The following is a 230686-nucleotide window of genomic DNA, read 5'->3' on the forward strand; positions in this document are numbered from 1 at the left end:
ACTTCAGACTTCTACACTCACAAATATGGTAACCTTGTGATAATGTCCTCTTTTATCATAACTCCCCCTCAACTTCCCACAAATACAAAAAAGCCCCCAGCGCGTATAGCGCCAGGGGCTGCTGTATCCTAGTAAAGCGTCATGTACTGATCTCTTTCCCACTCGTGGACCTGGGTTCTATAGATATCCCATTCGATTTCCTTCAGCTCGTAGAAGTGGGCCAGGGCATGTTCGCCGAGGGCTTCGGTGATCACGTGGCTGCGGATCATTTCGTTCAGGGCTTCCTTCAGATCGGACGGCAGGCTTGGGATGCCTTCTTCAATCCGCTCTTCTTCGGACATGACATAGATGTTACGGTCAATCGGCGCTGGAAGATCCAGCTTACGCTTGATTCCATCGAGACCTGCCTTCAACATTACAGCCAGTGCAAGGTACGGGTTAGCCGCCGGGTCCGGATTACGAACCTCAACGCGTGTGCTAAGCCCTCTCGATGCCGGAATACGGATCATCGGGCTGCGATTGCTTGCAGACCATGCAACATAGCAAGGTGCTTCATAACCAGGAACCAGACGTTTGTAAGAGTTAACCGTCGGGTTGGTGATTGCAGCAAAAGCACGTGCATGCTTCAGAATCCCTGCCATGTAATAACGGGCTGTCTTGCTAAGACCCAGTTTATCGCTCTCATCGTAGAACATATTCTCGCTGCCATTGAACAGGGATTGGTGGGCGTGCATACCCGATCCGTTCATGCCGAACAAAGGCTTAGGCATAAAGGTTGCATGCAGGCCGTGATGACGGGCTATCGTCTTCACGACAAGCTTAAAGGTCTGAATCTGATCCGCTGCCTTGATGGCATCGGCGTATTTGAAGTCAATCTCATGCTGGCCGGAAGCCACTTCATGGTGGGAAGCTTCAACCTCAAAGCCCATTTCCTCCAATGTCAATACGATCTCACGACGGCAGTTCTCCCCAAGATCCATCGGCGCCAAATCGAAATATCCACCCTGGTCATTCAGCTCAGTGGTCGGATTGCCCTTCTCATCAGTTCTGAACAGGAAGAATTCCGGCTCAGGTCCAACGTTCATAGCAGTGAAGCCCATTTCTTCCGCTTCCTGCAGACAACGTTTGAGGATACCGCGCGGATCTCCGGCAAACGGTGTTCCGTCCGGCATGTACACATCACAAATCAAACGTGCTACACGGCTGTCTGTCACCCAAGGGAAGATTACCCAAGTGCTCAGGTCCGGAAACAGATACATGTCGGATTCTTCAATCCGCACATAACCTTCGATGGAAGAGCCATCGAACATCATTTTATTGTCGAGTGCTTTTTCAAGCTGGCTTACTGGAATCTCAACATTCTTGATCGTTCCCAGCAAATCGGTGAATTGCAGGCGAATAAACCGGACGTTCTCGTCCTTGGAAATGCGCAGAATATCCTCTTTAGTAAAGCTCACGTTACCCTCTCCCTTTCAACAGCTCTATATTATTTATTAAAAAACCGGGATAGCTCACCTTGGATTAGAGACACTTGTCCCGGTCTTTTACCGGAAACCAGCTCCTGCTTCAGCAGACGGTGAAGCTGCGAATCAGACAACTCTCTACGTCTCACCTCTGTGTCAGGGGTAATAACCGTAGCTTCTTCAGATTCCTTCGAGACAGGATTCATCACCTGCTTGATGCCGGCAATATTTACACCCTTCTCAATCAACGCCTTGATCTCAAGCAGACGTTCGACATCATTAAAAGAGAACAAACGCTGGTTGCCGGAGGTACGCGCAGGTACGATCAGGCTGTGCTGCTCATAATAACGAATTTGTCTGGCAGATAGATCAGTTAACTTCATTACGATTCCAATAGGGAATAATGCCATATTTCTGCGGATTTCATCACCCATGACTCATCCAACCTTCCAATGATCTTTTTCTCATCTCATTGTACATTTCCTAATATGGCGTGTCAATGGTATGTGAGTTTTTCTCACAGGATTTCTTTCACCCATTGTGAGATTAAGAGATCAAAGTGCCAGATGCATGGGATCAGGCTCCCCGAAGTATATCACATAGAGCAATCCTCACGCAAAATCACAGGCTGCTGCAAAGGCTGCGGCAAGCCTGTATTCGACATCACAGTCCCGTTATCCCGCTTCATGTCATGTTATGCTTCAATGACCCATTCCCCTTCTCCCGCCGGCGTCTCGAATCCGTTCAGGAAACGGGTCAGAATCTCCTCGGTAATGGTGAATGCCGCATTGGCGTCAAAGCGAGCGCTGCGGATGCGGAGCCTTCGGCGCAGCTCTTCCGGCTCTACCTTCAGGTGAACCAAAACCCACTGCCCGCCGTGCTGCTCGATCAGCTGTTTGTATTCGTCGCGTCTTCGCTGCTGCCAGAAACTGAAATCAACCACGACATGGCGCTTTCCGGCAAGCAGCTCTATTAGCTCCTTACGCAGCTTGCGTTCCGACTGCTCTTTGAAGGATTCATAAGCCTCTTCCGGGTAATCAAGGCCATAACGGCCATGGGTACTCCAGATATCCTCATCGATGGACAGCCGGGTGAATCCCTCCTGCTCCAGCTTGAGCGCAAAGGTCGTCTTGCCCGATCCCGCTACTCCACACATCATTACAGCAACCGGAGCTTCATTGTCCTGCTTTCTCTGGAGTAAGTTTTCAATAGCTGCTGCTTCCTGCAAGGTCTACTCTCCTCTCCAAGCCTGACATATGAACATAACGGTTTCTATGCCGCACAGATGCTACAGCAGCTTGCGCTCCCTCATGCTCTGCAGAGCCATTAACACCCCGTATTTTACATGGGAGTAAGTTAGTCCACCTTGCATATACCCGATATACGGAGCACGGATCGGCGCGTCCGCAGACAGTTCCAGACTTCCGCCCTGGATGAATGTCCCGGCAGCCATGATGACTGGATGTTCATATCCGGGCATGTCCCAAGGCTCAGGCACGACATGGCTGTCTACCGCTGCTGCGCGCTGAATACCTTGTACGAAGGCAATCAGATGCTCGGGTCCGTCAAAAGCCACCGCCTGGATCAGATCCGTGCGCGGTTCATGCCAGGCAGGCTTGGTGGTGAAGCCGCAGCGCTGGAATACCGCGGATGCGAAGACACTTCCCTTCACAGCCTGTCCCACCGTATGTGGAGCCATGAATAGACCTTGATACAAGCCGCGCGTCGTGCCGAGCATCGCTCCTACCTCCCCGCCGATTCCTGGTGCTGTCAGGCGGTAGGCCGCCAGTTCCACCAGCTCTGCGCGGCCGCAGATATAACCGCCGGTCTCGGCGATTCCGCCGCCGGGATTCTTGATCAGCGAACCGGCCACCAGATCAGCGCCTACCTGCGGCGGCTCCAGTGTCTCGGTGAATTCTCCATAACAGTTATCCACGAATACGATGACATCCGTTTTAATGGCTTTTACCCGTGCTGCCATCTCGCCAATCTCAGCGACCGTGAAGGACGAACGCCAGTCATAGCCGCGTGAACGCTGGATTCCGATGACCTTGGTCTTGTCGCTGATCGCCAAAGCGACTTCATCCCAGTCAACCTTCCCCTCTTCTGTCAGCGCAGTCTCACGGTAGCCGATGCCGAAATCCGCCAGAGAGCCAGTCCCATCCCCCGGCTTGCCAACTACCTTATGCAGCGTATCATAGGGGCGTCCTGTAATGTACAGAAGCTCATCTCCAGGCCGTAGCACACCGAACAGAGCTGTAGATATTGTATGAGTTCCTGAAGCAAAATGCGGCCGGACTAGCGCAGCTTCCGCACCGAATACTTCGGCATAGACCAGATCCAGCACCTCGCGCCCCCGGTCGTTGTAGGCATATCCGGTAGAACCCGCGAAGTGAAAATCACTCACATGCTGACGCTGGAAGGCTTCGATCACCTTCCACTGATTATGATCCACAATCCGGTCCAGCGCCTTAACCGCACCTTCGATTTCAAGCTCTGCAGCTTCCGCTGCCTGTAATAAATCCTCTGCAAATCCTGCCATGTCCCCTTTATCTCTCCTAACATTCCTGTATAATGATGTTCCGCTTCTGCATCAGGGAAAACCCGCACAGCAAAGCCTGCCTGGATCAATATCCGAAGCAGACTGTTGCAATGCGGGGCTATGAATGCTTCATTTCTAACCAGCCAAGTAAGCTCCAAACGGGGTCAGATAAGCAATTATTGCGGCTCCACGAATTCAGCCAGCTTGTAGCTCCATTTATCATAATCCTCTTTATTCAGCCTCACGTTATAGAGCACATCGCTGCCGTCGTAATTCTGTTCAAGCACCTCGCCCACCCGGTAGAGCAGAGAGGACAGATCCCCCCGGTCTCCGGGAATGCGGAAGATTAGAGTATCCCCGGCCAGCTGATCGCTGATGATCTCTGTGATCCGTGAGAGGTCGTCCTCATTAAAAGCACTGATCTTCAGGAAGCCCTCACCGGTCGGGAGCATTTCCAGTTGCTCCGGCTGACACAGGTCGGACTTGTTGAACAGAACGATCTGCGGTTTGCCTGCCGCGCCCAGATCCTGCAGAATCGTCTGAACGACCTGCATCTGTTCCTCACGCATCGGAGATGAGGCATCCACCACATGCAGCACCAGATTGGCTTCATTCACTTCCTCCAGGGTAGCGCGGAAGGAGGCTACGAGATCATGCGGCAGATTCTGAATGAAGCCGACGGTGTCCGTAAGCACGACCTCCTTGCCGCCTGGAAGCTGAAGCACACGTGAGGTAGGATCAAGGGTTGCGAATAGCTGGTTCTCGATGTACACATCGGCATCGGTCAGCTGCTTCAGCAGCGTGGATTTGCCGGCGTTGGTATAGCCAACAAGCGCCACCTGAACCGCACCGCTCTTGCGGCGGTTTTCGCGGTGCAGCCCTCGGGTCTTAACCACCTCGTCCAGATGGCGCTTCAGCTCGGTAATCCGGTCACGGATATGCCGGCGGTCCGTCTCCAGCTTGCTCTCTCCGGGACCTCTCGTACCGATTCCGCCTCCCTGACGCGACAGATTCTTGCCTTGCCCGGACAGGCGCGGCAGCAGATAAGACAACTGGGCCAGTTCCACCTGGATGATCCCTTCCCGGGTCTTCGCGCGTCCGGCGAAGATATCGAGAATCAGCTGCGTACGGTCAATGATTTTGAGATCCAGCGCCTCTTCCAGATTGCGTACCTGCGCCCCGGACAGCTCCTGATCGAAGATGGCGGTATTCGCGCCAAGCCCGTCAGCGGCCATGCGAAGCTCTTCCACCTTGCCTTTACCGATAAACCATCTCGAATCCGGGGTCTCCTTATTCTGCCGCAGTACATCCAGCACCTCTACCCCGGCAGTCTCGGCTAATTGTACCAGTTCCTGAAGCGAAAGCTCTGGATCTATGCCCGTGCGTTTAATTTTGTCCGTAACCAGACTGACAAGGATCGCGCGGTCCTGCATTTCGGTCTCTGTATCATGTGTTGTAATTGCCATTCATTCCATGCTCCTTATCTATTCTTCCTATACTATCCTTTGAAATCCTCAATCCGCAGCGTCATCAGCTCCTGCTTGCCCGGACTTGTGCTCTCATATTGGTTCAGTAACCGTACAGCCTGTGCACGTACAGCCTTCTCAATACTATTGCGTACAAACCTTGCATTGCTGAAAGCGTGCAGACTCTCTGTCTTCTCCGTAAGCAAATGCTGCTTAAGTCTGAGTATGGCCTGCGGCATCAAAATATAATCACGGTCCTTGGCCATCAGCTCGGCAATCTGCAGCAGCTGGTCGATGGTATAATCGGGAAATTCTACCTGGATCGGAAACCGCGAGGGCAGACCCGGATTGCTCATCAGAAAATAATCAATCTCGCCGGAATACCCGGCCAGAATCAGTACAAACTGGCTGCGGTGGTCCTCCATCGATTTCACTAATGTATCGATGGCCTCCTTGCCGAAATCCTTGTCTCCGCCGCGGGCCAGACTGTAAGCTTCATCGATAAAAAGAATGCCGCCGAGCGCTTTTTTAACCAGATCCCGTGTCTTCTGGGCCGTATGTCCGATATATTCGCCTACCAGATCAGCGCGCTCTACTTCGATCAGATGCCCTTTGCTGAGCACACCCATCCGCTGGAACAACTTCGCCACAATCCGGGCAACCGTGGTTTTGCCTGTCCCCGGATTGCCCTTGAATACCATATGGTAGGCCTGGCCTCCGGTGGCAAGTCCGGCTTCACTGCGCATCTGGGCCACCTGCAGCAGGGCATAGATCTCGAAGACCAGCTCTTTGATGTTATCCAGACCTACAAGTGCATCCAGTTCCCGGCTCAGCTCCTGGAACAGTCCGCTGTGACTGCCGGTCTTGGGAGTTGCCGTGCCGCCAACGCTATCAGCCGGCAAGCCGGACACCGGGGCCGGAGCCTGATTATTCAGCACAATATTAATCTGCCTGGACGGTCTGCGTTCTTCCCGTCCACTGCTTGCCGCCGCTACATGTCCGTTCACCTAGTTCACCTCATTATACAGGTCTGACTTGCTCTAACCAGTCTATTCCAGTATAAAAGGCGTTATTAGCAGTTTTGGAAATTAGCAGATTTACAGCGACAGCTCCTGGAATTTCCATTTGGTGTAGGCCAGGATTTCGCGGGGCTTATACTTAAGCATCGACATCACTTTAGACTCCGTCACACCAAGCTCAGGGTTCTTATACCCCAGCTTACGCGCAATCTCCAAGGCGCGGCGGCCATGGAAATCATGGGTAATTACGACGGCTGAAGACAATCCCTCCTGCTGCATGACTGTCTTACTGAAGAGAAGGTTCTCGTAAGTGCTGGTAGACTGGTCCTCCAGATTGATCAACTTGTCCGGTACTCCATGGGCAACCAGATACCTCTTCATGCCTTCGGCTTCTGTGTACTTATACTCCGGCTGATCCAGCCCTCCGGAGACGACAAAATGGCTGAATGCACCAGATTTATACAGCTCAAGCGCATAATCCAGCCTTTCCTTCAGCCCCGGACTCGGTTCATCCCCCCACATCGACATCCCCAGTATGATACCGGCATCTGCCTTCACCAGGGGTGAGGTGGTTGCTGCACTGTTAATTCTGTTAAAGACTACTCCGCACCAGATGAATCCCGCCACAATCAGTACCAGCAGCGAAACCGTCAGCACCCTCTTCGTACGGTGATGGCGCTTGCGCGACACTTTGCGGATCGGGGATGAATCCCGTTGATAGACATACCAATCCATGATTTATTTCCTCCTAAATTCTCCGTGATGAAACAATTCGGCACGATGCTTCAGTGAAAGGGAGAAATACGGAAAGGCATGAGCGTCTATCGCACGCAGTATTGCATTGGCTGTCGACCAGGCTAACTGATAATCACTGTCCGTGATATCCTCCCGTTCCAGCGCTTCCTCCAGCTCATCCTCATCCAGCAAGAACACTTCACCGTTCCACAGCACTACAACATCCAGATACAGATCATCGAACCAGGGAACCCCTTGATCGGTCACGCCCTGGACCTTGCAGGTGTCGATATACCACTGCACAATATTTTGCCGTTCATCAAACATGGCCGTCACAATATAGTTACCGTCCTTGGGAAAATACTGCAGCCATGAATATCCCTTGTCCGCTATGCGGTATGTATGCCTGCCGTAACTCTTCCATAGCGGCTCTTTCAGCCCGTATATGGTGTAGAGTGTGATATAACCGCTGAATTCCCGGGTCTCCACATAGCGGCAGGCAAAATGGCGGCGGGTAATCCTGCGCCAATTGGCCCGGTCTCCGAATTTACGTTTCATATGAATAACCCTCTTCTGATAATGTTGCCTTCAGCTTAACACATTTTGCAGAGACACTCAAAACAAGTGTTACCGGCATTACGGCAAAAAGCTGAAGAAAACCCCGACCTCCGGCAATTCTGCATAGCGCAGAGCTCCCGGAGCTGTCAGGGTTATCGTTAATGCTATGAATTTGACTTCATGTCAGTCTAATGCACATTGCCGGGTCCTTCGACAAAACCGCTGCCCGGATCACTTGCCGGATCGGTTCCGGCATTCGGGTCAGGGATGATTCCGGGATCGACAATACCGCTCGTCGCCTCCGGTGCCGGTGTCGCTAACGGCTCTGGCGTGGCTGGCGCAGGCGGCGGTGTCATCTCAGGCGGGGATGTGGCTGCTCCGCTGCCGTTATCCCCTCCTTGGCCATTGCCGTTATTACCTGGACCGTGATTACCTGGACCATTATTACCTGATCCGTTATTCCCAGGTCCATTGTCTGGCGGATTGCCGCCGTTCTCTCCATTTCCCGAATTGCCGCCGTTATCGGGGTTATCCGTAGGCAGATTCGGGTCAGGTGTCACCTCTGGCTCTGGAGTCTGAAGCTCATCCTGGACAGACACTGTTACAGTCCCGGACGGCTCGCTCTCCTGGTCAAGCTCCTGATAATACGCGGTAACATAATATTCGTAAGACAGTCCCGGCATCGCACTGATGTCCCCGATATTCGAAGCCATAGTGTTCATGAGCGGGGTGAAGTCTGCTTCAGACGTCTCGCGGCGGTAAATACGGTATTCTACACCGCTGGCCGCAGCAGGATTCCAGCTCATATTGACCGTCATCGTGGATGGATCATACGCAGCCTGGAAGCCCGTTACTGCCGATACCGCTTCAGGCGTCGGCGTAGCCTCTACCTCTACAGCAGCGCCCTTCGGTACCGGGAACTGCTTGGCAGGTACACCTTCGAGCGCCTTCTCCATGACCTTGCCCCAGAAGGCAGCGGCCAGCGGACTGCTGTTCTTCAGCAGATGGGTCTTGCTCGGCTTGTCGTAGCCCATCCATACCGCTGCCGTCCATTCCGGCGTATAGCCGACGAACCAGACATCACGGTTCGAGCTGATGCCCTTATATCCGCTTTGTGTTGTACCGGTCTTACCGGCTACCGGACGGTTAATTTTTGCTTTTTTACCTGTACCGTCCTGTACAACACGTTGCATCATCTCTGTCATCTGATAAGCCGTCTGTTCACTCATTACACGGTCTGGCTTGGTGTTTGCCTTGTAGACAGTCTTATCATCAGCATCAGCTATAGACTTGATGGCATATGCCTCCCGCAGCTCTCCGCCATTGGCAAAGGCACTGTAGGCCTGGGCCATCTCCAGCGTATTCGTCCCTTTACTCATACCCCCGAGGGCAAGAGACAGGTTCTTGTCTTCATCCTTCAGATCGATGCCCAGCTTCTTAGCGAACTGGAAGCCGGTATTCACACCGATCTCATTCAGCAGCCAGACTGCCGGAATATTCTCCGACTTCGTCAGCGCATCGCTCATACTGATCGACTTCGAGTATCCGTGCAGGTTGTTCGGACAATATTTGCCGAAGCACTGCTTCTCATTGCTCAGCATGGAATCATTCGTGAATTTGCCGGATTCCAGTGCCGGTGCATAGGATACCAGGGGCTTGAAGGCAGACCCCGGTGAGCGGCGGCTGCCGTCGATCCGGCTGTAGCCTTTTTTCTCATAATTACGTCCGCCCATCAAGGCTACAACGCTGCCGTTCTCCTGATTCACAATGGTCATCGAGCCTTGTACCAGCTCATCGTCCACACTTTTCTCAAAGTTATCACTATCGGCAAAAGCATCCTCAATCGTCTCCTGGGCATGCTTATCCATGGTTGTATAAATCTTGTACCCGCCGATGTTGAGATCATCCTCGGTCAGCCCGAATTTGTCCTCAGCCTCACCAATCGCATAATCAATGAATGCCTGGTAACGCTGCTTCTTTTCAGGCGGCTTGTAGTTGTAATCCACGACCTTAGCCTCGTCCATTTGCTCCTTGGTAATCTTTTTCTGATCATACATCAGCTGAAGCACAACACCGCGGCGTTCCTTCGACAGCTCGGGATTGCGCAGCGGATTATAGCGGGAAGGCCCCTTAGGCATTGCAGCCAGCGTAGCCATTTCCCACAGCTTGAGATCTTTCAGATTCTCCTTGCCAAAGTATCGGATGGAAGCGGCCTTGATCCCATAGATGGTTCCGCCGAAAGGAATCCGGTTCAGGTACATCTTAATGATGTCTTCTTTGGTTTCGTTCTTCTCGAGTGCTACAGCAATCGAAACCTCGGTCGCTTTGCGGAAAAAGGTCTTATCCCGGGTCAGGAAGATATTCTTCGCCAGCTGCTGGGTGATCGTACTCCCGCCTTCAACCATGCTGCGTGCCGCAATATCCTTGACAGCCGCGCGTCCAATGGACCAGAGATCCACCCCGTTGTGCTCGAAGAACCGTTTATCCTCGGTCGCCACAAACGCGGTAATCAGCAGCTCGGGAATATCCTGGTATTCCACCGGATCACTCTTCTCCAACGACAGCTCGCCGATCAGATTGCGGTTCCGGTCAAAGATCTGCGTCGGCGGATTCACCGTCAGCTTGTCCCTGTTCTCATCCAGCAGCTTCTGCCCGTTCAGCATGATGAACAAGTAACCGCCCAGCGCACAAAAAATAGCCAGCGCAACTGAAAAAAACAAACTCCACAGCACACGTTTTTTGGTTAAGAATCTTTTCTTTTTTTTCTTCGGCTTCCCTTGAGAGCTCGGCGGCTGACTTCCTCTGTTTCTGTTGCCGCCGCTCCGGGTTAGTTGGTCTCTGGACATGCTGCCTCCTGACTCCCTTAACGGAAAAAACATAAATGATGTTCACGAATGAAAAGAACAACCTTCTCAGGTTGCTCTCTCGCACTCTCTATTCAAACGATTTATAAACAAAAAGGTTTCGCTTCAAGACGGTAAAATCTTAATTCTCGCTATTGTTCTCCTGCATCAGTGATACGCTTCGTTGCGGAGTAAACGTGGAAATCGCATGCTTGTACACCATCTGCTGGCGTCCGTCACTGTCGATGACAATGGTGAAGTTGTCGAAGGCTTTGATAATTCCCCGGATTTGAAATCCGTTGGTCAAATATACTGTGGCAGGGATATTCTCTTTGCGCAGCTGGTTCAAGAACGTATCTTGAATGTTAATGGACTTGTTCATATGACGTACCCCCAATGGTTCAATTAGATTGTTCAGAAGTATATTCAAGACCTGTAAGAAACTTTCCTGCTATTATACCATTTATTTTTGCGAAATTCTCAGAAAAGTTTTGGCTCTCCAGGACGTCGATCCACTGAATCTCCTTCATGTGGCGAAACCATGACAACTGCCGCTTGGCAAACCGGCGGGTATCACGCTTCAGCAGCACTACGGCTTCTTCCAGCGTCATCTCCCCCTCCAGGTAGGCGGCAATTTCCTTATAGCCCAGACCCTGCATAGACACAAGACTCCTGCCGTAGCCTTGATCCAGCAGCTGCTGGACCTCAAGCACGAGGCCATCCGCCAGCATCTGATCAATTCGCTCTTCAATACGTTTATATAGTATTTCCCGGTCCATTGTCAAACCGATCAGGCATAAATCGTAGGGTGACTCCTTGTTCTGGTCAGCAAGTGAGTCGGATAACGGGACGTTCGTCTGGTGATAAATCTCCAGCGCGCGGATGATCCGCCTGCGGTCATTGGGATGCAGCCGCTCCGCGCTGACCGGGTCTACCGCTGCCAGACGGGCATGTAAGGCATCAGCCCCATGCTCTTCGGCATAGGCCTCCTGCTGCTTGCGGAACGCCTCGTCAGCCACTGCTTCGGAGAAGCGGAAGCCGTAGCATAACGATTCAATATACAGTCCTGTTCCGCCCACAATAAAAGGCAGCTTGCCTCTCGCGCTAATCTCCTCGATCAGCCGGGCCCCCTGCTCCTGGAATTCAGCCGTAGAATACGCATCCTGCGGATCATGAATATCAATCAGATGATGGGGGATGCCCTTCATTTCCTCAGGCGTGATTTTGGCCGTACCAATATCCATCCCGCGGTAGACCTGCATCGAATCCCCGGAGATGATCTCGGCTCCGTGGGCTTCGGCCAGCTCCAGACTCAGTCTGGTTTTTCCGACCGCAGTCGGACCCAGCAGTACAAGCACTTTGCGTTTAGTCTTAGTTGTCAATGGTAATCACCCCGTACGATGTTTTGGCATTGGCCCGCAGTAGCTCCTTGAAGCCCAGCCGGTTAAATTCTCCGCTCAGCGCCTTCTCTTTGAGCAGCACTGTCTTGCGGGCCACTCTGGTTGCCTCAGCCACGCTATCAGCTGATAATGCAGCAGGATTGGCGAATTGCCGCAGCGGCGAGATCGCCGCCGAATCCGTCAGCGGCACCCGGAACATCGGGTCGAAGTAGACAATGTCGATGCTCTTGTCCGGCTGGGCCCGCAGGTATTCCAGATGGTCCCCGTGCTGTACATCAATCCGGCGCAGCGCTTCGTTCACCTTGATCTGACCGGACACATACCCGCTCATCCCTTCCAGCAGGAGGGCATACAGCGGCAGCGAGCTCTCCAGTGCCGTCACCTTGGAGGTTTCCCCTCCGGTGACAGCGAAGAGCAGCGAATCCGCTCCAAGTCCGGCCGTGCAGTCCAGCACGCTGTCGCCGGGTAGCATACCTGCGGCATCAATCATAGGGTCCGGCTCACCTCTTAAGATTCTTTTAGCGCGGACAAACCCCATGCTGGGATGGAATTCCATCGGCGGCATTCCCGGCGTAATCAGCCGGACCGCCTCCTGGAGGACCACCAGAATCTGTTCGTCCCCGTAATGCTCCACCAGCTTGCTCATCGAGAATTTCGCTCTCGGAGCATAGGCGCAGCCTGTGCGGTCCGCAAGCTCCCGGGCCCGGGCCACCACTTGCGGTATCGGGTCAAAGCCCGTGGTTATAATCATGTTGCCTCCGATCCTGCACTCTATAAATGTACAATATAGCCACTACATAACGCGCTTAAACAGCTTCTCCAGATCATAGGCCGAGAAAGAGACAACGATCGGACGTCCATGCGGGCAAGTATAAGGCTGACGGCAAGCCGCGAGCCTGGTGAGGAGCGATTCCACTTCCAGTTCTGTAAGCTTCTGGTTGGCTTTGATTGAAGCCTTGCAGGAGCAGAGAATGGAGGATTTCTCACGCAGCTTGGCGAGGTCAATCGACCGTTCGCTCAGCACCCACTCTGCCATCTCTTCGATTACCGCCTTCTCGTCCCCTTCCGGGAACCAGTACGGTAAGGAACGGACCAGGAAGGTCTGTCCGCCAAAATGCTCAAGCACAACCCCCGCCTGCTCGAACCAGTGCAGCCGTTCACTGAGCTGCCTGCTCTCCGAAGGCGTGAACTCCAGCGTAATCGGCAGCAAAAGCTCTTGTGAGGCATCTTCCGGCTTGCCGAATTTCTCGTAATAAAATTCATAATTCACCCGCTCATGCGCAGCGTGCTGGTCAATCAGGTACAGCCCGCTGTCATTCTGGGCGATAATATAAGTTCCGTGATGCTGGCCGATATAATTCAGTTCGGGAAACTGCGGAAGACCCGAGCCGGTCTGCTCCGCAGGAGCGTATAACTCTCCGGCCGCCTGCTGCTGCCCCCTTCCAGCGATGGCTGCCTGAGGACGGTAGCTGTCACGGGGGCCGGAGGATGGCTGGCGGTATGAACCCTGGGCGGCGCTTCCACCGCTGTATGCAGCGGCCGTCTCTCTGGCCTGCTGCTGCTCCTGTGCATTGCTGCCAGTATAAGGCTGGGTATTCCCGGATGCTTGGGAAGCAGCATAAGGGTCTCCAGCGGCTCCAGCGGCAGGGTCCTTTAATGGACCAGCGCTTCCAGAGAACGGAGCACCGCTCCGTCCGCTGGAGGGAGGCTGGTTGCCCCCTGCGACGCCAGCTCCGCCAGGCATTCCCTGGCCGTAGCTGCGCGGATCTGCTGACTTATCTGTGCCTCCCGCTTCCGTACCTTGCTGAATACTGCCCGGAGCTGCGCCTTTGGAGAAGGCGAATTGCTCCTGAATGAATGAGCTGCTGTTCTTGCCGCCGATGATCTCCTTAGCGGGGCGCGGAATCAGGCTCTGGCCCATCAGCAGCGAGCGGAGCTGCTGCTCTATGAACCCGTACAGCTCGGGTTCTTTGCTGAAGCGTACTTCAAGCTTGGCCGGATGTACGTTGACATCCACCAGTGACGGGTGCATCTCCAGCTTCAGGACCAGCAGCGGATAACGGTTAATCGGCAGCAGCGTATGGTAAGCGCGCATGATAGCCGCGTTCAGTCCGTTGCTGCGGATGTAACGTCCCCCGACCAGCGTCGTCACCGCATTGCGGTTCGAGCGTGTCCACTCGGGGCGGCTGATGTAACCGGAGATCCGGAAGTCCGGATCTTCCGCCGACACAGGGAGCATGGCCTTAGCCGCTGAGGTGCCATATACAGCAGCAATCACCTGCAGCAGGTCTCCGTTGCCCAGCGTATGCAGCAATTGATTGCTGTTATGCTGGAGGGTGAAGGAGATATCCGGGTGGGCTAATGCCATCCGGTACATGGCATCCGAGATATGGCCCAGCTCGGTCTGGATGCTCTTCATATACTTCAGGCGGGCAGGCGTATTATAGAACAGCTCCCGCACGGTGAGATCACTGCCTTTACCGGAAGCGGCATCTTCATTACGGATCAGCCTGCCGCCCTCGATGTCCAGCACCCGCCCCTTCCCGTCGTCTCCGCTTGCGGTCAGCAGGGTCAGCTTCGATACCGCCGCGATACTCGCCAGCGCTTCTCCACGGAAGCCGAGGCTGGTGATCAGGAAGAGATCACGACCGTTTGCAATTTTACTTGTCGCATGGCGGTAAAATGCGGTCTCGCAGTCCTCCGGCTCAATCCCCGAGCCGTTATCCTTGACCCGGATACTCTGCAAGCCCCCCTCTTCCACAGAGACTTCAATGCGGGTGCTGCCCGCATCGATCGCATTCTCGACCAGCTCCTTCACTACAGAAGCAGGACGCTCAACTACCTCCCCGGCAGCAATCTGGTTGGCAATATGCTCATCCAGCACATGAATTTTAGCCATATTCGTTCACCCCGCATCGGTTTATTTTATAGATAGTGTTGAACATTAACGGACTGTAAAAGCCTTATTTGGATCAAAACAGCCCCTCTCGGGGACCGAACGGACTAGAGTGCGCTTATTTCCTCTCCAGCACAAACATGGGGTGAAATAACCTGACATAAGCGCCACTGTGTCCGCAAGCTTGCAAAAAGCATACTTCTATCAGGAATAAGGGCACCTCAGTCCGCACCGTGCTTTACTGTAAACAGATTGCTGTCAGCAATTCCGCTGAATTACAGCTCCCGGGCCTTCATCTTCAGCTCATTCAACAGGCCCATCGCCTGCAGCGGGGTCATGTTCATCAGATCCGCGCCCTGAACGGCCGAGATCAGCTCTTTCAGCAGCGGATTTTCTTTGACTGCCGGTGCTGCTGCCCCGCCCTTGCGGTTCTTGCGCGGCTCTTCCTCGCCAAAAATAGACAGCTGCACCACTTCATTGTCCTCTTCCTCAACAGGAGAAGCAAGGGATGCGGCAGCTTCCCGTTGTCCGGCAGCCATAGAAGCTGCTGCTTCGGGATACGGGTCCGAATGTGCTGGAGCTTGCGAGGTGCGTTCAGCCGAATAGGATTGGTTGCCTGTGGCAGCTACTTCCTTGGCATCCGGCGTCTGCGCAGCGATAGTCTGATTCTCCTGTATGACCGTTCCGCTCCCGCTCCGCTCACTGTAACTCGTGCCGTAATTCAGTGCTGTGCTGCCCGGCGGAGAAGCCTGCTCAATGCTCTGAAGCAGCCCGTAGGCCCGGTCGATAATCCCTTCTGGCAATCCAGCCAGCCTTGCACAATAGATCCCGTAACTGCTGTCCGCAGCTCCCGGCACCAGCTTGCGGAGGAAGTTGACCTTGTCTCCGCTCTCCTGCACCGCCATCGAATAATTCCGCAGACCGCTAAGACTCTGCTCCAGATGGGCCAGCTCATGGAAATGTGTGGAAACCAGCGCCTTGCAGGCAATGGTATCATGCACATATTCGATCACCGCCTGGGCAATCGCCATCCCCTCGCTGGTCGAAGTCCCCCGGCCCAGCTCATCGATGATGATCAGGCTGCGGGCGGTTGCTTTCTCGGTCATGACCTGAATGTCGGCCATCTCGACCATGAAGGTGCTCTGGCCGCCGATCAGGTCATCCGCTGCCCCGATCCGCGTAAAGATGCGGTCGATCAGTGCCACCTCGGCACTGGCCGCAGGCACGAAGCAGCCGATCTGGGCCATGATGCAGATGAGCGCCACCTGGCGCATATACGTGCTTTTGCCGGCCATGTTCGGTCCTGTTATCAGCAGGATATTGCCCTCATCCTTGCTGAGTGTGCTGCCGTTGGCAATGAATGCCGAATCCTTCAGCACCGCCTCGACTACGGGATGGCGTCCCCCTTCAATCCGCAGATCATAGCTGTCGGACAGCTTCGGCTTCACGAACCGGTGCTCGGCACTGACCGCTGCGAGGCATTGGTACACATCAATCTCGGCCACCTTCTCGGCCAGCGCCTGCAGGCGCGGAACCTGGCTGCTGATCCGCTCGCGCAGTTCGGTGAACAGGCTGTATTCCAGATCTGTCATCTTATCCTGTGCTTCCAGGATCAACGCTTCCTTCTCCTTCAGTTCCGGGGTCACATAACGCTCGGCATTCGCCAGCGTCTGCTTGCGCTCATAGCGGCCTTCCGGCAGCGAAGAGAGGTTGGAGCGGGTAATTTCTATATAGTAACCGAAAATTTTGTTATAGCCGATCTTGAGGGATTTAATTCCGGTAACCTGGCGTTCCTTCGCTTCAAGCTCTGCAATCCAGCGCTTGCCGCTGCTGCTGGCTTCCCGAAGCTCGTCCAGCCGTTCATGGTAACCCCCGCGGATGATTCCTCCGTCACGGACAGATACCGGTGCATCCTCAACAATCGCCCGTTCGATATCCTCTCGAAGCTCCGCGCATTCATCCATAGCTGCGCCAATCTCCCTTAGGGTAGCCGAGCCGGAGGTCAGGCACATCTCTTTGAGCGTCGGAATCTGTGCCAGAGACAGCTTCAAGGCATTCATATCCCGGCCGTTGGCGCTGCCGAAGGCAATACGCCCAACCAGCCGCTCCAGATCGTAGATTTCCTTCAGCGCCCCGCGCAGATCCTCGCGGACAATGAACTGGTTATACAGATAGTCGACAGCTTCCAGACGGCGCTCAATCGGCGCGCGCTGCAGCAGCGGCTTATCAATCCGGCGGCGCAGCAGACGGCCCCCCATCGAGGTCTCGGTGCGGTCGAGCAGCCAGAGGAGCGAGCCTTTTTTGGAGCGTTCCCTCACCGTTTCGGTCAGCTCCAGATTACGCCGGGTGAACGGATCGAGAATCATAAAATTCCCGGGCTCGTAAGGTGAAATCTGGGTGAGCTGTCCAAGGGAACGGCGCTGGGTCTCGCTGAAATAGGAGATCAGCAACGCCAGACACCGTCCGCGCTCCTTCTCCAGCCGGACCCAGGCCGCTTCGCCGAACTGGCGGCGGGCCAGCGCTTCCTCCTGCTTGTCCCACGGCGTATAGACCACAGGCTTGGCCAGCAGGGAAGCTTCACTGCGCAGCTGCTCAAGCAAGGCAGAATCGCCAATAATCTCCGCCGGCTCGTAGATTCCAATCTCGTCGCGCAGCCATTCGCTGCTGGAGAGAACCGATGTGACATACAGCTCACCTGTCGTCAAATCACAGGCAGCCAGTGCCATCATCCCGTCTTCCTCTGTTACGCAGACGAGGTAGTTGTTGCTTTTATCCGAAATGATCTTGCCGTCCATCACCGTACCCGGTGTAACGACCCGGACGATATCGCGGCGGACCATCCCTTTGGTCACCGCAGGATCATCCAGCTGCTCGCAGATCGCGACCTTGTAGCCCTTCTCGATCAGTCGCTGTATGTACCCTTCGGCCGCATGATACGGCACACCGCACATCGGGATTTTTTCCCCGATCCCGCCGTCGCGGCCTGTTAAAGTAATCTCAAGCTCTTTGGATGCAAGCAAGGCATCCTCGAAAAACATTTCATAGAAATCGCCCAGACGAAAGAAAAGGAAAGCGTCTTTAGCCCCTTCCTTTACTCTCAGATACTGCTGAATCATCGGCGTATAGTTTGCCATCGTCTACCTCCATGCCTACTTCATACTGTTCTCTATTATAGCAGAAACTCCGCTCCCCGGGTTACCCCCGGCATAACGGCAGCGGTTGCTAAAAGTTGGGGCGGGAGTTCAGGGCGGATGGCGGGCGGGTTGGCGCGTGGGGATTAGGGGTTTTGTGGGAGTGAGTGCGAGATGTGAGTGTGGAATGTGAGTGTGGGAGATATATTGGTTTGGGGGTGGGAAGAATGTGAAGATGTGGGGGCAGGTGTAAGGGGCGGAGTGAGGCGTATGCTGGGCTGGGTGAGGATGTGGGGGCGGGGGTGAGTAACTTGGGGGAAGGAGATGAGAATGCGAGGGGCAGATTGAGGCGGGATGATGGGCTGGGCGAGGATGTAGGGGCGGGCGTGAGTAACTTGGGGGGAAGGAGATGAGAATGCGAGGGGCAGATTGAGGCGGGATGCTGGGCTGGGCGAGGATGTGGGGGCGGGTGTGAGTAACTTATGGGGAAGGAGATGAGAATTTCCGGCAGGTTTTTTTTCTATTGTAATTTGTACATTAGATGGCCCTGTAATTGGCTGAAAAATAGGATCTGTTGCACTTCGTACATTAGAAATCCTTAAAAGGAGAGTTTTCGGACCAAATCCCCGAAATCTAATGTACGAACTACATCAGAATGAATCTCAGCGCTGGCAAACGGCAACTCTGCTGCAGTAAATGCAATCACTTTGATATATGCTTAATTGCAATTCGTACAACTAAAACGTCCGATAATCCGTTTAGTTGTAGTTTGTACATTTAAAAATCCATTTGTACTTGGGTTCTCGCCATTCGGGCAAATTTAGTTGTACAGACTACACTTAGAAAGGGAAAAAACCTCTTTTAGAGTGTGTAGTTGTACAGAGTACACCTATCGCTAGACACCTATCACTGAATGTTCGCTTCGATCGAAATTTCATGAATGGGCGCATGATTAAAGGGATGATTTGTTAAGTAACTTGGGTAATTGAGAGAAATCCAGAGGAATTGAGAGTAGTACTTGAGCACAGTAGTTTGTTAGAAAATAGCCGCCATAGCTACAGCTTCCCACACCTAGCGGTGCAGAAAAGCTGTAACCGGCGGCTATCGGGACTTGAGGGGCGGCGGGCTCTATTGATAAGCATCCGCCCGCCCGGAGGGCAGCGCCCCGGAGTCCGGCGGGGCGCTCCGTACCCAGGAGCCGCGGATATCCCGCGACTCATCCCAGCTCTGCTGCTCCGCTATGGCGCTCAGCAGCGGATCAATCCACCGGGCGGCGGCTGCGTAGCCGCCCAGTGCACGCAGCTGCGCCTCCAGGGGAGGCCAGGCTGTGCGCAGAGGAGGTTTGCCGCCGCTGTAGAAGGCGGCATGCAGGTCTTCCCGGTCAAGCGGGCGCAGCGGCAGGTCTTCATAATGGCTCACGATCAGGTGAGCCAGGCAGACCGCGCCTTTGGCGATGACCGGGGAGACCAGGAAGCTCGGCAGGGTCCGGTACTCGAAGCCGCCATGCGGCTGAGGGCGGAAATCGCCGAGCACACCATAGCGGGGACGCCGGGCCGCAGCCCGGATGTCCTCCAGCAGGAACAGAGGCAGCGCTAGATAGTTATCTAGCGCGCGCAGGAGCGGCGCACACAGCGTGACGCCGCTGAAGTGCAGGTGGCCGCCGAGGGCCCAGCCCCGCAGCGGCATTCCTCCCGCCCGCCAGCGGAGCGAGCGGTCGGCAATGAGCCGGTCCGCCTCGCGTGCGGCGGACATCAGCTGCGCCAGCAGCGCGCGCGGTTCCCCGCGCGGCGCAGGGCGCAGCTCCGCCACCGGGAACACGCCGCGCGTTCCCGGGGGTCCGGCGTCGCAGCCCGCGACGCCTTCCATGGGCAGGTACCGCGACGCCGGCACGACGCGGCCCGTGGATTCCCGGAGCAGCAGGAACTCCGGGTCCATGCCCATGAGCAGCCCGGGCCGGCCCGGCTGCTCACTGTCAAGCATCCGCGCAAGCGCTGCGGAAGCTGACCGGTACGGCTCAGGCAGCGCTCCTGGGGGCTCAGGCATCACCGGAGTGATGCCTGTCACCATGTACCGCCGTTCGCCCATAGCCCGCAGCTCCACTTCGCCGCTGTCCAGTCCCAGACTATACAGCGCCCGCACCGCAGTATTCCGCAGAACCCCTGCAGCCCCCCGCAACTCCCTTCCCCCTCCACCTAAACTGCCAAACGCATCCCCACCACTCCCATACTCACCCTGCCTTCCAGCTCCTACCTCACTATTCCAATCCCCACCCTGCCTTCCAGCTCCTCCCCTCCCACTCCCATACTCCTCCTGCCCTCCAGCTCCTACCCCACCATTCCCATCCCGACCTTGCCCCCCAGCTCCTACCCCACCACTCCCATACTCACCCTGCCCTCCAACTCCTCCTACACCACTCCCATAATCACCTTGCCCCCCAGCTCCTACCTCACCCCTCCCATCCCCACCCTGCCGCTCAGCACCTAACTCAGCTCCTGCACTATCACTCCCACCCAACCATCCAGCTCCTACCCCACCAGCCCCCAGCACCCCGCCCATAGCCGCTCCCGCTCCAAGCGGCTGGCAGTTCAGCATGGCCAGATTAAAAATAAGCACGCGGTAGTGCTGTCTGTAGCTTGCGGGGTCTTGTCCATGTGAATGAGTATGAGCATGAGTGTCTCTTGTATCTTTTCGCCGTGCCCCTCTAGCGATAGAATCGGAGTCGGCCTCAATCCCGCAGCGCCGGAGCCTGCGTTCAATCTGCTCCGGCGCAAGCTGCCGGAATACGTTCAGCCCTTCATTCATGTCTGATGCCTCCGCCCATACGAAATTCCTCAGGGCCGTATCCCCTCGCGCACCGTCCTATAACCGGACAATACCCTTTGAGCATAAGCCGCTGAGGAAACCTGACCCCCAAATTATCAAGTGGAAATAGCACAATCATCCTTACCATTCAAAAAATATTTTCACATTTTAAAAAAAAGAGGGCATTCGCCCTCTACGCCGCTGCCCTCTCATCATATAATGGATCATAACCCATACAGAACTTCAGGCAGCGGCGTATTGCTTCCTACAACTCATCATCCAGAGCGTCAGGGTCCAGATCATCGTAATCAAAGCTCTCGCCGTCAAAATCATAATCCTTGTCTTCCAGATCATCACTCTGATCACTGACAAACACGCGGACCTTGGTCTCAGCCACCAGTTCCGCCTCGAACTCGCGTTCCACCCGAAGAGTCACACTGCCTCCGCCCGGCGATACCCCGGCTTCCACACAATTGGGTTCCTGCGTTGCCTCCGCAGAGACCTGTGCCGTGGAAGCACGGTGTCTCGGATCGAGGTACGACAATGGAATAAGCTCCACATAGGAGACCGTTTCCTTGGCAACCTCGGTCTGCTTGTTTTTGTCGTACGAATACCAGATGTTCACATCATAGGTACCAATTACTTCGATTCCGTTCCCGGCGGCAACCGCTTCGTACTGGTGGTTAATGATCCAAGCCCCCAGAATACTAGTCGGATGGTGTGGCGGAGTCACGGTATGGGTTGCGGTAGAGAACTTACGACCTTTGCCGCAAATTGCCTTCGTAATGATCTCCCTTGTTTGACGTTTATGGCTTAATGACATCTTTGAACCTCCTCCATACAATCATTCACTATCAAGTGTATGCACGTTCTGGGCATTTGTTGATTGTTAGAGTAGAAATAAATTTGGGTAAGCCCTCAGATGCCGTAACTGAAGCCCTTTGCTTCATTTTATTGCCGGATTTAGTCCATTATGAGTCTCCCGATCCGAAAAAAAACAAAAGTAGCGCCTTCCCCAAACCGGGAAAACCGCTACTTTTTGTGGTGCCATCATCTTAAGCCGGGAAGGGGCAGAGGCCCCCTGCTAGGAAAGAACACGTACGATGCCAAGCTGCCGGTGGCGGCTGAGATCGATGAAGTCCTCACCGATGTTCACCAGCGGACGCAGCGGGTCATGAGCCAGAATCATAATGATTTTGCCAATCTGCCCGTCCGTCAGGAGCACCTCATTGCCGATCATCGACTGCATCAGCTTATTAATGAACACACTGCAGATATAGGGGTCCAGCTTGCCGTAGACATTCTCGTCTATCTGCTTAAGCACCTCATACAGCGGCGCGGCTGTACGGTAGAAGCGGTCCGAAGTCATCGCATGGAAAATATCCGCCACCGCCACGATCTTGCTGAAATCCGTAATCCGGTGGCCCAGCACGCCGAAGGGATAACCGCTGCCGTCCATCCGCTCGTGATGCTGGAGCGCTACAAGCGCCTGCATATGAGTGGTGCCCACCGTATCGCGGATCATTTCATATCCATAGGTGGTATGCTTCTTCATCAGGGCATATTCATCCTCACTCAAGGGTCCCGGCTTGGTGAGAATTTCGGCGGGAATCATAATTTTGCCGATATCATGAAGCGTCGCGGCAATTGTCAGCATACTCAGCTCGTCCGGCTTCAGCTTCAGCCATTTGCCAAGCAGCGTAGAGATGATGCCCACCGCCACATTATGCCTGTATGTATAGTCGTCCTTAGTCTGCAACGCAGACAATATTCCAAAGAAATCATTCTTCTCGCTCACCTGCTGAATGAACGGGAGCACTTCATTCCTGAGCTCAATCATCGGCAGACGTTTCGTCTTCGTGTAGCGCAGCTGTTCAAAAATATTCTCCATCGACGCCGTACAGTCATCCACGGCCAGCTGATAGAATGCAGCACTGTCGACCTGGACCACATCCTGAGGCTCCAGAACGATTTTGTGCTGCGTAATCAGGCGGATATGCTCTCCGGTGAGCAGGGTCAATGCCGGCAAGACAAATACACCGCTATGATTAAAAAGGTTTGCTACCAGCTGTTTGCCGATATATTGATCATTGCTGTTATTCATATTCCTCACCTGCCAGACCAAGATTATTGATTTTGTACATAACTTAAGAGACTAGCCCATTTTTTGTGCTTATGTTTCTTATCGTTATAATACACTGGAATGTGAATACCTGACACCTAAATTACATGGTTTTGCTTACGCCTTGCCCTTCGATGGCCGCTTATCCCTTAGCGGATGCAGCTCGACCGGGCTTTTATAGCGCTTGGCAATCTTAAGATATAGCGCAAGCTCGCGGCATAATTGCAGAATGGCGGAGCGGATCTCGAATTCCTCACGCGAATCCGGCAGCTCCATCTTCTGGAACTCCTGTTGCAGCTCCTCCAGCAGCCGCTCGGTCCGGCCGGTATATTCCTCAGCCAGTACATCGCCGCTAAGCTGGTCGAACAGCTCCGCCACCATATCCCCATGCGGCAGCTGGCGGTACACCTGCGAGAGCAGCTGCAGCATATTCTGGATGGACTCCAGCTGCTCCTTGCGCATATAGAAGTACACGTTCCAGGCTTCATCGGGATGGATTACATGATTCTCCATTTCCCTGGATGCCGCACTCAGCCCCTTCTCCACGACCTCCCCTGCCCCGATCAGCTCTTTGCCGTCCCAGATATAGCCGGGATCACGCAGCGTTCTCGCCATCTGCCGGAAGATCACCGAGAAATAACCGTCAACTTCTTTGCGGATACCCGCAATCATCCCGCCGGTCTGCGGCATATAGATGAAGTTAACGAGTCCGGCCGAGCCGAGCCCGATCATCAGCAGCTCAATCTGCTGCAACAGAATGTGAACTGTGATATCAGCTTGTCCAAATACGCGGAACACAATAACGGAGCTGGTGACGATCCCTTCCTTGAAGCCGGATTTGACAATCAGCGGGAAACCGAACAATACATACAGTCCGAGCACCCAATAATGAAATCCGAGGACAAAGAAAAGAATACAACCCAAAAAGAGTCCCACCAGCGAGGCGAAGAAGCGCGCCGTAATCGTGCGTAGACTCCTTTTGCGGGTCGTTTCCACCCCGAGAATGGCCAGCAGTCCCGCGCTTTGCGCACCCGGAATACCAGCGGCGGCTGCCAGCAAAATAGACAGCAGAGTTGCAGCCGCCGTTTTAATAATACGAAATCCCATGTGAATACCTCTCCTACACCGTTAAGCTTCATCATTCAGATAAAGATATAGTCATGGTACAAGATTTTGCCAAGAGACACAATATGACATGGTTCTTACAGTCTCGACAACAGCAGCTTCTCCACATACACCACCAGCTGGTACATGGCCGTAGCCACCGCCGCAATGATGAGCAGACTCGACATGACCAGGGTGAAGTTGAACACCTGAAAGCCGTAGATAATCAGATACCCCAGCCCCGATTTCGCCACCAGAAATTCACCGACAATGACGCCGACCCAGGACATGCCGACATTCACCTTCAGGGTGGAGACCACCGCCGGGAACGACGCCGGGAGAATCACTTTGCAGAACTCCTGGCCTTTGGAGGCACCGAAGGAGCGGACCACCTTGACCAGATTCGGGTCCACGCTGCAAAAGCTGTTGTACACTACCAGAGTCGTGATAATCACGGTTATAGATAAGGTTGTAATGACAATGGCGGTGAAGCCTGCCCCGAACATTACAATGAAAATCGGCCCCAGCGCTACCTTCGGCATACTATTGAATACGACCATATACGGGTCCAGCACGGCGGACAGAAAAGGCGACCACCAGATGACGACAGCCAGCAGTGTCCCGATTAAGGTGCCCAGCACAAAGCCCACCACGGTCTCCCCCACAGTTACTCCCAGATGCGGCCACAGACTGCCGCTGACCATATCCCCCCAGATCTGCCCGAAGACCTTCGTCGGATAGCTGAACAGCAGCTCATCGATCCAGCCTATTCTGGCCCCGGCCTCCCAGAGCACAAAAAACAGCAGCAGCAGGCTGATCCGGACCATAAGCACCTGACTCTTGCGGCGCTTCTTCTTCTTCTTGTAATCTGCATGCTTCTGTTCCAGCCACTGCGCACGGGAGGCCGTCTCACGGGGCTGCGCTTCTGTATTCACTTTTCTTCCCTCCCTGCCAGTTCCATTTCCTTCCACACCTTGTGAAAAAGCTCCGCGAAGCCCGGCAAGTCCCGCGCATACAGCGGCGGGGTGCGGCGAATCGCTTCCGGAATCTCAAAAACCCTGCGGATTCTGCCCGGATTCGGCTGGAGCAAAATGACCCGGCTGCTGACCGCAATCGCTTCAGACAGGTCATGCGTAACCAGAATAGCTGTGGTTCCCCGGCGCATCAGCGTCTCCGAGACCAGATCCTCCAGCTGCAGCTTAATCTGGTAATCCAGCGCCGAGAACGGCTCATCGAGCAGCAGCAGGCTGGGGTCGGTAGCCAGTGTCCGCACGAGGGCAACACGCTGACGCATCCCTCCTGAGAGCTGCGCCGGGTAGGCGTGTTCCTTACCCTCCAGCCCCATATCGGCCAGGAGCTGCAGGGATTTAGCGCGCGAGCTCCCAGTAAGCCTTCCGGTCAGCTCCAGCCCAAGCAGCACGTTATCCTCAATCGTTCTCCAGGGGAACAGATAGTCCTGCTGGAGCATGTAGCCGACCTCCGGCGAGGGTCCAGTGGTGGAACGCCCGCTGAGCAGCACCTCGCCGCGTGAAGGCTGCAGCAGCCCGGCGATGATCGACAGAATCGTCGTTTTGCCGCAGCCGCTTGGTCCGACCAGACTGACGAACTCGCCTTGGCCGACGCTGAGATTCAGATCCTCTATAGCAAGCGAAGCCTCGCGGTCTCCCAGATAGGCGTGCGTGACTTCCTTCAACTCGACTACTGGAAGCATATTTGTTGGCCTCCTCACTCCTTGATGCTGCTCTCTGCCTGCTCTGCAAAGCTGTTATTAACAATCTTAGCGGCAGGGATTCGTTCCTTCAGCTCACCGGCATGGTCGATGACATCCAGCAGATTATTCCATTCCTTGTCATCGATAACCGGGTTCAGGGCATAGGTATCCTGTTCCTTATAACGGCTGATGGCAGAGACCACAATGCCCCGGTCAATTTTTTCAAAATAAGGCATAACCGCGTCAGCAATCTCCTCAGGACTATGAGCCTTCACCCATAACTGGGCACGCTGGACCGCATTGGTGAATTTCTGCACCGTGTCCTGATTCTTAGCAATGTAGCTCTGCTTGGACATGAATACCGTATACGGCAGATAACCGCTCTCTACCCCGAAGGAAGCGACCACCTGACCCCGGCCTTCACTCTCGAAGATCGATGCCTGTGGCTCGAACAGCTGCACATAATCCCCGGTCCCTGAAGCAAATGCGCCGGCAATATTGGCAAAATCAATGTTCTGGATCAGCGTCAGATCCTTCCCCGCATCAATCCCCTTGTTCAGCAGCGTGAATGCGCCCGCCATCTGCGGCATACCCCCTTGCCGTTGCCCCAGGAAGGTCGAGCCCTTCACTTTGTCCCATGTAAAATGACTGTCCGGTGTACGCGCGAACAAGAAGGTTCCATCCCGCTGCGTAAGCTGGGCAAAATTGATTACAGGATCATCCGCCCCCTGCTGGTACACGTAAATGGAGGTCTCCGAACCGACCAGCGCCACATCGATTGCCCCTGAGAGCAGGGCCGTCATGGTCTTATCTCCGCCCGGTATCGTCTGCAGCTCTACATCCAGCCCTTCATCCTTGAAAAAACCCTGCGATAAGGCCACATATTCAGGCGCATAGAACACGGAACGGGTAACTTCGCCGATCTTCACCTTGACATCAGCGGATTTACTGCCGCAGCCTGCAAGAACAGAGCCGAGCACAAGCATCAACAAGAACGGCAATGACAGTCTTTTGATCCCTTTCATCCTTTCCTCTCCTTTCTTCCCGGGTCTTTCGCCCTTGCTCTATGCATATGCGGCAGTCTGTAGAAAGGTTAAAGCACAATATGTGAAGCGCTTACATTTTATTCAATTCGTCCACCCCTTCCCACCCGTGAGCGATCGCAGCGCCGTATTCACACTGTACCGGACCAACGGGCCCTACTCACAAAGGACCGGGCGATGCTCTCCGCCGTGGCTATTTTGGCAAAAACATTCTTACTTCAGCAGCCATTCCCCAAAAGCATGACACAGCTCCGCCCTGGTAAGCGGGAAGGCAATCATGTAATCCTGTTCCGCTCCACTGCTGCTTCGCAGAAGCCAGCCACCTGAAGAAGCTTCAATGAAAGATACCTGCTGCAGGCTCCAGCCCTCACCGTTCCTGGCACATAACCGCAGCTCTCCGGACGCTGTGCGGTTCTTCAAGACTTTTGCCAATTCAGCAGAGCTGTCAGGATCACCTGTCTCCGCTCCCAGCAATTCTGCCAGCACACACAAGGTCCAGGTCCCGGCCTTCTCATGTATTTCCTCATATCTGCGTCTGGACAGGAATAGCGCGGGAACGGACAGGGGGCTTTGGGTCTGCACATGCTCGAAGCAATTGAACAGGTAATAACAGGCCCGCTTCATCTCTGCCGGCTCCTTCAGTTCGTATCCGAAATCGTCCTCTTCCATTAACCCTGTTAAGATGATCTTCTCATTATGTACTTGCAGGCATACATCCTGCGCATATTCACTCTCATTGAATTTCATTCTGCAGATCCGCTTGGAGCCTGAGGCTGTGTGCAGGAGCTCGGCGACCACTGTCCGCTGGCTTTCACCCGGGAACAGATACTGTGCCAGACAAATAAACTCTTGATTGTTCACATTCTTTATCCCTTCCTTTTTAGCATGAACTATAAAACTTGCAATCTTTATGTTATCATAAGCTAATTTTAAGGTAAAATTAAGAAAGTCAGGGTAAGATCAATACCATGAAATACTTTTAGCGAGGTGGTTTTCAAAATGAGAATGCTCATCACTTTTCAAAACAAGCTTGTCCCTGTATATTTCACCACAGAAAACAAACAGCCGACCCAAAAAGTACTTCGACTGCTCAACAGTACACTTGAACTCAAAATTCAAAAGGGTAAAAACGCTCTGCAGACCTGTTTGAATTCTCTGATCAGTATCGAAATTAAAGGCTCAGAAGCTATATTGCACAGTTACAGTGAAAATGATTCATTGGCCTTATCCCTCTATTAAACAGAGGGATATTTTTTTGCCGATATGCATATAAGGGTAAACAACTTAAAAAAGCACATGCCCGCAAGTGAGGGATGCGCTTAGTCTATGGGTTGCATGGACTTTGTTGTCAACATTATAGTCTCGATCAGCCAATCCGGAGGTTTCGGTTCTCCTCTTTCTCAGCCTTTTTAATTCGCAATGTGAACAACTTCACCAGGTTACGACGGGTATGCTCTTCGTGACAGCTGTCCAGTTTCTTCAGGATGAAACGGTCAATGGACATGTCAATCGCTCCTTTAGATGGGGGCTTAGTCCCGTAATCTGGAGAGGGAATCATTTCCTGATCTCCTTATATCACCTATATAACCGGGTCGCTGCGTCCCTAAACTTGTCCCTATCCCGACCTGCGCCGCTTGCGAAAATAGGAATACTACATATGGACCATTCACCGGTAAATTGGATTGCTGTAATAGAAGATATGGTATTTTTGCGAAGGATAGCAGCTTCTGCCTTTCAAAACAAAATTTTATCCGACGGATATTTACAAACTAAAAATTAAATGCTATATTATCGATAGTTAATATAATATAGATACCTAAGGAGAAATCATAATGTCGAATGTACTGTTTATCAAAGCTAATAACCGCCCGGCCGAGCAATCCGTAAGTGTTCAGCTCTACAACGAATTCCTGTCCAGCTACAAGGAAACTCACCCGCAGGACCAGATCACTGAACTCGACCTGTTCGCTGAACAGCTTCCTTACTACGATAACACCCTGATCACTGGCGTATACAAAGCCGCTCAAGGCTTCGAAGCCACTCCTGAAGAAGCAGCAGGCGCTGCACTTGTGAAGAAGTATCTGGACCAGTTCCTGGCCGCTGACAAAGTAGTCTTTGCCTTCCCGCTCTGGAACATGACCGTTCCGGCTGTACTGCATACCTATATCGACTACCTGAACCAGGCTGGAACTTCCTTCAAGTACACTGCTGAAGGTCCTGTAGGACTGCTGACTGACAAAAAAGCAGCCGTTCTGAACGCCAGAGGCGGCGTATACTCCACAGGCCCGGCAGCAAGTGCTGAAATGGCTGTTAACTTCATCATGGGTAACCTGAACTTCTGGGGCTTCAAGGAAACTACACAGGTAATCATCGAAGGACACAACCAGAACCCGGATAAATCCGCTGAGATTATCGCTTCCGGTCTGCAACTGGCTAAGACTGCAGCCGCATCGTTCTAATCTGTTATTACTTTAACCTGCATACGTAAAACGGGCTGTCCCAAACTTGGGACAGCTCTTTATTCCGGAGTGGGATCAACTTGAGCACTAAAAAAAACCAAAAACGGAAAGCAGCGATTCCCCCATAATGGGAGAATCACTGCTTTTTTTAACGTTTGAAGCTTTTAGAAAATCGAGAACTTGGCTCCACAGTAGAACATCTAATTGTGGGACATCTCTCTTGACGTTGAAACGGAGTTCTTACGGACAGGGCCAGATGCCACTGCTATAACAGTTGCTGAAGCAGGTGGATTTTCTCCACTTGCTATTGAACAAGTTGCCTTAAGCTAGATAGCAGTTGGAAAAAAGGCACTTAATCTGCTTCAACTCTTCCCAATCGAGGTATTAGCGGGGTAGCAAGTGACGTTTATCCACCTAATTTCCCAAAATGCTCTTAAGTCACCAAATTAAGATACGTTTTTCCAACTACTCTCCAGGGTGGCGTAGCTCCTGCTTACACAATGCACAGCATCCAGCAAGTTTACTCCGTTATGCAAATTTTCTTACCTATTCCCATGCTCGCTTCCATGCTTCTACAATGCCCTGGGATTTCATCGCCGCTTAATATTCGTCCAGCACCCGCTGCCAGCTGCCCGCCTTCGCACGGGGCGGCGCACTTTTGGTGGAGGCGGCGGCTGTCTTGCGCTTCTGTCTCGCTTCCTTGCTGTTCTGGAATTGCAGCTCCTTCTGCGTCTTGTGGTAATTCTGCAGCCGCTTCCCGTCCAGCACACCGCTGGCGGCAGCTTCAAGCACGGCGCAGCCTTCCTCCCGTGTATGAGTACAGTCACTGAAACGGCATTCTGCCGCCAGCGTACTGATCTCCCCGAACGCCAGGTCCAGTCCGCCGTCATCCTCCCACAATTGCAGCTCGCGCATTCCCGGGGTATCGACGATGATTCCGCCGTCAGGGAGAACAAACAGCTCGCGGTGTGTAGTCGTATGACGTCCGCGGCTGTCCCCTTCCCGCACATCCTGGGTGAGCTGCAGATTTCGGCCGCTGAGCCAGTTGACCATCGTCGATTTGCCGCAGCCCGACGAACCGGTCAGAGCTACAGTATGACCCCTGCCGATGTAGGGCTGCAGCTCCTCCCGCCCGTCGCCCAGTATCGCGCTGACCACATGGACCGGGACACCGGGAGCGGCCTGCTGCATTTCGGCCATTTTCAGCTCCGCATCGGTGCACAGATCTGCCTTGGTCAATAGAATGACGGGATTCGCCCCGCTGTTCCAGGCCATAATCAGATAACGCTCCATCCGCCGCACATTGAAATCATCATTCAGTGCACTGACCAGGAATAAGGTATCCACATTGGAAGCCACAATCTGCTCCTCCTGCGTCGGGCCCGCCACCTTGCGCGAGATGACGCTGTGACGGGGAAGCACCCCATGAATCACTGCATGCGCTCCTCCATCCTGCATCGCCAGGACCACCCAGTCGCCTACCGCCGGATACTCGCCGGACCCGCTCAGCGAATGACGGAACTTGCCTGACAGCTCACCCCACAGCTCACCTGCTGCGGTAATTACCTTGTATTTACTGCCGAAATCTCCGGCAATCCGTCCCGGTGCATACTCCCTGTCGTCCAGCAGCCGCAGCTTATCTGTCCATTTTCTGTTCCATTCTTCATTCCAGCCGTACTGTTCTAGCTTGATATCGATATTCATGCATTTCCTCCTGAATGGGTTATTATCGTTCTTTATTAAGACGCACTTAAGATTAATACTCCAAGCATGGTCGTCACTACGGTGAACATTTGGACTTCCAGCCGCTGTTGTGTTTGGATTTCCCTATTTTAGAACCGCTCCTCGCGGTAGAAATCCAAACACAAAGGCGGACGCTACCGCTCCTCCAGTTCCAAATTTCCCCTCCGTTTCTTTTTGCTTTTTCTTAGTCTTAAGTGCGTCTCATACCTCCGCTTACCACACATCCATGTATCTCCGGGCAGCATTGGCTCCACATGCGCACACAAAAAACCGCCGGAACCCAAAGGTTCCGGCGGCAGAGGCAGACTCGGACAGCAGTTCGGCCTATGCTGTTGTACAGCAAAGAACCGCCCCCTGGGCAGAGTCATTCCAGAATAGCGGAGGCTACTCCCTCTTAGGGAGAAGGAGCAGACCCCGCTATCCGGGCGTGATGCAGCAGACCTGCACACGCAAAAAAGCCGCCGGAACCGATACGGTTCCCGGCGGCTCTAGAAGGCATCATAGAGCTTACTTGCGAAGCTGGGGATTAATAATTACTCCACAGCCGCATTTCCCGGAAGACACGTATCCACAACAGTAGCAACCAATCCTGTACCGCTAGTATAAACTGCCATTTGACATCGTCTCCTTCCGAAATAATATGTTGTTATAATAGACGGCCCGGATGCCGTTTGTCAAGCAGCAGGCCTTAACTTTCTCAAATAATGCCCCGCAGCTCATCCAGCTCCTGAATGACCGCGACCGGCTTCACGTTCAGGGATTCATCCCAGGCATGATTGCGCTTCAGCCAGATCGTATCCATTCCGCTCTGCGCCGCCCCCCAGATATCATTTACCGGATGATCGCCGATGAATATAGTCTGTTCCGCCGTGGAACCCAGACGTTCCAGGGCTAACTTGTAGATCGCAGGATCAGGCTTGCTGATCCCGGCTTCGCCCGAAATGACAATCGTGCGGAAGTAGCCGCGGAGTCCGAGCATATCGATTTTGCCATATTGAATATCTGTGCCGCCGTTCGTGACCAGTCCCAGCGGATATCCGCGGTCCCGGCAATAATCCAGCGTCTCCACCGCATGCTTCATCATCGCCCCGTGGCGGATATAGGTCTCGTCATAATAGACCCGGATGTCCGCAGCGGTCAACGCCTTCTCCCAAGGCAGAACCTCGCTCAGCTCCGCGAAGAACCCGTCCTTATCCCGGTATCCGTCAGCATCCCTGATAATCATATCCTCGACCACCTGCGCAGCCTGCTCCCCGCTCAGATGTCCCAGGTGATCCTGCACAAACTTCGTGCTGAAGCTGCGGAAGGTCTGATCACGGTCCATCAGGGTGTTGTCCAGATCAAACAGCAAAGCTTGTACCTCTCTCATGTATACGCTCCCCTTCTGTCGTCCATTTCTGCGTTCAACGCACCAGATGCTTATTGTACTACGCTCATGGGCGCAAAATAAAGACCATTCCGTCAGGAAGGACAACCTCTCCTTCGTCAGAATGGCCTGTATAGGGGGAATCAGGTACCTGCGCTTTCAGGACTCAAAATGCTCTGCCCGGTGCGTCAGCATCATTTCCTCGTCGGTAATATAGAGCGGGAACGGCGGTGTCTCCTTCAGATAACGCTCGGTGGACAACAGCCGGTAATGAACCTCAGGCAGCCAGGCGTCTTCGAGCAGTGGCAGCTTGCCGGTGTCACTGATATAATTGTCTACCGCCGATTGAACCATGTCGAGGTAGTACGGCACCAGCTTGTCAGATTCTTCAAAAATCTCAAAGGTCTCGCTGGACATATAGAATTTCTGCTGCGGAACTCCGCCTAAATATCGTTTGAGCCGGATCAGGTCAATACTTTTATCTTCCTGAATCAGAGCGGTACGGTTAATGGGCGCGGGCATATCTTCTTCAAATTGCCTTACAGCCTGCTTGATCTGCGGCAAAGTAACGGTGGGATGATTGGGTTGCAAGTTTTTTTTGGCACGTTTGAATATCATACTGAAGGTCTCCTTTCGAAGCTTTTGTCAGATAACGCTTACAATACCATTTTATTCGTTATTTGAACAATTAATCAGCAGTTTCGCACTTGTCATAAAAAATCCCCATTTATTAGATCATTATTTGACATTTTCCCAGTGAGTCCAGAGCTCGGGCGGGTTCAGCTCATATCGCTCATTCTCCCGGTACATGAATTGGTGCATAATGAACTCGCGGCGGATTGTGGCATAATCCTCATGGAACGGCTTAATGAACTCGTTAATCTCTTTTTCCGAATAGACCACACCCGGTTCGAGCTTCTCCACCATATATTGCAGCGCAATTAATTTCTTCTTGTATTGTGCGGGAATCTGGCGCAGGCGTCCGTCTTTGGCAAAAAAATTACGGAGCACCGACTCCTTCAGACTGTGTTCAGGCGACACTTCCTCCATCTCCTCCACCCCCTTTGCAAAAATAAATTTCAGCGAGGCCTCGGAGCCTGACTGGATAAACTCGGGATTCAGCTTGAAGTATACAGTGTTCTTGTCTCTGCGCTCCTGAATGAGAGCGGCTTCACGCAGCTTGGCTGCATGGTGGGTCACAGTAGGCTGTGACAGATTCAGCTTCTCGGCCAGGGCATGACCGTGAACCTCGCCCCGGGACAGGAGCAGAAGAATGCGCAGCCGGGTGGGGTCGGATAAAGCTTTGTGATAGGCGACAATTTTGTCTAATTGCAAGCGGGACCACGCTCCTACGGATATTCTTAAGGCAGTCTGTTTGAACTGCCATTTTATACTTTAGATATATATCTAATTATATACCCATCATTCCATCTGATCAATCCCCAGTTTGCGGAATTTCACCGGCCATGGCAAAAAATAAAAATATAAGGTACCATTTACTGAATAGAATACGAACTTAGGAGGACATAGCTATTATGTTAGACGTTATTATAATCGGCGCCGGTCCCTGCGGACTATCTGCAGCCATCGAATGCCAGCGCCAAGGGCTCTCCAGCCTGATTGTGGAAAAGAACTTCATTGTCCACTCCATCTACCTGTATCCGACCAACATGCAGTTCTTCAGCACCACCCCGCTGCTCGAGATCGGAGATGTGCCCTTCACCTCTCCGAATGACAAGCCTTACCGCCATGAGGCGCTAGTCTACTACCGCCGTGCGGCCGCGCAGCATCAGCTTGAGATTGCCGCTTATGAAGAAGCCTTGTCCGTTCTGCCGCAGGAGGATGGCAGCTTCGTTGTACATACGGTCAACAAGCGAGGCGAGGAGCAGCAACGTAGCGCAGCGAACCTAGTCATCTCTACCGGTTACTTTGACCAGCCTAACCTGATCGGGATTCCCGGGGAGGAGCTGCCGAAGGTCACGCATTATTTTGGCGAGGCACATCCTTATTCCGGCATGAAGGTAGCTGTAATTGGGGGCAGTAATTCAGCTGTGGACGCTGCGCTGGAGCTGCTGCGGGTAGGCGCCAAGGTGGATATGGTCTACCGGGGAAGCAGTATCTCGGACAATATCAAGCCTTGGGTGCGTCCGATCTTCGAGAGTATGGTGCAAAAAGGGAGCATAACGCTGCATCTGGAATCGCGCGTCACGGAGATCACACCGGCCTCGGTCCTGGTAACCTCGTCCGTGAACGGGGAATCTACCGAGCTGGACAATGACTTTGTGCTGGCGATGACCGGCTTCCGCCCCAGCAGAGCCCTGCTCACCTCTGCCGGAGTGCAGATGGATGACTCTATGGATAAACCAGCCTTTAACCCCGCTACCATGGAGAGTAATATACCGGGCATCTATGTTGCCGGGGTTATCGCTTCCGGACGGAATGCCAACGAGGTATTCATCGAGAGCGGGCGGGGGCACGGCAAGCTGATTGCCGATCATATTGTGAGCACAAGGCTTACTTAGAGAAGGAGTGTATCCAAGCTATGGATATAACCTCGTTATTACTGCTGGGTCTGGCAGCGCTGGGTGTCGTCAGCAGCAACTCGCCGATTACCATTGCCATGGTCGTGCTGCTGCTGATCCGTGTGCTGGGACTTCAGCAGGCTTTTCCTTGGCTGGAGAAATACGGGCTGACCGTCGGCATCATCATCCTGACCATCGGGGTCATGACACCGCTCGCTAGCGGGAAAATCTCCCTCCAGACCATCGGACAGTCATTCCTGCACTGGAAATCCCTGGCCGCCATCGGAGTTGGTGTCCTGGTCGCTTACCTGGGCGGACGCGGAGCCGTGCTTATGGGCAGCCAGCCGACCATCGTCGCCGGACTTCTCATCGGAACTGTCCTTGGCGTGGCTCTGTTCAAGGGCGTTCCCGTGGGACCGCTGATTGCCGCCGGCATCCTGTCGCTGCTGATTGGCCGGATGTAAGCCCCTATCAACTTCAAGACCAAGGGAAGACCAAACAGGCTGCAAGTCACCCAATCGGGTGGACTTGCAGCCTATTTGATTTGAATAAGAATAGTATAACCGCGCTACCCATCCAGCCGCTGAACGTTGAACAGCCGGGCGTAGCTCCCCGCAAGTCCCATCAGCTCCTCATGGGTACCGCGTTCGGTGATTTCCCCGTTCTCCAGTACAATGATTTGGTCGGCGTGGGTAATCGTAGACAGCCGGTGGGCCACAATCAACGTCGTCCGCTCGGAGGCGAGGGACTGCAACGCCTGCTGGATCAGATGCTCGGACTCCAGATCCAGCGCGGAGGTTGCTTCGTCCAGAATCAGCACCTTGGGGTCCTTCAGGAACACTCGTGCAATCGCCACGCGTTGCTTCTGTCCGCCGGACAGCTTCACGCCCCGCTCCCCCACCTCAGTATCATAGCCTTCCGGCAGCTGCATGATGAAGTCGTGGGCATTGGCGGCCATCGCTGCCTTCATGACCTCCTCATCCCCCGCTTCCGGGTTCCCGAACCGGATATTGTCGCGTACCGAGCCGCTGAACAGGAAATTATCCTGCAGCACCATGCCCACTGTCCGCCGCAGACTCTCCTGGGTTAGCCCCCGAATATCGTGTCCATCCATACGAAGGCTGCCTTCGCTGATATCGTAAAAGCGCGGGATCAGGCTGATCAGCGAGGATTTGCCGCCTCCGCTCATCCCGACAAAAGCCACCGTCTGGCCCGGAGCAATGCTCAGATTAATGTCCCGCAGCACCCAATCGTGCTCGTCGCTATACTTGAACCATACGTTGTTGAATTCGATCTTCCCGGCTGCCTTCAGCAGCGGCTTCGCGCCCGGAGCATCGACAATATCATACGGCTCATTCAGCAGCTCCAGCACACGTTCAAGCGATGCCGAAGCCTGGGTTAGCACGGTCGAGGAGTTGATCAGGCGGCGCAGCGGCCCGTACATCCGGTCCAGATAGCCAAAGAAGGCCACGAAGGTCCCGAGCGTCAAGTTGCCCTGGATCACCTGGTATCCCCCATATCCAATGACGAGCAGCGGCGCAATATCGGTCAAGGTGTTGATAATCGCGAAGGTGAAGGCGTTCCACCGCGTTTGCGCCAGCGCTTTTTGCAGAAACTTGCCGTTGATCTCCTCGAACTGCTGCTGGTCCACCCGCTCCATCGTGAAGCTGCGGATGACCGCAATCCCCTGAATCCGTTCATGCAGGTAGCCCTGAATGACGGCAAGAGCCTGCGACCGGTCTTTGGTCAGCACCTTGAGGCGCTTGTACAGCGTATTGACGGCAATGCCATACAACGGCAGAATCGCAATCGCCACCAGCGTCAGCACCGGATTCAGATAGAGCATGAAGCCCAGGGCGAAGAGCAGAGTGAACATATCCAGCCAGACGTTCATCATTCCGACCTCAACCAGGTTCTTCGACTGCTCCACATCGTTGATGAACCGGGAGATGGCCTCGCCCACCTTCGTATTCTGATAATAACGCAGCGACAGCCGCTGCAGATGCCCGTAGAGCTTATTGCGCATATCGAAAAGGACCTTGCTCGTAATCAATTGAGCGAAATACTGGCGGTAATACTCCACCGGCCCGCGGACAATCACGAACAGAACCAGGCCCCCGCATATCACCGTCATCAGCTTCGAGACCCGCTCCGCTATCGTCAGTGCCGGATTACCCAGCAGCTCATCGACTACATATTTCAGAATCATCGGCAACGTCAGCGGAATGCTGAATTTGACCATCCCGATGATCAGAGTGAGCACAATCCATTTCATATAAGGCCGAACAAAGGTATAATAAGATTTCCAAGGTTTCACGGCGTGTCAGGTCCTTTCCAATTCATTCTTCATCAGGGTACAGTTGACATTTGCGCGCTGCAGTGTTTTATTATTTTTAAACAGTTACGGTTGCAGTACCGAAATTCAGGAGGATAATGATGCCCAGACAATTTGTGACGGAAGCCGTCATGATGGCGATTTACGGCCAGCTTCTCATCCCGCGGAGCCCTGTAGAATATATAGTCCCTTATACCACAATCATGGAACTTTACGAGCTGCGGGACAGCGATGAGCCGGTGATGAGCCAGGCGGATGATGACAAGCATGTCAGACTCAGAATCCGCGAGCTGATCAACTATTTCGAGGAGCCGCTGAATGCCAAGAAGATCAACCGCTGCCTGAATATCCCCTGGGCCAAAAGCTCCGGCATCCTCCTCGGCGGACACGCGCAGATTACCATCATCAACAGCATCGACAATGCCTCCTACGGCGAAGCGTTCGATCCGATCGAGACAGAGCTGCTGCTGGCCTCCCAGCGTGAGAAGGTGCCGATTCTGACCGACCAGTTCGAGCTGATCCAGCGCATCATCGAAGGCGGAGTTCCCGTCCAGGTATACGACATTGATGATTTCGAGTTCGCCATGGAGGAAGAAACCTTCCGCAGCTCGCACTGATACCTTTATCTGACAAGCGTGCAGCATCGTTTGACCTCAGGGCGTATGGTAAAAGCAAAGCCCTTGCCTCACGGCAAGGGCTTGTTCAGCATTCCCGGCAGGGTGCCAGAAATCCGCCTTGGACTCCAGCTATCCCCTTATGCCACCGGCACAGGCTCATACTTATATTCGATGTCATCCTCCGCCTGCGAATAGACAATGGACAGATTGTACCCCTCCATATACCACAGATCCTGCTCTTCCATATAGAAGGTCAGACCTCCCTGCCCGAACTGCACAGCAGGACGTCCCGGCTGCTCGGTGGCAATGCCCAGCGAGAAGCCTGGATGCAGGCCTCCGCCTGAGCTGTACCGGGGAAATAACCGGATATGTGCACCCTCCTGGAGGCTCAGCTCTCTTTTGAACCAGGCAGCTGCTTCCGGACTAATTACTATGTTCATCTCTCCACTCCTCCCGTCTACCCCAATCATACCCAAAAAACTTCAATTCACCAAATCGAAGCAGTATTACGGCAAGGCGCCTTCTCCTCCGCAAAATTAAATTTGACAATTCTTAAAGTGTGATGATAAACTCGGAACATAACGAAACGTCTTCAAGTTATTACCAAAATTAAGAAAGGGTGATCTCGGTGCTAAACATGGATATGGTATACCTCGCCACTAATGTAAAAAACTATACCCAACTGAATACCGAAGCAGCCCGAGCAGTGGAGAATTCCTGAAGATCATGCGTACGACGCGTAACGTATGAGAACAGGCTAAACGTATCTCTCACATGTCTCTGTGCTGCTTATAGCACCGTGGACATGATAACCGCAATTACAGGCGTATCATCCGTTTTCGGATGGTACGCTTTTTCGCGTGCTGTGAGGTTACGATCTGCTGCGAAGTGTCCATGAATGTTCCGTTAAACAAGCTAACTTAGTAATTACTCCAAGCACGAAAGGAAGGGATTTACCTTGTTCTCCGTACTCCGAAATCTCGGCTGGTTCTTCCGCCGGGAAAAAAGGCGCTATACTATAGGCCTCATCCTTCTTATTGTGGTAGGTGTGTTAGAACTCCTGCCTCCACGCCTGCTGGGCAACGCCATTGACGAAATCGTCACCGGTGCCATCACTGCAGGTTCACTCATGAAATACATTGGCCTGATCTTACTTATGCTGCTGATCATTTACTGGATCACCTACATATGGATGCACAAGCTGTTCGGGGGATCGAATCTGGTGGAGCGTCTGCTGCGCTCGCGCTTCATGAATCATCTCATGACGATGACCCCCGCCTTCTTCGAGCGTAACCGCACCGGGGATCTGATGGCCCGCGCCACCAATGATATCCGTGCGGTCTCCGCCACCGTGGGCTTCGGGATGCTCACCCTTGTCGACTCCACCGTGTATCTCACGGTTGTCCTGTTCGCCATGGGGTTCCTGGTCAGCTGGAAGCTGACGCTGGCCGCCGTGATTCCGCTTCCGATGATTGCGGTAGCCATGGTCTTCTACGGCAAAGCGATTCACGACCGCTACAGTCTGGCACAGGATGCCTTCGGTGACATGAACGACCAGGTACTGGAATCCGTATCGGGTATCCGCGTCATCCGCGCTTATGTACAGGAGCGGCACGATGAGAAGCGCTTCTCTGACATTACAGATGATGTGTACCGCAAAAATATGGCGGTTGCCCGGGTCGATGCCTTCTTCGAGCCGACGATCCGCTTGTTCGTGGGCCTCAGCTATATCATCGCCCTGACCTACGGCATCTATCTCGTATTCCGCAATCAGATTACGCTTGGCGATCTGGTGTCGTTCAATATGTATCTCGGGATGATCGTGTGGCCGATGTTCGCCATCGGCGAGCTGATTAATATCATGCAGCGCGGCGGCGCCTCGCTGGAGCGTATCAACGAGACCCTCAATGCGAAGCCTGATGTCAAGGATGTACCTCATCCGGTTCCGGTAGCCCAGCCGGCCACCATCGAGCTGAAGGATGTAACCTTCCGGTATCCGACCTCTACCATCGACAATCTCAGCGGAGTCAGCTTATCCCTCTCCCAAGGGCAGACGCTTGGCGTGGTCGGACGGACCGGCAGCGGCAAATCGACGCTGCTGAAGCAGCTGCTGCATGAATACCCGGCCGGCACAGGCGAGATTCTGATCTCAGGTGTGCCGATCACCCAGATCGCCCTAGATCAGCTTCACAGCTGGATGGGCTACGTGCCGCAGGAGCAGATCCTCTTCTCCAAATCGGTACGCGAGAACATCCAGTTCGGATACTCGGGGGCCAGCGATGAGCGGATCATGCAGGCGATTACCGCCGCCGCCTTCCAGAATGACCTCGGCACCTTGTCCGACGGGCTGGATACGATGGTTGGCGAACGCGGCGTCTCCCTCTCCGGGGGACAGAAGCAGCGTGTTTCGATCTCGCGTGCCTTCATCTCAAATCCTGATATCTTGATTCTGGATGATGCCTTGTCTGCCGTTGACGCACGGACAGAAGCGAAGATCATCGAGAACATCCGCGAGGAACGCAGCGGCAAAACCACGCTCATCTCTACCCACCGCCTCTCGGCAATCGAGCATGCCGATCTGATCGTTGTCCTCGACGACGGACATATTACAGAGCAGGGTACGCACCAGGAGCTGCTGGAACTGGGCGGCTGGTACCGTGAGCAGTTCGACCGCCAGCAGGTCGAGAATAATCTGACGAATGAATAACCCCATACAGGAGGTGTCACCGTTGACACAGAGTACAGGCAAACGTCTGCTGCAATATGCACTGACCGCCAAAAAGACCTTCATCGCCGCCCTACTGCTCCTTACCATCGGAGTAGCGGCTGAGCTGGCGGGGCCTTTTATCGCCAAGAGCATGATTGACAATCATCTGCTTGCGATCGAGAAGCCTTATTTCCAGACAGCCTCGCCGGAGGATGCAGCTGAATATAACAACACTTATTACAAACGCAGTGACCGGTTTGCCGCAGACGAAGCCAAGGGCCAGGAAGTCCGCCTGCTTCAGGCAGGCAGAAGCTTCTACTTCATCAATGAAGCTGTACCGAAGGCCGAAGGCGAGCGCAGCTTCGCGGACGGGAAGCTCCAGATCAAGTACGGCGAGCTGACCACAGCCTACCCGGCCGTCAAGCTGTCGGCCGATGATCTGTTTTCCTTTTACAAACCGGAGCTTCCAGGAATCTATCAGTTGGTCGCTCTATACGCCATGTTCCTTGTGATCTCTATTATTGCTGAGTTCGGCAAAACCTACTGGCTGCAATCATCTGCCAATCAGGTCATCCGCAAGCTGCGGACCGATGTCTATGCCCATATCCAACGCCTGCCGGTCTATTTCTTTGATAATCTGCCTGCCGGTAAGGTCGTCTCCCGGGTAACCAACGATACGGAAGCGGTCAAGGATCTGTTCATTGCCGTGTTATCCAACTTCGCTACAGGAATCATCAATATCACCGGTGTCTATGTGGCCCTTTTCCTGCTCGATGTGAAGCTGGGACTGGTCAGCTTGTTCATCGTGCCGATTATCATTCTCTGGATCGTGCTATACCGCAAAATTGCTACCAAATACAACACGATCATCCGCTCGCGGCTTAGTGAGATTAATGCCATTATCAACGAATCGATTCAAGGGATGTCGATCATCCGGATTTTTCGCCGCCAGAAGCAGAGTAGTGCTGAATTCGAGCAACTCAATGACGACTATCTGAAATATCAGAACAAAATGCTGAACCTCAACGCCTTCACCTCCCACAACCTGGTGAACTCGCTGCGCAGCCTCTCCTTCGTGCTGGTGCTGTGGTACTTCGGCTTCGGCAGCCTCGACGGTACAACCTTCGTATCGCTGGGCGTCCTGTATGCCTTCGTCGATGTACTGGGCCGGATGTTCCAACCGATTACGGGCATGGTCAACCAGCTGGCGAATCTGGACAGCTCGATGGTCTCCGCAGGCCGCGTGTTCACGCTGATGGATGAGCCGGGAGAGCCCGTCACTGACGGATCGATGCCGCGTTACAAGGGAAATGTCGTATTCAAGGATGTGTCCTTTGCTTATAAAAAGGACTTCGTCCTGCGCGATATCTCCTTCGAGGCACGCCCCGGCGAGACCGTCGCCCTTGTGGGCCATACCGGCTCCGGTAAAAGCTCCATCATCAACCTGCTGTTCCGCTTCTATGATCCGCAGCAAGGAAGCATAACGATCGACGGGCAAAAGGTCAAGGATCTGCCGAAGCAATGGCTTCGCAGTCATATGGGCATCGTGCTTCAGGACCCGTACCTCTTCACCGGGACCATTGCCTCCAATGTCAGTCTGGGTGATGAACGGATCTCTAGAGAACGTGTCGAACGCGCCTTGCGTGAGGTAGGGGCCGATAAACTGCTGGCCCATCTGCCGCAAGGCTTCGATGAACCGGTCATTGAGAAGGGCAGCACCCTGTCCGCCGGACAGCGGCAGCTGATCTCCTTCGCCAGAGCGTTATCCTTCGATCCGGCGATCCTGATTCTGGATGAAGCAACGTCCAACATCGATACCGAGACCGAGAGCATCATCCAGCAGGCGCTGGAGGTGCTGAAAAAAGGCCGGACCACCTTCATCATCGCCCACCGGCTGTCGACCATCCGCAGTGCAGACCAGATTCTGGTGCTGCACCGGGGCCAGATTGTCGAACGCGGCAGCCATGATGAGCTGATGGCGCAGGGCGGCAGGTACTTCCGCATGTATCAGCTTCAGCTTGGTGCGGGTGCCGGGAACGGCTCAGGCGAGCCGGCTCCTCTATCCGGGGGCCTTGCTTCTGCCGCCGGACTCCGGCCATCGCTGGAACAGAACTAATCCACCTATCATACATTGCAATAAGACACCCCCTGACGCAGAAAGGCATCAGGGGGTGTTTTTCACTTGATATCAGAACATTTGTTCTGTATAATGGAGCAATACATATTATGGATGAGGTGAAGACGATTGATAACCTACAGTCTTAGCAAGCGGCAAGCCCGGCTGTTCCTGCTGCGCCATCAGCGGCTTGTCTCGGGCGGATTGCCCGGCGGTAAGCAGAGCATCTATGACTTCGTCCGGCATGTAGGCTGTATCCAGTATGATCCGCTCAGCATAGCCGGACATAACCACGAGCTGGTGCTTCAGGCGAGAATCCCCGGCTTCGTGCCCGAGATGGCGAATGAGCTGCTGTATAAGGACCGACTGCTGATTGACGGCTGGGATAAGAACATGTCGATCTACTGCACAGAGGACTGGCCGTATTTCCAGCGGCGCCGGGAAGCTGCCGCCAGGCATCAGCACAATGAGGCCATGGCGGCCATGATTACCCAAGTGCGCGGCGAGCTGGATGCACGCGGGCCACTCTCTTCGCTGGACCTTGCGAGCAAAGAGAAGATCGACTGGTCCTGGGCTCCGGCAAGACTCTCCCGGGCTGCTATGGAGAGCATGTACTTCTGGGGAGAGCTATCCATTCATCACCGGGTGCATACCCGCCGTTATTACGACTATACGACCAAGCTGCTGCCTCCTGAACTGCTAAGCGCAAGCGATCCTAATGAGACGCTGGAGCAGCATCACGATTGGTATGTGCTGCGCCGGATCGGCAGCATCGGCCTGCAATGGAACCGGTCCGGGGACGGCTGGCTTGGCATCGCAGGCTTGAAGAGTAAGGAGCGGACTGCGGCCGTGCAGCGGCTGCTGCAGAAGGACCTGTTACGCGAGGTACAGGTGGAAGGCCTGAAGCTCCCGCTATACATCCGCACAGCAGACGTCCCTGAGCTTGAAGCCGTATTGCTTCAGGATGACACTGCGGTTGCAACTGAATCCACAGCAGGGCCACAGGCTAGTAATGAGGGTGAGGCCGGTCATGCTGGAGGAGTAGCCTCCTTCGCAGCGGCACTGGCCCCGCTGGACAATCTGCTCTGGGACAGAGAGCTGATCCTCCAGCTGTTCGGCTTTCAATACCGCTGGGAGGTCTACAAGCCTGTGCTTGAACGGGAATACGGATACTATGTCCTCCCACTCCTCTACGGCGACCGCTTCATCGGTCGGCTGGAGCCGGTGATGAACAAGAAGACCGGCGTACTGACCATCGTCCGCTGGTGGTGGGAGGCCGGAGAGACGCTTGAACGCTCCATGCTCCCCGCGCTCACCGGGGCCTTCTCCTCGCTGCAACGCTCGACCGGGGCCACCGCGATCCGCTTCGCACCGGATATCGTCCACTCCTGCGGGCTGCAGGAGCTGGAGGAGGCGCTGTCTGCCACTTCCTTAAAGACAAATTAATCCAATCATCTGTTACCCCTGCGGGCGGAGGATGCATGAACTTATACGGTCCACACAGGTTGTGTGGACTACCTTACCTTCCACATTACTCTCCCTCCATTTATGGGATAATTGGATAATTCAGGGGCATTACTACCCCTCATTCGGGCGATTAACTCGTATCCGATTGATTCAGGGGCACTATGGACTCCTGTCAAGAAAGTAGACAGCAACTACATCGTTTTTCGCTTAAATGTGGCTGCAAACTGAACCGGAGAAACGTAACCGAGCGCCCCATGGATTCGTTTGCGGTTGTAGAAAAATTCAATGTACTGGAAAATGGCATCATACGCCTGTTGCTTCGTTTTAAATCGATTCCAGTACACCAACTCTTTTTTTAAGAGGCTGTGAAAAGATTCGATACAGGCGTTATCATAACAGTTCCCTTTGCGGCTCATGCTTGCGGTCATCTGGTACGTCTTTAGGCGTTCCCGGTAGTCTTCAGAGGCGTACTGGGAGCCTCGATCCGAATGGTGAATTAAGCCCTTCCCGGGGCGTTTGGCCTTGTAGGCAGCGTCCAGAGCGCCTTGTACGAGGTCAGTGGTCATCCGGTCGCTAAGCCGCCAGCCGACAATCTCCCGGGTACACAGGTCCAGCACACTCGCCAAGTACATTCGTCCTTCCCGGCAGGGAATGTAGGTGATATCCGCCACCCACGTCTGGTTCGGCTTTTCCGTGTGAAATTGCTGGTTTAACAGGTTGGGGGCAATGGGTAACGGATGGTTGGAGTCGGTGGTGCATACGCGAAATCTCTTTGCGACACAAGAGCGCAGACCCCGTTCTTTCATGTACTTGCCTACCGTGCGTTCACTGACCTGGTGCCCTTCACGCTCTAAGAGAACCTTGATTTTGGGGCTGCCATAGCGACCCTTAGAGTCATGAAAATGATAGGCAATCCGCTTCAGCAACAAGGCTTTGCGGCTGGCTTGAGGGCTGGGCTTTGCTGTTCTCCATTTGTAGTACCCGCTCCGGGACACCTGAAAGACATTGCACATCTTCTCCACGCGGAACTCGGAGCGATGATCTTCAATAAACTGAAATCTCAGTTCTTTGGATTGCTGAAGATGTGCACGGCTTTTTTTAGGATTGCCATCTCCTCTGTCAGCTCTGCGAGTTCGTGCTCCCGCTCCTTCAGTTGACGTTCCAGCTCTCTGTATTTGTCTGGAGTAACGATGGGCTCATTCTCAAACTGCCGGTACTGTCCTAGCCATTTATGCAACGTTTTGGCGGGGACATCCAGTTCCAGGGCCAGTTCCGCCACCGTTTTCGTCTGCTCCTGGATGTACTTGACGGTCTGTCTTTTGTATTCTTCATTGTAGCTTCTCCGTGTTCCACTCATGGGGACACCTCCTCGTTAAACTTATTATCTCTATTCTCTTAACGGGTGTCCACGGTTAACACTAACAGCACTAGTGCTCTTCATTTGCGCATTTTGCCTACATCCGCTGAATTCAGGGGCACTTCTCCCCCCCACGGCTCTCCGTCAGCAACATTCTAGCCCACGTACCTTCGCACCAGCATATTGTGTTCGGTTTTTTGCATACATTTGGCTCGTGCACACCCCACCAACCCATTGTGTTCGGTTTTTCGCATACATTTGGCCCACGCACACCCTCGCCAACCCATTGTGTTCAGTTTTCCGCATACATTCGGCCCGCGTCCCCCCCACCTACCCATTGTGCTCGGTTTTTCGCATACATTTCGGGAACCCTACCGTTTCAACGAGAAGTGGCGGTTACGTTATCATGTGAAGGAGCCTATAAATACTGATATTTCCAAAGAAGACTCCCTCTGACGCAGGTTGTGCTGCGTTAAAGGGAGTCTTCTCGTAATGTTCTATAATCGTGAGGATGCCTTATTGAATATGCTCTTCCTCAAGGCCCAGCTTACTATACATCTCTGTGCAATAGCCCTGCAGCTTAATCTCCAGCCGGCTTGCCTTGTTCTTGAAGCGTTTCAGTTCACGGATCATATGGGCCCGGCCGGCTGGGGTGAAGGTCTCTTGAATCCGTTCCTTGAAGTAATCATGGACAATATGATTGCGTTCCTTCCATACGGCCTGCAATTGACTGGTCTCTTCCTCAGAGAAGGGGAAGTGATGCTGGATTTCTTTGATGAGTTGGCCGAGTGAATTGCTAAGCTTGCGTTGATACAACTCTGCGATTTCGGCATCGGTTGGAGTCTTGCCCTGCGACAGCTTCGTCAGCAGCAGCAGATTCGTCAATTGCTGCTCCAGCGCCTGGCAATAGTACACAGCCAGCCCGAAATAAGCAAATAGCTCTTTGGATTGTTCACTCTCCGGTAGTTGTGTATCCTTCATCGTTCCTCCCATCCTTAATCTGATCATATTTGAGTTTATATTGTTCTGTTATAGTCCATGCGGCCGGAACGGTAAATGTAGAATCCGGCAAGCAATATTATGTACGCCAACGCGTGGGCATAGGCTCCTAGCACGGAGGACACCGGCAGAGTCTCTGCGTTCATCATTCGGTCCATGACCGGAAATACCGGCGGCAGGAGAATGGACACCATCGGTCCAGGCACTACTTCAGACACTTTACCGGCGCTTATAGATAAAATGAGGAGGATCAGCATCATTCCGGCGGCATAACTAGCTCTAGGTACCCACGAGGATTGCAGGTAAAGGGAGAGAGTGATCCCTAATAGCCCCATGAGCGCATGTCCGGCCAAAGCAAGCAAGATCCGCTGAAGTCCGGCAGGTTCTTGGAAGCTTCCGGAAAGCACGGGATAGATCACAATAACTACATCCAGCAGCAGCGTAAGCAGGACCATTGTAAGCAGACCCCCGATACTGTAGCGGCGGGCACTGCGGAGCTGGACGATAACCACCTGCTTCTGCACCGCCTGCTCATGGTTAAGGAAGCTTAGACCGAGCCACGCACAGGCAATGAATAGAAAGACCGCCGTTGCCGAGTAGCTGCTCATGACCGGGTTAGGCTTATAGGAATACAGGATTAATACTGCTATAATAATGCCGGCAACCGGTCCGAAGAAGCGCTGGGAGACCGTATAACTGTGCAGAAAATAACGAATTAGCCCCTTCATCCGCGTCCACTCCCGATCTGATCCTTGGGGTCCATCCACTCCGTCAGGTCGTTTAATCCTCCGAGATGCCTCACTGAAACTATGGAACCGCCTGCTGTAAGAATCTGCTGCAGGCAAGTATCTGACATCTTCTGATCGACAGTCAAGCCTGTACAAGCTGTACCGGCGTAGTCCGGCGACGGCTCCACATGAATGACTCCCGGCAGGGTCTCCAGAGCCTGCTGGGCTTGTCCCGGCAATACCGTATAGACGATATTCACTACTGGAGCACTTTTCAGATTCTCCGCTCCTTGAATTGTCCGGATGTTCTGCCCTTCATGTAATACATACACTGTATTTGCCAATGCTTCGATGATCTGCGGCTCATGAACGGACAAGACGAGCGCCGTCCCCTCCGCCTTCAGCTCCTGCAGCACATCTATAAGCCTAGCTTGTGCCGGCAGATCCAGGCCTGACATAGGCTCGTCAAGCAGCAACAGCTGCGGCCGGGTCAGCAGGCTCTGAATCAGATTAACCTTCTGTAGCATTCCCTTGGAAAAGCCTGCAAGCTTGCGGTTATGGGAGGATTCGAGACTGAACAACTGCAATAGTTCGCTTATCCGGGACGCTGAAGCCGCCTCGGAGAGTCCGGCAATCCGGCTCATGCAGCGCAGATAGTCTTCGGCCGTCAGCTTCAAGCCGGGAAACGCTTCAGGTGCATAGCCCGTGATCAGCCTCCGACGGTCACAGGTTAGAACACCTGAGGACAGCTTCAGCAGTCCCGCGAGTATGGACAGCAGCGTACTCTTGCCAGACCCGTTGCGGCCGATCAGAGCCGTAGCTGTGCCGGGAAGGATTGTCATCGATATCTCAGTCAGAACCGCACGGCCCCCATACTGCTTGCTCCCCTGGGTAAGTGTAATTAGCGGTGATGCATTCGTGGCTTCCAGGCCTCCTTCAACTAGTGCATGCCTATGGGCCGCACCGAACAGCAGCCTGGTTATTCTCTTATGTAACATTCGCCGGAATGCCTTTATTCTCCTTTTTTTAATTCTGCCAAATCATGAATTACACATCGAAAAAACCAGGATCGTGCAGAATGAATCCGCAGCCGTCCTGGTTTCTGTTAAGGTTCAGATTCAGTATATGGACATCCTAAAAGGTTAGGTCAGGCGTAGACTTCAACAGCTTCACTGACCCTTCTGCAGGCCTCGGCTGCGTTACGGCAGGTATCAATACAATCCTGACAATGGTTATGCTGATGTCTGCTGCTTGTATCGGCACAGCGGTCACAGATATCTGCGCATAGCTTGAGGATTTCTGCCACGAATGGGCTTCTGCGTGTCATTGCCTGGATGGCGAAGGAGCAGATGTCTGCGCATTCACGGTCCAGCTGGATACTCTCCCGCAGATCGGCAAGATCATATTCTTTCAGGCTTGAGACATAGCTATAGTTACAGGCGTCCATACATTTAATCAAAGCACTAATGCATTCCTGATATTGTATTCGGGTCATAGCCTTACAACCTCCTGCAATTATTATAGGGTATGCCAATGTATTAACCTGCAAGAATAAGAACGAACCATTCGCGAGGAGCCGCAGCGTTCAGCTACAGGCTTCTTTTGACCGCCGCCGGTCTGGTTAACAGGCGTTTCTCCAGCCGCAGCAGCCCCGTGCGAAGCTCACCGGAGGAGAAATGCTCACCGATGAATACAGCCACATCCGGCACCTCGCCCTGGGGCGTAATTTTCATGAAATCCGCTTCCCTGTAGGCGTACTGAAACAAAAAACGGCTGGAGGTATCGGTAAAAGTTACAATCCCCTTGGCCCGGTACACATCGCGCGGCAGCTCCTTCACAAACCGCTCGAATTCCTCGCTGTTCACAGGATTCTGGAAATAATGCGTGTAGGCCATCACATGATCATGCGAGGAGTGCATCGCTCCCTCAGCTCCGTTGTCCCCCGCTTCCCCGGCGGGACGGTCTTCCATATGAACGGCTCCCACACTGCCGAGCAGCACTTCCGGCTCCAGTTCACAGCGCACTGCCGGCACAATCTCCGCGTAGGCATTCCACTTGCGCAGAACCTCCGAGATCTCTGCAATCTCTGCGGCTTGGATCCGGTCTGTCTTGTTCAGGATGAGGACGGATGCACAGCGGATCTGCTCTTGCATCAGACGGTAGGTAGCCCCTTGCTGAGAGCGGTACAGCTCCAGAAGATGGGCGGCATCAACGACAGTAATCAGCCCCTTCAGCTCCACTTGCTGATACAGTGAAGTCTCCGTAACGGCATCTACAATTTCGAGCGGATTGGCGGCGCCAGTGGCCTCAATGATGACTACATCCGGCGATTCTTTTTTGACCAGTGTGGTCAGCTCGGTGCTTAAATCCCCGCGGCTCGTACAGCAGATACAACCACCCAGCAGCTCTGCCATCGGCACAGACTGCTCGACCAGCAGGCCGTCCAGATTCACTTCACCCAGCTCGTTCATAATTACGGCCGGCCGCAGGCCCTGAAGATTCCAATGATCCAGCAGACGCTGCAGTAACGTGGTCTTGCCGCTGCCGAGAAATCCCGACAAGATATATACTGGTAATGACTGTTCCAAGTTTACTCTCTCCCTGCCTCAATCGGTTATGGTAGCGAGTGTACTACAATGACCGCTTCTGTGCAAGGCGGCATTGCCTATTGAAGCTTACAACAGCTTCCCCCGGAGCTTGTTATTGCCGCTGCCTTGGCCTATCATGGGAAATATAAGCTGCACATCAGATACCTAAAGGAGCTGGTTCGTATATCATCCGCCCAAGAACACCGGAGCGAAGCCCCGGATTCAGTCGCTTGCTACATCATAACGGTCTCGGATACCCGGACCGTGGATACGGACACCGGAGGGCCGCTGATCCAGAGTCTGCTGGAAGCCGCCGGTTATACCGTAACCGGCCGTACCATCGTCAAGGATGATTATGAGGATATCCGGGAACTGGTCTACAAAAGCTCCGTCCATTCCGGCATCGAAGCTGTGCTTCTGACCGGAGGGACCGGCATTTCCCCCCGTGACACCACCTGTGAGGCCGTAGCCTCCCTGCTGGATAAGTCGCTGCCGGGCTTTGGGGAGATTTTCCGGCTGCTCAGCTTCACCGAAGATATCGGCTCTGCCGCTATGCTCAGCCGGGCCATTGCCGGGACGATCGGCAGTACTGCCGTCTTCTCCATGCCCGGCTCCCCCGGTGCGATCAAGCTGGCCATGGAACGGCTGATCCTGCCCGAGCTGCGGCATGTCATGCGCGAGATCTACAAGCGTTCCTGAAGCGAAGCATGGACGGACACCTATTTTTCCGAAAAATAGACGAATGAACAAGCAGGCTCCTGCATAACGCGTATACTGGCATAAGTCCACTGCGAAGGAGCTGAGTGTAATGAGAAATTGTCCGAAGTGTCCTACTGAAACGGTTACAGATCCCACACAGGTTGTATATGAAGATTACTATCATCCCCAGGTGGTCCAGGTGGTCCACCATGTCGAGGTCGTCAGACGCCACCACTGTGTTCCGGTCCCTCACCATATCTACACTTGTTCCGTCCGGGATGAAATGTGCGGTCCTACCGCAATGGTGCGCAGCAGAAGAAGATAGTCTAGTCTGCCTCTCCGGTCTATAATAGTTTATTGCAAAAAGCAAAACCGCCGTCTGCGCGTGAAGGATACGCGCAGCGGCGGTTTTGCCTTTTTCGGGGAGGCTATACGATTGGCGGGTCTGTATGAACGTCTGCATCGGGTACTGTAGCCGCCCAGCGTGTGAAGGTGACCTGAAACCCGGCCCGCGTTGGAGCACACAGGAACGGTCCCGCTTGGCTGCCAGTCTCATACGGGAACCGGGCAACGCGGATGGTCCGCCAGGGATGATTCTCTGTTCGTGCTCTGAGAATTACCGCATCCTTCATCCGCGAAGCCCGGAGGGTAATCACTTCCCCCTTCCACTCGGGAACAGGGGACAACGACCAATCAGAATATCCGTCAGTCACGACTGCGCCGATATGCGGGACACCGTCATTCAGCTCAATACCCGCCTTGATCCATTGCTCACCGCTCTGCCATAACATAATGCCTGCCTGGTCGTACAGCTCCGTGAACCCGTCCAGCGCGAAGCTGATCTCTACCGCCTCTGCCTTATCCCAGGGGGCAAGCAGCGCATGACCGTTGTCATGCTGGAAGCCGTACATCGTCTTTTGCCAGTAATCGCTGGCCTCCGCCGCTTCGACCACAAATTGGCCGTTCGCGTTCCCGCTTGATACCGGTTTATTACTCCATACTCCATCCTGCCATTCTATGAATCTCATTACAGGCTCACCTCTCCTTGCCGTTTGCTCATCAAAGCTAAGTATACCATATCCCAATCCTTGTCAGCTTGCCCGGATGGCTGTTGTGGGGATTAAAATAGCCCGGCAGAGAATCTCTGCCGGGCGGATAGCTACGATTGTTACTATAATGATGTCAGGTTAAGCCTTATAGATCCGGATGCTCATGTTTCGCCTTGAGACGGCTCCAGCGGCGTTGCACTTCACCCTCGAAGCTGTGCAGGGCCGGCTCGTTCTCCGGCTTCAGCAGGTGACGGGTCTTGCCCATTGTCTTCAGCCAGGCGGATACTTCGATCCGTTTGTCCTTGTCTTCCGGATTGTAGGTGATACTAGTAATCCCCTGCTCTACTTCGTAGAGCGGGAAGAAGCAGGATTCGACAGCCAGGGACACGATATCTGTGCCGTCCTTGTCTTCGCTCATCCAGTTCAGCGGACAGGCAATGAGAATCTTGCCGTAGACCAGACCTTCATTTTGCGCGTACCACTGGGCCTTTGCCGCCTTCTTCAGCATATCCTGCGGATAAGCTTCACAGCCAGTGAATACATAAGGAATGTTGGTAGCCGCCATAATCTGCGCGGTATCCTTATGCTGGGTCAGCTTGCCCTGCTGGGTTTTGCCGATGCTTGAAGTGGAAGTCCGGTGTCCCAGCGGTGTCGAATAGGACTGCTGTGCACCTGTATTCATGTATCCTTCATTATCATATTCCACGATGATCATCTTGTGGCCGCGCAGTGCTGCTCCGATGGCTGGTCCCATACCAATATCCATCCCGCCGTCGCCAGTAACCATAACGAACGTGAAGTCTTCCTTCAGCCCCAGCCCGTCAAGCTCGCCTCGGCGTTTACGTTCCCAGAACATCTCAACCACACCGGACAGCGTAGCTGCACCGTTCTGGAACAGATTGTGGATGAACGTCGATTTATGGGAGGAATACGGATAGCCGGTAGTCGTTACCATCGCGCAGCCGGTGTGGTAGAGCGCTACGATATCTCCTTCGATCCCTTTGAAGAACAGCTCCAGCCCGGAGAAAATCCCGCAGCCCGGACATGCGCCGTGCCCTGGAGACAAACGTCTTGGCTTCTTCATCAGCGAGCGGACCGGCGGAACCCGTACACTCAGCTTGCCGGTCTCTTCATTCTGGGTTACCGTAATCAGGCCGGTCTTCAGCTTATCAAAGTCCATCGGCTTCAAAAGGCGCTTCGGCGCATTCTCCAGCGCTCCCGGATTGTGGCCATAGTAATCAAACGGAATCTCAACACGGTCAGCTATTACTGCGTCCATAGCGAGCTGGAAGAAGTGGTGTCCGTCTTCGGCATAGAAGTCTTTACCGCCCAGTCCGTAGATCCGGCTAATCACCTTAGTCGTTGTGTTGCCGTAAGTGAACAGTGCCGCCTTAATCTCGTTCACCATGTTACCGCCGTGTCCGCCAACCGAATCGGCACGGTCACCTACAGTAATGGCATTGACATTCTTCAGCGCTTCGGCAATCTGCTTCTGCGGGAACGGGCGAATCATGTTCGGGGAGATCGCTCCTGCCTTGATTCCCTGGTCACGGAGCTGATCGACTACATCCTTAATGATCTCCGAAGCGGAGTTCATCAGGAAGACAGCGACATCGGCATCCTCCATCCGGTACTGTTCGATCATCTCATAATGGCGTCCGGTCAGTACCGCGAATTCCTGCGCGATCTCTTCGAACACTTCACCGGCGTTGTACATCGCAACGGATTGCTGATAACGGTTGTTGATGTAATCCGGTTCATTCATGTAAGGTCCAACAGTGACCGGATTATTGCGGTCCAGGGTATCGGTGAAGCCTGCAGGCGGTTGTTCGCCAACGAATTTGTGAACATCCTCACGGTGGGCAAAAGCCTGTACCCGGCGCTTCTGGTGCGAAGTGAAGTAACCGTCAGAGGCCACCATCACCGGCAGCCGGACTTTGGCGTGTTCCGCCAGCTTCAGGGCCATCAGGTTCATATCATAGACCGACTGCGGATCACGGCACATCAGGATCGGCCAGCCGGTGTTCAGGGCAAAATACAGATCCGAGTGGTCTCCGTGAATATTCAGCGGTCCTGAGATCGAACGGCAAACCAGATTCATGACCATTGGCATCCGCGTACCTGCTTGTACAGGCAATTGCTCCAGCATGAACATGTACCCTTGAGCGCTCGTTGCGTTGAACACGCGGCCGCCTGCTGTCGAAGCGCCGTAGCAGATCCCTGCGGAGCTATGCTCGCCGTCAGACGGTACCAGCATAATATCGTGCTGGCCGCTGGCCTTCATTGTATCGAGGAACTGGGCCACCTCAGTCGATGGGGAGATCGGGAAATAACCCATGACATGATAGTTAATCTGATGCGCGGCATAGGCCGCCATTTCATTGCCGGACTCGTATAGGAATTTCTGCTCCACCTTGGCGGAGCCTAGTTCTTTTTCATAATCAATAGCCACAATGTATTCCACCTTTCTTCCGGGTTTTAGACTGGAGTTACCAGATCGAACTGATGCTTCACGGCATGGCTGTCCGCATAGCCTTCCTTCTCCCTCATGCTGGATAATGCCGAGGTCGGGCAGGCACCGATGCATTTCAGGCAGCCTTTACAGTACTGGTAGTCAATACCGAGCAGGAACATCTGCGAACGGCCCTTGCGGTCCAGGCGCTCTTCCCACACGAAGCATTGGTCAGGACATACCGTGTCACACTGTGCGCAGTTGATACAGGACTCGATCTCAAATGCCGGAAGCATACCGGAACGGGAGATGCTGAGATTCTTCAGGAAGCTGCTGCCCGGGTTGGTGATCGTACCGCCCATCGGCTGAGTCTCGTAACCAAGAGCCGAGATATCGGAACGGACATATTCCGGCATACGGTCGCCGGCAGCCAGCTCGAACTGCATGAATTTCACTTCATTGTAGCCGCGCTCGAAGGTCGTGATGGCCGACTGGACGGCCTGCGGATATTTTTTGCCGAGGGACTTCTCAATGACGCCCTTCATAATATCCGTATCGAGGAACGGGCAGAGCCGGAATAGTGCCCCCAGCATAGCCATATTGACGCGGTTCTTCTCCTTGAGTGCGATGCTGGTAGCATCGATCACTGCAATCGTGCCGGCCTTCATCTTCAGCAGTTCTCTGAGTTCTTCCGGCGTCTTGGCCGAGTTCACAAGAACGGTGCTGTGTTCATGAATCCCGCTGGTTACATTAACGGTCTTGGCAAGTGCTTCGTGAAATACGCCGACAACATGCGGACGCTCGACCGGTGAAGTATCGCGGATATGGGTATCCATATCACAGAAGCGGATATGAGCCTTAACCGCAGACCCCTTCTTCTCCGAACCGTAGGATGAGAAGCTGACGCCGTTAAGACCTGCGCCGACCACTCCTGCTTCCGCCAGCATTTTACCTGCCAGGTTCGCGCCCAGGCCTCCAATGGATTCCAGACGAATCTCAAAGAATCCCAGCTCATTTACTATTGGCAATTGTACCACCGACATAACCCCTTTCTTAGTACATCCTTTTGACTTTTTCAACGATTGTAACTTGATTTTGCAAGCCGCGAAGTGACATATCTTGCATTTTCCACACTCAGGAAATCACAATTCTTTATAGATTTATGCAGGTTCCTTTATACGCGACAGTGCGGTGTTATCTCAATAGAAGGAAAGCTTCCATGAAAACGACAAAATGTGAAGATTCTGTGTAATTCCGCACTTTCCCAAGCAAACTGTGGATGAGATGTCATCCTTAATTTAGCAATAAAATTAAAAATTAAGATGTTAAAAATATCACAGAAATAATGATATATATCACAGGTGCCTGCTGCCAAAAGAAAGAAACTCCTGTCCATTGAAGGAAGGAGTTTCGTCTTCATTACTATTCCTGCTTAGTAGGCCCACCAATTGCCTGACATGACAATCATCGAGAACAGCTTGAGGCTGTCTTCATAATAGTTCTCTGCCGCGCTGTCAGCCGTATGGCTCCAGAGGGAATTCAGCCAGCTCTGGTTCGCAGATGAGGTCATTGCGCCCACACCGAAGGGGCCGTAAAAGGCACCGCTGTTGTAGCTGCCAAAGGTGGTTCCGTCCAGCTTGTAGCCATCCTTAATATTGCCTGGCGTGCCTCCTGTCTTGGTCTTGATCCAGCTGCTCTGCTGGGTCAGCTGGGATAAGGCGCGATTGTCGCCGGTGAGCAGATAATCGGTAGTGATCCGCCATGGAACCCGGCACGAATTATAGTTGTAATCCCCGTCACGCTGAGATTCCAGGAAATTCGCGGCAGCAGGCTTATACGTATTGTTAGAGTAGACTACGAAGTCAGGAAGCAGACCGGTTGTGGAGCTATAGCCGGTATATAGACTGTTGATTAAGGTGTAGGTCTTATTCGTTACATTCTGCCAGCGGGCATCCCCGGTAGCGGCTTGGAAGGCTTTGAAGTGATTCACCATGAAATCCGAAGGGCGGGTGGCTGTGTTATAGGAGCCGCTGTTCGCCCAGTCTCCGAGGCGGATCGTCCACTGGGACTGATTGATATCATTATTCATGATGGCGTTAATGATATTGGTCGCAGCCTGCAAGTAGTTAACGGTTCCGCTGCTTCCCCATTGCTTGTGGGCGAGCAGCAGGGAGTAGGCAATATCCATGTCGCCGTCTGTAGCCGAATTCTGGCCTTCGACATTCTGGAAGCTGCTGTTCTGTTTCCAGGACATCAGGTACGGATTAATGGAGCTGGGGTGTGCCGTGTAGTAATTATAGAGTCCATTATAGTAGGTCTGCGCATTGCCGTCATAGCCGGCCAGCAGGACGGTGAACAGCATCCCGTAGCCCTGCGCTTCAGATACGGTTTCCCCGTTCGAGTTATACTTCACATAGTATTTTCCGCTGCCGGCCGGCTTGAGGTACGTCCCCTTCCAGGCATCCCATTTGCTCTTGACCGCATTATCCAGTGCAGTTTGACTTACATGATTCGGCTTGATGGTTCCGCTGGTGTAAGTCGTATGCTGCGGGAACGGCTTGTTCACGGCGGCGAATGCAGACCCGGCGGGCAGGATAAAGACGGCCAAACATAGAAGCAGCAGACTTGTCCAGTGCAGCTTGCGCTTACCTTGCTTGTTCATAACTCATTCACTCCTCAACAGTTAGTGGATTGATTCGGTATAGATTTGCTTGTAGCAAAAATCGATCTCTTTCTTCCAATTCTTCCATTTGTAACATATTCAATATATGATTTCAGAGACTTGCTGTCAATGAGCAGATGGCCGCTCACACGAAAAGCCCTCTCAAACCGCAGAATTCACACGGCAGGCCTGAGAGGGCTGACTATACTCTTGCTCTAATGAAATTTGGAACAGTTTCTACTCCACATCGGTAATCATATGCTCCGCAATCAGCTGCTGCTTGCGGTTCCACAGCTGTTCGCTGAGGTTCACGCGGAAGACTTCCGGGTTCAGCTTACGCAGATACTCCGGCCAGAAAAGGTCAAGCTGCTCCTGATGGTAGCGGCGGATCTCCGCCAGATCCGGCAGGGTATAGACCTGGAAGCCGTTCACCACAATCGGCTCCAGCATCCGCACCGCGTCGTAGCGCTCCACATGCTTCTTCATATAAGGATGCAGCGGGTTGAACAGCTTCAGCCGGACCCCGCTGCGGGGCGCAGGCTCATCGGCGAAGCTGATATAATCAGCCAGCGCCTTGCCGTTCTGGCCGATAATGCGGTAGACTTCCTTTTTGCCGGGCGTAGATACCTTCTCAGGGTTGGAAGAGATCTTAATCGTAGGGATCATCTCGCCGCTTGGAGCTTCAATCTCAACCAGCTTGTAGACGCCGCCCAGCGAAGGCTGATCCGAAGCGGTAATCAGCTGGGTTCCAACCCCCCATGTATCGATCGCCGCCCCTTGTGACTTCAAGTTCATGATGGTGTTCTCATCCAGATCATTGGAGGCCACGATCTTCACATACTGCAGCCCGGCTTCATCCAGCATCTCGCGCGCCTTGCGGGACAGATAAGCAAGGTCACCGCTGTCCAGCCGGATGCCGTTCATCCGTTTGCCCTGCGCTTCCAGCTTCTTCGCCGTGTTGATCGCATTCGGCACACCGCTGCGCAGGGTATCGAAGGTATCCACCAGCAGCGTCACGCCGTCCGGCATCACTCTCGCGTAGGCGTCGAACGCTTCCTGCTCACTCGGGAAGCTCTGCACCCAGGAATGGGCATGGGTGCCCTTCGTAGGGATGCCGAACTTTTTGCCGGCCAGCATGTTCGAGGTCGCGTGGAAACCGCCGACATAAGCAGCGCGAGCGCCCCAGACTGCGGCATCCGCCTCCTGCGCGCGGCGCGTTCCGAACTCCAGCAGTGTATCATGCGGGGCCACCTGCTTGATACGCGACGCCTTGGTAGCAATCAACGTCTGGTAATTCATGAAGTTCAGGATAGCAGTCTCGACCAGCTGCGCCTCCATAATCGTGCCTTCGACCCGGATCAGCGGCTCATCGGGGAAGACCAGAGCCCCTTCCTTCATGGAATGGATACTGCCCTGGAAATGGAACTGCAGCAGCTCCTCCAGGAAGGCCGGCGCATAGTTCTCTTCCTGCTCCGACAGGTAGCGGATATCCTCTTCCGTGAACCGCAGCTCCGCGATGTACTGGGCGATCCGCTCCAGCCCGGCGAACACGGCGAATCCGTTGCCGAACGGCAGCTTGCGGAAGTAGGCTTCGAATACTGCCCGGCGCTTGTGTGTACCATTCATCCAGTGGGCATACATCATATTAATCTGATATTTGTCTGTATGTAGAGCAAGTTCTCCCCTCAAGTCCTCATCTCCTATGCTGATGTGTTACTACTCTGCTAACGCCGTGACAACCTTCGCTCCAAGACTGCCGCGGAAGTGTCCGAGCGCCCACACATGGCCGTCAGGATTGAAGCTGGCGACGGCATCCTCATGCACCGTTATCCCAAAGCCATGATTGTAGGCATCCACCGCCGTATGCAGCACACAGATATCCGTACATACCCCGATCAGATGCACCTCGGTAATGCCCCGCTCACGCAGCTTCAGTGCAAGATCCGTGCCGCAGAAGGCGCTGTAACGCGTTTTGTCCATCCAGTAGATGGCTTCCCGGTTCGCCTCGTAGACAGCCTTCAGGCTGCCGTACAGCTCGCGCCCCTGGCTTCCCCGCAGATTATGCGGCGGAAACAGCTTGGTCTCCGGGTGGTACGGATCATCCGCTTCATGCAAATCTATAGCCATCACCACATAATCCCCGCTGCGCACGAATTGCTCTGTCAATTCACTGACTCTGGGCGCAATATCGATGCCGGGCTGGCCGACAGGCAGGTTCCCGTCAACAAAATCATTCGTGAAATCAATTACAATCAGTGCTCTCATAGGTCAGCCTCCTAAAAGGTTAATGGGCTTGCACTTCCCGGCACCTTACGTATAGATGGATAATAACGGCTCATGGTCCGTGAACATATAGAGCTGTGCCGGGCGCTGGGAGTATTGATTGGAGCTGAGCGGATTCCCCGCTTCATCGCTCACTTCTTTTAATATACCCTGACGGCTGCGTGTTGACGTAATTTTGCGGATAAAATTCGGTTCTTTGAATTCCGGCACCACTGTCTGAATCACCTGGTACAGCTCACTCAGTGTGAAATGGCGCGGCAGGAACTGCCGGGCAATCGTCGTCTGCAGCATCTGCTGCTGAATCCGCAGGTAGGCATCGGTAATAATGTCATGGTGGTCAAAAGCCAGCTCCAGCTCCTCCAGCGCTTCCTTCAGTGTGAACAGGCCAACCTCGCCTGCATCATCCGAGGCCTGCCGCTGCTCCAGCATCCACTCCTCCACCAGCGCAAAGAAGGCATGGCTGATAATCCAGCCGCGCGGATCACGACCCGGTTGGCTGTAGACGCCGAGATATTCCAAATGTCCGCCGTCCACGCCCGTTTCTTCCTTCAGCTCGCGTGTAGCGGCATCATAGATCGATTCATCCTCCTGGCAAAAGCCGCCCGGCAGGGCCCACATGCCCGCACACGGCCATTTTTTGCGCCGGACCAGCATGACCTTCAGCTCGCGCAGCGGCAGCGTCTTCGTGACGGTCTTCCGCTCGCGTTTGGTCAGTGTAAACATGACAATATCCGCCGGAACGCCATCCGGAGTGCGGTACTTCTTGGCGTTATAGGTTTGTTCCGCGTTCTCAGTCACTATAGATCATCCTTTGCCGCAGCTATTGTTTGTTGTTCGTATCTTTTAATGTACCAAACCTGTCCGCCCAAAATCAACTTCCAGAGCCGGAAGATTGCCGAAAGATATGTAAAAGGGACGGATTCACATCCGCCCCCCGGGGGTTCTGCATTAATCTCCGCATGTGGAGGGCGGCGCCTCGGTGCCTGCTTCCACATTGATTTTATCCGAAACAGTATCCCTGATCACCGAAATGACCATCTGCAGCAGATAATTGATATCGCTCTGGCTCTGCTGGAACTCGTTCACAACCGGGATACTGTCAATTTCATCCTGCAGCTCTTCAATCTCACGTTCAATCTTCTCGACCATGGCCTGGTTCTTGAAGCTCTCGAACGCCACGATCTCCTTCTGCTTCTTCTTAATCGTAGCAATAAGTCCCTGCACACGCTCGTGATTCAGAATCTTCTGCTCGGCCTGCTGGAAATGACGGACCTCCTCACTGGTGGAGATGAGTGCAGCCAAGTCCTTCGCTTTGCCCATAATATCCTCACGAACAATTAAATCCCGGGTATTATGGGTCTGCATGCCATATTCATTCAGTCGTGCTTCTTCCTGGCTCATTCTTCTCGCCCCATTTCTCTATAATTAGAGGACCGCTGCGGCTTCCGCCTGATAGTCCCCTCTAATGTACCAAGTCTTCGCGCCCGTAATGCTCACCTGCACCAGCGTGCCAATCAGGGAGGACGGGCCTTCAAAATGCACCAGCTTACTGTCACGGGTACGTCCAGCCAGCATCCGGGCATTATTCTTGCTCTCGCCTTCCACCAGAACCTCCACTTGCTGGCCCAGCATCCGCTCATTCCCCAGCCGGCTCTGCTCCTTGATCAGATCATTAAGACGCTGGAGACGCGCGCTCTTGACCTCTGGCGGAACATTATCCTCCATCCCGGCTGCCGGAGTCCCTTCGCGCGGAGAATAAATGAAGGTATACGCCATATCATACCCTACTTCGCGCACCAGGGACAGTGTCTCCTCGAACTGCTCCTCTGTCTCACCGGGGAAGCCGACGATAATATCAGTAGTCAGCACCGTATCCGGCACGCCTGCCTTAATTTTGCGGACCAGCTCCAGATAGGCTTCACGGGTATATTTGCGGCTCATGCGCTTCAGCACGGCTGTGCTTCCCGACTGCACCGGCAGATGGATATGCTCCACCAGATTGCCGCCTTTACCCAGCACATGAATCAATTTATCGTCAAAATCACGCGGATGCGAGGTCATGAACCGGATACGCGGAATGTCGATCCCACGCATGTCGTCCATCAGGTCGCCGAAGGTATACTCAATGTCGGTAAAATCCTTGCCGTAGGCGTTCACGTTCTGCCCCAGCAGCGTCACTTCCTTGAACCCCTGACGGGCCAGCTCCCGTACCTCGGCAATGACATCCTCCGGACGTCTGCTCCGCTCCTTCCCCCGGGTGAACGGCACAATGCAGTAGGTACAGAACTTGTCGCAGCCGTACATAATGTTCACCCAGGCGCGCAGACCCTCCCGCTTCTTCGGCAGATTCTCGATGATATCGCCTTCCTTGGACCAGACCTCGATGACCAGCTCGCGGCTGAATACCGCTTCCTTGATCAGCTCCGGCAGGCGGTGGATATTATGTGTGCCAAAAATCAGATCAACGAAGCCGTACCGGCTCATGATCCGGTTGACCACGCCCTCCTCCTGGGACATACAGCCGCAGATCCCCAGGAGCAGGCCGGGCTTCTCCAGCTTCAGTGTTTTGAGATGGCCCAGCTCTCCGAATACCTTATCCTCCGCATTCTCGCGGATCGCACATGTATTAAGTAAAATAATATCAGCCTCACTGCGGTCTTCAGCCGCCCGGTAACCGAGCTGCTCCAGCATTCCCTTCATCGTCTCCGTGTCATGCTCATTCATCTGGCAGCCGTAGGTGGTAATATGATAGCTCTTGCCTGCACCGAAATCTGCCATCTCCGGCGGAATGTCGAAATGATACAGCACCTCAATCTCTTCCTTGCCCCGCCGCTTGCCTTCCTTGTAATCGGGCTGGCTGTTGATCTGCACGTTTCTGCCTTTGATCCGGTAGGTGGTCTTGCCCTCGGTCTCGCTGATGATCTTGGCATCCGTGAAATCGAAATACTGCCCGTAATCCTTGCTTCCCTTCGCCATGCTAAAGTCACATCCTCTGCTGATGTCCCCATATTTTCCGTGCTTTTCTAATGAGAAATTATATCACACCGCTCCCAAGATAATCCAATCACAGAAGCAGAATATCCGCACAGTAAGACCTTCTTGCAGTCAGCAGGAAGAGAGGGCAAGGTCCACACCACTCGTCTGGCTACCTCTCTCTTATCCATCCGGCGAATTAAGGGGCAGTAGTATTGTACTTCTGGCACAACCTGCGATAAACGCACGGCCTACGCGGTGCACCCAGTTCAATTGTGTTCGGTTTTTCGATTACATTCGTCTTACGTGGCACACCCAGTCTCATTGTGGTCGGTTTTTCGATTACATTTGGCCTACGCGGCGCACCCAGTCCCATTGTGTTCGGTTTTTCGATTACATTTGGCCTACGTGACGCTCCCAGTCCATTTGTGTTCGGTTTTTCGATTACATTTGGCTTACGCGGTGCACCCAGTCCAATTGTGTTCGATTTTCCGTTACAATTTGTTAAATAGATGAAAGACGACGTTCTGTTTTTAGGCACGCTGCTCATTTTCATGCTGGAGTTGTGCCTTGAAAGACATGTTTGTTTTCGCATACATACTGAGCTCCTCATATACTCATGATGCCTCCGGATCATTCAAAGAGTACTTCTCCCCACGCTACGCCCCCTTATCCGCAACAGACGGATAATATAATTTCCTATACGACAAAAAAGCCCGGCCTTTAATGTAAGGTCCCGGACTTATTTATTATAACCAGCTTGCCGCCAGACGTCTTAATCCCCAAGCCTATAGATCAAAATCGATGCGTTGGAGTTGATCTGCGTTCCTCCGGCCAGGGTCTGTAAAGTAATTGCAGCGGCACTGGAATGGTTCCTTAAAGTGATTACATCGCCGGGGACTACAGAGATAATCACCATCCCGGGGTTAGGCTGTGTTCCCGCTCCTGAACCATAGACGCTGCCACCTACAGGTGCCCCGTTCAGATACAAAGTGAACTGATTCGGTTCCACTGCGGTGACAATGAAGATTACCGCATAATCTCCTGCATTCTCAACATTAATCTGAGCTGTATTAGGGGTATGCGAGAAGCCGACAAGACTCTCATTGCTGTCAAAAGTAACATCCGCTTCGGTAGCCACGGTCTGAGCCGCCGTATTGAAAATATAAGCATAAGATGACGCCAGTGCGCCTGTGGCGCCCGTTACACCAGTCAAACCCGTGGCTCCAGTTGCACCTGTTGCACCCGTCACACCTGTTACACCCGTGGCTCCTGTCACACCTGTGGCTCCGGTGACTCCTGTTGCCCCTGTCACACCCGTTACCCCCGTCACACCTGTTACACCCGTGGCTCCTGTCACACCTGTGGCTCCGGTGACTCCTGTGGCTCCGGTGACTCCTGTTGCCCCCGTCGCACCCGTCACACCCGTCACACCCGTTACACCCGTGGCACCCGTCACACCCGTTACTCCCGTCACACCTGTGGCTCCGGTGACTCCTGTTGCCCCCGTCACTCCCGTCACCCCCGTCACACCTGTGGCCCCCGTTACTCCCGTCACACCTGTAGCTCCGGTGACTCCTGTTGCCCCTTCTCCCAGCAACTCCTGCGAGACCAGCCGGTGTGCTGTTACCAACTGCCCGCTGGCATTTTGGCCCCATAGGGATACCTGCGCTTCCGAGACTGCCGTTCCTGTCGTGTTGAACACGAATTCAAAAGCATCCAGGTCCGCATAGTAAATTCTGGTAACCACTTGGGAGGGAGCCACACTGATCTCCTCTTGTACATATAAGGTGCGTATGCCGTTCAGGGTATAACCCAAAATAAGAATATCGAAGAATCCGGTTATATTGCGGCCGTCTATTTTGAGTGTTACCCTTTGAGTCGGGCGGGTCCCCGTATTGCTTGCAATATTATTCTCAATCGGTCCTGTAGATAAAATTGCCATTTCCAGCTCCCCTCTCAATCTAAATCCAGCTATATTAATAGCAATATTCGAGAGAATACAGAAGAGTGTTGGCATATTGGTATTATTATAAGAAACAGTAACAACCAGTACATCTTCAAAGATTCACCCGCAAAAAAAACACCCCATGCGGGCAGCCATGAGCTGATAGACTTGAAGTCTAACCTAATGGCTTGGCACAGGGTGTTACAGATCAAGCTCTATTGATTAATACAATGTCTTGGTAGACTCCGAGGTGAACGGAATAATCTCGTTAATCTTGCCTGCCTGCACTTTCGCAGGCCAAGCCGGATCACTGATCAAGGCTCTGCCTACCGCTACCAGGTCGAACTCGCCTTTATCCAGCCGGAGCAGCAGCCGCTCAAGGTTGTCATCCTCATTCTTCTCCGTAACCGCACTGGTGAATGCGCTGTCCAGGCCGACAGAACCTACTGTGATCGCAGGCTTGCCTGTAATCTTCTTGGTCCAGCCTGCCAAGTTAAGCTCCGAGCCTGCGAATTCCGGCTCCCAGAACCGCCGGGTCGAGCAGTGGAAGATATCCACACCGGCATTGCTGAGCGGGGTGAGGAAGCGGGCCAGGTCTTCGGGAGTCGCTGCCAGCTTAGCGTCATAGGCCCCGGCCTTCCACTGCGAGAAGCGGAGTACGATCGGGAAATCCGGTCCTACCGCGCGGCGGCAGGCATCGATCACTTCCACCGCGAAGGTGGTGCGCGCTTCCAGATCGCCGCCGTATTCATCGGTCCGGTGGTTGGTCTTCTCCCAGAAGAACTGGTCGATCAAATAGCCATGGGCACCGTGCAGCTCAATGCCGTCGAAGCCGATGGCCTTGGCCGCCTTCGCTGCCTTGGCAAAGGCACTGACGATGACCTGAATCTCGCTCTTAGTCATCGGCTCCGTGACCTGTTCTCCAGCCAGATTCAGCCCGGACGGGCCGATCGGCAGCGCCGAAGCGTTAGGCAGCTCACCAATGCTGCGGGCCATGCCGACATGCCAGAGCTGAGGCATAATCTTGCCCCCGGCAGCATGCACCCCGCTCACGACCTGCGCCCAGCCCTCGAGGGCGGCTTCGCCATGGAAGTTCGGGATATCCTGATGGCTGACTGCCGCCGGATGATCGATGGCTGTGCCTTCGGTAATGATCAGGCCCACTCCGCCTTCCGCGCGGCGGCGGTAATACGCCGCCACCTCAGGCCCAGGTACGCCCTCAGGAGAATGCACCCGGGTCATCGGTGCCATAACTACGCGGTTGCTTAGGGACAAGCCTCCGCCTTCAAAAGGTTCAAACAATGCAGCAACGTTCATAATCCATTAGCCTCCATTTCATACGATGATTACTTGATGATTACTTTAAGTAAGCATTAGTATGACGGTTCCCGGCGGCAAATGCAAATGACTGCCAGTCTAAGAGATTCGATAAGTCTTATAAGTCCAGCACTCCGGCTTTTGGAGTCACCCGGAAGGCTGCCGCCAGATCTGCCAGCTGCTGATCGGTGATCTTCTGCCGAACCTTTCTTCCGCCGATCAGGTTATACACAATCGCAGCTTTCTCTATCGTTTCGACCAGTCCAAAGGTGGCATCCATCGTCGCACCGGTCACAAAGATCCCATGCTGCGGCCAGATGACCACGCGGTATTCCTTCATCCGGTCAGCGGTGGCCCGGCCGATCTCGCTGCTCCCCGGCACCATCCAGGGAATGACGCTGACGCCATCCGGGAAGACCACCAGACATTCTGTGCACATCTCCCACAGCGTCTTGGTGAATTTCAGCTCATCCAGATCATGGGTGAAGGTCATGGCAATGACATTCGTTGCATGGGTATGCAGCACAATCCGGTGCGCCGGATCTACCTTCAGCCGTTCGATATGGCTCATGAAGTGGGAAGCCAGCTCACTGGTCGGAACAGCGCCGCCCCGCAGTCCCCATAGCACCTCCACACTCTCACCGCTGCTGCTTACACGCAGCACACCCAGATTGGCCTCCGGGTCTTTGATCACATTACGAAAATACTTGCCTGATCCGGTAACGATGAAGTATTTGCCCGCCAGCTCCGCTACAGGGAAGGTAAGGCTGATCGTACGCAGCGGCTCACGGATATTGATATACTTGGCTACCTCTTCTTCATCCAGGAGGTAACTGACGTTGCCCCCGTTCAGCTCATCCCAGCCCAGCGACCACATGTGATGGGTAATTTCGGACATTTCCTCAATAAAAGGCGCGGTGACGCCGGATATATACCCTTTGGATTCAATTACGGAAGTACTCATATACTCTCTCCTTCTATATGCACCTTCAGCGTGCGGGTACTTGTTATTTTGTGATTTCAGCAGCCTGATCTTATCTTAAAGCCAATACATCCTGCTCATAGCGCTTCACTTCAGCCAACCATTGCTCGCGGACCGGAGCCCCCTGCGAAGCGCAATAGTAATCCCAGACTGCACCGAACGGGTAGGACTTGAATTCTTCCACCAGGGCCAGCCGTGAGGTGTAATCTCCGGCCTGTTCAATGGCCCGAAGCTCCTCAATCGGCTCCAGCATAGCGCGCAGCAGGGCCTTGATCGTATTGCGCGTGCCGATTACCCAAGCCGCCAGGTGATTGATGCTGCCGTCGAAGAAGTCGAGCCCGATATGCGTGCGCGGCAGCAGCTCCCCGCGAACCAGCTCGCGGGCAATCTCCAGCAGTTCATCGTCCATCGTGACCACATGATCACTGTCCCAGCGGACCGATCTGCTGACATGCAGCAGCAGCTGCTCACTGAACATCAGGATGGAGCTGAGCTTGTTCGAGATCACTTCCGTCGGATGGAAATGCCCGGCATCCAGGCAGATGGCCTTACCGCGTGTCAGGCCGTAGCCCATGTAGAACTCATGTGATCCGACAACGTAGCTCTCCGAGCCGATACCGAACAGCTTGCTCTCCACGGCATCAATATTGTACTGCGGATCAATCTCCTCGCTGAAGATTTCATCCAGCGATTCCTTAAGACGTACGCGCGGTGCCAGACGATCCACCGGAGTATCTTTATAGCCGTCCGGTACCCAGAAGTTCGTTACACAGGGCTGCCCCAGTTCACGGCCGAAATGCTCCGCGATTCTGCGGGAAGCCTTGCAGTGCTTAATCCAGAAGCTGCGGATCTCTTCGTCCGCATGGCTGAGGGTGAAGCCGTCTGCCGCCTTCGGATGCGAAAAGCAGGTCGGATTGAAATCAAGACCTAAACCTTGCTCCTTGGCCCATTCCACCCAGTTCGTGAAATGGCGCGGCGCCAGCTCATCCAGATCCACCTGCTCCTTCGTATCAGCATAGATCGCATGCAGATTGACCTTATGCTTGCCGGGAATCAGCGAGAGGGCCTTCTCCAAATCCTGACGCAGCTCATCCGGTGTACCGGCCCGGCCGGGGTAGCTGCCGGTCACGGCAATGCCGCCGCTCAGCTCTTTATCCTTGAACAGGAAGCCCCGTACATCGTCGCCCTGCCAGCAATGGAGTGAGATTTTGATCCGGGCCAGCTTCTTCAGCACCCCGTCCGTATCAATCCCATGGGCTGCATATAATTTCTTCGCTTCGTTGTAGCTGTTAATGATGCTCTGATCCATGCTGTTGCCTCCTAATTACATATTGTGAATATTTGCTCCCGGATGAAGCTGCTTCCAGCGGTCTAGCAGCTCCGTTAGCTGAGGAACCGGCTGCGGCAGATAAGACTGGATCGCAAAGGACTGGCCGATGATCCGCCGGGCTTCATGGATGTCTGCCATGCGGCCCGCCTCAATCATCTGCACAGCCAGATTACCCAAGGCTGTGGATTCGGTTGGTCCGGCCAGCACTTCCCTGCCGGTAACATCCGCCGTCAGCTGGCACAGCAGCCTATTGTTAGCGCCGCCGCCGACAATTTGCAGCACTTCGATGCGCCCCCCGATGAGGTCTTCCAATTCAGACAGATAGCTGCGGTAGGATAGCGCCAGACTGTCGAAGATACAGCGGGCCAGCTCGCCCGCCGTCTGCGGCACAGGCTGGCTGCTCTCCAGGCAGGCCTGGCGGATCTCCTGAATCATATCGTCCGGGTTCAGGAACCGCGGATGATTGCAAGGAATCAGGCTGCGGAAGCCTGCGCATACACCGGCCTGCTCTGCCAGTTCCGCGAAGCTAAACCTTTCTCCGTCCAGCCTGCGCACTTCCTGGATCAGCCAGAGGCCCATAATATTCTTCAGGAACCTGTAAGTCCCGTAAGCGCCCCACTCGTTGGTATAATTGGCTGCCATCGCTCTGCGGTCATTAAGGGGGTGATCCAGCTCAACTCCCAACAGAGACCAGGTTCCGCTGCTAAGATAGGCTGACGCACGGCCCTTCTGAGCAGGCACACCAAGTACCGCAGATGCCGTGTCATGTGTAGCCACGCAGATCAGGCGGCACTCCGGTAGATCATACTCCGCGCGCAGCTCCTGCGTAATGAAGCCAAGATTTTCCCCAGGCTCAGTCAATGGAGCGAACTGTTCACGCCGCAGACCCAGGAATTCCAGCAGCTCAAGGTCGAAATCTCGGGTCGCAAGATTCAATAGCTGTGTCGTGGAGGCATTGGTAACCTCGTTCATCTTCCGTCCGCCGAGCCGGTAGTAGAGATAATCCGGCACCAGCAGGATCTGATCCGCCGTCTCCAGTTCTTCCCGGTCATGCGCATATAGCTGATACAGCGTATTGAAGGGAAGCTGCTGAATGCCCGTTTTGGCGTAGACCTTCTCTGGCGGAAGCAGCCGCCCGACTTCCTCCATCACCCTGTCGGTCCGGCGGTCGCGGTAGGCGTAGACCCCGCTTATCTGCTTGCCTTCGGCATCCAGCAGCACATAATCTACCGCCCAGGTATCAATCCCGAGGGTGCATTCGTGAATGCCTCTTAGCTTCGCCTGCTGCAGACCGTTAATAATTTCATTCAATAAATAATCCATATCCCAGAAGCAGGAGCCTTCCTGCTCCGTGAAGCCATTGCTGAAACGGTGAAGCTCCGCAAGGGTGAGGCTCCCGTCCACGAGCTGTCCGAGTACCAGCCGTCCGCTGGAGGCGCCGATATCGACGGCGATATGATGGGTCATAGGGAATCTCCTATTCTATGGGAGGTGATTTACAGAATTTTGCGGAATAACGCGATTACTTCATCTTTGGTAGGAATAAAAGGGTTACCGGGCGCGCAGGCATCCTTCATGGCGTTCTCAGCCAGCAGATCGAGATCTACTTCCGCTACCCCCAGCTCGGACAGCTTGGCAGGAATGCCAACCTCCTTGGACAAGGCCTTAATCGCTTCAATGACGTAATCCGCACATTCCTTGTCGCTGCGTCCTTCAGTCTGCATACCGGCCGCTCTGGCAATCGCTCTGAACTTCTCCGGCACATGCTTGGCATTCTCTTCTTCCACGTAAGGCAGCAGCATTGCATTGCACACGCCGTGCGGCAGATCATAGACCCCGCCGAGCTGATGGGCCATGGCATGCACGTAGCCTAAGCCTGCGTTATTGAAGGCGAGGCCGCCGAGAAAGATTGCATAGACCATCTGCTCACGCGCTTCAATATCGTGTCCGTTCGTTACCGTCCGCGCCAGATTGCCGAAGATCAGCTCCACCGCAGCCAGTGCGGTAGCATCGGTTACCGGATATGCGCCTGGAGTGACCAGCGCTTCAATCGCATGCGTCAGTGCATCCATGCCCGTTGCTGCCGTCAGCGCAGCAGGCTTATCGACCATCAGCTCCGGATCATTCACCGAGAGGGTGGCGATGCTGTTCTTGTCTACCATGACCATCTTGATCTTGCGCTCTTCATCCGTAATCACGTAGTTGATCGTCACTTCACTTGAAGTCCCGGCCGTCGTGTTCACCGCAACAATCGGCAGAGATTTATTTTTGGATTTGTGAACGCCTTCATAATCGGCAATATGCCCGCCGTTAGTGGCAACAATGCCGATGGCCTTGGCCGTATCCTGCGGCGAGCCGCCGCCGATAGAGATCAGATAGTCACATTCGTGCTGCTTCAGGAAGTCTACGCCGTCATGGACATTTTTGCAGGTAGGGTTCGGCTTCACTTCATCATATATCACATACTGAATTCCCGCTTCATCCAGCACAGCCAGCAGCCTTCCGGCGATTCCGCTCTTCATCAGGAACTTGTCTGTGACCACAAGCGCCTTGTTCAGCTTCAGCTCTTGAATGTACGGGGCGATGTCCTTCAGACAGCCCTTTCCCATAATGTTAATCGACGGCACATAATAGACATGAGTACTCATTGCTTAACCAGCCTCCCGGGCACATAAATAGTTAATGAACACTGTAAGCATACACTCCACCTGTTGACCTTCTCATCGTATCGCCGTTAATCTGTGTTGTCAACATTTTAAACACTAAATAAGTTGTTTTTATTTGTTTATTATTTGTTTCACGGGAAATAAACGATCATTATTGTGGGTTTCAGAGCAAATGAGGCTCACCATGTTGTACAACACAGAAATAACAGTCTATATTAAGACTATCAATTCTGGAAAGGTGATACGTATGCTCGCTGCCGAAAGACGCAAAAAAATAATCGACCTTGTCCATCAGGACAAACGGGTGCTGGTGTCCGATCTGAGCCGGATGTTCGAGGTTACTGAGGAGACGATCCGCAGAGACCTGGAGAAGCTGGAGAAGGATGGCATTGTGAGCCGTACCTACGGTGGAGCCATGCTGAACAGGCATACCAATGAGGATCTGCCTTTTCTGACCCGGGGAGCACTCAATACGGATATCAAACGCGCAATAGCGATCCAGGCGCTGGATCTGATTAATGACGGGGATACCCTGATGGTCGACCCCAGCTCGACTTCGTTTGAATTCCTGAAGCTGCTGGGTAATAAAAGTAATCTGACGATCATCACCAATTCGATCAACATTCTTCATGAGTTCGCGAGTTCAAGCCACAGCATTATTTCTACAGGCGGCTCACTCCGCCACCGTTCCCTGTCGCTTGTCGGCCCCTTAGCCCATGAGACCATCCAGCGCTACAATGTGGACACCGCCATAATCAGCTGCAAGGCCCTCGATATGGGCCGCGGGGTCACCGATTCCAATGAACCGGAATGTGAGCTGAAGAAATATATGCTGCGCCAGGCACAGAAGGTTGTGCTGCTCGCGGACCATACCAAGTTCGACCAGACGGCCTTCGCCAGGCTCGCAGAGCTAAGCCGGATCGATGTGCTGATTACCGACCGTAAGCCATCGGAAGCGTGGCTGAAGCTGTTGTCCGAGCAGAATGTGCAAGTATTGTACTAAGTTTATGGGAGATCTGTCATGGGAGATTCATCTTAGGGAGGAGAAATAATCAAATGGGCAAAAAGAGAATAACCTTACCTGCGGACTTCCGCGAGCTGGTTAAATCAGGGGATATCGATGCACTGAAGGCTGTTTTTGAGAAATGTGATTGGAATGCCACCTTGGGGTCTTACAAAGAACCCGCACTCAGCATCCGGCAGATTCCGGACGAGCTGGTCCGCTGGCTGGTGGAGCAGGGTGCCGACATTAACGCCAGGGACAAATATCAGCGCACCCCGCTGTATTCGCAGGCCGGAACCTGGTCCGGCAATATCCCTCTGTTCCTGGAGCTTGGTGCGGAGCTGGAAGCCGTAGATTATCAGAATCAGACCCCGCTGCACGCTGCGGTCAACTATTACCGTACACAGGCGGTACGGGATCTGGTGGCCCACGGCGCCAATGTCCATGCGGTGAATAAGTCGGGGAACACACCGCTGTCTAAGGCCCTATTGCAATGCCGGAATAGCGATATCGCCGACATGCTGGAAATCTCGCACATCCTGCTGGATGCCGGGGCGGTGATCACACCGGAGATGAAGGAATCTGTGAAGAATATCGGCAAGAGCTTTGAATTCTCCAGATCCAATTTCAATAAAGAGCGCTTAAGCGAAACCGCCGAGGCCCTGGACTCACTGTACAAGCTATTCGATGTGGAGCCTGTAGCAGCGCGGGTGATGCATGACGGCGTTTCCAGGATCGAGGTAAACAGCACAAGATGGCAGGATCAGCACCAGGAGCTCTGGGAATTACTAATCCCGGCATCAGGACATGCGCTCACCGTACAGGGAGAGGTCATTCGCATCACCGGCCGGATCTCACATGAAATCATGAATAACGGCGGAGGCAACTGGGATGCCGATTTCCGTAAAATGCTGAAGGCGCTGCTCCTGCACTTCGCCTCGGGCACACCACTGGACCCTACGCACCTGAAGGAAGCGGCGGATTTAGCCGGATACCTGCGCCATGGCAACGGCAATGATGAGCCGGCCAGATTATGCGAATTGGCCGTGAATTGGGTACTTGCCAATCCACAGCCCGTTTCGTTGCCGCAACCGGATTACAAACGCTAAACGCTGAGACATCCAGTACTTGTCCTGCTATCTATGAAGAAGAGGCTCCCTTGGAGAGCATAATATTCAGAATGGCCTGATCTGTGGCGGCAAGCCCCTCCTGGACCAAGGTCTCCATATTCTTGATCGTATCCTCCACCTTCTCGAAGATGACACCGTCATTGAGACTCGCGGAGATATTGTTCATGGCGAGGGTGGCGGACTGAATGGCCGCGTTGGTAGCCGTGGAGATTTTGAGTGCACAGGTTGGCTTGGCGCCATCGCAGATCATGCCGGAAGTAGAGGCTATCGTGTTCTGGATGGAGTGCTTGATCTGCGCAAGCGTCCCGCCCATCAGATAGACAATGCCGCTGCCCGCCCCCACTCCACCGGCAATGCCTGAGCCGCAGAGCGGGGACAGACGGCCAATGTAATGCTTCACATGGATGGTAATCAGATTGCTGAGCGCCATCGCTCTGGCCAGGGTCTCCTCATCCTTGCCGAGGAGCTCGGCCAGAGCAATGACCGGCATGGTACAGGCAATCCCCTGATTGCCGCTTCCCGCAGTCGTCATTACCGGCATGGCACTGCCGTCCATCCGTGCATCGGATGCGGCTGCCGTTGCGGCAATGATCCGGTTCGCCACATCCGCGCCGAACAGATTGAGGGCGGATTGCTGGCTCATTTTCCGGCCCACCTGGAGGCCATACTCCCCGCGCAGCCCTTCCTCCGAGATCGCCTTATTCATAACCGCTCCCTCCAGCAGGAAGCGAAGATCCTCGAATGATGTATTCTCAACGAATGCATAGATATCTTCGAGTGTGACCGAGTATACCTCAGGGTCCAGACTTAGCGGGTCTCCGCAGTCGGCCTTGTCCATTTTCGGCTCAAGCCGCTGGCCATCCTTCGCCAGAAACTGCACATTCGTGTGCTCTTTTACCAGGATCGCTGTGGCGGTATGGTTCTTGCTGTGTACTCTCGCTTCTATATATAGCTTCTCCGGCGTATCCTTCAGCTCAACCTCCAGCAGCTTACGCTCCAGCAGTCCCTCTGCACTTGCCAGCTCCTCCGGGGTCAGTCCGGACAGAATCTCAAGCTTCCGCTCCGAGCGGCGCACCACCGCACCCAAGGCCGCCGCTATCGGCAAGCCCGTCTGGCCTGTACCAGGAATCCCTACGCCCATCGCATTCTTGATGATATTGCCGCTGAGGAACAGCTGAATCGCCGTAATCTCCTCTTCCACCAGTTCAGCCGCCAACGAGACGGCATAAGCTACCGCAATCGGTTCGGTGCAGCCTTCTGCCGGTATAATTTCTTTGTGTAATACTTCCAGTAGGTTAACCATCTGTGCATCACCATTCCCTCTGTCTGCCTGACTATGTCTATATCTGTTTCTATATATAGTACATCAGATAGACAGTCCGGGGAATCCCCGTTATTACCCATCACCCGCCCAGCTTCACCAGCCGCTTCAGCCCTTCTGTACAGGCCCAGCCTCCGGCACCTGCCAGAATCGCATTATGACAAAGGTTCAAAGCCAGCTTATACGTCATACTGCCGATAATGATTTCAACCACGACAAACCGTAAAATATCTCTCTTCGTGATCAGATAGACTCTGAATTCCTGATTACGGGACACCTGCCATCTCCCCCGCCCATTTTCATGTTTCTGTACTTATATGCTTCGGGCGGGTTGTCTGATTCTCTGTGCCAGGCACAACAAAGAGCAGCACTTCTCCATTGGCTTGATTGCTCGGTTGGCGGCTATTCGGCGGATTCAGGTGCACTAGTGCTCTTCATTTGCACGGTTGGCAGGTATTCGGCGGATTCAGGTGCACTAGTGCTCTTCATTTGCTCGATTGGCGGGTATTCGGTGAATTCAATGGGGCTGAACCAAAAGTCATGAAATGGCTGCTTGGGACAGCTCTTTATTGCGGAGTAGGACCAACGTGAGCACTTAGGTGGACGCTCCGCAAACGGACCGTTGCTCCAATAACTGTTGTGTCCAGATTTTTTTCATTCCCCTTAGCGGTGAAAATCCGGACACAAAGGCGACCGCTTCCGCTTTTACGCGGGTCGTTCCGTCCGCTCCGCTGTTTAAGTGGGAAACGATCATCCATGCTAAAAAAGAAACAAAAAAATCGCTCAGAGAGCGTTCGGCAGTTGCGTAAGGAGGTGTTGCCTTAAAAGACGACCCATTAGCTGTACGCTGAATGACAGAACCGGAAATTGCTTGGACAACTGAAGAACAATCGAGGCTTCCGGGGATTTCTGCAAGTGGCTGTCGTCGCTCATAGAAAATTACTTTTGGGACAGCCCCTTTCAGTTCTCCATCCGGCCCACTTCCGGCCGATTTAATAGAATTTATCCCTTTCTTTTTCCCATCCGGCCCGCTTCCGGCCGATTCAATGGGATTTATCCCCTTCATTTTCCCATCCGGCCCGCTTCCGGCCGATTTAATGGGATTTATCCCTTTCATTTTCCCATCCGGCCCACTTCCGGCCGATTTAATGGGATTTATCCCTTTCAGTTCTCCATCCGGCCCACTTCCGGCCGATTTAATGGGATTTATCCCTTTCACTTCCCGTACGTCCCGCTTCCGGCCCGACTTCCGGCCAAAGCCCAAACAGAAGAGGCTGCCCAAACAGCCATTTCATGGCTTTGGGACAGCCCCCTGATATCACCGCTTCAGCCTAATTGCTGCTGCTTACTTCGACTCCACCGCATGGCCGCCGAATTCGTTGCGCAAGGCGGCGACGACTTTGCCGGTGAAGGTGTCGGTCTCCAGCGACCGGTAACGCATGAGCAGAGCCATGGCGATGACCGGGGTCGCCGCCTGCAGGTCAAATGCAGTCTCCAGCGTCCATCTTCCCTCCCCGGAGGAATGCATGATTCCTTTGATCTCCTCCAGCTTGGCGTCCTTGGAGAAGGCGCGTTCGATCAGCTCCATCAGCCAGGAGCGGACCACCGAGCCGTTATTCCAGACGCGGGCCACCTGCTCGAAGTCGAAGTCATACCCGCTTTTCTCCAGCACCTCGAAGCCCTCGCCAATGGCGGCCATCATCCCGTATTCAATGCCGTTGTGTACCATCTTGAGGAAATGTCCGCTGCCGGATTTGCCGGCATACAGGTACCCGTTCTCCACAGCGGTGTCCCGGAACAGCGGTTCGGCCACCGCCCACGCCTCCTCATCTCCGCCAACCATATAACATGCGCCATTCCGCGCGCCTTCCATTCCGCCGGACGTTCCGGCATCCAGGAAATGAATCCCGTGGGCGCCAAGCTCGTCATGACGGCGGATCGACTCTTTATAATGAGAGTTCCCGGCTTCGATAATGATATCTCCCTTGGATAATAGGGGCGTCAGTTCAGCAATCACTGAATCTACAAAAGTATGGGGAACCATGATCCAGAGAACGCGCGGGGAATCAAGCAAACCCGTAAGCTCCTCCAGGCTTGCTGCCCCGGACGCCCCGCGTTCGGCCAGTTCCTGCACGGCAGCGGCATTCACATCATACGCTACTACTTCGTGAGCATGCTCCAATAGATTCTGGCCGAGATTGAAGCCCATTTTGCCCAGTCCGATTAATCCGACTTTCATAATGAATCCCTCCGAATAGTGTTGTCATATAAAAGCTAACTCTGTCCGATGAACGTGTGCAGGCTCTGCATTCTCCGGTTCATCCAGCCACCAGTGGAACTCGCCAAGGAGCTGGTCTGCTGCCGCCGGGCCATTAGATCCGGCAGGATACAGGTGCAGCGGCAGGCTGCCTTCTGCTGTTGCTTCGATTATAGGCTGAACCCACTGCCAGGACAACTCAACTTCCTCCCAATGGGCGAAGAACGTGGCATCGCCGAGCATCGCATCATAGATCAGATTCTCATAAGCTTCCGGCACATCAGGATTGACCGGCTCATGCTTAATGCTAACCGGCTCAAGCTGCCCGTGCTGAAGCGGATTCTTGGTATTCAGAGTCAGGGAGATGCCCTCATGCGGGCCAATATCAATCACCAGCAGATTAGGGTCAAGCGGCAGCTTGTTACGGTTCTTGTTATGCACATCATTAAACGGCTCTTTGAATTCTATAACAATCCGTGTGGATTTCTCCTTCATGCGCTTACCTGTACGAATATAGAACGGCACGTCATTCCACAGCGGATCATCGATCCACAGGCGTGCAGCAATATACGTCTCATTCTGTGAGGTGGCTGCGATCCCCGGTTCAACGGTATACGCAGGCACTTGCTGTCCGCGCATCGCCCCCGCTGCATACTGGCCGCGCACTACATGCTGTGCTACCTCTTCCGGAAGCAGGGGCCGGACGGAACGTATGACATGCCGTTTTTTGCTGCGGACGTCCTCCGGTGTACTGCCCTTCGGCAGCTGCATCGCCATCATCATGAGCAATTGGAGCATATGGTTCTGGAACATATCACGCAGCGCGCCAGCCTTATCATAGTAACCCGCCCGCTCTTCCACCCCTACCGTTTCACTGGCGGTAATCTGAACATTGGCGATATACCGGTTCTGCCACAAGGCCCGCAGCACAGGGTTAGAGTATTTCAGCACCTCCAGGTTCTGCACCATCGGCTTGCCGAGGAAGTGGTCAATACGGAAGATTTCCTCCTCTGCAAAAGCTTCGCTCAAGCTCTCATTCAGCACGCGTGCCGACTGCAGATCCCGTCCAAACGGCTTCTCGATGATCAGACGTTTCCAGCCCTGGGTATCCCCAAGGCCGCTGGCATTGATGCCTGCGGCAATCTCCCCGAAGAATTCGGGACCGACCGACAGATAGAACATCCGGTTTTGCGGAAGCCCCAGCTCTTCCTCCCGGCGCTGTACATGCCCAAGCAGCTTCACATAATCCTCAGGACGCCCAACATCCAGCACACTATATTCAAAAGCCTGCAGGAAATTCTGCAGCGCCGCAGTATCCTCTACCGGACGGCGCGAGAAGGTGCGCAGGGAATCCAGCACCTGACGCTGGAACGTCTCATTCGTGAGTTCCCTTCTGCCCAGCCCAATGACTGAGAGAGGACCGGAAAGCTTGCCATCCGTGAACAGGTTGTATAGAGCGGGGAAGATTTTTCGCTTCGCCAAGTCCCCGGTTGCGCCAAAAAGTACAAATGTAGATGAGTCCACTTTCATTCCTCCCGTTATTATCATTTTATTATATAGTTACTTAATATTACTCAGGAACTTTTATAACACACATCATACGACTATAAACTCAATTCGTCAATCTCAATTCGACATTTACGATAATTACCCAAACATGCCAAATAGCAGGCCTTCATGAAGAAGACCTGCAATGAGACCGAAGCCATGATCAGAACCACGAAGCGACCAGATCATTGATCGGCTTGAAGATGAATATAATCAGCAGCAGCGGGCTGGGAACCTGGATTTTGAGCAGCGTGCATATCGTGGCAGCCATTCCAACGATCCACAGCAGACCCCAGACCACACGGTCACGCCGCTTCTGCCTGCCCTTCAGAGAGGACAGATCAATGGCTACACAGCCTGCAGCAATCAGAGCAAACATCAGCACCAGCAGCATACAGCCTCACTCCTTAATATCTTCAAGAAAAGAATTATCAATCGTACCGATCCGGTTGATCGTTACACTAGACTCGTAATGAACAGGGAGTGTTCTGAGATAGTCTTCTCCCTTCCCTTCCTTCAGCCTCTCCCATGCCTTCGGACTCTTACGGTATATCGACTGGCCGAAGCCGAAGATATCCACATTGAACTGCTTGCTGATTCCCTCTACAGCTTTTTCCATCCGCTTTACAATCCGATCTTCCGTCTTCTCTTCAAGCAATCTGATCTTGGCCTCCGTATCCAGCTTATCCGCGCCTTCAACCTCCTGCACATTGCATAGTGTTTCCGCGCTCAAATATATATGCGGCTCGCCGTCTATGATCTTCACCTTCCGGCTGGTAGTGGAGGTAAGCGCCTCTATAATGATTAGGCTTCCGGCTTCGTCTTTGAAGTGCCCCGTATTTTTGGTGACATTATCAGTCACATAATTGAAGCCAACCGTATAGTCATCATCTATCCAGCCAAGCAGCTTATCCTTTCGGAATACGGCCACACTCTCATAGCGAAGTTTCGTTCTGGGGTCTGTCTGTTCCACGTTGCTTTTCTCACTGCCTGCCTCGGGATCACCCTCCACCTCCACTCCGGTTAACACCGGACTCTCCCCCTGGAGGATCAGGTCCTCGATGAATTGATCCAGCGTGACAGCAACAGTCTTGGAGGAAATTTTGTAGGACTTATCCAGGGAACTGAATAATTTAGTGGCCGGCAGCCGGTCCAGCGGGGTAAGCACCTTCAGCACATTCTCGGCAGTTGTCTTCCGTGCAACCATCACATAGAAGTCCATGCGCGGCTCCCGGCTTCTTTTGATCACATCCAGCGTCTCGCCCACCCCTTCCCGTGCCAGCTCTTCTCCGATCACCAGCACCCGGATATGGCCCAGATACGGGGAGCGGGAGCTGACCAGATTGAACTTGCGGAGGGATTCATAGACCGTTGGCACTGTGAAATTATAGACAACCACGGGAACCCCGCTTCCCCCTGTTCCTCCCGCATTCTGTGAAGAGATCGAGGAGGGGATGACCACCTGCATCGTTACGTTGTAGCCGTTCTCCGCTTTATCGAGGCCCAGCGCCAGCACAAAAGCCAGTTCATTCAGCTCCTTCCTCTCCCAGCACCCGCTAAGCAGCAGGGAAATCAGCAGGAGGGGAAGGCAAGCAGCAACGGCTCTCTTTATTCGGCTTGTCATATCAGGAACCTCCGCGTTTGGATCTGTTCTGGCGGTGCAGATTCTGTGTTCTATTCTCTTGCGGTCTTGTTCTGAGGAACGGCCAGGGGAACCTGAAGATAGAATCCTTAAGGTCTGCCGGCCGGAAAGGCCCCAGCGGACTCATATAAGGAACGCCGAAGGAGCGCAGGCTGACGAGATGCAGCACCACTATGAATACTCCGCACAATATTCCGTACAGCCCCATAAACCCGGCCAGTGCAATCAGGAAAAACCGGATAATTCGTGCGGCGATGGACATCCCGGCTTCAGGAATCACAAAGCTTGAGATCGCTGTAATGGATACAATGATAACCATCGCCGAGGAGATGAACCCCGCCGCAACCGCCGCCTGCCCAATGACCAGCGTTCCGACGATGGATACAGCCTGACCCACGTTCTTAGGAATCCGCACGCCTGCTTCCCGCAGAATCTCATAGGTCAACTCCATCATCAGCGCTTCGACAAAAGTCGGAAATGGCACCGTCTCCCGCTGGGCCGCCAGACTGATCACCAGATTGGTCGGAATCATCTCCTGATGATAGGTTGTGATAGCCACATAGAATGCAGGGGCAAACAAGGTGATAAAAAAAGCCAGAAACCGGATGAACCGCAGCAGGGTAGAGATATCCGCCCGCTGGTAATAATCCTCCGCCGACTGAAAGAAGGAGACAAATACGGTCGGGGCCAGCAGCACAAAAGGGGTCCCGTCAACCAGGATAGCCACCTTCCCTTCCAGGATGCCCGCCGCGATGGTATCCGGCCGGTCACTGTTATAGATCGTGGGGAAGGGTGTCGCCACCTTGTCCTGAATAAATTCCTCGATATAGCCGCTCTCCAGAATGCTGTCCGTATCAATGCTGTTCAGGCGCCGCTTCACTTCCTGCACCAGCTCTTTATTCGCAATGTGGCTGAGATACATAATTGAGACACTGGTCTGGGTGACGCGGCCGATCTGCATCGTTTCCAGCCACAGCTGGCTGTCTTTGATTTTGCGGCGGATTAGCGCGGTGTTGGTCCGCAGATTCTCGCTGAACCCCTCCATAGGTCCGCGGACCACAGACTGCGAGCTGGGTTCGCTTACCCCGCGGTCTTCCCAGCCGGGCAGCCCGATCCGGAGCGCTGAGTCCGTCCCCTCCACCATCAGCATCACATTGCCGGATAACAGGTCGTGTACGAACTCGGCGTAATCCTGAACCACGGTAAGATCGCCGGCCATTAGCACACGGGTGGTCAAGACTTCGATTTTCTTATCCGGGTCCTGTTCTTCCAGAAGAGCCGAGGTCCGTCCCTCCTGAAGCGAATACAGAATCGAATTATGCAGCAGCTGATTATCTATCAGGCCATCAATATAAAAAATAGCCAGCTCCGTATGCTCTCCCAGCTTCAGCTGTTTTCTCACCAGGTCAGTGCTCTCGCCCAGCAGCTTGTACAGCTGTTCATGATTGACCTCCAGCCTGCTGGATAACTTCCCCTCCACCGTACCCTTCATCCGGGTCACCTCTCCTTCCCGTGAACATTCTATTCCGGTTAGTTTGGTAGCATTGCTTGATAATTATTCCTCAAATTCAGACCCGTACTTGATTCACATAATTCTGGAAGGGGATGCCATACTAAGAGGGTTCCGGGTTCATAGGCCCTGGAGGTCACATGTAAAGGGGGGATAGAGATGAGTATTGAAAAAGAGCGGATCAGCACAGCGCAGTTGGTAATCCTCGGTCTTTTCACTTTTATCGGGGATATGGCCCTGGTCTATCCGGCAGCCATGACTTCCGAAGCCCATCAGGATGCCTGGATCGCCGCCCTGATCAGTATTCCGCCGGGGATTGCACTAGTCTTCCTGTTTGTTGTAGTAGCAAATATCAGTCCGGACCAAAATATTATTGAGATCAGCCAGCAGGTGCTGGGGAAATGGATAGGCAGCGCGGTAGGCGGGTATTATCTGTTCTTCTTCATCATCGCGGCCTCTACGTATATCAGGGAAATTGAGGATTTCATGTGTACCCAGATCTACGAGGGAACTCCCGGCGGAGTAATCCGGTTCATGAGCATTGTTCTGCTGGTGTATGGTCTGCGTCTGGGGCTTGAGACGGTCGGCCGGGCAGCGCAGGTGTTCTTTCCGCTGTTTGCCTTATTCCTGGTGGCCCTGATGGTGCTCTTATTTCCGCAGGTCCAGTTGGACCGTGTCTATCCCATGATGACTACACCCCTACCGGATATGCTGCATACGATCATGATCGGCGTATTCTATCCCTTCGGAGAGATCTGCGTCTTCTTCATGGTCTATCCTTACACCCGCAAGAACAGTAAGATTAACCGTGATATCTTCATTGCGCTCTGCCTGGGTGCAGCAGGTCTGAACCTGATTCTGTTTCTCTCGCTGACCGTTCTCGGCGTCTATTTCTCCGAGCATAATTTCTATGCCGCCTATGTCCTGGCCCAAAAAATCAATATCGCCAACTTCTTGCAGCGGCTCGAAGCGCTTATGGCTACCGCCTGGATTATCACGACCTATTTCAAAACAGCACTCTACTTCTATGCCTTTGTACTCGGAACCGCGCAAATATTCAAGCTGAAAAGCCACCGCCCTCTAATCTTCCCTGTCGCGTTCCTGATCTACGGACTCTCACAGCTCATCTCCAAGGACATCATCTTCTATGTCAAAGAAATCCCCCCATTCTGGGTGGACTGGAATCTAACTCTTTCGCTCGGACTTCCCCTGCTTATTCTCGTAGTATACAAAGTGAGGCAGCGCGCCGCTGCCTCCCAAGCTAATCCATAGAGTGAAGCTCCTGTTTTATTGTAGCGCCCTGGTGGGGTCAACGTTATAATAGAAACCATGAAATGTCTTTATTTTGTCATGACAGGAGCGTAAACCAAGGATGAAACAGCTGTTCGAACCTGTCCTGTTTGCGGGCAGGCAAACTCTGATCTGGGACTATCAACTCTATACTGATGATCATTATAAAGGGTATTACCATTGGCACCAGTGCTGTGAGATTATGTTCGTGCACCGCGGACAAGGCAGTATTGTGGTTAACCAGCAGATGTATGATATCCGTCCGGGCATGCTGTTCTTTTTCCAGCCGTATCAGCTGCACCGGATCTCCTCGGACGTCTCACCCGAATGCCCGTTCATACGGACGATCTTCTATCTTGATCCCTTGACAGCAGAACAACTGCTGCAGGGCTTCGCCAAACGTAAGGCGGTATTCACTGCGTTATGGCAAGGCAACAATCCCTATTGCGGCTTCGATCTTGGTGACCGCCTGGAGACTATGGAATGGATCTATGGGAATTACAATCAGTGCCGGAGCAAATCAGCCGGGGAAGATGCCGAGGATATCACGATGCTGCTTCTGCAGTTGTTAAGCTGTCTTGGAACAGGGGAGCGGTCACTGATTCATACCGGGGAACGGCGGAATCTCCGCTATTCGGAGCAGATCATGAACTGGATTGAAGCCCATTACCAGGAGGAGGTTACTCTGGATCAGCTGGCAGCCGAGACCCATCTGTCAAAATCTTACGTGTCGCGGATTTTCCATCAGGAAACCGGCGGTCGGCTCGTAGATTATCTTACAGCCCGGCGGCTGAAGCAGGCCTGCCGTCTGCTCGAAACGACGGACCTGACGGTAGAGCGAATCGGCAGGACTGTCGGATTTCCGAATTCTTCCTATTTCAACCAGCTGTTCAAACGGGTGCTTGGCCTTTCTCCGCTGCAATACCGCAAAGGAAGCTGAGAGGCACTTGCGAGGAATAGGACAATATAACAACATTTCGTGATATCAAATGACAACTTCCTGTTCGTCAGAGGCGTTATACTGGGGCCATAATCTAATTCATGTGGAGGCATCAGCGATGACTACAGCTTATTGGCAGGAAGTAATGAACCGTCTGGAACCGAAAGTGAACGGCATGATCCAGCAGCTCGGGACACGGAGTCCTCATGCTGCGGGAGCAGACGGCAGATTCGATAATCCCGGGACTGACTGGTGGACCTCCGGCTTCTGGCCGGGAATACTCTGGGTCATGTATGATATGACTGGCAAGGAAGCTTATAAGGATACAGCCTGGCCCTGGGACGACACGATTGGACAGTGGTTCGCGAAGCCGACCGAAGAGCTGCATCACGATGTCGGCTTTCAGTTCCTGGCTACTGCGGTGATCAAGCATACGCTTACAGGTGATGCGGAGGGCTTGCGCCGGGGACTTGAAGCGGCTAACTACCTGGCTGCACGTTATAATCCTGCGGGCCGGTTCATCCGCGCCTGGAACGGGGACAAGCACGGCTGGGTGATCATCGACTGTATGATGAACATCTCACTGCTGTTCTGGGCCAGCCGGATCACCGGCGATCCGCGCTACCGTCATATTGCTACCCGCCATGCTGAGACAGCGATGACCTATGGTGTGCGCGAGGACGGGTCCACCAGGCATATTCTGTCCTTCGATGCAGAATCCGGCGCTTATCTGGAGAACTTCGGCGGACAGGGATATTCCCCTGAATCCTGCTGGAGCCGGGGGGCGGCCTGGGGCCTTTACGGCTTCATTAACACATACCGCAATACCGGGGACGAACGTTTCCTGAATACTGCGAAGCGGATTGCCCATTATTTCATCGCGGCTCTCCCGGAGGATCACGTGCCGCACTGGGACTTCCGGCTTGGAGCTGACAAACGCATGTTCAGAGACAGCTCTGCCGCAGCGATCGCGGCATCAGGCCTGCTGGAGCTGGCGGACATGGTACCTCTTGGCGAGAAACGTGTGTATGCGGATGCCGCAGAGCGCATACTGCGTTCACTTACAGAGAATTATGCCACCTGGGACCAGCCAGACCACGAAGCCATTCTGCTGCATGGAGCCGCCAGCGGCGATTCGCTCACAGATGTGTCGCTGATCTACGGCGACTACTACTATGTTGAAGCTGTAGCGAAGCTGAACGGCTGGAAGCACCGGGTGTTCTAGTCTGGCTGGCAGCAGGCACAGACAGCTTGCATGGACGCGCGAGCCAAATGTAATCGGAAAACCGATCACATTTGGCGTTGCGCAAGCATGTGGGGCCAATGTAATCGGAAAACCGATCATACTCGGCGCTGTATGAGCGCGTTTGCACAGTTGTTTTAATCACATAAATAAATTTCGATTCTTTCTTTCCCTCTCCCGATATTGTTACGCTTTAACTTCATTTCTCCAACTTCACCTGTTTTCTTCAAGTGAGTTCCACCACAGGGAACCTTTGAGAAGCCTTTAACTTCCCAATATCTTCTTCCATTTCCTTCATCGCTGAAGGCACTAATAATATCTAGGTTTGCCTCAATGATCTCAAGGAATTCTTTCTCGATCAAAGAAAATGATTTTGAAATATTCTCGTGCCATGCAAAATCGATTCGGGCTTTATCCTGAGAGATATGAGCGCCTATTTTCTCAATACCTGTCAACTGTTTATAAGCTAATTCTAATACAACCTCCGCAGCAAAATGTAGTCTCATAAGTCTGTAACGACGATCCCAATCTACGGTCATAGATACTATATCACCAACCTTTAAGTCATGCCCTTCTTCAATGGTATAAATGATATCATGACCCTCTTTTTTGGCTTGATGTACAGAATACCCGTGAATCCATCCTGTATCACTCTCTTGTCCTCCAGAGAAAGCATACAGTATGGTTCTTTCCACTGTAATTTCATTGCCATTAACACTGGATATACGAGTATCTAATTTTGTTAAATATGGGTTAGTCCAAAATACTTTTTCAACCATATCAGCACCTCTATTTTTGTTTATTATATTATACAAAAATAACAATATAATAAAAAACAGCGAATCCCGCCATGGGAGATTCGCTGTGTAAGTCAACACCGCCGGACATCCGGCTTCAACTACCTACCCACGCTGCTCCTCCAGCCACAGAATGGCCGTTACCCCGCGCGGGTAATATTTGCTTCCGGTGATCTCGCCGGAGATAATCTGGTCGCTCCAGCTCCAGATGGAGAGCTCAGGATGCGTAAGCCAGGCCGTATGGGCCTGGTCTGCTGCGCGTCCCTTCTCATCCCATTTCAAGCCGAGAATTTCTCTGGCGATGAACTGGGAGAGATAGATTTTGCTCAGCCAGCTGTTATTGCTGGTGGAGGAGATTTTCCAGCCGCCGTCCTCGAACAGGCAGACTCCCTCTACAAGCACAGCCTTCAGATGAGTGTCCAGTGCCTCGAGATATTCGCCGAACCGTCCTCCGCGCTCCAAGGCTTCCTTGCAGCCAGTGAAGTAAGGGAATACCAGGCCTTCGATGGCCGGAATAATCTTTGAATCATTGCCTTCGCCGATGACCGCCGGAATGTAGCCGCCTTCGGTCACACTCGCCACGATGGTAGCCGCACAGAGGTCAGCTTGCCGGCCGGCAGTCTGGGACAGCTCCGTATTGCCATTGTCGCGGAAAATACGCTCCATAGCCAGATAAGCAGCCCAGCATTTTCCCGCCAGATAAATATTGTTGCGCGCCTGGCCCAGGGAGACATCCAGACTGTCATAGGTCGTAATCTCTGCACCGCCCATAGTCCGTGAGCTGTCGAGGGCCATCACACCATTGCGCTTCGCCGGGTCCGGATGATCCCGGTTCAGCATACTTTGCAGGCAGCTCTCCAGTACCGTCAGATTGCGCTCCATCCAGCTGCGGTCGCCCGTGTGCTCCACATAGGTTGCCGCTGTGAGAATCCAGTTGACCAATTGCTCGTGGGTCATATGCGAGAAGCAGCCGTCAATGCCGTACAGCTCATAGGAGGAATACCCCGGACGCGACACGGCGTTGGCTACTCCCATATCATGCGTGAAGCTAAGCCCGCCCGGATACTCGGTGCTATCTCCCGGGAAACGGACGGTGTCCACATAACTGAACCGGTCCACGAACATATCGAGCTCATTGCGTACGGTCCACGGGTTCATTTTCAGCTCGTAGAACAGCTGGTCTACCGTAAGATCGAACGTGTTCATCATCCGGTATTCGCCTTCGTTGACGACCCAGAACGGCTGGCCTTTGTACTCCAGCAGTTCGGTGGAGCCGTAATAGCTGCGGATAGCGTGAGCGAGCATGAAGGTCTGGTCGTCACTGAGGCCCGTTCCCTCCAGCATCCCGTTCGCCTCTTCGGCCTGCTTTTTCAGCGTGTCGAACTGGGATAACGCGTATTCTGCAACAGCTTCCACGTTACTGTAATAGCGGTTATAGTAGTAGCTCGCATCCATTCCTGAAGTCACATAACCGGAGCGGTGGAAGCAAACGGCGAACTGGTACACCTTGCGTTCACCGGCAGGCACATCCATAATAAGCGCGCCAACCTGACCCAGTCCGAACGTCCAGTTCTCCTCCAGCTCTGCTGCAAGAATATCCTCCATCGTAAAATGCATTGCCGCCTTAACGCTTCCCTGCTTCGCGGCGATTGCCAGGAACCGGCCCTGTCCTACACCAGTCAGCTCCTCTTGGCCGCCATCGAATCTTCTCAGGGCATTATACGGATCATTCCCCTGGAAGCCGAAGAAGGCACGGCGCGCAGAGCTGCCCGCAGTATTATCGACTTCAAGCTCTACCAGCACGGCTGGCAGCAGCACTTCCTTCAACTCTGCGTCCGAGGCCGTCTCCGGGTCCGGAACGGGCCAGACTGGTGACAGAATGCGGAAGGTCAGATCGCCGGCCTGCCAGCTGTCCGTTGTAAGCCGGAAATCGCGCGTAATTTCATCTTCCCCGAAGTGAAACAGAGTCTGCGGCTTGTCCGGACTCGGGTCCGGGTTCTCGATGTCGTAGCGTTTGCTCTCATCGTCACTACCCTGCTCATGGAAGGGCAAGGTATCATAACCTCGGCCATCCTTGCGCGCAAGGCCGATATATATGTTCTGTCTCGGCGGCCTGCCGAGTTCAAGGTCAAAGCCGCCGGACGCTCCTTGAAATCCGAGGGTGAAGCTTGAGAATGATCCAATCGGTGAATGATGGGCATTGAAGAATTTGTTCGTTGGCATACAGTATATACACTCCCTCCAGCTTTGTCCCGGCAGTGCCGGGCTCTAGCTCTATGTTAGCGCTACCCTCCCCTCAGGCAACAGGCGCAAAGCCGCCAATTATTTGGACAAATCAATCGGACGCAGCGGCCTATGCTATAATAGATCCATCTTTTAACAAAGAAGAGGTTGAACATGAACGTATTAGATCCCGGCACACAGCACTCCATGGATGGACGCATGTCCCCGGATGTTCAGGCTGCCTTCCATCTCTTTGCCGCCCACTGGCGCAAGGTGAACAAGGAGTGGCAATATCCGGCACACACTCACCCGATGTTCGAGATCAACGTCGTTCTGCAGGGCTCGCAGCGCATGGCCGTAGGCGGACAATCCTACATCCAGGAGAGCGGCGACATTCTGTTCATCCGCCCTGGTGTGCAGCACTCCAGTCTGGGCGCAGCCGCAGGTGACGAGATGTCTTATTACTGCCTGCACTTTGACATTGACGATCTGGTTCTGCGCCGCTCCTTAATGACGATGGATACCGTCAGTCTGAGCGGGGACACCCCGGAGCTGAAGGCAATCCGTTCCTCCCTGGATGACATCATCCGCTCGACCATTCTCCCGGAGGCCAGTGATGCACAGCGCGGGCGGCTTGTGATGCTGAACGCTTCGCTCCAGTTCTTCGCCGCCCTTACCGGCTGGGTGCTGGCTGCCCTGCCTTCCCCTGCCCGGAGCACCCTGCCGGGAGTGACGGAGAAGACCGTCGCCCTGGCGAATGCCATTGAAGGGCTGCTGCAGGAATCCGTCTTCACGGCTGCGGCATCCGGCAGCAGAGCCGGAAGCATCGAGGAGATCGCGGCCAGGCTCGGCTACAGCCCCAACCACTGTAACCGCGCCTTCCGGCAGATTTACGGGCTGCCGCCCCGGCAGTATCTCTCCGATCTCATTATCCGCCATGCCAAGCTGCTGCTGCTGGATAACAGTCTGTCTGTAGAGAGCATCGCCTACCGGTTGGGCTACCGCGATGTCTCCCATTTCAGCAAGCAGTTCAAGCGGTGGACCGGTCTGCCTCCCATGGGCTACCGCCAGCTTACGGAGGAGCCGGGCAAGACGGACGACGGAGCGCCAATCCCCCGCTTACAGGGAGGTACACAATGAAGATATACCATTTCAAACCAGAATCCGGTGAGGGGTCGCGTCATTTGTAAGATCACCAAGAACGGGCATGGTGGGTACATCAAGCACGAAGCAGCGCATCACCGAATCAGCCGCGTGAAGCCGGGAACTCCAGCCGGACTCGTGGTACCATACAACCAGAAATGACCTGCTATGCGGGTGGATTTTTTGTTAAATGTCTTATATCACATTTGTAAAAGCAGGTGAACGTTATGATCTATCTCATTAAATTCGTATACAGCTTTGTCTTGCCTCCAGGGATATTTGTCCTGCTGCTGCTGGGCATGGTGGTCTGGCTGTGGAGAAGCAGCCGCCGTCCCGCGATCGTGCTGCTGGCGGTCACGCTCCTGCTCTATCTGTCGATGACCTCTGCGGTCAGCGACATGCTGATCGGGAGCCTGGAGCGGAAGTACCCTCAGCCTGCTGCTGCAGAGGGGGATGTGATCGTAATCCTGGGCGGCGGGGCCACCTCCGGCACCCCGGATCTGGACGGGCAGGGCAATATGTCCGGTCCGGCGGCGAACCGGCTGCTGGCGGCCGCGCGGCTGTACCGCGAGACCGGCCTGCCGATCATTTTCTCCGGGGGACAGGTATTCGCCGACAGCGGCAATGAAGCGGATATCGCCCGGCGGCAGCTCATCGGCCTCGGCATTCCCGCAGAGGACATCCTGCCGGAGAGCCGCTCGCTCAACACGGAGCAGAATGCGGTCAACACCGCGAAGCTCATGCAGGAGCATGGCTTAAGCCGTCCCGTTCTGGTAACCTCCGGCTTCCATATGCCGCGCAGCATGGTCCAGTTCGAGCATGCCGGACTTAAGCCGCAGGCTTTTCCGGTAGATTTCCAAGCCAGCCGTCCCATGTCACTCTATGTAAGCAAATTCACTCCGTCCGCCGGAGCCGTCTCCACAACCGGGCTGGCGCTGAAGGAGTATCTGGGGTTAATAGCCGCGAAGCTGCTGCCTTAGCCCATGCAGCTGACTGCACGCGGCCGCACGCCCATCAAAGAAAGCGAGGTTCCCTTAACCGATGAACCCGTATGATGAAGAGAAGTTAACCGGCGGTAATGTAAATGAGATCATCCGCCAGGCTGACACCGTCCGCCGTCCTACAGGGAGCTGGAGCCCAAGTATTCATGGACTGCTTCAGCATTTGGAGCAGCAGAATTTCGCAGGAGCGCCCAAGTTCAGGGGCACGGATGATGCAGGGCGCGAGTTTCTATCCTTTCTTCCCGGCGAGGTTCCGGGCAACGCTTATCCTGAGCTGGAGCCGTACATGTGGTCTGAAGAGACCCTTACGGGCCTGGCCCGCCTGTTACGCAGCTATCATGATGCCACGGTAGGCTTCGTACCGAATAGTATACATACGGAGTGGCAGCTCCCCTATGCCGATCCTGAGGCACATGAAGTGATCTGCCATAATGATGCGGCGCTGTATAACGTGGTGTTTCAGCATGGTGTGCCCGTGGCGCTGATTGATTTTGACATGGCTGGTCCAGGCCCGCGCCTGTGGGACATTGCCTATACCCTCTACACCTCAGTTCCGCTCGCCGGTTTTGCTCCTGATTATCTGACAGGTTCCACGGTACCTTATCAGGCAGACCTCCATGCAGCAGACAGGCAGCGGCGGATTAAGCTGTTTTTTGAAGCCTATGGACTGCCTGTCCCAGAAGATCTGCATGACTGGTTGACCAGGCGGCTCACAGCTATGTGCGATACACTGAAGAAGGAGGCCGAGGCGAACAATCCTGCTTTTGTCAAAATGGTGGAAGAAGGCCACCTGGCCCACTATGAACGCGAGATTCAATTCATAGCGGATCATTATAGTGAATGGACTAATGCTCCTCGTTTTGAAAAGCGCAAAAAGTAAAAAAGCAGCACTTCTCTCATTATTGGAGAATTGCTGCTTTTATTTTTGCTTGTTTTGCATCCCGCTTAATCTACTCTTTAATCAACTCCGTAAAAACCGCAGACACCGCTTCAGCCAGCAGCTTCGGCTCAAGCTCCATCTGAACGCCGATCCGGCCTGCGCTGACCGCGATTGTCTCAAGCTCCGCCGCACTGCTGTGAATGAACGTAGGATACAGCTTCTTCATGCCGACTGGGGAACAGCCCCCGCGCACATAACCAGTATGCTTCAGCAGCTCCTTCAGCGGCAGCAGCTCAATCTTCTTCACTCCGGCAGCTCTGGCGGCTCTCTTCAGATCCAGCTCCTCAGCAACCGGGATCACATAGACATACGGCTGCGGTCCGTTGTGTGCGACCAGTGTCTTGAATACCACTTCAGAAGGCAGACCAATCTTCTCAGCAACCGCTGTTCCGTGAATGAGCCCGTCCTCATTGTCGTAGCTATGAATGGTGTAGCTTATCTTCCTTGCATCCAGTATGCGCATGGCATTCGTTTTGTTCATCTGCCACTCCCCTAATCCCGGGGGTAATTGATTTGCATAATGTCCATGAACGGCACCTTGATAATCTCTTCGTTATTTCTGACATGCACCCTGCCGGTACGCGAATCCATTTCTACAATCACTCCGCGCACCTCTTCTTCCTTCCCCCAGACTGTCAGCAGAATCTCGGAATCCTCCTGCTTCGCCTCTACCAGCTGGTTGCCCAGCTCCTCAAGCACGAATTCGTCGCGGGTTGGACGTTTTGCCACTTTTGCCTTCGCCACAATTTGCCTCCAGTAAGCCATTACAGAATATAGGATAATGCCCGGTGTAAATGCTCCTGTCTATTATACCATGAGAGGAAGCCTGATTTTACACAAATCACGATTATTATTCAGTCAGTATGCAAAAGCGCAGCCCCCGCTATTCCGGGGTGGGTCATTTCATACGGGTCCAGAATCAGACTCAGTTCCTCTTCGCTCAGCACATTGTATTTCAGACACAAGGCCCGCACCGATTCACCGGTCAGAATAGCTTCTCTGGCAATCCGCGAGACGACCTCATATCCCAGATGCGGGTTCACGGCGGTAATGATGCCGACGCTTCTCTCCACCTCACGCGCAAGCTTCTCCTTATTGGCTTCAATCCCTGCCAGACAATAGTCGGTGAACACCCGGAAGGAATTGTTCATGATGCTGATCGACTGAATCAGATTGAATACCATCACCGGCTCCATGACGTTCAGCTCCAGTTGACCGGCCTGAGCGGCGAGACAGATCGTATGATCATTGCCAATCACCTGAAAAGCCACCTGGTTAATCACCTCGGCCATCACCGGATTCACCTTGCCGGGCATGATGGACGATCCCGGCTGGCGGGCCGGCAGCGTAATTTCATTGAAGCCGGAGCGCGGGCCGGAGGCCATCAGCCGCAGATCGTTGGCGATTTTGGACATATTCATCATGCAGACCTTCAGCGAGGCCGAGACTTCGGTATAGGCATCCGTATTCTGCGTAGCATCGACCAGATGCTCAGCACCCACCAGCGGTAGACCGCTGATCTCAGCCAGCAGCTCGACGACCCGCTTGATGTAGCGGGGATCGGCGTTCAGTCCGGTACCCACGGCGGTCGCGCCCATGTTCACCTCATAGAGATGACCCCGCGTATGCTCGATCCGCTGAATGTCACGCTCCAGCACCCGGCTGTACGCCTCGAATTCCTGTCCCAGACGGATCGGTACCGCATCCTGCAGGTGGGTCCGCCCCATTTTAATGACGGAATCGAATTCAGCCGCCTTCTGCAAAAACACACCGTGCATCGTCCGCATCGTGATCAGCAGCTGCTCCAGCAGAGATAACGTGGCAATATGGATCGCCGTCGGAAAAGCATCGTTCGTCGATTGCGCCATATTCACGTGAGTGTTCGGACTGAGCTGCAGGTAATCCCCCTTGGCCTTGCCCAGCAGCTCCAGCGCACGGTTCGCAATCACTTCATTAGCATTCATATTCAGCGAGGTGCCCGCGCCGCCTTGAATCGGATCAACGATGAACTGCTCATCCCAGTTCCCCGCGATCACCTCATCTGCCGCTTGGACGATGACCTCACCCAGCCCCTTATAAAGGCGGCCGATTTCCATGTTGGCGAGCGCAGCGGATTTTTTGACAATTCCCATCGCCTTGATTAATTCATGATGCACACGGTAGCCGGTAATCGGGAAATTCTCCACCGCCCGGAGGGTCTGTATCCCGTAATAGGCCTGATGCTCCACCTGCTTGCTGCCCAAAAAATCCTTCTCCAGCCGATATTCCGTCTCTGTCATCCTGCTCTCCCCCATGTCTTCAGTAGTAGATCGTCTGCTGCAAATTAGTCAACTTATTCTCTCCTTGCAGCTCCAAAGATATTACCTTCATTGCTGCGCCATGCTTAAGGTCTATGCGGGTAGCGCAAAAAAACCCGGCAGCCATTGCTGACCCCCGGGCTCTATGTCATTGTAGCTTAAAATTTAAGATAGTTCCAATCCGAAAAAATCATCATATCCACCGGAAGCGAACCGTCCCGTTTAGACCTTATAATGTTCAAATGATACCGGTTTTCCGTTAATCAGCGCTTCTATTCCCGTATGCTTATGGTCTATGCTGAGCTGTAGGCGCTCCTTCCCGCTCCAGACCGTATACGCTGCCGACAGGATCTCTCCCTCCGTAAATTCCGGTGCCCGCTGTATAGCGGCTGAGGCAAATTCCTCAAGACTGCGTATTCCCAGCTCCGCCGCCTGATCTGCGCTAAACGCTTCGACCACGACGCCTCCTGGCATGTTTTTGGACGTTACCTCCAGATAGGATGGCCGCTCCAGCAGATCATATTCATGTGATACATAGACGGAAAAATACACATTGCCCGCATACCCAAGCAGCGCCTTGGGCTGCCTGATCCATTCGCCTAACGGAAGCACCCCGACGATGGCCTTATCCTCTCCTTCGGGCACCGGGAACAGCGACAGGATCGTATTCCGATGATATAGCACCTCCATATAAGGACTCTGGTGCCGGGGATCGCCCGGCTGATAGCCTTGACCCTGATGGAAAAAATAAAGCCGGTTCACGCCCCCCGCCGCCGGAACCGGCAGCGAGAAGGCCCAGCGCAGCTGCTCATTGTCGAATTCCTCCACCCGCTCCCACATCCCGCCTGCCGCGTAATCCTTGCAGATATAGGCGTAGGAATGCAGCGCCGGCTGGCGCTCAGGGGAACCGGCAACTACCTTCTCGGTCTTCTTGCAGACCTCTACGGGTAATTGGCGGTTCAGAGCAGCGGAGCGCACCTCTTCGGGCGCTTCATAAAAGAGGAATCCTGCATATTCAGTACGGGGCATCTCCGCAGGCAGAGCGAAATCCCCGAACTGCACATAGTCGTGCAGCACATTGCCGTCTGCCGGAACATCATGCGGCCAGCCCCGGGAATGCGCGCCCGCCCAGGCTCCTTGAAGATACCACTGGCTACGCTCGGTCCACAGGAAGTCCAGCATCTCGCCAAGCGTCTCTCTGACGCTGCTGTCCGCTTCAAGCTCCCAGGCGCAGGTGAACGCCTGCACCCAGTGCCAGAACCACGGCAGGCTGCCATACTCCGGCATGCCCTTCGTACGGATATGCGCAAGCGTAATCTCCAGGCTGTGCCGCCCGTCTTCCCGCAGCTCTTCATCCTCAAACAGCTGGCCGAAGATCAGCTTGGCTGCCGTATATTTTGCTTCATGATGGCCGAAGGTCGCTACCTGCTTACGGAAGAATCCGCTGCGGTAGATATGCCCGATGGCCGTATGGAACGCCACACGCAGTCCTGCACTGAACTGGGCGGAATACTGCTTGCAGAACCAGACCATCAGGCTGCCCATGATCTCCACCGGCAGCTCATGCGGTGCTGCTTCTCTCGGAACAGGATTTAGCCCCAGCGGCCAGTGTCCGTACAGCTTCGTGCCAGGCTGACGGTTCTGCAGAAGAACGGTCTCCAGCAGGACGGCATCCGCCTTCCGCTGCGCTTCCTCCCGGCTGAACGGCAGCTCCAGGGTAACGTCCACAGCAGCGGCAAACAGATAAGAAGCATAATAGAAGTTATTGCGCACATCATCATGGAACCATAGCCCGCTGTCCAACAGCGGAAGGCCCTCTGCCTCCACTGCGGCTGCGTACATAATCTCCCGCTGGCGTATTTTATAAGAAGTCTCTTGCTGATGCTTAAGCTGGTCTGTCATATCGCTCACCCTCCACAGTGATAGTTCTGTCTTGTAACTTACAATACAATCCATTCTCTCCTGCTCTATTGTGCACGCTTTCAGTACATATGGCAATCATATCGCGGAACAAATAAACTAAAATAAACGTACTAAAAAAGATTATGCTTGATAAATGAACGTAAATGGATTAAATTGTACCTATACGAACGAAAATATGTTTTCTAAGGAGACTGAATATTCGATGGAAAGACGTTTTGCATCACATCCGAATGAAGTGAAGCAGTTTGACACTGAGCGCCTGCGTAAGGAGTTCCATATCCCGGTTATCTTTGCACCAGACGAGCTGAAGCTTGTCCTGACGCATGAAGACCGCATGATTGTTGGCGGAGCGAATCCGGTAAACGGCGAGGTGGCTCTGACTACGGATCTCAAGGAGCTTGGCGTAACTTACTTCCTGGAACGCCGTGAGCTGGGGGTCATCAATGTCGGCGGCCCAGGTTCGGTGGTTGTGGACGGTACTGAATATGAGGTTGATTTCAAGGAATGCCTGTATGTGGGCCAAGGCTCGAAGGATGTTATTTTCAAGAGTGCGGACAGCGCTAAGCCGGCAAAATTCTATCTGAATTCCGCTCCGGCTCACCAGTCCTACCCGACTACGAAGACTACGCTGGCTGAATCTGAATCCGGGGCCATGGGCGGTCTGGAGAATTCCAACGAACGGACGATTCACCGCTTCATCCACACGAATGGCGTGCAGAGCGCACAGCTTGTAATGGGGATGACTCAGCTGAAGCCGGGCAGCATGTGGAACACTATGCCATCGCACACGCATCCGCGCCGGATGGAAGCCTACTTCTATTTCGATCTGCCGGACGATTCCATCGTCTTCCACCTGATGGGCGAACCGACCGAGACCCGCCACATCGTAATGCACAATGAACAGGCCGTCATCTCGCCAAGCTGGTCCATTCACAGCGGTGTGGGTACGCATAACTATACCTTCATCTGGAGCATGGCCGGAGACAACAAGCGGTATGATGATATGGACCCCGTAGGGATGAAAGAATTACAATAGAAGCAAATCAACTACGGAAAGATGAGGCAGGCGGATGAACCCGATACGGCGGCACGAGATGATTATGGAAGTTATGCTGAACCAGAAGGATGTAACCGTGAACGAACTGAGCGACAAGCTTCAGGTCACCGGCAAAACGATCCGCGAGGACTTAAGCAAGCTGGAGGAACAAGGACTGATTATGCGCGTCCACGGCGGCGCCGTGCTGGCACAGAGCGATCAGTTCGGCATTCTGCCCCTGCGCAATCCGCTGGATAAATACGCCGAGGAGAAGACGGAGATTGCCCGGCGTGCGCTGGCGCATATCGCTCCGGATGACATCATTGCCCTGGACGGCGGAAGCACAACGCTTGAGATTGCCCGGCGGCTGGACAATATTCCCCTTACGGTCATTACCAATGATGTCTACATCATCAGCGAGCTGGTTCCCAGAGACAACATTCGTCTGGTCGTTCCCGGCGGTTACCGTGTCCGCAATATGCTGGCCGGTCCCGAAGCCGTGTCCTATGTACAGAAGCTTAATATTCAAAAAGCCTTTCTCTCAGCCACAGCCGTTCATATTGAACACGGCCTGTCCATCTATACCGGCGATCTTATAGATTTCAAACAGGCGTTAGTCTCCACAGCCCGCCAGGTGTTCGCCGCATGCGATCATCACAAGTTCGGTCAGACCGCGCTGCGTACCTTCGCTTCCCTGCAGGAGGTCGATGTGCTGCTGACAGACAGCGGGCTTGCCCCGGAGACTGCCGAGCTGTTCCGCAAGGCTGGCGTCAACATTGAATGCGGGTAATTGTACAATTCATCTAGCTCAAAGGAGAGATTAATCATATGTCATCTTTATTCAGCTTGGCAGGTAAAACAGCAATCGTAACAGGCGCAGCGCAAGGTCTTGGACAAGGGATTGCCATCGCCTTCGCAGAAGCCGGTGCAGACGTAGTCTCCGTATCTCTTAATTCCAGTGACGAGACCGTAGCAGCCTGTGAAGCTTTTGGCGTCAAAGCACTGAGCATCGCCACTGACCTCAGCGACCATTCCAAGCTTCAAGGCATGTTCGACGAAGCCGTTGCCTTCATCGGCAAAGTGGATATCCTCGTCAACTGCGCAGGCATGATCCGCCGCACTCCGGCCAAGGACCACAGTGAGAAAGACTGGTTCGACGTCATTAACCTTAACCAGAACACCGTCTTCCTGCTGTCCCAGATTGCCGGCCGCCATTTCCTCGAAAGAGGCAACGGTAAAATCATCAACATCTGCTCCATGCTCTCCTACCAGGGCGGCATCAACGTGCCGGGCTACACAGCAAGTAAGCATGCCGTAGCCGGTCTGACTAAGGCCTTCGCCAATGAATGGGCAGGCTCCGGTCTGAACATCAACGCGATTGCTCCAGGCTACATGGCCACCGAGAACACCGCTCCAATCCGTGCGGACCAGAGCCGCTCCGACTCTATCCTTGACCGCATTCCAGCCGGACGCTGGGGAACTGCCGATGATGTGAAGGGCCCAGCCGTATTCCTGGCCTCCGCAGCTTCCGACTACCTGAACGGCCACATTCTGAATGTGGATGGCGGCTGGTTGGCTAGATAAGGAACCCAAATACAAAGAACCCCCGGTTGCTTCTTATGAAGCATGGCCGGGGGTTTTGTATGTTCCTTATAGTCTGCTCATGAGTTGAGGACGGGTTATGTTGTCCGAAATCCTTTGGAGACAGATCAGATTGCCAATTCCAAGAACCGCTAGATAGATCATCGACCCCATTAGCATGTTCGGAGCCAAGTAGATGATATTCAATACCGGGAACACAAACAGAAAGGACAACAGGCTTGTCACATACAAGCCCTGACGCGGAGTTCTGAGCCGCAGAGAAAGAATAGCTGCTATGAACATCATGGCTATGGATGAGAGCAGACTAACGGGAAACAGCAGGATAAGCTGTGCAGCCGTATAGCCTTGGATGGAGACAAGATCAGGCCTGATCAGCGCTGCAATAGTTATGCCCGCCAGCGTCAGCAGCGATGAGAGGGTCAGCATGACCGCCGTTACAAGCACTGGAATCATACATTTTGCCAAAAAGACCGGCCGGATCTGCAGAGGTGTAGACAATAAGGCTTCCCCTGTCTTATATACTTTCTCCCCGCCTATGGAGTACGCTATTAAGTTAGTCGGCACTCTCGGTATCATTAGCACGGTTAGCAGGACGGCGTAGTTGAGGTCAAGGGTTCCCGTAAAATACAGCAGCAGACACATCATAGCAACCGGCGAGAAGCACAGAAAAACAAAGCTCAGGAGCATCCTTTTCAAGGTCATTAGCATCTTCCATTCCAATCTCAAAACCATGCCAAACTGAGATTTCGGCAGAGCTAATGATAAACGCTGCTGATGTGCTCTCTCCGGCTTTGGGATGGTAATGGGCTGGAAGAAATCCGGCTGCCTCATCCTCCAGATCTTCGCTGCGAACATCGAAATAACCCAAAGGTAAATCAATGCACAGATACAACTTATGATCAGCGCCGATAACAAGTCCACGGTTCCTATAACCGATAGACAGATGACAAACAGAAAGCTCAGAGGATAAGCCATTAGCGACACCCGCTGGTTGGCCGCCCGCAAATCCCCTGATGTAGAGGAAGCATACACCCCGCCCATGCATATTGCACTATAATTCAATGCAGCCACTACCATGATGCACATCCATTGCCAAGGAATCAACGCTGCTCCGCCGCCGGCAAGAAAGCTCGTTAACGCGGAGCAAAGGACGGTAATAGTGAAGTAGCCCAGCGCAAAAAAGAAGCAGAATTCAAACTTCCTCCAGAGCATACTTTTCCCATGGATTGGACTGGATAAGAGTGTCTCCAAAGTGCGGTGCTCCCGTTCTCCCGCGATGCTGTCAGATAACATGGGCCTCAGTAAGATTGCCGTAAGTAATGCAGCTAAGCTTAAGGAGACTTCTACCCCGTGCATGAATATTGGAACGATTATACCGGTAATGCCGATGGACAGGCCATAAAAGAAGAGCATCCCTTTGTCACTTGTAAACTCAGCGCACTTCATTCGAACAACGGGATAGGATCTATTCATCGTCCTCCCCCCTGCTCCATATCCATATCCATATCCATATCCATATCCATATACAGCTTTTCAAGACTGAATTGCCCGTTCTCCAGGTAATGTTTGCTGTCTTGGAGCAGTGAGATGGAATCGGTAAAAATATTTCGCCCGTGCCGCAGAATCGTGATTCTATCGCATAGCTTCTGGACCTCTTCCAGATGATGCGTGGTCATAAGGATGGTGGTTCCCTCCTCCTTCGCCAGCCGCGATAACATCTTCCTTAGATCGGTTGTGCTGACAGGATCAAGCCCATTCGTAGGCTCATCCAGGATCAGAAGGTGCGGTCTATGCAGCATGGCCCGGATCAGGGCAACCTTTTTTCTCATGCCGGTAGACAAGCCCTTAACAATCGTTCGTTTCTTGTCATGCAGTTCAAATGTCCGCAGCAGCCCGTCAATACGGCTACTCGATTCGACACGGCTCATACCATAAATATCAGCGTAATACATCAGGTTATCCCAGACGTTCAAAGACTCATACAGCCCAACATCTTCGGATAAAACGCCGCACATTCCCCGCACGGTATTCCCGTCCCGTATAGGATTGCTCCCAAAAACAAGGATATCCCCTTCGTCCGGCTCCAGCAGACCAAGCAGCAAGCGAAGCGTTGTCGTCTTTCCCGCTCCATTATGCCCAAGCAGTGCATAGATCTCGCCCTCCGCAATACTCAGATCAAGGCCGTTTACGGCAGCCACACCGCCAAAGGACTTTCTGACACCTTCGAATTGTATGTTTCTCATACTCCTCCGCCTCACCTTTTAAATTATCGATATGTATAGCTTACTGCACATAATTGGTGTAGTCAACTATACAAAAATGGTGTAGTGAACTTGACTAAGCTCTTATCCGTGCAACATAATAATAGAGCTGAGGTGAACAGTATTATTTCGGGGGAGGTGGCAAGTTAGTGCAAACAAGAATACGCGAGCTGCGAAAAGAGCGGCGGATTTCCCAAGAGGAGTTGGCTAAGGCCTTACGCGTCACACGCCACACCATCACTTCAATTGAGAACGAAAAATATATCGCCTCCCTCCCGCTTGCCTATAAAATTTCAAAATTTTTCGGTTTGCCGATCGAGGACATTTTTGATTTTTCAGATGTGGAGGATATCGACTATGAAGTCTTTTGAAAAGGAGCTGCGGCGGCAGATCGTTATCAATTCATTCTACGCGGCAGGTATGGGGATAACCGTTATTGTGGCGTTTATACTCAAAGCGTTCGTATGGGGCAGGCTTGACACGCTGGACAGCTGGGATATAGGGATTCTCGCCGGTTTATTGTTCGGTTCGTGGATTACTGCCGCTCTCCGTATTGCCCGGCTCCGCAAGGCGCTCAAGGACCCTGAAACATTAGAAGCGTTACATATTGCAGCACAAGATGAACGGAACCGGATGATCGCCTTAAAAACTGGCCGGGCTGCTATACGTCTTTTCCTTCTTTTATTGGCTCTCTCTGCTGTCGTCGCCTCTTTGATTAACCAAACCGTGTTCTTAACGATTGCTGTGACTTTGATTACACTTCTGTGCTTGTACTTTCTGTTATCGGCATACTACTCCCGGAAAATTTAACTTACTGGGGCAATGGAGGCAAATTGCATGAACGAGGAATTATTAGCTACGTTTGATGAACAAGGGAACCGGACGGGGACGGCTCCCCGGGACGAGGTTCACCGCCAAGGCCTTTGGCATGAGACCTTCCACTGCTGGTTTGTCCGTAAGGACGAAGGCGGGCTGAGGATCTGCCTCCAGCTACGCAGTCAGGAGAAACGAGATTATGCCGGGCTGCTCGACATCACCGCTGCCGGACATCTGCTGGCAGAGGAGACGGCCTTGGACGGTATCCGCGAGGTCCAGGAGGAGCTGGGGCTTGCGATAGCTTTTGACGAGTTGCAGCCGCTGGGGGTCATCCCCTACCAGATGGACTCCGCCGGATTCATGGACCGTGAACGGGCACATGTATTTGTCTACGAGAACCGCTATGCGCTGAGTGCATTCACTCCGCAGCTGGAAGAAGTGGCAGGAATCGTTGAGGCCCGCTTCGCTGACTTCCGCAGCTTCATCTCGGGAGCAGACAGCAGCCTTCATGTGCAGGGCTTCCAGATCAACGGGAACGGTGAACGAACGGACATCGACGAGCTGGTGGACTTCACGCACTTTGTCCCGCATGAGCGTGAATATTTCAGGCGGGTGATTGAGGGGATTGAGCGGTTGTACGGTCCATCCACAACCTAAAGCATACTCAAAAGGCAGAACCCGTCGATGGGTTCTGCCTTCTTCTGTAACTCCATGTAACTTTGCTGATACATCTAACTATATTACGCGATTTAGCTGCTTCACTTATGCTTTAACTGCTGCACGCTTCAGAATTGCCAGTCCGTTCACTGCCAGCTTCAGCTCAGCCGGAGCGGCTGCGCCGGATTCTACATCGGTGTAGGCTTGTCCGTCCAGCGTCACTACTTGCTCGGAGCCGCTGAAATTCTGCACGAATACATACTCGTGCTCACCATCGGAACGCAGCTGGGCGGTTACTCCGGTCGGAAGCTCACTGTTCAGGGTGCGGCTGATCCGCTCTTTTCCGGTAATTGCGGCGTACAGATCCACATAGAACTGCGCGTCCTTCACACGTGTTGCCAGATGATATGCCTTACCTGCTCCCAGCTTGTTCACAGTGAGTGCAGGACGTCCGGCGTAGAAGTCGCTGCGGTAATGGCCCAACGCCTCGGCGCCTTCCAGATGAATCAGCTCGGCGATCTCATGCGCATCGTATTCCCCGCTCAGCTTCAAGCTGTTGCCAGGGTCCAGCACCAGACCGTTCAGGTCGCGGCTGTGCAGCCCTTCTGTCTCTTCGGCCCAAATGCCCAGCGTTCTGCGCAGCGGTCCAGGGAAGCCGCCCAGGTGACACAGATCGGTCTCGCCGACCACTCCCGACCAATAAGTGGCCAGGAAGGTTCCACCCTGCTCTACATACTTCTCAATCCGCTTCCCGTTCTCTTCGCTGATCAGGTACAGCATAGGAGCAATCACCAGCTTGTAGCCGGACAGGTCATCGCCTGAGCCTACGACATCCACCGGAATTCCCAGCTCCCACAGTCCCCGGTAATGCTGAAGCACAGTCTCTTCATATTTCAGGCCGGAATTGCGGATACCTTGGGCATCCTTCACCGCCCAGCGGTTATCCCAGTCGAACAAAATGGCTGTCTCAGCAGGAGTTGTTGTACCTACAACATCCTCCAGTCCCGCAAGAGTACGGCCCACCTCAGCTACATCCTTGAAGACACGGGTCTCCGTGTGTCCGCTATGGTCAATCACGGCACCGTGGAATTTCTCGCTGGAGCCGCGGCTTTTACGCCACTGGAAATACTGTACGGAATCAGAACCATGCGCAACTGCCTGGAGGGAGGACAGCTTGTGCATTCCCGGACGCTTCAGCTTGCTGACAATCTGCCAGTTCGTGAGGGAAGGCGTGCTTTCCATGAGCAGGAACGGCTTCTTTTTGAAGCTGCGGTACATATCATGGTGCATCGCTGTCCAAGCGGCCAAGCGGGCGTCATCATCGTCCTCGGTATATCCCCAGTCCGGGTAAGCATCCCACGATACCACATCAAGAATCTTAGCCATGTTACGGTAATCTACGCCGTCAATCATATGCATGTTGGTGGTCACCGGCAGATCAGGATTGAACCCGCGCACAGCGTCAATCTCATGCTGGCAGAAGTTGATCGTCTGATCGCTTACGAACCGGCGCCAGTCCAGGTTAAGCCCGTGAACCTGTGTCTCACCATGCGGAGCAGGGGACTCGATCTGTTCCCACGAAGTGTACGTATGGCTCCAGAAGGTAGCCCACCAAGCGTGGTTCACCTCATCCAGATCGTTATTGTACTTCGCCTTGAGCCAGTCTCTGAAGGCATCCTGACAGTAATTACAATGACATTCGCCGCCGAATTCATTAGAGATATGCCAGCCGATCACTGCCGGATGATGCGCATAACGCTCAGCCAGCTTGGAGTTGATCAGCGCTGTTTTTTCACGGTAGACCGGTGAAGTGAAGCAGTGATTATGACGGACGCCGTGCAGGTTGCGCACCCGGTTCCGTTCCACCCGCAGCACTTCAGGATACTTCTCGGACATCCATGCCGGACGCGCACCGCTCGGAGTAGCCAGGAAGGCGTAAATTCCATTCTCGGCAAAACGGTCCAGGAGCTGATCCATCCACTCAAAGTTAAATACCCCTTCTTCGCGTTCCAGGGAGACCCAGGAGAAAATCCCGACAGACATGACATTACAGCCTGCCAGCTTCATCATACGGATATCTTCTTCCAGCACCCCCGGATATTTCAGCCATTGCTCGGGACTATAGTCGGCGCCGTGAAGCATTACAGGAGCCTTGCTGCTGATTGCAGGAACTTTGCTGCTCATATTATTTCATCCTCTCGTTTAGGTGTGATGGTAGATGTCAGGATGGGACTTTTCACTGATACAATTTCTTCTGTAGCTCTGTCCCTCTTGCTTGTAACGATTGATACTATTTATAATAAAGGATAATCTGTGATCAATGGTAGGATAATAATAGCGTTTGCATAGCACAAAATGAATATGAGGTGTTCGCATGCTCCCCTTCTCTCTGATTGAAATGCCGCGTGACCTGAATGCTTTCCCTCTCTATCCGTACTCTGTCGGCCGTCATATCCAGTATCACCATGTGCGTCCTGCCGGATTCCCGGTGCATCAGATTTTTCTGATCCGCAGCGGCAGCGGGCGGTTCCGTGACCTGGAGAACGGCACCGAAACGGTGCTGCAGCCGGGAATGGCCTATGCATTTCCGCCTGACCGCGGGCATGAATATTATCCGTTATCCCACGAGCCGTGGCATGTCGGCTTCATCGGGTTCCACGGCAGCCAGTCCGCCTCTGTTCTGGAGGGTCTCGGCCTGCTGCCTTCGGCCCCGTTCCGCCTCGAACGGTTTGAGGAGTGCTGGGAGATGCTCGGCGGGATCTGGCACACGGTGAATGGGAACAGCTCGGCGCGTCAGGAGGAACAGTCGATGCAGGACTTGTCGGTGACGCTGTACCGGCTGCTGCTGATGCTGCGCAGAAGTGAAGTTTCCACAGGTGCAGCGACCCGGCTGGAGAACGAAAACGTCCGCAACGAGGCGCTGAACAAAGCAGTCAGCCTGATCAACGAGCATTTCACCGAGCCGCTGCTGATCACCAATCTGGCGGCGGCTGTCGGTTATTCCGTCCAGCATTTCCAGCGTCTGTTCCTGCAGGAATACGGCGTCACTCCGCATAAGTATCTCCAGAACCTGCGGCTGCAGCGCGCCATGCAGATGCTGACCGAGGACCCGGAGCGGCCTGTGCAGGACATTGCCCTCAACCTCGGCATGGAGACCAATTACTTCATCCGCGTCTTCCGCAAGGCCCATGGAGTAACTCCCGGGGTGATGCGCAGCCGGCTGCACAGGAGCACAGAATGACAGTCCGGAAGCGATCATAGCTCTGCAAGCCGTTTATATCCCCCCTGTGCCGCTATCCTTTCCCGCTGCCTAACCAAACTAGCAGGAGGCTTCGCACGCATTTCGCGACGGCTCCCCTGTCCGTTCAATATTGTTGTTCTAATTGCAACTTTGACCCCTGAATATCAGGGTGTTCAAGAGGATTGTTGCCCGAAATGCAGGAATTGTACTGCTCAGCCGCCTTAAGGCCGGGATATTCTGCTTTTGGTGCAACATTTTCTATTTGGTTCGAATGAGTGAGGAGAATGTTGCAATATAGGCAGGATTCCCACAAAGTCACCGCTAATTCTTATGCAAAACTCTAAGCACTGCTTGTATAACGCAAAAAAAACATCTGCGGCAGACTTCCCAAGAAGTCCTGACCGCAGATGTTATTCTGCATTCCCCCTGCTTATACCGCCGTAAACTGGCTGTTGTACAAGCGGGCGTAGTAGCCTCCGCTCTCCAGCAGCCCGTCATGCGTTCCGCTCTCCACAATATCTCCATCCTTCATGAACAGGATGAGGTCCGCCTCGCGGATCGTGGACAGCCGGTGGGCAATGACGAAGCTGGTCCGCCCGGTGATCATCGCCAGGAAAGCCTTCTGTATCCGCGCCTCCGTCAGTGTATCAATGCTGCTGGTCGCCTCATCCAGAATGAGCATCGGCGGATCAACCAGCATGACGCGGGCAATGGTGAGAAGCTGCTTCTGACCTTGGGAGAGATTATCACCCGAGGTGCTGATCTTGGTGTCATAGCCTTCAGGCAGGCGCTTGATGAAGCTGTGCGCATTCGCGGCCTTGGCTGCTGCAATCACCTCCGCTTTGGAGGCCTCCGGCTTGCCGTAAGCAATATTGTCGCGGATGGAAGCCCCGTACAGCCAGGTCTCCTGAAGCACCATGCCGAAATTGCGACGCAGACTGTCACGGGTGATGGAGGTAATATCTACTCCGTCAATCCGAATCGTTCCGCTGTCTACCTCATAGAAGCGCATCAGAAGATTGACCAGCGTGGTCTTACCTGCCCCGGTCTGTCCGACGATCGCCACGCGTGTGCCCGGCTTCACCTCCAGGCTGAAGTCCTTGATCAGCGGACGCTCCGGTGTATAGGCGAAGCTTACCTTGTCGAAGGTGATCGTTCCCCGGCTGTTCTCCATCACATAGGCATCCGGCTGATCCGGGGCCTCCTGCGGGAGATCCAGAATGGTGAAGATCCGCTGCGCCGAAGCTGTGGCGGACTGCAGCTGTGTAATAACGCCAGTAATCTCATTGAACGGCTTCGCGAACAGACTGGAGTAGATCAGGAAGCTGGACAGATCCCCAACGGAGAAATGTCCTCCGATGACCAGCACACTCCCGATCATCGCAATCAGCGAGAAGGTGATATTATTGACCAGCCGCGTGGTCGGGTTCGAGAGCGAGCCATAGAACTGCGATTTCGTCCCTGTCTGGTAGAGCTCATTATTCCGCTCCGCAAAACCTGCAAAGGAGCGGTCCTCGTAATGATAAGCCTGCACTACCTTTTGCCCGCCGACAATTTCCTCGACATAGCCGTTCAGCCCCCCGAGAATCTTGGCCTGCTCACGAAATAGCTGTTGGGAGCGCATGGTAATGAAGCGGGCGACGAAGAAGGTCGCCGGAGCAGACAGCAGCACTACCAGCGTCATTACAGGGCTGATATAGAGCATAAGTCCGATGGCCCCGGCAATGGTGACAATCCCGGTCAGCAGCGTGGAGAAGCCCTGTAGCAGCCCGTCAGAGACGGCATCCATGTCGTTCACGAACCGGCTGATGCTGTCGCCCTGGGGATGGTTATCATGGAACTTCAGCGGCAGGGCGTCCAGCTTGTCAAACAGCTCGCGGCGCAGGTCATAGACCGTGCGGAACGCCAGCTTATTCGTATAATAAGTGAGCAGCCAGCCGAAGAAGCTGCCGACCAGATACACACTGCCCAGGATCAGCAGCAGGCGCAGAATTTCCGGGAACTCCACCCGATCCGGTCCGATCATATGGTCAATGGCACGGCCAATCAGGAGCGGCCCGATCAGGCTGGCAACCACGCTCAGGATGGCGCAGAAGATAGCGGCATACGTTATTTTCCGGTACTCACGGGTATATTGAAACAGACGTTTCCAGGTCATTGTACTGGTCATTGTAAAGCCTCCTCGCTTGAGAGCTGTGACATGCAGATTTCCTGATAGACTGCGCAGCTCTCCAGCAGTTCCTCATGCGTACCGATTCCGGCGATCCGGCCTTCATCGAAGACGATAATCTGATCAGCCTGCCTTACTGTGCTCACCCGCTGGGATACAAGCAGTACGGTCATATCTGTACTGTTCTTGCTTAGTGCGCGGCGCAGTGCCGCATCCGTGGCAAAGTCCAGCGCACTGGAGGAATCGTCCAGGATGAGGATCGGTGGGCGTCCAACTACGGCGCGGGCAATGGTCAGCCGCTGCTTTTGGCCACCAGACAGGTTATGCCCGCCGCGTACCACCAGTGTATCCAGCCCTTCCGGCAGCCGGGTGATGAACTCCTCAGCCTGGGCAACCGCCGCAGCGGCCATGATCTCGTCCCGGGTAGCAGACGCCTTCCCCCAGCGGATATTCTCGGCAATCGTCCCGGTGAACAGCACCGCCTTCTGCGGCACAATGCCGATTCTGCTGCGTAGCTGCTCCAGCCGGTAGTCCCTTACATCCACACCCTCGACTCTAACTTCCCCTTCCACAGCGTCATAAAAGCGCGGAATCAGATTCACGAAGGTGGTCTTGCCTGAACCGGTACTGCCAATTAATCCAACCGTCTGCCCCTTGAGGATATCTACAGAGATATTTTCCAGGGCCTGCTCACCGGTGGTGTTATAGCCGAAAGAGACATTGCGGAAGGAAATAACCGGAGCCGTATCATCCCGCTTCGCAGCAGGTGTATGGGCAGGCACTTCGGCAACTGATGCCGTCATAGCCAGCACCTCATTGATACGGTTCGCAGACGACGAGGCTTTGGTGAACAGAATGACCAGATTGGAGACTACGATCAGGGCCAGCAGGATCTGGGTTACATAGTTAATGAATGCAATAATCTCACCCTGCGACAGACTCCCGGCTTCAATATGAATGCCGCCCACCCATAGAATGGCAATAATCGCCGCGTTCACTACCAGTGTCGTCATCGGTCCCAGCCAGGCAGAGATCCGTCCGACACGGATGGCCGTCTGCGTCAGATCCTCAGAGGCTTCATTGAAGCGCTGCTTCTCGCGGCGCCTCTCGGCGAAGGCCCGGATCACCCGGATACCCGAGAGATTCTCGCTGAGCACAAGCGCCAGCCGGTCCAGCTTCGCTTGATATTTGCGGTACATCGGAGAGCTGCGTGTAATGATGAAGTACAGAATGACTCCAAATACCGGAGTGGCAGCAATCAGGATCAGCGACAGCCGGAAATCCAGGAACATCGCCATAATAATGGCACCGATACAAATGAACGGCGCTCGGATTACGAGCCGGATCAGCATGGCTACTGCCACCTGCAGCTGGTTAACATCGTTGGTGATCCGGTTGATCAGCGAAGGTGTGCCGATAACATCCAGCTCCGCATACGACAACGAAGAGATATGCTTGAACATTTTATTGCGCAGCGAGGTCCCGAACCCCTGAGAAGCCCGCGCCGCATAATATTGACATACCAGGGAGCAGCCGAAGCCCAGAATAGCCATCACCACCATCAGTGACCCCATCCGGTAGACGTAGCTGCTATCCTGCTTGGCAATTCCGTTGTTGATGATCAGGGCTACAATGGTCGGCAGCAGCAGCTCGAGAATCGCCTCCAGCAGCTTAAAAATCGGCCCGATCGTCACTTCTTTTTTGTACGGTTTTAAGAAAACTGCAATTTTGTGCACATTCATCCTCACCTAACTTAGCGTAGTAAGTAATCCCTCTTGAAAAAAACAAAAGACCCGTTATGATTATGTCATACCTGCTTACATATTCATAATATTGGTTTCGTATCTATCCCATATGTATAACGTATGTCATATCCCTTACAAATGGAGGCTGTACTATGGATATCCGCCAATTAAAATATTTCCTGGCCATTGCCGAGGAAGGACAAATTACATCCGCAGCCCGGAAGCTGCAAATGGCCCAACCGCCGCTCAGCCAGCAGCTCAAGCTGCTTGAAGAGGAGCTTGGAGTCAAGCTGGTGGAGCGTGGACCGCGCAGTATCCAGCTGACGGATGCCGGAATGATTCTGCGTAACCGGGCCCAGCAGATCCTGGAGTTAACGGACTCCACCGCCCGGGAGATCAGCGATTATGCCAAAGGGCTGAAGGGCAGCCTTACCATTGGAACGGTCTCCTCTTCAGGCGCTACATTGCTGCATGAGCCGCTCACAGCTTTCCATAAAAGCTATTCAGGCGTAACCTTTGAAATTCACGAAGGCAATACGTTCATGATTATCGACCTGCTGAACAAAGGCATTGTTGAAGTGGGCATTGTCCGCACCCCGTTCAACACCAGCAATCTGGAATGCCTGTATTTTCATTCGGAGCCGATGATTGCGGTAATGACCGCTGATTATGACTGGGCCACGAGCCAGAGTGCTGCCCAGCTGGGCGAGCTGCAGGACAAACCGCTGATTATCTACCGCCGCTTCGAGCAGCTCATCCGCGAGACCTGCCTGGAGCACGGCTTTGGGCCACAGATCTTCTGTATGAACGATGATGCCAGGACAACGCTACTCTGGGCCAATGCGGGACTCGGGATCGGCATCGTGCCCAAGTCGGCGTTCGAGCTGGCCAATCACAGCAACCTGATCTACAAAGAAATCCTTTGCGAGAACCTGCGCACCCGTGTGGCAGCCGTATGGATGAAGGATAAGTATTTGTCCTCTATGGCGACCAAGTTCATCGAGACCTTCAAGTCACTCTGAACACGCTCAGGCCCCACAAAACATAAAAGACCCCGCGCCGGCCTAAGCAGCCAGTCGCAGGGTCTCTTAATAAGTAAGGGTCAACAGGCCGGCGGCAGCGCCGGTGTTAAACCATGATTTTGCAAATATCGTTCGTGAACTGCACCGGATCATTAACCTGCAAGCCTTCGATCAGGAGCGCCTGGTTGTACAAGAGGTTAGTGTACAGGCCCAGCTTCTCCTTGTCGCCTTCGGCCGCAGCCTTCAGCGATTTGAAGACATCATGGTGAATGTTGATTTCCAGCACCTTGTCCGCTTGCACATCCTGGCCGCCGTTAGGCATGGCCTTGAGGATTTTCTCCATCTCGATCGTCAGCTCACCTTCGGTGGACAGGCAGACCGGATGGGATTTCAGCCGCTTGGAGGCTTTGACCGCCTTCACCTTGCCGGACAGAATGCCCTGCATGGCTTCGAACAATCCCTTGTTCTCATTCTCTTCCTCTTCGGATGGCTTATCCTCGGCACTCTCTTCAATGCCTAAATCGCCGCTGGAGACATTTCTGAACTCCTTCTCCTTGTACGCCATGATCATCTTGATTGCGAATTCATCGATGTCATCGGTGAAGTAGAGAATCTCGTAGCCCTTGTCCAGCACCATTTCGGTCTGCGGCAGCTTCTCGATACGCTCTACCGATTCACCGGAAGCGTAGTAGATATACTTCTGGTCTTCCGGCATTCTCTCTACATATTCAGCCAGCGTCACCAGCTTCTTCTCCTTGGAGGAGTGGAACATGAGGAGATCCTGCAGCGTTTCTTTTTCCATACCATAGTCGTTATAGACCCCGAACTTCAGCTGTCTGCCAAAAGACTTATAGAACGTCTCATACTGCTCGCGCTCATCCTTCAGCAGGCTCAGGAGCTGGCTCTTGATCTTGCTCTTGATGTTCTTCGCAATCATCGTGAGCTGACGGTCATGCTGCAGCATCTCACGAGAGATATTGAGCGACAGGTCCTCGGAATCGACCATCCCCTTGACGAAGCTGAAGTAATCCGGCAGCAGGTCGGCGCATTTGTTCATAATCAGCACGCCGTTGGAGTAGAGCTCCAGGCCTTTTTCATATTCCTTGGTGTAGTAGTCGAACGGAGTATTCTCCGGAATGAACAGAATCGCGTTGTAGACCACTGCGCCGTCGGCACTGATGTGAATGTGCTTCAGCGGCTTGTCGAACCCGTAGCGCTTCTCTGCATAGAAGTTGTTGTAGTCTTCATCGGTCAGCTCTTTTTTGTTCTTGCGCCAGATCGGCACCATGCTGTTGACCGTCTGCTCTTCGGTGACATCGATGAATTCATTCTCGGCGCCCTCTTTGGGCTGTCTGCCGGTAATGTCCATCTTGATCGGGAAGCGGATGAAGTCCGAATACTTCTTGATGACCGATTTCAGACGGAATTCTTCGAGGAATTCATCGTAGTTATCGTCTTCAGTGTTCTCTTTGATCTTCAGCGTAATTTCGGTACCGACCGTATCCTTCTCACAAGGCTCAATTGTGTAGCCGTCCGCACCCTGGGATTCCCATTTGAACGCCTGCTCGCTGCCCAGCGCCTTACTGATTACGGTCACATCGTCAGCCACCATGAATGCGGAATAGAATCCGACCCCGAATTGACCGATGATGTTATGTCCGTCCTTGGCTTCATTATCCTTCTTAAAAGCAAACGAGCCGCTGTTCGCGATAATCCCCAGATTGTTCTCCAGCTCTTCCTGCGTCATCCCGATGCCGGTATCGGCAATGGTTAACGTGCGGCTCTCCTTGTCGGCGGTTACTTTGATGTAGTAGTCCTCTTTATTGAACACCAGATTATCATCGGCCAGTGCCTTGTAATAGATTTTATCAATGGCATCACTTGCATTTGAGATCAGTTCCCGCAGAAAAATCTCGCGCTGCGTATAAATGGAGTTAATCATCATTTCCAGCAGTCTTTTGGATTCAGCTTTAAACTCTTTTTTAGCCATGAATAAATGAATCTCCTTTCAATAGTAACCTTCGGATTGCGGAGCATCGTTTAGCACTCCACTCACTTGAGTGCTAACACTCCCTTTTATATAACATATTCTAGTTTTTGATGTCAATATCTTGCTGCCTAAGAAGTCCACAAAAAAAGAGATGAATTCTATTTTAGTCCATGTTAGCATTCGGATTGTACTTCATTTGACCACTCCTCCAGCCGAGGCCTCAGTACCTTACGGCGAGCTTCCCGGCGGAGCCTACGCAGTCGTAACCATCCCGCATACGGCTGAAGCTGTAGGGAAGGCATGGGCAGAGATTTGCCATGAATGGGCAGGATCAACATAGGCGCTTGTGTGGACGCTCCGCAAACAGAACGTTGTTCCCATCGCTGTTGTGTCCAGATTTTTTCATTCCCCCTTAGCGGTGAAAATCCGGACACAAAGGCGAACGCTCCGCTTGTCCACAATCATTCTGCCCGCTCCGCTGTTTAAGTGGGAAGCGGACAAAATCCCCCTAACGGGCGAAGTATACTGGTGCCTCATCGCCTTCTGGTGATATACTTCCAGCCCATTTGCCTTTTACACACCTCGTAGTCGATTTTCGCATACGTTCTAAAATCTTTCTTCCTTTTCTGGCGGTGCTCCTCCCATCTCTCACCAATTCAGAGCGTTTTCTCTCACCAACCGCTTGTATGAAGCAGCATTGTTGCAGGATTTCTCTAAAAATGTTACTGGCTATTGTACATTGTTGCATCAATTGCAGGAATTCCGGTGCTTAGAGCAAGTTAGAGCTGGCCTTGTTGCATTTCATGCAGGATTTCAGCATCAGTCGTTTCTATTGCGGTTCGGCCCCCTAATTGTGGAGACATTCTGCTAAAAACTCGTGTTTTCGCAGTTTCTCGTTTACAGCGTTATTTCTATCGGTTTTAGCTTGCCCGCTTTCCATGCGGCTTGGTATTGCTTGGGGCTCAAACGCTGCAAACTGCCATGAAAACGGCGCTCGTTGTAAAATTCAATATAGGCTGCGACTGCTTCATAGGCTTCTTCAAACGTTTCAAAGTACCTTTTTGCATACAAATCTCTCTCCAAAATGCTATGAAATGACTCAATGTAGGCGTTCATATTCGGCGTTTTTGGAGGAATTCGTTCATGCTCCAGCGGACGCTGTGTTTCCGCACACAACTCGCCAAAGACGTCACTTAAGAATTGCGGGCCGTTATCCGAACGGATGACCGGAGAGGGGTCTCCAGGCTGCAAACGCCTGTCTAGAGCCTCTCTTAACGTGGCACAGACTTGCTTGGCTGTACAACTCGCTCCCACGTGGTAGCCAACAATGCAGCGGTCAAACACATCAATCATATCAAAGATAAAAAAGAAGCGGTCGTAGCCATGAACATATCCATATTTAATGTCAATCTGCCAGAGTTGGTTGGGGCCGGTGACCACTCGATTTCGTGCCAGGTGCCGAGGGTATTTTACGTTCTTTACCGGCTTTTTCTGAAGCAGCCCGAGTTTCTTGCACAGCCGATATGCCTTCTTGTGGTTGAGAATTAAGCCCTGCTGGACCCACAGGGCGTAGGCGAGGTTCCGGTAGCCATAGCCGTTCTCCTCTCCCTCCACCAGCTCACTCAGCCATTCCTCGATCTGTAGGTCACTCACCCGCAGACCACCAGTGGTGAGGGAATAGGAGGGGATCGGACGGCCCGACGTCGTTATTGCAGCAGGGCCGCCTAGAAGCCCCGAGAGACGTTTTTTATGGGCATAGTAGGTGGAGGGTTGAACCTCTATAATCCGTAGCACCAATGTCACCGTATACCCCCGCTTTATCGTTTCGTTGGCCAGTTCGAGTCTGTCTTGTAAGCGGGGTTGGCTTTTTTTAGGAGTTCACGCAGCAGTTCGATCTCCAAATCCTTTTCGCCCAGTAGCTTAATGGCCGTCTCCATCTTCGTCTCCAGGTCTTGGACACGCTCCGCATCTTCAATCCGTTCCTGAACGGACGGGGTAGCCTCTTCTCCAAACCGTTCCTTGTAGAACTTCACCCAATTGGAAATCGTGCTGGGTGAGACGGAGTACTTTCGGGCGAGGAAGGAAATCTTGGTTCCATGGATCGCTTCTTGGGCTACTTTGATCCGCTGTTCGTCGTACAACTTGTTGCTTCTCATCGGCTCCACTCCCTCTTCTTAGTGTACCTCTTACATGTCAAGGTCTCCACTTTGATTAGGGGGCTTAAGAGATTGGGCCGTATTACTGCACTTCTTGCAGGATTTCTCTAACAATGTTACAGGCTGCGGAGCATGAGGCCCATCCACATCACAGCAGCACCGATTGTGTTCGAATTTCCGCATACATTTGGTCCCCGCACCTCCGCACTGCCCATTGTGTTCGGTTTTGCGCATACATTTGGACCTCACGCCTCGTGCCTGCCCAATGTGTTCGCTTTTTCGCCTACATTTGGCCCACGCGCCTCCGCACTGCCCATTGTGTTCGCCTTTTCGCCTACATTTGGTCCACGCGCCGCCCCCCAACAAATTGTATTCGGTTTTTCATATACATTCCGTCTTCACATCAGAAGAAATTCATAATTTCCTAAAAAACAAAAAAGGGGCCACCTCTATAAGCAAAATTTCCGCTTATGAGACAGCCTCTTTTCATCCATCATTTCATAGGCCTTCCAAATCCAGCGTTTCTCCCGGCGCCATAGAATGCAGCGTGCACCCGGTCAGTTGCCCGCCCTGGATCAAGGCTTCACGCAGCTTGTCGGTCTCCGGCTTCGCGGCATGAACCAGTACGGCGTGCCGGACCGGAAGAGACTTCAGCATACGCTGCACATCTTCCCGGCCCTGATGCACCTTGTAACGCAGCTTAAGCACTTCGCATACTCCATGCTGTTCCGGTTCATGCAGCAGCTTGTATCCGAAGGTACCGGCCGCTACATGACCGGTGATCAGCACGGAATAGGTTGATTGGGACGCCCACCTCGCATAGTACCAGCGGGACAAGGACGATTGCATCATGCCATCCGGTACGAAACACAGGGAAGAGCCGGAGCGCGCCAGCAGCTCCTCCCGCTCCGCCTCGCTCTGTGGCATCGTCCAGCGGCGGGCGGCAAGAAAGTCTGCTATGTGATCCGCTGCGGAATACCCTCCTGTTCGCTCAGCACTCCGGAGCCAGAACGGTGAAGCTGCCAGCCGCCTCATCCCCTCTATCAGCTTCGATTCCACTACCATTGGCAGATCCGCGAAAAGCTTGGCGGCCCACAGCATCATCTCCTGGCCGCGTCCGCCTGCCGGAACCGGGAGCAATACCTTGCCTCCGCGTGCCGCAGTCCTGCGGATGGCCTGCTCCAGCTGCCTCAGCTTATCGGACTGGGTATCCTCGTCCATTCCGTAGGCCGCATCGGTAACCGCCAGATCAAGACGCTGGCCGCAAGACCATGCCCTCAGCCTCTGCTCCAGATCCGGGATGCCTCCGGCTGCTTGTATCGCCTCAGTTGGTGAATCAGCCGCAAGCAACAGGGATTCCGCCGTATAGTCACCGGAATAGAAGATCGACCGCCCTTCCGCAGCAATCAGGAACCATACAGATCCCGCCAGATGCCCGCTTCGCCCCCACATGACCTGTACCCCGGGAATCAGTCCGAACCAGGACATGCATCGGCCCTCCTCCTCCAGATACCGGTAACGGATCGCATATTCATCTGCTTCAGTGTATGGCAGCTCATGGCCCTCAAGGATAATACCCGAACGCCATGAGCGGAAATAGGCATCCAGCTGCGCCCTTGTTTCCCGCGTTGTCCATACCTCACCCGTATAACCCTGCGCATACAGCAGCGGCAGCGCTACCGAATGATCTTCATGGGCATGGGATAGCAGAACCGCATCCAGCAGGGCGGCCTGCCCGGGTTCGATGAGGGGATATTGTCCGGCTCCGCCTTTTTTCACGCCGCAATCAAGCAGCAGACGGTAGACGTCTCCACTCAGGAGATAAGCGGAACGCCCGTGTTCACCAGCTCCGCCCCATATGGTCAGCTTCGTCATGATCCGGTCCACTTTCTTCTGGAATTCAGCAGTTCAATACCGAGCAGCAGCAGCACCGTCAAGCCGACTGATACCACCGCCATTGCCATCCCAAGCGATACCTGCCCCTGTTCGAACTGGGCAAAAATATACGTAGCCGAGGTCTGCATCGAAGGCGGCAGAATCAGCAGCGATCCGACCAGCTCCCTTACAGATATGGTGAAGGTCATCATCCAGCCTGCCAGGATGCCGGGCATAATGAGCGGAAGCAGAATCCGCCGCAAGATATAGAACGGGCCTGCTCCGCTGACCTGGGCAGCTTGAAACAGCAACCCGTTAATTTGCGAGAAGCTGGACTTCACATACTGCACCGTATAAGGAAGAAACAGCACCACATAGGTAAGCACTACCATGCCGTAGGTGTTGTAGAGCGTGAAGGGCATCCAAGGCGCATTCCAGAGCAGGATCAGCCCTACCACCATTACAATGCCCGGAACCGTATTAGGCAAAAGACTCAGCAGATCAATGATCCGCTGCAGCCGGGACCCAGACCTGCCGATGGCCAGGGCAAGGCCGGCTCCAAGCACGACAGCCACCGACGCTGCGGCCAGCGACAGCCCCAGACTGTTCCCAATCGCCTTCAGGCTCACCGATCCCCAGGAGAGCAGCTCCCTGTAATGATCCAGCGTCAGATTGTCCAGCGACAGCCCGGCACCGCGCAGCTTCATCAGCGAGGCGGCGATAATCGAGAAATAGGGGATACCTATGGACAATAGCAGCAGGGCAGCCAGATACAAGCCCGCGAGCCAGCCTGCGCCGCCGCGCAGGGAATACGTCTTGGAGCGCTGTCCCTTGCCCCCCACAAGACGGTAAGTGAACCGGCGGCTGACCGCCGACTGCATATACCAGATGACCAGACAGACCGACAGCAGCACGGATGCCAGCGACGTAGCCTTGCCGAAGTCAATCGGCCAGCTGGAAATGTATTTATGAATTTCCGAGGTCATGACATAATAGCCGATCTTGCGACCGAAGGTAGCCGGTGTTCCGAACTCTGCAATCGTCTTGACGAAGACGAGCATTACCCCCATCCCATAAGCCGACAGCAGCAGCGGCATGATGATCCGCCGGAAGCGGTAGCCTGCCTTTGCGCCGTGCACCGCTCCCGCCTCTTCCAGATTGCCGCCTATACGAATAAGCGCATCCCGAAGCAGCAGATACAGGAACGGGAACAAATGCATGCTCATGATGAAGACCATCCCCCAAAAGCTGAAGAAAGAATCACTTAACGCACCTACACCCGGAAGCCACTGCTGAAGATAGCCGCCTTTTTGCATGAACAGAATCCAGCCCATGGAGCCGATATACGGCGGGGTCATGAATGGAATCAGCAGAATAACGTCAATCCAGCGGTGCAGCCCCATGCGGGTCTTCGCCATCATCCAGGCCAGCGGCATCGCAAGCAGCGTGGTTCCAGCCACTACACATATTCCAAGCCATACCGAATTCAGCAGCACCCCGGACAGACTCTGTCCGGTGATCGTACGGAGCGGGGCCATCCAGTCCAGCCGCTGATTCGGGGTAACGCTTTGCCAGAAGATGAGCAGAAGCGGAATGCCGATGCTGACCGCCAGCAAAAAGAAGGAGAGCAGCAAGCCCGCTCTCCGAAGTATCCGGTTACTGTCCATGGAGACTGGACTCATTGCTTTCACCTCAACCTTAATCCTTTATTTGTAAATTTCTGCGAATTTCGAAGCCGTCTCATTCCCGTGCTCACTCATCCAGGTCCAGTCTGCCTTAAGCTGCGGGATGTCCTTCAGATTGGTCCGGTTCGAAGCTTCAATATCCTCGCGGCCCGGTATTAGATACGCATCCGCTACCAGCTGCTGAGCTTCGTCAGACAACAGATAATCAATGAATGCTTTGGCATTGGACACGTTCGGGCTTGATTTCAGAATCGCTGCTGGTCTCGGACTAACCACGGTGCCCTCCTCAGGATAGATAATATCCAGCGGCTCTCCTTTGGCTTTAGCCTTGTAGGCCATATAATCTACTCCTGCTGCGACAATACTCTTAGCTCCTGTAATCACCGGATCAAGCGCCTCCTGGTTCGCTCCAGCCATGGCAACACCGTTCGCCTTGTAATTCTTGAACAGATCCCAGCCCTGCTCGCCGTTCACGCTGAGATAGCCTGTAATGAAATCCAGCGCCGAGCCTGACAGCGTCGGATCAGGAATATTGACGGCATCCTTCCACTCCGCACCTGCCAGCTCTGCCCAGCTCTTGGGCGGATTCGCTACCAGCTTCGTATTATAGACAATCCCCAGTGCTGATGCGCTTGAGCTGAAATAATTGCCTTCTGCATCCGACCAGTCCTGAATCAGCTTGTCCTTATTGGCCGCTTCCGGGTATGGCAGCGTCAGCCCCTCTGCCTTAAGAGCCTGTGCCGAAGGCAAGGAAGCCAGAATCACCACATCGGCCACCGGATTTGCCTTCTCCGCTTCCATCCGGGCCAGAATCTTGCCGGTCGTTCCCTGGAACATTTCCACCGTGAGGCCCGTCTTGGCCTTGAAGCCATTCACAATTTCGTCTGCCAGGCCCTGCGGGCCGGCGGAATACAGTACCAGCTTGCCGCTTAATGCAGCTTCTGTAGCTTGAGGAGTTGACGTAGCAGTGCCGGTTGTCTCCGGTGCAGCCGTTGTTCCAGCTTCACCCGCACTGGTGCTGTTGCCCGTACCGCAGCCCGCCAGACTCATACTCATCACAGCAGATAACAACAGCATTGCCCCTTGTTTACGCGGATTGTTCCATTTCATGATTATCATTCGCCCCTTTTAGGTTCTTCTTCATTTGAATTCATACGGCATATCCGCCGCGGTGAGACATAGAGCTGAACCCTTTCTCCTACAGGAATCCGGTTGTTCAGATAGGCTGTCCATATTCCGGCCCCCTCCACCTCCGCACGGATCTCATAACGCTCTCCGACATAACTGACACTCCGTACAATAGCGGAATAACACAGATCATCGCCCGCCGTGCGGCTCCATCCGATATGTTCAGGCCGCACCATCTCCTGCTCCGGCGTTAGCCAGTTCGACTTGCCGATGAACGAAGCGACGAACGGCTCTGACGGGGCCTCGTATACCGCTTCAGGAGTTCCTGTCTGCAATATCCGCCCGCTTTTCATAACTACAATCTCGTCGGACATCGACATCGCTTCGATCTGATCGTGGGTCACGTAGAGTGTAGTTAGACCCATGTCCCGGACCAGCGACATCATCTCCACCCTCATCTCTTCCCGGAGTACGGCATCCAGCGCGCTTAACGGCTCATCGAAGAGCACGACACCCGGACGGACAACTACCGCTCTGGCAAAAGCAACCCTCTGCTGCTGACCGCCCGACAGCTGATGCGGATACCGGTTCTCCATCCCCTGCAGCCGGACCATCTCCAGTGTCTCCAGTACCTTGCTCCGCAGCTGCGCACGCTGCCCTGAGGCCTTCAGCCCGAAGGCCACATTCTCATACACCGTCATATGCGGCCAGAGTGCAAAATCCTGGAACACCATCCCGAAATCCCGCTTGTGTACCGGAACATCGATCCGCTGCGCAGCGGAGAAATAACATTTCCCGTCAGCGTAAACTTCCCCGCCATCCGGGCGCTCAAGGCCCGCTAACATCCGCAGCAGCGTGGTTTTGCCGCATCCGGAAGGCCCCAGTAAGGTGGTGAACTTACCGTGCTTCAATTCCAGCCCGGCAGGCAGCAGCGCCGGTTGTCCGCCAAAGCTTTTATGAATCCCCTTAATCTCAATATTCATTTCGATCCCTGCCTGTCTTCTTGAGCTGTCCTCAGTCTAACGTCTGTATTCGCAGGTTGTTTATTTTTCATGTAAACATGTAATTAACTTTATATATGAATTCTGTTAACGTTCATAGATAAAATCTATGGTAGGGGATCTCCCACTAACGCTTAGAAGAGGTTAAACTATGAATCTGATGAAACTGCAAATCATTGAACTGATCGACCAGCTGCACCATATGACCAGCGTAGCTGAGGTGCTCGGGATCAAGCAGCCGACCGTAACCTTTCATATGAAGTCGCTTGAAGAAGAGTTTGGGGTCCGGCTGTTTGAAGCCCGCAGCGGCAAAACCTTTCTCACTGAGGCCGGAGCAGCGCTCCTTCATTATTCCGTGAAAATTAATGCGCTTGCCCGCGAGGCCCGCCGGGTAGCCGGCGAATTCGACACCCTCTACCGGGGAACGCTGCTGATTGGAGCCAGCTATGTACCTGCAACCTACCTGCTGCCTTCCATATTACATGCGTTCTCCCGGGAGTTCCCCGGCATCCGCATGGCTCTGTCTGTGAAGCCCTCCCCGGTCATCCGGGAGATGCTGATCCGTCATGAAATTGACTTAGGTGTGATCTCCTCCGAGCCTTTCACCGAGCCTGCCCTGCAGGCTGAATCGCTGATTACAGATGACCTCGTCCTGATCTGTTCTCCTAAGCATCCGCTCGCCCGCAAGACTCAGCTTACTATGGAGGAGATGAGTAAGACTCCCTTTGCGCTGCATGGAAGCGAATCCAGCACACGCCGCCTGACCGAGCGCTGGTTCGGACAGCAAGGGCTGCAGCTGCGCAATACAATTGAGGTCGATTCGCTGGAGGCCATCAAGCAGCTCGTGCAGCTGGGCGGCCACATCTCCATGATGTCCCGGATGGCGGTACAGTGGGAGCAGCAGCAAGGCCTAATTCAGGTGCTGCCTATTCAAGGGGAAATGGCGCCGCGTTATATCTATGCCGTGCATAACAAGGACCGGCATCCTTCGGTACAGATGGAGAGCTTCCGGAGCAGCCTGCTGGCCACCAAAAACTGTTAGCCGTCATTGAGTAAGTCTATGCAGGATTAACGCAATTCCCCTTTCACTTTAACCGCTCCCATATACTTGGCCCGTAAAGTGGGTCATGTACCCAAACCTGATCATAGGAGTGATGATGCTTGAGAAAATGGAAAAAGCTTACTCTGTCCTTCATGCTGAGTATTGTGACAGCAGGCGGTGGATTAGCCGGACAGGGCATCCTGCTGCCGGAGCGCGTCTCAGCCGCAGCTAACGCAGTTCCAGCTTATGAAGTGAAGTTTCTGGCAGACCCTGATCTTGTACTGGACAGCAGCGGATCGCCGCGCAGTGAGGTCAGGGATACCTTCGACCTGAATTCTACTCCACAGGCTATTCGAGTCGGGTATTTCGATACCGACATGCTTGAGCTGAACAGCAAGGGGTGGGATGTGCGGCTGCGCAAAAAAGAGAACAAATCCGATTATGAATTGACCTACAAGAAACGTTATCCTGTCGTGAACGGAAATATCCAGGCTGCGCTCACCCTGGCGAATCAGGAGGGCTTCGACGCCTCCGATGACAACTATGAAGCAGAGGTGGATTGGGGTTATGGCAAGCAGACCCTTAGCTTCTCCAATACCAAGAAGGTCAGCACCAAAGCTACCGGAGCCGTACTTCCCGCTGAGGACGAGGCCTTGAAGCTGCTGCTGGACAAGCTTCCGGGCAAATTGAAGAACTGGTCTGCGTCGAACTGGGGGAAGCAGAAGCTGACAGCCTCCCGGGCGCATGGCCCGTTGACCTTCGAGCGGTATACAGGCACCTGGAACAATCAGGAGATCACTCTTGAGGTATGGCCAGTGCGTGACGAGGCGGGAAGCGGCATCCAGAATATCGTGGAGATTTCGTTCAAAACCACCGATAGCACCAGTGTAACCGGGTTACGTGCCGGGCTGATGAGCCAACTGAACGCCGAGGGCTGGCTTCTTCCTGCCGATGGCCTCAAGACCCAGCTGATTCTGGAACGGTATTAGCGTAATCGTCAATATTAGCTGAGAAGAAGGAGTTGCGACAACTGGAACCCCAATGTACAGCGTGGAGCAACCGATTTTGCTTATAACTCGAAAAAAGAGCACTGCCGCACCCTTCATGAGGGTGATACGGCAGTGCTCTTCTATTGGTATGAATCTCCGAGAGGTGACTCGCCGCTGCCCGGTTACGTCACCTTCACAGCGCAACCGTCTTCGCCTTAGCATCCTCTAGCAGCATCTGAATCAGCGACTGGAGCGGCAGGGACTTCCACTTCTTCGGATGCAGCAGTAGCTGCAGATCGAAATGGATCTCCGGGTGGGCAAAAGACAGCTCGGACAGGTTCCCCCGCTCGATCTCCTCCTCAGCCACAATCCGCGGCAGCAGCGCTATGCCCAGGCCATTGCGCACACACCGCTTAATCGCCTCCAGATTCGACAGCTCAAAACCAATTCGGAACTCAATCCCATGGTCCCGGAGCAGGTTCTCGAACAGGCTGCGGTAAATGCAGCTCTCCTCGGAGACAATCAGCTCGCAGTTGTTCAGATCCTGAAGGGTTACCTGCTCCAGCCGGGCCAGCGGATGGCTGGCTGGTGCCACCAGGACAAGCGGCTCCTCGCGGATGATCGTTCGCGTAAGCGCGCTATCCACCGTACTGCGGTCCAGCAGGAGGCCGATATCGACCTCACCGTCCCTGATCTTGGAGACTAGCTTGGCCTCCTGCTCGGTCTGCAAATGAATATTCAGACCGGGGAACATCGTCCGCAGCTGCTGCAGGAACGGTGGCAGGTAGAAGGCCGCGAGGGAATCAATCGTTCCGATAGTAAGCGTTCCGCCGATCTGCTGGGCGATCGTTTCCTTAGAGCGGTCATAGAGATCCAGAATTTCAACGAACAGCTTAAGCAGCTCTTCCCCCGGAGGAGTTAAGCGCAAGGCGCGGCCATGACGTTCAATGAGCGGCACTCCATATTCCTTCTCAATCTTCTGTATCTGCATCGTAACGCTGGATTGTGCATAGCCCAGCTCCTCAGCCGCGCGCGTGAAGCTTTGCCGCTTGGCCACTTCGCGGAAGGTCCGCATATACGTTAAGTCCATCGTCTCTCACCCTAACATCAATATTATTGATAACCCACATCATTTATTATAGCTAACAACGATGCAATAATCCATGGTACAGTAGAACAAACGGATTTTACATTTTTGGAGGACGATATTCATGTTAACAGAAGCACAGATTTATGGAATCTATGTTCCCGTGGTCACCCCGTTCCATGCTGCTGGTGAGCTTGATCTGGAATCGTATCAGCGTTATGTGAACAACATCATCAAGAACAATATTCATGGTCTGGTCGTCAATGGAACCACTGGAGAATCGCCGACAGTCAATATACAGGAATTACAGACACTCGTGGATACCTCACGGGAACTCTTGAAGTCCAGCACCATCCCGCTCGTGATAGGCACAGGTACGAATGATACTTACTCTACCGTGGCCCGTACTGAGCTGGCGGCGAACGCAGGTGCAGATGCCGCACTGGTGGTTGTTCCTTATTACAGCCGTCCGTCACAGGAAGGCATCATCGCCCATTTCCGCAAGGCAGCAGAGGTAGGTCTGCCCATTATGGCCTATGATATCCCGGGCCGCACTGGAGTCGGCATGACGCTGGACACCGCCCGTACGATCCTGGAGATGAACAATGTCGTAGGGTTAAAAGACTGCTCCGGCTCTCCCCTGCTCGTCTCCGAGCTGTCCAAGAGCGGCAGCAAGCCCGTGCTCTGCGGCGACGATCTGCATTTCTTCGACATGCTGGGCTACGGAGCCGCCGGAGGCATGCTGGCCTCGGCCAACGTACATACCGACCGCTTCCTCGGCATCTACGAGCAATACAGAGCGGGTCAGGTTGAGGCTGCGCAGGCTGCCTATGATCAGCTGGTGCCGCTGATGAAGCTGCTGTTCAAGGAGTCCAACCCGGCTCCGATCAAATGGCTGCTCACAGCACTCGGAGAGCTCTCCTCGGATACGCTCCGCTTGCCATTGACCTCCATTAGCGCCGCGCTGCGCGAAGAACTGGGCGCCTACCTTGCAGGGGAAGCTGCCAGTGACAGACAAGAAGCGATGTAACAGATAAGAGGCCATGTAACAGACAAACACCCGCCATCTTCAGTGAGACACTGAGAATGGCGGGTGTTTTTTGTTAGATAGGGTTTAGTATTACTGGCTAGCATCACTACACGTTGCAAAGTCGATTACGAACGGCCCGCTTTAGCCGCTGGACGGCTGGACGGACGACCGCTTTGGCTGCCGCCAGGTCTGCTGCCAGACTGGCTTGAACGGCCGTATGAGCCACCGGGTGATTTTTGGCTCTGGCTGCCGCCTGGACGGCTGCTGGCATTAGCCTGACTTCCCGATGCGCTTCTAGCTCCGCTACCTTGCTGGCCGCTTCCAGATGCACCCTTAGCGCCACCTGCGTTGCTGCCGCCCTGCTGTTTGCCTTGCGCGAACCATTCCGACTTCGGCTTGCGGGGCGGATTCGTCTTGGCTTTCTGCGACGGTTTGACCGGCGCTTTGCCGGGACGGTCTGCCAGCAATGCCAGATTGCTCTTAGACATTGGATACGCATGATCCTTGATCTCCGGAATCGTCTTGCCGATCAGCTTCTGGATATCCTTCAGATACGGAATTTCCTCCGCTTCGCACAGCGAGATGGCAATGCCGCTCATCCCCGCACGGCCGGTCCGGCCAATACGGTGAACATAGGTTTCCGGGATATTCGGCAGGTTGAAGTTGATGACATGGGACAGCTCATCAATATCAATTCCGCGCGCGGCGATGTCTGTGGCTACCAGTACCCGTGTCGTACCGCTCTTGAAGTTTCTTAGCGCATTCTGGCGCTCATTCTGTGATTTGTTGCCGTGAATGGCCTGTGCTGTAATATTAATGCGGGTTAAGTCCCGGGTTACCCGGTCCGCGCCGCGTTTGGTACGTGTGAATACCAGCGCCGATACAATCGACGGGTCCTGCAGCAGACGGTTCAGCTGATTCTGCTTATTTCCGTTCTCCAGCAGATAGATCGACTGTTCGATTCTGTCTACTGTAGAGGATACCGGAGTAATCTCGATTTTCACCGGATTGACGAGCAGCGTCTTCACCAGCTGTGAAATCTCTGTAGGCATGGTTGCCGAGAAGAACAAGGTCTGCTTCTTGAGCGGCATCTTGGCGATAATCCGCTTTACATCATGAATGAAGCCCATGTCCAGCATGCGGTCCGCTTCATCCAGCACGAGAATCTGCACATGCTGCAGATCCACACGCTTTTGGCTGATCAGGTCGATTAGACGGCCCGGTGTAGCAATCAGAATGTCGGCACCGATGGCAAGCGCCCGCTCCTGCGCCTTCTGTGATACCCCACCGACAATGGCTGTCGAACGGATCGTTGTGAACTTGCTGTAGGCCTGAATGTTCTCCTGAATTTGCAGCGCCAGCTCACGGGTAGGCGTAAGAATCAGGGAACGGATGCGCTTGCCTCCGCCGGTTCTGCCCGGCTGCTGGCTCAGCAGCTGAATAATCGGCAACGAGAAGGCCGCTGTTTTACCAGTACCCGTCTGTGCACAGCCCAGGATGTCTCTGCCGGCCAATGCCGCAGGAATAGACTCTTCCTGGATCGGGGTTGGGGATGTATAGTTTTCCAGGCTAAGCGCCTTAAGAATCGGGGGGATCAGGTTCAAATCGTTAAATGTCATTTTATCTCCTTCATTGTGCATACATATATTGGTGAATCCATAATTCCATTACTGAATATTCCTTTTGCGGCGTCTCCACATAGCGCTCAGCAAAGTCATAACACATAATGATAACACAGAAAAGCGAATATGAAAACTTTCATTTCTTTCTTTTCAAAAAAAAATACAGCAAAAAAGCAGAGGAAGGGTCCCCTGCTCTTGTCTTCACTATAATTAAGATACTAATCTACGATTTCAGCGATATCGCCATTATTGGCACCGGCAGCGTTAGCTTCATCGGTATCGATGTGCATATCCAGCTTGAAGTTGTCGGATACGCGTGCAAGCACGTTCTCCAGCACCAGGCCGCGTTCGCCGCCCAGACGTACCTTCAGGAGCTGCTTATCGGCAATGCCCCAAGCTTCTGCTTCGGAAGTGTGGAAGTGGATGTGGCGCGCTGCTACAATAACGCCAGTCTCCAGCTCAACTTCACCGACAGGTCCTTTAATCGTAATTCCAGGTGTTCCTTCAATATTGCCGGATTCACGGACAGGTGCCTTCACGCCGAGGCTGAAGGAGTCTGTGCGGGATACTTCCAGCTGCGAAGCCGGACGGGCAGGTCCGAGGATTCTCACTTTGTCGAACTTCCCTTTCGAACCAATTACAGCCACTTGCTCATTCGCTGCGAATTGTCCGGGTTGGGACAGGGGTTTGAACTCGGTCAATTGATAACCTGGGCCAAACAATGCTTCTACGTGCTCCTGCGTAAGGTGAATATGCCGGGCCGACACACCTACGGGTACAGTCTTGCTCATTTTTAAGTCACTCCTTGTATTTTCTCTAGTATCTGTACAAGCCACTGAACATTATACATCTAATTACCCGCAAATAAAAAGACCCGCATCACAATGCGAGCCTTTTTTCCGGGCATATTACGATTCTGTGAATGCTTCATCCTGGTTTTTCCAATTCATAGTCACTTCCGGGTAAGTGGAAACGGCTTTGCCGTCCTTTAAAAGGACGGTATCGTTTCAGCGAGAAATAGAAGGATAATTTATCGTGTGCAACATATAAATTCTTATCTTTCGAGAAAAGAGGCACTACCTGCGGAAGAAGGCAGCTGCTCCCTCAAGAACCCCAGCGCATTCTCATACAGCCAGCCCCGCACATCAGCCTCCGGATAGTATTTCAGCAACAGATCGGCGAACTCCGCATATTGTCCCGGATGCTCCAGCCCCTCTACCCACGAGTCAATGCCGTCAAAATCCGAGCCGAACATCAGCTGTCCGCTCCCGCCAAGACCACAGACATGCTCAATATGCCTCAGCATATCCTCCCGCTTGGCTCCTCCTCCATCCCGCACGAACCAGGGGACAAAGGTAAGCCCGATTCGCCCGTCCCTTACAATCAGTGCCTTCAGCTGATCATCACTCAGATTGCGGGGATGACTGCATACCGCAGCACAATTCGAATGCGAAGCAATGAACGGACGGGTACTGTGCTCCAGCAGCTCCCAGAAGCCTGCCGGGGCCAAATGCGATACATCCAGCAGCATACCGCTGCCGTTGCACCATTCAATCAGCTTCCGGCCTTGCTCGGTGAAACCGCCGTTGCGCCGCTCCAGCACACCGTCCGCTGCCCAGTTCGCATAGTTCCAGGTAACGCCCAGACAACGCACGCCCAGCTCGAAGCATAACTGAGCATAGAACAGATTGCCCTCCAGACCGTCCACGCCTTCCAGAGAGAGCATTCCAAAGGCCGGGGCAGTTAAGCCACCCTCCACGGCCTCCTCCTTCCAGCGCAGCCACTGCAGGCCTCCCATACCGACTACCTTCTGGCGGAAGCATTCGATTTGGCCCAGGATATCCTCGAATTTCGCCCTTCCGCGCACCGCAGACAAATATATCGCAAAAACCTGCAGTTCGACATTCCCCTCCGCTAGCCGCTCTGCGGTCACATCCAGACGGGGATCATTCTTGAAGTCTATCTTTGGATTCGCCTGCAGCTTACTCAGGGCATCACAATGAAAATCCGCCACCTTCAGCTTCCTGTTCTTCGCCATAGGTCAGCTCTCCTTCTTCCTTCACCTTCTGAATATTCCGAATGAACCGTTGACGGCCCAGTGTCTATTTTATATATATGCGCCTAACGGAAGCAGCAGTCAGCGCAGCAAAAAGCCTGTTTACAGTGTAAACAGGCTTAATCTAAAAGATTCACTTGAGTTATCTAGGTTCTACAATAAGTTTGATAGCCGTCCGGTCTTCCCCATCAATCACTATATCCGTAAAAGCCGGAATACAGATCAAGTCCACTCCGCTAGGTGCGACAAATCCCCGGGCGATGGCAACGGCCTTAACGGCCTGGTTCAGTGCTCCTGCTCCAATAGCTTGTAGCTCGGCCGATCCACGTTCGCGAAGAACACCTGCTAATGCGCCAGCAACGGAATTTGGATTGGATTTAGCTGATACTTTTAATACATCCATAGTAAGTACCTCCCCTGGGAATGATGGTGTTCTTCTTCCACTACAGTAGATGTTATTCGCTTCAGAAGAATTAATTCCTTCTTTTTGCGGACCTCTCCGGAGAAAATAGTTCAAAAGATACTCTTTTTCGATATAATAAATATCACACTTTACCCAAAACAAAATGAGTCTTACCGAATTACCTATTTGTGCGAAAACCCTTCTAGCTCATCACCCATTCATCCTCACGCAGCCGGATCTTCTCCAGTCGTGTCGCTCTGCCTGTACCTTCATCAAGTTCTGCGAATAGACCATGCAGCTGCCATTTGCCTTCGTCGACTACAAACCGGGAGGGAAGCTGAGTTGTAAATTTATAGATGATCGCATCCTTTTCCATACCCAGAATCCCTTCTCTTGAACCAACCATACCCGCATCTGTAAGATACGCCGTACCTCCAGGCAAGATCACATCATCATTGCTCTGCACATGAGTGTGCGTGCCGACAACAATTGAAGCCAGTCCATCCATAAAATAGCCCATCGCTATTTTCTCGGAGGTCGCTTCCGCATGGAAATCCACCAGAATGCACTTGTGCTCTCTGCGCAGCTCTTCCACAATCTCCTCGCCTACCCGGAACGGGTCATCGATCGCCGGAAGAAAGGTGCGGCCCTGCAGATTCACAATCGCCAGCTGCTTGCCATTTCCCTTAACGACGGTATACCCCCGGCCCGGTGTCCCTGGCGGGAAGTTAGCCGGACGGATGATCCGCGGCTCGTCGTCGATGAACTCAAAGATATCCTTGTTGTCCCAAGTGTGATTGCCCATCGTAATGCCGTGGACACCCCAGTTGAAAAATTCGTTAGCGATGGCAGCGGTGATTCCTCTGCCGGCAGCGGCATTCTCACCATTGGCAATGATGATATGCGGCTGATATTTGCTTTTCAGGGAAGGCAGCATTTCACGCAGCGCTTTTCTGCCTGTATTGCCTACAATGTCTCCGATAAATAAAACTTTAATAATCTTCTCCTCCTAAATTTTTGGTTTGTGTATGCTCTGCCAACCATAAATCGCTGCTTAAGTATAATTTCACCTATTCTGCTTCATTCCAAACTCCACGGCGCATGCGGCCCAGGATAGAGCATATTAGATTATGCAGCAGGCTCCAGCGGGAATGGATATACCAGCAGCTCACGGCTTGCACGCAAGAAAAAAGGCCCCGCAAGGGGGCCGATTTCCTTATTTATTTCGCATATTCTACAGCGCGTGTCTCACGGATTACAGTAACCTTGATATGACCCGGATAATCCAGCTCACTCTCAATCATCTTCGTAATATCACGGGCCAGACGGAAAGCTTCTGCATCATCAATCTTCTCAGGCTGTACCATTACGCGAACCTCGCGGCCCGCCTGAATGGCGTAAGATTTCTCGACGCCCTCGAAGGACTCCGAAATTTCCTCCAGCTTCTCCAGACGTTTGATGTACGTTTCCAGGGTCTCACGGCGTGCACCGGGACGGGCAGCCGACAATGCATCAGCAGCTCCAACAAGCATGGCAATAACCGAGGTAGCCTCGCAATCGCCGTGGTGGGAAGCGATACTGTTGATAACCACCGGATGTTCCTTGTACTTCTTCGCCAGTTCGACGCCGATTTCCACATGCGAACCTTCCACTTCATGATCAAGCGCTTTGCCGATATCATGCAGCAGTCCGGCACGTTTTGCAAGCACGATGTCTTCCCCAAGCTCACCGGCCATAAGTCCAGTCAAATAAGCAACCTCCATGGAGTGCTTGAGTACGTTTTGACCGTAGCTCGTACGGAATTTCAGGCGGCCCAGAATTTTGATCAGATCCGGGTGCAGACCGTGAACGCCAACCTCGAAGGTAGCTTGTTCACCGTATTCACGAATCCGTTCATCCACTTCTTTGCGGGATTTCTCCACCATCTCTTCAATCCGTGCAGGATGGATACGTCCATCCGCCACCAGCTTCTCCAGTGCCGTACGGGCCACTTCGCGGCGGATCGGATCAAATCCTGACAGAATAACCGCTTCCGGCGTATCATCAATAATAAGATCAATCCCCGTCAGAGTCTCCAGTGCACGGATATTACGTCCTTCACGACCGATAATCCGGCCCTTCATCTCTTCATTCGGCAAGGTAACGACAGATACCGTAGTTTCTGCCACATGATCAGCCGCACAGCGCTGAATCGCCAAGGTGATAATCTCACGGGCTTTCTTGTCCGCTTCTTCCTTGGCCTGCTGTTCGATTTCCTTGATCATCTGAGCAGTTTCATGGCGAACTTCCTGTTCTACATTGCTGAGAATGATACTTCTGGCATCATCGATGCTCAGATTGGAGATACGTTCCAGTTCAGTAACCTGATTCTTGTAAATAACATCAATTTGCTGTTGGGTTTCATCAATTCGTTTCTCTTTGTTAGCTACTTGTTCTTCTTTTCGTTCAAGCGATTCCATTTTTTTATCCAGCGATTCTTCCTTTTGCAGCAAACGTCTCTCTTGCCGTTGGATTTCATTCCGACGTTCACGAGTTTCTTTCTCAGCTTCGGTACGGATTCTATGAACTTCGTCCTTAGCTTCGAGTACCGTTTCCTTCTTCAGCGCCTCCGCCTCTTTCTTCGCGTTCTCCACGATGACTACGGCTTCTTTCTCTGCGCTTGAAATTTTAGCTTCTGCAAGGGATTTACGAATAAAATAACCGAATCCAAAGAATGCTGCAGCTACAACGAGAACGACAATGACCCAGATCAATGTTTCCATCTGTTCACCTCCTCGTTGACATCCTCCAAGGTTCTTCCCTTGGGTATTTGTGCAGTTGTTAAACTATCCGTTCATCACCATACAAAAAACCGGTAATACACCGATTGCCATACTGCACATGCTGCACATGCACATTGCCCGCCTTATCCGGCGATTACATTTCATATGAGTTGTACGCGAACCGGAACATAAGAGTCTGCTTTTTGGGAAGGAAAAAGGATTCTTAGTTTATGCCGATTCATGTTATATTTTATTATTTATAAAAAGACCTTGTCAAGAGAGTCGATAACCGCATTAAAGTCAAGAGAATCAATCCGGGAAGTAAAACTCCTCTTCTTCCCCCTCAGAATCCTGTTCATCCCGCAAAATCCCAAGCACCTGACGCACCATTTCACCTGAGAATCCCCGGCGCATGAGGAACGCCCCTGTCTTCCGGCGTTTGTCGTTCAAATCTCCCCGGAGCGTATTCCATTTCTTCCGTCCGGTCTGCAGCGCGCTCTCAAGCTCCTGCTCGGGTGTGATCTCATCCAGTGCTTCTGCAATCAGGGACTTCTCAATCCCCTTCTCCCGCAGCTCCTGCCGGATCCACATCTTGCCCTTACGCTGGTTTTTCATCCGCTGCTCCGCCCACTGCTTGGCGTACAAGGGGTCATCCAGCAGACGTTCCTCCTGTAGCCGGAGCAGAACTTCGGCAATAACAGTCTCCCCTATTTCCTTCTCCCTTAAACGGCGGGCCATCTCCTGTGCGGTTCTGGGCTTACGCTCCAGATACCTAAGCCCCTCCACATACGCCCGCTGTCGCTCGTCTGCGGCAACGATATCCTCCAGATCAGCCTTCACAAAAGTACTCCCCGTAATCATCCGGTATTTAATCATGACATCTTCATGAACAGTCATGTTGTAGTCTCCGAAATGGATCAGATAACGATAATTCGACTTCTTGAGCCGCTCTACCCGTGTAATTTCCAGCTCTTGATCTGCCGGGAAATCCGCCAGCACCTGCTGCTCATCCTGTTCTTCGAATTCCGCATCCAATTGTATAACCATCCTGTCAATCACCTCGTTAAGCTAGAAATAATATAAAACGCATTGAAGATTTGAACAGAAGCCTGGTCGTCGCTGCGGTGAACATTTGGACTTCCGGCCGCTGTTGTATTTTGATCACTTGCGAAAAGGCACCCTGTCATATCCTACACAGGGCGCCTATCCATCTTGTCTTCATTATTTAATTATTATGAGGAGTTAAATTACTCGATCTCAAGCAACAGCTTCTCTTCTTCCTCTTGCTCCGCAGCCACAACCGCTTCGGTTGGCGCCGCTACCAGAGTCGTCAGATTGCTGGCCTCACGAATCTTGTTCTCGATCAGCAGGGCAATATCCTGATGTTCCTTCAGGAACTGCTTGGAATTCTCCCGTCCTTGGCCCAGACGTTCGCCTTCATAGGAATACCAGGCGCCGCTCTTGTTGACGATATCCATTTCCGTACCGATATCTATAAGGCTACCCTCTCTGGAGATTCCTTCACCGTACATGATATCTACATCCGCTTGCTTGAACGGAGGCGCTACCTTGTTCTTCACAACCTTGATCTTCGTACGGTTACCCACGACATCGTTACCCATCTTGATACCCTCTACCCGGCGCACATCCAGACGGACGGAGGAGTAAAATTTCAGAGCGCGTCCACCCGGAGTGGTCTCAGGGTTACCGAACATTACGCCGATCTTCTCACGAAGCTGGTTAATGAAGATCGCAATCGTGTTGGATTTGTTGATGGCACCAGACAGCTTGCGTAGTGCCTGGGACATCAGACGGGCCTGCAAGCCTACGTGGGAATCACCCATGTCGCCTTCAATTTCTGCCTTCGGTACCAGTGCCGCTACAGAGTCAACTACAATGATGTCAACTGCTCCGCTGCGTACAAGCGCTTCAGCGATTTCCAAGGCCTGTTCACCAGTATCAGGCTGGGACAGCAACAGTTCATCAATGTTAACGCCAAGCGCCTTGGCATACTTAGGATCAAGCGCATGCTCAGCATCGATGAAGGCAGCTTGTCCACCCTGCTTCTGTACTTCAGCGATCGCATGAAGTGCAACCGTCGTCTTACCGGAAGATTCCGGTCCATATACTTCAATAATACGTCCTTTGGGAAGTCCGCCAATACCTAGTGCAATATCAAGTGCCAAAGATCCGCTAGGTACAACTTCCACTTTCATGTGAGTGGATTCTCCCAGTTTCATTACCGAACCTTTACCGAATTGTTTTTCTATTTGACGAAGCGCCATATCAAGCGCTGCACGACGATCTGACAATCAGACCACTTCCTTCACTGTTTATAGTATTATAATAACGTGTTTTGAAGGTCTTGCCAAGTCTTTTTTCGAACATACATTCGTTTTTTTTACTCCCAGGGATAATACTCCCTTATATTGTAAGACACAGGCCTCCTTCCGGATGCAAGACTTTTGCAGGTACTTCTCTTCTGCTCATCACATGAATAGGAACAACCATAGGATAATTTGTTATACCTAATATAAAACAAAAAACCGCAGCATGATTGCTCAAGCCACGGTTCTTCCGCATACACAAATTATATACCGCCCTGAACAGTTATTGCAAGGCCGAGCCTTCCAGCGGAGTGGCAACCTTGCGTTCTTCCAGCCGGCGCCACAGGCGGTACAGCAGCGCCTTGACGGTGCGCAGGCGGATGTTGTCACGGGTACCCTTCAGATTCAGCTCATATACCTCTGTCTTGCAGCCCCGCTCAGCCAGTCCTACGAACACAAGACCTACTGGCTTGCGCTCGGAATATCCCGGTCCCGCTACACCGGTAACCGATAAGCCGAAGTCCGTGTCACCGATCATACGCACCTGCTCAGCCAGCACCTCCGCAACCTCGCGGCTCACCGCTCCCGGGGCATCCGGGCCTTCAAGCATAGCGGAGGGCACATTGAGCAGTTTTTTCTTAATATCATTGGAATAACACACGATCCCCCCGGCAAACATGGAGGCGCTGCCCGGAATATTCGTAATGCTCTCCATGAGCAGACCGCCCGTACAGCTCTCGGCAGCACTCAGAGTGAGTCCTGCATCCGCCATCCAGTCCACAATCAACTGCTCCAGCGGCACATCGATGTTGGCATACAGATTCTCCGGCAGAATGTCAGCAATCGTCTTCTCAAGTAGATCAAGCTTGACCATAGCCTCCCGCTCGGACGGCGCCTTGGTGGAGATGCGCACGGTCACTTCGCCTTCCTTGGCATACGGGGCAATCGTAGGATCGGTCTGGCTGCGGATCAGATCAATCAGCTTGTCCTCCAGCAGCGATTCGCCAATTCCCGCGAACTTCAGCATCTTCGAGTAGAGCGGCATTTCATTCGTAAGTGCATGCTGCTGCAGCCACGGCTTAGCCTTATCGGTGAACATCGGCTTCATCTCCCGGGGCGGGCCGGGCAGTACGATATAATATTTGTCTTCATCTGCAAAAGCAATCCCAACCGCAAGGCCGGTATCATTGGACAGAGGGGTCGTTCCTTCAATGATAAGCGCCTGCTTGCGGTTATTCTCGGTCATTACAATCTTGCGGTCATCGAAGAAGCGCTGCACATGGTCCATGGCCAGCTGGTCGATGTGCAGGGCCCGGCCAAGTGCTGCGGCCAGCGCATCCTTCGTCAGATCATCCTCAGTCGGACCGATACCGCCGGTGAATAATATAACATCCGCACGGCTCTGTGCAATCCGGATTGCCTCCAGCAGGCGGTTCTTGTTGTCTCCCACAACGGTCTGAAAATAAACGTCAATGCCTAATGCAGCCAGCTCTATTGAAAGAAACTGTGCATTGCTGTTCACGATTTGTCCAAGTAAAAGTTCTGTTCCAACGGCAATAATCTCTGCTTTCATAGCTGACGTTCTCCTCCTGATTGTAGAAATATAGCAAGTTTCAAGCTGCGCTGCGCGCCTCAGGCTTTATCAAACTCCAGCAGCTCCTTGTTCTTCACAAAATAATCAACACCTGAATATATGGTGATAAGGGCTGCTGCCCAGATCGCAATATCATCCACAGGAATGCTGACGAACTGGAACGGGAAGTTGTTAAGGAGCAGGAGCGAAATAGCGACGATCTGAATGACTGTCTTTATCTTGCCCCATTTGCTTGCAGCCACAACCTTCCCCTCAAGCAGCGCCACCTGGCGCAGGCCGGTCACGGCGAACTCGCGGCTGATGATGACAATGGCAATCCAGGAATCGCAGCGTCCCAGCTCCACAAGCGAGATCAGCACTGCAGAGACCAGCAGTTTGTCCGCCAGCGGATCGAGCAGCTTGCCCAGATTGGTGACCATGTTATACTTTCTGGCTATGTAACCGTCAATTCCATCTGTACTGGCTGCAAGCAGAAAAATAACTGCCGCGACCAAATGATTAATGGAAAGCTGAAAGGAGCCCCAATGTATCGGTTCCGGATAGAAGCTGAAGTCCACCAGCAGAAAAAACATCATGATTGGGATAAGGCAAATACGTGCTAATGTGATACGGTTGGGTAAATTCACTGAAGTTTCCTCCCCTAGTCTAGACGAATCCGATATTCCAGCATTTTCTTCAAAACTGCTTAGCTAGTATATTATAGCCCTAAATACGTGTCAAAAAAACATAAAGCACCCCGCAAGTAAGTTACGTATACACTGCGGGGTACATAGTCTTACTTTAAATTGTTAAACTGCAAATCCAGCGGCAAATCAGCTTTGCGCAAGAGCTGGATAATCTGCTGAAGATCATCGCGGCTTTTGCCGGTGACACGGATCTGATCACCTTGGATCGTGCTCTTGACCTTCAGCTTGGAATCGCGGATCAGGATATTGATCTTCTTCGCATTCTCCTGGTCTATGCCTTGCCGCAGACCCAACCGCTGGCGCACCGTGCCAAGTGAGGCCGGCTCTACTTTGCCGAAATCCATATTCTTCAGCGTGATTCCCCGTTTCACCATCTTGGTCTGGAGGATATCAATCACTGCATTCAGCTTGTATTCATCCTCTGAGGCGACTACAAGCGCATCCTTCTCCAGCTTCAGGCTGCTCTTGCTGTTCTTGAAATCAAACCGGTTCTCAATTTCCTTCTCGGTCTGATGAACCGCATTGGTCAACTCCTGCATATCCATCTTGGATACAATATCAAATGAACTTTCCGAACTCATGGTTCCACATCCTTTACTTACAATTAGTCTGTTCCTATTATATGAGATAGGGGCTCTTAAGTCTAATACTTGGAAAAAGAGTGCACCTAAAAACACGCCTCCCGGAACTAGCCCGGGAGACGCTCACATCCAGATATTATCTGCTTCGTGCAGGAGCCCGGAACATATCCAGAATCCCCAGCAGAACATGTGCCAGTCCAAAGCCCAGAATACCATATCCCCAGGCGCCCGGTGTTAAATAATACCCCAGGAGACTGACAATAATACCAAGCCCTGTTACAATCCAGCTGACGGTCATGAGAGAATACACCTCACTTTGGCGAAAGAACTGTTAAACACTTCTAGGTTCTCCATTCCGCCAAAGACTATACATCAGATGTACTATTCTCCGGTAGTACTCTCTCCAGTAGCGCCGTTCGTCCCGCTATCCAGTTCAAGCAGCAGACGCGAGGAGGTTTTGCCGTCGGTGATAGCTTGTCCGTTGACCGAAATCGCCGTAGCCGGTGAATATCCCGATTTGATATACATGCCTTCGCTGTCCAGCGTGAAGCTCAGATTATCGCCGGCCTTGGTATTCCCGAAGCTGAGCTTCTCCCCCTTGGAGTTCTCGCCCTTGTACACTTCAAGCCAGCTGACACCGGTTGAGGCAATCACTACCTGAACCTGGCCTCCGGCAGGCGCCGAGACTTTATAGATCGTTGTCTTGCCCGATTTGCGGTCCTGAGTAACGGTGACGGACCCCGGAGAAGCAGACGGCTCCGGAGTTGCAGAAGGTACTGGTGTTGCCGTGGCTCCTGCTTCAGCCGTAGCTGCCGCATCAGCAGTAGCTGTTGGGGCTGTAACGCCGCCCGCAGCAGTGGCCGAAGGCTTGACCTTGGTTGGATCTTGCGTTGCCGAAGTCATTTCTGCGGTATCCGCCTGCTTCGGCTCCTGTTGATTCATCGATGAAGTTGCATATAAATAGATGACCACCAGAATTAAAATCGGAAAGGTCCACATAAGCAAGGTCGGCAGCCACTTGGCATTCCGCTCTGTTTCAGGCTTACGGCTCCGCTTCTGGATCACGGTCTCCATAGTAGTATCGACGGGAGCGGCAGGCACATTGCCGTGTTCCTCCATCAGTTCATCCGGGTTAACCCCGACCGCCTCGGCATAGGTTTTGATAAAGGCCCGGACATAAAAACTGCCCGGAAGCACTTTATAATCCCCTGCTTCGATGGCTTCCAAATATTTTTTGCGGATCTTTGTTACTTCCTGGACATCATCAAGACTCATCCCTTTTTGCAGACGCGCCTCCTTCAAATGCCGGCCCAGTTCCGACATACCATCACCTCCTAAATGTTGTGTGAGCAATGCTCCAGATTAAATATATTAAAGATCTTCACTGTAGCTTGTCGTAAACGACTCGTACAATATCTCTTCGTTCGGTGCGTTGCGCAGCTCAATAATGATATCGAAGTCATCGAAGGTGTATTCGGACTCCCGCACAAAAATATCAGGATGCTCAATCACCTTGGTGCTTGCCATGCCCATGACATTCTGCAACAGGTTATAATGCTTCTCGTTGGAGCGGATGGTGCTGACAATCCCGTCAATGATAAATACATTATGCGGGTTCATCTCATCTTCGGCGAGCTGGCTGCGGACCGTCTGGCGCAGTAGCGTAGAGGAAACAAACGTCCAGCGCTTCATGGCACAGACGCTGCCGGCAATGATCGATTCCGTTTTGCCTACCCGTGGCATGCCACGTAGTCCTATAACCTGATTACCTTCCCTTTTAAACAGCTCGCCGAGGAAATCGACCAGCAGCCCAAGCTCATCCCGGGTGAACCGGAAGGTCTTGCGGTCATCCGAGTCACGGTCAATATACCGTCCATGCCGGACGGCCAGCCGGTCCACAAGCCGCGGTGTACGCAGTGCCGTAACCGTTATATTGTCAACTTTTTTGAGCATCTCGCCCATTAGCATGATCTTCTCGTCGTCGCTGGTTTCCAGCAGCATTCCGCGCGTCTTGCCTTCAACGCCGTTAATCGTCAGAATATTGACTTCCAGCATTCCCAGCATAGAAGCGATGTCGCCTAACAGACCGGGTCTGTTCTTATGTATCTTATATTCCATATACCATTGTTTATATTCCACTTGTGCGCACCTCATAGATTCCTTTTCCCTGCATGTTGTTTCAGATACACGGGTCATGTTAATGATATATAAAAAAAAATTGAAAGGCAAGGACACGATTGTAATAATTGCAGAAAAGCTCCCGCAAGGGGAGCTTCATCCGCGTACCTATGCGTTTTTCTTCGCCAGTTTGACCATGAGTCCGGCAATGGTATGCTTCTCGTCATCCGTTCCGACATCCCACAGCTCTTTGATGGCCCGGTTGGAATAGTTGCCCGGATCGACCTTCTTATCGAGGAATTCCCCGATTTCGAATGCCAGCTTGGTGATGGTCTCGTCGCTCATCCCCATTTTTTCGGCCTGAATGACCCGGTCGCCCAAAAAGCTTTTCCAGGTATCAAAGTTCTTCACTACGGAATCTGTTGACATCTTAAATCCTCCTCAGGTTTGTAATGATATTGAGATTCAGAAGCAACAGTTATAATATGTCTCAAGCCGGAATTTCTTATGCTGGAGCATTTCTCCAGAGAGGCTCATGGTTACTGGCAGTATACATGTAATTAAGTAATCCAGCCGCCGTTCGGACTGATGACCTGCCCCGTAATATAACCGGATTCAGGCAGCGCCAGAAAATAAACAAGCGAGGATATATCCTCAGGGGTAGCCAGTCTCCCAGCAGGAATCTCCTCCTCCAGCATCTTCAGCTCATCAGCCTGCAGATTAGCCAGCATGGCCGTGTGGACCGCTCCAGGCGCTACAGCGTTCACAGTGACCTTGGAGGGGGCCAGCTCCTTGGCGAGCGCCTTGGTAAAAGCATTTACGCCGCCCTTGCTGGCCGAATACGCCACTTCACAGGATGCGCCAGAGATCCCCCACACCGAAGACACATTAATAATCCGCCCGTAACGCTGCGTGACCATATAAGGCATGAAAATCTGGCTGCACATGAAGGTGCCCTTCAAATTCACCGCCATGATATCATCCCACTCCTCCTCGGTCAGATCGGCTAACATGCCATAATGGGCTTTTCCGGCATTATTGACCAGGATATCCGGCATCATGCCGCTGCTCTCCAGCCTTTCGGCCATGCGCACAAGCTGACTGCGGTCTTTCATGTCCGCCGCCACGGTCATCACCTTCGCCCCCAGCGCCAGACAGCGCCGGGCCACATCATTTGCCGCTTCATGCGAGTTCATATAATGAATCACAATGTTCATTCCCACCGAAGCAAAACGCTCAGCGATCGCGCCGCCGATTCCCCCGCTGCCCCCGGTAATAAGCACTGTCATTTCACCAATCGGTTTGCTGTCCTCTCCCGGCAATGTCATTAAGGACTCACCACCAGCGACACGGCCAGCTGCTCCCAATCGACATGGGCATGGAGCCGGGCATTCACTTCATCCAGAGTGATCGATTCATACAGGGGCAGCACTTCAAACAGATCTCCTCCACGGAACTGGTAACGCGTGAACTCATGGGCAATGCTCTCCGGCGAATTCAGCATCCGCAGGAAGCCGCCGATTTTCTTTTTGCGGGCCCGTTCGAAATCCTTCTCGGCGAAGCCCGTCTCCAGAATACGTCCAACTTCTTCCTTAATCCGTTCAAGCAGCAGCCCCGGATCTTTGGTATCGCCGCCGATCGCCGAGAATGCATACTCCGTTGAGCTGTTAAATTCATGGCCGAAGCTGTCCGAGATCAATTCCTCGTCATAGAGCTTCTGATACAAGGCCGTACTGCTGCCAAACAGCAGATCCAGCATCAGCTTCGTGGTCAGATCACGGCGTACCGCCGCTTCACCGCTCAGACCATCCACCTTTTCTTTGAATCCGAACATCATCTTGGGAATCGAGACAGCCAGTCTGCTCTCCACATGCTTCGAGGCAACCTGCTCAGGCTCCTCCGCGAAGATGCGGGTAATTTCGCCCTGCTTCTCATAGCTCTTGCCCTGCTGATTGCTGCGGATCAGTTCAAATACCTGCTCAGGATCAACACCGCCGACAATGAACAACAGCATATTGCTGGGATGATAGAAGGAATTGTAGCAGGTGTAGAGCGTTTCTTTGGTAATGGTTGAGATCGATTCAATGGTTCCGGCAATATCAATGTGCACCGGATGAGTGGCGTACATCGCCTCAATCAGCCCGAAATATACGCGCCAGTCGGGATTGTCAGCATACATATTAATTTCCTGCCCAATGATTCCCTTTTCCTTCTCCACGTTCTCATCGGTGAAATACGGACGCTGCACAAAATCAACCAGGGTGCTGAGATTCTGCTCAATGTTCTCCGTGGCCGAGAAAAGGTACACCGTCTGGTCAAAGCTGGTAAAGGCGTTCGCGGATGCACCATTAGAAGCAAAGGTAGCAAAAATGTCGCCTTCCGGCTCCTCGAACATTTTATGCTCCAGGAAGTGGGCAATTCCGTCAGGGACCGTAGTCTCTTCGCCGCCCGCAACCTTGAAGTGATTGTCTACCGAACCGTATTTCGTGGCAAAGGTGGCATAGGTTTTGAGAAAAGCCGGCTTCGGCAGCACGTACACCTGCAGTCCGTTATCCATAACCTCGTGATAAAGTGTTTCTTGAAGCCGTTCGTAATGGAGCTTCTCCATCCCTATTCCTCCTTCCCTGTCAGGAAATAAATCGTATCCAGCTCAAAAGTATCCGCCGCTGCCTTCACTTCAGCCGCCCCCATGCTGTCAACCTGGTCCATCAGTTCCTGGGCAGAACGGTCTTTGCCGGATAGCTGGCGGTTGAAATCAAAGGAGATCATCTCAAACGCTGAATCCTGAATCTCGGACAGCAGGTTGCGGATCATCGCCTTCGTCTGGCTAAGCTCCAGGTCAGTGATATTGCCGGCCTTCAGCTCATCCAGCTGCTTGCGGATAATATCAACGGCTTTGCCGTAGTTCTGGGTCTCGATCCCCGATTGAATCGTCCCGATGCCCTTATGCCCGTCATAACGGGAGGAGGCGTAATACGCCAGGCTCTCCTTCTCACGCACGTTGACGAACAGCTTCGAATGCGGGTAACCGCCAAGGATACCGTTGTACATCAGCGCGGAAGCATACCGGTCATCCTTGTAGGTAATCGAAGTCCGCAGCCCCATATTCAGCTTACCTTGATTCACATCCAGCTTCTCCTCTACCGTCCGCACTTCCGTAACCGTTACTGGAGTGAAGTCCGAGGTATAGCCTCCAGCTTCGGAGTGATGGGCCCGGCCGAAATGAGCGGTCACCAGCTTCTCGACTTCCTCAGGTGTGGTATCGCCCACTACATACAGATCAAGCGTAGCTCCATTCAGCCAGGAGGTATAGCTCTGGTACAGCGTTTCAGGCGTGATGGCATCCAGATCGGCCCGCTGGCCGAGGGGATGCAGACGGTAAGGCTCGTTGCGGCACATTTCCTCAATGCAGCGTTCTGCGGCGTAGCGGATTTTGTCATTCACAATGGATTCCAGCTTCTTGCGGATCGTCTCGCGTTCTGTAGCTACATAAGAAGCCCGGAAGCTTCCATTCTCAAGCAAGGGACGGGTCAACACCTCTCCCAGAAAAGCAAAGGATTCCCCAAGCAGACTCTCCTTGCTCTGCACAAAGGAATCATTGATCGTATCCATCCGGAACTGGACAATCTGGTAATCCCCGCGTTTGTAAATATCGAAGCCGAAGCCTGCTCCGTACAGCTCCTCCAGACGCTCACGGAATTGGGTAGTCTCCGGGTAAGAGGCAGTCCCCCGGCGGAGTACAAACGGAACCAGTGCAGTCGAGGTTACTGTGCTTTCTTCAAGCGGAACGCCTGCGTACAGCGATATGGCGAACGTCTTGAACGCCTTGGTCGGCAGAACATGTATGCGCATGCCTGCGGCATTTCCATGTTGAAATCCATTATTAGTCAAGTCCAAAACTCCTTTGCGGCGTGGATAGATGCTCTATAACAAGTTTATGAAGTATTATCCATTCTAAACCATTCCAAAGTAAGGAAGCAACCGGAGGACAGCGTACCGGTTGCTCTTACGGAAGGTTGTATACAGGACAGGTGCAAGCTTACATGCAGAAAATATGCTCGCCGATCGTCTTCACCTGCGGACGGGACCAAATCCACTTGGAAGTCGCAGTCTTGGGGTTGAAGTAATAGATGCAGCCGCCAGAAGGGTCCCAGCCGTTCAGTGCCTGCTGTACTGCCTTGCGTGCCTGTTCATTAGGCTCCAGATAGATCTGGCCGTCGGCTACGGCAGTGAAGGCTCCAGGCTGAAAAATAACGCCCGATGGCGTATTCGGGAAGCTTGGAGATTTTACACGGTTGAGAATAACTGCAGCTACGGCCACCTGTCCTTCAAAGGGTTCCCCGCGTGACTCGCCGTATACCGCATTCGCCATGATCTTCAGGTCATTTTCGGACAGGCCCATCGTATTGCCGGAGGACAGTTCAGCAGTGTTCGATTTGGCTGCCGCTGCGCCAGAGGGAGCTTTCTTCTGGGCGGTAGTTGCCCCCGGTGCTGTCGGTTTCCAGGCTGTAGTCGCATTGTATAGCTTAAGCTTCGTCTTGGCCCCGACAACTCCGTCAGATTTCAGGCCGAATTTCCACTGGAACCAGGTGACGGCATTTTTGGTTTTGGTCCCGAAGTGACTGTCGATCTTCCCGTTAAAAAAACCAAGGTGCTTCAATCTTCCCTGTAGCTCATAGACATCCTGCCCCGAGGAGCCTACCTTAAGCGGAGTTGTACCGAATGCGGGCAGTGCTTCCTCCCCTACCTCAGCCTCAGAAATTTCTGCTGTAACCCGGTCTGCTGCATATGGCTTGGCATAGATCAAATTAGGATCTTTGAAGATTACACCGGCAAACGGCGCAGCTGCAAGGGCAAGGCTAACTGCGGCAATGATCCACTGCTTATGTTTTGTCATGGGATTCGCTCTACCTTTCTCTTGGAAGTTCTGCATGAATGGCTAAAGTTATTATGACGACTGGCAGGACTTCCTATGCATGACCGTAAAGCAGGGAAGCGGAAATTCATTGCAGCTGAGAACGATTATCAACTATACTTGGGTTATGAAACAACAGGAGTTGAGAAGAAAACATGGATTTTAAGGACCATATCGTGCTGTGGAATCATGCTACTGTAGAAGTTATCGATATCCGCAAGGCCTCATTCACTTCGGGACAACCTCCGTTGAAGTACCGCCTTCCGGCTAGTACATACCTATATATCGTTCGCGGCAACGCAAGTATGCTTATAGATGACAGATCCTATGAGATCAGCGGCTCCAGCGTCTTTCATGGGGGCAAAGGCACCACGATCCAATTGCTGAAGACACAGGAAATTCTGGATTATTACCTTATTATGTACCGGTCAACGTTAACCCTGCCTGCACGGCGCAATCTGACAGCACTGCTGGATCGCAGCAAGCCTTTTACCGGGACCTATCAGTTCACTCCTGCCCACCCCCTGCCGCTGTACGAGCTTCTAGACCAGATGTATGGTGATTGGCAGACACGCCGCGCACTGGAGCATCTGCATGTCAAAGTCCTGTTCTATCAATGGGTCCATGAGCTGCTTCATCAGATGCAGGGGCAGGAGCTGCACCCGCTTAGAACAGATGTGCTCGACCAGGCTGTACGCTATATGCATGATTCTTACAGCAGGCCGTTCACCCTGGATACACTTGCCGACACTTTGGGCACCAGCCCGAGGACATTATCGAGGTTATTCCGCATGCGGCTTCAGAGCAGCCCCGCCCAATATCTGGTTCAGATCCGCATGGACAAGGCGCGTGAGCTGTTGCTGGGCACAGAGGCCACACTGCATGATATTGCTGTTGCTGTGGGCTACCCGGATGCGTATTCTTTTGGAAAAATGTTCAAGAAGCACTTCGGAAACGCTCCGGTGAGGTACAAAAATTCTGTACAGGCCGCTTTACCGTGGCGGGATATGCCATCTGCGCTGTCTGCATATGACATTGCCCGTGAAGGCACTCTCCGATATATTGATGATGATAATCATTATCAATATGATCTAAAAGGAGCGTCATCCATGTTCAGAACGGCCAAGCCATCCCTAATGTTTACCTTGTTGTTATGCTTCACCATAGTGTTAAGTGCCTGTTCCTCAGGAAATGCCGGTTCCAATGCAGCGGGCAGTGCCAGCCCATCGCCAACCTCTTCGCCTGCTACGACGGCATCCTCTACAACGTCCCCGGACAACACGGCAGCCGAGGCACAGACCCGGACGATCTCTACGGTAAAAGGAGATGTCGTGGTGCCTGCCGATCCTCAGCGTGTCGTGGTGCTGTATCTGCTGGGCGATGTGCTGGCTCTAGGCATCAAGCCCGTAGGTGTCTCTAGTGTAAATGAAGGTGCTGCCTTCGAGAATGAATTGAAAGATGTACAGAAGTTGGGAAGTTGGTTCGAGGCCAACCCGGAAGCTGTCTTATCGCTTGATCCCGATCTGATTATCGTTCCTTCTGAGGAAACCTACGCAGCACTGCATGACATCGCACCGACAGTGCTGGTCCCTTATGAGAAGATGACGACCGATGAGCGGGTAGGTTTCATTGGACATATTTTCGGCAAGGAAGAACAGGCTACCACCCTCTTGAACGACTTCCATGCCAAAGTGAAGGACAGTAAGCAGAAGCTGCAGGACGCAGGAATTCTGGGTTCGACGATCTCCATCATGGAGGGCGGTTCAGACCGCAGTATGGTAGTGGTGATGAGCAAACAGTACGGCCGGGGTTCGCAGGTCATTTATGAATATCTCGGAATGAAGGCGCCTGAGCTCCTTCAGCAAAAAATTGATTCCAAGACCAATATGGGCGGTGATACCGTATCCTTTGAAGTATTGGCTGATTACAGCGGGGATTATATCTTCCGCTCCTCCTATGAAGGGATGGCTGATCTGACTAAAGACCCGCTCTGGAACGGCATCCCTGCAGTCAAAGAAGGCCGGTTGATGAATATCGACTTCGGGTTATCCTATTACAGCGATATTTACTCCCTGAACGCGCAGCTTGATTTCATTGTTGAGCATTTGCTTGCAGCACCACGGGTGAAGTAATATCGTTAATCCTACTCCAAATAAAAAGCTGTCCCAATCAGCCATTCATGGCTTGCGGGACAGCTTTTTACATTTATGAACTGAGTCTGTTCTGCTGATACTGCTCCAGCGACATCAGCACCTCACGCGGCTTGCTGCCCTCGTAAGGGCCGATAACGCCTCTGGCCTCCATAGAGTCGATCAAGCGTGCGGCACGCGTGTAACCGACGCGCATACGCCGCTGAAGCAGCGATACAGAGGCCTGCTTGGCTTCCAGAACAATCTGGACGGCCTGTTCATACAATTCATCCTGCGGCTCCTGATCCTCGCTCAAGGTGTCGTCCACCTCAGGCACAAGCGACTCATCATAATTCGCTTCCCCTTGGCTGCTGACATACTGCACAATCGTCTCGACTTCCTGATCGCTCATGAAAGCACCTTGGACACGGATCGGCTTGGAAGCCCCCATCGGCAGGAACAGCATGTCGCCGCGTCCAAGCAGCTTCTCGGCACCCGGCATATCCAGAATGGTCCGGGAATCCACATTCGAGGAGACTCCGAAGGCAATACGCGAAGGAATATTCGCCTTGATCAGACCGGTGATCACATCCACCGAAGGACGCTGTGTAGCGATAATCAGATGAATCCCTGCCGCACGCGCCATCTGGGCAAGCCGGCAGATCGCATCCTCCACATCATTGGCCGCAACCATCATCAGATCCGCAAGCTCGTCCACGATGACCACAATATAGGGCAGCACCGCTGCCGGATTATCCTTCATCAAGTTGTTATAGCCTTCCATATTGCGTGTGCCTGATTTGGAGAACAGCTCGTACCGCTTCTCCATCTCCACCACGATCTTCTTCAAGGCCAGACTGGCCCGCTTGGGGTCCGTAACTACCGGAGCCAGCAGATGCGGAATGCCGTTATATACATTCAGCTCGACCATCTTGGGGTCAACCATGAGGAATTTCACTTCATTCGGCTTAGCCTTGTATAGAATACTGGTAATAATACCATTGATACAGACCGATTTACCGGAGCCGGTAGCTCCCGCTACCAGAAGATGGGGCATCTTGGCGAGATTGCCGATAATCGTCTGGCCGGAGATATCCCGCCCGAAGGCAATGGTCAGCCGCGAATCCGCCTCCTGAAAAATCTGTGTCTCCATCACTTCACGCATGGTGACGACCGAGACCTCCGCGTTCGGCACTTCGATGCCGATGGCCGATTTGCCGGGAATCGGCGCTTCCATCCGGATATCCTTGGCGGCCAGCGCCAGCGCGATATCATCAGTAAGATTGACAATCCGGCTGACCTTCACGCCGATATCCGGCTGAATCTCATAACGGGTCACGGCCGGTCCGCGGACCACCTCCAGCACCTTCGCCCGTACACCGAAGCTCTCCAGTGTGGCCTCCAGCTTGCGTGCCGTCTGCATGTAATCATTCTGATCTCCCGCCTTCGCCCCGTTACTCGGCTTAGCCAGCAAGCGGAAGGACGGGAGCTTGTACGGCTTAGGAGGCGGAGGCGGCGGTATCATCGGAGCCGCCTCACCATTCTCTGCCGTTCCCAGCAGTCCGTCCAGCTCCACAGGCAATGCATCTTCAGCGGATTCCCCCGACGAAGCCGGATCTGCTCCCGCTCTCGTCAGCTCCGCAGTACCCGTACCGGTGACAGCACCGCCACGTGCCGCCGGTGAGAATTCGCTCCATTCCTCCCGGTCCTCGGCATTCAGCCCTTCAGAGCGGATATGCTCGAAGAAGTCACGGATGATCGGCGTAACAGGCTCAAGCTCTTCATCCGGGAAATCCTCCTCGCCATACTCCTCCAGAGGAACACCTCCCGCTGCTGTCAGTCCGGAGATTACCGGACCACTTCGCGGATCGGTAATGATAATATCCGGCAATGCATCCTCCGGATCATCCATGACTTCCGGCTGGCTCTGGCGGGCAGACCCGCCGAACCAGGCCGTTATTCTGCCCAGCAGCTTCGACTGTCCGCGTCTTGGCAGGTGCTGATCCGATCCGTCATCCTCTTCAAAGTAGTCATCATCATCCGCAGGCTCAGGCAGCGTGACCCTGCTGGCTCTGGCCGGTCTGCTGTTCACCACAGGAACAGCAGCGGGACGGTTCGCCGCCCGGAGCTTAATTCCTTCAATCAGCTTAATGGTTCTCACCCGGAGCAATGTGAACAGCTCGACATAGGACAGATTGGTAATCAGCATGAAGCTGATGGCCAGCAATACAATCATCAGCAGCTTGGCGCCCAGATTGCCGAACAGCCACAGGAGCGCAGCGTATTCAAGCGCGCCGATGTACCCTCCGCTTATGTCCTTGCCCAGCATGTATACACTGCTGTCGCCGGCGCCCGGTGAGAGGGCGCCGGATAGATCATTATGTATTTGAGACAGTACATTGCCCGGATGCAGCATCCCGAGCGGTCCCAGCTTCTGCTGCATCGCCGAAATGGTACTCATCAGGCACATAGACAACAGCAGGAGCAGGCCTCCGGTATAGCGGCTGTTCCAGTTGGATGGCCATTTCCTGTGAATCATTACCATCAGTCCGTAAAAAGTGCCGGCCAGCGGCAGCACAAAATAGAATCTGCCGAGTAAATACCCCGCCATGCTTGAGAGCGAGCGGCCGACAGCCGCCTCCCCCGATAACGCAATGACGGATATCGTAATCAGCAGAATTCCATAGATTTCATATTTTAAAACACTGCCCAGCAGCGCTTTCTTCTTCTTTCTTCTCCGTTTAGCCACGCCAGCCACCCCCGAGTCAACATTATACCATATAATGGCGTGGCGTACCTATGTTCTCTTTTGTCAGAATATGCATCTTTAGGCTGTATGTTCGCACTTAGCTGTCCAGTTGAAGGATTGCACCCGGGGAGAAGGCAGCATCCAGGTATTTATCCAGCGGACATTGCAGCAGCCTTACCACCTTCGCCTGCCCTCCGTCCAGCAGCTCGACCTGCATAAGCATACCTTGAATAGTCATCTCCTGCACAGGCCGGGCATAATTCAACGCCCCCTCGAATATTTGCTCCATCGGCAGAATGGTATAAAAGGTCACTGGGGCAGCCCCCCTTGCGGGAGTGTCTCATTTGTCAGAGTGGGTGCAGCAGCAATCATCCGGTTCAAATGGGCGAGTGCAGCGCCGATCCCGCCCACTTCATCCATCAGACCAAACCTGACGGCGTCCTGCCCGCCCACTGCGGTACCGATGTCGCGGTTCAGCTCTCCGGTTTTGAACATCAGATCCTTGAACTGCACTTCCGTGATGCGGGAATGAGAGGTCACGAATTTCACCATCCGCTCCTGCATACGCTCCATGTACTCGAAGGTCTGCGGCACGCCGATCACCAGACCGTTCATCCGGATCGGATGGATCGTCATGGTGGCACTTTCAGCAATAATGGAATACGTGGAGGATACCGCTATAGGTACACCGATGCTGTGACCGCCGCCGATGACAACTGTTACCGTAGGCTTCGACAAGGAAGCGATCATCTCGGCAATGGCCAGTCCAGCCTCTACGTCCCCGCCAACCGTATTGAGAATGATCAGCAGCCCTTTAATGGTCTTACTCTGTTCAGCTGCAACGAGCTGGGGAATAATATGCTCGTATTTTGTAGTCTTGTTATGCGGCGGCAAGACGAAATGCCCTTCAATTTGTCCAATAATCGTCATGCAAAAAATATCCGGCTCCCCTGTCGGCACCGCCGTCTGCCCCAGCTCCTTCAGCACCCCCACAGGTCCCGGCATCCCTGGAGGAACCGGCTCATTCACCGCTGGTTTAACCTCGCCTGGCAGGATCTCTTCGTTACGCCCTCCGTCCGCCTTACTTGCCTCTGTGATTTCCATCGTACACAGCGCTCCCCTTCTGCCTGCAACACCTGTGTGCTTCAGGATTCTAATTTCTGTTAGTATGACATTCCGGGGGACCCCCTTATGCACTATATAAATTGCACTTGTATTTTTCTGCTGCTAATTCAAGAGGGCGGCCCCTCTCTTTAACGAGCCGCCCTCTGTATTTCATATTTTAGTATTTGTCCACCACCGCACCCAGCGCTGCTCCGCGCACGTAGGTCTGACCTTTCAGGCTCTTTAACCCGTCCGCCGTCCCGGTCACAACCACACCCAGTATCCGTACATCCCCGGCCTCCGGTGCAGGCTTGTCTTTTTTCAAATAATTGAAGATACGCAGATACTCACTGTGGTGATTGTCTTTCTTGTCTACCCCGATCTGTACTGCGCCGATGAAATCCTCGGGTTTCGCCTGAGCCCAGTCCGGCTGGACGCCGAACCCGTAGACTCCGTAGTTCGCGTTCATCGGGGTTGGATAGTTCATTTTAGCGGGATCATTCTCATTTGGATAGGGCTTGAAGTTGAACCCTTCGCGTTCATCATACGTATCGACCCAGTACCAGACTGGCTTGGCGCCTGCGGGCAGCAGACCTTTCACCTCTTCGAAGGAATAATCCTTGTCAAAAGATATCGCGAACTCCACCCGCTTGTCTTCGTTCATCTTGTCCAGCTCAGGAAGATCATTTAGAATTCTTCCGCCGTAATCGACGCCCGGGATATAGAAGGCCATCTCCCTCTGCCCGTTATAGGAATTATAACCCCGGTAATACTCATATCCTTCCTGCTTCATGCTCGGATCTTCTACGGTCAGGCTGTTAGAACCGCCATAGGCGCCGGTTGTGAAAGGAAACCACCAGGCGTTGTAATTGAGCCATCTATTCTTCCAGGGGATCGGTACGGCATCGACGATTTTATAGGTTTGAAGTTCCATTACTCCTGATAAAAAACCTCTATTGTCCCTAAAGCCAGAATTAAATTCATTAGGGCTGCTAATCCTCATATACCGCTGTTCGCTATAAAGTGCGTTGGAAGACAGATGTCCTACCAACTGCGCCGCACCAAAAAATACGATGATCAGCATAAGCACACTAACTGTGACTGAAATCAGGATGCTGCGGATCATGCTCTTCCGTTTGGTTTTTTTCAGGGTTTGCATAATATTCTGGTCTTCTGCTTCATCCCATGGGGCAGTCATTCGCCCTCACCTCCATATAATTGTTGAAATTGCTGTCTGGCCCGGTAGAGCGTAGCTTTCACTGTCCCTTCGGAAATGCCGAGCAGGGCGGAGATTTCCTTATAGGACAGCTCCATTTCATATTTCAGCAGAATCAGTTGCTTATTGACCGGATTCAAGCAGTCCAGCACTCCTTCTATCTCCTCTTTCCGTTCTCTGCGCAGCAGCACCGCTTCCGGTAACTCCTGCTCCTGGGCCGGATGTTCTTCCACTTCCTCACCGCTATAGGAATATCTCTTCTGTCTGCGGCAATGGTCAAAATAACGGTTAATCGCAACCTTGTACAACCAGGCGCTGAATTTGCGCTCATCGATCGCCTCCAGATACAGCAGCGCCTTGTACACGGTGTCCTGCACAATATCTTCTGCATCTGAAGCCCCGGCGCCGAGGCGGATCAAGTAGCGGCGAATCTCCGCCATTTTGGGTTGGAGCACCTTCTCCAGGTCTCTTGGCTCCATGCTGCACCTCCTTGCCTGTATAACGGTCAGGTTGCCCAAATGTTATTTTGTGCAAAGAAAAAAACATAAAAAAGCCTCTTCCCCCAGGAAACCGTCCAATATTTCCGGGAAAAGAGGCTATTGCCAAAGCTATATTGTTAAGAAATGCTTCTCTTATACTTCCATAATAATCGGCAGGATCATCGGTCTGCGGCGGGTCTGCTCATAGAGGAAACGGCCGAGCGAGTCTTTGACACTGGTCTTCAGGGAAGCCCATTCATTGACCTTCTCACTCATCAGACGCTGCAGCGTGCCCGAGACAATCCGGTTCGCTTCGTCCAGGAGACCTTCCGATTCCCGTACATACACGAATCCGCGTGAGATGATATCCGGACCAGAGACAATCGCTCCGTTCTGCTTGCTGAGGGTAACCACAACCACCAGAATACCGTCCTGCGACAACAGCTTGCGGTCACGCAGTACAATGTTGCCGACATCGCCGACACCAAGTCCGTCAATCAGCACGTTGCCTGCAGTAACCTTACCTGCTCTGCGTGCAGCTCCTCCAGAAATCTCAATCACTTCACCAAGCTCAGTAATGAAGATATTGCTCGGCTCTACGCCAACGGATTCAGCCAGAAGCGCATGCTTACGCTGCATCCGGTATTCACCGTGGATTGGCATGAAGTATTTCGGCTTCATCAGGTTGAGCATCAGCTTCAGCTCTTCCTGGCTGCCGTGGCCGGATACGTGAACGCCGGAGTTGGAGCCGCTGTAAATAACATTGGCACCAAGGCGGAACAGTTCATCAATGGTACGGCCAACATATTTCTCATTACCCGGTACCGGTGTAGCCGCAATAATAACGGTGTCGCCCGGCATGATATCTACCTTGCGGTGACTGGAACGCGCCATGCGTGTCAGCGCTGACATAGGCTCGCCTTGGCTGCCTGTGCACAATACCACCACACGGTTGCCTGCCATTCTGTTCATCTCTTCAGGCTCAATGAGCATGCCGTCAGGGATATGCAGATAGCCAAGCTCGGAAGCGATGGACACTACGTTAACCATGCTTCGTCCAATCACGGTAATCTTGCGTCCGGTTGCTTCAGAAGCGTTCACGACCTGCTGAATACGATGCACGTTCGAAGCGAAGGTCGCTACTACTACACGCTGTTCAGCTTTGCGGAAAATATCCTCCAGCACGATGCCGACGTTCTTCTCCGAAGGTGTGAAGCCCGGCTTCTCGGCATTCGTGCTGTCTGACAGCAAGGCCAGAACACCCTTCGATCCGATCTCAGCCATACGATGCAGATTGGCAAATTGACCGTTGACTGGCGTGTGGTCAAATTTGAAGTCACCTGTGTGAACAACATTGCCTTCTGGTGTCTCAACGCATACCCCGACAGAATCCGGAATACTGTGATTCGTTCTGAAGAAGGTTGCCTTGAGGGATGTACCCAGTTCAACTTCGGAATCCTCATTAATCAGAATCCGCTTAGTTTCACCAAGCAGGTTCGCTTCCTTGAGCTTGTTCTCCACAAGACCCAGGGTAAGTCTTGTTCCGTATACGGGAACATTCAGGTTCTTAAGCACATAAGATAATCCGCCAATGTGATCCTCATGGCCGTGGGTAAGAACAATTCCTCTTACCTTGTCACGGTTCTCAATGAGGTAGGAGATATCCGGTATTACAATATCAATACCCAGCATATCTTCCTCCGGGAATTTCAGGCCGGCGTCAATGACTACAATGTCGTTGCCGTACTGAACTACGTACATGTTCTTCCCAATTTCGCCGACTCCGCCAAGCGCGAATATCGTCAGTTTGTCGTTGTTGTTGTTTTTTTTGGACAAATGAATCTAACCCTCCTATGATGTTGGACGTCATACTTTTTATTTGTTAACAATGAGCTTCAATATTTCAGCGGCGCTGTAATATACATCAAAATGCTGTTAACTCCTTACTTCGACAAGGAATTCCCGGTAAGCCTGTATAATTGCGCAAGTCTAAACTCCCGAATCCGGGCAGTAATATCCTCTTGAAGCGGGCAAACGCCCTCAAAATTCCACCACCGCGCCCCTTGCGCGTAAATCCGGCGTATTCAGCACAGACTTATTCAAGGACCTATCCTGTCTCACAATGTAAAATCACATTGATGGAAGATTACGCATATTTTTTTAACCGCACCGAGTCAATTAAGTTCATTATACATGATTTTTTTGGCAAAAGACAAGTCACCCTGTGCCTGGTCCTATTCTTTCCTTAACAATCAGCCATTATTTGAGGAAAAGACAAGCAAAAAAGCGCTGCAAAGACTGACTTTTTTAACATAGAGTTAATCCGGGAGAAATAAATACCATAAGCGCTCTGCAGTGGCAAAAAGTCCGTTATGTAAAAAAAACGGCCGCTCTATAAGAGTGACCGTCGCTGTATGATCTATCTATCTTCGCCTCATTCACATATCCATGGCTGGACTATCTTAGCAAAGCCGCAATGAAGGCCGCCTCTTCTTCCGTCGGTGAGACCATCGGCAGGCGGACCGAGCCGACATCAATCCCGCGCAGCCCCAGCGCGTACTTCACGGCTGAGGGATTGGGCAGCGGCTGCGGACACTCGAACAGCCCCTTGAAGACCGGAAACAGCTGCCGGTGAAGCTCACCTGCACGGCGGACATCGCCGGAGTTGAAGGCCTCGATCATCTCCGACATCTGCGCCCCTACGACATGGCTGGCCACACTGATAATGCCATGGCCCCCAACAGCAAGCGTCGCGAGACCCGCAGAATCATCTCCGGAGTAGACATGGAAGTCTTCAGGACAAGCTGAGGCAATCCATGTAATCTGATCTACCGAAGCACATTCCTTCGTAGCCACAATATTAGGAATCTCCGCCAGACGCAGGGTGGTTGCTACACTCATGCTCACTGTCGTACGGCCTGGCACATTGTACAAAATGCAGGGCAGCGAAGTCGCGGAAGCAATCGCAGAGAAATGCTGGTAAAGCCCTTCCTGATTCGGTTTATTGTAATACGGGACGACCAGAAGCACACCGTCCACGCCGATTTTTTCAGCTTCCTTGGTGAGCCGGGTAGAGTGTCTGGTGCTGTTGCTGCCGGTACCGGCAATGATTTTGCAGCGTCCGTCTGCCTGCTGCTTCACGAAGGAGAACAGCTTCAACTTCTCCTCATCCGTTAAGGTCGGCGATTCACCGGTTGTTCCGCAGACTACGAGCGCAGCGGACTTTTGTTCCTCGATCAGATAATCGACCAGCCTTGAAGTTGCTTCCCAGTTGATTTCTCCCTCCCCGTCAAACGGGGTTACCATTGCGGTGATCAGTCTTCCGAAATCCACTTTGAATTCCTCCTTGTCAGCGGTGCAATTCAAACTTGGTATGCAGGGCGCGAACCGACTGCACCATATCTTCTTTTTTCACGAGAACCCAGATCGTTGTGTTGGAATCGGCAGACTGCAGAATTTGGATGTTCTGCGAGCTGAGCGCTTCGACGATATGCGCCATAATCCCCGGAACGCCGTTGATGCCTCCACCGATGACCGAGACCTTCGCACAGCCGGACAAGCTCTTGGGACGCAGACCCAGTTCCTGCAGCGCAGCAATTGCCTGCTCCGATTTGTCATCGAACACCGTATATACGGCCTCGGTCGGCGTTACATTGATGAAGTCCACGCTGATTCCGTTATCGGCCATGCTCTTGAAGATCTGCAGCTGCACGCCAGTTCCATTGCCCTCCGGACATTCCACCGAGATCTGCGTAATATTGCTGACATAGGCAATACCTGTGACGAACCGGTCAACGACTCCGTGCGATACATCACTGAAGCCTTCCGGATGGGTCACAAGCGTCCCCTCTGCTTCAGAGAAGGTCGAGCGCACACGTACCGGAATCTGGGCCTGCATGGCAATCTCCACTGCCCGTGGATGAATGACCTTGGCTCCCTGATACGCCATGTTGCAAATCTCGGTGTAGCTGACATAAGTAAGCTGCCTTGCATCTTCGACGATCCGCGGATCGGCGGTGAGAATGCCGTCCACATCCGTATAGATGTCTACCATATCCGCACGCAGTGCGGCTCCCAGTGCTGTCGCCGAGGTGTCGCTTCCTCCGCGGCCCAGTGTGGTGAAATCACCAGCCTCCGTCTGACCCTGGAAACCGGTTACTATAACTACTTTATGCTCGCGCAGCTCCCGTAGAATGCGTTCCGTCCGCACATCCAGAATTCTGGCATTGCCATAGCTGTTGTCTGTCAGGAATCCGGCTTGCGCCCCTGTCAGCACAGTGGAACGAATACCCTCCTGCTCCAGCAGACCGCACAGATTGGCCGCCGAGATGATCTCCCCGCAGCTCATCAGCAGATCCCGTTCCCGGTCCGGGAGCGAATTCCCGCTCTGAACCGCCAGATCAAGCAGTGTATCGGTAGCGTAGGGTTCTCCTTTGCGGCCCATAGCCGAGACTACAACCACCAGACTGAACCCGCTGGCCAGCTCCCGTTTGACATGACGAATTACGTGTTCTCTGGCCACAGGTGTGGATAGGGAAGTTCCGCCGAATTTTTGCACCAAAATACCCATGTATAATTCCTCCATTACTTCTCTCAGCAGACTTACTGAACCTTACGTGAAATAAATCACCCCATGAGGCAGAAGTGTTCGTAGCCGCGATAACCTGACTCTTATTATAGCGTAAAATTGTTCGTGCCGCCCCCGGGATGAGGACGGCAGAAATGAAGCTTATGGGTCCGTCAGCTGAGTTCGCTCTTCCGGGCCAATCCCGTGCTGATTATATTATCTATGCGGAATAAAACCGTTGAACTAGCATAGGCTGCAACTGGTTGCCCTGTAGAGCGGCGTAGCACGCCTCAGGAATGAGATCCATCTGCGCCACCAGCGAATTCGGCTTACCCTCAGGATTATCCTGTCCGAACGGGACGAAATAAATATGTTTGGCAACCAGGAGCTTCGCAATATTCGCAGCGTTAAGTCCAAGTCCGTCATTCGTCGAGATCGCCAGCACCAGCGGACGCCCGTTGCGCATCTGCGATTTGGCTGCCATCAGCACCGGACTGTCCGTCATCGCGTTCGCCAGCTTACTTGTTGTGTTCCCTGTGCAGGGAGCGATCGTCAGCACATCCAGCAGCTTGGAAGGACCCAGCGGCTCCGCTTCAACAATTGTAGAAATGATATCATTCCCTGTTATATCTTTCAACTGTTTTAACCAATTTTCCGAGGTTCCAAAGCGGGTATCCGTATTCAGTACCGAAGCAGACACAATCGGCACCACATTCGCTCCTCCATCCATGAACCGCTGAATCTGCGGCATCACCTCAGCGAAGGTGCAGTGCGAGCCGGTAATGGCATAACCTACTGTTTTTCCGTGCCAATCCATTCATTCATCCCCCCTGCTTAAAGTCTCGTCCGATATCGACTGTACCAGCGCACCTGCCATAATGATTCCGGCGCTCTTGGGGGCAACAATTCCGGGCAGGCCCGGTGCCAGCATCGCCTTGATCCCGCGCTTCTCGGCATAGCGGAAATCGCATCCGCCCGGTGCGGACGCCAAATCGATGATCACGCAATGCGGCTGAAGCCGGGACAGGACCTGTGCGTTGATAATCATAGCGGGTATAGTGTTGAAGATCAGATCCGCCTCTGGTGCATGCAGCAGCAAATCCTCTGTCATAAAAGGCTTCCAGCCCATTTCCGCTGCCCTTGCAAAATGCTCCTGCTTCCTGACGCCTACTTTGACCGTTGCTCCCATTCCCTGGAGGGTTCTGGACATGGTGAAGCCGGTCCGGCCCATCCCCAGCACCATCGATGTAGAGCCGTGTATGGTAAAGTCCGTATTCTGTACGGCCATCACCAAAGCTCCCTCCGCTGTCGGAATAGAATTGTAGATTGCCACATCGTCCCTGTTCAACAGCTCCACCAGCTTCAGTGAATGTCCGGCACACAGGCCGCGCAAATAGCTCTTAGCCATGCCGGTGTACACGATTGCCCGGGACGGCAAGGCCGCGATATGCTCCTCCCGCAGCTGGAGGCGTTCCGAAGAATACAGCGCGTTAATATAACCCTCATCATCGCAGCCGACCGCCGGCAGCACCAGCACATCCGCTTCACCTAGCAGCTCGGGCGACAACAGTTCCAGGCTTACCCCCGGGCATGGGGCATCCCATGTATCGAATCCGGCAACGCTTACGGCCGCATCCAATTCCACACATTTCCGAATCACTTCAATTTGTCTCGCGTCCCCGCCCAGGAACACGATCCTGATGCCAGTAAGCATAGGGATGACGCTCCTTTCCACAACCTCATTCGACTATAGAGCATCTTATGCCGGAAGCCGCCGATGGGTGAAGAGCGGAGAGGAATTCTAATCCACAGAAAGAGCTATAGCTTATACTTGTATTTTTTCTGTTCTGGGATTGCCGTGACTCCAGAGAATGTTTTGCCCTCCGGCCGCTGTTGTCCCCAGCAGTTTTAGACCAAAAGAATCAGGTACACTGCTCCTGTCGGCGATTCCCTCAGCCACGTTCAGCAACAATGTCAGTCTATGAATTATTCAAAGAAAACTAAAAAAAGCCTGCGGCTGCACCCGAAGGTGCATTTTCCGCAAGCTAATTGGTACAGCTATGAGATAAGGACGCTTATTTGCCAGTATGCCCGAAGCCGCCGGCTCCGCGCTCTGTGTCAGACAGCTCATCCACTTCCACCAGAGTCACTTCAGGCACAGCCTGGAATACCATCTGGGCGATCCGCTCGTTACGGGCAATCGCAAACGGCTCCTGTCCCAGGTTGATCAGCAGCACCTTAATTTCACCCCGGTAATCTGCGTCGATCGTGCCCGGTGTGTTCAGACAGGTGATGCCATGCTTCAGGGCCAGCCCGCTGCGCGGACGGATCTGCGCCTCCAGCCCGCCTGGCATCGCCAGCGATATGCCGGTCGGGATCAGCGTCCGCTCGCCCGGAGCAAGTACCACAGGCTCTCCTACAGCGGCATACAGGTCATACCCCGAGGCCAGCTCGGACATTTTGCAGGGCAGCAGTACATCCTCATTCCCCGGAAGCTTGTTAATTTGTACGTAATGCGGCAAGATCATCTCTCCTAACATTGGCTATCGCTTTATCGGTGGAACCTACCATCGCCAGGGACAACGGCTGTGCGAACATAAAGTCCAGCAGAGCGTTGATATCCTCCATGGTTACAGCTCCGATTTTGGCTATCATTTCATCCAGCGTATCCTGACGGCCGAGCATCAGCTCATTTTTGCCCATCCGGTTCATCCGGCTGCCCGTACTCTCCAGACTGAGAATCAGGCTGCCCTTGAGCTGCTCCTTGCCCTTACGGAGCTCGTCCTCGCTCAGGCCGTTCACAGCCAGATCACGCAGCATTTCTTTGATCAGCTCTGTAACTTCCTTGGTCTGCTTCGGCGCTGTACCGGCATACACCGTGAACAAACCGCTATCCGCCTGGGCGCTATGGTAGGAGAATACGGAATAGGCCAGACCGCGCTTCTCGCGGATCTCCTGGAACAGCCGGGAGCTCATGCCGCCGCCGAACGCATTGTTGAGGAGCGCCATCGGATATTGCAGCGGTCCGCCGCTGCGGACACCCGGCAAGGAGATGCAGATGTGATTCTGCTCAGTCTTCTTTTTGTGGAACACCAGCTCCCCCTGATATGCAGGCTCAGTCAGCAGAGGTGCTTCACCATGATTCGTGAAGGAACCGAAATGCTGCTCCAGCAGCGGGATCAGCCCGTCATTAATATTACCGGCTACGCTGATCACGGTGTTCTCGATGGTATACTGCTCCTTCATGTAAGCACGCAGATCATCCGGCGTCATCTCCAGCAGGCGTTCCTTCAGCCCCAGGATGGTATAGGCCAGCGGGTGCTCGCCGTAGGCGGCAGCACACATCAGCTCATGGACAAGATCATCCGGCGTGTCCTCGCACATGGCGATTTCCTCCAGGATCACATTCTTCTCCTTGGCCAGCTCTTCCGCATCCATCCGTGAACGGAAGAACATATCCGCCAGCACATCCACGGCAATCGGCAAATGCTCATCCAGTACTTTGGCATAAAAGCATGTATATTCCTTCGAGGTAAAGGCATTGACGTTGCCGCCAATGGCATCAAACTGTTCGGCAATATCCTTGGCGGTATAGCGGTCAGTTCCCTTAAAGAGCATATGCTCGATGAAATGGGAAATCCCGTTATTAAGCGGGTTCTCATTGCGGGAGCCCGTCTTAACCCAGATTCCGAAAGATACGGACCGGCCGGTCGGGATCTTCTCGGTAACCACCCGGAGTCCGTTCGATAATAATATTTTGTCCAATGTGTAATCCTCCTGGCACAGCCCTGGTTCTGTCTGTATTTATTATTCGCGCCTCTTATCCTATCAGAAATAAGGCGTTCACTCAACTTCCGCAGTCACGATACGCTCAGGTGAGAGCGTCTGACTGACGGTTCCCAAGAGCAGGCCCTTGGCTTTGATCCCCCGGATCATCCCTCTTAGCGCTTGCGAGGAGGACGCCGTCGGATGCATCAGGATCAGGGTTCCCGGCTCTACCCGGCTGCTGATCTTGGCAACAATTGATTCCGGGGACGGATTGCGCCAATCGACCGTATCGAGCGTCCACAACACCGTCTTTAGCCCCAGCGAGGCGGCAATCTCCACCGTCTGCTGGTTAAAGTCTCCTGACGGCGGAGCAAACCACTTATTCGTCACACCCAGACTTTCCTTCAGCAGCTTCTGCGTCTTCTCAATCTCGGCAGCGGCACGCGGCCGGCTTAGATTACTCATCTTGGGATGCGTATACGCATGGTTCTCCACCTCATGCCCGCGCTTCAACATCTCTGCTGCAAGCTCCTTGTTGCGGCTTAGCCAGCTTCCGTCCAGAAAAAAAGTCACCTTCACCTTTTCCGCATCAAGAATATCCAGCATCGGCCGGATATACTCATTCCCCCACGCCACATTAATCATCAGCGAGACCATCGGCTTCGCCGGATTCCCCCGGTAGATCGGCTGCGCTCCCAGATCATCCAGCGATACCTTAGGCTTAATCTGGCGGTACATCAGCTTGAGCCCTTCTTGGGGTCCCCGTAAAAGTGCGCTCCGGTAGGTGGCCTCCACATCGACTTCCAGCCCGTTATAACCGGGTATGGCTTTCCATACCCGGTCAACTACAGCATTCACCGGCTGCGCATTCAGCGCCTCGGCCCGGCGGGTAATCTGCGCGCGCAGATCATCCTCCGCCTGATTCAGAGCATAGCTCATCACGGCTGCATCCGCCTGCGGCTTAAGCCCGGCAATCATCTCTTTCACGGGTCCGTTCGTACTGCCAATTCCGATTACTACTGCGATGCAAGCCAGCACAAGCGCCGCCTTGTCCGTCTTCATGACGTCTTACCTCCCCGGCAGAAACGGTCTGTTCCGTCCCCGCACAAGGGTCAAGCCGTGCGGGGACGCTTTGTCCCAGCCTATGTATGAAGGACGCAGATTATGCATACTGCATCTATACTGCCTTCAAGCGGGTAAGATATAGCCGTCCTGTCAGGACCCCATCGCTGCGCATACTTTTCCAAAAAAAAGAGGCAGAACCGTACTGCCTCTGTCTCTTCTTCTTATCTATAGTTGGAATACCGGTGAAACGGCGGCGTAAGACTTACGCCTTCGCTCCGCTCTCCGAAGTCAGAACTGCTTTGCGCGACAGGTTGACGCGGCCTTGCTGGTCGATCTCCGTTACCTTCACGGTAATGGTGTCGCCAATCGCCACAACATCTTCCACCTTAGCCACACGATCGGTGGACAGCTGGGAGATATGCACGAGGCCGTCTTTACCAGGGATCAATTCAACAAAAGCGCCGAATTTCTCAATGCGTCTAACGGTACCCACATAAATCTCACCAACCACTACTTCCTTCACAATACCCTCAATAATTCCACGGGCCTTCTGAATCATGGCTTCGTCAGAGGAACCGATGAATACGCGGCCATCCTGTTCGATGTCGATCTTCACGCCGGTTTCTTCAATAATTTTGTTGATGATTTTACCGCCAGCACCGATAACATCACGGATTTTGTCCGGGTTGATATTGATGATGATGATCTTCGGAGCATATTTAGACAGGCTCTGTCTTGGAGCAGCGATCGCTTCATTCATTTTACCAAGGATGAACATACGTCCTTCTTTGGCCTGCTGAAGCGCCTCGTGCAGAATTTTGCGGTCGATGCCGTCGATTTTGATATCCATCTGAATAGCCGTTACGCCTTCAGCTGTACCCGCTACCTTGAAGTCCATATCGCCGAGGTGATCTTCCATGCCTTGAATATCGGTCAGGATGGAGACATGCTCCCCGTCCTTGATCAAACCCATCGCTACACCTGCTACAGGCGCCTTGATAGGTACCCCTGCATCCATCATGGCCAGGATACTGGCACAGATGCTCGCCTGGGAGGTGGAGCCATTGGATTCAATCGCTTCAGATACCAGACGGATGGTGTACGGGAATTCAGTCTCACTTGGAATAACCTTGGACAATGCACGTTCACCCAGTGCTCCGTGGCCGATCTCGCGGCGTCCCGGTGCTCTCAGCGGACGGGCTTCCCCTACGCTGAACGGAGGGAAGTTGTAATGGTGCATGAATCGCTTGGTTTCTGCCGGATCAATCCCATCCAGAATCTGCACATCACCTAGTGCACCCAGGGTACATACGCTAAGGATCTGTGTCTGGCCGCGTGTGAACAGACCGGAACCGTGTGTGCGCGGCAGCAGGCCTGTATCGCATTCGATCGGACGAATCTCATCCAGCTTACGTCCATCCGGACGAACCTTGTCATGCGTGATTAGACGTCTGACTTCATCCTTCACGATATCATGCAGTGCTTCCTTGACATCCTTAAGAAGCTCTGGGGTTTCTATGTATTTCTCTGCGAAATACGCCACCGCTTCGTTGTTCACCAGATCGATCGCATCCTGGCGGGCATGCTTCTCGGCGATTCTTACGGCTTCCACCAGACGAATCTCAGCAAAAGCACGAACCTCTGTATTTACATCCGCATTAACCGCATGCAGCTTCACGGCCATCTTCTCTTTACCGGCAACGGCTACGAGCTGCTCAATCACAGCCACAATCTTGCGGACCTCGTCATGTCCGAACATGATCGCTTCCAGCATCACATCTTCAGTCACTTCATTGGCTTCTGCCTCTACCATCATGATGGCATCCTTCGTACCAGCCACAACCAGATAAAGATCACTGATAGCCTGCTGGGCTTGATCAGGATTGATGATGAATTCTCCGTTAATCCGGCCAACAGCCACGCCGCCGATTGGTCCGTTAAACGGTACATCGGAAATACTGAGCGCAGCGGAAGTACCGATCATGGCAGCAATATCAGGCGCACAGTCCTGATCCACGCTCATTACCAGGTTCAAGACTTGAACGTCATTGCGGAACCCTTCCGGGAACAATGGACGAATCGGACGGTCTGTCAGACGGCTGGACAGAATCGCCTTCTCGCTCGGACGTCCTTCACGTTTGATGAATCCGCCTGGGATTTTGCCTACTGCATATAATCTTTCCTCATAGTTCACTGTCAGCGGGAAGAAATCCAGATCTTTAGGTTCACTGGATGCTGTAACCGTACACAATACTGAAGTATCTCCGTAACGCACCATCACGGCTGCGTTCGCTTGTTTGGCCAGACGGCCTGTTTCCAGCACAAGGCGTCTTCCGCCCAGCTGCATTTCCACACGTTGTTCCATAAAACCCCTCCTTGAATGGTTATAATACGTTCTGTATGTTCTACAAGCAAAAACGGCTTGTCCTCCGCAGAGGTGAGGATAGCCGTTTTTGCGAATGCTATCAACTTGTCAACTGTAAAAGTTTACCCTAAATTTTCAAAAAGCAACCCGGCTGTCCCGCTGTCGCTCGTAAGAAGGACATACGGTATACAACCAGGCTGCTTTAGGGTTCTACTTATGGAAATTAACGACGCAATCCCAGTTTTTCGATCAGGGCGCTGTAACGTCTGATGTCTTTGTTCTTCAAATACGCCAGCAGTTTACGACGTTGTCCAACCATCTTCAGCAGTCCGCGGCGGGAATGATGATCCTTCTTGTGCGTACGCAAGTGGTCAGTCAAATTAACGATGTTCTCCGTAAGGATAGCAACTTGCACCTCAGGGGATCCAGTATCGGATTCGTGAGTTTTGTGCTCGTCGATCAATTGGTGTTTACGTTCTTGAGTCAATGCCATCCTGTTCACCTCCTTCATTATAATCGCCAGTAGCCTCGTCACCGTCGGTGAGAACAAGCAACCAAGCTAAGGTTCTGATGCTGTCAATCCAGCAACGTTAATCAGTATAGCACCTTCACAGGCAAAAGTAAACGGCATGTCCGTGAAAGATTAGGAATGATATCCCAGAAGACCTCTGGCTGTCTCGGCATCTGCACCGATCTGGGCAATCAAGGCATCAATAGACTCGAACTTGCGCTCAGCGCGGATGTAGGACACCAGCTCTACCTTAAGCTCATGCCCATAGATATCCGCGGCAAAATCAAACAGATGGACTTCAAAGCTGGGCTTGGTTACCCCTTCATGAAACGTAGGCTTCACACCGACATTCATAACCCCGTACAGCACTTCGTCCCTGTAAAAGACCTTCACTGCGTATACGCCTGTGGCCGGAATGACATAGCGGTCTTCGAGCTGCAGGTTCGCTGTCGGAAAGCCGATGGTCCGGCCCCGCTTCTCCCCGTGACCGACGATACCGCGCAGGTGATAACAACGCCCAAACCAGGCATTGGCCTTATCGAGTTCCCCGCTCAGCAAGCTCTTGCGGATGCCGGAGCTGCTGACCTTCTCCCCTTCAAGGAGGAACGGCGCGACCGTCTCTACCTTCATCGCACCCTGTCCCAGTTCCGAAAGCGTATCCGCATCCCCCTCGCCCTTGTGGCCGAAGCGGAAGTCGAACCCGACAACCGCAGTCACAATCTGTAGCGGCAGCAGCATCACAGAGACAAAGTCCGCCGGGCTTACCCGGGAGAGTTCTTCATTAAATGCAATTATATATAAAAGCTCAACACCCATCCCGGCAAGCAGCTCCTGCTTATCCTTAGCGGGTGTCAAATATCCCTCATAATCCCCTTTGCCCATAACGTCCTTGGGATGGGGGTAGAAAGTCATAACGGCTGCAGGTACACCTGCCTCGCGGGCAAGAGCAACAGCAGATGTGATGACACTGGCATGTCCGAGATGCAATCCATCGAATTGTCCCAGAGCAACTACTTGAGGCTGCGCATACTGCGCCACCGTCTCCGGCAGCATCGGATAGCTTATCGTTACGGTTCTCACGCTGTTTCTCACCTACATTCGCAAATAAATTAAAGTTTAGACCTGGGCAAACACCTTGACGGGTGCAATAGCTCCTGTAGCCTCCAGAGCATAGATGCCGAGGAACTCCCCTTGCTGATCATAAAGCCGGAAATCTCCGCCTTGCTTCACTTCAGGCGTCACACAACGGATCGACAACCGCTGCCCTTGCAGGGCCGCTTTCTTCTTCTCCTCGGCAACAATATGTCTGGGCAAATGTGAAATCGCCTCGTCGGCAGCAATCAGATGCTCATCCAGCGTACCGGCTTCCTTGTGCTGCGCAATTTGCTCCAGAGTCAGGCAATGACTGGCCGAGATCCCGGCCGACATCGTCCGCTCCAGCTTCACCATTACCCCAGGAACACCAAGTTTACGCCCGATATCTACACAGAGGGTGCGGATATAGGTCCCCTTCGAGCATAGCGCCCGAAAGGTAATCTCCGGATAATTGCCATTCCAGACCATTTGATGCATCTCAATCTCATAAATCTCTACTTCGCGGCTCTTACGTTCCACGGTCTTGCCTTCCCGGGCCAGCTCATATAAACGCTTGCCGTCCACCTTCACTGCCGAATACATCGGAGGTACCTGCGAAATCACGCCCTGGAAGGTGTTCAGTACAGCCAGCACTTCGGCCTCTGTAACATGAACCTCCTCCACGGATTCCGTGATCGTTCCGGTAACATCCTCTGTATCGCTGGCCATTCCCAGCCGCAGCGTGGCAACATATTCCTTGGGCAGCTCCTGGATATACTCCACTACCCTTGTAGCCCGGCCCAAACAGAGCGGCAATACTCCGGTTACCTGAGGATCAAGTGTACCGGTATGTCCAATCCGCTTCATGCCCAGAATGCGCCGCGCCTTGGCCACAACATCATGTGAAGTGAACCCTGCCGGCTTGTATACAGCCAGAACTCCTGTAAGCTCACTCATAAATGACGTTTGACCTCCTCAAGCACCTGGGTCACAGCCTCTTCCAGACTACCGTTAATGCGGGCACCCGCTGCACGGGTGTGGCCGCCGCCGCCGAAGGCCTGCGCCAGCGCTGCCACATCCACCTTGCCTGCGGAACGCAGACTAGCCTTCACCGCCTGGTCATCAATGACCTTGAACAGAACGCCTACCTCTACCCCGCGGATATTACGGGGATAATTGACAATCCCTTCAAGATCCTCATTGGCTGCTCCGGAGTCCAGCATATCCTGAGGCGTAACATATACCCAGGCTATATCTCCTTCAGGACTGAGCTGCAGTGTGCTAAGCGCCCGGTTCAGCACCTTTACCTGAGGGAGAGTCATCTCTTCCAGCAGGGTCTCTGCGAGATCCGGTCCATTCACGCCCAGTGCCAGCAGTTCGGATACCGCCGCCATCACTTTAGGTGAAGTATTGCTGTAACGGAAACCGCCGGTATCTGTTAACAGCCCGGTATATATGGCTGTAGCAATATCAATATCCCACTCCAGCTCAAAGGTCTTCAGCAGATCGAACAGAATTTCTGCTGTCGCTGCCGCATCCGGCTTGATGAGGTTCACCGCGCCATAGCCGTTATTGGTTGGATGATGGTCTATATTCAAGATCAGTGCATCACTGGTGAAATGCTGCTGGGTCATCCCCACACGCTGGAAATCCGCGCAGTCGACACAAATTACATGGCTGTACTGGCGGGGCAATGAACCCTCAGACAGATTTACAATTTGATCGGCATGCCATAAATATTCCATTCTTTGCGGGATTTGCCCCTCGTTCAGCATCAAATATTTTTTGCCCAGACATGAGAGAAGCCAGCCCACCGCGAGGGTGGAGCTGACTGCATCTCCGTCCGGCTGAACATGCGACACTACAAGATAATCGTCGTGTTCCAGCAGAAACTTACGCGTCTGCTGGAGACTTTGTTCATAGCTCTGCATTCGCCGTCTCCTTTATGTTCCGTAGCCTATTCGTTTTTGCCGATTTCGCCGAGCAGCTTCTCAATATGACTTCCGTAAGCAACGGATTCATCCATCTTGAAGATCAGCTCAGGCGTATGGCGCAGGCGAATCGCTTTGCCAAGCTCCGAGCGGAGAAAGCCATTGGCTTTCTCTATCGCTTTGAGCGAGTCAGACTTCTGCTCCTCGTCCCCGAATACACTCAGGTATACCTTGGCCTGTGACAAATCATTCGTCACATCTACTCCAGTTATCGTTACGAACCCGACACGCGGGTCCTTCAGTCCGCTCTGGATGAGCTGGCTCAGCTCTTTCTTAATCTGTTCGCCAACCCGTCCGGCTCTGATTTTAGACATCTTATTTCACCTCTTCGCTTAGCGCTCTACCGTTTCCATGATGAATGCTTCGATAATGTCGCCTTCAATGACATCATTATAGCGTTCCAAAGTTATGCCACATTCATAACCCTGTGCCACTTCTTTTGCATCATCTTTGAAACGCTTCAAGGTGTCGATTTTGCCTGTGAAGACAACAATACCGCTGCGGATCAGGCGCATTTCAGCATTGCGGGAAATTTTGCCGTCTGTAACCATACAGCCTGCGACACTGCCCACTTTGCTGATTTTGAATACGTTGCGCACTTCGGCATGGCCGATAACAGCTTCTTTATAGATGGGATCAAGCATGCCCTTCATGGCACTTTCAATCTCTTCAATGACATTGTAGATGATGTTGTGCAGACGCACATCCACCTTCTCCTGCTCTGCTGCCGCTTTCGTCTGGGTATCCGGACGAACGTTGAAGCCGATCACGATAGCGTTGGAGGCTGCTGCCAGAGTAATATCGGATTCCGTAATCGCGCCGGCACCGCTATGCAGGATCTTCACGCGGACACCTTCGACTTCGATCTTGGCCAAGGAGCCTTTCAGCGCCTCTACCGAACCTTGAACGTCAGCTTTGATAATAACGTTGAGATCCTTGATCTCGCCGTCTTTGATGTGCTTGAACAGATCATCCAGCGTTACGCGGGTGTTCGTGTTCAGCTCGGACTGGCGCTGTGTGATCGAACGTCTGTCAGCAATCGACCGTGCTTTGCGCTCATCTTCGAAGGCCATGAACGGATCGCCCGCCTGCGGCACTTCGGTCAGACCGGTAATTTCCACTGGAGTGGAAGGTCCCGCTTCCTTGATCTTGCGTCCCTTGTCATTCACCATGGCGCGTACGCGGCCGAAGCAGTTACCCGCTACAAAAGCGTCTCCGACCTTCAGCGTACCGTTCTGCACGAGAATACGGGCAACCGGTCCACGATTCTTATCAAGCTCAGCTTCTATAACAGTACCGCGCGCCCGTTTGTCCGGGTTCGCCTTGTACTCATTCACTTCAGCGACGAGCAGGATCATTTCCAGCAGTTCTTCAAGGTTAATGCGCTGCTTAGCGGACAGGTTGACGAAGATCGTATCGCCGCCCCACTCTTCCGGCACCAGCTCATAGCTTGTAAGCTCCTGCTTCACCTTGTCAGGGTCAGCGCCCGGCTTGTCGATCTTGTTAACTGCAACAATGATCGGAAGTCCGGCTGCCTTGGCATGGTTGATCGCTTCTACGGTCTGAGGCATTACGCCGTCATCTGCCGCTACAACGATAATGGTCATATCCGTGACTTGGGCACCACGGGCACGCATGGCGGTGAACGCTTCATGGCCCGGTGTATCCAGGAATGTGATTTTCTTGTGGTTGATTTCAACTTGATAGGCACCGATATGCTGGGTAATTCCGCCTGCTTCGCCGCCTGTTACGTTCGTGGAACGGATGGCATCAAGCAAGGTTGTTTTACCATGGTCAACGTGACCCATGATGGTTACAACCGGTGGACGGGTGATCAATTCCGCTTCGGTATCATTCTCTTCCACAGTCTCGAAGCTGTCTTCATCTACCGGAATCTTCACTTCTACTTCTACGCCGAATTCGCCGGCCAGCAGTAGAATCGTATCGATATCCAGCTCCTGATTGATGGTCGCCATAACCCCCATCGAGATCAGCTTCTTGATCACTTCCGAAGCATCCTTGTGGAGCAGCTTCGCGGTTTCACCGACAGTCATGCTGCCGCGGACAATGATCTTCTTAGGTGTGTTGTCAATCTTCTCACGATATACGGTCGGCTGGTTTCTGCCGCGGCTGTTCTTGCCGCCACGGCCGCGATAGTTGCCGCCCTTGTTGTCGTCGTAACGTTTCTGGCCGCTGTTGTTGCCGCCAGGTCTGCCGCCAGTGGTGCTCTTCTTAGGGCCGTCGCTGCGTGAGAAACCTCCCCCTGCATTGCCTTGACCTTGCGGACGGTCACCTGTACGTGGTGCGCCGCCTTGTCCTTGCGGACGGCTGCCAGTAGTGGAGCTGCCTTGTGGACGGCTGCCAGTAGTGGAGCTGCCTTGCGGACGGCTGCCGCCAGTGGAGCTGCCTTGTGGACGGCTGCTGCTAGTGGAGCTACCTTGTGGACGGCTACCGCTAGTGGAGCTGCCTTGTGGACGGCTACCGCCAGTGGAGCTGCCTTGTGGACGGCTGCCGCTAGTGGAGCTGCCTTGTGGGCGGCTGCCGCCAGTGGAACTGCTCTGCGGGCGGCTGCCACTAGTGGAGCTGCTCTGCGGGCGCGAATTCTGCGCTGTGCCTGATGCTTGTGTTCTGCGGGAATCTTGTCCGCTTTGGGGCCTTGGGGACGTCGTCGATTGGTTGTTTTGGTTACTGTTCATACCTACCTGCTTTTCCGATTGAATTTTGTTGGTATTCTGAGCACTCTGGGATTCGGCGTTTACCGCACCGGTAGTCACTACCGGACGATTGTTGGTGCCGGTGTCCCGCTTGGCTGCAGCGTTTGACTTGATGTCCTTGAAGAACTGTTCAACTTTGTTCACGGAGCCATTCTCCATGACACTCATATGATTATTCACCGGGACATCCAAACGCTTCAGAATGGTAATAATTTCTTTGCTGCTCATGTTCAAAGACTTCGCATATTCGTATACGCGCAGCTTATCCTTATTATCTTCTTTAGTCAATAACTCCACCTCCGACAGTATCTCCAAGCGTTCTGGAGATCATTTCCGCGAATCCTTTATCCGTAACGGCCAGCACTACGCGCTGGTCCTTACCAATACTTGCACCGAGTTCATCCCGGTGAAATGCGATTACTAGTGGAATATCGTAGGTCCCGCATTTATCGCGGAACTTCTTCTGGGTATTATCTGAAGCGTCACCTGCCAGGACGACCAGCTTGGCCTCTGAAGACCGTACTGCCTTAAGCACAGCCTCATCACCGGTGACAATCTTGCCTGCTCTCATCGCAAGCCCTAAATAAGAAAGTGTCTTACTCATTGTCCTCACTATCCTTCGCTGCCAAAAATTGCTCCTCCACGGATGCAAAATCCCGGGCAAGCTGGGCATAGATTTCAGGACTGACCTGACATTTCAATGCCCGATCAAGTGCTTTGGTCTTCTGTGCTAGCTTAAAGTATTCCAGTTTACCGCATATATAAGCGCCACGGCCCGACTTCTTGCCTGTCAGGTCGATCAGCACCTCGCCTTCAGGCGTTCTCACCACTCGAATCAGCTCTTTCTTGGGCATCATCTCCTGGCTGGCAACGCATTTACGCAGCGGCACCTTTCTTTGCTTCATACAAAGCACCTCCCGTCAGTCAGCATTCATTAATCGATGGAGACGGAATCCTGATGCATTTCATCATTCGACGTTCTGGGTCTGCCGTATTCCTGCTCCGCCTGCGTCTCGCTCTTGATATCAATCTTCCAGCCGGTTAGCTTGGCAGCAAGACGGGCATTCTGCCCCTTGATGCCGATCGCAAGCGACAGCTGATAATCAGGAACAATGACGCGGGCCATTTTCTCAGGTTCAAAGACTTGAACCTCAAGTACCTTGGACGGGCTAAGTGCGTTGGCTACATACTCCTGCACCAGCTCGGAATATCTGACGATATCGATCTTCTCGCCGCGAAGCTCAGTCACGATGGTCTGTACGCGTGTGCCTCTTGGGCCTACGCAGGAGCCCACCGGGTCCACTTCGGGATTGCGCGAGAACACAGCGATTTTGGAACGGAATCCGGCTTCGCGGGCAACAGAACGAATCTCCACCACTCCGTCAAAAATCTCCGGCACCTCCAGCTCGAACAGACGCTTCAGGAGACCCGGATGACTGCGGGACAACATGATCTGCGGTCCTTTGGTCGTATTCTCCACCTTGGTGATATAAGCCTTGATACGCTCGCTCTGCTTGAACTTCTCTCCAGGCATCAGCTCGCTCAGCGGAAGAACCGCCTCGATTTTGCCAAGATCGACATAGATGTTACGCATATCCTGACGCTGTACAAGGCCAGTCACAATATCATCTTCCTTGTCGATAAAAGCGTTATAGATCAGGCCGCGTTCAGCTTCGCGGATACGCTGGGTAACCACCTGCTTCGCAGTCTGGGCGGCAATACGGCCGAAATCACGCGGCGTGACTTCTTGCTCGGCGATATCCTCCAGCTGGAAATGCGGGTTGATCTCCCGGGCAGCCATGAGCGAGATCTCAGTCCGTGCATCGAGAACCTCCTCCACAATCAGCTTGCGGGCATACACCTTGATTACGCCTGTGTTGCGGTTCATATCCACACGCACATTCTGCGCCGCATTGAAATTGCGTTTATAGCTGGAGATCAGCGCCGCTTCGATGGCTTCGAACAGCACATCCTTGCTGATGCCTTTCTCCCTTTCCAGTTCATTCATAGCTTCAATAAACTCCATACTCATGAAATTCCGGTCCCCCTTTCAAGACGTTAAAAAATAATGGCCAATCTCGCACTGGCGACCTTGGCGTAAGGTACCACATGTTCTTTTTTGCCCGCGGAGATGAGCAGTTCCTCGTTCTCGAACGAGAGCAATCGACCTTCGAATTCTTTGAGTCCTTGAATCGGCTCATAGACCGTAACATTTACGTCCTTGCCTACCGCCTTGGCCACATCCGCAGCTTTCTTGAGCGGACGCTCAGCTCCCGGCGAGGAGACTTCAAGGAAATACGCTTCGGAGAATGGATCATTCTCATCCAGCTTCTGGCTGATATATTCGCTGATGGTACCGCAGTCATCGATGTCGATGCCACCCTCTTTGTCTACGAATACGCGCAGAAACCAGTTGGAGCCTTCCTTCACGTATTCAACGTCCACCAGTTCGAAACCATTGTCCTCGAGATAGGACCCGAGCAGCTGCTCTACCGTTTGTTTAATTTTGGATTTGGGTGTGCTCAAAAGAAGATTACCTCCACGAACTTGTCTTTTGCTATATACCAAAGATAAAGAGTGGGTTTCCCCACTCTTTACACAACGGACTTATCTCATTATTACCAAAAAAATTATACCATAGTGAGGGAGCACTGACAAGTACCAGCCCTTGACTCCCCTTTCTAAGAGGACATTAAAGGGTTATATATCACATCACTTGAGCCGGCTGTCAGAACAGTGAAAGCTGGTTGCTCTCTGGCAGTCCGCGGAAGCAGCCCATTCCATTCAGCAGCTCAATCACCGTTTTACTGGCCTTGGATTTCTGCTGGAAATCCTCAATGGAGAGGAATTCCCCGGCGTCCTTGGCGGCGGCGATATTAATCGCGGCATTGTCCCCGATTCCGGCAAGCGAGGAGAACGGAGGGATCAGACTGGTGCCGTCCACCGTGAACTTGGTGGCATCCGAGCGGTACAGATCAATGTTCTTGAAGCTGAAGCCGCGTGCGGTCATCTCCAGGGCCATCTCAAGCACCGGAAGCATCGCCTTTTCCTTAGGCAGCGCCTGGAAGCCCTTGGATTCGATCTCTACAAGCTGGCGCGCGATGGCTTCGTAGCCCTTGCAGCACAGCTCGATATCGAAATCCGCAGCGCGGACCGAGAAGTAAGTCGCATAGTATTCTATCGGATGATACAGCTTGAAGAAGGCTGTGCGCACCGCTGAAATGACATAAGCCGCGGCATGGGCCTTCGGGAACATGTACTGGATTTTGAGACAGGAATCAATGTACCACTGCGGCACCTTGCAATTCTTCATCTCCTCAATCCACTCCGGCGGCAGCCCCTTTCCTTTACGCACACTCTCCGTAATTTTGAAGGCCAGACTAGCATCCATGCCCGTCTTATAGATCAGGTAGAGCATGATATCATCACGACAGCCGATTACTGTCTTAATGTTGCAGGTATTGTTCTTGATCAGCTCTTGAGCGTTCCCAAGCCATACGCCGGTTCCATGGGACAGCCCGGAAATCTGCAGCAGATCGGCAAAGCTGGAGGGCTTGGCTTCGACAAGCATCTGGCGGACGAACTTCGTCCCCATCTCCGGCACACCATAAGTGGCCACCGGGGTACGGATCTGATCCGGCCTTACCCCGAGCGCATCCGTGGAGTTGAACATGCTCATTACCTTCGGATCATTCATCGGAATGGTCGTCGGGTCCACGCCGGTCAGATCCTGCAGCATCCGCATCATGGTCGGATCATCGTGGCCGAGAATATCGAGCTTCAGCAGGTTGGCATCGAAGGCGTGATAATCGAAATGGGTGGTCTTCCACTCGGCTGTAACATCATCCGCCGGGAACTGTACCGGAGTGATGTCTTCAATCTCCATATAGTCCGGCAAGACGACAATACCGCCGGGATGCTGCCCCGTACTGCGCTTCACCCCGGTACAGCCGGCGGCAAGCCGTCCGACCTCCGCACCGCGCCAGCGCTTCTGGTGATGCTCTTCATATTTCTTGGTGAAGCCGAAAGCAGTCTTCTCCGCCACCGTACCAATGGTTCCCGCACGGAATACATTGTCCGGACCGAACATCGTTTTGGTAAAGTTATGGGCGTTTGGCTGATACTCCCCGGAGAAGTTAAGGTCAATATCGGGAACCTTGTCCCCTTTGAAGCCCAGAAAGGTCTCAAACGGAATATCCTGGCCTTCTCCCTTCAGCCGGCCTCCACAATGCGGGCAATCCTTATCCGGCAAGTCGAAGCCGCTTGGCACACTGCCGTCCAGGAACCATTCACTGTGCCGGCATTCGGAATTGGTGCAGATATAGTGAGCCGGAAGCGGATTAACCTCCGAGATTCCAAGGAATGTTGCCACTACCGACGAGCCTACCGAGCCACGGGAACCGACGAGATAACCGTCCTGGTTGGACTTTTTGACGAGCCGTTCCGAGATCAGATAGTTGGCAGAGAACCCGTATTTAATAATCGGGGCAAGCTCCTTCTCCAGACGGGCAACCACAACCTCCGGCAGCTCCTCGCCGTAGATCGATTTGGCTGTGTCATAGCAGGTATTGCGGATCTCATCGTCCGCCCCTTCAATAATAGGCGTGAAGAGATCGCTGGGGAACAGATCGTATTCCTCGAACCGCTCAGCCAGTTCAACAGTATTCGTGACCACGACTTCCTTCGCTTTGGCTGCACCCAGATATTCGAACTCGGCAAGCATCTCATCGGTCGTCCGGAAGTGGGCATCCGGCTTGTTCTGGTCCTTCAGCGGACTGAACCCGGTAATCCCATGGATCGTAATATCGCGGAACAGCTTATCGCGCGGCTCAAGGTAGTGCACATTCCCAGTAGCTATCACCGGCTTGTTCATTTGCTCGCCGATCTCACAGATTTTGCGTACAACACCCCGCAGGTCCTCCGGACTCGCTACGAACCCTTTATCCACCAGATGCATGTACATAGTGAGCGGCTGGATTTCCAGTACATCATAGAACTGGGCAACCTCAATCGCCTCCTCCACGGTCTTGTTCAGCACAGCCTCGAAGAACTCGCCCCGCTCACAGCCGGATATGACGAGCAGTCCGTCACGAAGCTCTTCAAGCTTTGACTTGGGGATGCAAGGCACCCGCTTATAGTACTCTGTATGCGACATGGAGATCAGCTTGTAGAGATTCTTTTTGCCGATCGGATTCAGGGCATAGATCCCGCAGTGAAACGGCCGGACAGTCGACAGGTCATTGCCTACATAGTCATTTAGCCGGTCAAGCCGGGTCATGCCCTTCATCTTCTCCGCATCGGCCAGCAGACCGTTCAGAATCCCGCCCAGCGCAATCGTATCATCCACCGCACGGTGATGACTCTCCAGCAGTACCTTGTACTTGTCAGCAAGCGTATTGAGCCGGTGGTTCTTCATTTTGGGGTAGAGCAGACGCGCCAGCTCCAACGTATCCAGCCAAGGATTCGGGAGCTCCGGCTGCCCCAGCTTCTTCAGGGAAGCCTGAATGAAGCCCATATCGAAACGTGCATTATGCGCAACAAGAATGCTGTCTCCCACAAACTCCACGAACTCTTTAAGTACCGGCGCAAGATCCGGCGCATCCTTGACCATTTCATCCGTAATATTCGTCAACTGCTGGATGTGGTAAGGGATTTTCTCATGCGGATTGACGAAAGTAGTGTAACGGTCCAGCTCCTTACCTTCGCACATCTTGATCGCCGCAAGCTCTGTGATGTTGTTGCGTGTGATGGACAGCCCTGTGGTCTCGATATCGAAGACGACATAGGTTGCCGTCTTGAGCTCCAGCGGCTGCGCATTCTCCACGATGTTGACCGCATCATTGACGACATTGGCCTCCACACCGTAGAGCATCTTGAGCTTATGCTTATGGGCGGCATGATTCGCATCCGGGAAGCTCTGAACATTGCCGTGGTCGGTAACTGCAAGTGCCGGGTGGCCCCATTTCGCAGCTGTTTTGACATAGGCATCAATCGGTGCTACCGCATCCATCGTGCTCATAGTGGTATGCAGATGGAACTCCACACGCTTCTCCTTGGCATTGTCCTTACGGGCAGGCGGCGCCGACACCTCGGTCAGATCCGAAGGAATCATCACCAGCTCGGGAATCTGCATGAACCGGTCATATTCCACTTTGCCGCGCGCCCGGACCCATTTGCCGTTAGCCAGCTGGCCCATGATCTTCAGCTCTTCCCTGGTCTTCGCGAACATCTTCATCTGCAGTGAATCTGTAAAGTCTGTGATGCAGAAGGTGAACAGTGTATTTCCGTTACGCAGCTCCTTGCGGTCCAGTCCGAAGATCGTCCCCTGGATCGTAATCTTCTTCTCTTCATCCTGAATCTCCAGAATGGAGACGGCCTGCTCTTTGATGTCATTCCCGACCTGAAGCTTAATGACCTCATTCGGGTCCCCGGTTTCTTCAGGCTCGTCCGGCTCGCTATTCATCATCATCAGCTCTACCAGCTCACGCTGCTCCTGCTGGAGCTTCTGCTGGAATTCCTCATAAGCATCCGCCTTGCTCTTGCTCTCGTCCTCAGCCATTTGCAGCTTGACCTTGAGGGGAAGTGCGAAATATTTATCATAATATTTAATAATGGCGGCTTCGATACCCTTTTTACGGGCCAGCTCGAGCGACATGGTGTCATTCAGGCTAAGGATGAGCGTACCGTCCCGCAGCTCCTGACTGGAACGCGTCAGCCATCCGTTAACGGAAGGAATCTCACGCTGGACCCACTCCAGGAACATGCCCCAGTACTCCTGCACAATATCGGCTCTGCTTACAGTATCATCATATAGGAACAAGAAGCTGACCTTGGCAATATGCTGCAGCTTCTCACGCATTCTAAGGATAAAGGCCCGGTAGGTCTGGGCGGGAATCAGGGTTGTCTTCGCAATCACAATATGCCAGTCATGGTTGCCGCGGCTGATCTCCACCCGTTCAATCTGTCCGTCTACAAAATAAGGATCAATCATGGCAGGCGGAATCTCCCCCTGCTTCATCAACAGCTCAAATCTCTTTCTTCTCTCCACGTTCTGCTCCATGCATTCCCCACCTAACTCGGCAATAATTGGCGTAAGACATCGACGTCATTCTAATATAATCTATTGTAAGAAAAAGCCTCCGGCTTAAAAAGCATTGGGTACTTGCGGCCCGCCGACTCCTCTCGCCAGAAGCTGATATAAAAAATTAAATAATATAAGGTTGCCGATTAATACGCTTTGGCAAATACAACCGTATGCTGGGCAGGTTTGCCGCAGCAGATACAGGTTTCTTTCGTTTCTGACGGGTGGAACGGAATATTACGGCTGCCTGCGCCGGTCTCTTCCTTGACCTTATCCTCACATTCTTCAGAACCGCACCAGCCTGCAAGCGCAAATCCGCGTTTCTCTTCCATGGAATCCTTCATCTGCTCCAGAGTATCTACGGAATAGAAATGATCCTCACGGAATTTCAGTGCCCGCTCGTACATTTCCTGGTGCACCTGCTCCAGCATGGCGTTCACTTCTTCAACCAGGTTCTCCTGCTGAATGACCTTCTTCTCGCCGCTGATCCGGGATACGAGCACGCAGACTCCATTCTCCATATCACGTGGTCCAAGCTCCAGACGGACAGGGACACCGCGCATTTCATATTCATTGAACTTCCAGCCCGGGGTTACATCCGCACGGTCATCTACACGCACGCGGATTCCGGCACTTTTGAGTTCATTGAACAGCTCATCGGTACGTCCGATGACTGCTTCACGCGTTTTAGGCGGTCCGATAGGAATCATAATGACCTGCGTAGGCGCTACCTTCGGCGGCAGAGCCAGTCCACGGTCGTCACCATGCACCATGATGAGGGAACCGATTAGGCGTGTTGTAGAGCCCCATGAGGTCGTATGTGCATATTCCAGTACATTATCACGGCTCAAGTACTGGATGTCAAAAGCCACGGCGAACTTGGTACCCAGATAATGCGAGGTAGCCGCCTGCACAGCCCGTCCATCTTTCATCATCGCTTCAATGGAATACGTATCCACGGCACCAGCGAACCGCTCGGATGGCGTCTTCTGTCCGGTCACTACCGGAATAGCCAGAAAGGTCTCCACGAAGTCGCGGTAGTTATCAAGCATCTTCATAGTTTCTTCGCGTGCTTCCGTCTCATTCTCATGCGCGGTATGGCCTTCCTGCCAGAGGAATTCCGTAGTGCGGATGAACGGCAGGGTACGTTTCTCCCAGCGGACAACGTTGGCCCATTGATTGATCAGAACCGGAAGGTCGCGGTAAGACTGAATCCACTTGGAATACATATGGCCGAACATCGTCTCGGATGTAGGGCGGATCGCCAGACGTTCTTCCAGCACATCGCCTCCGGCCTCAGTGACCCAAGGCAGCTCCGGATTGAAGCCCTCCACATGTTCTTTCTCCTTCTGGAAAAAGCTCTCGGGAATGAACAGCGGGAAGTAGGCGTTCCGGTGACCGGTAGCCTTCAGGCGGCGGTTCATTTCCTCCTGGATATGCTCCCAGATTTCATAGCCGTCCGGTTTGAATACGATACAGCCGCGGACCGGTGAATAATCCATCAGGTCCGCCTTTTTGATTACATCGATATACCAACGTGAGAAATCCTCGCCCTGCGGCGTGATCTCTGTAACGAATTGCTTGTCTTTGGCCATGTAAAGAAATCCTCCTATATTCGCCCCGCAGATTGCATATTAGCTATGAAGCCGATTTATATACACCACGGGATCAACAATGATATGACATCCGTCAGCCGCTTATGAGGCGTAAAATATCATTATAAGTAACAGCGATCATCACCAGGAACAGCAGGGCAAAGCCTACAAAATGGACCATGCCTTCCCGGCTCGGGTCCACCGGCTTGCCGCGTAACGCCTCAACCCCAAGGAACACAAGCCGGCTGCCATCCAAAGCAGGAATCGGCAACAGGTTAAAGATCCCTAAGTACAAGCTGAGAATAGCCGCCCAATAGGTCAGATACTGAATCCCCTGCTGGGCAATCTGTCCGGTCAACTGGAACGTGCCTACTGGTCCAGAGATATCATCCATATTAAATTTATTAATCAGCTGCTTGAAGCCGATAAAAATCAGCTTGGTGGTGTCAACCATAGCAGTACCAGACTTGGTGATTGTCTCCCCCACTCCGGCCTTGCGGGTAGGCAGCTCTGGCGTAATACCCACTTTGCCGCCTTCCTCCCCTTCCATTCCACGGGGAATCATGGTCACCTTCAAGGTCTCTTCGCCGCGCTTCAGCGTCCAGTTCATTTCTTTGCCTTTGGAGGCCGAAGTCAGCTTGATCATCTTCTGGTAATCTCCGCCGATGGCCTGCCCGTCCACAGTGACGACGATGTCGCCCTTCTGCAGACCTGCTTCTTGCGCAGGCATTCCTGAACTGACATCACCGATCTTCACATAGGTCGGGTTCTCCACCGGGATTCCAGCCATCTGCAGATGAAGTGCGAATAATACAAACGCCAGAATGAAGTTCATCACCGGACCGGCCAGGATCGCTATCGCACGCTGACCGACGGTTTTGCCGCCGAATTGACGGTCCCTAGGCGCAATCTGCGTCTGCTGGGTGCCCTTGATCATCATCGCCTGCGGATTCACATCATAAGTAGTCACTTCACCGTCTACATCGAGGCGGATCTTCAGTTCGTTCTCCAGATCCGTGAACTGCGCTTCGCCGCGTATAACATTTCTGCGGGTATCCAGAGAATCGATGTAAATATTCTTCACCTTGTTATCCTGGCCCAGCCGGACGGCAATGGTCTGCCCGGGGCCGATCTCAACCATCTCCGGGTCCTCGCCGGCCATACGGGCGTATCCCCCGAAGGGCAGCAAGCGAAGCGTGAACTGGGTTTCACCGCGTTTATAAGAGAACAGTTTCGGACCGAAACCGATCGCAAATTCCCGTACAAGAATTCCGGCGCGTTTGGCAAAATAATAATGTCCCCATTCATGGACAGTCACCAAAACAAAGAACATAAACACCGTTAAAAAAACAACTCTTACCATCTCCATAGCGCAACATTCCCCCTTAAGGTGTAAGACCGAAGTATGTCCTCTTAATTTATCATTATTCCAAGGCAGGGCACAAGAGAATCAACAGTCCACACCTATTTTTCAGGGCACAGCTATTATTACAGTATCCAAAGGCGTCTACCCTCCCGTTACAGGACAGCCGCAAGCTCACGGGAAGCCATGTCGCACAAATGAATCTCTTCCAGACCAGGGTTTGCCGCATTATGATGGCGCTGAAGCACTTCATCAATAATCTCATCAATGCGCAGGAAAGGAATTTCACCGCGCAGGAAGCGGGCAACAGCGACCTCATTGGCTGCATTGAAGGCCGTCGTGAATGTGCCGCCCGCAATTCCGCAGTCAATAGCCATCTTCAGCGCCGGATAGCGCTCATAGTCCATCTCCCGGAAGGTCAGGCTAGCTACCTGAGCCAGCGACAATCGCTTCGCGGGCGACGGCCAGCGGTCGGGATAGGTTAGTGCGTATTGAATAGGAACCCGCATATCAGGAGTCCCCAGCTGAGCAATAATGCTGCTGTCACGGAATTCCACATACGAATGAATAATGCTCTCCGGATGCAGCAGCACATCAATCTGCTCATACGGAAGAGCGAATAAATGGTGGGCTTCAATAACCTCCAGGCCTTTGTTGACCATGGTTGCCGAATCTATAGTAATCTTGGCTCCCATGCTCCAGTTGGGGTGACGAAGTGCGTCCTCTACGGTTACATTCTTAAGCTCTTCTCGCTTATAATCACGGAATGAACCGCCGGAGGCAGTAATGGTAATCGCAGCCACATCTTCACGATTCTCGCCATTTAAACATTGGAAAATCGCCGAATGCTCACTGTCCACTGGCAGCAGCTTCACGCCTTTGCGTCCAGCCAGCTCTGTAACCAGATGTCCGGCGGTCACGAGCGTCTCCTTATTAGCCAGTCCAATATGTCTGCCGGCTTCAATCGCCGCAAGCGTAGACTGAAGTCCTACACTGCCTACGAGCGCAGTCACGACCGTCTCAGCATCGCCCCCGGCAGCAATCTCCACCAGCCCTTCACTTCCGCTATACAGCTCTACACCGGCAGGCAGACTGGATCTGATCTCCTCTGCAAGCTCCTTTGTGGATACCGAAACACGGCGCGGCTTGAAGCGGCGGACCTGTTCCAGCAGCAGTGCAGTATTGTTTCCCGCCGCCAGCCCATCGACTTCAAAGGCTTCCGGATGCATGGCTACAACGTCCAGCGTCTGGGTACCGATGGAGCCTGTGGAGCCGAGAATACTAATTCTTTTCACAGTTGCTTTCCTTCTCCCTGTCGTTAATAGTAAGGCATCAGCATTACGATATGTACGAAAGGAAATACGATAATCCAGCTGTCGCAGCGGTCCAGGATGCCTCCGTGACCGGGCAGCAGTGAGCCTGAATCCTTAATACCGTACACCCGTTTATAGGCAGATTGTACAAGATCTCCGAGCTGACCCAGCACGGCGCAGGCAATTCCAATCAGCAGCGCGCGTCCGATCGTCAGCAGATCAGGAACCAGTAAAGCAAAAACAATCGATAGGACAGCAGAAATCAACACTCCGCCAAGAGCGCCCTCAATGGTCTTGTTAGGACTGATTGCAGGCCACAGCTTATTCTTCCCGAAGCTTCTGCCAACAAAATAGGCTCCGGCATCACTGCCCCAGATACAGCACAGCAACAGGATCGTCCAGAAGAGGCCATGGCCGTCTCCCGCACCACGGGCAATTCCCATATAGGAGAACCCCATCCCTATGTAAACAATGCCGGTGAACATCATTGCGGTGATTTTGATATCCAGCTTATTCTTACTGAACACAGTAACCAGCAGGAACAGCAGCATTAACAGCCATATCCCCTGTTCCCAAGAGAATAGCTTATCTATTCCCAGGAGGTCCCAAGGAATCATAAAACCTACTACAGATGCGTAACCAAATACAGCAGTCAGTCCAAAGGTAGCTGTACCCGTCATTTTCACAAATTCATAATAGCCGATGAGGGCCATGGCAGTCAGCATCAGCTGATACGGCCAGCCACCCCAATAGCATAACCCTAAAAACAAGGCCCCGGCAACAATTCCGGTAATCAATCGCTGCTTCAAAGAATCCCTCTCCCATCAGGCTACTTCAATCCACCATAACGGCGTGTGCGGCGCTGATACTCAGCGACAGCCTGCATCAGATGCGTCTTGTCAAACTCCGGCCAGTACGCATCCGTAAACCAAAATTCACTATAGGCGACCTGCCACAGCATAAAATTACTGAGCCGCATTTCACCGCTGGTACGGATCAAGAGGTCAGGATCAGGTAATCCGCCGGACAACAGTCTGCTGTCAATCAGCTCTGAAGTGATCTCTTCAGGTGACAGGACTCCTGCCTGGATATCCTTGCCCAAGCCGCGCATACAATCCTCAATTTCCTTGCGTCCGCCGTAGTTTAATGCAAAATTCAGAATAAGTCCGGTATTGCTCTGCGTGCGGGCAACCGCTTCTTCCATAGCCTTACGGGTATGGGAAGGCAAAGCCTCGGCATTCCCCATTACACGTACTTGAACATTCTTATGAATCAATTCGTCCAGTTCAATCGCCAGGAATTCTACAGGGAGGCGCATGAGGAAATCAACCTCATCCTTCGGCCGGCTCCAGTTCTCCGTAGAGAAAGCATACAGGGTCAAGAATTCAACGCCCAGGTCATTCGCGGCAATCGTCGCACGTTTGACCGCCTTCATCCCGTTCTGATGGCCTACAATACGGGGCAGACCGCGCCGTTTCGCCCAGCGGCCATTGCCATCCATAATTATCGCTACATGCCGGGGAATATTATCCGGTGAAATCTCGACTGGCTCCTGCCTGTCTTTACGGCTCAGCCATTCTTGAATCCGTTTGATCATTTCCGTTTCCTCCAAGCTCTTATCAGAAAGAGACAAACCCCACCATAAACGGAGGGGCCTGAAGTCTCTTGAATTTCATTATACTTCCATAATCTCTTTTTCTTTGGACAAGAGCACTTTGTCGACTTCAGCTATGAACTTATCCGTTGATTTCTGGATATCTTCCTGATGTCCATGTGATTCGTCTTCTGAAATGCCGTTCTTCTCCATCTTCTTGATGTCATCGTTCGCATCACGGCGGATGTTGCGGATCGCTACCTTAGCTTCTTCGCCGAACTTCTTAGTGAACTTCACAAGTTCGCCGCGGCGTTCTTCAGTAAGCGGAGGAATCGACAGGCGGATGATCGTACCGTCATTGGCAGGTGTAATCCCAATGTCAGACTTCATAATCGCCCGTTCGATGTCAGACATCGAGGTTTTGTCCCACGGCTGGATCAGCAGGGTCCGGGAATCCGGTGTGCTGATGTTGGCCAGCTGATTGAGAGGAGTTGGAGCACCGTAATATTCAACTTGGATGCGATCCAGCAGCGACGTCGAAGCGCGTCCCGCCCGCAGTGTTGCCAAGTCGCGCTTCAGCGAGAGAATCGCTTTTTCCATACGCTCTTCGGCATTCTTCTTAACCGATTGTGGCATTAATTTACACTCCCTTTAACGATCGTCCCAATCTTTTCACCGAGAACGACGCGTTTGATATTGCCTTGCTCTGTAATAGCAAACACAATGAGCGGTATATTATTATCCATGCAGAGTGAGGAAGCGGTGGAATCCATGACACCCAGGTTTTTGTTCAGAATATCCATGTAAGTGAGCTGCTCGTACTTCACGGCTGTGCTGTCCTTGAACGGATCTGCGGAGTAGACGCCGTCTACTTTGTTCTTGGCCATCAGGATGACCTCAGCTTCAATCTCGGCTGCTCTGAGCGCTGCCGTAGTATCTGTCGAGAAGAACGGATTCCCTGTTCCGGCGGCAAAAATTACTACGCGGCCTTTCTCCAAATGCCGGATGGCCCGGCGGCGGATATAAGGCTCCGCAATCTGTTGCATGGCAATAGAAGTCTGTACCCGGGTAGGGACGTCGATCTGCTCCAGAGCATCCTGCAAGGCCAGCGAGTTCATCACCGTTGCCAGCATTCCCATATAATCCGCTGTCGCCCGGTCAATCCCGTTCTCGCTCCCGGCGATCCCGCGCCAGATGTTGCCCCCGCCGCATACAATCGCAACCTGAACTCCTAGCTCAACGACTTCCTTGACCTGCTCCGCAATAGAGATGATCGTTTCGGCATCGATGCCATAGCCATTCTGTCCGGAGAGCGATTCACCGCTTACCTTAAGGACCACTCTCTTAAATACCGGCTGTTCCAATTGTATACCCTCACTTTCTTACAAAAGACGGAACACTTCTTATATGTGTTCCGCTCTTTTGATGCTTGCCAATATTCAATTCTTATTCAATGCAGTGCAGCAATTATTGTTTAACTTGTGCCATTACTTCTTCTACGAAGTTGTCAACTTTCTTCTCAAGACCTTCACCCAGTTCGAAACGAACGAAGCGGCGGATAGTGATGTTCTCGCCAATGGTGCTGATTTTTTCATTCAGCAGTTGGGAAATCGTCTTATCCGGGTCTTTAACGAAGGATTGCTCCATCAAGCAGTATTCTTCATAGAACTTGCTGATGCGGCCTTCCACCATTTTTTCAACGATCTTCTCAGGCTTGCCTTCGTTCAGCGCTTGAGCCTTAAGAATCTCTTTTTCCTTCTCTACATCTGCAGAAGGTACTTCTTCACGACGAACATACAGCGGGTTCGCTGCTGCGATTTGCATAGCGATATCACGGGCAAATTCTTTGAAGGAATCGGTTTTGCCTACGAAGTCAGTTTCGCAGTTGATTTCTACCAGAACGCCAATACGGCCGCCAGCGTGGATATAAGATTCTACAGTACCTTCAGTAGCAATACGTCCAGCTTTGTTAGCTGCTGCGGACAGGCCTTTTTCACGAAGCAATTCTGCCGCTTTGGTGATATCGTTGTTTGCTTCTTCAAGCGCTTTTTTACAATCGAGCATTCCTGCTCCTGTTCTTTCGCGAAGTTCCTTTACTGCTTTTGCATCTACTGCCATTGTTATTCCCTCCAGGATCATAGTCGTTGTCATACGCAGGCATAAAGTGATACTCGCATGCATTTTAAAAAAAGGGCAGTGAGAGGTTATCCACCTGCCAACCACCCTTTTTCATTTAAGTTTATGTTTTATGTTCCGGTTACTACTTAAGCTGTAGTTGTGTCTTCGCCCTGATGAGCTTCAACAACGGCATCAGCCATCTTACCAGTCAAGAGCTTCACGGCGCGGATAGCGTCGTCATTGCCTGGAATTACGTAGTCAATTTCATCCGGATCGCAGTTAGTATCAACGATAGCTACGATAGGAATACCCAATTTGCGAGCTTCTGCTACTGCAATGCGCTCTTTACGCGGGTCAATGATGAACAGCGCGCTTGGAAGACCTTTCATGTTCTTGATACCGCCCAGGAATTTCTCAAGACGATCTTTCTCTTTGCGGAGAAGGATAACTTCTTTCTTAGGCAATACTGCAAAGGTACCGTCTTCTTCCCAAGCTTCCAATTTCTTCAGGCGATCAATACGCTTCTGAATCGTCTGGAAGTTAGTCAGGGTACCACCCAGCCAACGTTGGTTAATGAAGAACATACCTGAACGTTCAGCTTCTTCTTTTACGGAATCCTGTGCTTGCTTCTTTGTTCCTACGAATAGGATTGTGCCGTTGTCGCCAGCGACGCTCTTTACAAAGTTGTAAGCTTCCTCTACCTTTTTGACTGTTTTTTGCAAGTCAATAATGTAAATTCCGTTTCTTTCAGTGAAGATATAACGATCCATCTTTGGGTTCCAACGACGAGTCTGATGACCGAAGTGTACCCCAGCTTCGAGAAGCTGCTTCATGGAAATTACTGCCATCTTCACGCACCTCCTAATTTTGGTTTATTGTGTGTCTCCTCCGCCGCGTGTCATCTTTCTACAAGACTTTCTTCAGAAGAAAGCACCTCTTGTCGAAATCAACTGGCGTGTGTTTTAACACCGTCAATTACTATAACATATTAAAATCGCCTATGCAACGATTACTTTTTCACAGTAATCAGCTTATCAATAACGGAGTTGATGCTCTCTCCCTTGGTGAAGTTATAGCTGCCGTATTGAATGATAGTGTTCACCTTACGGCTGTTCGCCGTCTGGAGAAACTTGTTCTTATCCTCTATCACCCCGGCCTCCGCAAGCAGATCGGCCGTCTGGGCAAGGGTAATACCAGTAGGAATCCTTAGAGAGATCACCCCGTTCACAGCAACCGCAGGCGCACCAGGTGTAACCGGAGCCTTGGTAACAGGCTCTGCGGTGCTCTGCGGCTGCGCAGGAGCTGAGGGCTTGCCCGGAGTCGCTGCAGCGCTTGGCGTGGCAGCCGGCTTGGGCGGGATTGCAGGCGTAGAAGCTGGAGTTGCAGCTGGCTTGGCTGCCGCCTGGGAAGCCGGGGCCTCGGCCCCTTCCTCCGGCGATGGTGTAGCAGAAGCTTCCGCCGGGTCTACAAGGGTCAGATTCAGGCGGGTTGCTTGCCGGATAAGCTCTTCTTTGGTTAACGGCGCCGCCCTGCCAGCTATCATCAGCTGTAGCAGCAACGCGCCAGCAATCAATCCGACACCTAATCCCTGCATAAAGAATCGGTTCTTCATCATACCGATTCCTCCTGCATTGCCAGCTGCAGAATAAGCTGTACCTCGCCCCGCTGCAGACCGGCGGTCTTGGCGATAGAATCTATCGATTTCCCCTGCTCATGCAGCTCGAACAGACGCGGATACCGCAGCTTAATGGAGCTGACCGTCTTCTGCTTAACAGGAGCTTCTGCCGGAACCGAAGTCTCCCCTCCCTGGGACTTCTCCCCGCGAGCAGACGAACCTTCCCGCGAGAAGGTCGCTGCCAGCTGGAGCAGCCCTTTCTCCTCTGCAGTCAGCCGGGCATCCATGAGCAGCAGGCTCTTTTGCAGCTCGCCCACCTGCTCCCGCAATAGACCAATCTCGTCCTGGAGGGCTGTCTTATTGCTCTGTGACTGTGTCTTAATACTGCCCACCAGCTTCAGCAGCTCAGAGTTCTCATGCTCAATATCGGCCATGTAGAGCTCCAGAGCAGCCTCTGTCTCCTTCAGGCTCTTCTTCTCCTCCGAGTCTTCCCTGCCCGCCCTGGCCGGCAGCCGTAGGGCATATACGATTGCGACTACGCCTACCAGCACGATGTATACCCATGGTTCCAAGTGTGTAATCTCCTTCTGCGTTTAATTCTGGTCAAAATCAAAGACTGAAATCTATACGGTGTCCCTTATAGGGATGCTCGGCATCATGGGTGTTCTCCTGCTTGTCCTGCTTGCGCGAATCAGACTGACTCCTGGGGCTGCTTCCCTTGCCGCCGTCCCGCAGCGCCGATTCGGCAGACTCATCAACCTCTGTGCTGCGCAGCGAGATTTCCTGGCTATGCTTCACATTCTGGCCTGCCAATTGCTGCTGGTCGAGTGCAGGACGCTGCTGAAGGTTATTCTGAACTTTGCCCGCATCATGCGTACGGGGCAGTGCAATTTGCAGTTCCACCGGTTTCAGACTCATAAGATCCCTCTTCTCCACTCAATGGTTTCAGAATCAAGGAATGGCAGGCCGCCACGGCTGCCCGCCTGATTACACGTAAGGTATTATGGATATGTCCCCTTCACTATAGACGAAGGATACCCGCTCTGTCGGGTCCTTAACGAACCGGGTGTATCTGCCGATCACGATCTTGGAGCCTCCATAGATCGTCTTGACGACATCAACCCTGGCTCTGCCGGTATCCTCCAGCATGCGTTCGATCTCCAGCACACGCTCTTTGATTCTCTTTTCATCACGCATATGAGATTGCTTGGTTGCATTAAGCTTGACGCGAAGCGCCACCTTATCCGGTGATAGCTGGCCATTGGTCGCCAGTTGATTAAGCAGATATAGCGCCTTATTGGTCTTGTCCTCATTCTCGAGAAGCTGCCGCAGCTCCTGGCGCAGTTCATTAATCTCATTCCTCAGCTCGGGAACAACGCCCACCTCAATCGCTGTAGCTGTAGACATGGTATTGCCGATGGTGCGGGCAATCACCCGCTCGCCTGCCTGCACAATTCCGCCAACAATTAAGCCCTTGGCGCCGTTGCACAGCACATCATGGCCTGCCCGGATGCTGGAATGCATGATGCTTTGGGAGACTATAATATCTTCCCCGGCCACAACATTGCCATCCTGGATGAACGAGACCTTGACATTTTTGCCGGCGCTTACGAGGCCTTTATTATATCCGATGATGCCGCCGGTAATCTCGATGGACCCGCCCGATATCAGTTCAGCTCCCTCTACCCCGCCGACCACCCGGATATCTCCTGCGGATTTGACGGTGAAGCCGGTGAGCACATTGCCGCGGATGACGACCGTGCCCACGAAATCAATATTGCCTGTACTGTAGTCCACATCCCCGTTGATTTCAAACACCGGAAATACATTGATCTTACCTTTGTCTGTCAGCGTAACCAATCCGTCGATCGCAGAATACATGGAGGTCTCTTCCTGATCCACCACCACATTCTTGCCTACCTTGAAGTGAGCCTCTTTCCCTGCCCGGAATGGAAGCTCCTCCCCTGTCACCATCTTGCCGCTCACACCATTCTCCGCCAGAATAACCCTGGCAATAAGCTGGCCCTTCCTTACATTATGCAGCCGGACCAACTCTTTGTAATCTACCTTGCCATCCTCTTTCTCGAGAGGCTTGCGGTCCTCTTCCATATCAACGGTCAGCACCACACGGCCATCCTTACCGTTGACAGGAGGCTGTCCAATCGCGATGGGCACTCTGTTCCAGAAGTATTCTTCCGGGTTACTGCTGATCCGCGTTACAATATCATGCTGGATGCCGAAACGAATATTGTGACTGAACAGGAAGCTCTCAAGGTCCTCGACCGAACAGGTGAAATTCTCATCCTTCTTGGTGAACTGAAGGTAAGCAATCCCCTTATCCTCCGAAAAAGTAACGCTCAGGTATTGGCTCAATACATATTGACCGATCAATTTCTGCTCCCCCTTGTCACCGTCACCCGGTTAATCATTTTGCATTAGAAGGTCCCGGTTCTTCTCAAGTGTTCCTCTTAGCCGCAAAATAGCTTTGGAATGAAGCTGGGAGATTCGCGAAGGAGACAGGGACATCACTTCCGCGATCTCGCTTAAAGATAAATCCTCATAATATAAAAGGGACACGACGGTCCGTTCTTTCACTGTTAATTTCTCGATGCCTTTGGTTAGCGTATCCCGCAGGTAGAACTCATTCACTTTACGGTCCGGATTCTTGGCCTTGTCATCTACCAATATGGACATTCGTGTCTCTGATTCTTCTTCACGTATAGGATCTTCCAATGAACAGAGCGACATTACCGCAACATCCTGCAGCATCGTCTGAAACTCCGTTTCCGAAATATTCAGATACTGGCTCATTTCATCGTCACTTACCGATCTCAAATACTTCTGTTCCAGCTGCTGGTAGGCTTCCTCAATTTTTTTCGCTTTTTCGCGTACGGATCTGGGAACCCAGTCACTTTGCCGCAGAGAATCAAGGATTGCTCCTCTTACCCGCCAGGATGCATAGGTCTGGAATTGAAGCCCCCGCTTGTAGTCGAATTTTTCGATGGCATCAATAAGTCCCATTACACCGTTGCTGGCCAAATCGTCCTTGGAGACATTTTTGGGCAGCCCTACTGCCAGACGGCTGGATACGTAATCAACAATATGGAGATAACTCTCAATCAGTTTTTTTTTGGCTTCAGGATCGCCGTGCTCTTTCCACTGCTCCCAAAGCAGGTCTGTATCCGACTGAGCTGCTTTACGCTCGTTCAACGGCTTTCACCCTTCCCAAAGTTTAGTCAGCGGGCATCATGCGGCGCAAGATGACGGACTTTCGCCGCAGCACTCGCTTATTCTTCTTTCAGGTGACGAACGGCCTTGGCCAATTCTTCTGGATCTTTCATAGAGACTAGCTTCGGAGGCTGCAAAGGTGTGAACCCCCCGAGCTCTTCGCTTGCCGCCTCCCGTTTAGGGGTTAGCAGGTCCTTGAGCTCCTGATCCTCATCAGGTGTACTAATATCAAGCTTGGCGCCAAGGGACTCTCCGTTATCGAACAACCCGGCTTCCGGGTCTGAGGATTCTTCTTTTGCGGTAATAAAACCCAATACCCATCTCAGGAAGAAAGCAAGCACAAACCAGATAATAAATCCGTACATGCCCCGAATCAGGCTGGTCCCTAGCAGGTTCTGTCCGTTATTCGCTAGGAAGGTTAGTACAAATCCGATTAGTCCGGCCACAATATTCAGTAATAGTTTCCTGCTCATGGCTAAATTTCCTTCTGGCCTTTTTGAACGCTGCGGATAAAAATCACTCCGGTGCTGCAGGAGATTTCTATCGTGCGCCCATAATTGCCGCCTGTGTCCTCCGCGATAAGCGGAATATGAAGATTGTCCAGAGCAAGCTTGCAGGATTCCACATTTCGAGGCCCGATCCTCATGGTGTCACTCCCTCCGGCAAAAGCAAACATCTGCGAGCCTCCGGCCATCTTGGCCACAATCCGGCTTCTAACCGCCCCCAGCCCCAGCAGGCGGGCCAAAAGCTCAGGTACAGCAGTATCTGCGAATTTGGCAATATTCAGCTGTCCCTCCCGGGCAATCTCTGACGAGGGCAGCATCACATGAGCCATCCCCGCCAGCTTTTTACCGGGATCAAACAGAGTCAGACCTACGCAGGAGCCCAGACCGGTCGTACGAATAAGACTGTCCTGGCTGCCTACGTTCAAATCCGCCATACCTACTTTAATGATGCTCTGCTCTTCAATCATTGTCGAACGGTACTCCTAAAGCCTTGAATATTTTGGGGAACGATTCCGGATCGGGAATAAGGAAGAATTGTCCTTCAATTTCATTTTGGCCTTCTAAAAAAGTCGTATCAATCAGCAGTGCATCATCGCCCATCTGACCGAATTGCAGCAGCCCATAGCCAAGAATGGCTCCGGCCATATCCATCGCCAGTGCCGGCACTGTCGGATACATGGACAGGGAGGTGAAGTCCGCCAGGGAAGAGAGGTAGGAGCCGGCCAAAATATTGCCGATCTCGCTTAATGCGGATAACTCCATCTCACTCAGCTCATCGCCGCCGGAGACTTCAATGCCGGCAATCCGGCTGAGCAGGCTGCTGGCCGCTTCCGGAGTAAGAATAAAGAACAGGTTGCCCGGAGCTTCACCCTCCACACGCAGGAACACCGCATACACCAGCTCCTCCGCTCCGCCCACCTTATCAGTGATCTCCTCGAAGCTGAGCAGCTGTACCTTCGGAACCGCCATGTCGATCGGCTTATTGAGCAGCTGGGACAAGGCAGTGGCCGCATTGCCGGCTCCAATATTCCCGACTTCCTTGAGCACATCCATCTTAAAATCCTTGAAGTTCTTGAAAAGCTCCATAGGCTAGCCCTCCAGGCTTTCCAATTGCACGATTTCACTCTTGTTGAGCACTTCGGACAGGTTAAGCATAATCAGCAGACGGTCATCTCCTATTTTGGCCACCCCGTCCAGATACTTCGCCTTGATGCCGCCCACAACATCCGGCGGTACATCAATAATGTCACGGTTCAAGTCGATGACATCGTTGGCTGAATCGACAATGAAGCCCACTTCCATCTCATTCACATTGACAATGATGATCCGGGTCTGGTCGGTGTGCTCTGCTTCCTCGATGCCGAAGCGTCCGCGCAGATCGATAACCGGAATCACGACGCCGCGCAGATTGATCACACCTTTGATAAATGAATAGGTCTTCGGTACGCGGGTAATCGGCATCATGCGTTCAATCGTCTGGACCTTCTCTACTTCTATGCCGTATTCTTCAGTGCCAAGCTTGAATACAATTACTTTGATATCTTCAGCCATGGAATGAACCTCCCTGTTCTAACCTGATTATTTGATAAAAGCATTCGGATCGATAATGAGCGCTACCTGTCCATCTCCAAGAATCGTGGCTCCTGAAATCCCCTGCACATCAGGCAGATACTTGCCGAGATTCTTGATTACAATTTCGTTCTGTCCAATGAAGTCCTGCACAGCCAGGGCAACCAGCCGCTCTCCTTTACGGACTACCACGATCTCCGTTTCCTCTTCCGTGCTTTCATCATAGTCCGGAATGGAGAAGATCTTGCTCAGGGAGACCAGCGGAATATGGCTGCCCCGGAACTCCAGCATCCGGTTGCCGTGAATGGTACGGATCTGGGATTGCTTCACAATTCCTGTCTCCACGATGGAAGAGAGCGGAATGGCATATTTCTCTGAGCCGAGGCGAACCAGCATCGCTGCGATGATCGACAGGGTCAGCGGAAGCTGAACGGAGAAATTCGTACCTTTGCCCGGTGTTGAATAGATGGTGACGTTACCGCCCAGGGAAGAGATTTTGGATTTGACCACATCCAGACCCACGCCCCGGCCCGATACGTCAGAGATTACCTCAGCTGTACTGAAGCCAGGCGCGAAGAGCAGCTGGTAAGCTTCGTCATCTGTCATCGTGCCCGCCTGCTCTTGGGTAATCACACCCTTTTTGACGGCAGAGGCCAGTACATTCTTCGGATAGATGCCCTTGCCATCCTCTTCAATCTCAATGAAGACATGATTGCCGCTGTGGAACGCCCGAAGCTGTACGGTTCCTGTCTCCGGCTTCCCGGCAGCGATCCGGTCTGCGATAGATTCAATCCCGTGGTCAACCGCATTGCGCAGCAGATGCACAAGCGGATCACCAATCTCATCAATCACCGTACGGTCAAGCTCAGTATCGGCTCCTGTGACAATTAAATCCACCTTCTTGTCCAGCGATTTCGCCAGGTCGCGGATCATCCGCGGGAACCGGTTAAATACGGTGTCTACCGGAACCATGCGCAGCTTCATGACAATATTCTGCAAATCTCCGCTCACCCGGCCCATATGCTCGACTGTCTCGGTAAGATCCCCGTTCTGGACCTCGGAAGCCAGCTGCTCCAGCCGGACACGGTCAATAAGCAGCTCGCTGAACAGATTCATCAGCACATCCAGCCGCTCAATATCAACACGGATGGTCCGGGAAGGCGATGGTGCACCTCCTGCCCTGGCCGGAGCAGCTTTGCCGTTCTCTTCCTTGGGATGTAGAGGAGCTGCAGGGGAAGCATTAGCAGCCACAGGGGCAGCCTCCTGCACAGGAGCGGGAGCAGGGGCTTCGGCAGTAGCTGCAACACTGTCTTGTCCCATTTGACGAAGTGATTCCTGATCGAGCGCCACAGCCGTAACCGCATCAATCTCTGACAAATTCAGAATCATCTTCTGAATTTCACTTGCATCCTTTTGGGTTATGTAGTAGAGGGAGAATCCGTAATCGAATTTCTCCTGCTCTATGTCCTGAACCGAAGGGAAGGATTTGACAACTTCTCCTGAACGTTCCAGAAGGTCGAAGACCATATATGCACGTACGGCTTTGAGCTGACAATCCTTACGGATAGCAACATCGACATACAGCACCTGATGGCCTTCCTGAAGGGATTGCTCCAGCACCGAGTACTGGAATTCATCCAGGAACACCTGGGCCGCACTGGCATTGCCGGACGCAGCAGCAGTTACTTCAGCAGAAGCATTACCGGCAGAAGGGACTTCTCCGCGAACGATCGCCTGCAGAGAAGAGACAATGGCCGTTACATCGGCCTTGCCCGCTCCCCCGCCGGTGATATCCTCCACCATGGATTCCAGAGCGTCAATACTTTTGAACAGGGTATCAAAAATGAAGTCCTGCATCCGCAGTTTGTTATTACGCACCAGATCCAGTACATTCTCCATTTGGTGCGTAAGCGAAGCCAAATCTTCAAAACCCATTGTAGCCGCCATACCTTTCAAGGTATGGGCGGAGCGGAAAATCACCTGAACAATACTCAGATCCTCCGGATTCGCTTCCAGCCCCATCATGCTTTCGTTCAAAGACTGCAGATGATCATTTGACTCATCAATAAACATGGATAAGTATTGGTTCATGTCCATGAGCGGGTACCTCCCCTTCGAGTTCGCAATTCCATTATTTAACGGCTTGTACCAGCCTTGGAGCAATTTCTTGCAAAGGCAGGATGTGTTTTACACACTTCAACTCTACTGCAGACCTCGGCATTCCGTAAACCACACAGGTTTCTTCACTCTCTGCAAAGGTTGATGTCACCCCGGAATCATAGAGTGCTTTCATCATACGGGCCCCATCGCTGCCCATCCCCGTCATAATGACCGCGTGACGTTCCAGCGAGGTGAGCTGCAATACCGATTCAAACAGTGTATCTACAGAAGGACGATGTCCATTGCGGACTTCTTCCTTAGTAAGCTCTATCACATATTGGCCTCCAGGTGCCGGAACCACTGTCAGGTGATATCCCCCGGGGGCAATATACGCCGCGCCCTGCCGGAGAACCATACCGTGCTCCGCTTCCGCGACCTCCAGTGCGCTAAAGGTATTCAGGCGCTGGGCCAGAGATTTGGTGAAGTTAGGCGGCATATGCTGGACAATAACAATCGGTGCCGGGAAATCACCGGGGATGTTCTCCAGGAACGCTTTCAGCGCTCTCGGACCTCCGGTGGAGCAGCCAACAGCAACCAGCTTGCGCACGCCCCGGCTTCCGCTTGTCTGGCCTACTGATGCTGCAGGTGGCTCAATGAACGAGCCAGCCGCAATCTCAGCAGCCGCCCGTAGTCCCGGCAATCTGGCGCCCTGCTCCTCCTGGGACCGGCTTCTGAACCTGTCTGGAGCCGGTTTGGGTACTGCAGGCGCAGGCTTCACCACTCGCTTTGCAACCACCGGCTCAGTGCGGGTTTCCGGCTTACGTTTGTCAGCGGACGGTTCAAACGGCGCCCTGGCCCTCGGCTTCTCCGTGCCCTGAGGCGGCGCCTTATCCGCTTCTTTCTTGGAGGGCTCCAGCTTCCGTCTCACCGGTTCCACTACAGCCCGCGGAGCAGGCGGTTCAGCAGCAGGAGGAGGCTCAGGCGATTTGACGGCAGAAGCGCGGGCTTCACGCCGCTCGCGCGCCAGCATTGCCTCTTTCATCTGCTCCCGGAGGGATTCTCCGACAGCGATGATATCCTGGGAGTTTGAAATGGACGGCTTTCGGATGAAATCGAAAGCCCCCCACTCCAAGGCCAGAATGGTCTCCTTCATGCCCTGTTCATTTATGCCCGACAGCATAATCACCGGAAGCGGACGCTGGGCCATGATACTTTTGAGCGCCTCCAGCCCATTCATCTCAGGCATCTCCACATCCATTGTTACCAGGTCCGGGCGAAGCTCATTAACTTTCTCAATCGCCTCGCGTCCGTTGGCCGCCGTCGCTGTCACTTGAAAGTCGGCATCATTCTCTATTAAATCAGAAATGATCTTGCGCATGAATGCAGAATCATCAACAACCAGAACTTTATATGGCCTCATAGCTTTTCCACCTCTGTCCCTCAAATTCAGAACAATTATCTGTTTCGTTTCAACCACTTGCTGATGAAGCCCTTGATGCCTTGAACTTTAGCGGTTTCTACTGAATCCACAGCCAGATAGCTCTGCGCAAGCCTCTGCACATCCCTGGCTGCAATACTGTTCGGAAAAGCCACTGAGAATGGAATTTGTTTCTTAACTGCCTGTACTACATGCGGATCACTGCTGATGTAACCGAGGAAGGGAAGCTCAAGCTGCAGGAACCGGCTGGCCGCCATCCGGATTTTGTCACTGGTGGCCCGTGCCTCCCGTTCATCCCCTGCCTGATTGACAATCAGCCTGAACGAGACCTCCGGGTGCGAATTATGAACAACCTTCATCAGCGCATACGCATCTGTAATTGCAGTAGGTTCAGGTGTGGTCACTACCAGGCAGTCGTCCGCAGAGGTGATGAATTTCATCGTTTCCTTGGACAACCCCGCCCCTGTATCAAACAGGATAAAATCCATAGTATCGGCAATGCTGGCAATCTGTGTGGTAAAGTAATTCAGATCTTCTTCCGAGAGGCTGAACAGCTCGTCCATCCCGGAGCCCCCTGCAATGAAGGGCAACGCTTGCGGTCCGAGCTGAATGATCTGTCCGATATCCGCTTCCCGCTTGAGCAGGTGGTATAGATTATATCTGGATGAGACACCCATAAGGACATCAATATTGGCCATGCCGATATCGGCATCGAACAGAAGAACTCTCCGTCCCATGGCCTTCAGTGCAAGCGCAAAGTTAAGGGTGAAATTCGACTTCCCGACGCCTCCCTTCCCGCTGCATACAGTGATGATCCGGGCCGAGGCACTGCTTCCGGGAGTCTGCCTTGTGTCCTGGCTGGAGACCAGCCGTCTTAACGCCTGCGCCTGGTCCATCACCCGCCCCCTGTTCCCAGCAGCATCCCGCCAATCTGCTCTCCTGTGGCCATAAGAAGATCATCGGGAACATTCTGTCCGTTGGTAATGTAGGAGAGCTTCAGCGGATAATCATTGAGAAGATTGAACAGCGGACCATAGCTGCCCGTTTCATCCAGCTTCGTGAAAACCACCTTATCCAGCTGGTATCTGCCGAAGTGCTCGGCAATCTTTTTCATATCACGGCTCTTGGAGGTCAGGCTCAGCACCAGCAGGGTCTCGCTCTTGAGCTCCTTGGCCAGCAGACTCTGCAGTTCAGCCACCAGCATTTCATTGCGGTAATTGCGTCCGGCGGTATCCATTAGCACCAGATCACAGCTCTCCAGCCGGAACATGGCCCGCTGCAGATCTCCCGGCGACTGGACAACCTCCAGCGGCATGTTGAGAATGGAGGCGTAGGTTCTAAGCTGTTCAACGGCCGATATCCGGTAAGTGTCCGAGGTAATCAGCCCGACCTTGCGGCCCTGCTTGAACAGCTGCTCCGCTGCCAGCTTGGCGATCGTTGTCGTCTTGCCTACGCCTGTCGGCCCCGCAATATATACTATGCGGGTATCCGGTGCGATACCGCCGGCTATACGTCCTGCCAGAAAACTATCAATCTGCTCTCTGAGCACTTCCTCGAATTGTTCCGGAACCCAGCCGCTTCCTTCTTCCCGGTAACGGTCCAGCACAGAACCAATCCATTCCTCTACGAGAACAGCGTCTGTCTCCTGGTCAATCAGACGGCTACGTAAGGATTCCAGCGCATCAGGCAGCTCCGCAGCCCCCGTGGAATAACGTGCGATACGTTCCATCCATTGCTTCATATCCCGGATCTCCCGCAGGACATCACTCTCAGCGGCAGCGGTATGCTCAGGTTCAGGCTGCTCTGCCGTAAGCGATTCATACATGGCCGCAAGCTTCTTCCGGCTCTCCTCCGGCTGAGGTGCAGGCGGCTGACCTGCTGCAATATCCTCAGAGCGGATATCCAGCGGCTCTGTCTTGACTAAAGGCGGCATCACAGCGACACCTCCGCCCTGCTCCAGCGGATCAGCTAGTGCTGCGGCAATCTCGGCAAACGACTTGCCTGCTGCCGCATCCCTTACCGTCACAGGCGGCGGGAGAGGAGGAGCTGCGGCTGAAGCAGCCTTTTGATAGGCCTCTGGCACTGCACTTCGCGGTACATTCATCGGCGGTGCAGGAAGCTTCTCCTGCGCGGCCGCCTTTGCACCGTTCTCCACAGCAGCCACAACCTCAATCTTCTTTTTCGTGAACATCCCCATGAATCCGCCGACCTTTATTTCTTTGGTGCTTAAAATAACGGCATCGCTTCCAAGCTCGCTGCGGATCGAATGCATGGCGTCAGGCATCGTATCGACCACATAACGCTTCACTCTCATAAGTTCACCACCCCGACGCTTTGAATTTCAATGTTTGGCTCCAGCTCGCTGTAGGACAACACCGGGATATCCTGCATGGTTCGCTCAATAACCTGGCGCAGATACATGCGAATCGTTGGTGAGGTCAGTACAATCGGCTGCTGGCCGGATTGCAGGAGACGGTTGATCTGCTCCGAAAGCCGCTGATAGACGGTTTGGGTAGATACCGGATCGAGTGCCAAATAACTGCCCTGCTCCGTCTGCTGCACACTTTCGGATATCTTTTTCTCAAGTCCGGGACCTACAGTAATAACACGCAAGGTCTCCCCCGTCTGCGAGAACTGCTGGGTAATCTGTCTGGAGAGGGATTGCCGCACATATTCAGTCAGAATATCAGGGTCCTTGGTATATGTCCCGTAATCGGCAAGGGTCTCGAAGATAGTGACAAGATCGCGGATCGATATTTTCTCCCGCAGCAGCTTGCCCAGTACCTTCTGAATATCTCCAACTGCAAGAATGGAAGGGATCAGCTCGTCTACCAGCACAGGATAATTCTCCCTAAGATTGTCGACCAGCTGCTTCGTCTCCTGACGGCCCAGCAATTCGTGTCCATGCCGCTTAATCAGCTCGGTCAGATGCGTGGCTACAACGGAAGGCGGGTCAACCACGGTATAACCGGATAATTCAGCCCGTTCCTTCACCGACTCATCAATCCATAGGGCGGGCAGACCAAAGGATGGTTCAATAGTCTCAATCCCGCTAATCGACTCGTCATCATAACCGGGACTCATGGCAAGATAGTGATTAAGTAATAATTCACCGCCGCCAACGTTATTTCCTTTAATTTTGATGACATATTCATTCGGTTTTAGTTGAATATTGTCGCGTATACGAATAACAGGTACGACAAGTCCCATCTCAAGTGCACATTGCCGTCGAATCATGATAATTCTGTCGAGCAAGTCACCACCCTGTCCCGTATCCGCCAAAGGAATCAGACCATAACCAAATTCGAATTCGATCGGGTCCACCGTAAGCAGATTGATGACACTTTCGGGACTTCGCACCTCTTCGATCTGTTTCTCCTCGACCAGTTGTTCATCGGCAATCAGCTGTTTGCTAGCCTTCTGCCCCATACTGTAAGCCGCGTACGCCATCAGTCCCGCCAAAGGCAGCGTGGACATGATCGTAATCGGGGTGAAGAATCCCAGAAAAGCAATCGTCGCAGCTACTATGTAGAGAAGCTTAGGATAGGACAGCAATTGTCCGGTCAGATCCTCGGCCAGATTGCCCTCCGAAGCCGCCCGCGTGACGATCAGACCGGAAGCCGTGGAGATCAGCAAAGCCGGAATCTGGCTGACCAGTCCGTCACCAATGGTCAGGACAGAGTAGGTCGAAAGCGCCGTCTGGAACGACATGCCGTGAACGGTCATGCCGATAATGAAGCCGCCGATCAGGTTGATGATGAGGATGATAATACTGGCAATCGCGTCCCCTTTGACGAACTTACTCGCACCATCCATGGACCCGAAGAAATCCGCCTCACGTTCGACATTACGGCGGCGTTCCCTTGCCTGCTGCTCATTGATCATCCCCGCATTCAGATCCGCGTCAATACTCATCTGCTTACCGGGCATCGCGTCCAGGGTAAAGCGGGCGCCTACCTCTGCCACGCGCTCCGAACCCTTGGTGATAACAATGAATTGAACCACAACCAGAATCAGGAAGACAATGAACCCGATGGCGATCTGTCCCCTGGCAATCCAGCTTCCGAAGGTCGCTACTACCTCACCGGCATGGCCATCGGCCAGGATCAGCTTGGTGGTGGACAAGTTCAGGGCTAACCGGAATAGCGTAGTGATCAGAAGCAGTGAAGGAAATATTGAAAACTGCAACGGATCCTTGGTATTCATTGCGACCAATATAATGGTCAGAGCTATTGAAATATTGACAATAAGCAGTACATCCAGAAGCCAGACAGGGATGGGCAGAATCATCATAAGCACAATGCCGATAATGCCCAGTAGAACTGTTAGATCTTTAACTTTCAATGTCCTTAACCTCCCCCGGCTTATTTCCTCTTGCCCTTAAGCTTGTATACATAGGCCAGCACTTCGGCAACTGCCTGGAACAGATCGGCCGGCACTACATCACCGATCTCCGCTCTCTGGAACAATGCCCGTGCCAGCGGCTTATTCTCCATCGTTACAACGCTATGCTCCTTCGCCAGCTCCCTGATGCGGAGTGCCACATAATCCTGGCCCTTGGCTATAATCTGAGGAGCCTCCATTGTGGAACCATCATACTTCAGAGCGACTGCAAAGTGGGTCGGATTCGTGATGATAACATCGGCCTTGGGGACCTCCTGCATCATCCGCTGCATCGCCATTCTGCGTTGACGTTCCCTGATCTTGCCTTTGATGATGGGGTCGCCCTCCATCTTTTTGTATTCATCCTTAATATCCTGCTTGGACATTTTGAGACTCTTCTCATGCTCGTATTTCTGATAGATATAGTCCAGTACAGCCATTATAAATAGAGCCGCTGCAATCTTAATGCCCAGGCTCATGGTCAGCTTCGCAACGAAGGCGTAGGCCCCTTCCGCATCGACATGCGAGAGGCGTGCAAAGCTCTCCTTCTGCCCCCAAAGCGTACTGTAGACCAGATAGGCAATCAGGATGAGCTTGAAGACAGATTTGAGAAACTCTACTACGGAACGCATGGAAAAAATATTTTTGAAGCCTTTGATGGGGTTGATCTTGCTGAACTTAGGCGTAATTCCCTCGCCTGTAGCCATAAAGCCTACCTGTGCGAAGTTGGCCACAAGCGCCAGCAGGAAGGTGATGCCCAGCAGCGGAGCGAGCAGAATAAGGATCTGCAGCCCGTACTGGTTGAACAACGTGGAGATATTCTCCGGTGTTACCTCAAGCATCATCCGGTTCTGGAACACATCTGTATAGAGCTTGATAAACCGTTCTTTCATAAAGCCGCCGAAGACACTTAGCGACAGCAGCGCCGAAAAGAGGACTACTGCGCCTGACATTTCAGCACTTTTTGCAACCTGCCCCTTCTTGCGGGCGTCCTGCCGTTTCTTCGGAGTGGCTTTCTCTGTCTTATCTCCCCCGAACAGCTGAAGATCCAATTTGAATCTTGCCTGTTTTCCCAAGACAATCTCTCCTTACCGTAGCCTAAGGACTCTTCCCAATGAGGCCAAGCAGGTTGTGCATGGACTCGAACATAATCTCGAAGAGATTCTGGAACAGCGCAGCCAGCCCCGGCATCAGTATAAGAAGCAACGCCAGACCAATAATGATTTTGAGCGGAACACCGATTACGAACACATTATATTGCGGAGCCGTTCTAGCCAGGAAGGCCAGCCCCACATCCGTCAGGAACAGTGCAGCAACCAGCGGAGCCGACATTTGAAAGGCCAGGATAAAGGATTGGGCAAAGGTGCGGATCAAAAACTCAGACAAGCTTCCATTGATCATTTTGAGAAATAAATCATTATCTATCGGCACCCATTTGTAGCTGTATACGATGGCATCCAGCAGGTAGTGGTGACCATTCATGCTTAAGAACAGCAGCAGCGCAATCATATACTTGAAGTTGCCGATGATCGGCGCCGATGCTCCAGTCATCGGATCGATGACGTTAGCGATCCCGAATCCGATCTGAATATCGATGAAAGAGCCCGCCGTCTGAATCGTCATAAACATCAGGTAGGCGATAAATCCGAGCAACAGCCCGATTAAAGCCTCCCTGATAATCAGGAGGATAAACCCCAGATCCTGCGGAACCGTAATATTCATGCTGCCTGAGCTGAAGATGACCATGGACACAAAAAAAGACAAACCAATTTTGAATGTTGTCGGCACGCTTTGCGACGAAAAGACAGGAACGACAACAAAAAAGGCTGTAATTCGACAAAAAATCAACAGAAAGACAGGAAAACTTTGCAGTAAGGTCTCTATATTCATAGTCTCAACCGATATACATATAGAGACTGCCCAGGATTTGACTGGTGAAATCGACCAGCTTCGTTATAATCCACGGACCGAATAGCAGCAAAGCAAGCAGTACGGCTACGATTTTGGGAACAAACGCCAGGGTCTGCTCCTGAATCTGGGTTGTGGCTTGAAAGATACTGACGATCAGTCCTACCACCAGACCGAGAATCAGCATGGGGGCGCTGGTCTCCAGCACTAAATATACGGCTTGGCCGGCCAGACCGATAATAAACTCCGCATTCATCCCATATGCCTCCTCTTACATGTCAGGTGTTAAAACTCAGCAGCAGCGATTTGACTACAAGGTACCAGCCGTCCACCAGCACAAAGAGCATTATTTTGAAAGGCAAAGATATCATTACCGGCGGCAGCATCATCATCCCCATGGCCATCAGGGTGCTGGACACCACAATATCAATAATAAGAAAAGGTATAAAAATCATAAAGCCCATGGTAAAGGCCTTTTTCATCTCACCGATCGCAAAAGCAGGTACCAGTACTGTTAAAGGAATATCATTATAGCTGGCTGGCTTCACTGTAGCGTTATTGCCGGTATAGTTCATGAACAGCAGCAGGTCCTTCGTGTTCGTCTGCTTAAACATAAACTCCTTAATCGGCTCCTGCGCTTTGTTCAGGGCTTCGCTCTGGGTCAGAGTGCCCTTCATATAGGGCTGTAAGGCCGTCTCGTTCACGGTTGCCAGGGTTGGGGACATAATGAACAGCGTTAAGAATAGTGCCAGTCCCACAAGCACCTGGTTCGGTGGCATCTGCTGTGTACCGAGTGAGGTTCTTACGAACCCCAGTACAATCACGATCCGCGTGAAGCTGGTCATCAGCACCAGGAATGAAGGAGCTATGCTCAGCACCGTTACCAGGAGCAGGATGGATATGGAGCTTGTCCCCCCGCTTGCGGCATCGTTATCACCCACCGAGATGTTGATATTAGGAATCGGGTCGGCATGAACCGGATGCAGGAGCAGCACACTGAAAATGCCAAGCAACAGTAAAGAAAGAATCAGCTTTTTTTTCATAAATCCTCCGACTCTTTCTTGAGATCCTCATCCCTGCGCAGTTCCTCCAGCTTCTCTTTGCGCTCAGGCGCCAGGGCAAGCTTGGATTGCAGCGTCTCATAGAAAGACGAAGTCTCATGAATCTCTATTTCCTCGGACGGCACCTCACCGCGCAGCTTGGACTTGATTTTGGCGACTAGCGGTGCAATGAAGTTGTCCGTTCCTGAGGCCTGATCTTCAAAAGCGGATATAATCAGCGCCACCTCTGCAGGATCGGTGATTTTATCCATCATGGAGATGTCATCGCCCACTCCGATCAGATAGAGGCTGCTGCCCAGCTCAATAATCTGAATCGACTTATTCGGACCAAGCCCCAGCGCACCCAGGGTACGGATGGAACGGCCGCTCATCAGAGTCTGATTGCGGCGTCCCAGAAAACGGATCAGCAGCACGATAAGGATAATAATGACTGCCAGAAAAAAAACAACCTTCATTAAATTCAGCAGGGCATTACTACTGTCTCCGAGCGTTCCGGCAGCAAATAACATACCTTGTTCCTATATACCCAGCGTTTTATTGATAGCTTCAATTACACGGTCAGCCTGGAAAGGCTTCACAATAAAGTCCTTGGCACCGGCCTGAATTGCATCAATAACCATAGCCTGCTGACCCATGGCTGAACACATGATAACTTTGGCATTGGCATCCACTTTTTTGATTTCCTTAAGGGCGGCGATTCCGTCCATCTCAGGCATGGTGATATCCATCGTGATCAGATCCGGACGCAGTTCCTTAAATTTCTCTATAGCCTGTGAACCGTCCTGGGCTTCACCCACTACCTCAAATCCGTTCTTCGACAAAATGTCCCGGATCATCATTCTCATAAATGCTGCATCGTCCACGATTAGAATTCGGTTAGCCATTTTTACAAAATCCTCCCTAAGTATGCTTATTGTAATTTTTGTATACGGTCCCACTGGCTGACGATATCCGTAACGCGGACACCGAAGTTCTCGTCGATAACTACGACTTCCCCCTTGGCAATGAGCTTGTTGTTAACCAGAATGTCAACAGGCTCACCTGCCAGCTTGTCCAGTTCAATAATTGAACCTTGCGACATTTCCAGAATATCTTTGATCTGCTTCTGGGTCCTTCCTAATTCTACGGTTACCTTCAGTGGTATGTCCATCAATAAATTTAAATTATTTTCGTCGATATTGCCAAAAGCCCCTGCACTCAGATTCGCAAATTGTACAGGCTGCACATTCACATTGCGGCCCTGTGCAGGATTCTGCGGCTGAGACTGCGGATAAGGCATTCCCTGCGGCGGCATTCCGTAAGGCGGCATACCCGGCATCCCATAGGCCGGCATCCCTGCCGGAGGATAATAATATCCCCCTTCCGGCATTCCCGGATAAGGTGGCATACCCTGACCCTGCGGCGGATATTGCGGCGGGTTCCCTCCTGCATCCGGCGCTGGCATCTGCTGCTGTGCTGGAGGCGGTGCGGGGGCAGGCTCTGGTTCTGGTGTTGCAGCAGGCTTAGGTGTTGATGCAGCAGAGGAGACTGCCGCTTCCTGATCAGCCTGGCTGACATCGCCAAGCAGCATGGTCACCATATCCTTGGCGAATTGTACCGGCAATAGCTGCATGATGGTGGAATCAATCAGATCGCCGATCTTCAGCCGGAAGGAAATTTGAATCAGGGTCTCATCATCAGGAAGGCTTCCTACCCCTTCTCCGCTGGACATATTAAGAATGTCGATGCCGGGCGGAGAGATATTGACGAATCTGTTAAAGATCGTCGACATCGAGGTGGCGGACGAGCCCATCATCTGATTCATCGCTTCCTGGACGGCACTGATATGAATTTCATTCAGTTCCTCATCTTTGGGCTCACCTTCACCCCCGAGCATTAAGTCGGCAATGACCTGGGCATCCCTGATTTTGATAACCAGAGAGTTGATTCCCTGGAACCCGTCCACATACTGTACGTGAACAGCCACATGAGGTTTAGGAAAGGCTTCCTCGAACTCTCCGCGTGTAATAATGGACACCTTAGGGGTAGTAATGTCTACCTTCTTACCCAGCAGGGTAGAGAGTGCGGTTGCCGCACTTCCGAAAGTGATATTACCGATCTCTCCCAGTGCATCCTGTTCAAAAGGTGTTAAGTAATCATCCACGGTCTTCGGTGAAGGAGCCAAATTGCCTTCCGCAGACTGTCTTAGAAGAGCATCTATCTCCTCCTGGGACAAATAATCTTTACTCGTCAAACTCTTCAACCCCTTCGCTGACAATCTCGTCTATTTGCACAGCCACACGTTCTTTGATCATCCCAGGACTTCCAATGAATTTCAGCTTGTCCCCTACCTTAATCGACAGACCGGAATCCACAGTCTTGTTAAGAGAAATCACGTCACCGACGCTGAGCCCGAGAAATTCAGCAATAGATAACTTCGATTCCCCCAGCTCAGCCACGATTGGAAGCTGCGCCCGGTGAACCCTTGCCCGGATGGCTTCGAGCTCATCCTCATCCCTCACCTTTTTCTCAGAGACAAACCACTGGTGTACGGACAGCCTGGACATGATCGGCTCCAGCACAACGTGGGGGATACAGAGATTGATCATCCCTGTCGTGTCTCCTATTTTGGTGCTGAGGGAGATCAGGGCAATCGTTTCATTTGGCGATACAATTTGCATAAACTGCGGATTCGTTTCCAGCGCCTCCATCCGGGGATGGATATCAAGCACCGTCTTCCAGGCTTCCTGCAGACTTTCAAAGCATCTGCTGAAAATCCTCTCCATAATAGTCGTTTCGATTTCAGTCAACGCATTAATTTTGGAGGGTGCTATTCCGAAGCCTCCCAAAAGCCGGTCTAGCATGGCAAAAGCGATATTCGGATGCACCTCCATCACCATCCGGCCCTCCAGCGGCTCGGCCTCAAAAATATTCAATATCGTCATTTTGGGAATGGAGCGGATAAACTCGTCATAAGGGAGCTGCTCTACTTGAACGACACTGATCTGCACGAAGGTGCGCAATTGGGCCGAAAAGTACGTCGTAAGGTAGCGGGCAAAGTTATCATGAATCCGGGTTAAGCTGCGGATATGATCTTTGGAGAAGCGTACGGCCCGTTTGAAATCATAAGAGCGGATCTTTTTAGTGGTTTCCTCTTTTTTAAGTTCGTCGGCATCCATTTCACCGGATGAAAGTGCAGCAAGCAGAGCATCAATTTCGTTTTGTGATAGTACATCAACCAATTTCAATCACCCCCCCATCAAAGAATTAACCCGCCTGCAGCTACATAGATGCCAGTATAAATTTGGTGAATTCAATCTGGGTGATAGAACCTTCAGTCAAATTCTTATTGATGATGTTCACCAGCTTGCTGCTGAACTGATCTTTGCCGCTGGCCCCATTCAGCTCCTCGGGTTTGGCATCGGCAATAGCTTTGATAATCAGCGGTGTTATTTTAATTGATTTTATCTTTTCGAATTCTTCCTTGGACGCCGCTGAATCTAATTGAAGCGCGATGTCAACTGAAAGGATGTAATCGGGATCAGCAAGATTAGTTTTGATATCCTGGATTTCGGCGGTCATCTCAACAATTTCATCAGCAGTCATCTTCTTCGTCTCCACGTTCTGGACAGCCTTGCTCACTTCATTCCCATCACCTGGGAAAATTTTGTCCATTAGTAAGAATGCGGCTACTACGATGAGTGTAACGGCCAGCAAAATCGTGATGAGCCATGGCAGCATCTTTTTCATGAAAGCTCCTCCATTGACTGGACTTTAATGGTGGCAGCGTGTATGCCTATGTCCCTGTTATATTCCTTGATCTTGCTAATGACTTCATCGGCCTTTTCAAGCACGATCAGTCTCTTGCCGGTTACCAGCGTAATATACGTATCCGGTGATTCCTCAACCATTTCAACCAGCAGGGCATTCAGCCACATCCCCGCCCCGTTCAATCTTGTTACTGAAATCATGACAGGCCTCCTAACATAAATAGGGGGAGGAGCTCCTCCCCCACGACTGCAATAACATTTCCGCAACAGGCAAAACGTTATTATACAGCAAGTTACATATTGCGGTTCAAACTTAACGCTTCAGATTAACAACTTCCTGCAGTACTTCATCGGAAGTGGTGATAATCCGCGAATTCGCCTGGAAACCACGTTGGGTAACAATCATTTCCGTAAATTCGCTGGTCAGATCCACATTGGACATTTCCAGCTGGCCGGCAACGATAGTACCTGTTCCCACTTCTGGATCATTGGCAGTTGTGGGCTCCAGTGCTCCTTCGGCATTTGCATTTAAGGACATCCGGTACAAATTGCCGCCGATCTTCTCAAGCCCCTGGGGATTGCTGACTTTACCCATGCCAATCTGAACACCGGATTCAGTAGTGCCGTCCGCCATCGTCTGCACAATCGTTCCGTCACTGGAGATGGAGAATGCCGTAACATCGTCACCGATCTGAATGGGTGCGCCCCCGGAGTCAACGACATGTAAGCCATCCGATGTAATCAGATTGCGGCTGGCGTCCACATGAAAATCCCCGGCACGGGTCAGGAACGGTACTTCCTGGTCACCCGTAAGCTTCACCAGAAAGAATCCGTCTCCGTCGATCCGCAGATCTGTGGGGTTATTCGTTGTCATCGCACTACCAGCTGTGTGCATAGTATCAACGGAACCGATGGATACCCCAAGACCGATTTGCTTGGCATTGACACCGCCTTGCCCCTCTTCCCCGGGTGCCGTAACCCCGGAGACGGTCTGACTCATGATATCCTTGAACATCACGCGACCTGACTTGAAGCCGATAGTATTGACATTCGCAATATTATTACCAATGACATCGAGCTTAGTTTGGAATCCGCGCATACCTGAAACCCCTGAGTACATAGATCTTAACATTATTAATCGTCCTCCCGGTTATAGAGTCTTCTGACTCTTAAGAATTGAAAGATAAAGCTGGAGCGGTGGCCGCGTCAGTCGGTCGGCAGCCACTTTCGGCTCTCCAGTAAGGACCAGCCGAAGTCAAGATATAATTACAGCACTGTCAATCTGCGTAAATACATTGTCTTTCATTGAATTTCCGTCCATCGCTGTAACCACTGTCCGGTTCTTCACACTTACAATCAATGCCATGTCCTTCATAAGAATCAGAGATTCTTTACTGCCTTTGGCGGCTGCTTTATCTACAGCAGAGGAGATTTGATCCAGTTGACTACTGCCAAGCTCGATTCCCCGCTGCTCCAGGCGTTTGGCTGCATGGTTGCTGAACTTCAGCATATTCTTTTGCAGCACACTCTCGAACGAAGCTTCAGGACTTGGCGAACCCTTAACAGATTGCTGACGCTGCAGAGCGGAAGGGTGTACAGCTGCCGGGTATAACTGTCCGATAGTTAGTCTGTCACTCATGTTGCTTCCCCGCTCTCCCCGCCGCTTGTCGCAGTCTCACTGGCTGCCGGAGTCTCGCTGGCCGCTGGTGTCTCGCTACCCGCTGGAGGTGTAGTGCCGGCATTCTGGATTTGCGAAATATCCGTTAAAGCAATTCGTTCCTTGCCTACCACTGCGTATTGCACGCCGCTGCTGACAACAATCGATTCGACATTGCCTGATTTCGGCAATTTCGTCTCGGCATCCGTCCAGGTGATATCCTTACCGATCAATCCTGACACAGAGCCAAGAGACTGATTCAGCGCTGTAAGCTGGGTGGATATGTTCATAAGCTGTTCTACGGATGAGAACTGAGCCATCTGAGCGATGAATTCCTTATCTTCCATCGGCTGCATCGGGTCTTGATTCTGCAGCTGGGTAATCAGTATTTTCAAGAACTGATCCTTGCCCAGTGTAGAAGTGCCTGTTGTCTTGGGTGTCTTATCATTCGCTACATAATTCCATTGATTGCTGTTAGACACGGGATTCGTTGCCATATCATTTCACCTCGCTTATCCTGTCGATCAAATCTTGGTTGAGAATCCGCCGCTCTGGTTGCTATCCTGCTGAGCTGCTGACACCCAATCCTTCCATTCTCCATTAAGTTCTGCGGCTAGCACGGCGTCTGCTGATTCTTCCTGACGTTCCCGCGAACGTCTCCCTTGCTGCTGTCCGCCCGCGCCTGTCTGCTGACCCTGTTGTCCGGTCCACTGTGACTGAGGGGAGTTGTTATTCTGCGTAACTTCCAAGCGCTCTACCTGAAGTCCCTGGGACTGCAATGCCAAACGAAGCTGGCTCATCTGCTGCTCAAGCATATCCTTGGTTCCGGCATGCTGGGTCATAAACTGTGCTACCAGATTTCCGTTTTGCATGGTAATCTTCACATCCACTTGTCCAAGATTCTCCGGGAATAAAGTAATAGTAGCTTCAGCCACCCCGCCCTTCTTGACAATCTCAAGCTTGCCGCTGATGAATGTGTTCATCTGCTGGGCGAATTGCTGAACCGGCACTGGCGCTGCTTCCGCCTTCAGCGGTGCAGTAATCCCTTGCCTAAGTGATAATTGGCCGGCAGTTACAACCTCCGGCTCCGCGGTCGCTGCTTCGCCAGCGGACACCGCCTCCTCGGCAGATAAGGCCTTCTTCATCGGTGCTGCCATTCCTGTGAGCACAGGAGTGGAACTCTCATCTGCAATTACAGCTTCGGTGGTACCGGCTGCTGCTGCATCCAACATGGAACGAGTGCTAGCTGAAGCCCCCAATAACCTACGGACATCCACTGCCAAATCTACTTTGCTATACATTTCCACTTTAGGCTCGGTTCCCGTTGCTTGCTTAAGTGACACTGCTGGAGCATCAACAACTGCTGGAGCCTTGTTAGCCTTGGACTTGTGATCAACAGGTACGCTCTCCGCCAGAATGGCCGAGAATTGATTCAGAAGAACCGCTCCTTTGGCTGCTGTGTCCTGATCGCCGCTTACTGCAGCAGTCTGAACCAGTTGAACCAGGCTATTCAGCTCGTCTTGAACGGCGAAGCGCAGGGTCTCAGGACTCTGAGCAAGCGGTGACAAGCTGATAGAAGCGTCCCCAGCAGTCGCTGCGGCATCCTGTGGACCTGTAGAGATACTGCCGGATACAAAAGCAGATACTTGAAGCAGCCAGCCTTGAAGCGCTGCAATTAGCGCCGGATCAGCTTCCAGACTGGTGTCCAGCTTCTCTATATCCTGCACAAGACCTTCCAGCAGGTTGGCTTGCTTGACATCTGCACCGCCTGTCTCTTCTTCTCCCTTAGCCTGTACAGCACTCAAAAGTCCTTGCAGTAATGAAGCCCAATTACCGGATACAGGAGTCTCAGCGCCTTTAACTGCGGTAACTCCTCCCATGCTCTGCACAAGTGTCTGGGCAAAAGGTGTCGCCGGGTTAACCGTTCCGGTTGTCCCCGGTGTTGTTCCGCCGGAAGCAGCCGCATTGCCTGCGGTTAAGGTTTGTAGAATGATACTCATAATTTTTCACCTCCCTTCAAAAGTTACTTTCCGCCCATCAGGCGGTTTACAATCTTGGCAGTCTGCTTGCTGTCTTTCTTCGTCATCTCCCCCAGAATGGAGGAACGGACCGAGTCACTGACTGTATTCAGTATAGTAATGACCTTATCCGGACTAAGACTGTACATGGAGCCGAGCAGCACTGCCGCATCCGCAGCGGGCATGCTGGTGAAGGTCTGCCCAAGCTTCTCCTGATTCAGATTGGCGGAAGGCTTGGGAGTAGCGGTACCCGCCTCCTGCTTCAGCCGGGATTGCAACGCTGCAATAGCCATATCGGTTGAATTTGTTGTTTCTTTTAGCTTTATGGAGACATCCGCCGCTTTTTTGGGGTCCATTTTTTCCAGGATAGCCGATTTGCTGGAATTGCTCATCACACTGAAGATTTGAACCATCTCATCGGTAGTCAAATTCTCCATAATCGGTGCCGCTTTGGAGGCTTTCATCCCGGCATACAGCTTGGCCAGATCCGTCACTTTCTTCAGATAAGGATCTTCATCCTCTTCGGTGGCTGCTGCCGTTTCAGCGGCGCCCTTTAATTCTTCAACCTGCTTCTGAAGCGCTTCAGCCTTGCTGACCTCCGCCGCTTTCTCCTCCTCAGCCTTCTTCAGCTTCTCCTCCCCAGCGGTAAGCTGTGCCTTGAGTTCTTTGATCGTGCTCGCGGAGCTTGTGGCCTGCTCTTTGCTCTCTGCCGGCGGATTCTCTGCGGTTTCACCTGGCGCTGCCGGGTCCGGCGGCGGATCAGGTACCCATTTCTCTATAATAGGAATTTTGTTGGCAATCGCCAGGACGTTGTTGCGGATATCCATATTAAATAGGGTCAACAATACCCCAAGCAGTACAAGCGTGAAAATGATTGGAATCATCAAGAACAAAAAACGCTCTAATTTGCCTGCCGACCCTTCATCTTCAAGTTCCATTTGATTATTTGCCACTAGCGGAAACCTCCCGGGTTAGAGGGATTTCATCGCGAAGCGGACGGTAGCCATCTCATCCAGTTCGTTTTGTTCCCGTAAATTCATATTCTGCACAAATGCGGTTTGTGCTTTGTCTTTGGCTTTGAGCCATACCTTCTCATCCAGAACCTTCGTACTCAGTTGATCCTGTTTACTCTGAACCTCAATATGCGCCAGACTGATATCGGAAAGCTTGCGGGCAATGCATTTGTCGAGATAATCCACATAATCCTGCATTTCACGAAGCTTCGCCATAGGTGTCTTCTGCTGTGCCGCAGTCTGCAAGGACAACATCACTGTGCTGCGCTGTTCAATTAATTCATCAAGGCTTTTTTCCTGTGCCTGCAGTTCTCCGAGTGCGCTTGAGAGCATCCACTCTGCCTGTGTTTTTTCGTTACCCTTCAAGTCCACCACTTTTTGAAAAGTATAATGGAATCTCATGATCAATCAACTCCTCGAGAACTGTGAAATCAAAGACTGCTGCACTTCGCTAAGGGTTACCTTCTCGTTCACCTTTTGCTTGGTGAACTCCCAGATGCTGTCGATGTAATGCATCGATTCATCGATTTGAGCGTTCGACCCTCTCTGGTAGGCCCCGATGTTAATCAGATCCTCGGAATCCTTATACACCGCCATCAGACGCTTAACATTCTCAGCCGCTGCAATCTGCTCCTCCGGGGCGATATCCTTCATCACCCGGCTGATGCTTGAGAGAACGTCGATCGCCGGAAAATGTCCTTTATTGGCTATATTCCGGTTCAGGACAATATGCCCGTCCAGAATGCCGCGTACAGCGTCTGCTATCGGCTCGTTCATATCATCGCCGTCAACCAGCACCGTGTAGAACGCAGTGATTGAGCCTGTAGGACCCGTTCCGGCCCGTTCCAGCAGCTTAGGCAGACTGGCGAACACAGAAGGTGTATACCCTCTCATCGCCGGAGGCTCGCCGACTGCCAGTCCCACCTCACGCTGCGCCATCGCATAACGTGTTACCGAGTCCATCATCAGCATGACATTCAGACCACGGTCGCGGAAATATTCGGCAATCGTAGTGGCGATCAGCGCCCCCTTGATCCGGATCAGCGCAGGCTGATCGGAAGTGGCCACAATGACCACCGAACGCTGAAGACCTTCGGGTCCCAGATCGCGCTCAATGAAATCAAGCACCTCTCTGCCCCGCTCGCCGATCAGCGCAATTACATTGACATCTGCCGAGGTGTTGCGGGCAATCATCCCCATTAGCGTACTCTTACCTACCCCTGAGCCGGCAAAAATCCCTACCCGCTGCCCCTTGCCGATAGTCAGTAGTCCATCTATAGCGCGGACTCCAATGCTGATTGGCTCGGCAACCCGCGGGCGGTTAAGCGGATTGGACGGAATGTTGAAGGTTGAGCTATGCGGCATTCTGGCCGGTATCAGTGAACCATCCAGCGGCTGTCCGAGACCGTCAAGGACCTTCCCCAGCAGCTCCGAGCCTACTTGAACGCTCAGCGGTTTGCCGGTGCCCACCACATCACAGCCAGGCCCGATAGCCTGCAGTTCTCCAAGCGGCATTAGCAGCACCTTGTTATCACGAAACCCTACAACCTCTGCCTGGAGTGGCTTACTTCCTTTGGCAGGATAGATATAACAGACATCACCGATGCTGGCGTCAGGCCCTTCCGACTCCACCATCAGCCCGATAACCTGCGTAACCTTACCGTTAATCCGCACAGGATCGAAGTTACGCAGCTGATCTTTGTATCTTCTGCTGTCAAGCATCGTCGTCCCCATTTCTGTGTTCATCCGAGTCCAGAGCGATTCTTAGCAGTTCTTTTTTAATTTCGGCCAGCTGGGTATCCACACGAGCATCGATGCTGCCGAAGGAAGACCGGATCACACACCCCAGATCTCTGACCGTTGAATCCGGGAGAATCTGTAGTTCGGCCTGTGAGTCCACAGCAAGCGAGAGCTCTTCCCGGGCCGCATTGACAAAAGCAAACTGCGCAGGAGACACACACAGCGAGATTAACCCCTGCTCGCGTTTGCGGGCCAGATTCTTACGGATCAGATCCATCGCAAACTGCGGTTCAATAGTAAGCTGCTTGTCCACGATTTTCTCGGCAATATCGCAGCTCAGTTCCACAAGAAACGGTTCCGCCTCCTGAACAATTACATCCCTTGCCCGGTACGCTTCCTGAAGCACCATCCGCGCTTCTTCCATCATCTCGGCAAGTCGCTGGGACATCTCCTGCTCCGCTTGCGCCAGACCTTCCTGATAGCCTTGCTGATACCCTTCGGATTTGACAGCCTCGATCAGCAGCTCATCCTGCTCCCTGCGCTGCAGCCACCAGTTTTCCGCTTCAGTCCGCGCTGATTCCACAATATTCTCAGCTTCCTGGGAGGCGCTGCGGACTTGACTTTCCGCGAACTCCTGAGCATCCTTCAGCATTTGCTTGCGCGACTGCTCCGCCGCTTCCCTGGCGGGGTCCTGGTAGTGGACTTCACCAGGAGCCTCCACAGGAGCCGGCTCTTCGGGCAGACCTGCATGATGTCTGGCCTGTTCGAGCCGCTTCAGCACATCTACCGGAATGTATTGAGAATGTTTGATCAGCTTAGACAATAATGTCATCTCCTCCGCCACGGGCGATGATAATTTCACCAGACTCCTCGAGTCTGCGGATCGTGCCTACGATGCGGGTCTGTGCTTCTTCCACATCACGCAGCCGCACAGGTCCCATGTACTCCATTTCCTCGCGGAAGGTCTCAGCCATACGCTTGGACATATTACGGAAGATAACATCCCGCACTTCCTCGCTGGCCACCTTGAGCGCAAGCTGCAAATCCGCGTTGTCGATATCCTTGATAATCCGCTGAATGGAACGGTTGTCCACATTGACGATATCCTCGAAGACGAACATCCGCTTCTTGATTTCTTCGGCCAGCTCCGGGTCCTGAATTTCCAGGGAATCGAGAATGGTACGCTCTGTACCGCGGTCTACGCCGTTCAGAATCTGTACAATCGATTCGATACCGCCTGCATTTGTATAATCCTGGGTTACTGTAGCAGACAGCTTCTGCTCCAGCACGCGTTCGATCTGGGTTACCACCTCTGGAGAGGTGCTGTCCATAATCGCTATTCTTCTGGCTACCTCCGCCTGCTTCTCCTGAGGCAGGGAAGACAGAATAGAGGCCGCCTGTTCAAATTGCAAATAAGAGAGTACCAGTGCAATGGTCTGAACATTCTCGTTCTGGATGAAGTTGAGAATCTGGTTTGGATCTGCCTTGCGGGCAAAATCGAAAGGTCTAACCTGCAGCGTTGCTGTCAGGCGGTTGATGACTTCGAGCGCCTTGGCCGAGCCGAGAGCCTTCTCAAGGATCTCCTTGGCGTAATTGATACCGCCCTGCGAGATATATTCCTGTGCGAGACAGATCTGATGGAATTCGGACATGATCGACTCTTTTTCCCCGCTGTCCACTTTGCGTACATTCGCAATTTCCAGCGTCAGCTGTTCGATTTCCTCATCCCGCAGATGCTTGAATATTTGTGCCGATACTTCAGGCCCTAGTGTGATAAGCAGGATCGCCGCCTTTTGGCGGCCGCTGAGTCCCTGCTGGCTAGCTTTTGCCATCTCTTCACCTCTGTTCTTCAGCAAGCCAAGTGCGGAGCAGATTTACGAATTCATCCGGCTTCTTCTTCGCCAGACTTTCCAGCTGCTTGCGGACCTGACTTTCATTCGTCACGCTATCCATATTAATTGAAGGAAACTCGGTAGGAACCTGCAGCGGAATATCTTCTTCTACCTCTTCCTCCTGCTTGTTCTTGCGGCTGCGGTAGATTAGATAACCTCCGCCTGCACCGACCAGCAGAGCGGCTGCGCCGATGGCCCAGATCATCCAGGTTGCCAGTCCGCCGGATGTAGTCGAAGCCGTGGCACCTCCAAATTGTTGCGAGAATACCGAAACTTTTTTGGTCAGGTCGGCGTCTGTATAAGTGATACCTGAATCTGCCAGTGACGCACGGACAATGTTGACCAGAATGTTCTGTATCGCTCCTGAAGTAGCCTCGTCCAAAGTTGTTTGTCCTGCAGGTGGTTCAACCGCGACATTTATGGTTAAATCTTTTACAGTATATGGACTTGCGATGATATCTTTTGTGATTCTCGTAACTTCAAAGTTCCTTGTCTCCGATGATTCCTCAGAAGAAGAAGCACCTGTGTCAGCCCCCGCAGGATAACCTGCAACATCTTCAGAACCTGTACCTGCGACTCCTCCGGATGTGTTTCCTTGGCCCGAGAACGTTTTGCTGATAATTTGCGAGCTGATCTCAATCCCCTTCATATTCTCAGCATCCACCGGTACTACGACATCTTCCTTTCTGTTCTCCTTATCGAAATTAAGCTTGGAGAACACTAGGACATCGACCTTATCGGGACCTGTGAGGGTACTCAGGAATTGCTTAACATCTTTCTTGACATCGTCCTCGAATTTCTTCTTGAGTGCGAAGTTCTCTTCAACTTGGCTGGAGATCCCCGCCTGGCCGCCCTTGGCCGTCGGTTTCAGCTCCACCTCGTTATTGGTGATCGTAATGTTGTCGATGGGAAGATTCGGGACAGCGGTCTTCACGAGATTGAAATAGCCGTCAATATTCTCCTGCGAGGGTCTGAATCCCGGATCAAAGCTCATCACCACGGAAGCCTGGGCTTTCTCCTGATCCTCCTGTGAGGCGAACACCGTCTCCTTCGGCAGGGTAATGAGCACCTTGGCATCTTTAATCCCCTGCATCCTTCTCATCAGTTGTTCAACTTCACCATTAAGCGCATTGTTGTATTTAACATTGAATTCACTGTCTGTAGTGCCGATCATCGACGAGGATTCATTGAACACCTTATACCCGATCGAGCCCTGTTGTACGATTCCCTGAGAACCAACAGCTATCTTGATACGCGCAGCGTCCGTACTGGGTACTGAGATGCTTTTCCCATCCGGGCTTAAGCGGTAAGACACCCCCGAGGTATCTAAATAACTCATAACTCCAGCTGAATCGGTACTGTCCAGGTCCTGAAAAGCAACCTCGTATTCTACCTTCGATAACTGCATAGTCGTAACTACGATTACTATTATGATAATAAACAGAGTAGAGAAAAACATTATCTTCTGTTTACCGCTGAATCTGTTCCAATACTGGGTTATCTTGTCCCGGTACTGGGTCAATCTTTCATTCACAGTGTCACCCCATCCGAAACGTAGCTAGGATCATTTAGATTTGAGTTCTCATAATTTCCTGATAGGCTTCAATCACTTTGTTCCGGACTTGTGTAGTCAACTGCAAACTCAGCAATGCCTGTTGGGACGAAATCATAGCTTCATCAATGTTGACCTCTCCCAGTACAAATTTGTTGCTCATGTCTTTCGCCTGCTGTTCCTGATCTGCTACCTGGTTAAGCGCATTCTCCAGGTATGAACCGAAGCTCTGTCCCGGCTCTTGAACAGCTGAGGATTCTGCAGCTGCGGATTTCATAGCCAACGGCTGAATAGCCTGGTTCCCGATCAATAAATTCTGTATCAATTTTTCTCCTCCTAGACAGTCAATTCATTCTACCGGCCGATTTCAAGCGCCTTGGTCACCATGGATTTGGATGCGTTCAGCATCGTAACATTCGCTTCATAAGAACGGGAGGCAGACAGCATGTCCACCATTTCCTTGGTCACATCCACATTCGGCATATACACATAACCATCAGCGTCAGCATCAGGGTGGCTCGGATTATACACTGGCTTCAGCGGAGAAGAGTCCTCGATAATCGATTTCACCTTGACGCCATCATTGCCGCCGCTCATTTTGGAGCCAAGTATATTCGCGAAGCTGTCAGCCTGGGTGGTTTCCAGAACGGTCAGCTTGCGGCGGTAAGGTACGGCTTTGCCATCCACGACGGAGGCTCTTGTAGTCTCGGCGTTGGCGATATTGGAAGAGATTACATCCATCCGCAGACGCTGGGCGGTTAACGCTGAGGCACTAATACCAAAGCTGCTGCCAAAGTTCATTATTTATTACCCTCCCTGTACAACTGTACGCATCATTGTAATCTGACTGTTCAACTGTTCTACATAAGAGTTGTATCTCAGCTGGTTCTCGGCGCTCAGCGCCTGTTCACGATCCATATCCACATTATTGCCGTTGTTATTCATAGAAGTAATCTCATCCGTACTGACGACAGCAGCCGGTGTGCCGGTCACTGTCCCGAATCGGAAATGACGGGAGTCTGATACTTTCGCACCCAGCGTCGGCTTAAGTCCGCTCTCCTGATCCTTCAGGAAGCTTTCAAAGCTAACATCTGAACGTTTAAAATTTGGTGTATCATTATTTGCTACATTATTAGCCAGAACACTTTGTCGTTTGGTGGCGGCATCTAGGCCTCCTTGTAATCTTTGAAAACTGACACTGTTCAGCAAACCCATAGTAATCCCCCTTCCAAACCTATCATAATGAAAAGAATTCCACAACTTTGTCTAAATCCCTGCTTATTTTCGACAAAAAAAGTCATTTTTCTCACAACATTCTCGACTCAAAGTCGAACCATGTCGATGATTGATTCTTATGTCAATCTCACATACATTGATTCTCTTAGAATTTGTATATTATTACAATAAGAAATAAGCCCTATCTTTTCTGAAAAGAGAGGGCTTAAAGCATGTTTTTACAATTATTTTCCTTTTATATTACATTATATGTTCCATTATAGAATATTTTAACTTTTTATGCATGAATTTAGAATCAATTTTGAATAGCCATAATTCTAATTACCTATAGCGATGATTTTATGGCTCTGTCATCTTACAGAATATATTGGCTTAAGTCGCGGTCCTGCGCGATTCCTGCCAGTTTTTCGCGAACATACTCCGGAGTGATGACCATTGTGTCGAGCGTCAGCTCAGGCGCCTCGAACGACAGATCCTCCAGCAGCTTTTCCAGGATCGTATGAAGACGCCGTGCCCCGATGTTCTCCATATTCTGATTCACAGAGGCCGCGATCTTGGCAATTTCCTGAATCGCTTCCTTCTGGAACTGTATTTCTATGTTCTCGGTCTGCAGCAAATGAACATATTGTTTCGTAAGTGCGTTCTCAGGCTCCGTAAGAATAGATACAAAGTCCTCCAGTGTAAGACTGCTCAGCTCCACACGGATCGGGAAACGTCCCTGAAGCTCAGGGATCAGATCCGAAGGCTTAGCAATATGAAAAGCTCCTGCGGCGATGAACAGCACATAGTCCGTCTTCACCGGCCCGTATTTGGTCATGACCGTCGATCCTTCGACGATTGGCAGAATATCACGCTGCACGCCTTCGCGGGATACATCGGGACCGGAGCCCTTGCCCTGGCTGGCCACCTTGTCGATCTCATCGATGAAAATAATCCCGGATTGCTCTGCACGGGTTACCGACTCCTGAATCATATCGTCCGTGTCAATCAGCTTGGCTGCTTCATCCTGAATTAGCACCTTGCGGGCTTCACGGATCGGCAGCTTGCGCTTCTTCGTACGCTTCGGCAGCAGGTTGCCGAACATCTCCTGCATATTCATGCCCATCTGGTCATTGCCCTGACCCGCGAACATATCCATCATGGATGGAGTCGTGTCCTCAACATCAATCTCAATGACATCATCCTCCAGCTGGCCGGCAAGCAGCTTGAACTTAATCCCCCTGCGGCGCTCACTCAGACTACCGTCCTCCGGCTCTTCCTTGGATTCCTCCGCATTGCCGTTGTTTCCGCCAAAAATCATCTCAAACGGATTACGCTGCGATTTGCCCTTCGATGAGGACGGAACCAGTATCGCCACAATCCGTTCATTCGCCAGCTCTTCTGCCCGGTCCTTTACCTTTTCGGTGCGTTCAAGCTTCACCATGCGGATTGAGGTCTCCACCAGATCGCGGACCATCGACTCCACATCACGACCCACATAACCGACTTCTGTAAATTTGGTAGCCTCCACTTTGATGAATGGGGCATTAACAAGCTTGGCCAGACGCCGGGCAATCTCTGTTTTACCTACACCGGTAGGTCCAATCATCAGAATATTCTTCGGCACAACCTCATCCCGCAGCTCCTCGGACAACAGACTGCGCCGATACCGGTTGCGAAGAGCAACGGCCACGGATTTCTTGGCCTGCTTTTGACCTACGATATACTTGTCAAGCTCTGTTACGATCTGGCGGGGCGTAAGCGATTGATTCACCATTGTGACTTCCTCCCTTTATATATGGCACCTTGCCTATAACTGTTCGACAATAATATTGGAATTGGTATATACACAGATCTCGGAAGCAATCTGCAGCGCTTCTCTGGCAATGTCACCGGCACCCAGATGTGAGGCATGACGCTTGAGCGCCCGCCCGGAAGCCAGCGCAAAGTTGCCGCCGGAGCCAATCGCCAGCACATCATCATCCGGCTCGATGATTTCACCGTTGCCGGAGATCAGAAGCATGCCTTCCTTATCCATTACGATCATGAGCGCTTCCAGCTTGCGCAGAATGCGGTCCTGACGCCAATCCTTGGCCAGCTCCACCGCTGCTCGCTGCAGATTGCCGTGATGCTCCTCAAGCTTCCCCTCGAACTTCTCGAACAGTGTAATCGCATCGGCAACGGAGCCCGCAAACCCGGCGATCACCTGGCCTCTATACAGGCGGCGGACCTTCTTGGCCGTCGTCTTCATAATGACACTCTCTCCGAATGTAACCTGACCGTCACCGGCAATCGCCGCATGGCCGTTATGTCTTACCGCACAAATCGTAGTTGCATGAAAGCTGGGTAACATGATGGGCACCCTCCTCAAATTAGGTAATACGAGACTGAACCTATTGTGCCGGACTATCCGTTTCTACCGGCTCAGCATCCACCGGCTCTGGCTCTGTATAACTCAACTCATGGGCTGCAGCATAAGCAGCAAGGCTGTCAAGTGCCCGGTAAGCCAGACGTTCGTTCTTCTCTTTTTTGCTGCGGAACCGGGTCTCAAGCTTCGGCAGCAGGCCAAAGTTGGCATTCATCGGCTGGAAATGTTCAGGATCTGCTGAAGTGATATAGGCAGGCATGCTGCCCAGCACCGTATCCTCGGGGAAGATCAGGCTCTCCTCGCCAAGCGCAGCTCTCGCTGCATTCATACCGGCGATCATACCGGATGCCGCAGATTCTACATACCCTTCAACCCCGGTCATCTGACCGGCAAAAAACAGCCTCTCACGGCCCTTCATCTGATAAGTGGGTTGCAGCAGCTTGGGAGAATTAATGAATGTATTGCGGTGCATGACACCATAACGCACATATTCAGCCTGCTCCAGGCCCGGAATGAGAGAGAATACCCGTTTTTGCTCGCCCCACTTCAGGTGGGTCTGGAAGCCAACGAGATTATACAGCGTACCGGCAGCATTGTCCTGACGCAGTTGCACAACCGCGTAAGGCAGCTTGCCTGTGTGAGGATTAGTCAGGCCTACTGGCTTCATAGGGCCGAACAGCGCCGTCTGCTTGCCGCGTCTCATCATAATTTCAATCGGCATACAGCCTTCAAAGTAGATCTCTTTCTCAAAATCTTTGAGTGCAGCCGTCTCGGCCGAGATCAGCGCATCATAAAAAACATCAAATTCCTCTTCCGTCATCGGACAGTTCAGATAGGCAGCTTCGCCTTTATCATAGCGGGAAGCCAGGTATACCTTACTCATATCAATGCTGTCTTTCTCAACTATTGGAGCCGCAGCATCGTAGAAGTAAAAGTATTCCTCGCCCAGCAGTCCCTTAATCTCCGAAGACAGGGAGGGTGAAGTCAGCGGCCCGGTGGCAATAACAACAATCCCTTCCTCCGGTATATGCGTAAGTTCTTCGTTTATGACTTCCACCAGAGGGTGGTTATGCAGCATGGATGTGATTTCGCCGGAGAAGCCGTCCCGGTCAACGGCAAGAGCGCCTCCTGCCGGAACAGCATGCCTGTCGGCTGCACCCAGCACCAGGGAGCCCAGACGCCGCATTTCTTCCTTAAGTACACCCACCGCGTTCCCGAGGCCATTGGCCCGCAGTGAGTTGCTGCAGACCAGCTCGGCGAACTGATCCGTATGATGCGCCGGTGTCTTCACCACTGGACGCATCTCATACAATCTGACTGGAACTCCGCGCGAAGCGATCTGCCAGGCGGCTTCACTCCCGGCCAGACCTGCTCCAATGACGGTTACTTTTGCTGTTTCTGTCAATTTCCGTTCCTCCTGTGACCCTATTATTCTGCTTCATCGTTGTCGAGCACAGCCTCTGTGTGATCACATGAGGTGCACTGCAGCTTGGTTCCCTGCTTGTTGCGCTTCTCTATCATCCAGGAGCCGCAAGCCGGACAAGGCTTCAGGGACGGTTTATCCCAGGAGACAAAGTCACAGCCCGGATACTGGTCGCAGCCGTAGAAGACACGTCCCTTCTTGCTGCGCCGTTCCACTACCTTGCCTTCATGACACTTCGGACAGCTTACACCGATATCCTTAATGATCGGCTTCGTGTTGCGGCATTCCGGGAATCCGGAGCAGGCCAGGAATTTGCCGAACCGGCCCAGCTTATAGACCATCGGCTTGCCGCATTTCTCACATAGCTCATCGGAAACCTCATCTTCAATTTCAATTTCCTTCATTTCTTCTTCCGCGTACAGGAGTCTTTTCTCAAAGGATTCATAGAACTGGGCCAGAACTTTCACCCAATTCTCTGCGCCTTCCTCCACATGGTCAAGATCCCCTTCCATATGGGCGGTGAATTCCACATCGAGAATTTCCGGGAAGAACTCTTCCATTTGCTCTATGATCAGCTCGCCAAGCTCCGTTGGCATGAACTTCTTCTCTTCAATCGCCACATACCCGCGCTTCTGAATCGTCTCCAGGGTCGGCGCATACGTACTTGGACGGCCTATACCCAATTCCTCAAGTGTCTTGACGAGACGGGCTTCTGTATATCTTGGCGGCGGTTGGGTGAAATGCTGCTTCGGCTCAATCTCGCGCTTCACCAGCTCATCGCCTGCCTTAAGCTGCGGGAGAAACTTCTCTTCGTCTGTGGTGCCATCGTCATTACCTTCCACATAAACCTTCATGAAGCCCGGGAACGAGACCTTGGACCCTACCGCTCTGAATATTGCTGTACCGGCTGTAATATCTACCGACAATGTATCCAGCAGCGCGGAAGACATCTGACTGGACACAAAACGCTCCCATACCAGCTTATACAGCCGGAATTGGTCACGGCTCATGAATTCCTTGACCATATCAGGCTCACGCAGCGCAGAGGTCGGACGGATCGCTTCATGCGCATCCTGAGCGCCGGCAGCTTTCTTGGAATATTGGCGCGGCGTCTCGGGAATGAACTTCTCACCGTATTTGGCTTGGATCAGCTCCTTGGCTTCATCCTGGGCTGTAGTAGATAAACGCGTGGAGTCCGTACGCATATAAGTGATTAACCCTACAGTGCCTTCCTTGCCTAGCTCAACTCCCTCATAGAGCTGCTGTGCGACGGACATCGTCTTGGACGCGCGGAAGCCCAGCTTACGGGCAGCCTCCTGCTGTAGTGAGCTTGTCGTGAACGGAGCGGATGGATGCCGTTGTCTTTCCTTCTCTTTCACTTCTTTGACCTGGAAGGCAGCGTTCTTAATCGCTTCCAGCACTTCCTGCACATCGCTCTCCTGGCCCAGCTCCTTCTTCTCGCCGTTCAGCCGGTGGAACTTGGCCTCGAATTCAGAATCCCGAATCGCTAGCTTGGCCGTAATACTCCAGTATTCTGTAGGAACGAATTCGGAAATTTCGTTCTCCCTGTCCATGACGATCTTGACCGCTACCGATTGTACGCGTCCAGCAGAGAGCCCTTTTTTGACTTTCTTCCATAATAAAGGGCTAATCTTGTAACCGACAAGCCGGTCAAGTATACGCCGCGCCTGCTGCGCGTTCACCAGATCCATATTAATCTTGCGCGGCGTCTTGAAGGCATCCTTCACAGCCTGCTTTGTAATTTCGTTAAAGACCACGCGGCATTCCTGTGTGTTGTCCAAATTTAGGGCATTTGCCAAATGCCAGGCAATCGCTTCACCTTCGCGGTCCGGGTCAGCTGCGAGATAGACTTTTTTCACTTTTTTGCTGGCATCCTTAAGTTCCTTCAATATAGAACCCTTGCCGCGGATCGTTATATATTTGGGATTAAAATCATTCTCCACATCTACGCCGATCTGGCTTTTTGGCAAATCTATGATATGCCCCATTGATGCCTTCACAATATATTTACTGCCTAGATATTTCCCAATCGTTTTTGCTTTTGATGGTGATTCTACAATAACCAACGCATCTGCCATAGGTTTTCCTCCCAAAAGTTTGCAAGCAGTCAACCTCCTGAATTCAGTCCTCAGACCCGGCCGGAACCAGGAGGTCTATGCTTACCACAGTTACTTCTATATTAAATTACCTTATAAATTGCACCCGGTAATTGTGTTACCGCTTTTTTTATGATTAAAGATAACAGAACTGAATGCAAATGTCCAAAATCCCACCTTGTCGACGCCAGCAGCTCATCGAGTGTAAATGGGCCTTGATGCAGTATATGGTAAAGGTGCAGCTCCTCACTTGTCAATTTCTTTTCCATCAGGTCGGCTGGACTCTCCCGCTCGATTGCTCCTGCAGAAGCTGCTCCCGGCCCCTTGGCTGGCAGGTAGGACAGGTATTCTTCCACAATATCTGAGGCGCAGGTTACGAGCTTTGCACCTTGCTTGATCAGCTCCAGCGCCCCCCTGCTCTTGGGAGAGGTTAGCGGACCCGGTACGGCAAATACATCCCGGCCTGCTTCGAGTGCAGCATCGGCGGTAATCAGGGACCCGCTGCGGCTGTCTGCTTCCACCACCACTGTTCCCAGCCCCAGTCCGGCGATAATCCGGTTGCGCTGCGGGAATAATCCCGGATGACTCGGAGTTCCGATAGGATATTCGCTAAGAACCAGCCCTTCCCGCGAGATCTGCCGCTCCAGCTCACGGTTATCCGGAGGATAGACCTTATCGAGGCCGGTTGCCACCACCGCAATGGTCCCTCCGGCGCCGCCCAGCGCCGCTTCATGACAGACACTGTCAATCCCCCTTGCCAGGCCGCTTACAACCGTGAGACCGGCTGCACTTAGCTGTCCTGCCAGCATCTCCCCCACCTTGCGTCCATAAGCGGTAGGCACCCGGGTCCCAACCATAGCTACAGAGGGACGGGAAGCCAGCTCCAGACGGCCACGATAGTACAATACCCAAGGAGGCTGAGGGGTTTCCCGCAGTTGTACAGGGTAGTGATCATCCAGAATCGTGACCATCGCTACACCGCTTTCTTCCATTAAAGAGCGGCGCTTCAGCACCCATGCTTCATTAAACTCTGCAGCCAGGCGGGCGGATATTACACCGCTGATTCCAGCCCGCTCTAAGTCCTCAGCAGAACAGGAGAAGACAGCATTCGTCAAAAGACCCGCCCGGCGGATCTTGTCGATGCTTTTCCAGCCAATCCCCTCCATCTCATGCAGACCGAACAACAGCTCCCGAATTTCCATATGTATTCTCTCCCCGTGCGGAAGGACAAGCCTTCCTTATTGTCATAAACCAAAAAAAGCAACCTTTCATCCGCGTGATCCGGGACAAAAGGTTGCTTACCTTCAACATTCATTATACCTGCTTCAGCAGGAAAAGCTGTGACCAAACAACCCCACAAAGTGGAGATTTAGCTTCGATGATAACTCAGGTACTTTGCGGGGACCCCAAAACATTTCGAACTAGCGTAGAAGAACTCTAGTGAGTTGTGAAGGCATTCAGGATACCGCGTTCCTCAAGCACGCTGACGAGGGTAGAGCCCATTTCAGCAGGCGTCGGCGCTACCTTAATCCCGCAGGACTCCAGCACAGCGATCTTCTCACTCGCCGTCCCTTTACCGCCTGAAATGATCGCCCCGGCGTGACCCATCCGTTTGCCTGGAGGTGCCGTAACCCCGCCGATGAAGCCGACTACAGGCTTGGTCATGTTCTCTTTGATCCACAGCGCAGCTTCTTCCTCTGCCGTACCGCCGATCTCACCGATCATAATGACAGCCTTCGTGCCCGGATCTTCATTGAAAAGCTTCAGGATGTCGATGAACTCCGAGCCCTTCACCGGATCGCCCCCGATGCCCACCGCCGAGGATTGGCCGATTCCGCGCTCCGTCAGCTGATGCACCGCCTCATAGGTCAAGGTTCCGCTACGAGAGACTACGCCCACATATCCCGGCTTATGAATATAACCCGGCATAATGCCGATTTTGCATTCTCCAGGCGTAATGACACCAGGACAGTTGGGACCGATCAGCACTGTGGAGCGGCCCTCCATGTATCTGGACACTTTGACCATATCGAGCACCGGAATGCCTTCTGTGATACAAATGACCAGCTCCAGCCCCGCATCCACGGCTTCCATAATCGAATCTGCGGCAAATGCAGGCGGTACGTAAATGACACTTGCAGTTGCACCCGTAGCTGCTTTGGCGGCAACAACCGTGTCGAACACAGGCAGACTCTTCTCGGTGCCGTTGTCCAGGGTGATCTGAACCGTAGTGCCCCCCTTGCCCGGAGTTACACCGCCAACCATCTGAGTACCGTAGTCCAGGGCACCTTTTGTATGAAATAAACCCGTAGCGCCGGTAATTCCCTGAGTGATGACTTTCGTATTTTTATCTACAAGAATGCTCATGCGTTAGGTCACATCCTCACTTTTATTGTCGAACAAGAGACTGGCTCCCACAAAGGCAGGGCAGCTATGCTTACACAAGCGCAACGATTTTGCGGGCACCGTCTGCCATCGAATCAGCAGCAACGATATTCAGTCCCGAGCCGGCGAGAATCTCCTTGCCCAGTGCCACATTCGTGCCCTCAAGACGTACGACCAGCGGCTTGGTTAAGCCAAGCTGTCTTGCTGCTTCGACTACCCCGGTAGCGATGACATCACAACGCATAATTCCGCCGAAAATATTAACAAATATACCGTTCACCTTGTCATCGGACAGGATGATTTTGAACGCTTCCGTTACCTTCTCAGTCGTCGCACCGCCCCCTACATCGAGGAAGTTGGCCGGTTCGCCGCCATAATATTTGATGATATCCATAGTTGCCATCGCCAGGCCCGCACCGTTCACCATACAGCCGATGTTGCCGTCAAGTGCGATGTAGCTGAGGTCGAATTTGGACGCTTCGATTTCTTTGGCATCCTCTTCGTCCAGATCACGCAGCTCCAGGATATCCTTGTGGCGGAACAGGCTGTTGGAATCGAAGTTAAGCTTGGCATCAAGCGCCATCACATTACCGTCTGCAGTCACAACCAGCGGGTTGATCTCCGCAATTGAGCAATCTTTATCCACAAAAGCCAGATATAGCGCTTGCATGAACTTGACCGCTTTGTTCACCAGTTCGGAAGGTATGGCAATGCTGTACGCCAGTTTGCGCGCCTGGAAGGTCTGAAGCCCCACTGCCGGATCAATGATTTCCTTGAAAATCTTCTCGGGATGTGTAGCCGCCACCTCTTCGATCTCCGTACCGCCCTCTTCGGAGGCCATCATGACGACCCGTCCGGAAGTACGGTCCACAACCAGACCGATATAATATTCTTTGACAATCTGACAGCCCTCTTCAATCAGCAGCCGCTTCACTACCTTGCCTTCGGGTCCCGTCTGATGGGTAACCAGTGTCTTGCCGAGGATCTCAGCCGCATAGGCGCGGACCTCATCACTGTTCTTCGCCACCTTGACGCCGCCGGCTTTACCGCGTCCGCCTGCATGAATCTGCGCTTTGACTACAACCACAGGTGTACCCAGCGCTGCGGCAGCTTCCACTGCTTCGTCCACTGTATAAGCAACTTTTCCGTTCGGTACGGCTACGCCATACTTCTTAAGTACTTCTTTTCCCTGATACTCGTGGATATTCATTCCGGAAGCCTCCTAAAGTGTTGCGGTGACCTGTGCAGGCAGCCTGCGGTCATTCCGCATTCCGTTTTGATTGTCCAAAGCCGGGCCCAGACCGGTGTAAACCGGCAATATCCCGGTACAAGCAGAGAGCCTGCGCCTGATCTATATAGCTGCAAACGATAAAGTTCTCTGCAAGTAGCATATAGAACCTATCACAATAGTGATATCTATAATTACCTATATGCCAGAATGTGAAACCCAGAATATTGTAACATGTTTTATAAGCGCTTTCCTTAAAAACTTTCACTATTTATACATACATTTTCGCTCGGTTTCATGCCGGAATGCGAACGATTGCATTGACATTCATGCTGAAACGGCTTTACCGCCCTTATTCAGGACGGTGAAACCTATCTTCTTATATTTAAATATTTGAGCAAAACTACTATTTCGAATTGCTAACGTTAGCTTCGTGCACCCGGTTCAGGAGATTTTTGAACTGCCCCAGTAAATCTATGAACTCTACGGGAGAGAGCATCGTGCCTTCTGCCATTTTGCCGGGAATGCCCATAGCCTCCTGCCGCAGCGCCAAGCCTTGGGGTGTTAATGAAATCAGCACCTTCCGCTCATCCTGCAAGGAACGTTCACGCAAGATCAGTCCTGCAGCCTGCAGCCGCTTCAGCAGCGGGGTCAGCGTACCTGAATCGAGGAATAGAGCTTCACCCAGCTCCTTGACCGTACATTGCTGTCTCTCCCACAGGACCAGCATAACCAGATACTGCGAATACGTTAATCCGATCTTATCCAGATGAGGCTGGTATAGCTTCGTAAATTCACGCGAACAGGCATAAATCGTAAAGCAGAGCTGGTTCTCCAGCATAAGCTCAGGGGTTGTAGTGGATTCTTTTTGCATTTCTTCTTCACCTGCCTTTGTGACATTAGTTTATCACAATTCATCTATAATATCATGTTAATAGCGGAAAATAGATTGACTTTTATTTTAATTGTGTTAAATTAAGTTGTGTACAATACATTATGAAAACGAACGGGAGCGATTTATTATGATGACAATTCAACAGAAAATGTACGAAACAACAGTAAAAGCGGTAGGCGGCAGACAAGGTTCCATCGAATCCGACAGTCCTAAGCTGAATCTTGCCATCAGCACACCACGCGAAATGGGCGGCGCCGGCGGTGAAGGCACGAATCCAGAGCAGCTCTTCGCAGCCGGATATTCCGCTTGCTTCGACAGCGCTCTGAATATGGTTGCACGTATGGGCAAGGTCAAGATCGAAGGCTCTGAAGTAACCGCTACTGTCAGCTTCGGCAAAGTGGAAGACGGCGGCTTCGGCATAGCCGTGAAGATGGATATTCTGGTCAAGGGTGTTGACCGTGAAACCGCTGAACGGCTGGTACAAGAAGCTCATGGCGCATGTCCTTACTCCCGCGCGACCCGCGGCAATATCGAAGTTGAACTGAACGTGCTGTAAGAACGCCAGCCCTCCATTCCTACAGACCGGGTATACATGCTCTATCCCCAGCCTGCCCTTTATATAGCATTATTGGCTTCATAATAAATGCAGAATATACAGAAAACCATGCAGAAACGGATCAAACGGCCTATAAGTATCCGGTACCGTTTCAGCATGTCCTTCCCCTGCCCGGCGGCCCCGGACGGGGGTATTGGTGTGTCAAGCTTCCTCCTCCGCCATTACCTGCCTGTCCAGATTACGGTATTGGACTGCTTCCGCAAGATGTGCAGCGCCGATCTCTTCCATACCTTCCAGATCGGCAATGGTGCGGGCCAGCTTAATAATCCGGTCATGTGCCCGCATGCTGAGCCCGAGACTCTCCAGAATACTGTTCAAAAGTATGTCCTCTTCCGGCCGCAGCGCAGCATAACGGCGCAGTGCAGCGCCGGACAGCTCACTGTTCCAGGAGATTGGCAGACGGCTATACCGATCCGCCTGAACAGCCTGAGCCCGCAGAACCTCAGCGCGCATCTGTGCCGTCGAGACCGGAGGCACATTCCTGTCCCCTTCCCTCGGACGCGGAACATCAACCTGCATATCCATCCGGTCCAGCAGCGGACCCGAGATTTTGCCCCGGTACTGGGCGATTTTAGCCGGACTACAGCTGCACCGCTGGTGCGTATTGCCATTTCCGAGAAATCCGCACATGCAGGGATTCATGGAGCAAGCGAGCAGGAACTGGGCAGGGAAGGTGAAGGATGCCCGGGCCCGGCTGATCGTCACAAGCCCATCCTCCAGCGGCTGGCGGAGCACTTCAAGCACGGTGCGGGAGAACTCAGGCAGCTCGTCCAGGAAGAGAATGCCACGGTGCGCAAGGCTAACTTCTCCAGGCTTCGGAATTCCTCCCCCGCCGATCAATCCGGCTGCCGAGATGGTATGATGCGGTGAACGAAACGGGCGGTCGCGCAGCAAGCCGCTTCCGCTGTCCCTAAGCTTTCCGGCAGCACTGAATATCTTCATCACCTCTAGCGATTCATGATCGGTAAGATCAGGAAGAATTCCGGGTAACCGCTTAATCAGCATGGTCTTCCCCGTGCCTGGAGGGCCGATCAGAATAATATTATGCATCCCCGCAGCCGCAATCGTAAGCGCCCGCTTCACATGATTCTGGCCGATAACATCGCTGTAATCTTCATTCATCAGCTGCTTCACCCCAAGCGGGGCAGGAATATTCTCCGCTGGCTCAGAATGATATCGCAAGTGCTCCAGCGACAGCGCCAGAACAGGCGGACGCTTCCTGGAGGAAGCTTCGGTGCTCTCAGATACCGATACCGGAAACGGCAGATCAGCCTGCGGCAACTCAGGCCCGACTGCTTCAGATCGTCCAACCAGATTCGGCGGCGGGAGCTGACCCGGCTGAGGCAGCTCCCGCAAATGCCCGGCTGTGTACACCTTCATCCCCGAGATCAACGCAGCTTCAGCCGCATTGCCGGGCGGAACCAGAACAGTATGAATCCCTGCCTGCCGCGCAGCCTGGGCCATGGACAGTACCCCGTTCACCGGCCGCAGACTTCCATCCAGCGCAAGCTCACCAATCAGCAGCATCCGCCCGGCTCCCGGCATGACAAGCTGGCCGCTAGTCGTCAGAATTCCCAGAGCGATCGCCAGATCAAATGCCGAGCCTTCCTTGCGCAGATCCGCCGGGGCCAGATTTATCGTCACCCGCTGCTGGGGATAGCTGTATCCGCAATTCTTGACGGCAGCCCGCACTCGTTCCACCGCTTCCCTGACCGCCGAATCCGGCAGGCCGATAATATGGGTCTGCGGCAACCCGTTAGCCAGATCCACCTCTACTCCAATCATTACACCCTCAATGCCATACAGGCATGCGCTATGCATTTTTCCGTACACCAAAAAGCACCTCTTCTCCAGAAATACACCCGCAGCGGGCGTTCGTTTCCAGGAAAAAAGGTGCTTCCTCTTTTTCCGTAAGTTTAATTACACTTAGTATACCTACAACCCCACACAACATGCAAGGATTATTGCGCACATATTACTGCACAAAACGAAGCTATCATCCGTCTTGCATAATTGTGCATCCATGACCAAAGAATCATTTTATTCAACCTTCTTCACTGGCTACTACGGTATCCCTTATCTGTTCAAAGGACAGCGGGGTGTAATTCCAGTGCTCCACACAAATATTAAAATGATGATTGCCTTCATACTTCTGTCCATGAATATGTCCGTGCACATTCACGTAAGGCATATGTTTGTTCATATACATCGGCTCATGCGAGAGCAGAAAAAACTCCTTGTATATCATCGGATACTCACTTACCTCATCAAACCCGGCTTCCAGCCACCAGTTCCGCCCGCGTCCACGGTCATGATTGCCAAGAATCAGGATTTTGTACCCGTTCAGGGCAGCCACAATGCTCCGGGTATCCTCTTGATTCCTGAAGGAAAAGTCCCCAAGATGAAACACTGTATCCTCCTTGCCTACGACAGCATTCCAGTTCGAAATCATCACCTTGTCCATCTCATCCGCACCGCCAAAAGGCCGCGATTCAAAATCAATGATCAGCTTGTGGCCAAAATGATGATCTGAGGTAAAATATACTTTGGACAATATCGCTCCCCGCTTCCGCTAAAGTGCTTCATTCCTCATTCATTCCATTTCCGCTTGGCTCCACGCCGGTTCACATCCATTTGTATTAATTCTGCCACCGGCGGGGCCTCCTCATGCTCGATCAGCCATTTGCGCATTTCCTTAATGGCCTCAACTTGTCCATCGCCCTTGTCCCGCCAGGTTAGCAGCTCGATCACATTGATGACCAGTGACAAGAGACTGCTATTGCTGTCTTGGGTTTTCTCAGCACGCATCTTGTGGAATAACGCCTCATTCTCCCAGTCAATCAATATCTCTTCCGCTATTGCAGGCCGCATAACGGTAAATGTCTTATTACAATTACTGCAGCATACAACGGATAAGGGCTCTGCGCCAAGTTCCGCTATTATATTATGCGCACAATTTTGGCAAGTAAAGCTTACCTGTATATTCATTGGTTGATTCCTCATTCCGGCAGCCCTCCTCATGGTGGCATTAAAAGTTACACTAATGTTTACCCACTTCTTTTGAGAAATGACCCATGAAGTCCGGCTAATGTCAAGGATAATTGTTGATTCCTACCCGATTTCTACAAGCAGAGACAGCTAAAAAGCTTCCCGGATATGACGCAGCGAGGCGATGCTTAAATCCGGTTGAAGCTGTACAGCAATCACATCGAAGGAGACTTCCGCCGGCTGAAGCCCCTGCATATGCAGGTAGACCCGGGCGGTCTCTCTCACCTGACGGATTTTGCGTGCATCGACCGACTCTTCGGCAGTGCCCTGCATGGCTGATCCGCTCCGGCTGCGCACCTCAATGAAGACCAAGGTGCCTTCATACTCTGCGATAATATCCAGCTCTCCGCTGCGGCAGCGCCAGTTATGGTCCCGGATGAGATACCCCCGCGAAGTCAGATACATTCTGGCCGCCTGCTCGGCAGCAGCCCCTTTCTCCTGACGGGTGTAGGTTCTGCTGTCCCCGTTATGGCTCACTTCTGTCTCCGTTCCCCGGCTGTCCGGTCACTCTGGTACACATAGCTAAGAATTTCAGCCACCAGCTGATAGAGCTGAGGCGGAATCTGCTGGTCGAGATCCAGCTTCGACAGCACCTCTACCAGCGCCGCATCCTCCTGCACAGCCACTCCGTTTTCCTTGGCTTTTTGCAGGATGATGTCCGCTACCGAGCCTTGCCCCTTAGCAACAACCACCGGCGCTTCGCTCTGTCCCGGAATATATTTGAGCGCCACCGCCTTCTTGAGGTTCTGTGAAACCTTCTGCTCAGACTCACTCATATGCGGTAATCTACTCCTTTGTACTCATGCGGGGCATAATCGGACGGTTTCACCGCTGCAGCGGCTACGCTCCGTTCCGGCAACGCCTCCGTGCGCAGGCTGGACAATTGATAGCCTATGCCTTCGACCGCTGCCTTCATCTCCTCGCGGCGCCCCTCCAGCAGCTCCAGCACCCAAGGTTCATCGTTATGCAGCTTGAGGCTGACGATGCGGTCCACCACCTGCACATCCACCATCGTCTGGCCGAGCTGCTTCATGTCCAGATCGAACCACAAGCGGCAATTCGCCGCGTCGAGCTCCCCTTTGCGGCCGCGCCGCGACTGGATCTGGACGGAGGCGGTCTCCCGGCCATCCGGACCGTGCAGCGGCAGGAACATCGTCACCT

General features: G+C 52.9%; 212 protein-coding genes and 1 pseudogene (1 of these 213 cut by a window edge). 31 read left to right on the plus strand and 182 right to left on the minus strand.

Annotation, left to right across the window (positions count from 1 at the left end; genetic code table 11):
• Positions 1 to 128: 128 nt before the first annotated feature.
• The 22 genes from glnA to NST43_RS16540 form a co-directional block, all read right to left on the minus strand.
• Positions 129 to 1457: a type I glutamate--ammonia ligase gene (gene glnA, locus NST43_RS16435; protein ID WP_209989681.1), complete on the minus strand. Its 1329-nt coding sequence runs from the start codon at positions 1455 to 1457 to the stop codon at positions 129 to 131.
• Between the two features lie 29 nt (positions 1458 to 1486).
• Positions 1487 to 1897, minus strand: coding sequence for a MerR family transcriptional regulator (locus tag NST43_RS16440; protein ID WP_019910684.1), 411 nt, complete (start codon positions 1895 to 1897; stop codon positions 1487 to 1489).
• A 260-nt stretch (positions 1898 to 2157) separates the two neighbouring features.
• Positions 2158 to 2691 carry an ATP-binding protein gene (locus NST43_RS16445; RefSeq protein ID WP_339218136.1) on the minus strand — a complete coding sequence of 178 codons (534 nt, stop codon included), beginning with the start codon at positions 2689 to 2691 and terminating at the stop codon, positions 2158 to 2160.
• 60 nt (positions 2692 to 2751) lie between these two features.
• Positions 2752 to 4005 carry a methionine gamma-lyase family protein gene (locus NST43_RS16450; protein ID WP_339218137.1) on the minus strand — a complete coding sequence of 418 codons (1254 nt, stop codon included), beginning with the start codon at positions 4003 to 4005 and terminating at the stop codon, positions 2752 to 2754.
• Between the two features lie 176 nt (positions 4006 to 4181).
• Positions 4182 to 5471 (minus strand): GTPase HflX, encoded by a 1290-nt coding sequence (gene hflX, locus NST43_RS16455; RefSeq protein WP_209989675.1) that lies wholly within the window; start codon positions 5469 to 5471, stop codon positions 4182 to 4184.
• A 32-nt stretch (positions 5472 to 5503) separates the two neighbouring features.
• The gene (locus NST43_RS16460; RefSeq protein WP_209989672.1) at positions 5504 to 6478 is read right to left on the minus strand and encodes an AAA family ATPase; all 975 of its coding nucleotides are present in this window, start codon (positions 6476 to 6478) and stop codon (positions 5504 to 5506) included.
• Between the two features lie 90 nt (positions 6479 to 6568).
• Entirely contained in the window at positions 6569 to 7225 is a 657-nt protein-coding gene (locus NST43_RS16465; RefSeq protein WP_339218139.1) for a YdcF family protein, read from the minus strand.
• A 3-nt stretch (positions 7226 to 7228) separates the two neighbouring features.
• Positions 7229 to 7783 (minus strand): DUF402 domain-containing protein, encoded by a 555-nt coding sequence (locus NST43_RS16470; protein ID WP_209989668.1) that lies wholly within the window; start codon positions 7781 to 7783, stop codon positions 7229 to 7231.
• 188 nt (positions 7784 to 7971) lie between these two features.
• Positions 7972 to 10629, minus strand: a complete 2658-nt coding sequence (locus NST43_RS16475; protein WP_339218142.1) for a PBP1A family penicillin-binding protein — start codon at positions 10627 to 10629, stop codon at positions 7972 to 7974.
• Positions 10630 to 10768: 139 nt separating this feature from the next.
• On the minus strand, positions 10769 to 11008 hold the full coding sequence (gene hfq, locus NST43_RS16480; protein WP_209989662.1) for an RNA chaperone Hfq: 240 nt from the start codon (positions 11006 to 11008) through the stop codon (positions 10769 to 10771).
• A 19-nt stretch (positions 11009 to 11027) separates the two neighbouring features.
• Positions 11028 to 12008, minus strand: a complete 981-nt coding sequence (miaA, locus tag NST43_RS16485) for a tRNA (adenosine(37)-N6)-dimethylallyltransferase MiaA (RefSeq protein WP_339218145.1) — start codon at positions 12006 to 12008, stop codon at positions 11028 to 11030.
• Positions 11998 to 12777: a class I SAM-dependent methyltransferase gene (locus NST43_RS16490; protein ID WP_209989656.1), complete on the minus strand. Its 780-nt coding sequence runs from the start codon at positions 12775 to 12777 to the stop codon at positions 11998 to 12000. The genes miaA and NST43_RS16490 overlap by 11 nt, the downstream gene beginning before the upstream one ends.
• A 42-nt stretch (positions 12778 to 12819) precedes the next feature.
• Positions 12820 to 14925 carry a DNA mismatch repair endonuclease MutL gene (gene mutL / locus NST43_RS16495; protein ID WP_339218147.1) on the minus strand — a complete coding sequence of 702 codons (2106 nt, stop codon included), beginning with the start codon at positions 14923 to 14925 and terminating at the stop codon, positions 12820 to 12822.
• Between the two features lie 272 nt (positions 14926 to 15197).
• Entirely contained in the window at positions 15198 to 18056 is a 2859-nt protein-coding gene (gene mutS, locus NST43_RS16500) for a DNA mismatch repair protein MutS (protein ID WP_339218149.1), read from the minus strand.
• 1125 nt (positions 18057 to 19181) lie between these two features.
• A complete protein-coding gene (locus NST43_RS16505; protein WP_339218151.1) occupies positions 19182 to 20855 on the minus strand; it encodes a hypothetical protein in 1674 nt (557 codons plus the stop codon).
• A gap of 265 nt (positions 20856 to 21120) precedes the next feature.
• Positions 21121 to 21678, minus strand: coding sequence for an outer spore coat protein CotE (locus NST43_RS16510; protein WP_209989644.1), 558 nt, complete (start codon positions 21676 to 21678; stop codon positions 21121 to 21123).
• A gap of 261 nt (positions 21679 to 21939) precedes the next feature.
• Positions 21940 to 22959 carry an HD-GYP domain-containing protein gene (locus NST43_RS16515; protein ID WP_209989642.1) on the minus strand — a complete coding sequence of 340 codons (1020 nt, stop codon included), beginning with the start codon at positions 22957 to 22959 and terminating at the stop codon, positions 21940 to 21942.
• Positions 22960 to 23094: 135 nt separating this feature from the next.
• Positions 23095 to 24084: an aromatic acid exporter family protein gene (locus tag NST43_RS16520; RefSeq protein WP_209989638.1), complete on the minus strand. Its 990-nt coding sequence runs from the start codon at positions 24082 to 24084 to the stop codon at positions 23095 to 23097.
• A gap of 95 nt (positions 24085 to 24179) precedes the next feature.
• On the minus strand, positions 24180 to 25016 hold the full coding sequence (locus NST43_RS16525) for an ABC transporter permease (protein WP_209989635.1): 837 nt from the start codon (positions 25014 to 25016) through the stop codon (positions 24180 to 24182).
• Positions 25013 to 25792: an ABC transporter ATP-binding protein gene (locus NST43_RS16530; protein WP_339218153.1), complete on the minus strand. Its 780-nt coding sequence runs from the start codon at positions 25790 to 25792 to the stop codon at positions 25013 to 25015. The genes NST43_RS16525 and NST43_RS16530 overlap by 4 nt, the downstream gene beginning before the upstream one ends.
• A gap of 14 nt (positions 25793 to 25806) precedes the next feature.
• Positions 25807 to 26817, minus strand: coding sequence for an ABC transporter substrate-binding protein (locus NST43_RS16535; RefSeq protein ID WP_339218155.1), 1011 nt, complete (start codon positions 26815 to 26817; stop codon positions 25807 to 25809).
• A 231-nt stretch (positions 26818 to 27048) separates the two neighbouring features.
• Positions 27049 to 27696: a hypothetical protein gene (locus NST43_RS16540; RefSeq protein WP_209989625.1), complete on the minus strand. Its 648-nt coding sequence runs from the start codon at positions 27694 to 27696 to the stop codon at positions 27049 to 27051.
• Positions 27697 to 27834: 138 nt separating this feature from the next.
• Here NST43_RS16540 and NST43_RS16545 point away from each other — a divergent pair, with 138 nt between their 5' ends.
• Both NST43_RS16545 and NST43_RS16550 read left to right on the plus strand, forming a co-directional pair.
• Positions 27835 to 28074, plus strand: coding sequence for a hypothetical protein (locus NST43_RS16545; protein WP_036699054.1), 240 nt, complete (start codon positions 27835 to 27837; stop codon positions 28072 to 28074).
• Positions 28075 to 28667: 593 nt separating this feature from the next.
• Positions 28668 to 29294 (plus strand): FMN-dependent NADH-azoreductase, encoded by a 627-nt coding sequence (locus NST43_RS16550; protein WP_209989619.1) that lies wholly within the window; start codon positions 28668 to 28670, stop codon positions 29292 to 29294.
• Between the two features lie 600 nt (positions 29295 to 29894).
• Here NST43_RS16550 and rsgA read toward each other — a convergent pair.
• From rsgA to NST43_RS16570, 4 genes are all read right to left on the minus strand, one after another.
• The gene (gene rsgA, locus NST43_RS16555) at positions 29895 to 30998 is read right to left on the minus strand and encodes a ribosome small subunit-dependent GTPase A (RefSeq protein WP_339218158.1); all 1104 of its coding nucleotides are present in this window, start codon (positions 30996 to 30998) and stop codon (positions 29895 to 29897) included.
• Positions 30999 to 31734: 736 nt separating this feature from the next.
• On the minus strand, positions 31735 to 32406 hold the full coding sequence (locus NST43_RS16560; protein WP_339218159.1) for an HAD family hydrolase: 672 nt from the start codon (positions 32404 to 32406) through the stop codon (positions 31735 to 31737).
• A gap of 156 nt (positions 32407 to 32562) precedes the next feature.
• A complete protein-coding gene (locus tag NST43_RS16565) occupies positions 32563 to 33021 on the minus strand; it encodes a DUF3939 domain-containing protein (RefSeq protein WP_209989610.1) in 459 nt (152 codons plus the stop codon).
• A gap of 120 nt (positions 33022 to 33141) precedes the next feature.
• Complete coding sequence (locus NST43_RS16570) at positions 33142 to 33738, minus strand: metalloregulator ArsR/SmtB family transcription factor (RefSeq protein WP_209989607.1); 597 nt, start codon at positions 33736 to 33738, stop codon at positions 33142 to 33144.
• A 200-nt stretch (positions 33739 to 33938) separates the two neighbouring features.
• Here NST43_RS16570 and NST43_RS16575 point away from each other — a divergent pair, with 200 nt between their 5' ends.
• Complete coding sequence (locus NST43_RS16575; protein ID WP_339218161.1) at positions 33939 to 34925, plus strand: YpdA family putative bacillithiol disulfide reductase; 987 nt, start codon at positions 33939 to 33941, stop codon at positions 34923 to 34925.
• Between the two features lie 20 nt (positions 34926 to 34945).
• Complete coding sequence (locus NST43_RS16580) at positions 34946 to 35389, plus strand: DUF441 domain-containing protein (RefSeq protein WP_339218163.1); 444 nt, start codon at positions 34946 to 34948, stop codon at positions 35387 to 35389.
• A gap of 104 nt (positions 35390 to 35493) precedes the next feature.
• Here NST43_RS16580 and NST43_RS16585 read toward each other — a convergent pair whose 3' ends face one another.
• Positions 35494 to 37242 (minus strand): ABC transporter ATP-binding protein, encoded by a 1749-nt coding sequence (locus NST43_RS16585; RefSeq protein WP_339218165.1) that lies wholly within the window; start codon positions 37240 to 37242, stop codon positions 35494 to 35496.
• Between the two features lie 119 nt (positions 37243 to 37361).
• Between NST43_RS16585 and NST43_RS16590 the strand changes: the two genes are divergently transcribed.
• Positions 37362 to 37877, plus strand: coding sequence for a hypothetical protein (locus NST43_RS16590; protein ID WP_036724586.1), 516 nt, complete (start codon positions 37362 to 37364; stop codon positions 37875 to 37877).
• Between the two features lie 137 nt (positions 37878 to 38014).
• On the opposite strand, the gene NST43_RS16595 is transcribed toward NST43_RS16590, so the two are convergent.
• Positions 38015 to 38317, minus strand: a complete 303-nt coding sequence (locus tag NST43_RS16595) for a hypothetical protein (RefSeq protein ID WP_209989595.1) — start codon at positions 38315 to 38317, stop codon at positions 38015 to 38017.
• A 518-nt stretch (positions 38318 to 38835) separates the two neighbouring features.
• Here NST43_RS16595 and NST43_RS16600 point away from each other — a divergent pair.
• The 3 genes from NST43_RS16600 (at position 38836) to NST43_RS16610 (ending at position 44146) form a co-directional block, all read left to right on the plus strand.
• Positions 38836 to 40584 (plus strand): ABC transporter transmembrane domain-containing protein, encoded by a 1749-nt coding sequence (locus tag NST43_RS16600; protein WP_209989591.1) that lies wholly within the window; start codon positions 38836 to 38838, stop codon positions 40582 to 40584.
• A gap of 22 nt (positions 40585 to 40606) precedes the next feature.
• Entirely contained in the window at positions 40607 to 42700 is a 2094-nt protein-coding gene (locus tag NST43_RS16605) for an ABC transporter ATP-binding protein (protein WP_339218168.1), read from the plus strand.
• A 129-nt stretch (positions 42701 to 42829) separates the two neighbouring features.
• Positions 42830 to 44146: a winged helix DNA-binding domain-containing protein gene (locus tag NST43_RS16610; RefSeq protein WP_339218169.1), complete on the plus strand. Its 1317-nt coding sequence runs from the start codon at positions 42830 to 42832 to the stop codon at positions 44144 to 44146.
• Between the two features lie 212 nt (positions 44147 to 44358).
• Here NST43_RS16610 and NST43_RS16615 read toward each other — a convergent pair whose 3' ends face one another.
• The 7 genes from NST43_RS16615 to NST43_RS16645 form a co-directional block, all read right to left on the minus strand.
• On the minus strand, positions 44359 to 45342 hold the full coding sequence (locus NST43_RS16615; protein ID WP_339225388.1) for an IS3 family transposase: 984 nt from the start codon (positions 45340 to 45342) through the stop codon (positions 44359 to 44361).
• Positions 45228 to 45524, minus strand: a complete 297-nt coding sequence (locus NST43_RS16620) for a transposase (protein ID WP_339218171.1) — start codon at positions 45522 to 45524, stop codon at positions 45228 to 45230. The genes NST43_RS16615 and NST43_RS16620 overlap by 115 nt, the downstream gene beginning before the upstream one ends.
• A 516-nt stretch (positions 45525 to 46040) precedes the next feature.
• Positions 46041 to 46505: a hypothetical protein gene (locus tag NST43_RS16625; protein ID WP_209989588.1), complete on the minus strand. Its 465-nt coding sequence runs from the start codon at positions 46503 to 46505 to the stop codon at positions 46041 to 46043.
• A gap of 35 nt (positions 46506 to 46540) precedes the next feature.
• On the minus strand, positions 46541 to 47251 hold the full coding sequence (locus NST43_RS16630) for a hypothetical protein (protein ID WP_339218173.1): 711 nt from the start codon (positions 47249 to 47251) through the stop codon (positions 46541 to 46543).
• Positions 47248 to 48249, minus strand: coding sequence for an ABC transporter ATP-binding protein (locus tag NST43_RS16635; protein ID WP_339218175.1), 1002 nt, complete (start codon positions 48247 to 48249; stop codon positions 47248 to 47250). The genes NST43_RS16630 and NST43_RS16635 overlap by 4 nt, the downstream gene beginning before the upstream one ends.
• A gap of 149 nt (positions 48250 to 48398) precedes the next feature.
• Positions 48399 to 48746 carry a four-helix bundle copper-binding protein gene (locus tag NST43_RS16640; protein ID WP_339218176.1) on the minus strand — a complete coding sequence of 116 codons (348 nt, stop codon included), beginning with the start codon at positions 48744 to 48746 and terminating at the stop codon, positions 48399 to 48401.
• A 94-nt stretch (positions 48747 to 48840) separates the two neighbouring features.
• On the minus strand, positions 48841 to 49839 hold the full coding sequence (locus NST43_RS16645) for a GTP-binding protein (protein ID WP_339218177.1): 999 nt from the start codon (positions 49837 to 49839) through the stop codon (positions 48841 to 48843).
• Between the two features lie 183 nt (positions 49840 to 50022).
• Between NST43_RS16645 and NST43_RS16650 the strand changes: the two genes are divergently transcribed.
• Entirely contained in the window at positions 50023 to 50538 is a 516-nt protein-coding gene (locus NST43_RS16650; RefSeq protein ID WP_209990192.1) for a molybdenum cofactor biosynthesis protein B, read from the plus strand.
• Between the two features lie 428 nt (positions 50539 to 50966).
• Here NST43_RS16650 and NST43_RS16655 read toward each other — a convergent pair whose 3' ends face one another.
• From NST43_RS16655 to NST43_RS16725, 15 genes are all read right to left on the minus strand, one after another.
• A complete protein-coding gene (locus NST43_RS16655; RefSeq protein ID WP_209989576.1) occupies positions 50967 to 51566 on the minus strand; it encodes a DUF1349 domain-containing protein in 600 nt (199 codons plus the stop codon).
• 166 nt (positions 51567 to 51732) lie between these two features.
• Positions 51733 to 54039, minus strand: a complete 2307-nt coding sequence (locus NST43_RS16660; protein WP_339218178.1) for a thiamine pyrophosphate-dependent enzyme — start codon at positions 54037 to 54039, stop codon at positions 51733 to 51735.
• A gap of 26 nt (positions 54040 to 54065) precedes the next feature.
• Positions 54066 to 55076 (minus strand): 2-oxoacid:acceptor oxidoreductase family protein, encoded by a 1011-nt coding sequence (locus NST43_RS16665; RefSeq protein ID WP_209990189.1) that lies wholly within the window; start codon positions 55074 to 55076, stop codon positions 54066 to 54068.
• Positions 55077 to 55471: 395 nt separating this feature from the next.
• Positions 55472 to 56701 (minus strand): glycosyl hydrolase family 8, encoded by a 1230-nt coding sequence (locus tag NST43_RS16670; protein ID WP_339218180.1) that lies wholly within the window; start codon positions 56699 to 56701, stop codon positions 55472 to 55474.
• 237 nt (positions 56702 to 56938) lie between these two features.
• Positions 56939 to 58390, minus strand: coding sequence for a nicotinate phosphoribosyltransferase (locus NST43_RS16675; protein WP_339218182.1), 1452 nt, complete (start codon positions 58388 to 58390; stop codon positions 56939 to 56941).
• Positions 58391 to 58417: 27 nt separating this feature from the next.
• The gene (locus tag NST43_RS16680; RefSeq protein ID WP_339218183.1) at positions 58418 to 58966 is read right to left on the minus strand and encodes an isochorismatase family cysteine hydrolase; all 549 of its coding nucleotides are present in this window, start codon (positions 58964 to 58966) and stop codon (positions 58418 to 58420) included.
• A gap of 45 nt (positions 58967 to 59011) precedes the next feature.
• A complete protein-coding gene (locus NST43_RS16685; protein ID WP_209989564.1) occupies positions 59012 to 59782 on the minus strand; it encodes an NUDIX hydrolase in 771 nt (256 codons plus the stop codon).
• Between the two features lie 150 nt (positions 59783 to 59932).
• Complete coding sequence (locus tag NST43_RS16690; protein ID WP_036699099.1) at positions 59933 to 60385, minus strand: YlbF family regulator; 453 nt, start codon at positions 60383 to 60385, stop codon at positions 59933 to 59935.
• 24 nt (positions 60386 to 60409) lie between these two features.
• Complete coding sequence (gene miaB / locus NST43_RS16695) at positions 60410 to 61960, minus strand: tRNA (N6-isopentenyl adenosine(37)-C2)-methylthiotransferase MiaB (RefSeq protein ID WP_209989558.1); 1551 nt, start codon at positions 61958 to 61960, stop codon at positions 60410 to 60412.
• Positions 61961 to 62732: 772 nt separating this feature from the next.
• On the minus strand, positions 62733 to 63902 hold the full coding sequence (locus NST43_RS16700; RefSeq protein ID WP_339218186.1) for a hypothetical protein: 1170 nt from the start codon (positions 63900 to 63902) through the stop codon (positions 62733 to 62735).
• 225 nt (positions 63903 to 64127) lie between these two features.
• Positions 64128 to 65222, minus strand: a complete 1095-nt coding sequence (locus NST43_RS16705; protein ID WP_209989547.1) for an NADH:flavin oxidoreductase — start codon at positions 65220 to 65222, stop codon at positions 64128 to 64130.
• Positions 65223 to 65340: 118 nt separating this feature from the next.
• Positions 65341 to 66186: a rhamnulose-1-phosphate aldolase gene (gene rhaD, locus NST43_RS16710; protein ID WP_339218188.1), complete on the minus strand. Its 846-nt coding sequence runs from the start codon at positions 66184 to 66186 to the stop codon at positions 65341 to 65343.
• A 70-nt stretch (positions 66187 to 66256) separates the two neighbouring features.
• On the minus strand, positions 66257 to 67513 hold the full coding sequence (rhaA, locus tag NST43_RS16715) for an L-rhamnose isomerase (protein ID WP_339218190.1): 1257 nt from the start codon (positions 67511 to 67513) through the stop codon (positions 66257 to 66259).
• A 15-nt stretch (positions 67514 to 67528) separates the two neighbouring features.
• Complete coding sequence (gene rhaB, locus NST43_RS16720; RefSeq protein WP_339218192.1) at positions 67529 to 69001, minus strand: rhamnulokinase; 1473 nt, start codon at positions 68999 to 69001, stop codon at positions 67529 to 67531.
• A gap of 29 nt (positions 69002 to 69030) precedes the next feature.
• Positions 69031 to 70182 (minus strand): iron-containing alcohol dehydrogenase, encoded by a 1152-nt coding sequence (locus tag NST43_RS16725; protein WP_339218194.1) that lies wholly within the window; start codon positions 70180 to 70182, stop codon positions 69031 to 69033.
• Positions 70183 to 70447: 265 nt separating this feature from the next.
• On the opposite strand from NST43_RS16725, the gene NST43_RS16730 reads away from it, so the two are divergent.
• Positions 70448 to 71203: a DeoR/GlpR family DNA-binding transcription regulator gene (locus NST43_RS16730; RefSeq protein ID WP_339225447.1), complete on the plus strand. Its 756-nt coding sequence runs from the start codon at positions 70448 to 70450 to the stop codon at positions 71201 to 71203.
• A 53-nt stretch (positions 71204 to 71256) separates the two neighbouring features.
• Entirely contained in the window at positions 71257 to 72312 is a 1056-nt protein-coding gene (locus NST43_RS16735) for an ankyrin repeat domain-containing protein (protein WP_339218196.1), read from the plus strand.
• Positions 72313 to 72343: 31 nt separating this feature from the next.
• On the opposite strand, the gene NST43_RS16740 is transcribed toward NST43_RS16735, so the two are convergent.
• The 8 genes from NST43_RS16740 to NST43_RS16775 all read right to left on the minus strand — a co-directional run bounded on the left by NST43_RS16740 (position 72344) and on the right by NST43_RS16775 (position 80593).
• Positions 72344 to 73636 carry an L-serine ammonia-lyase, iron-sulfur-dependent, subunit alpha gene (locus tag NST43_RS16740; RefSeq protein ID WP_339218198.1) on the minus strand — a complete coding sequence of 431 codons (1293 nt, stop codon included), beginning with the start codon at positions 73634 to 73636 and terminating at the stop codon, positions 72344 to 72346.
• A 100-nt stretch (positions 73637 to 73736) separates the two neighbouring features.
• Complete coding sequence (locus tag NST43_RS16745) at positions 73737 to 73931, minus strand: hypothetical protein (protein ID WP_339218200.1); 195 nt, start codon at positions 73929 to 73931, stop codon at positions 73737 to 73739.
• A gap of 318 nt (positions 73932 to 74249) precedes the next feature.
• Positions 74250 to 74873 (minus strand): hypothetical protein, encoded by a 624-nt coding sequence (locus NST43_RS16750; RefSeq protein ID WP_339218201.1) that lies wholly within the window; start codon positions 74871 to 74873, stop codon positions 74250 to 74252.
• A 126-nt stretch (positions 74874 to 74999) separates the two neighbouring features.
• Positions 75000 to 75893: a phosphogluconate dehydrogenase (NAD(+)-dependent, decarboxylating) gene (gnd, locus tag NST43_RS16755; protein ID WP_209989510.1), complete on the minus strand. Its 894-nt coding sequence runs from the start codon at positions 75891 to 75893 to the stop codon at positions 75000 to 75002.
• A gap of 24 nt (positions 75894 to 75917) precedes the next feature.
• Entirely contained in the window at positions 75918 to 77435 is a 1518-nt protein-coding gene (gene zwf / locus NST43_RS16760; protein ID WP_339218203.1) for a glucose-6-phosphate dehydrogenase, read from the minus strand.
• Between the two features lie 187 nt (positions 77436 to 77622).
• The gene (locus NST43_RS16765; protein ID WP_339218205.1) at positions 77623 to 77853 is read right to left on the minus strand and encodes a hypothetical protein; all 231 of its coding nucleotides are present in this window, start codon (positions 77851 to 77853) and stop codon (positions 77623 to 77625) included.
• Between the two features lie 6 nt (positions 77854 to 77859).
• Positions 77860 to 79083, minus strand: coding sequence for a Ger(x)C family spore germination protein (locus tag NST43_RS16770; protein ID WP_339218206.1), 1224 nt, complete (start codon positions 79081 to 79083; stop codon positions 77860 to 77862).
• A 1-nt stretch (position 79084) separates the two neighbouring features.
• Positions 79085 to 80593 (minus strand): spore germination protein, encoded by a 1509-nt coding sequence (locus NST43_RS16775; RefSeq protein ID WP_339218207.1) that lies wholly within the window; start codon positions 80591 to 80593, stop codon positions 79085 to 79087.
• 177 nt (positions 80594 to 80770) lie between these two features.
• On the opposite strand from NST43_RS16775, the gene NST43_RS16780 reads away from it, so the two are divergent.
• The 3 genes from NST43_RS16780 (at position 80771) to NST43_RS16790 (ending at position 84066) form a co-directional block, all read left to right on the plus strand.
• On the plus strand, positions 80771 to 81883 hold the full coding sequence (locus tag NST43_RS16780) for an endospore germination permease (RefSeq protein ID WP_209989496.1): 1113 nt from the start codon (positions 80771 to 80773) through the stop codon (positions 81881 to 81883).
• Positions 81884 to 81983: 100 nt separating this feature from the next.
• Positions 81984 to 82841, plus strand: a complete 858-nt coding sequence (locus NST43_RS16785; RefSeq protein WP_339218209.1) for an AraC family transcriptional regulator — start codon at positions 81984 to 81986, stop codon at positions 82839 to 82841.
• A 118-nt stretch (positions 82842 to 82959) separates the two neighbouring features.
• Entirely contained in the window at positions 82960 to 84066 is a 1107-nt protein-coding gene (locus tag NST43_RS16790; protein WP_339218211.1) for a glycoside hydrolase family 88 protein, read from the plus strand.
• Between the two features lie 155 nt (positions 84067 to 84221).
• On the opposite strand, the gene NST43_RS16795 is transcribed toward NST43_RS16790, so the two are convergent.
• Positions 84222 to 84863, minus strand: coding sequence for an alanyl-tRNA editing protein (locus NST43_RS16795; protein ID WP_209989487.1), 642 nt, complete (start codon positions 84861 to 84863; stop codon positions 84222 to 84224).
• Between the two features lie 123 nt (positions 84864 to 84986).
• On the minus strand, positions 84987 to 87104 hold the full coding sequence (locus NST43_RS16800; RefSeq protein WP_209989484.1) for a glycoside hydrolase family 52 protein: 2118 nt from the start codon (positions 87102 to 87104) through the stop codon (positions 84987 to 84989).
• Positions 87105 to 87278: 174 nt separating this feature from the next.
• Here NST43_RS16800 and NST43_RS16805 point away from each other — a divergent pair, with 174 nt between their 5' ends.
• The 3 genes from NST43_RS16805 to NST43_RS16815 all read left to right on the plus strand — a co-directional run bounded on the left by NST43_RS16805 (position 87279) and on the right by NST43_RS16815 (position 90128).
• Entirely contained in the window at positions 87279 to 88244 is a 966-nt protein-coding gene (locus NST43_RS16805) for an AraC family transcriptional regulator (protein WP_339218214.1), read from the plus strand.
• A 230-nt stretch (positions 88245 to 88474) separates the two neighbouring features.
• Entirely contained in the window at positions 88475 to 89227 is a 753-nt protein-coding gene (locus tag NST43_RS16810; RefSeq protein WP_209989478.1) for a YdcF family protein, read from the plus strand.
• A gap of 61 nt (positions 89228 to 89288) precedes the next feature.
• Entirely contained in the window at positions 89289 to 90128 is an 840-nt protein-coding gene (locus NST43_RS16815; protein WP_339218215.1) for an aminoglycoside phosphotransferase family protein, read from the plus strand.
• A 70-nt stretch (positions 90129 to 90198) separates the two neighbouring features.
• Here NST43_RS16815 and ybaK read toward each other — a convergent pair whose 3' ends face one another.
• The 4 genes from ybaK to NST43_RS16835 all read right to left on the minus strand — a co-directional run bounded on the left by ybaK (position 90199) and on the right by NST43_RS16835 (position 94387).
• Entirely contained in the window at positions 90199 to 90669 is a 471-nt protein-coding gene (gene ybaK, locus NST43_RS16820; RefSeq protein WP_209989472.1) for a Cys-tRNA(Pro) deacylase, read from the minus strand.
• 11 nt (positions 90670 to 90680) lie between these two features.
• Positions 90681 to 90953 carry a YolD-like family protein gene (locus NST43_RS16825; RefSeq protein ID WP_209989470.1) on the minus strand — a complete coding sequence of 91 codons (273 nt, stop codon included), beginning with the start codon at positions 90951 to 90953 and terminating at the stop codon, positions 90681 to 90683.
• 89 nt (positions 90954 to 91042) lie between these two features.
• Positions 91043 to 92467, minus strand: coding sequence for an aspartate ammonia-lyase (gene aspA / locus NST43_RS16830; protein WP_339218218.1), 1425 nt, complete (start codon positions 92465 to 92467; stop codon positions 91043 to 91045).
• Positions 92468 to 92707: 240 nt separating this feature from the next.
• On the minus strand, positions 92708 to 94387 hold the full coding sequence (locus NST43_RS16835) for a hypothetical protein (protein ID WP_339218219.1): 1680 nt from the start codon (positions 94385 to 94387) through the stop codon (positions 92708 to 92710).
• A 223-nt stretch (positions 94388 to 94610) separates the two neighbouring features.
• Between NST43_RS16835 and kduI the strand changes: the two genes are divergently transcribed.
• The 3 genes from kduI to kduD are packed head-to-tail and all read left to right on the plus strand — an operon-like array spanning position 94611 to position 97028.
• Positions 94611 to 95444, plus strand: a complete 834-nt coding sequence (kduI, locus tag NST43_RS16840) for a 5-dehydro-4-deoxy-D-glucuronate isomerase (protein WP_339218221.1) — start codon at positions 94611 to 94613, stop codon at positions 95442 to 95444.
• A gap of 34 nt (positions 95445 to 95478) precedes the next feature.
• Positions 95479 to 96234 (plus strand): DeoR/GlpR family DNA-binding transcription regulator, encoded by a 756-nt coding sequence (locus NST43_RS16845; protein WP_209989460.1) that lies wholly within the window; start codon positions 95479 to 95481, stop codon positions 96232 to 96234.
• A 38-nt stretch (positions 96235 to 96272) separates the two neighbouring features.
• Positions 96273 to 97028 (plus strand): 2-dehydro-3-deoxy-D-gluconate 5-dehydrogenase KduD, encoded by a 756-nt coding sequence (gene kduD / locus NST43_RS16850; RefSeq protein ID WP_339218223.1) that lies wholly within the window; start codon positions 96273 to 96275, stop codon positions 97026 to 97028.
• Positions 97029 to 97094: 66 nt separating this feature from the next.
• Here kduD and NST43_RS16855 read toward each other — a convergent pair whose 3' ends face one another.
• From NST43_RS16855 to NST43_RS16865, 3 genes are all read right to left on the minus strand, one after another.
• Positions 97095 to 97544 (minus strand): hypothetical protein, encoded by a 450-nt coding sequence (locus NST43_RS16855; protein WP_339218225.1) that lies wholly within the window; start codon positions 97542 to 97544, stop codon positions 97095 to 97097.
• A gap of 109 nt (positions 97545 to 97653) precedes the next feature.
• Positions 97654 to 98091: a hypothetical protein gene (locus NST43_RS16860; RefSeq protein WP_339218226.1), complete on the minus strand. Its 438-nt coding sequence runs from the start codon at positions 98089 to 98091 to the stop codon at positions 97654 to 97656.
• Between the two features lie 424 nt (positions 98092 to 98515).
• The gene (locus tag NST43_RS16865) at positions 98516 to 99289 is read right to left on the minus strand and encodes an ABC transporter ATP-binding protein (protein ID WP_339218227.1); all 774 of its coding nucleotides are present in this window, start codon (positions 99287 to 99289) and stop codon (positions 98516 to 98518) included.
• A gap of 167 nt (positions 99290 to 99456) precedes the next feature.
• Here NST43_RS16865 and NST43_RS16870 point away from each other — a divergent pair, with 167 nt between their 5' ends.
• Genes NST43_RS16870 through NST43_RS16880 form a run of 3 tightly spaced genes read left to right on the plus strand, consistent with a single transcriptional unit; the run spans position 99457 to position 100780 of the window.
• A complete protein-coding gene (locus tag NST43_RS16870) occupies positions 99457 to 99678 on the plus strand; it encodes a helix-turn-helix transcriptional regulator (RefSeq protein WP_209989445.1) in 222 nt (73 codons plus the stop codon).
• On the plus strand, positions 99665 to 100117 hold the full coding sequence (locus tag NST43_RS16875) for a hypothetical protein (protein ID WP_339218229.1): 453 nt from the start codon (positions 99665 to 99667) through the stop codon (positions 100115 to 100117). The genes NST43_RS16870 and NST43_RS16875 overlap by 14 nt, the downstream gene beginning before the upstream one ends.
• 27 nt (positions 100118 to 100144) lie before the next feature.
• A complete protein-coding gene (locus tag NST43_RS16880; protein WP_339218230.1) occupies positions 100145 to 100780 on the plus strand; it encodes an NUDIX domain-containing protein in 636 nt (211 codons plus the stop codon).
• 105 nt (positions 100781 to 100885) lie between these two features.
• On the opposite strand, the gene NST43_RS16885 is transcribed toward NST43_RS16880, so the two are convergent.
• Positions 100886 to 102964 (minus strand): beta-galactosidase, encoded by a 2079-nt coding sequence (locus NST43_RS16885; protein WP_339218232.1) that lies wholly within the window; start codon positions 102962 to 102964, stop codon positions 100886 to 100888.
• Between the two features lie 190 nt (positions 102965 to 103154).
• Between NST43_RS16885 and NST43_RS16890 the strand changes: the two genes are divergently transcribed.
• The gene (locus NST43_RS16890) at positions 103155 to 104021 is read left to right on the plus strand and encodes an AraC family transcriptional regulator (RefSeq protein ID WP_339218234.1); all 867 of its coding nucleotides are present in this window, start codon (positions 103155 to 103157) and stop codon (positions 104019 to 104021) included.
• Positions 104022 to 104451: 430 nt separating this feature from the next.
• On the opposite strand, the gene NST43_RS16895 is transcribed toward NST43_RS16890, so the two are convergent.
• Together NST43_RS16895 and NST43_RS16900 are read right to left on the minus strand one after the other, a co-directional pair.
• Positions 104452 to 106191, minus strand: coding sequence for an ABC transporter ATP-binding protein (locus tag NST43_RS16895; protein WP_339218235.1), 1740 nt, complete (start codon positions 106189 to 106191; stop codon positions 104452 to 104454).
• Positions 106188 to 107927, minus strand: coding sequence for an ABC transporter ATP-binding protein (locus NST43_RS16900; protein ID WP_339218237.1), 1740 nt, complete (start codon positions 107925 to 107927; stop codon positions 106188 to 106190). Before NST43_RS16900 ends, NST43_RS16895 begins: the two co-directional genes overlap by 4 nt.
• A 161-nt stretch (positions 107928 to 108088) precedes the next feature.
• On the opposite strand from NST43_RS16900, the gene NST43_RS16905 reads away from it, so the two are divergent.
• The gene (locus tag NST43_RS16905) at positions 108089 to 108958 is read left to right on the plus strand and encodes a LysR family transcriptional regulator (RefSeq protein WP_339218239.1); all 870 of its coding nucleotides are present in this window, start codon (positions 108089 to 108091) and stop codon (positions 108956 to 108958) included.
• 106 nt (positions 108959 to 109064) lie between these two features.
• On the opposite strand, the gene htpG is transcribed toward NST43_RS16905, so the two are convergent.
• Complete coding sequence (htpG, locus tag NST43_RS16910; RefSeq protein WP_339218241.1) at positions 109065 to 110948, minus strand: molecular chaperone HtpG; 1884 nt, start codon at positions 110946 to 110948, stop codon at positions 109065 to 109067.
• 151 nt (positions 110949 to 111099) lie between these two features.
• Between htpG and NST43_RS16915 the strand changes: the two genes are divergently transcribed.
• Positions 111100 to 111288: a hypothetical protein gene (locus tag NST43_RS16915; protein WP_339218243.1), complete on the plus strand. Its 189-nt coding sequence runs from the start codon at positions 111100 to 111102 to the stop codon at positions 111286 to 111288.
• A gap of 557 nt (positions 111289 to 111845) precedes the next feature.
• On the opposite strand, the gene NST43_RS16920 is transcribed toward NST43_RS16915, so the two are convergent.
• From NST43_RS16920 to NST43_RS16945, 6 genes are all read right to left on the minus strand, one after another.
• Positions 111846 to 112751, minus strand: coding sequence for an IS3 family transposase (locus tag NST43_RS16920; protein WP_209994904.1), 906 nt, complete (start codon positions 112749 to 112751; stop codon positions 111846 to 111848).
• 14 nt (positions 112752 to 112765) lie between these two features.
• Positions 112766 to 113104, minus strand: coding sequence for a transposase (locus NST43_RS16925; RefSeq protein WP_209994905.1), 339 nt, complete (start codon positions 113102 to 113104; stop codon positions 112766 to 112768).
• A 498-nt stretch (positions 113105 to 113602) separates the two neighbouring features.
• Entirely contained in the window at positions 113603 to 114979 is a 1377-nt protein-coding gene (locus tag NST43_RS16930; RefSeq protein ID WP_339218245.1) for an MBL fold metallo-hydrolase, read from the minus strand.
• Positions 114976 to 116646: an iron ABC transporter permease gene (locus NST43_RS16935; protein WP_339218247.1), complete on the minus strand. Its 1671-nt coding sequence runs from the start codon at positions 116644 to 116646 to the stop codon at positions 114976 to 114978. Before NST43_RS16935 ends, NST43_RS16930 begins: the two co-directional genes overlap by 4 nt.
• Positions 116647 to 116685: 39 nt before the next feature.
• Entirely contained in the window at positions 116686 to 117783 is a 1098-nt protein-coding gene (locus NST43_RS16940) for an ABC transporter substrate-binding protein (RefSeq protein WP_339218248.1), read from the minus strand.
• Positions 117780 to 118775, minus strand: a complete 996-nt coding sequence (locus NST43_RS16945; RefSeq protein WP_339218250.1) for an ABC transporter ATP-binding protein — start codon at positions 118773 to 118775, stop codon at positions 117780 to 117782. Before NST43_RS16945 ends, NST43_RS16940 begins: the two co-directional genes overlap by 4 nt.
• Before the next feature lie 169 nt (positions 118776 to 118944).
• Here NST43_RS16945 and NST43_RS16950 point away from each other — a divergent pair, with 169 nt between their 5' ends.
• A complete protein-coding gene (locus tag NST43_RS16950) occupies positions 118945 to 119835 on the plus strand; it encodes a LysR family transcriptional regulator (RefSeq protein ID WP_339218252.1) in 891 nt (296 codons plus the stop codon).
• A 119-nt stretch (positions 119836 to 119954) separates the two neighbouring features.
• Positions 119955 to 120824, plus strand: a complete 870-nt coding sequence (locus NST43_RS16955; protein WP_339218254.1) for a CYTH domain-containing protein — start codon at positions 119955 to 119957, stop codon at positions 120822 to 120824.
• A gap of 193 nt (positions 120825 to 121017) precedes the next feature.
• On the opposite strand, the gene NST43_RS16960 is transcribed toward NST43_RS16955, so the two are convergent.
• The gene (locus NST43_RS16960) at positions 121018 to 121914 is read right to left on the minus strand and encodes a LysR family transcriptional regulator (RefSeq protein WP_209992780.1); all 897 of its coding nucleotides are present in this window, start codon (positions 121912 to 121914) and stop codon (positions 121018 to 121020) included.
• Positions 121915 to 122035: 121 nt separating this feature from the next.
• On the opposite strand from NST43_RS16960, the gene dapA (NST43_RS16965) reads away from it, so the two are divergent.
• The gene (dapA, locus tag NST43_RS16965) at positions 122036 to 122941 is read left to right on the plus strand and encodes a 4-hydroxy-tetrahydrodipicolinate synthase (protein WP_339218258.1); all 906 of its coding nucleotides are present in this window, start codon (positions 122036 to 122038) and stop codon (positions 122939 to 122941) included.
• Between the two features lie 125 nt (positions 122942 to 123066).
• Here dapA (NST43_RS16965) and NST43_RS16970 read toward each other — a convergent pair whose 3' ends face one another.
• From NST43_RS16970 to sleB, 19 genes are all read right to left on the minus strand, one after another.
• Positions 123067 to 124560, minus strand: coding sequence for a DEAD/DEAH box helicase (locus NST43_RS16970; protein WP_339218259.1), 1494 nt, complete (start codon positions 124558 to 124560; stop codon positions 123067 to 123069).
• A gap of 221 nt (positions 124561 to 124781) precedes the next feature.
• The gene (locus tag NST43_RS16975) at positions 124782 to 125354 is read right to left on the minus strand and encodes a phosphate propanoyltransferase (protein WP_339218260.1); all 573 of its coding nucleotides are present in this window, start codon (positions 125352 to 125354) and stop codon (positions 124782 to 124784) included.
• A gap of 263 nt (positions 125355 to 125617) precedes the next feature.
• A complete protein-coding gene (locus tag NST43_RS16980; RefSeq protein WP_339218261.1) occupies positions 125618 to 126601 on the minus strand; it encodes a membrane dipeptidase in 984 nt (327 codons plus the stop codon).
• Between the two features lie 160 nt (positions 126602 to 126761).
• Positions 126762 to 127022 (minus strand): stage V sporulation protein S, encoded by a 261-nt coding sequence (locus NST43_RS16985; protein WP_019910496.1) that lies wholly within the window; start codon positions 127020 to 127022, stop codon positions 126762 to 126764.
• Positions 127023 to 127224: 202 nt separating this feature from the next.
• On the minus strand, positions 127225 to 128019 hold the full coding sequence (locus tag NST43_RS16990) for a TIGR00282 family metallophosphoesterase (RefSeq protein WP_339225449.1): 795 nt from the start codon (positions 128017 to 128019) through the stop codon (positions 127225 to 127227).
• 223 nt (positions 128020 to 128242) lie between these two features.
• Complete coding sequence (rny, locus tag NST43_RS16995) at positions 128243 to 129784, minus strand: ribonuclease Y (protein ID WP_339218262.1); 1542 nt, start codon at positions 129782 to 129784, stop codon at positions 128243 to 128245.
• Positions 129785 to 130093: 309 nt separating this feature from the next.
• Positions 130094 to 130831 carry a RecX family transcriptional regulator gene (locus NST43_RS17000; protein WP_339218263.1) on the minus strand — a complete coding sequence of 246 codons (738 nt, stop codon included), beginning with the start codon at positions 130829 to 130831 and terminating at the stop codon, positions 130094 to 130096.
• 200 nt (positions 130832 to 131031) lie between these two features.
• Positions 131032 to 132096: a recombinase RecA gene (gene recA, locus NST43_RS17005; RefSeq protein ID WP_209992773.1), complete on the minus strand. Its 1065-nt coding sequence runs from the start codon at positions 132094 to 132096 to the stop codon at positions 131032 to 131034.
• A gap of 298 nt (positions 132097 to 132394) precedes the next feature.
• On the minus strand, positions 132395 to 133684 hold the full coding sequence (locus tag NST43_RS17010; protein ID WP_339218265.1) for a competence/damage-inducible protein A: 1290 nt from the start codon (positions 133682 to 133684) through the stop codon (positions 132395 to 132397).
• Between the two features lie 59 nt (positions 133685 to 133743).
• A complete protein-coding gene (gene pgsA, locus NST43_RS17015; RefSeq protein ID WP_209992771.1) occupies positions 133744 to 134331 on the minus strand; it encodes a CDP-diacylglycerol--glycerol-3-phosphate 3-phosphatidyltransferase in 588 nt (195 codons plus the stop codon).
• A 149-nt stretch (positions 134332 to 134480) separates the two neighbouring features.
• Positions 134481 to 134972 (minus strand): YajQ family cyclic di-GMP-binding protein, encoded by a 492-nt coding sequence (locus NST43_RS17020; protein WP_036692670.1) that lies wholly within the window; start codon positions 134970 to 134972, stop codon positions 134481 to 134483.
• Between the two features lie 136 nt (positions 134973 to 135108).
• On the minus strand, positions 135109 to 135270 hold the full coding sequence (locus tag NST43_RS17025; protein WP_179090467.1) for a hypothetical protein: 162 nt from the start codon (positions 135268 to 135270) through the stop codon (positions 135109 to 135111).
• An 83-nt stretch (positions 135271 to 135353) separates the two neighbouring features.
• A complete protein-coding gene (locus NST43_RS17030; RefSeq protein ID WP_339218268.1) occupies positions 135354 to 136295 on the minus strand; it encodes a RodZ domain-containing protein in 942 nt (313 codons plus the stop codon).
• A gap of 48 nt (positions 136296 to 136343) precedes the next feature.
• Positions 136344 to 137111 carry a DUF3388 domain-containing protein gene (locus NST43_RS17035; protein ID WP_209992769.1) on the minus strand — a complete coding sequence of 256 codons (768 nt, stop codon included), beginning with the start codon at positions 137109 to 137111 and terminating at the stop codon, positions 136344 to 136346.
• A 147-nt stretch (positions 137112 to 137258) separates the two neighbouring features.
• Complete coding sequence (locus NST43_RS17040) at positions 137259 to 137519, minus strand: DUF3243 domain-containing protein (RefSeq protein ID WP_036692667.1); 261 nt, start codon at positions 137517 to 137519, stop codon at positions 137259 to 137261.
• 131 nt (positions 137520 to 137650) lie between these two features.
• Positions 137651 to 138418: a 3-oxoacyl-ACP reductase FabG gene (gene fabG, locus NST43_RS17045; RefSeq protein ID WP_209992768.1), complete on the minus strand. Its 768-nt coding sequence runs from the start codon at positions 138416 to 138418 to the stop codon at positions 137651 to 137653.
• A complete protein-coding gene (locus tag NST43_RS17050; RefSeq protein WP_209992767.1) occupies positions 138418 to 139698 on the minus strand; it encodes a pitrilysin family protein in 1281 nt (426 codons plus the stop codon). Before NST43_RS17050 ends, fabG begins: the two co-directional genes overlap by 1 nt.
• Before the next feature lie 2 nt (positions 139699 to 139700).
• A complete protein-coding gene (locus NST43_RS17055; protein ID WP_209992801.1) occupies positions 139701 to 140942 on the minus strand; it encodes a pitrilysin family protein in 1242 nt (413 codons plus the stop codon).
• A 187-nt stretch (positions 140943 to 141129) separates the two neighbouring features.
• Positions 141130 to 141987 carry a spore cortex-lytic enzyme gene (gene sleB / locus NST43_RS17060; protein WP_209992766.1) on the minus strand — a complete coding sequence of 286 codons (858 nt, stop codon included), beginning with the start codon at positions 141985 to 141987 and terminating at the stop codon, positions 141130 to 141132.
• A 173-nt stretch (positions 141988 to 142160) separates the two neighbouring features.
• On the opposite strand from sleB, the gene NST43_RS17065 reads away from it, so the two are divergent.
• The gene (locus tag NST43_RS17065; protein WP_339218272.1) at positions 142161 to 144137 is read left to right on the plus strand and encodes an AraC family transcriptional regulator; all 1977 of its coding nucleotides are present in this window, start codon (positions 142161 to 142163) and stop codon (positions 144135 to 144137) included.
• A 73-nt stretch (positions 144138 to 144210) separates the two neighbouring features.
• Here NST43_RS17065 and NST43_RS17070 read toward each other — a convergent pair whose 3' ends face one another.
• From NST43_RS17070 to NST43_RS17460, 79 genes and pseudogenes are all read right to left on the minus strand, one after another.
• Positions 144211 to 146883: a DNA translocase FtsK gene (locus tag NST43_RS17070; RefSeq protein WP_339218273.1), complete on the minus strand. Its 2673-nt coding sequence runs from the start codon at positions 146881 to 146883 to the stop codon at positions 144211 to 144213.
• Between the two features lie 97 nt (positions 146884 to 146980).
• Positions 146981 to 147196: a YlzJ-like family protein gene (locus NST43_RS17075; RefSeq protein WP_209992762.1), complete on the minus strand. Its 216-nt coding sequence runs from the start codon at positions 147194 to 147196 to the stop codon at positions 146981 to 146983.
• Positions 147193 to 147987 (minus strand): ATP-dependent Clp protease proteolytic subunit, encoded by a 795-nt coding sequence (locus NST43_RS17080; RefSeq protein ID WP_339218274.1) that lies wholly within the window; start codon positions 147985 to 147987, stop codon positions 147193 to 147195. The genes NST43_RS17075 and NST43_RS17080 overlap by 4 nt, the downstream gene beginning before the upstream one ends.
• A 178-nt stretch (positions 147988 to 148165) precedes the next feature.
• A complete protein-coding gene (locus NST43_RS17085; protein ID WP_339218276.1) occupies positions 148166 to 149185 on the minus strand; it encodes an anti-sigma factor in 1020 nt (339 codons plus the stop codon).
• Entirely contained in the window at positions 149182 to 149682 is a 501-nt protein-coding gene (locus tag NST43_RS17090; protein WP_209992760.1) for an RNA polymerase sigma factor, read from the minus strand. Before NST43_RS17090 ends, NST43_RS17085 begins: the two co-directional genes overlap by 4 nt.
• Positions 149683 to 149835: 153 nt before the next feature.
• Positions 149836 to 151518: a ribonuclease J gene (locus NST43_RS17095; protein WP_209992759.1), complete on the minus strand. Its 1683-nt coding sequence runs from the start codon at positions 151516 to 151518 to the stop codon at positions 149836 to 149838.
• A gap of 621 nt (positions 151519 to 152139) precedes the next feature.
• Positions 152140 to 153015 (minus strand): 4-hydroxy-tetrahydrodipicolinate synthase, encoded by an 876-nt coding sequence (gene dapA / locus NST43_RS17100; RefSeq protein WP_339218278.1) that lies wholly within the window; start codon positions 153013 to 153015, stop codon positions 152140 to 152142.
• A gap of 16 nt (positions 153016 to 153031) precedes the next feature.
• Positions 153032 to 154252, minus strand: a complete 1221-nt coding sequence (dapG, locus tag NST43_RS17105; RefSeq protein ID WP_209992757.1) for an aspartate kinase — start codon at positions 154250 to 154252, stop codon at positions 153032 to 153034.
• 217 nt (positions 154253 to 154469) lie between these two features.
• The gene (locus tag NST43_RS17110) at positions 154470 to 155066 is read right to left on the minus strand and encodes a dipicolinate synthase subunit B (RefSeq protein WP_209992756.1); all 597 of its coding nucleotides are present in this window, start codon (positions 155064 to 155066) and stop codon (positions 154470 to 154472) included.
• Positions 155067 to 155963 (minus strand): dipicolinate synthase subunit DpsA, encoded by an 897-nt coding sequence (gene dpsA, locus NST43_RS17115; RefSeq protein ID WP_209992755.1) that lies wholly within the window; start codon positions 155961 to 155963, stop codon positions 155067 to 155069. It abuts the gene before it with no gap.
• A gap of 361 nt (positions 155964 to 156324) precedes the next feature.
• A complete protein-coding gene (dut, locus tag NST43_RS17120; protein ID WP_209992754.1) occupies positions 156325 to 156771 on the minus strand; it encodes a dUTP diphosphatase in 447 nt (148 codons plus the stop codon).
• On the minus strand, positions 156749 to 158014 hold the full coding sequence (locus NST43_RS17125; RefSeq protein WP_339218281.1) for a pitrilysin family protein: 1266 nt from the start codon (positions 158012 to 158014) through the stop codon (positions 156749 to 156751). Before NST43_RS17125 ends, dut begins: the two co-directional genes overlap by 23 nt.
• 78 nt (positions 158015 to 158092) lie before the next feature.
• Positions 158093 to 159079, minus strand: a complete 987-nt coding sequence (locus NST43_RS17130; RefSeq protein ID WP_209992752.1) for a polysaccharide deacetylase family protein — start codon at positions 159077 to 159079, stop codon at positions 158093 to 158095.
• A 265-nt stretch (positions 159080 to 159344) separates the two neighbouring features.
• On the minus strand, positions 159345 to 161447 hold the full coding sequence (gene pnp, locus NST43_RS17135; RefSeq protein ID WP_209992751.1) for a polyribonucleotide nucleotidyltransferase: 2103 nt from the start codon (positions 161445 to 161447) through the stop codon (positions 159345 to 159347).
• A 223-nt stretch (positions 161448 to 161670) separates the two neighbouring features.
• Positions 161671 to 161940 carry a 30S ribosomal protein S15 gene (gene rpsO, locus NST43_RS17140; RefSeq protein WP_019910460.1) on the minus strand — a complete coding sequence of 90 codons (270 nt, stop codon included), beginning with the start codon at positions 161938 to 161940 and terminating at the stop codon, positions 161671 to 161673.
• Between the two features lie 150 nt (positions 161941 to 162090).
• On the minus strand, positions 162091 to 163038 hold the full coding sequence (locus NST43_RS17145; RefSeq protein ID WP_339218284.1) for a bifunctional riboflavin kinase/FAD synthetase: 948 nt from the start codon (positions 163036 to 163038) through the stop codon (positions 162091 to 162093).
• A gap of 36 nt (positions 163039 to 163074) precedes the next feature.
• Positions 163075 to 163989 carry a tRNA pseudouridine(55) synthase TruB gene (gene truB, locus NST43_RS17150; RefSeq protein WP_339218285.1) on the minus strand — a complete coding sequence of 305 codons (915 nt, stop codon included), beginning with the start codon at positions 163987 to 163989 and terminating at the stop codon, positions 163075 to 163077.
• Positions 163986 to 164963 (minus strand): bifunctional oligoribonuclease/PAP phosphatase NrnA, encoded by a 978-nt coding sequence (locus tag NST43_RS17155; protein WP_339218286.1) that lies wholly within the window; start codon positions 164961 to 164963, stop codon positions 163986 to 163988. Before NST43_RS17155 ends, truB begins: the two co-directional genes overlap by 4 nt.
• A 26-nt stretch (positions 164964 to 164989) precedes the next feature.
• Positions 164990 to 165337 carry a 30S ribosome-binding factor RbfA gene (rbfA, locus tag NST43_RS17160; RefSeq protein WP_209992747.1) on the minus strand — a complete coding sequence of 116 codons (348 nt, stop codon included), beginning with the start codon at positions 165335 to 165337 and terminating at the stop codon, positions 164990 to 164992.
• Between the two features lie 18 nt (positions 165338 to 165355).
• A complete protein-coding gene (gene infB, locus NST43_RS17165; protein WP_339225452.1) occupies positions 165356 to 168025 on the minus strand; it encodes a translation initiation factor IF-2 in 2670 nt (889 codons plus the stop codon).
• Positions 168023 to 168341, minus strand: a pseudogene (locus NST43_RS17170) (YlxQ family RNA-binding protein); the annotation flags it as partial. The pseudogene NST43_RS17170 and the gene infB, both read right to left, overlap by 3 nt.
• Positions 168334 to 168642: a YlxR family protein gene (locus NST43_RS17175; protein WP_036692616.1), complete on the minus strand. Its 309-nt coding sequence runs from the start codon at positions 168640 to 168642 to the stop codon at positions 168334 to 168336. The pseudogene NST43_RS17170 and the gene NST43_RS17175, both read right to left, overlap by 8 nt.
• 29 nt (positions 168643 to 168671) lie before the next feature.
• On the minus strand, positions 168672 to 169769 hold the full coding sequence (nusA, locus tag NST43_RS17180) for a transcription termination factor NusA (RefSeq protein ID WP_209992745.1): 1098 nt from the start codon (positions 169767 to 169769) through the stop codon (positions 168672 to 168674).
• Between the two features lie 26 nt (positions 169770 to 169795).
• Entirely contained in the window at positions 169796 to 170263 is a 468-nt protein-coding gene (gene rimP, locus NST43_RS17185; RefSeq protein WP_209992744.1) for a ribosome maturation factor RimP, read from the minus strand.
• Positions 170264 to 170465: 202 nt separating this feature from the next.
• Positions 170466 to 174797 (minus strand): PolC-type DNA polymerase III, encoded by a 4332-nt coding sequence (locus tag NST43_RS17190; protein ID WP_339218290.1) that lies wholly within the window; start codon positions 174795 to 174797, stop codon positions 170466 to 170468.
• Positions 174798 to 174964: 167 nt separating this feature from the next.
• Positions 174965 to 176413: a proline--tRNA ligase gene (gene proS, locus NST43_RS17195; RefSeq protein ID WP_209992742.1), complete on the minus strand. Its 1449-nt coding sequence runs from the start codon at positions 176411 to 176413 to the stop codon at positions 174965 to 174967.
• A gap of 94 nt (positions 176414 to 176507) precedes the next feature.
• Entirely contained in the window at positions 176508 to 177782 is a 1275-nt protein-coding gene (rseP, locus tag NST43_RS17200; protein ID WP_209992741.1) for an RIP metalloprotease RseP, read from the minus strand.
• 149 nt (positions 177783 to 177931) lie between these two features.
• Complete coding sequence (locus NST43_RS17205; RefSeq protein WP_339218292.1) at positions 177932 to 179071, minus strand: 1-deoxy-D-xylulose-5-phosphate reductoisomerase; 1140 nt, start codon at positions 179069 to 179071, stop codon at positions 177932 to 177934.
• Positions 179072 to 179094: 23 nt separating this feature from the next.
• The gene (locus NST43_RS17210; protein WP_209992739.1) at positions 179095 to 179898 is read right to left on the minus strand and encodes a phosphatidate cytidylyltransferase; all 804 of its coding nucleotides are present in this window, start codon (positions 179896 to 179898) and stop codon (positions 179095 to 179097) included.
• A 20-nt stretch (positions 179899 to 179918) separates the two neighbouring features.
• Complete coding sequence (locus tag NST43_RS17215) at positions 179919 to 180686, minus strand: isoprenyl transferase (RefSeq protein ID WP_209992738.1); 768 nt, start codon at positions 180684 to 180686, stop codon at positions 179919 to 179921.
• A gap of 78 nt (positions 180687 to 180764) precedes the next feature.
• Positions 180765 to 181319, minus strand: coding sequence for a ribosome recycling factor (gene frr, locus NST43_RS17220; RefSeq protein WP_039295250.1), 555 nt, complete (start codon positions 181317 to 181319; stop codon positions 180765 to 180767).
• Complete coding sequence (gene pyrH, locus NST43_RS17225; RefSeq protein WP_209992737.1) at positions 181319 to 182047, minus strand: UMP kinase; 729 nt, start codon at positions 182045 to 182047, stop codon at positions 181319 to 181321. The genes frr and pyrH overlap by 1 nt, the downstream gene beginning before the upstream one ends.
• 103 nt (positions 182048 to 182150) lie before the next feature.
• A complete protein-coding gene (gene tsf, locus NST43_RS17230; protein WP_036692572.1) occupies positions 182151 to 182801 on the minus strand; it encodes a translation elongation factor Ts in 651 nt (216 codons plus the stop codon).
• A 146-nt stretch (positions 182802 to 182947) separates the two neighbouring features.
• Positions 182948 to 183649, minus strand: coding sequence for a 30S ribosomal protein S2 (gene rpsB / locus NST43_RS17235; RefSeq protein ID WP_036692565.1), 702 nt, complete (start codon positions 183647 to 183649; stop codon positions 182948 to 182950).
• A 161-nt stretch (positions 183650 to 183810) separates the two neighbouring features.
• On the minus strand, positions 183811 to 184416 hold the full coding sequence (locus NST43_RS17240) for a hypothetical protein (protein WP_339218294.1): 606 nt from the start codon (positions 184414 to 184416) through the stop codon (positions 183811 to 183813).
• Positions 184413 to 184988, minus strand: coding sequence for a hypothetical protein (locus tag NST43_RS17245; protein ID WP_209992735.1), 576 nt, complete (start codon positions 184986 to 184988; stop codon positions 184413 to 184415). Before NST43_RS17245 ends, NST43_RS17240 begins: the two co-directional genes overlap by 4 nt.
• A gap of 37 nt (positions 184989 to 185025) precedes the next feature.
• A complete protein-coding gene (locus NST43_RS17250; RefSeq protein WP_339218296.1) occupies positions 185026 to 185334 on the minus strand; it encodes a hypothetical protein in 309 nt (102 codons plus the stop codon).
• 69 nt (positions 185335 to 185403) lie between these two features.
• Positions 185404 to 186807, minus strand: coding sequence for a FapA family protein (locus NST43_RS17255; protein WP_209992733.1), 1404 nt, complete (start codon positions 186805 to 186807; stop codon positions 185404 to 185406).
• Positions 186808 to 186837: 30 nt separating this feature from the next.
• Positions 186838 to 187626, minus strand: a complete 789-nt coding sequence (locus NST43_RS17260) for a FliA/WhiG family RNA polymerase sigma factor (RefSeq protein WP_339218299.1) — start codon at positions 187624 to 187626, stop codon at positions 186838 to 186840.
• A gap of 77 nt (positions 187627 to 187703) precedes the next feature.
• A complete protein-coding gene (locus NST43_RS17265; protein ID WP_209992731.1) occupies positions 187704 to 188117 on the minus strand; it encodes a hypothetical protein in 414 nt (137 codons plus the stop codon).
• 2 nt (positions 188118 to 188119) lie between these two features.
• Entirely contained in the window at positions 188120 to 188617 is a 498-nt protein-coding gene (locus tag NST43_RS17270) for a chemotaxis protein CheD (protein ID WP_209992730.1), read from the minus strand.
• A complete protein-coding gene (locus tag NST43_RS17275; RefSeq protein WP_036692548.1) occupies positions 188610 to 189236 on the minus strand; it encodes a chemotaxis protein CheC in 627 nt (208 codons plus the stop codon). Before NST43_RS17275 ends, NST43_RS17270 begins: the two co-directional genes overlap by 8 nt.
• A 3-nt stretch (positions 189237 to 189239) precedes the next feature.
• Positions 189240 to 189701: a chemotaxis protein CheW gene (locus tag NST43_RS17280; protein ID WP_036692546.1), complete on the minus strand. Its 462-nt coding sequence runs from the start codon at positions 189699 to 189701 to the stop codon at positions 189240 to 189242.
• Between the two features lie 27 nt (positions 189702 to 189728).
• Complete coding sequence (locus tag NST43_RS17285; protein ID WP_209992729.1) at positions 189729 to 191816, minus strand: chemotaxis protein CheA; 2088 nt, start codon at positions 191814 to 191816, stop codon at positions 189729 to 189731.
• A 34-nt stretch (positions 191817 to 191850) separates the two neighbouring features.
• Positions 191851 to 193239 carry a chemotaxis response regulator protein-glutamate methylesterase gene (locus NST43_RS17290; protein ID WP_339218302.1) on the minus strand — a complete coding sequence of 463 codons (1389 nt, stop codon included), beginning with the start codon at positions 193237 to 193239 and terminating at the stop codon, positions 191851 to 191853.
• Positions 193240 to 193274: 35 nt separating this feature from the next.
• On the minus strand, positions 193275 to 194156 hold the full coding sequence (locus tag NST43_RS17295) for a MinD/ParA family protein (RefSeq protein WP_339218303.1): 882 nt from the start codon (positions 194154 to 194156) through the stop codon (positions 193275 to 193277).
• Positions 194153 to 195571: a flagellar biosynthesis protein FlhF gene (gene flhF / locus NST43_RS17300; protein ID WP_339218304.1), complete on the minus strand. Its 1419-nt coding sequence runs from the start codon at positions 195569 to 195571 to the stop codon at positions 194153 to 194155. Before flhF ends, NST43_RS17295 begins: the two co-directional genes overlap by 4 nt.
• Positions 195568 to 197601: a flagellar biosynthesis protein FlhA gene (flhA, locus tag NST43_RS17305; RefSeq protein WP_339218305.1), complete on the minus strand. Its 2034-nt coding sequence runs from the start codon at positions 197599 to 197601 to the stop codon at positions 195568 to 195570. Before flhA ends, flhF begins: the two co-directional genes overlap by 4 nt.
• 20 nt (positions 197602 to 197621) lie before the next feature.
• Positions 197622 to 198716 carry a flagellar biosynthesis protein FlhB gene (gene flhB / locus NST43_RS17310; RefSeq protein ID WP_339218306.1) on the minus strand — a complete coding sequence of 365 codons (1095 nt, stop codon included), beginning with the start codon at positions 198714 to 198716 and terminating at the stop codon, positions 197622 to 197624.
• Positions 198717 to 198738: 22 nt separating this feature from the next.
• Complete coding sequence (gene fliR / locus NST43_RS17315) at positions 198739 to 199530, minus strand: flagellar biosynthetic protein FliR (RefSeq protein WP_339218307.1); 792 nt, start codon at positions 199528 to 199530, stop codon at positions 198739 to 198741.
• 4 nt (positions 199531 to 199534) lie between these two features.
• On the minus strand, positions 199535 to 199804 hold the full coding sequence (gene fliQ / locus NST43_RS17320; RefSeq protein WP_036692523.1) for a flagellar biosynthesis protein FliQ: 270 nt from the start codon (positions 199802 to 199804) through the stop codon (positions 199535 to 199537).
• Between the two features lie 22 nt (positions 199805 to 199826).
• Positions 199827 to 200591, minus strand: coding sequence for a flagellar type III secretion system pore protein FliP (gene fliP, locus NST43_RS17325; protein WP_209992722.1), 765 nt, complete (start codon positions 200589 to 200591; stop codon positions 199827 to 199829).
• Positions 200588 to 201118 (minus strand): flagellar biosynthetic protein FliO, encoded by a 531-nt coding sequence (locus NST43_RS17330; RefSeq protein WP_209992721.1) that lies wholly within the window; start codon positions 201116 to 201118, stop codon positions 200588 to 200590. Before NST43_RS17330 ends, fliP begins: the two co-directional genes overlap by 4 nt.
• Positions 201119 to 201127: 9 nt before the next feature.
• Positions 201128 to 201493, minus strand: coding sequence for a response regulator (locus tag NST43_RS17335; RefSeq protein WP_036692515.1), 366 nt, complete (start codon positions 201491 to 201493; stop codon positions 201128 to 201130).
• A 26-nt stretch (positions 201494 to 201519) separates the two neighbouring features.
• On the minus strand, positions 201520 to 202842 hold the full coding sequence (gene fliY / locus NST43_RS17340) for a flagellar motor switch phosphatase FliY (protein ID WP_339218310.1): 1323 nt from the start codon (positions 202840 to 202842) through the stop codon (positions 201520 to 201522).
• The gene (fliM, locus tag NST43_RS17345) at positions 202832 to 203830 is read right to left on the minus strand and encodes a flagellar motor switch protein FliM (protein WP_209992719.1); all 999 of its coding nucleotides are present in this window, start codon (positions 203828 to 203830) and stop codon (positions 202832 to 202834) included. Before fliM ends, fliY begins: the two co-directional genes overlap by 11 nt.
• A gap of 40 nt (positions 203831 to 203870) precedes the next feature.
• Complete coding sequence (locus NST43_RS17350) at positions 203871 to 204338, minus strand: flagellar basal body-associated FliL family protein (RefSeq protein WP_209992718.1); 468 nt, start codon at positions 204336 to 204338, stop codon at positions 203871 to 203873.
• The gene (locus NST43_RS17355; protein WP_209992717.1) at positions 204335 to 204559 is read right to left on the minus strand and encodes a flagellar FlbD family protein; all 225 of its coding nucleotides are present in this window, start codon (positions 204557 to 204559) and stop codon (positions 204335 to 204337) included. The genes NST43_RS17350 and NST43_RS17355 overlap by 4 nt, the downstream gene beginning before the upstream one ends.
• Before the next feature lie 112 nt (positions 204560 to 204671).
• On the minus strand, positions 204672 to 205490 hold the full coding sequence (flgG, locus tag NST43_RS17360) for a flagellar basal body rod protein FlgG (RefSeq protein ID WP_209992716.1): 819 nt from the start codon (positions 205488 to 205490) through the stop codon (positions 204672 to 204674).
• Between the two features lie 123 nt (positions 205491 to 205613).
• Positions 205614 to 205997, minus strand: coding sequence for a TIGR02530 family flagellar biosynthesis protein (locus tag NST43_RS17365; RefSeq protein ID WP_209992715.1), 384 nt, complete (start codon positions 205995 to 205997; stop codon positions 205614 to 205616).
• Positions 205994 to 206512: a flagellar hook capping FlgD N-terminal domain-containing protein gene (locus NST43_RS17370; RefSeq protein ID WP_209992714.1), complete on the minus strand. Its 519-nt coding sequence runs from the start codon at positions 206510 to 206512 to the stop codon at positions 205994 to 205996. The genes NST43_RS17365 and NST43_RS17370 overlap by 4 nt, the downstream gene beginning before the upstream one ends.
• Before the next feature lie 27 nt (positions 206513 to 206539).
• Complete coding sequence (locus tag NST43_RS17375) at positions 206540 to 208015, minus strand: flagellar hook-length control protein FliK (protein ID WP_339218313.1); 1476 nt, start codon at positions 208013 to 208015, stop codon at positions 206540 to 206542.
• Positions 208016 to 208038: 23 nt separating this feature from the next.
• Positions 208039 to 208986, minus strand: coding sequence for a kinesin (locus NST43_RS17380; RefSeq protein ID WP_339218314.1), 948 nt, complete (start codon positions 208984 to 208986; stop codon positions 208039 to 208041).
• 18 nt (positions 208987 to 209004) lie between these two features.
• Positions 209005 to 209448, minus strand: a complete 444-nt coding sequence (gene fliJ / locus NST43_RS17385) for a flagellar export protein FliJ (RefSeq protein WP_209992712.1) — start codon at positions 209446 to 209448, stop codon at positions 209005 to 209007.
• Between the two features lie 6 nt (positions 209449 to 209454).
• A complete protein-coding gene (gene fliI, locus NST43_RS17390) occupies positions 209455 to 210768 on the minus strand; it encodes a flagellar protein export ATPase FliI (RefSeq protein ID WP_209992797.1) in 1314 nt (437 codons plus the stop codon).
• The gene (locus NST43_RS17395; RefSeq protein ID WP_209992798.1) at positions 210761 to 211609 is read right to left on the minus strand and encodes a FliH/SctL family protein; all 849 of its coding nucleotides are present in this window, start codon (positions 211607 to 211609) and stop codon (positions 210761 to 210763) included. Before NST43_RS17395 ends, fliI begins: the two co-directional genes overlap by 8 nt.
• A complete protein-coding gene (gene fliG, locus NST43_RS17400; protein WP_036692485.1) occupies positions 211602 to 212618 on the minus strand; it encodes a flagellar motor switch protein FliG in 1017 nt (338 codons plus the stop codon). Before fliG ends, NST43_RS17395 begins: the two co-directional genes overlap by 8 nt.
• 4 nt (positions 212619 to 212622) lie before the next feature.
• Complete coding sequence (gene fliF / locus NST43_RS17405; RefSeq protein ID WP_209992711.1) at positions 212623 to 214212, minus strand: flagellar basal-body MS-ring/collar protein FliF; 1590 nt, start codon at positions 214210 to 214212, stop codon at positions 212623 to 212625.
• Between the two features lie 34 nt (positions 214213 to 214246).
• Positions 214247 to 214507, minus strand: a complete 261-nt coding sequence (gene fliE, locus NST43_RS17410; RefSeq protein ID WP_339225454.1) for a flagellar hook-basal body complex protein FliE — start codon at positions 214505 to 214507, stop codon at positions 214247 to 214249.
• 77 nt (positions 214508 to 214584) lie between these two features.
• On the minus strand, positions 214585 to 215031 hold the full coding sequence (gene flgC / locus NST43_RS17415; RefSeq protein WP_036692480.1) for a flagellar basal body rod protein FlgC: 447 nt from the start codon (positions 215029 to 215031) through the stop codon (positions 214585 to 214587).
• Between the two features lie 6 nt (positions 215032 to 215037).
• The gene (flgB, locus tag NST43_RS17420; protein WP_339218316.1) at positions 215038 to 215445 is read right to left on the minus strand and encodes a flagellar basal body rod protein FlgB; all 408 of its coding nucleotides are present in this window, start codon (positions 215443 to 215445) and stop codon (positions 215038 to 215040) included.
• Between the two features lie 376 nt (positions 215446 to 215821).
• A complete protein-coding gene (hslU, locus tag NST43_RS17425; RefSeq protein WP_209992708.1) occupies positions 215822 to 217222 on the minus strand; it encodes an ATP-dependent protease ATPase subunit HslU in 1401 nt (466 codons plus the stop codon).
• 33 nt (positions 217223 to 217255) lie between these two features.
• Entirely contained in the window at positions 217256 to 217798 is a 543-nt protein-coding gene (hslV, locus tag NST43_RS17430; RefSeq protein WP_209992707.1) for an ATP-dependent protease subunit HslV, read from the minus strand.
• Between the two features lie 40 nt (positions 217799 to 217838).
• Complete coding sequence (gene trmFO / locus NST43_RS17435; protein ID WP_209992706.1) at positions 217839 to 219218, minus strand: FADH(2)-oxidizing methylenetetrahydrofolate--tRNA-(uracil(54)-C(5))-methyltransferase TrmFO; 1380 nt, start codon at positions 219216 to 219218, stop codon at positions 217839 to 217841.
• 23 nt (positions 219219 to 219241) lie between these two features.
• Positions 219242 to 221335 carry a type I DNA topoisomerase gene (gene topA / locus NST43_RS17440; RefSeq protein WP_209992705.1) on the minus strand — a complete coding sequence of 698 codons (2094 nt, stop codon included), beginning with the start codon at positions 221333 to 221335 and terminating at the stop codon, positions 219242 to 219244.
• A 101-nt stretch (positions 221336 to 221436) separates the two neighbouring features.
• Positions 221437 to 222555: a DNA-processing protein DprA gene (gene dprA, locus NST43_RS17445; RefSeq protein ID WP_339218317.1), complete on the minus strand. Its 1119-nt coding sequence runs from the start codon at positions 222553 to 222555 to the stop codon at positions 221437 to 221439.
• A gap of 235 nt (positions 222556 to 222790) precedes the next feature.
• Positions 222791 to 223720, minus strand: a complete 930-nt coding sequence (gene sucD / locus NST43_RS17450; protein WP_209992703.1) for a succinate--CoA ligase subunit alpha — start codon at positions 223718 to 223720, stop codon at positions 222791 to 222793.
• Positions 223721 to 223790: 70 nt separating this feature from the next.
• Positions 223791 to 224948: an ADP-forming succinate--CoA ligase subunit beta gene (gene sucC / locus NST43_RS17455; RefSeq protein ID WP_209992702.1), complete on the minus strand. Its 1158-nt coding sequence runs from the start codon at positions 224946 to 224948 to the stop codon at positions 223791 to 223793.
• Between the two features lie 424 nt (positions 224949 to 225372).
• Entirely contained in the window at positions 225373 to 225840 is a 468-nt protein-coding gene (locus NST43_RS17460; RefSeq protein ID WP_209992701.1) for a MarR family transcriptional regulator, read from the minus strand.
• A gap of 148 nt (positions 225841 to 225988) precedes the next feature.
• On the opposite strand from NST43_RS17460, the gene NST43_RS17465 reads away from it, so the two are divergent.
• Complete coding sequence (locus tag NST43_RS17465) at positions 225989 to 226417, plus strand: organic hydroperoxide resistance protein (protein ID WP_209992700.1); 429 nt, start codon at positions 225989 to 225991, stop codon at positions 226415 to 226417.
• Between the two features lie 201 nt (positions 226418 to 226618).
• Here the strand turns inward: NST43_RS17465 and NST43_RS17470 are convergent, their stop codons facing one another.
• The 6 genes from NST43_RS17470 to NST43_RS17495 form a co-directional block, all read right to left on the minus strand.
• Entirely contained in the window at positions 226619 to 228310 is a 1692-nt protein-coding gene (locus tag NST43_RS17470) for a YifB family Mg chelatase-like AAA ATPase (RefSeq protein WP_339218319.1), read from the minus strand.
• A gap of 211 nt (positions 228311 to 228521) precedes the next feature.
• Positions 228522 to 229031: a phosphoesterase gene (locus NST43_RS17475; protein ID WP_339218320.1), complete on the minus strand. Its 510-nt coding sequence runs from the start codon at positions 229029 to 229031 to the stop codon at positions 228522 to 228524.
• A 35-nt stretch (positions 229032 to 229066) separates the two neighbouring features.
• The gene (locus NST43_RS17480) at positions 229067 to 229285 is read right to left on the minus strand and encodes a hypothetical protein (protein WP_339218321.1); all 219 of its coding nucleotides are present in this window, start codon (positions 229283 to 229285) and stop codon (positions 229067 to 229069) included.
• Positions 229286 to 229615: 330 nt separating this feature from the next.
• On the minus strand, positions 229616 to 230002 hold the full coding sequence (locus NST43_RS17485; RefSeq protein WP_339218323.1) for a YraN family protein: 387 nt from the start codon (positions 230000 to 230002) through the stop codon (positions 229616 to 229618).
• Positions 229999 to 230301, minus strand: coding sequence for an EscU/YscU/HrcU family type III secretion system export apparatus switch protein (locus NST43_RS17490; RefSeq protein ID WP_209992696.1), 303 nt, complete (start codon positions 230299 to 230301; stop codon positions 229999 to 230001). Before NST43_RS17490 ends, NST43_RS17485 begins: the two co-directional genes overlap by 4 nt.
• On the minus strand, positions 230298 to 230686 hold the 3' portion of the coding sequence (locus NST43_RS17495; RefSeq protein ID WP_339218325.1) for a hypothetical protein. It continues 1825 nt past the right edge of the window; the window shows 389 of its 2214 coding nt (coding positions 1826–2214); the start codon falls outside the window, past its right edge; the stop codon is at positions 230298 to 230300. The genes NST43_RS17490 and NST43_RS17495 overlap by 4 nt, the downstream gene beginning before the upstream one ends.

The organism is Paenibacillus sp. FSL H8-0332 (genome assembly GCF_037963835.1).
In the GTDB taxonomy this organism is placed as follows: domain Bacteria; phylum Bacillota; class Bacilli; order Paenibacillales; family Paenibacillaceae; genus Paenibacillus_AQ; species Paenibacillus_AQ rhizoplanae.

Coding starts and splice junctions, on each gene's coding strand:
- NST43_RS16440 (WP_019910684.1), bottom strand. CDS start 1,897: ATGGGTGATGAAATCCGCAGAAATATGGCATTATTCCCTATTGGAATC.
- NST43_RS16450 (WP_339218137.1), bottom strand. CDS start 4,005: ATGGCAGGATTTGCAGAGGATTTATTACAGGCAGCGGAAGCTGCAGAG.
- hflX (WP_209989675.1), bottom strand. CDS start 5,471: ATGGCAATTACAACACATGATACAGAGACCGAAATGCAGGACCGCGCG.
- NST43_RS16465 (WP_339218139.1), bottom strand. CDS start 7,225: ATGGATTGGTATGTCTATCAACGGGATTCATCCCCGATCCGCAAAGTG.
- NST43_RS16470 (WP_209989668.1), bottom strand. CDS start 7,783: ATGAAACGTAAATTCGGAGACCGGGCCAATTGGCGCAGGATTACCCGC.
- NST43_RS16475 (WP_339218142.1), bottom strand. CDS start 10,629: ATGTCCAGAGACCAACTAACCCGGAGCGGCGGCAACAGAAACAGAGGA.
- hfq (WP_209989662.1), bottom strand. CDS start 11,008: ATGAACAAGTCCATTAACATTCAAGATACGTTCTTGAACCAGCTGCGC.
- NST43_RS16490 (WP_209989656.1), bottom strand. CDS start 12,777: ATGATTATAACCACGGGCTTTGACCCGATACCGCAAGTGGTGGCCCGG.
- mutL (WP_339218147.1), bottom strand. CDS start 14,925: ATGGCTAAAATTCATGTGCTGGATGAGCATATTGCCAACCAGATTGCT.
- mutS (WP_339218149.1), bottom strand. CDS start 18,056: ATGGCAAACTATACGCCGATGATTCAGCAGTATCTGAGAGTAAAGGAA.
- NST43_RS16505 (WP_339218151.1), bottom strand. CDS start 20,855: ATGAATGAAGGGCTGAACGTATTCCGGCAGCTTGCGCCGGAGCAGATT.
- NST43_RS16510 (WP_209989644.1), bottom strand. CDS start 21,678: ATGTCATTAAGCCATAAACGTCAAACAAGGGAGATCATTACGAAGGCA.
- NST43_RS16515 (WP_209989642.1), bottom strand. CDS start 22,959: ATGAATAACAGCAATGATCAATATATCGGCAAACAGCTGGTAGCAAAC.
- NST43_RS16520 (WP_209989638.1), bottom strand. CDS start 24,084: ATGGGATTTCGTATTATTAAAACGGCGGCTGCAACTCTGCTGTCTATT.
- NST43_RS16530 (WP_339218153.1), bottom strand. CDS start 25,792: ATGCTTCCAGTAGTCGAGTTGAAGGAAGTCACGCACGCCTATCTGGGA.
- NST43_RS16535 (WP_339218155.1), bottom strand. CDS start 26,817: ATGAAAGGGATCAAAAGACTGTCATTGCCGTTCTTGTTGATGCTTGTG.
- NST43_RS16545 (WP_036699054.1), top strand. CDS start 27,835: ATGAGAATGCTCATCACTTTTCAAAACAAGCTTGTCCCTGTATATTTC.
- NST43_RS16550 (WP_209989619.1), top strand. CDS start 28,668: ATGTCGAATGTACTGTTTATCAAAGCTAATAACCGCCCGGCCGAGCAA.
- rsgA (WP_339218158.1), bottom strand. CDS start 30,998: ATGAATATCGATATCAAGCTAGAACAGTACGGCTGGAATGAAGAATGG.
- NST43_RS16560 (WP_339218159.1), bottom strand. CDS start 32,406: ATGAGAGAGGTACAAGCTTTGCTGTTTGATCTGGACAACACCCTGATG.
- NST43_RS16565 (WP_209989610.1), bottom strand. CDS start 33,021: ATGATATTCAAACGTGCCAAAAAAAACTTGCAACCCAATCATCCCACC.
- NST43_RS16575 (WP_339218161.1), top strand. CDS start 33,939: ATGTTAGACGTTATTATAATCGGCGCCGGTCCCTGCGGACTATCTGCA.
- NST43_RS16580 (WP_339218163.1), top strand. CDS start 34,946: ATGGATATAACCTCGTTATTACTGCTGGGTCTGGCAGCGCTGGGTGTC.
- NST43_RS16590 (WP_036724586.1), top strand. CDS start 37,362: ATGCCCAGACAATTTGTGACGGAAGCCGTCATGATGGCGATTTACGGC.
- NST43_RS16595 (WP_209989595.1), bottom strand. CDS start 38,317: ATGAACATAGTAATTAGTCCGGAAGCAGCTGCCTGGTTCAAAAGAGAG.
- NST43_RS16620 (WP_339218171.1), bottom strand. CDS start 45,524: ATGAGTGGAACACGGAGAAGCTACAATGAAGAATACAAAAGACAGACC.
- NST43_RS16625 (WP_209989588.1), bottom strand. CDS start 46,505: ATGAAGGATACACAACTACCGGAGAGTGAACAATCCAAAGAGCTATTT.
- NST43_RS16630 (WP_339218173.1), bottom strand. CDS start 47,251: ATGAAGGGGCTAATTCGTTATTTTCTGCACAGTTATACGGTCTCCCAG.
- NST43_RS16635 (WP_339218175.1), bottom strand. CDS start 48,249: ATGTTACATAAGAGAATAACCAGGCTGCTGTTCGGTGCGGCCCATAGG.
- NST43_RS16640 (WP_339218176.1), bottom strand. CDS start 48,746: ATGACCCGAATACAATATCAGGAATGCATTAGTGCTTTGATTAAATGT.
- NST43_RS16655 (WP_209989576.1), bottom strand. CDS start 51,566: ATGAGATTCATAGAATGGCAGGATGGAGTATGGAGTAATAAACCGGTA.
- NST43_RS16670 (WP_339218180.1), bottom strand. CDS start 56,701: ATGAACAAGCAAGGTAAGCGCAAGCTGCACTGGACAAGTCTGCTGCTT.
- NST43_RS16680 (WP_339218183.1), bottom strand. CDS start 58,966: ATGAGAGCACTGATTGTAATTGATTTCACGAATGATTTTGTTGACGGG.
- NST43_RS16690 (WP_036699099.1), bottom strand. CDS start 60,385: ATGAGCCAGGAAGAAGCACGACTGAATGAATATGGCATGCAGACCCAT.
- miaB (WP_209989558.1), bottom strand. CDS start 61,960: ATGGCGAAGGGAAGCAAGGATTACGGGCAGTATTTCGATTTCACGGAT.
- NST43_RS16700 (WP_339218186.1), bottom strand. CDS start 63,902: ATGGCAATTTTATCTACAGGACCGATTGAGAATAATATTGCAAGCAAT.
- NST43_RS16705 (WP_209989547.1), bottom strand. CDS start 65,222: ATGAACGTTGCTGCATTGTTTGAACCTTTTGAAGGCGGAGGCTTGTCC.
- rhaD (WP_339218188.1), bottom strand. CDS start 66,186: ATGAGTACTTCCGTAATTGAATCCAAAGGGTATATATCCGGCGTCACC.
- rhaA (WP_339218190.1), bottom strand. CDS start 67,513: ATGGATCAGAGCATCATTAACAGCTACAACGAAGCGAAGAAATTATAT.
- rhaB (WP_339218192.1), bottom strand. CDS start 69,001: ATGACCCATCATATCGCCGTCGATATCGGCGCCTCCAGCGGACGGCTG.
- NST43_RS16725 (WP_339218194.1), bottom strand. CDS start 70,182: ATGAGTACTCATGTCTATTATGTGCCGTCGATTAACATTATGGGAAAG.
- NST43_RS16730 (WP_339225447.1), top strand. CDS start 70,448: ATGCTCGCTGCCGAAAGACGCAAAAAAATAATCGACCTTGTCCATCAG.
- NST43_RS16735 (WP_339218196.1), top strand. CDS start 71,257: ATGGGCAAAAAGAGAATAACCTTACCTGCGGACTTCCGCGAGCTGGTT.
- NST43_RS16740 (WP_339218198.1), bottom strand. CDS start 73,636: ATGGTTAACCTACTGGAAGTATTACACAAAGAAATTATACCGGCAGAA.
- gnd (WP_209989510.1), bottom strand. CDS start 75,893: ATGAAAGTCGGATTAATCGGACTGGGCAAAATGGGCTTCAATCTCGGC.
- NST43_RS16765 (WP_339218205.1), bottom strand. CDS start 77,853: ATGCTGCTGGTGCTGATGTTTGCTCTGATTGCTGCAGGCTGTGTAGCC.
- NST43_RS16770 (WP_339218206.1), bottom strand. CDS start 79,083: ATGACAAGCCGAATAAAGAGAGCCGTTGCTGCTTGCCTTCCCCTCCTG.
- NST43_RS16775 (WP_339218207.1), bottom strand. CDS start 80,593: ATGAAGGGTACGGTGGAGGGGAAGTTATCCAGCAGGCTGGAGGTCAAT.
- NST43_RS16780 (WP_209989496.1), top strand. CDS start 80,771: ATGAGTATTGAAAAAGAGCGGATCAGCACAGCGCAGTTGGTAATCCTC.
- NST43_RS16785 (WP_339218209.1), top strand. CDS start 81,984: ATGAAACAGCTGTTCGAACCTGTCCTGTTTGCGGGCAGGCAAACTCTG.
- NST43_RS16790 (WP_339218211.1), top strand. CDS start 82,960: ATGACTACAGCTTATTGGCAGGAAGTAATGAACCGTCTGGAACCGAAA.
- NST43_RS16795 (WP_209989487.1), bottom strand. CDS start 84,863: ATGGTTGAAAAAGTATTTTGGACTAACCCATATTTAACAAAATTAGAT.
- NST43_RS16800 (WP_209989484.1), bottom strand. CDS start 87,104: ATGCCAACGAACAAATTCTTCAATGCCCATCATTCACCGATTGGATCA.
- NST43_RS16805 (WP_339218214.1), top strand. CDS start 87,279: ATGAACGTATTAGATCCCGGCACACAGCACTCCATGGATGGACGCATG.
- NST43_RS16810 (WP_209989478.1), top strand. CDS start 88,475: ATGATCTATCTCATTAAATTCGTATACAGCTTTGTCTTGCCTCCAGGG.
- NST43_RS16815 (WP_339218215.1), top strand. CDS start 89,289: ATGAACCCGTATGATGAAGAGAAGTTAACCGGCGGTAATGTAAATGAG.
- ybaK (WP_209989472.1), bottom strand. CDS start 90,669: ATGAACAAAACGAATGCCATGCGCATACTGGATGCAAGGAAGATAAGC.
- NST43_RS16825 (WP_209989470.1), bottom strand. CDS start 90,953: ATGGCTTACTGGAGGCAAATTGTGGCGAAGGCAAAAGTGGCAAAACGT.
- aspA (WP_339218218.1), bottom strand. CDS start 92,467: ATGACAGAGACGGAATATCGGCTGGAGAAGGATTTTTTGGGCAGCAAG.
- NST43_RS16835 (WP_339218219.1), bottom strand. CDS start 94,387: ATGACAGACCAGCTTAAGCATCAGCAAGAGACTTCTTATAAAATACGC.
- kduI (WP_339218221.1), top strand. CDS start 94,611: ATGGAAAGACGTTTTGCATCACATCCGAATGAAGTGAAGCAGTTTGAC.
- NST43_RS16845 (WP_209989460.1), top strand. CDS start 95,479: ATGAACCCGATACGGCGGCACGAGATGATTATGGAAGTTATGCTGAAC.
- kduD (WP_339218223.1), top strand. CDS start 96,273: ATGTCATCTTTATTCAGCTTGGCAGGTAAAACAGCAATCGTAACAGGC.
- NST43_RS16860 (WP_339218226.1), bottom strand. CDS start 98,091: ATGCATGGGCGGGGTGTATGCTTCCTCTACATCAGGGGATTTGCGGGC.
- NST43_RS16865 (WP_339218227.1), bottom strand. CDS start 99,289: ATGAGAAACATACAATTCGAAGGTGTCAGAAAGTCCTTTGGCGGTGTG.
- NST43_RS16875 (WP_339218229.1), top strand. CDS start 99,665: ATGAAGTCTTTTGAAAAGGAGCTGCGGCGGCAGATCGTTATCAATTCA.
- NST43_RS16880 (WP_339218230.1), top strand. CDS start 100,145: ATGAACGAGGAATTATTAGCTACGTTTGATGAACAAGGGAACCGGACG.
- NST43_RS16885 (WP_339218232.1), bottom strand. CDS start 102,964: ATGAGCAGCAAAGTTCCTGCAATCAGCAGCAAGGCTCCTGTAATGCTT.
- NST43_RS16890 (WP_339218234.1), top strand. CDS start 103,155: ATGCTCCCCTTCTCTCTGATTGAAATGCCGCGTGACCTGAATGCTTTC.
- NST43_RS16895 (WP_339218235.1), bottom strand. CDS start 106,191: ATGACCAGTACAATGACCTGGAAACGTCTGTTTCAATATACCCGTGAG.
- NST43_RS16905 (WP_339218239.1), top strand. CDS start 108,089: ATGGATATCCGCCAATTAAAATATTTCCTGGCCATTGCCGAGGAAGGA.
- htpG (WP_339218241.1), bottom strand. CDS start 110,948: ATGGCTAAAAAAGAGTTTAAAGCTGAATCCAAAAGACTGCTGGAAATG.
- NST43_RS16915 (WP_339218243.1), top strand. CDS start 111,100: ATGAATTCTATTTTAGTCCATGTTAGCATTCGGATTGTACTTCATTTG.
- NST43_RS16925 (WP_209994905.1), bottom strand. CDS start 113,104: ATGAGAAGCAACAAGTTGTACGACGAACAGCGGATCAAAGTAGCCCAA.
- NST43_RS16930 (WP_339218245.1), bottom strand. CDS start 114,979: ATGACGAAGCTGACCATATGGGGCGGAGCTGGTGAACACGGGCGTTCC.
- NST43_RS16935 (WP_339218247.1), bottom strand. CDS start 116,646: ATGGACAGTAACCGGATACTTCGGAGAGCGGGCTTGCTGCTCTCCTTC.
- NST43_RS16940 (WP_339218248.1), bottom strand. CDS start 117,783: ATGATAATCATGAAATGGAACAATCCGCGTAAACAAGGGGCAATGCTG.
- NST43_RS16945 (WP_339218250.1), bottom strand. CDS start 118,775: ATGAATATTGAGATTAAGGGGATTCATAAAAGCTTTGGCGGACAACCG.
- NST43_RS16950 (WP_339218252.1), top strand. CDS start 118,945: ATGAATCTGATGAAACTGCAAATCATTGAACTGATCGACCAGCTGCAC.
- NST43_RS16960 (WP_209992780.1), bottom strand. CDS start 121,914: ATGGACTTAACGTATATGCGGACCTTCCGCGAAGTGGCCAAGCGGCAA.
- dapA (WP_339218258.1), top strand. CDS start 122,036: ATGTTAACAGAAGCACAGATTTATGGAATCTATGTTCCCGTGGTCACC.
- NST43_RS16970 (WP_339218259.1), bottom strand. CDS start 124,560: ATGACATTTAACGATTTGAACCTGATCCCCCCGATTCTTAAGGCGCTT.
- NST43_RS16975 (WP_339218260.1), bottom strand. CDS start 125,354: ATGAGCAAGACTGTACCCGTAGGTGTGTCGGCCCGGCATATTCACCTT.
- NST43_RS16980 (WP_339218261.1), bottom strand. CDS start 126,601: ATGGCGAAGAACAGGAAGCTGAAGGTGGCGGATTTTCATTGTGATGCC.
- NST43_RS16985 (WP_019910496.1), bottom strand. CDS start 127,022: ATGGATGTATTAAAAGTATCAGCTAAATCCAATCCAAATTCCGTTGCT.
- rny (WP_339218262.1), bottom strand. CDS start 129,784: ATGGAAACATTGATCTGGGTCATTGTCGTTCTCGTTGTAGCTGCAGCA.
- NST43_RS17000 (WP_339218263.1), bottom strand. CDS start 130,831: ATGGTTATACAATTGGATGCGGAATTCGAAGAACAGGATGAGCAGCAG.
- NST43_RS17010 (WP_339218265.1), bottom strand. CDS start 133,684: ATGAAAGCAGAGATTATTGCCGTTGGAACAGAACTTTTACTTGGACAA.
- NST43_RS17020 (WP_036692670.1), bottom strand. CDS start 134,972: ATGAGTTCGGAAAGTTCATTTGATATTGTATCCAAGATGGATATGCAG.
- NST43_RS17025 (WP_179090467.1), bottom strand. CDS start 135,270: ATGACCGTCAGCTGGATTGTAACAGGGCTTGGTATTATTGTCAGTCTC.
- NST43_RS17030 (WP_339218268.1), bottom strand. CDS start 136,295: ATGTCGGAACTGGGCCGGCATTTGAAGGAGGCGCGTCTGCAAAAAGGG.
- NST43_RS17040 (WP_036692667.1), bottom strand. CDS start 137,519: ATGTCAACAGATTCCGTAGTGAAGAACTTTGATACCTGGAAAAGCTTT.
- fabG (WP_209992768.1), bottom strand. CDS start 138,418: ATGACATTGCCGGGAGAGGACAGCAAACCGATTGGTGAAATGACAGTG.
- NST43_RS17050 (WP_209992767.1), bottom strand. CDS start 139,698: ATGGAGAAGCTCCATTACGAACGGCTTCAAGAAACACTTTATCACGAG.
- NST43_RS17055 (WP_209992801.1), bottom strand. CDS start 140,942: ATGCGCATACATGTTCTGCCGACCAAGGCGTTCAAGACGTTCGCCATA.
- sleB (WP_209992766.1), bottom strand. CDS start 141,987: ATGACAAAACATAAGCAGTGGATCATTGCCGCAGTTAGCCTTGCCCTT.
- NST43_RS17065 (WP_339218272.1), top strand. CDS start 142,161: ATGGATTTTAAGGACCATATCGTGCTGTGGAATCATGCTACTGTAGAA.
- NST43_RS17080 (WP_339218274.1), bottom strand. CDS start 147,987: ATGGAAATCACAGAGGCAAGTAAGGCGGACGGAGGGCGTAACGAAGAG.
- NST43_RS17085 (WP_339218276.1), bottom strand. CDS start 149,185: ATGACTGCCCCATGGGATGAAGCAGAAGACCAGAATATTATGCAAACC.
- NST43_RS17090 (WP_209992760.1), bottom strand. CDS start 149,682: ATGGAGCCAAGAGACCTGGAGAAGGTGCTCCAACCCAAAATGGCGGAG.
- dapG (WP_209992757.1), bottom strand. CDS start 154,252: ATGGGTATTTTGGTGCAAAAATTCGGCGGAACTTCCCTATCCACACCT.
- NST43_RS17110 (WP_209992756.1), bottom strand. CDS start 155,066: ATGGATTGGCACGGAAAAACAGTAGGTTATGCCATTACCGGCTCGCAC.
- dpsA (WP_209992755.1), bottom strand. CDS start 155,963: ATGCTTACTGGCATCAGGATCGTGTTCCTGGGCGGGGACGCGAGACAA.
- NST43_RS17130 (WP_209992752.1), bottom strand. CDS start 159,079: ATGAAGACGGACAAGGCGGCGCTTGTGCTGGCTTGCATCGCAGTAGTA.
- pnp (WP_209992751.1), bottom strand. CDS start 161,447: ATGGAACAACGTGTGGAAATGCAGCTGGGCGGAAGACGCCTTGTGCTG.
- rpsO (WP_019910460.1), bottom strand. CDS start 161,940: ATGGCATTGACTCAAGAACGTAAACACCAATTGATCGACGAGCACAAA.
- truB (WP_339218285.1), bottom strand. CDS start 163,989: ATGAGTGAGCTTACAGGAGTTCTGGCTGTATACAAGCCGGCAGGGTTC.
- NST43_RS17155 (WP_339218286.1), bottom strand. CDS start 164,963: ATGCAGAGCTATGAACAAAGTCTCCAGCAGACGCGTAAGTTTCTGCTG.
- rbfA (WP_209992747.1), bottom strand. CDS start 165,337: ATGTCTAAAATCAGAGCCGGACGGGTTGGCGAACAGATTAAGAAAGAG.
- NST43_RS17175 (WP_036692616.1), bottom strand. CDS start 168,642: ATGAAGCAAAGAAAGGTGCCGCTGCGTAAATGCGTTGCCAGCCAGGAG.
- nusA (WP_209992745.1), bottom strand. CDS start 169,769: ATGAGTATGGAGTTTATTGAAGCTATGAATGAACTGGAAAGGGAGAAA.
- NST43_RS17190 (WP_339218290.1), bottom strand. CDS start 174,797: ATGGAGCAGAACGTGGAGAGAAGAAAGAGATTTGAGCTGTTGATGAAG.
- proS (WP_209992742.1), bottom strand. CDS start 176,413: ATGGCCAAAGACAAGCAATTCGTTACAGAGATCACGCCGCAGGGCGAG.
- rseP (WP_209992741.1), bottom strand. CDS start 177,782: ATGGAGATGGTAAGAGTTGTTTTTTTAACGGTGTTTATGTTCTTTGTT.
- NST43_RS17215 (WP_209992738.1), bottom strand. CDS start 180,686: ATGATCAAACGGATTCAAGAATGGCTGAGCCGTAAAGACAGGCAGGAG.
- frr (WP_039295250.1), bottom strand. CDS start 181,319: ATGCCACAATCGGTTAAGAAGAATGCCGAAGAGCGTATGGAAAAAGCG.
- tsf (WP_036692572.1), bottom strand. CDS start 182,801: ATGGCAGTAGATGCAAAAGCAGTAAAGGAACTTCGCGAAAGAACAGGA.
- rpsB (WP_036692565.1), bottom strand. CDS start 183,649: ATGGCAGTAATTTCCATGAAGCAGCTTCTCGAAGCTGGGGTACACTTC.
- NST43_RS17240 (WP_339218294.1), bottom strand. CDS start 184,416: ATGATGAAGAACCGATTCTTTATGCAGGGATTAGGTGTCGGATTGATT.
- NST43_RS17250 (WP_339218296.1), bottom strand. CDS start 185,334: ATGAGTCTGAAACCGGTGGAACTGCAAATTGCACTGCCCCGTACGCAT.
- NST43_RS17265 (WP_209992731.1), bottom strand. CDS start 188,117: ATGAGCAGGAAACTATTACTGAATATTGTGGCCGGACTAATCGGATTT.
- NST43_RS17270 (WP_209992730.1), bottom strand. CDS start 188,617: ATGATTGAAGAGCAGAGCATCATTAAAGTAGGTATGGCGGATTTGAAC.
- NST43_RS17275 (WP_036692548.1), bottom strand. CDS start 189,236: ATGGAGCTTTTCAAGAACTTCAAGGATTTTAAGATGGATGTGCTCAAG.
- NST43_RS17280 (WP_036692546.1), bottom strand. CDS start 189,701: ATGGCTGAAGATATCAAAGTAATTGTATTCAAGCTTGGCACTGAAGAA.
- NST43_RS17285 (WP_209992729.1), bottom strand. CDS start 191,816: ATGGACATGAACCAATACTTATCCATGTTTATTGATGAGTCAAATGAT.
- NST43_RS17290 (WP_339218302.1), bottom strand. CDS start 193,239: ATGAGGCCATATAAAGTTCTGGTTGTTGATGATTCTGCATTCATGCGC.
- flhF (WP_339218304.1), bottom strand. CDS start 195,571: ATGAGAGTGAAGCGTTATGTGGTCGATACGATGCCTGACGCCATGCAT.
- fliR (WP_339218307.1), bottom strand. CDS start 199,530: ATGAATATAGAGACCTTACTGCAAAGTTTTCCTGTCTTTCTGTTGATT.
- fliQ (WP_036692523.1), bottom strand. CDS start 199,804: ATGAATGCGGAGTTTATTATCGGTCTGGCCGGCCAAGCCGTATATTTA.
- fliP (WP_209992722.1), bottom strand. CDS start 200,591: ATGAAAAAAAAGCTGATTCTTTCTTTACTGTTGCTTGGCATTTTCAGT.
- NST43_RS17330 (WP_209992721.1), bottom strand. CDS start 201,118: ATGTTATTTGCTGCCGGAACGCTCGGAGACAGTAGTAATGCCCTGCTG.
- NST43_RS17335 (WP_036692515.1), bottom strand. CDS start 201,493: ATGGCTAACCGAATTCTAATCGTGGACGATGCAGCATTTATGAGAATG.
- NST43_RS17350 (WP_209992718.1), bottom strand. CDS start 204,338: ATGAAAAAGATGCTGCCATGGCTCATCACGATTTTGCTGGCCGTTACA.
- NST43_RS17355 (WP_209992717.1), bottom strand. CDS start 204,559: ATGATTTCAGTAACAAGATTGAACGGGGCGGGGATGTGGCTGAATGCC.
- flgG (WP_209992716.1), bottom strand. CDS start 205,490: ATGTTAAGATCTATGTACTCAGGGGTTTCAGGTATGCGCGGATTCCAA.
- NST43_RS17365 (WP_209992715.1), bottom strand. CDS start 205,997: ATGAGTGACAGACTAACTATCGGACAGTTATACCCGGCAGCTGTACAC.
- NST43_RS17370 (WP_209992714.1), bottom strand. CDS start 206,512: ATGGCAACGAATCCCGTGTCTAACAGCAATCAATGGAATTATGTAGCG.
- NST43_RS17375 (WP_339218313.1), bottom strand. CDS start 208,015: ATGAGTATCATTCTACAAACCTTAACCGCAGGCAATGCGGCTGCTTCC.
- fliJ (WP_209992712.1), bottom strand. CDS start 209,448: ATGAGATTCCATTATACTTTTCAAAAAGTGGTGGACTTGAAGGGTAAC.
- fliI (WP_209992797.1), bottom strand. CDS start 210,768: ATGCTTGACAGCAGAAGATACAAAGATCAGCTGCGTAACTTCGATCCT.
- fliG (WP_036692485.1), bottom strand. CDS start 212,618: ATGGCAAAAGCTAGCCAGCAGGGACTCAGCGGCCGCCAAAAGGCGGCG.
- fliE (WP_339225454.1), bottom strand. CDS start 214,507: ATGAAATCCGCAGCTGCAGAATCCTCAGCTGTTCAAGAGCCGGGACAG.
- flgC (WP_036692480.1), bottom strand. CDS start 215,031: ATGAACTTTGGCAGCAGCTTTGGTATTAGTGCCTCAGCGTTAACCGCC.
- flgB (WP_339218316.1), bottom strand. CDS start 215,445: ATGGGTTTGCTGAACAGTGTCAGTTTTCAAAGATTACAAGGAGGCCTA.
- hslU (WP_209992708.1), bottom strand. CDS start 217,222: ATGGTGAATCAATCGCTTACGCCCCGCCAGATCGTAACAGAGCTTGAC.
- hslV (WP_209992707.1), bottom strand. CDS start 217,798: ATGTTACCCAGCTTTCATGCAACTACGATTTGTGCGGTAAGACATAAC.
- topA (WP_209992705.1), bottom strand. CDS start 221,335: ATGGCAGATGCGTTGGTTATTGTAGAATCACCATCAAAAGCAAAAACG.
- dprA (WP_339218317.1), bottom strand. CDS start 222,555: ATGGAAATTCGGGAGCTGTTGTTCGGTCTGCATGAGATGGAGGGGATT.
- sucD (WP_209992703.1), bottom strand. CDS start 223,720: ATGAGCATTCTTGTAGATAAAAATACGAAAGTCATCACTCAGGGAATT.
- sucC (WP_209992702.1), bottom strand. CDS start 224,948: ATGAATATCCACGAGTATCAGGGAAAAGAAGTACTTAAGAAGTATGGC.
- NST43_RS17460 (WP_209992701.1), bottom strand. CDS start 225,840: ATGCAAAAAGAATCCACTACAACCCCTGAGCTTATGCTGGAGAACCAG.
- NST43_RS17465 (WP_209992700.1), top strand. CDS start 225,989: ATGATGACAATTCAACAGAAAATGTACGAAACAACAGTAAAAGCGGTA.
- NST43_RS17480 (WP_339218321.1), bottom strand. CDS start 229,285: ATGCGTGCTGAGAAAACCCAAGACAGCAATAGCAGTCTCTTGTCACTG.
- NST43_RS17490 (WP_209992696.1), bottom strand. CDS start 230,301: ATGAGTGAGTCTGAGCAGAAGGTTTCACAGAACCTCAAGAAGGCGGTG.